We start from the raw sequence: 230,686 nt of genomic DNA on the forward strand, positions 1-230,686 counted from the left end.
AATTTTAAAGCCCATTTCGAATTGCCCTGCGGGGATTGACCCTTGAGCCAGAACAGCCGCGACTGCATCACCCGCAACATCATAGGTGAGAGGCTCCCAACCGGCTTGTCCTTGAACCGTAAGTTTATTAGCCCCAGTTGATAGTTTTGTGGTTTCAAAGTTTAATTGCCGTGTTCTTAAATTAAGTTTGCCCTCAGAGCTAATTTGCGCGCTATCGCTAATCGCTATCGGCATGTCTTGAGATAAAGTAAGTGCTTCAAGGGTCAGATTGCCGTCATAATTATAAATATCCTCTTCAGACTGGCTTGCCGAAACAGGCCCCGACAGGCGCTTGGCTTTTCCGTAAGGGGATATAAGATTTTCAAAGTCTATCCGGCCTTGAAATGCGGGGTTCGTCGCATTGATGAATGTGCCGATGACCGTGCCTTTCCCGCCTTCATAGCCTTCCGGGAATATACTCAAATCGGATAATTTTTGAGTGTTTAACTCTAAGTCCATTTGGGTAGGTATGAGCCCGTCTTCCGGCAGTTTACCTGAGGTCTGAATTGTTAGCTTGGGTGCTTTAACATCAAATCTGAAAGGGGCATTTGAATATCCCGCGCCACCTCTATTTTCGACAGAGCCTATAATTGTGACTGTATTTCCAATGCGCTCTCGCGCGGCCTGAAACGCGTTCCATTGCGCAATGTTTACATTTGTATTCAGCCGAGCTGTGTCTTCGGTCCAAAAAACATCTCCTGTGGCGGCATTACTTTCGCCAAAGACGAGATTAAATTGACCGGTACCGTCTTCTGATGTTCCCTTTAATGTGCCTGTACCTGTAACAGCCTTATCAACTGGAGCTCTCATCAAGCGGGCTATGGGGCCGTTAGCTTCTGCGCGAATATCAAATATTCCGTCTAGTGAACCCTTTTGATTTCGGTTAAATTTAACATCGAAGCTATCCCCTTTAATATCAGTGCGTAGGGCATTGAGATGCGCGGATATTTCGCCGCCCGTAAGCGCCGCGCCGCCTGTCACTTTAAAGTCGGCGTTTAGTCCTATTAGAGCTTCGTGAAGCGTAAGTGTTGATATCTGAACGTCAGGAACGGATAATCTATAGGGTTCACTTTCTGAAGCTGTCGTTTCATTTATAATAGGACGGCGAAAGGCATCCGCTTTTTGAATATCCAACTGCTCAATTTTCAAAGTTCGCTGAATAAGTGCAAATGGCGACCATTCAATTGTGATATCCTCCGCATCAAGCCATACGCCTTTTTCATCTTTGATCTCAACTTTAGAAATCGAAAAGGCTTTTAGAGGATCACCGGAAAGCCCTGAGATATTTACAGACGCGACAGGCCCAAAACTACGGCTATTGACTTGCTCTTCAATGAAACGCGAACCTGAGGCAGTCGTGATAAAAACGCGCAAAGAGATTAGGGCAAGAACGGCCAACAGCATTAAAGCTAATATGGCGAATATTATGCGCCGCCTCCACCAGGGTTTATTTTGTTTCGCCTCGGCCATTAAAAAGCCTGCCCAATACTCAGATAGATTTGAAAGTCATTATCGCCATCACGCTTATTAAGCGGTACGGCGATGTCAGCTCTTATAGGGGCAAAGCCCGTGTAATAGCGCAGACCGACACCTGCACCGTAGCGAATGTCTGAGAGATCAGGCAGGTCTCCGCGAGAGACACTCCCTGCATCGATAAAGGCTGCGGCCCCAAATGGACTTTCGCCGCGGTAGCGAATTTCCGCACTCGCCTCCGATATGGATCGTCCGCCAATTGGGTTTCCTTCAACATCCTGTGGGGAGATGCTTTGAAACCCAAATCCGCGAACTGATCCGCCTCCGCCCGCATAATAACGGCGGTTCAAGGGAACGCTAGCTTGCCCGGCTCCAAAAATAGTGCCTAATTGGAGGCGTCCGGCTGCGACAAGACTATCTGAAACACGCTGATAAGCACTCCCGCTGATTTCAGCGGTTGTGAAAAAGCCGTTTTCTTTGCCAAGATTATAAGATGGGATGAATTCAGCCTTTAAAAGATAGCCCGTGACGGGGTCTAAAATAGAGTCGCGCGCATCATATTGCGCACTTGCTAGGCCGTCCACCAGATAGGATCTCACCTCAGCTTCATTCTCTTTAAATTGCGAGGCTTCGAGCCCGATGCCTGCAGTGATTCTGAATTTGCTTGAGATTTTTTGTGTGAGCAAAGCGGATGTGGCTATTCTCTCCCCTGTAAAAGCATCGGTGTCTTCACGCGATATAATACCACCAATATCCAGCTCACGATCTGCCCGCCAGGCAAATGGAATATTGTAATCAGCGCCCAGGCTTATTTGATTGGTTTTCAATGTGGAGGTGAGGATGAGCGTTTGCGCATAGCCAATAAAGTTACGGCGTTCATACGTCACATCAAGGCCGCTACCATCAGTTGTCGAAAAGCCGATTTCTCCGCTGACAGTATTTATGGCACCTTGTTCTACATTCAATAAAATATTTCGCGTAACAGTCCCGTCCGCATTTTCTTCTTTTTCGTCACTTAATATAGCTGTAGCACCATCAAAGACACCTGTTCCTGTGACGCGAGAAGCTAGTTTGTTGAGCTTGCGATTATCAAAAATGTCACCGTCCTTGAAAGGCGCAATCATTGGCGGCCAGCTCTTCACAATATAAGCTGTGCCTGTTTGCTCAATCTGTCCAAAGCGGGTTTTCTGACCTGCTGAAATAATGAGTTTCACCGCCATAGTCTTGCTATCATGATTGACGACAGGCTTGCTAGGCTTAGCGATGGCGTCGGGATATCCATTAGCTCGCAGATAGCTTACTACACGAAGTTCAGCCGCCACGACTTTTGCTGCAATTGCCGGGCTGTCCTTTTTTAGGTTTATCTCTCGAAATACATCCACGGCAATGTCCGGCGTGGCGCCATCATAGGAGACTGAAATGTCAGAAAAAGTGAAGATAGGTCCTTTTGAGATCACCAGAACAGGTTCGGGGGCGCGGCGTTTTCCGTCATCCTCACCGGATACAAATTCATCTATGCGGGCTTTTACGGCTCCGCCATAATAGGCTTGTGAACGCAGGACTGAGATGGCGTTCTCCGCCGCTTTTTCAGCCCGGCGCCGGGATTGCGCTAGAGAACGTGGTTTTTCGTCTGCCGTGCCAATGACGTCCTTCATGAGCTCGCGAAGCTCAGGCGTCAAATCCCCTTCAACTTTTGCCAAAGGCGTATTAGCTGCGGCGGCATATGGATACAATGCCACGACTAACCCTAGGATCAGGCTAATGAATTTTACTTTTGGGAACACAGCGTTTCTAAAATACCTCAGAGATTGATAGCAATCCTCTCAATATTTACGCATCGTAGCAACAGCTTGTTCCAAGAATTGTCACTCGGAGTCGATTAAAAACCAAAAACAACTACAATGGCACGAGATTTTTAACCATCTAAAAGACGGCAATACGATGTAATATCACGCCATGGGGAAATGGCGGAGACGAAGGGATTCGAACCCTCGATGGGCTTATGACCCATACTCCCTTAGCAGGGGAGCGCCTTCGACCACTCGGCCACGTCTCCGTCGGCGGGACTAGCGAAAACCATGGAGTGGGGCAAGCTTTAATCTTATGAAATTTCAGATAAACCCGAGATCATAAGAGGTTACCTGATTAGCTAAGAGATTAGTTTGTGGGCTTAAACAAAACGGACAGTGATGCGCTCTAACCCTTCAATTCCGCCTGAGAGTTCATCACCGGCTTTCACAGGGCCAACACCAGCTGGAGTGCCTGTATAGATTAGATCTCCGGCTTGCAGGTCCATGTCTTTGGTCAGGTAGTCAATAATTTCTTCAATAGACCATATCAATTTGTTGAGTGCGGAATGTTGTACTATATCACCGTTTTTGCGCAGAACTATATGTGCGCTTGAAAGATCAACTTTGTCAGCCGGAGTTAAAGCCGAGCAGGGGGCCGATAAGTGAAAGTTTTTGGCGCGCGCCCAAGGCCCGCCTTTTGCCTTAGCTTTCGCTTGAATATCACGCCGCGTCATATCAATCCCAACACCATATCCAAATACGCCGTCTGGCCCCATAGCAACAACAAGTTCTACTTCATAATGCAGATTATCAGTATGGGGGGGATAAGGGATATTGGCCCCGCTTTGTACAAGTGTTTCTGCCGCCTTGGTGAAAAATATAGGTTCAGAGCGCTCAATATCGCCGCCCATTTCTATCACATGATCGGCATAATTTTTCCCAACGCAATAAATGCGTCTTACTGGAAAGCGTGAGTCGCCTCCCGCTATTGGAAGGCTAACAGGGTCTGTAGGGGGAAATGCGAAATTCATATTATCCTCATTGCGCTATCATGCGCCTATGCTAGCTTATCCAAAAAAAGGAGAGCTGCCAATGCGCGTTGTCGATGTGCCTATTGATAAAATCTATGTTCCTGCGGCCAAGAAAAAGACGCTTGATGAAGAGAAAGTTTTGCCCCTTGCCGAGGACATTCTTGAGAACGGGCAGACAACGCCAATCTATGTGCGCCTCGGCAAAGATCGTTACGTCTTGCAAGAAGGACTACATAGAGTCGAGGCGATGAAACTTCTCGGCAGCGAAACCATCGAAGGACATATCGTCCAAGCCAAAAAGCATTAAGTTATGAAAATATTACGCACGCCTGATAGCCGGTTTCAAAATCTTCCAGATTATCCGTTCGAGCCGAACTATGTCACCATAGGTGATAATCTACGTTTGCATTATGTGGATCATGGCCCGCGCGAAGGACAGCTTGTCATCATGATGCATGGTGAGCCGAGTTGGTCTTTTCTCTATCGCCATATGATCACCACCGTTGCCGCAGCTGGATATCGCGTTATTGCGCCAGACCTGATTGGCTTTGGCAAGTCGGATAAACCCGCCGAAACATCTGATTATTCTTATAGTCGTCATGTTGAATGGATGACCGAATGGTTCATGAAATTAGATGTCAGTGATGCCGTGCTCTTTTGCCAAGACTGGGGTGGTCTTTTGGGGCTGCGCTTAGTCTCATCATTCCCTGAAAGATTCGCAGGCGTGATTGCAGCTAATACAGGATTACCAACAGGTGAGGGCACGCCCTCTGAAGCTTTTCTGGCGTGGCAAAAATACTCACAAACTGTGCCAGAATTTCCTGTCGGAAATATTATCAATGGCGCAACTGTTACCGACCTCTCTCCTGACATCATTGCGGCCTATGACGCTCCCTATCCTAATGAAAGCTACAAAGCGGGAGCGCGTATTTTCCCCGCTTTAGTGCCGACATCGCAAGTGCAAGACGGCGCGGTAGAAAACCAAAAAGCTTGGGAGGTTTTGGCGCAATTTGAAAAACCCTTTCTAACATGTTTCTCCGACGAAGATCCTGTCACTGGTGGTGATGAGAAACATTTCAAACGGAATATTCAAGGGGCGAAAACTCAACCTCACGAAATTGTTGAAGGCGGTGGTCATTTTCTTCAAGAAGACGTCCACGCGGAACTCTCTCAAATCATTATTGATTTTATGAAAGCGCTCTAACTCATGAAAAACCCTTTTGAGACTGATGAGCGCAAAGCTTTTCGGGAGACAGTTCGTAGTTTTGTTGAAGCTGAAATTACGCCTTACGCCCATGAATGGGATGAAGCCGGGCAGGTGCCGTGGAAACTTCACGAACAATTGGGCGAGCTAGGCTTTTTTGGCTTTGGCATTGACGAAGAATATGGCGGCCTCGGATTTGATTGCCCCTTTATGCGGGCCATTGCCGCCGAAGAAATGGCGAAATGTGGATTTGGGGGTGTAGGCGCTGCAGTCGGCGGGCGAGGTATTTCACTTGATCCTATCCAGCGATTAGCCGCACCTGAAATTCGTGATCGGGTTTTGAAGGACATTGTGCTGGGTAAAAAAGGTTCAAGCCTTGGTATTACAGAGCCAGGCGGTGGATCTGACGTAGCCAGCCTAAAAACCACAGCTAAGCGCGATGGGAATCACTTTGTCATTAATGGCTCAAAAACTTTTATAACGGGCGGCATGGAGTCCGATTATTTCGTTATTGGCGCACGCACTGGCGGCCCGGGTCTGACCGGGATTTCCCTTTTTTTTGTTGAGAAAGACGCGCCCGGATTCTCGCGTACACCTCTTTCTAAAAAAATGGGCTGGTGGGCCTCTAACCAAGCCACGCTTTATTTTGATAATTGCCGTGTTCCAGCGACAAATCTCATGGGGCAAGAGGATTATGGCTTCATCGCGATTATGAATAATTTTAACAATGAACGTTTGGCTCTTATTGCCGGATGTCTAGGCATGATGAAGGCAGCTTATGAGGATGCCGTTGACTGGGCTAAGCAGCGGGAAACTTTTGGTAAGCCCCTCATAAAGCATCAAGTCATTCGACATAAAATTGCGGATATGTCAGCAAAAATTGATGCTGTTGAAAGCTACATGCTTATGATTTGCTGGAATATGGAGCAGGGTGATATTCCCGTAGCTGAATTATCCAAGGGCAAATTTTTTGCTTCCAAAGCATTAGAGTTCGTCGCATCTGAAGCCATGCAAATTATGGGCGGCGCAGGATATTTGCGCGGCAATAGGATCGAATGTATCTATCGGGAGGTCAAAGTCATGGCGATTGGCGGCGGCTCGGAAGAAATTATGCGCGATTTAGCCGTACGACAAATGGGCTTTTAGTGGCTGTCAGAGGTCATGGTTTGATTAAAGAAAACATATAAAGAAAATTTTATATACTTTTATTTTAAAGCTGTTATGATAGCTTTATGGAAAAACATGTCTTAGCCTTAAAAACCCTCGGTCATATGGAGCGTTTGCGTATACTGGCGCTGCTCTCCCATGGTGAATTGACCGTCAGTGAATTAGTGCAAATTCTCGAACTCTCTCAGCCGCGCATCACCCAGTATATCATCTCATTGGAAGCGGCTGGAATTATTGAAAGGCTAAAAGAGGGGAGTTGGGTGTTTTCGCGTATCCGGCGCGGGCACGAAGCCGTTTCAGCATTGGTCGCAACAACCCTCGCAACGCTTCCGCAGAATGACCTTATTCTCATGTCTGATCTTAAAGCCTTGGAAGAGGTTAGAGCCGAGCGGTCAAAGGCTGCTGAAGCTTTTTTCGCGAATGTTGCGAATGACCGCAGTCAGCTTGGAGATGAATATCTCCCGCAAGCTGATATTGAAGCTAAAATGCAAGGCCTTTTGGGAGAAGGCCCATTTGATTACATGGTCGATCTTGGGACCGGCACAGGAAGAATGCTAGAGGTTTTCTCGGGCCGTATAATTCGTGGGTCAGGAATTGATAATAATTCACAGATGTTAAAGGTAGCGCGTTCAAAATTAGCGGATAAAGAGCATATTGCCGTGCGCCAAGGTGATATCCTTTCTACGCCCCTGGAAGATGCCGTTTCAGATTTGGTGAGTTTACATCAAGTCCTGCACTATCTAGATGACCCGCAAGCAGCGATTATGGAGGCCGCACGCCTATTAAAGCCGTCAGGTCAGCTTATTATTGTCGATTATGAAGACCATGACCTCGAAGAGTTTCGGACAGAATTTGCGCATCGCCGCTTAGGGTTTTCAGATCGTGATATAGGTGACTGGCTATTCTCAGCGGGGCTGTCATTGACCCATTCCGACAGAGTTGTAACCCAAGCAGACCGTCCGGATGTACGTATTTGGATTGGAAACTTTGCCGCTCAAAATCAGCAAAAGGCTTAAGGGCGATGGCACATTCAAAATTCAGTTTTGAGTTTTTCCCGCCTAAATCTGCGGCGATGGAGAAACGCCTTTGGGACACGATTGACAAACTTGAACCTTTGGGGGCTGACTTTGTTTCAGTGACCTACGGGGCCGGAGGGTCAACACAAAAGCCAACATTTGAGACTGTTTCGCGAATTCATAAGGATACATCACTTAAACCAGCCGCTCATTTAACCTGTGTTGGATCACCCCGGCACGAAATTGATAGTATTGCTAAAATGTATTGGAGCGCCGGTATAAGGCATATTGTTGCGCTTAGAGGAGACCCGCCAAATGGAATTGGGCAGACTTATGTTCCTAAGGAAAGCGGATATGCCTATGCTAGCGATCTAATTTCAGGCCTTAAAAGCATTGCTGATTTCGATATTAGTGTTGCAGCATACCCCGAGCGCCATCCCGAGAGTCCATCTTGGGATGCAGAGTTGGATAATTTAAAAAGAAAAATAGGTGCAGGGGCTACGCGAGCTATAACGCAATTCTTTATTAAGCCGGATGTTTTTCTGAGCTATCGAGACCGCGTACGAGATGCGGGCATTGCAATACCGTTAGTTCCTGGAATTATGTTACAGCCAAATTTCCAAAGCTTAAAACGTATGGCAGATATGTGCGGCGTAACAATCCACAATAACTATGCTGATTTGTATGACGGGATAGATGATGAACCGTATGCCAGAAAGGCAATGACAATATCTACTGTTCAGAAACTCATAGCTGGTTTAAAAGCGCAAGGTGTAGAAGAATTTCATTTTTACACACTCAACAGGGCAGATATCGCAATACCAGTCATAAAGTCGCTAAAAGACAATTCATCGCAAAACATATACGAAGAACGCTTAAAAATTATGGCTTGAAAATAACTAAGGCCGAACTCACGCGCCCGGGAGTTCGGCCTTATTTAATCAAAACCCTCCAGTGGATATGATTAAATTCGCTCTGCAAGACAAAGCGGATTGCGCCCCGTGATTACCTTACAGATAACGAATAGCAAAATCGTGTGAGACTTTATTGGCAGTTTTACCTTTAAAACTTGTCATTTTTACCCTTTGTGAATTTTAAAACAAAACGTTTTTAAATTGTTGATGCTAAGATGGCCTTGGGGCAGACCGCTTTTATGAGCATTTGGCAGCGAATCTTTTCCGCGGGTGCGCGGCTTTTTGGACCGCCTAACCTTCCTGACCGCGATGGCAGCGCGGCGAGGCTTGATGATGCGGGCTTGGTCGCGGCCCTTGTGGCGTTAGGCGCGAAAATGGCGAAAGCTGATGGACAGGTCAGACATGCCGAGATTGCTGCTTTTAAACGTGTTTTTCAAGCGTCATCAGATAATGAGCCCACAATTGCGCGCTTTTTTGATTTAGCGCGTCAAACAACAATGGGATTTGAACGCTATGCCGCAATTATTGCAAAACGCTTCAGAGCTCAACCCGCCGCTCTCGAAGATGTACTAGACGGCTTGTTTCATATTGCTTTGGCCGACGGGATTGTTACGGAAGATGAAATGTCTTTCCTGGTGCGTGTGGGCGAAATTTTTGGCTTTTCAGATCGCGAGTTTCGCCGCATTAAAATTGCACATATGGGCCGCGCCTCAGATGACCCTTATCTTATTTTAGGGGTAGACGAAGACATCTCAGATGTGGATCTCAAACGGGCTTATCGGCGTATGGCTGCCGCGAATCATCCTGATCGAATGGTTGCGCGCGGGCTCCCAAAAGAGCTGATGAAACTTGCCAATCACAAAATGGCAATGGTAAATAAGGCTTACGCTGAAATCCTTGCAGCTCGAAAGAAGCAGAGGTGCCTTACGGAAAAGTCATCGCCAAGCTCTTGACCTTTGCGCGGAATGCTCCGACATTGAGTGTATGAGTAATACCTATCGTTTATCGGGCCAATCAGGCTTTCTCACTAATTTAATGCGCGGCTTGTTCTTAGCTGTCGCAGCTATTGGTGGTTTTTTCATGCTCGCATTTTCCGCAGCTTTTGCTTTTTTCGTGGTTATCGGACTGGCGTTAGTCGCCTTGGTTGTTTTCGCGTTTTTCTGGGCGAGAGCCAAATTGTTTGGCAAGCCATTTGGTCCCAAAGCCCAATTCGAAGCGGCTCGCAGAGACATGGAAGCCCAATTTCAAGGTATGGAGCTAAATATGGACCGCAATGGTCCAAAGTCCAAAGGTGATGGGCCTATAATTGACGCGCACCAAACTCCGGAAGGTTGGTCAGTTGACGATTAGTCATTGACCTTCATTTTTGCCACGTTAAGCCTGCTTCATGCGGGTTTTTGATTTTGCGATATTGATGTTGTGTTGCTTGTGTTGGGCAGGTAATTTTATTGTGAGTTCCTGGGCCGTTGGAGCTCATCCTGTGCCGCCGTTTATGCTCGCTTTTATTCGGGCGGCAATCGTAATGCTGTTCATGTCTCCATTTCTGTTTATGAAATGGCCCACTCAGTGGTGGCGCTTAGCGATTGTCTGCGCTTGTGTTGGCCCTATTCACTTGGCCTTTTTATATACAGGTTTGCAAACAGCTCCTGCTTCGGGAAGCTCTATTGTCTCGCAAATGTTGATTCCGCTGGCGACCATATTGTCGGTGATATTCTTACGAGAGACAATCGGTTGGGTGAGGGGGCTTGGAATTATCGGAGCTTTTATTGGGACGATCATCATGATTTATGAGCCCTCGGCGTTGTCCTTTGATGTTGGGCTTATCTATATTTTATGTGCCTATCTTTCCCTCGCTGTTGGATCTGTGATGATGAAGACTGTAGGCAACGTCGATTGGCAGCAATATGTGACTTGGGTCGCAGTTATGGTTTTTGTGTTGATGGGAGCGGCCAGTGCAGTCTTCGAACAGGATCACGTGGCTATTTGGCAGACTTCTAAATGGCCGTTATTAGTCGCTGCCGGATATGCCGCCGTCATGGTGAGTATAGTTGCTCACGGACAATATTTTAAAATGATAGCGAAATATGATGTTTCCATTGTCGTGCCGCTGACCTTGATGGTGCCCGTCTTTGCCTGTATCTTGGCTGTCTTATTTCGAGGTGAAACTATTTTTCCGCGTTATTATATCGGAGCCGCGTTGATATTGCCGTGTGTTTTTATAATCGCAAAGCGCGGGAAAACGGCCCCTGTTCAGGAGGACTAAATGGCTCAAGCGAGTAACAAGACAGTGCCCTACGAGCTGAAAGTTTCCGATTACATTGCCGCGATAGAAAAAGACGACCGCCGGGCAGATTGTCAACAGCTGCACGATATAATGGCAGAGATGACTGGGTGGACGCCTAAAATTTGGGGGAGCACGCTTAAAAGCGGTATCGTCGGATTTGGAGAGTATCACTATAAATATGAAAGCGGGCGGGAAGGCGACTCCTTACGCCTTGGCTTTAGCTCCCGCGTGCAAAATATAAGCATTTATATCATGCCTGGTTATCAGGATTTTTCCGAAGAACTGTCCCGTCTGGGGAAGCATAAAATCGGAAAAGCTTGTCTTTATATCAAGCGCCTGTCGGATGTGGATGAGGATGTGTTAAAAGAAATTATGCAAAAAGGATTAGATATAATGGCGGAAAAATACCCGCTATAAACCGACCTTATGAATATAACTCAAGTACCTTCGCCCAATTTTGATGATCGTACTCTGCCGATCTCGCTTTTGATTTTGCATTATACCGGCATGCAATCTGGGAAGGCGGCGCTGGAGCGCATGTGCGATTCTGAGGCTAAAGTCAGCGCGCATTATATGGTCGAAGAGGATGGCCATGTCTTTCAGTTAGTCGATGAGGACAAACGCGCTTGGCATGCCGGCGTGTCAGAATGGCAGGGAGAGTCCAATATAAATTCCAATTCCATAGGTATTGAAATCGTCAATGGCGGACATGACTGGCCGCGTGTAGATGGCAGCTTGCCACCTTTTCCGGATGTGCAAATCAATGCTGTCATCGCGCTGTCAAAAGATATCATGAAACGCCATAGTAATCTTACCGTCCTGGGCCATAGCGACATTGCCCCTACGCGAAAGATTGATCCAGGTGAGCATTTTCCATGGGCGGGATTAGCGGCTGCGGGATTAGGGTATTGGCCGAATGTGTCAGGTAAAGATCGCCGCATATTGTTTGAGCCCGGAACACGGGATCGTGGTGTGGCAATCTTGCAAAGCGGTCTAGCTCATATTGGCTACGGTGCGAGAGTCACTGGCGTTTTAGACGAGGCCAGCGTAAAGATTATAGAGGCCTTTCAACGGCGTTATCGTCCAGACCAGATTGATGGGGTAGTCGATATACATACTATGGAAATCGTCAAAGCGCTGTCAGAGAGTATTCCTAATCCAGCAGAGTTTCGCCCAATTTAATTTCGTGTTTTCCCATATACATATATATGTCAATTTTATGCAGCGCTGATGCCTAATTCAGTAGTGTTAGGTGTCTCATTCCGCCGTGGTGTTAGCCATTTGGACAGGCACTGAATCAAGTCCTTTTTTGCCAAGGGCTTTTGTAAAATTTCGTCCATACCGCTTTGAGCAAGATATTGAGCATCAGGGTCTAAACCTGCTGTGAAGCCAATTATGGGTGTGTGATCAGAGTTGTACTCATTTTCGTAGTTGCGAATAAACTTGATCGCATCAAAACCATCAGTAGCACTTAAAGCATCGTCGATGAATATCAGGTCAAATTTTGTTGTCTTGCAGGCGCGTGCAGCTAACAAGCCTGTATTCACGTAAGTTAAATTAATGCGGGGGTCGGGTAGGAAAGTCTGAAACCTCATCCGATGAGCTATATCATTATCAACAATTAGTAAGTTGAGTTTTTCGTGAGGCTCCGTCTCTGAATCAGAGCCAGACTCAGTTAGACTACCTTTCTCTTCTGCGGCGTGGCCAAATTTGCTTGAGGTTAAGTCTTGTGCATTTGCCTTCTGTAAAGGTAGCTCCAATGTAAAACTGGATCCTATGCCCGGTTCCGAGCTGGCATATAGCGTTCCTCCCATTGCAGATGCGAGGCTACGCGAAATGGAGAGGCCTAGACCTGTTCCCCCATATTCGCGAGTTGTCGAGCCTTCTGCCTGAGTGAATTTATCAAATATCAGCTCTAATTTATCTGCTGCGATACCGATGCCGGTATCTTTAATATTAAATTTTACTAGAGTTTCACCGTTGATGTCCTCACCGCTAACATTTACGTTTATTCTGCCCTCATGGGTAAATTTGATAGCGTTTCCAATTAGGTTTGAAATAACCTGCTTTATGCGGTTTCCATCCGTAATAAATGATTTAGCTATTTGAGGATTGTAATTAAATGTCAGCTCTAGCCCTTTTTCCGCTGCCGTCGGGTGAAGTAAGTCAACAGTCTCTTTGATCACGTTTTCCAAATCACATGGAACTAAATCTATCGAGAGTTTTCCGGCTTCTAATTTTGAATAATCTAAAATATCACTGATGATTTTAACCAGATGATGTCCGGATTTACTTATGATGTCCGCACATGATTTTTGTTTGTCGGTTAGATTGGTCATCTTAAGGACATCGATCATCCCCAGAACACCATTCATAGGCGTTCTGATTTCATGGCTCATATTTGCAAGAAATTCTGATTTGGCTTTATTGGCCGCCTCAGCTGCTTCTTTTGCCTTCAAGAGTGACTGTTCCGAAGCTTTGGCTTTGGAAATGTCGCGAACGTATATAATGAATATCTCACCATCTGAACTTCGGCTTCGGGAAATCGCCATCTCAGAAACGAATATCTCTTGATTAGCTTTAATAGCTTGGATTTCAATTCTTTTGTTTGAATTTTCCGAAAAGCTAAGGTTTCTTAGTTTTGTGAGTTTTTCATGAAATGCGTTCTGCGAAATGTCCGAAATGACGAACTCTGAAATATTTTTTCCAATCGTCTCTTTTTGATCGTAACCAAATATGCGCTGAGCTGAGCGATTGAACTCAAGAATTTTAGAGTCAGCGTTAATAATTATAATTCCATCTAAAGAGCTTGAGAAGGTGGCTTCTAATTGTTCTTGAAATATGTCTGATTTGGCTTTGGTGGTTTTTAGCTCACTAACGTCAAAGGCGGTTACCAAAAGCGCATTTTCACCTTGCTCGGAATCCAAGCATAGCTTTACGCTCAAATCGAACCATCTTTCGCCGTAAGATGTATTAAGTTTTGTAACTTTGCGGCTATCTCCATGCTTGCGGCAAACAGATCGAATATGTCTATAGTCTTTTTGATTTAGAAAAAGGCTTTCTAAAGGGGTGTCAGTTCCCGGGAGCGCATTCCACGCAGCTGGGTTTTTATACAAGGGTTTTCCGTCGGTATTAAAAAGTGCAATGATTACATCGGTGTGCAATAGAGCTTGAGTGCTTCGAATATTACTACTGGCTTCGCCACTAATTGTCCCCATAGCCTCACATAGCATCGCCATGCGACCGTCAGACATTAGAAACCCGCTATAAATCATATCAAGTGTTATTGGTGTTTCATTAGGATGCAGGGTCCAAGCCTCGTTAAACTGAGCGCCATGCGAAATGAATCCCGCTTGATATTGCCGAAGTCTTTCAGCAACGGTTGAAGACATGCCCTTTGAAAGATCTCTTGCAGTTAATGAGGCCTCATCTTCCGCTCCCCAAAGTCTACAGGCTTCATCATTAGCATAGGCGATGCAGTAATTATCTGTATCATAAACCCAAATGGGAGTTCTTAGCCTACGGGCCAAAGAAAACGGATCAGCTAAGCTGTTTTGATAAATGTGGGTCGCTGGGCTCATGCTCTCTGTATAGCTGCGTAATCAAATTATTAGCAGCCCACATTACTGCCACCTAAATTTAGTATAAGAAAATACTTACTTAAGTTATAAATAAATTACTTAAGAGACTGAAAACTGCAATTGAACTCTCAAGTATAATTTCGCTCTTCTTTGCTAGTCCATCGTCAAAATAACTTTCCCCATCGCGCGTCTTTGCGTCAGCTCATCGCACGCCTTGGCAAAGTCTTCTAGCGGATAGGTGTTGCTGATGCGCGGCTTAATCTTGCCCGCTTTATACATGCCCAAGATTTCGTCCATATTGGCTTGGTGGGTTTTCGGGTCTTTCATGGTCCATGTGCCCCAGAAGACGCCGCGAATATCTATGGATTTTAAAAGGGCGAGGTTTAGGGGAATTTTTGGAATCTCGCCGCCCGCAAAGCCAATGACGAGGTAACGGCCATACCAGTTGAGGGTTCGCATGGCCGGCTCTGCGAATTTATCTCCGACGGGATCGTAGACGACATCGCATCCGCCGAGTTCTTTGACGCGGGCTTTCAAATCTTCGTTCGTATAATTGATAAGCTCATCTGCGCCGTGCTCGCTGCAGACCGCGAGTTTTTCATCCGTTGAGGCGGCAGCAATAACTTTCGCGCCCATAGCTTTTCCAAGCTCAACGGCTGCGAGGCCAACTCCGCCCGCCGCACCGAGCACTAACAACGTTTCGCCCTCTTGCAGTTGAGCGCGTTGTTTAAGGCCGTAATAGGATGTTCCGTAAACAAGGGCCATACCAGCGGCTGTCTCAAAGGGCATATCGCCAATCGGCCATGTCACCATCATCGGGGCGAGGGCTTCGGACGCGAAGCCGCCATGTTGCACCATAGCGGCAACGCGGTCACCGACTTTAAGATGCGGGACGTCATCAGCCAGTTCCGTGATTATACCTGCGCATTCACTTCCCGGTGTGAAGGGGAAGGGCGGACGGATTTGATATTTACCCTCAACCATCAAAATATCAGGGAAGTTTAGTCCTGCGGCTTTCACATCAATACGAATGTGGCCGGGTTTCATGGGTTGGGAAGGCTGTTCTAAGACTTTGTGCTCGGTATAGGGTTTGAAGCTTTCAACGGTGAGGGCTTTCATGAGGGTCTCCAATTAAACTTTATATCTTGTGTTTGGGGCGGGTGGTGTTTCAGGGCTGCCGGCAAAACATTGCGCCATACCCATCCAAGCCGTGGCGGCTTCGCCTGTCATTTTGAGTTTGGTGTCCGCGATGTTACGGCACTGGGTAACGACTTGGGAAAATTCTGTGGCCGTGCCTTCGACGCGATTATCCTCTTGCGGGTCATTCCATTCCCAAATGTCTCCGCTCGGCGCGGTGAGGCGGACATAGGGTTTGGGAAGTATGGGCGCTTGGCCTTTAACCTTGAACGACCAGCTATAGGTCGTGACCCCTATATGGGCGACATTTTTTAAGCGGTCGCCATCTTCGCGGTCTTTACTAAGTATATCATAAATGGCTTGGGAGTGAGCCCAGGCTTCCATCTGCCGCGCGATGATGGCCGAGCGAGCATTCATTTCGAGTCCGGCCCATTTCACGCGTAGATCCGGTTCCGTGCGATGATAGGCTTTGGCCAAAGCGGCATATGTCTCTGTCCATGCCGCATAAAGCTGCTGCCCTGTCTCAAAGCCGTTATCGGCGGCCCATTGCCGATGCATATCTTGATGAGTTTTACCGCCTTGAAAAACTTCTATGGCACGGGTCATAATTTCTAAATATTTTGGTTCATCCGTGAGTGTCCAAAACGCCACTAAATTCCAGAGATGGAGATGTGCGAGGACATCAAATATCGTCCAGTCTTTAAATTGGGTGATGGTATCATAGTCAGTGACGTTGAGCGGTTTGAGTAAGCCCGCTATTGCGTTGCTTTCCGCTTTAAAATCCAAGGCTTCGTTAATCATGGCTGCTCATCCTGCAAGTCATCTCATCTGTTGATTATATGCAATTATGTGCATATCAAGAGAGTGGTTACAAGGAAATTACGAGGGTCTATGTCCGCTGAAATTGCAGAGTTTGAGAAAGACGCTTTAGGTTGGTTCGCGGAGAACACGCCGGGGGCGCAGGATTTCATGTTGCCGCTGACCTTTATGGAAGTGGGCACGAATCAGCAATTTGAATTTCTGCGCGATTGGCAACGCAAAGTTTATGAGGCGGGCTATCTGGGCGCGGCATGGCCAAAGGAATATGGCGGAGGCGGTCTCACCCAAGCGCATCAAGATGTCGCCACCAAAGCTATGAAGGCTCATAATGCGCCGATTATGTTTAACACCATTGGCTTGGGTTGGGCGGGCCCTCTCATCCTCGATATGGGAACAGAGGCGCATAAACAAAAATACATTAAAGGGATTTTAAACGCCGAAGATGTCTGGTGTCAGGGTTTTTCGGAACCTGAAAATGGATCGGATTTAGGCAATGCGCAATTGCGGGCTGTGCGAGATGGTGATGAATATGTTCTCAATGGCTCCAAGATTTGGACGACCCATGGGCATTACGCGAAATATATGATCTTGCTGGCGCGGACGGATTTTGACGCGCCAAATAAATATGCAGGGCTGAGCTTTTTTCTCTCGCCTATGCGCGTGGCTGGGATTGAGACTCATAAAATCCGCAAATTGACGGGTGAACACGGCTTTACGCAAACATTCTTTACCGACGCCCGTATTCCTGCCGATGGCTTAATGGGCGCGGAAGGCGCGGGTTGGCAAGTTGCCATGCAAACGCTTATGTATGAACGCAATGCCAAAGGCGGGCAGGCAGGCGGTTATTCCATCACAGAGGTTAATCCGCTCGAAATTTTGGAGTTAGCGCGAAAGGCCGAGCGCGGCGGAAAGCCAGTATTAGAAGATCCTGTCATTCGCGAGCGTTTGGTTGATTTCATGATTGAAGCGCAGGCTATGCGCCAAAATGCAGGGCGGGCTAAGCTGCCGCCGCTTAATCAAGATTGCCCGCAAGCGCTCCCCCTTATGTCAAAGCTGGTCATGACGGAGTATATGAGAGAGATAAATCAATTCGCGCTCAGCTTACAGGGGACGAAGGCTGGCTATTATGTAGACGAGCCCAATGCGGTGGATGATGGCTATTGGCATCGGGGCTATCTCAATGCCTTCTCGGCGACGATTGGCGGGGGCACCTCGCAAATTCAGCGAAACATCATTGGCGAGCATGCGCTTGGCCTTCCCAAGACGCGGTAGGCGGATATGAGTGGAGTTACGAAAATCGGATTTACTGAAGAGCAGATAGATATGCTTAGTGCGGCGGAGCGTTTCTGCCGCGAAAAATCGCCCATGGAAAAAGTGCGCAAACTCATGGAGAGCGAGCGCGGCTTTGATGCTGATGTCTGGAAAGAGATAGGCCCGCTAGGGTGGCTCGGTATTGCTATCCCCGAAGAATATGGCGGGGTGGGCCTGTCGCTAACCGAGGTCGTGCCTGTCGTTGAGCAAATGGCGCGCCGCATGATGCACTCGCCATTTGTCGCGACGACTTTGGCTGCGCAGGCTGTCATTATGGGTGGCGATGATTTTCAGAAAAAGAAGTTATTGCCAGAAATTGCGCAAGGTGCAGCTGCTACAGTCGCATTATCTGAACGGAACGCAGATTGGAATTTAGAGAATATTGATACAACTGCGCGCTTCGATAAGACGGGCTATGTATTGTCTGGAGTAAAAACATTCGTAGCAGATATTTATGCTGCAAAATGGGTGATTGTCAGTGCCAAGATGGAGGGCGGTCATATTGGTTTATTTATTGTCCCAACAGATGCCCTTTACGGAGAAGCTATCCGTCGAGAGATAATTATCGATGAAACTAAAAGGTCATATGAGTTGTTTTTGGATAAGGTATTTGTTGATGAAGAGGCGCTACTAGACGACAGCCTGTCATCGCAAATTCTTGAGCATATCCACCTCGCTGCAAACCTGCTCAGCGCCGCCGAACTTACAGGTGCGGCACAATCCTGTATCGATTACACCGTCGAATATCTCGGCACGCGGAAACAATTCGGAAAACTTATTGGCGCATTCCAGGCCTTGAAGCATCCGACAGTTGATGCCTTTGTCGATTACCAAAAGTCTCGCTCGCTCCTATATACGGCGGCTTATAATTTCGCGCAGCAAGGCGAGGGTGAAGTTGCGGTTCGAATGGCTAAGGTTAAGGCCGAAGAGACGCTCTCATTCGCGGCGGATCGCTCTATTCAATTCCATGGCGGCTTTGGATTTACTTATGATTGCGACGCGCAGTTATACCGTCGGCGCGCTATTTTCCTCGCCAGTCAATATGGGGATGCGCGCTATCACAAACAGAAACTCGCTGATTTGCTACTAAAGGCATAAGCATGACAGATAGCAGACCTTTATCAGGCTACCGCATTATCGAACTCGCGGGAATTGGGCCTGCCCCATATGCAGGACAGCTTCTTGCGGATATGGGTGCTGAGGTTATCCTGATAAATCGGCCCGGCGCGATGGGCGATATCCCGATGATCTCTAATCGTGGCAAGAAGACCATTAAGCTTGATTTAAGAAAGCCCGAGGGGGCCGCTGTCTTGCTTGACCTTGTTAAAACCGCTGATGCTATATTCGAGGGTTTGCGTCCAGGCGTCACAGAGCGCCTGGGTATTGGGCCGAAAGACTGTCATGCCGTAAATCCTAAGCTCGTCTATGGCCGCATGACGGGCTGGGGACAGACAGGGCCTTGGGCTAAAATGGCGGGGCACGATATCAATTATATTTCTATTACTGGCGCTTTGGCGGCTATGGGCAAAAAAGGCGACCCACCCGCGCCGCCGCTAAACCTTGTCGGAGATTTTGGCGGAGGGGCAATGTTCCTCGTTACGGGCATGCTCGCCGCTTTGCTAAAAGCTGAAAAGACGGGTGAAGGCGACGTTGTAGATGCCGCGATGATTGACGGCACGTCCTCGCTCATGACGATTTTTTATAGTCTGGCCGGATTGGGCCAATGGACTCCTAAGCGGGAGTCTAACTTGCTTGATGGGGCCATGCCTTATTATCGATGCTATAAGACCAAGGATGACAAGTTCATGGCGGTAGGTTGTATAGAACCTCAGTTTTTTGCGGAAATGCTCACTAAACTCGAAATTGATCCTCAGGCATTTGGACCGCAGAATAAGCCTGAGCATCATGCTGAGCAGCACCGGACATTAGAGGCGTTATTTGCTACAAGAAAACGGGATGAGTGGGCGGCTGTGTTTCACGGCTCAGATGCCTGCGTCTCGCCAGTCCTGACCTATGAGGAAGCCATTGATCATCCTCAAAACAAAGCGCGGGGCGGGCTAACAAAGCAAGGTCCGTTTACTCATCCGCGTAGTGCGCCCGTCTTTAACAGCAGTTCTGAGGACGCGCCTTTTTCAATCCCAAGCGGTGATGCGGATAGGACAGTAATTCTGTCTGAAATTGGATATGGCTCTGATAAAATCGTGGAGCTTACGGAAAAAGATATTCTAGGATAATCCTTCTGGAGGACCTTTTTTTGCGTAGATAATCTGCTCTAATTTACGCAAAATCAGAATAATTGAGCCTATTTGTCTTTATTTGCGTAAAATATTCAAAATATATTGGTTTTTCGTTGCGAGCTGCGGTAGCCTGATATTTAATGAAAAAACAAGGTGAGGGGTCAATGGATTCAATTGATGTTGATGTTTTAGTGGTCGGCTCGGGCGCTGGCGCGCTTACTGCGGCTATTACGGCGCATGATCATGGCGGCAAGGTTCTTGTTGTCGAGAAATCCGATATGTATGGCGGAACCTCGGCCACATCAGGGGGTGGCATTTGGATTCCGTGCAACCACCTTATGGCAGAACATGGGCAGAGCGATACGCCCGAAGCCGCGCTGGAATATATGAAAGCCTGTATCGGGGACGTTGTGTCTGAAGACCGCCTCAAAGCCTATGTCGAAAACGCGCCGAAAATGCTCAAAGACATGGAAGATAAATCCGATGTGTGCTTCGTCTCCACGCCTTACGCCGATTACCTGACCGAGAAGCCGGGCAGTAAAGAGGGGTGGCGAACGCTTGACCCTGTGCCGCTTTCCGCGACAAAGCTTGGCAAAGAATTTTTAAATATGCGTCCCCCGCATCCGCAAACCATATTTGGCGGATTTACGATTACCATAGCAGAAGCGCAGACCATCATCACGCGCCAAAAGGGCTGGAAATGGATTATGGCCAAGCTGATGATATCATATCGCCTTGATATTCCGATGCGGATGAAATCTAAACGTCACCGCCGTCTTTGCTTGGGGAATGCGCTTGTCGGGCGGTGTCTGACCTCAGTGTTTAAACGCAAAATTCCAGTCTGGCGCGAAACCCCTCTGAAATCGCTCATCGAAACAGATGGCAAGGTAACTGGCGCTATTATTTCCAAAGGCCAGCAGGATTTTCGCGTCAATGCCGCCAAAGGCGTTATCCTCGCGGCGGGCGGGTTTGAGCAAAATTCCGATATGAGGGCTAAGCATTTACCAGGGCCAACTGATACAAAGTGGAGCGCTACGCCGGGGCAAAATACGGGCGACGCGCATAGAGCCGCTGAGGCTGTTGGCGCGAATTTAACCCTCATGGACGCGGCTTGGTGGGGGCCGTCTGTGCGTCTGCCGCGTGATGACCGCTCTCGAGTTCTTTTCGCCGAGCGCGCTTTACCAGGTATCTATATCGTCAATGAAAAGGGCGAGCGTTTCCTCAATGAGGCGGCGAGCTATGACGAAGTCGGGCGGCAGCTCCAAGCGCACCCGAAAACAAGTTGGGTCATCTTTGACCGCCGTGCCCGCGAGAAATATGGCATCGGCCCGCTTTATCCTACGGCCGTTCATCCTGATTCAAAGTGGAATGACTCGATCAAGGCTGTGGTCAAGAAAGCGGACACGATTGAAGAGCTTGCAGACCTTATGGGCGTAGATGCGGCAGGGCTTCAAGCTACCGTTGATAAGGTCGCGAAATATTCCGAGACAGGCGTTGATGAAGATTATGCCTCAGGCAGCGCCGCTTATGACCGCTATTATGGAGACCCATCCGTTACGCCTAACCCATGCCTCGCACCGCTCGCCAAAGCGCCGTTTTACGCTTTCCCCGTTTATCCGGGCGATATCGGAACCAAGGGAGGGGTAGACGTCGATGTAAATGCGCAGGCCCTAGATAAAAATGGCAAACCCATTGCGGGGCTTTATGCAACGGGTAACACCGCGTCATCTGTGATGGGCTACACCTATCCCGGAGCAGGCTCGACGATTGGGCCGGCTATGACATTCGGTTATGTGGCAGCGAAACATATGATGGGCGCTAATAGCTGATCTACACAGGAGAGACTTATGTCATTTGCAGGAACTTGGAATATCGTCATGAAAACCCCGATGGGGGACCGCGAGATCGTGATGCTGATGTCGGTAGATGGGGATAGCTTGTCTGGCACGATGGAGGCTGATGGCAATACACTCGATATTCAAGAGGGCGATATCGAGGATGGCCGCGGAAAATGGAAAGCCGACCTCACACAGCCCATGCCCATTACCCTTGAGTTTGATGTCGGTGTTGACGGCGATGCTATGGACGGCTCGGTCAAGCTTGGCATGTTCGGCAATTCTGCAGTGACCGGAACACGCGCCTAATGATATCTCTAATAGGGGACACTCATGATTAAGAAGATATTCGTCATACTCGCCGTCTTGCTGATTGCGGGATTTATCTTTGCCAAGGTGAAATTCAAGAAAGTGGCATCTTCGGATTTTGATTTCCCTACCGCCCAGACGGAAAACCTTGCATCGCTCATCAAGACCCGCCCCGCTGATGCCCCGCCGCCTAATGTTGTTATCCTTCTCGCTGATGATTTGGGCTGGGCAGATGTTGGCTATCATGGCAGTGATATTAAGACCCCTAATATTGACCGCTTGGCCAAAGAGGGCATGCAGCTTGACCGTTTCTATGCCACACCCTTTTGTACCCCGACTCGCGCAGCGCTGATGACCGCGCGTGACCCAATTAAGCTCGGCGCAGCTCATGCGGTCTTCATGGCCTGGGATAATGGCGGTATCTCGCCGACGGAACGCTTTATGCCTGAAGATTTTAAGGACGCAGGTTATCAAACTGCGATGATTGGCAAATGGCATTTGGGTCATACGATAGAACAGCACACGCCTAATGCGCGGGGATTTGATCATTTTTATGGTCACTTTAACACGGACGTTCTCTATTTCGACCACACCTTTGCAGGGGGTCACGACTTCCAAGAAAATGGCAAACCCGTTGATCATGATGGCGAATATGCTACCAATATTCACGGCAATGAGGCCAGCCGCTATATTGAGCAGATGCGCGACCCTGATAAGCCGTTCTTCCTTTATGTCCCGTTCCTAGCGCCGCATTCCCCAATGGAAGCCAAGGATGAAGATAAGGCCAAATATCCCGCGCGCCTCGACACGCCGCGTCACCCCGCCAAGACTTATGCCGCGATGGTCGATAGTATGGACCAAGCGATTGGCAGCATTTTGGACAGCCTCGACTCGAAAGGCGTAGCGGATAATACCATTGTGCTTTTCTTCTCTGATAATGGCGGGTTTTATAATTTTGGCGGCGTGAATAAACCTTTGCGCGGCGGTAAGCTCGAAGCCTATGAAGGCGGCGTGAGGGTGACGTCCGTCATACGCTGGCCTGACGTCTTGCCGGCCAATACCGTCAATGAAAACGTTATTTCCGTTATGGATGTCTATCCAACCTTAATGAAGGCCGCCGGCGTAACGCCCAATTACAAAAAGAAAATCGACGGCATAGACCGCTGGGACGCGGTGACGGGAACAGGCGAGAAAGATCGCGGCGAGCCTCTGATTTTTACCTCTAATGTGCCTATCTATAATGAGTTTAAATATGGCGTTCTGGACGGGCCTTGGAAGCTTGTCCAATATGTCAATCATGAACGCCGCACGACAGAGGTCAAAACGGAGCTGTTTAATGTCTGGACGGACCCGAATGAAGCCGAGGACATTTCAGCGGCTAACCCTGCGCAGGTGACTCGCCTGACGAAGATATTAGATAAGCGCCTCGCCCTGCATCCTATTGGCGGACAATATGTCAAAATCCAGCCTCACCCCGGATGGCGCGCGCCCAATGATTACGCCGATGTGGTTATCCCCGCAGACCAAGTCCTACCCGATATGTGGGACGGTTTCGGGCCTATGGCAACAGGGGTCTTGCAGCAGACGCATGGCGAAAAGGGCCGGATTAAGTACGATTAAGCCAAGCGACATTCTTGGAGGACTTCGGCGGCAGAGTGCGAAGCCAGGGAACTATAGTCTGCCACCAAACCAATGCAGCTTGGGTTAGCGGGCGACAACCTGCCTTAAAAAAAGACAGCCCGCGTGGTCGGCATCCGCGATGGAATACCAAAATGAAAAATTGTTTTACGCAGTGCAAACCACGCGGCGATGATTTTTGTGTGAGGGCCTCTTAATCGCTGAGTTACCGTGGTACGATAGCTGTCGCTATCTGACGGCACAGCTTGGGCCTAACGCCTCACAAAGATCCGGCTCAATCGGAGTCGTAACTCTCCAATGCTCAATCTCATCGTCTCCCAAAACAGCAAGTGACGTCTTACCTGTCCAATTTCTGAGAAAACATATTAAAGCTCGAAACGGTTCCTTTCCATATATGCATTTTCGAAAACCGAAAATACACAGGTTCAGAGCCAATCCCTGAACTTCAACACCTATGACTATAGGGGCAAAGGGGAGAGCAAGGATTCATCTCTGGATTTAGTTTGTAAGGATTTGAGTTTGCTAGTGTTTTAAGTTTGCAAATTGAGGATTAAGTTGGGTTTCGTCGAATACGCGATAATATTTTAGCTTCAAAATCAGATTTTTTTGGTGGTTCTATATACATGTTCGCATTTTGTAAGGCGTTATGAGATGTTGCTTGCGTGTCCACAATTTTCAACTCGTATTGTTGTGTGATGTCGTTGAAAACATAATCATAAATTAAAAAAACCACGCTTGATTGTGGGTCGCCTATGTTTTTATCAGTTTTGAAACTGGCTTGGCTCTGAAAATAGTCATACATTGACTTTTGAACTAAAGCTACGATTCGAGAGCCCCAAATTTGGTGGTGATGTCCTTTATAAATCAGTTGAGATAGATAGCGTTTAGCAACATTTTTCCTATTAAAACCGAAGCTATAATTTCTCTGGCCTATTTTGTCTGAAGGAATCTCGCTTTTGATTTTGCCTTCAACATAGTCTGTAAAGAAGCCGGAAACACTACCAGTAATGTCAACAGCTTGTATTTCACAAGATACAAAGGCATCAACTCCACTTGTACTAACATCAGCAATAACAAAATCTATTGTGCCAAAACCTGACATTTGTACTTCATATGCTATTTTCGGATTCTTTGGTGCGGAACCCGGCCAGGCATGTTCTGTAATGTCTTTGATGAAATTTCTTGAATAAAACCGTCTTGGACAGATGGTAACGACTTCATCGCTGGTCTTAGGTGATATTGAACACACCGGGTAGTGAGGCTGTGAAACTTTAACACTTTTCTTTATGCAAGTGCTACCAGTAAACGGGCATGTGAAGTTTCCAAAGTCAGGTTTAACACCTGATATTGTCCGCTTTCCGAGGAGTTCAATTATGACCTCATTAGGAGCGAAAGTTTTAGACGGTTTCGTCATTTAAAGCTGAGTTTTTAATACTGTTTATGGTTGGTAGGATCGTTTTAGCAATGGCCTTTCCAAGTATAGGTGGAACTGCATTTCCAACTTGAACATATTGTTCTGTTTTATTTCCAAAAAATTCTACATGATCAGGAAAGCCTTGTATTCTGGCGGCCTCCCGAACAGTGATGGCTCTATCTTGTTCCGGATGAATATAGGCCCCCCAATGAATATCGCACTTAGTTAAAATCGTGCATGACATTCCATCCCATTTCATACGTCCATATCGTTTAGTATGATCAGAGCGTTTGGCGGATTTCATGCCATTTGGAAGTAAGTCATGAGGAATATCCCGCCAACTTCCGCCCGGTTTAATGAATTTCAACCTTTCGATATTTACTGCGCCCAACTTTGGAGCATCGTGATTCGTAATTTTAAGAGAATTTTTTCTGATATTTCGTTGATAGTTTGATTTAGGTTTTTCCAAGTAAGTTCCGTCACATAATTTTTCTCCATTTTCTAATTCGGGAAGGTCAGAAATTGAATCAAAAATTGTGACAAAGTTTTCAGCTGTATGGGTTTTTTTAGGCCAATGAATGGGTGCATTTATGCGGTTACCCAAGAATATGACTCTTCGCCTTTCTTGAGGTATTCCATAGTCCTCTGCGAATAGGGTTTTAACTTCGATTTCATAACCACGGTCATTTAACTCTGTTCTGATAGTCTCGATTACCTGTCCATTATCTATTGATTTTATTCCTGTAACATTTTCGATGACAATCCATTTTGGATAAAGCTCATCGACTATCCTCAAATATTCTTTGAAAAGGTTGGCGCGCTCGTCATCCATACTGCGTTTGTGATTATAGACGCTGTAAGCTTGGCATGGTGGGCCTCCTACGAGGCAGTCAAGGTCTCCGCGCTTCATCGACATATCAGACAATATATGATTGCCTTTCAACTCTTGAATTGGCATATCATAAAATTTCGAATTTTCATGAGCATTGGAAAATGTTTGTCCGGCAGATTTGAAAAAATCATTACCTCCAAGCACTCTAAAGTCTGCTTGCTGGAAACCTAAAGACAGGCCTCCTGCGCCGCAAAATAAATCAAAAACTGTTGGTGCTTTGCCCATGGGAATATCTATTTACTGATTCTCTGAACTTTCTATAAATTAGTTACAGAACGTATAGTGAACAAATTGCGAAGTGTCCACGTTTAATTGACCTAAGACAGGACAACATTGACACAACCCCATCACCCCCACATCATGCCTCCATAAAACATAGGGGAATATCATGAATACATTAGCAAAAATCGCCGCCGCACTTGTTGGGCTTTTTTCACTTGCTATGGGGCTTTTGGCTTGGGTTGATCCTGCCAAAGTTGGGGAGATTGTTGGCTTGGTGGGGCCTGCTGAATTGGGGCAGCATACGCTGCGCGGTGATGTGGGCGCGGTCTTTTTGGCAAGTGCTCTTGGCTGCGGACTTGCGCTGTTTAAAGGCAAAGCTATAGGCTTGAAATTACCGATTATTATTTACGGGCTTGTTCTGCTGGGTCGCCTTATCAGCCTCGTTTTGACGGGGAACGGGCCCGGCGTAATGCAGCCTATTCTCATCGAAGTCGTTTTGATCGGCTTATCTGTCTTTGCGTATAAGACCCTTAAGAGCACTAAGGCCTAAACGCTTAAGGCGTTTTAGGGTCTAGCCGCATGCGCCCGTAATAAGCTCCGACAAAGACGCGCCCCTTTTGATCAATTGTGGGGCCAGAGAACATATTATTATATTTCTGGCCGCCTAGGATGTAATGAAATGTGGGTTCTCCTGTGAGCCAGTTGACCGCCTCTAACGTCCATTCATTATCCCGCGCGCCGATGAAATAGACTTGGCCTGATCCCGTCGAGACCCACGGAACGCCATTGGGTGAGCTGATGGTTTCATTGACCCAGGCTTTTTCCAGTCGGCGCAGTTTTGGATTCCATTCGAACTTCTGAACGCCGTAAGGTTGGAACTTTGGATTATTGCCAAGGGGGCCGATAGAGGCACCTCGGCCAACACCTTCTTTAGGCATAAAGAAGGGGGTATTTCGGGGCGTATTATTGACGACCAGTGCGCCGTAGCCCGCGACAATTACGGTTTGCTCAGACTGTATCTTTGTGACCTTTTGTTCACCCATATCGGCGGGGGCTTGTCCGGCAATACGGCGGGAAGGCGCGCCTTCGAGCTGTTCCCAATCCTCAGGGATATCATCCCGCCACATGAGCACAACATTCATACGGATATCGCCATCGGTGAGAACAACAAAACGGTCTTCATCGCCAAAGCCCATCAGGCTGGGTGTTGCACCTGAGCCTTCGATATGACCATTACGATATTTCGCCGTCCACGCGCCGTCGGCCTCATCCGTAGAAAGCGTATCACCTGTCCAAATGATTTTATGCACGTGGTTGCGCGATATGGCGTAGATGCCGCCTTCCTTATCTATGGCAATAGAATTGCGCACCCAGCCATAGCCGACGCCGTTCGTCTCAGTATTTTCCGTGTCCGCGTGTTTCATGCGAACTGAGCGATATTCTTTAAGGTCAGGGGACACTGCGACCATGGTGCCGTTTTCCATGGGGAAGACAATCCACCCATCATAGGTCATGTTCATGCCGACACTGGCGCCCGCGAGGTCAGCGGGGAGCTGGAAACGCGCGGCTTCTTTTATGCCCGATCCGGCGTTATCTTTGACGGCATCAGTATAGGCCACGACGGAGCCGTCTTTGCGCGCGATGTAAAGCCAGTCATTGTCGCCTACCACCGTGTAAACGCCTGACAGTGACTTTAGGGGCAGCATAGATTTAATGGCAGTCGGCATGGCGCTGGCACCGTTATTATTATCAAGCTTTGCGATGATCTTATTGGCCCAGTCTTCGTTATATTTATCAGCATTCTCAGAAGGCAGGTGGTCGATGATATCATAGCTCTCTTCATCGAGTTTAAACACGCCGTTTACGCCATTGGTCCAGACGACGCGGCGGCCATTAGGGTAGGGGCTTGAAATACTGACGCCGAAATGTCCTGGACCAAGAAATTGATAGGTGATTTCATTTGGGTCCAAGCGGCGCGTTTTATCCAAAGGGCCAGGGATGGGGGTGGAGTCTTGTTGTGCGGGATCGCCATGCGGAATGGGATTTACGCTTTTCGCGGCCATTAGGTTTTTTTCTGGAAAGTTCATATCCATAGGCGCGGCGGTAGGGGCGCTCATTTGGGGGGCTAATGACAGGTCAAGATCAGGACGCGGCGTGGGCGGGCCGAAGTCACATCGCTTTAGCAATATTGAGGCTATAGCCGCGATAAGAAACAGCCCGAGAAATTTCAAAAATCGTTTCATAGCGGGCTTTCGATTTATTTTTTTATCGCCTTCATGATGATGTTTGAGTAACGCTCAGAATAGGGCGGGAGCTGGATAAGGAAGTCGCGAAACTTATCCAAAGGCTGGTGGACGATAGAGCGCTCATTGGACATCGTCCGAAAGCCTTCATAACCGCCAATGCGGCCCATGCCGGAATTCCCAACACCTCCAAAAGGCAAGTTAGGATTTGTCCCCGATTGCACGCAATTATTGTTGACGACGGCAGAGCCTGAGGAAGTGTTGTTTAGAAAATATTCGATATTATCATCATTGGTGGAATAGATATAAAGCGCGAGCGAATTCGTGCGCGGGGCAATATGTTGCAAAACTTCTTCACGGTTTTTATATTCAATGATGGCCATGACCGGGCCGAATACCTCCTCTTGCATAATGTCCATATCTTCAGTCACATCTGTAATGATGGTCGGTTCGATATAATTATCTTTGACATCAGCATTGCCGCCGCTGACTATGCTTGCGCCTTTGGCTGTGGCGTCATCAATCAGGGATTTGACGCGTGAGGTGTGGCGCTCATTTATGATACGCGGAACGTAAGAGGATTTGTCTAAGCCCGCACCATCGGAATTATAGAGCGCATTTATTTTCTCAGATATGAGAGTTTGAAATTCGTCCTTCACGCTCTCATGCACAATGGCGTAATCGGGCGCGATACAGACTTGGCCCGCATTCATAACGCGTCCCCAAGCAAGCTTTGCTGCTGCGTTTTCAAGTTTGGCGGTTTCGTCAATGATGACGGGGTTTTTACCGCCCATTTCTAAGGTAACAGAGGCGAGATTATCCGCAGCAGCTTTCATCACGATTTTTCCAACCGCTGTGCCACCCGTGTAATAGATATGATCAAAGGGCTGCTTTAGCAGCTCTTGCGCAACCTCTACGCCGCCTTGGAAGACTTCGGCTTCATCGCTCGGGAAGACCTTATTGACAATCTCTTGAATAATTTGGGCTGATTGCGGCGCAAGTTCAGAGGGTTTAATCGCCATAGCATTGCCCGCCGCAATAGAGGCGAGCATGGGCACAAAGCTCTCGGCTGTCGGGGCATTGTAAGCGGCCATGTTAAGCACAACACCTTTGGATTGCCGCCGAATTTCACAGCGCTTGCCCATTGTCGCCATAGAGTTTTTGACCTTCTCAGGCTTCATCCATTTCGCCAAATGTTTGCACATATAATCGACTTCGGATTTGATCATCATGAGCTCTGCCGCCACATCAAGATCATGGGTGCCCCGCTCAGAATGCGCCGCTTTGAACAAATCCTCTTGGCGCGCACGGGTCTCTACCCAAAGGGCTTTCATTTTCGCGCAGCGCTCTGAGGACGTGCTGTTGCGCAGGCGAGGGGCGGCGTCTTTTAAGGCTTGGACTTTGGCCGCGATGTCGGTTGTTTTAATCGCCATGGATTATCCCTTGCCATATTGCGGAATGCCGACAGCTTTTTGTATGGTCTTTTCGAAAGCGCGTTCGGACATAAGGTTCAGCATAACTTTCATCGGTTTAACGTCTTTGCCGACGAGATAACGTGGCTTCCAATTTTTTTTCTCGAGTAGCGCCAGGACTTCGTCTGTAACATAATCAGGGTCATTGCCCTTATTGATGGCTTCAACCATTTTCGTTGTTGTCGTCTCTCTGAGGTGAGGTTCGTAAACCCCTTTGACATCATCCGAAATACCCGTCCAAATGTCTTTAGTCGTTTCTTCGGCATTGGCCGTCATGTGGGTTTTGACTGCTCCGGGCTCTATCGATGTGACTTCAATACCAAAAGGTGCAAGCTCATTACGCAGCGTGCAGGTCAATCCCTCAACCGCCCATTTGGACATATTGTAACTGCCCGAACAGACAGGATTTGCGCGAACCGCCCCTGAGGCGAAATTGATAATACGGGAATTAGGCGCCGCTTTTCGGATCATAGGTAAAAAGGCTTGGACAACTCGCATAGGCCCAAAGGTGTTAACCTCAAAGAGAAACCGCATCTCTTCCATATTGATGCCTTCAATCGGCCCCGTACCCTTATTGGCTATTCCAGCATTATTGATCAGAAGGTCAAGTCCGCTGCCATTTAGGTGCTTTGCGACCACTTCTGAACTCGTCATCACAGAGGCATCAGAGGTTACGTCTTGTTCCACTTTTATAATATTTGGAGTATCGCCAAGTTCAGACGTATCCGCGCCCGGAAGAACGCCAGCAAAAACAGTCCAGCCCCGCTCAGCGAGCTTCCTGGCTTTCATTGCGCCCATGCCCATTGCGGCGCCTGTGATAAAGGCTGTTTTTTGAGTGGCCATGCGAGTCCCCTGATGTTTAATTATGACTTTCCGAACGGCGTTCAGAAAAGACTATGCGGTGGTATGAGTCAAGCCATCAAGCATTGTAAATATGATTTTGCCATTCGGGTGAAAGGAGCTTCTGTTGTCCGCCCGGATTAACAAGGTCACGAATATAGACCTCTATCCCGCCATCATAGGCCGGAAAGAACATAATATTATCGCCGACATCTTGAGGATAAATTCGCGCAGGCCTTTGTCCGCTAAAATTCACATCATATACGGGCATTTTACTTTGATTATTAAGCGAGATGATAGGTTGCTTCACATCCAGTTCGGGGTTGGTGTAGCCGTGAGCCAGACAATCTGCGAGTAAATCAAGCCTGTCTTTGACATCTGTCGCCGTGGTCTTGGCTTGACGCTGTTTGAAATAACGCGCGAGAGCTCCGCGAGATGTATTTTGTAGTCCTTTAGGGAAGACGGTCTTGTCTATATGAATAAGGATTGCATTGCCAACATATTGAGCTTGCACGTAGGATGTGTCCTGAAAATAGCGATTGCGTAAATCTAAGAGTTGTCCGATTTGAATTTCGTTTTTTAGATCATCGCCATAACTTAACTTTGCAATCACGGATGTAAAATGCGCAGAAAGGGCCGTATTCGTGCTAATCCAGTCTTCGCCGCTTTCCGCAAGAACCGTCTTTTTTAGGCGGGAAATTTCTTCGGCTGTGAAATGGATTTTGACAGGCTGATTGTGACTTAGGCTTTTATCCATAGCTTTGATAATGAGGGTTTTTACGAGCCCGCCCATAATCCCTTTAATAGGCATAGGTTTAGGCAAAGCGCGCCGTTTCAAGTCTGCGAGGCATTTCTGCTTTGAACGGCTGTTCCCAAATTTAAACGCATTTAACGCTGTGTGAAAGACAAATTCAGGTCGCTCATTTCCTAAGCTAATAGCCGTGTAAATATCGCCAAAATGCCTCAATATGAGATGATAACCAGCCGCATCGGTTAGCACATGACTAATGGCGACGCCGAATATCATGCCGCCATCATTAAAGGTTGTGAGGGTGAAAGTTGAGAGTAGGGCGCGGCCGTTTAAAACATCTTTTCGTCGCGGTTCATGTACGAAATTAGGTCTTCCGCTTTTCAGGAGGGTTTCGTTCAGATTGTGAGGGTGAGTTTCATAGGTAAGGGAAACGGGTTGGTCTGAAAGTCGAAGGGTTCCGTGTTTTGCCTGATATCGCCCGGATAGAGCTGGGAATTGCGAAATTAATACCGCAACGGATTTTGCTAAAATGTCGGCATCCAAACCGTCTGTGAAGGCATATTGTAGCCCGATATAATTACCATAAAGCAGATGGTTCTCGTCAATGGGACTGACGGAATGAATGGAGGCCTCAATCAAACCTAAAAAGCATCAGGACGAAGCTGTGCATCCGTGCCGCCATCGACATAGATAATGCTTCCTTGCATATATTCTGCCGTATCAGAGAGCATGAATTCTATAACGCCTGCAATTTCATCGGGGGTGGCAACGCGTGTTTTTGGTATAGGAATAGCCTCGACACTCCTACCAATAACAGGGTGATCTGCGGCCCCGCGAAACATAGGCGTCTCTGTCATTCCCGGAGCGATGGCGTTGAGGGTAACACCGATTTGTCCCCATTCAGCCGCACGGCGGCGTACAGCCCGTGCAACCGCATGTTTGGAAACGCCATATGTAAGAGCCCCGTGCGAGTCCCCGATATATTGCATGGCTTGGCCTTCATTGCCGTCCAAGAGACAGCGGACGATGTCGCTTTCAGGGTCTGTACGCATTTGTGCCGAATTTGATGAAATAACGACCACGCGCCCCTGAGTTTTTCTAAGAGCCTCTTTAAATCCATCAAGCAATTCAACGGCGCCAAAATAGTTGACGCGTGCAACAAGTTGGCCATCTTCGATATGTCCGCCTAAGCCAGCGGCTAGGACAAGTCGGTCTATATTGCCTTCACACATCTCTAAAGTTTGCGTAATTGCGGCTTGACGTCCCTCGGTTGTAGAGAGGTCTGCGCTAATAGTTTCGCCTTGCAAATCTATACCTATAATATCGTAGCCTTGTGCTTCGAGCCGCGCTTTCACGCAGGCTCCTATACCGGAAGCGGCTCCTGTAATGACAGCAATTCCCATTCGTTTTCTCACCTTTGAACCTTTTTCGAGTGTAAATTACCACGTTCTATGATGCAAGAGTGAGTTTATATCTATCGTCAAAATGCGTAACAAAAATGCAACTATGCTACGCAAAATGATGATTGCAGGCCAAAAAAAGACGAAAACGCGCATTATTAGCGTAAGTTTTTGCGACTCTTGCATTGCGCCTATTTTCATTTTGGCTTAGGCAATTAGTTAATAAAGGCAAAAAGCCGTATAAATATTCACAGGGGAGAGACAATGTCATCATCTACTTTTAAAGGGCTTACAGCTTTAGCCGTTTCCACTTCGCTGCTCGCCATCAGCGCTCCAGCCTTTGCACAGCTTGATGAGATTATCGTAACAGCTGAGAAACGAAGCGAGAACTTACAAGATGTGCCAGTCGCTATCGCAGCTTTCGATTTGGAAGCTTTAGAAAACAATCGGATTGAAGGTATTGAAGATTTGGGAACGTTCACCCCCGGGGTTTACGTTACGCCAAATCCTGCTGACCCCAACGGCGTGCGCGTCAGCATTCGTGGCATTGGCACATTTGATCCGCAAGTAGGACAAGATAGCCGCGTGGCTATTTATCAAGATGGTGTGTATCTTGGCAAAACACAGGGATTGGCAATTGATATGCCGGACTTGGCCAGGGTTGAGCTTTTGAAAGGCCCGCAAGGTACCCTATACGGACGAAATACAACCGCTGGCGCAATTAATCTTATATCCGCACGTCCTGACCCCAGTGAGTTTTCAGGTAGGTTGACTGCTGAATACGGTAATTATGATCATAAAAAGCTTTCTGCCGCAGTGAATATTCCTATGGGCGGAACAGCTGCGGCTCGACTTTCCGGCCTGTTTCTTGACCGCGGTGGTTGGGTTGAAAATGATGGACCGGGAACTGACTTTGGCGGCGAGAAAAAATATGGACTCCGCGGCGCAGTAGGTTTTGATGTCGGTGAAAGCGTCAATCTTGAGTTCGCAGCTGATTACAATAAAACAGAGAAAGAGCCGCTCTTTTATCAATCACTGACAGGTTTTGGGGAAAATAACCCTCTCTTCGGGCCAGCTATTGGGACAGCCACAGGGCGTCAGGATGAAGTCACCACGAGCTTTGAAAATGAAGCCGGTGACCTTGAGACAAAAGGTGTAACGGCTATAGCCAACTGGAACGTTGCTGACGGTCATGACGTCAAATTCACAGCCGCTTATCGTGAAGTTGAGAGCTCGCGTTTTGTAACTTTGGTTCCAACGGCAAATCCAGCAGTTATTAATGCTATTACAGGCGGCTTTAACCAAGCGATTGGGGCTTTACCATTTGCTTTTGGGGCTGCGCGGCAGCCATTACGCCCTGATTTTGGAACACAGTTTGATGGGTCAACTCCTGATCGGGGGTTATTCCTATCACCGCCTGGCGGATCAAGCTCTTTGGATGATCATAGTCAAACTAGCTTTGAAGCTACCTATAATGGTGAGTTTGCGGACGGACGCTTAGAGTTTACGGGCGGGGCTTTCTATTACGATGAAAAAACAGGCATTAATGGAGGGCAAAACTTTGCCAACGCGAATGATTATCTGTTTGTGCTTGGCCAGTTTGACCCTCGCGTAACCGCGCCAAATATTACAGGATTTTTGACGGCAAATAATGTTCCAGCGGCTGCACAGGGTCCTATTCCTGCTGCGGGTGTATTACTATCATTCTTGCAAACACCACTTGCAGGACAGGCCTTTCCGTTAGTTAATCAGATTGTTGGTAACGGTACGACCTGTCAGCAAACTGGTATGTCTCCAATGGCGGCAAATAATTTCTGCCTCCCGACTTTATCAGTTGCACTTGATGCAGCGCGTCAGACAACAACGAATGATCTTTTTATTGATACAACAGCTTTTGCACTTTACGGACAAGCCACTTGGCATCTGACAGATGATCTGCGGATCACAGGCGGATTGCGCTACTCAGATGAGAGTAAAGATGGTGAGGGGCAAACAAAATCAGTCTTCTTCAACGATAATATAACCCTAACAGGAAACACTATACTTCCGAATTCTGCATCATTTGATGACACAGTTTTAGATCCTTCACTCACAATTGAATATGATCTCAATGAAGATGTGTTGCTTTATGCAAGTTATAAGGAAAGCTTCCGGTCTGGCGGCTTTAACCAAACGGCTTCTGCTGTGCGTTTGCCGGGACAGACTGCTGGTGTAGACTTCGTTTTCGGGTCAGAAAGCAATACGGCCTATGAGGCAGGTTTCAAAGGTGACTTTGGAAATCGCGTTCGCTTGAACGTTGCTGCTTTCTATTATGATTTCCAAGACAAGCAGAACACATTGGCAACGAACCCGTTAATTGCCACTGAACGTATTATTGTGAATGTTGATGATGAAATCTACGGTATTGAGTTAGATGGTCAGTTTGCAGTTACAGATGAAATCACAATGGCGGCGAGTTACTCTTATGTTGACGGTACAGCGGGTGAGATTATCAATCCTTTTACAGGTAATGCTGATCCATCCTCTCGCGAGGAACTGCAAGGTACGCCAAAAAATTCATATCTTCTCTCTTTAAATTATGACGGGAATAATGGCTTTTTTGGTAATGTAAGTTACAGTCATAAAGATAGTGTTCTGCAAGTGCCGGCAAATGATCTACGTCTGCCAAGCGTTAACCTCGTCAATGGTCGAATTGGTTATGATTTTGACATGGCCAATGGAAATACAGCTACTGTAGCATTGTGGGGACAAAACCTTTTAGATGAAGAGTATCTAGTGGATAGTTTACCATTTGAGACCTTCGCATATCGCACACAGGTCTTTGGGCAACCGCGGACATATGGTGCTTCTTTGGGTATCAAGTTCTAAGACGAAGTTCTGGGGGAGAGATGGGGCGAAAGCGGGTCGTTTCGGCATTTGTATCAACAAATGCGGGAGCGGCCCGCTTTACTTAATAAGGATACGTTTATGAGAGGTTTTGTTGCAGCTCTTGGACTTGGGGCTTTTCTGCTCGGATGCCAAAATAGTTATGAGAGTGAAACTGTAAAATCGCCTGAACGCTTATCCCAAGCTGTAAAGGTTTCATCGCAGACCATAGAAGGCGCATACACGCAGCCCAATATTGTTATCCTTCTGGCAGATGATCTAGGTTGGGCTGACCTTGGCTTTCGCGGCAGTGATATTGAGACCCCGCATATTGATAGTCTTGCGCGAGATGGATTAACGCTAAACCGTTTCTATGCCATGCCGATATGCACCCCGACACGCAGTGCTTTAATGACGGCGCGTGATCCCATGAAAATGGGAACGGCCTATGCTGGGTTTCAGCCTTGGCAGAATGGCGGCGTGTCGCCGGATGAGCATTTTATGCCAGAGAGTTTCAAGGCCGCGGGTTATCAAACGGCCATGATTGGAAAATGGCACTTGGGCCATACGATAGAGCCGCTTGTCCCGAATTCTCGCGGCTTTGATCATTTCTTTGGGCACTTAAATACGCAAATTGATTATTTCGATTACACCGTCGCGGGAGGCTATGACCTGCAAGAAAATGGCGTGTCCGTGAAACGTGAAGATCAATATATGACGGATATACATGGCGATGAAGCTGTGCGTTATATTGAAGAACTCCGTGATCCAGAAAAACCCTTCTTTCTATATGTACCATTCCTCGCGCCGCATTCCCCCATGCAGGCCCCGGCAGAGCTTGAGGACAAATATAAGAAACGCCTGAACCGGCCTTTTCCGAAACGCACATATGCGGCGATGGTCGATAGTCTCGATCAAGCTGTAGGCCGCATTCTTGAAAGCTTGGACGCGCAAGGTTTGAGCGAAAATACGTTGGTGTTTTTCTTTTCCGATAATGGCGGGTTGAAAGCCTTTGGGGCCGATAACAGCCCTTATCGCGGTGGCAAGCTTGAGACTTTTGAGGGCGGCATACGCGTTAATGCGATTATGCGTTGGCCTGAGAAAATTGCATCAGGCACAACGACAGAAGATGTTATTTCGGTGATGGATGTCTTTCCGACTTTTGCCGATGCAGTTGGTATTGAGATGAAACATGAGAAGGCGTCAGACGGTCAAGACCGTTGGGAGGCGCTCATGAATTCAGGCGAAGACCCGCGAAATGGGGATTTATATTTTGCGTCCAACTCTCCCATATTCGATAAATACCATGTAAGTGTCATGGAACAGCGTTGGAAGCTTGTACAAATTATTGACCACAAATCGGCTTCGACTGAGGTCGAGAATTTCCTCTTTGATATCACGGCTGACCCAGAGGAAAAAAACAATCTGGCCAAAGATAATACCAAAGTGGTTGAGCGCATGGCCAAAAAGATACTCAAATGGCGGGCCCAGCATCCGATCAATGGTGTTCGCGTGGCTCTCGCCCCGCATCCTGGGTGGCGCGCCCCCAAAGATTATGCCGTATCTGTCATTCCTACTGAGGAGCTTCAAGAGGACTATTTGAATAGCTACACCTCAGGCATGCGCGGTAAAATCTTGCAAAAGCGTCATGGCGATAAAGGAAAGCTGGCCTATGACTAAGCTGACGGATTTCTATTTTAAACTGATAAAACTAATTGGCTATATTCTGCCAATTTTGTTGGTGTTGCTACTGGCCTATAATCATATTCCGGGCTTCAAGAAAAAAGTTCAAATTGCCGCCGTCGATAAAATGGGCGATGTGGGCATGAAACGCATAGCGTCAAATCCTGAGGCAAAAGGCTCTGTCGCTGCGGAATTTATCAACATTCCGATTGAGGCCCGTGAAATATCGGAGGGTATTTGGCAAGCCACAGGCGTCGGGAATGCGCACCTCATTACGACATCCGGGAAAGATGTTCTTTTCGATACGGGTCTGGCCACGCAAGTGCCTAAACAGATGAACGTCTTAAATGAAGCTGTATCAAATTTAGAGCTGTCCCATATAATCGTATCCCATTCCCATGCGGATCATTCCGGGGGCACGAAGTTCTGGCAGGAAGAGGGCATAGAAATTGTTGCACATGCAGAGTTCGAAGAGGAACAGCGCTACCTTAAAGAATTAGAGCCTTATTTTTGGCACCGTAATCGCACGCTCTTTCCCTTCATGCCAGAAGAGCCGCCAAATATTGGCTTGATTGCGACGGGTGGAGTGATTCCGACGCGCCGCATTTATAATGGCCAGCCTTATAAATTTTCCCAAGGCGGCGTTGATTTTGAAGTCCATGCTCTGCCGGGCGCTGAGGGTGCGGATAATATCGTGCTTTGGCTCCCGCAAAAAAAGATACTCTTTAGCGGTGATTTTTTCGGCCCTCTTTTTCCGCAATTTCCTAATATTTTCACCATGCGCGGGGAGAAAATCCGTAAACCTGTGGAGTATGTAAATTCACTCAAAACTATCATTGCACTCGACCCGGACATGATTGTGCCTAGTCATAAAGACCCCATTACCGACAAGGCCGTGATAGAAAGCGGTCTTCTAAAAATACGAGACGCGACGAAGTATGTTCACGATAAAACCGTTGAAGGTATGAATGCCGGTAAAACAGTCGAGCAGCTTATGCGTGAAATCGAATTGCCCGCTAATCTCGCGCTTACGCAAGAACACGGGAAAGTGTCTTGGGCGGTAAAATCAATTTGGGAATATTACGCCACCTGGTTTCATTTTGATAAAACAACAGAACTTTACGCTGTGCCGCAAAGTGAAATCTACAAGGATATTACGACTTGGATGGGAGATGAAATCCCCGCTTTGGCAGATCAATATGTAAAAGCCAATGCGCCAGAAAAAGCGCTGCACCTCATACAGATGTTGTTGCATCATGACCCAAATAACATATCTGCCCTGAGCGTTCAAAAGCAAGCCTTACAACAAATATTGGAGCGTGCTGAGGCGACAACTAATAACAGCTATGAGATTTATTGGCTGAAATACCGCATTAGAGACGCTCAATCTAAATTGGACGCCCAGTGATCTAATCTTTCGCATAGGGTCTCTATCGAACTAAAGGCGAAGTGATTATGGCCTGTCTTTTCTAGCACAATTAATTCAGTGCTAAGCGCATTGATAAAGTCTTTGGGCGCTTTTTTGGGAGGTATTCCAATATCGCGATCACCGAATGCGAAGAATATCGGCGCGTCGATGGCTTGGACTTCTGTCTGAAAACTTCCGCGCATCATACTCATCATGGCAGAGGCTGAATTCATCTCGCAGGAAATGTCTCGCATGCGCTTGGTGAGTTCCGCTGTTTCGCCGCCAAAGGTAATTGACTCGCCGCTGGGCCCGTCGCCGGCGCGTGTATATGGGCCTCCAAATTTAGCAAGGGAGAGCTTTTCCAAATCGCGTTTAAACTTTAGCTCTTGATTGATGTAAGGCTTTTCCACCTCGGATAACCCCCAATCCAATCCACCTGCACTTGAGCCGAACAAACCCAATCCGCAAAAGGGTGCGTGATTTCCTTGTATCAACATGATCATCATCCCGCCCATGGAATGTCCAATCCCTATAACGGGTGAGCCATGACTCCACTGCGCTAAAGCTTGTGCTAGATATCCGGCGGCTTCACGGGGCGTGAAATAAGGATGATCAGGGTGCAGGATATTTGTACGGATTCCCGGATGATCCATTATCAAGACGCTATAACCTCTATCCGTCATGCGATTTGCGAAGCTGTAACCCGGGGCTAGATCAAAATAATCCCGCATCAGGCCGCCGCCAGGTAAGCAAAAAAGAAGCGGTTTATCTGTTATCTCTGCGGGCTCAAAAAGCTTGGCGGTTAGTGAAAAGCCGTCAATATCTGCTGTCAGATCAGTCAAGGCTAAGCTTCCGGCGCGATCTCAATTTTCAAACCGTCATGAGCATCCGTCACTTTAAGCTGGCAAGAGAGGCGAGACCCTTCGCGGATATCAACAAAACCCTCCAAGCCTTCCAGCATATAACCTTCATCCTCTGTTTGCTCACCTGCAATTTCTTTATTCGTAAAATATACATGACAGGTTCCGCAACTGGCCGCGCCACCGCAGGTGCCCTCGACGAGACCTTCGGCTTGTAAGGCTTCCATTAAAGTAATTCCCGTTGCCGCTTGAAGCTCTTTCGTTTCGCCCGTTGCTGTTGTGATGTGTAAACTTGGCATCTTTATCCTCTTTACAGCTTGACTGTGGTTATTCAAAAGCTATTTTCGAACAGCGTTCGGAAACTCCCTAGCGCGGTCGATTATAGAAGGCAAGCGGACTATGACAGGTGTGTTAAGCGGTATCAAAGTTCTGGACCTTTCTTGGGGTATTGCTGGGCCTATGACGGGAATGCTATTGGCTGATCACGGCGCTGATGTAACCCGTATTGAGCGGCCGCAAGGCGACCCTTTCGGTGATTTACTAGGCTACAGAGTTTGGCATCGTGGTAAGAAAAACGCCGTTCTGGATTTTCATACCGTCGGGGATTTAGGCCTTTTCAAGAAACTTGCTGCGGATGCGGACGTTTTGATCGAATCTATGCGGCCAGGTAAAATGAAAGAATTTGGTCTCGATTATGACCAGCTAGCAAAGCTGAACCCCAAACTGATCTATTGCTCTATTTCTGGCTATGGCGATGATGACGATCGCCCCGGATATGACGCTTTGGTCGCTGCCAGTTCCGGCTTGCAATTTGAGCAGCGCGGCTGGGCAGAAGGCGCGCTAAATCACATGGCGGGACGTGAAGACCCCTTTGCGGGCGCTGCCGAAATTGATCCGAACCATGTTCAAGGTGCCAACCGGGAAGGCCCGTTGCACGTGGCCTCAAAATGGCCAAGTATGGGAGCTTTCTTCTCTGCGATTACAGGTATTTCCGCCGCCCTATTTGCGCGGGAAAAAACAGGACGCGGTCAGAGGGTCACAACATCTCTGCAACAAGGCGCAATGGCGTGCGGGTCCGGTGTCTGGCAACGCGCCGAAGATATTGATGCTCAAGGATTTAATACATGGATCATGGGCAGTGCGTCTCCCAAAGGGCATTTCAAATGCGCGGATGATAAATGGTTGCATAATTGGGTGCCTAATCCACGCTTTATCTTAGAAGCCTCTAAAGGCGATACGCTTGATGCCTCGCCGGACCTGAGTGTTCAAAATGATCCCGACCGTTTTGGCATTGGCCCCGAAGAACTTTTGGTCATGGCGCATTATCAGCCTATTTTGGCTGATGCAGTGAAGAAATTTAAGTGTGATGACTGGGTCAAGGCTGCTGCAGATGGAAATATGACTATGCAGCCTTGCCGGAATATCGAAGAGAGCCTTACAGACCCACTTCTCTTAAATGATAATTGCGTAGTAACTATCGATGACCCTGAGCTTGGGCCTATCAATCAAGTCGGGATTACCTACCGCCTAAGTAATAGCCAAGGCGCTATTCAAGGGCCGATGCGCGTAAGCGGCGCTGATACAGAGGCGGTGAAGGCTTATGCGGCCAGCCTTACCGATGCGCATGTTCAGAAAGCTCCGGCTCAACCAACGGGCAAAGGGCCGCTGGACGGTATTCGCGTTCTGGATCTAGGTCTCGCCATTGCTGGGCCATTTGGCTGTCAGCTCTTAGCCGATATGGGAGCCGAAGTGATTAAAATGAATACACTTTGGGACAGTTATTGGCACCGTTGCCACATTGCTTACATGGCTAATCGTGGAAAGAAAAGTTTGGCGGTGATGCTCAAGCACCCCAAAGGTATGGAGGCGATTAAGAAAGTTATCGCGACCTGTGACGTGGTCCAGCATAATATGCGCTATCCCGCGACCCAAAGATTAGGCTTGGATTATGACAGCCTTAAAGAAGAATTTCCGCACCTGATTTATTGCCATTCCCGCGGTTTTGAAGAGGGGCCTAGAAAGAACCTCCCAGGGAATGATCAAACAGGCGCCTGTCTTGCAGGGGTTCAGCATGAAGATGGCGCGCTCCATGCGGGCGGTGATACTCACCCTATGTGGTCATTGACGTCTTTGGGCGATACCGGAAATGGCTTTCTGACAGCGGTCGGGATTTGCAATGCCCTGATGGAGCGCGAACGCACTGGTAAAGGGCAATTTGTGGATACATCAATCGTCAATGCGTGCCTTTTAAATACAAGCTATGCCGTCGCAAAGCCCGACGGATCCGCTGTAGCACGAGAGCGCCTCAATGCCGACCAAACAGGTTATGGTGATTATTACCGTCTCTACGAGTGCAGTGATGGTGTATGGATTCAAGTCGCAGCTATAAGTGAAGCACACAAAGCAGCACTAGATGAAGTGGCGGGTCAGGATAAGATCGCGAGTTTCAAAGCGGCGACAAGCGATGTGCAAATGAAAGTCCTTGCAGATGCGACTATCCCTGCCGCAATTTCAGATGCCGAAGCCTCGCGCCGTCTCTTTGATAATGAAGACTATAAGGCGAAGGGCTGGACGGCTGAATATCATCACCCATATGTGGGTAAGCTTGAGCAAATCGGGCTGACTTATAATCTGTCTGATACGCCGGGCGTTATCGGGACAGCTCCTTTAATCGTCGGAGATTGCACCAAGGCCATTCTTGAAGAGATCGGTTATTCAGAGGAAGAGATTTTGGCGATGGCGAATGAAACGGCGATACTCTGCGATCCACCTTTGCCCGGGCAAAAAGAGATGAAGAACCCGTGGGGCTTGTAGGAAAATCGATTGAGTATCGATTTTCCTACAAGCCGATACAGTGCTTGCGCCGCATCGGAATAGAAAGACTTAGATGAGACCTGACCCCATACAACGCCTGGACACAACACTCTTTTGGGATGCGTGTGAACGCGGTGAATTCGTCGCTCAAAAATGCGAGCCTTGTAATAAGCTTTGGCATCCTCCGCGGCCTATGTGCCCGTCCTGCCATTCACTTGAAAAATCCACGCAACCGCTCTCGGGTAAGGCGAAGGTTTTGTCATGGGTACGACAAGTCCGGCCCGCGAGCTATGGCTTTAAAGAAAGTCCCATCGTTATATTGGTTGAGCTCGAAGAGGGACTTCGGATGGTTTCCAACCTTGTCGGAGATGAACCGCCAATAATCGGTGATGCGGTTGAAGTTGATTTTGAAAAGACTATGGGCGGCAAAGCTGTCCCCGTTTTCAAGAAAGTGGCGACGTAATGGCTAGCGCGTCTCAGCAAGCCTGTATTGTGGGTATAGGGCAAACGGAGTTTTCCAAAGCGTCCGGACGATCAGAGCAGCAGCTCGCTATGGAAGCCATTCTTGCTGCCTGTCAGGATGCAGGCGTTAATCCCGCTGAGATTGACGGCATGACGACATTTGATTTGGACAATACTGATGAAGTTGATGTCATGCGCTCGCTTGGCGCAAAAGAGATAAAATATACGACGCGATTACCCCAAGGCGGCGCAGCGTCTGTGGCAACCATTGTCCATGCCAAGAATGCCGTAGAAAGTGGTTTGTGCGATGTTTTTGTTATCTGGCGCGCCATGAATGAACGTAGTCAATACCGTTTCGGACAGCCGCATCACAGCATGTCTCCTGATGCCCATAGTTCGACATTTATGGAATGGTGTTTCCCCTTCGGCGCTCAAACACCTGCCTCATGGGAAGCTTTATCTTGCGGGCCATATCTGCACAAATATGGTGTTACATCAGAGGACTTAGGCCGGATTGCTGTCATATTCCGCAAAGCGGCTGCGACAAATCCCGCCGCGTGGTTTTATGGAAAGCCTATCACACTTGACGATCATCAAAATTCCCGCTGGATTGTCGAGCCGACTTTGCGCCTTTTGGATTGTTGTCAGGAAAGCGATGGCGCTGTGGCGCTTATCATTACGCGAGCTGATCGCGCTAAAGACCTAAAGCAAATTCCGGTACGTATTTTGGGAGCGGAATATTCGATGTTGTTTAATCACGAGATTATTTCAGACTTTTACGCGGGCGACCTTATACGCACCGAGAATAGCGAAATTGTGGCTGATCGTCTTGAGGCGGCTGCCGGGATCGCGCCTAAGGATACGGATGTCGCGATGATTTATGATAATTTTACGCCGCAAATTTTACGGCAGCTCGAAGGCTTTAAATATTGCGGGATTGGCGAGGCTAATGACTATGTCAAAGACGGCCATTTAGAACTGGATGGGAAAACACCTCTGTCGCCGAATGGTGGCTTGATGGGGGAGGGGTACATTCATGGCATGAATAATATCACCGAAGGCGTTCGACAAATTCGGGGCAATGCTGCCAACCAGATCAAAAATGTTAGAACTGCCATGCTTGCCTCAGGCGTGGCGGGCGCAATCATAGGAGCTTAAAGTGGGCCAGATTTATAAACCGGGAACGAAGCTTTCGAGCACAGTCTGCAAGACACAAATTATGGCGCTGCGTGTCCCTGCACAGGAGCTTATAATAAGCTGCGGTGGTGCACCAATGCAAATTGGCGACCCTCCAGAGCTTGGCGAGATGCAGGGCGAAAATAGCGGGACTTTAGTAGGTAAGCGTTATACAGATGCTGATGAAACGATGGAATTTCTCTGCACGCGTGGAGGTGAAGGTACCGTAAGTGTGGAAGGCTATGTCATTGATATTAAAGCCGCTAAAAAACTGCCCAGCTCTGATTAAATGAATATCCATCTGCTTCTTCAAATGGCCTCTGAAACTATGGGGAATCGCGAGGCTTTGGTCTGTGGTGAAACACGGTTGACATTTCAAGAGTTGAGCGAGATGGCCAAGACGGTTGCGGCTAAGGTCGGTGAGGGTGAAAAACTGGCATATTTGGCTGAGGCTGAGCCTGTCTTTCCGGCGGCTTTGTTTGGCGCAGCTTTGGCGGGAACACAATTTGTTCCGCTAAATTATCGCTTGTCAGAAGCACAGCTCAAAGCGCAAATGAAACGTATTACGCCCGCTAAGTTGATCGGCGAAAAAAGCATTTCAATACAAGGAATCCAGCCGATCTCGGCGTCGGAAATTCTGGTCGGAATACCTTCAGAAAGAGACGCCTCTGATGAGGATGGCGGCGTTGCGGTTGAGCTCTTCACGAGCGGTACAACTGGCGAACCAAAATCAGCTATTTTGCGGCATAGCAATTTGATGGCCTATATTTTCGGGACGGTGGAATTTATGAGCGCCGAAGAAGATGAGGCTACATTGCTAACAGTGCCGCCCTATCATATAGCAGGTATCGCCGGAGTTCTGTCCTCAACCTATGCGGGGAGGCGTATGGTGCAGCTCCCGAATTTCACGGCCGAAGCATGGATTAAGCTTGCGAAAGATGAAGCGGTTACGAATGCTTTTCTTGTGCCGACAATGTTGCAACGCATTGTAGATACTGCCGAGGACAGCCTGGATTTACCCGCCTTACGAAACATAGCCTATGGCGGCGGAAAAATGCCGCGCTCCACCATTGAAACGGCTATGCGTTTGCTTCCCCATGTTAATTTTACAAATGCTTACGGCCTGACGGAAACGAGCGCGACGATTTGTATGTTAGGTCCGGAGGACCACCGTGCGGCCTATGAGAGTCATGACCCTGCCATCCAGCGCAGACTTGGCTCGGCTGGGCGGGCTATTCCGTCTATCGAGTTGAAAGTGCGCTCTGACGAAGGTGAGCTCTGCGGCCCCGAAGAAACGGGGCTTGTTTGGGTGCGCGGCGATCAAGTCAGCGGTGAGTATAAAGGCATGGGTTCTCAGCTCGATAGTGAGGGTTGGTTTTTGACGAAAGATCGCGGCTTCTTGGATGCAGAAGGTTATCTATTTATAGATGGACGCGCGGATGACGTCATTGTGCGCGGCGGCGAAAACATTTCTCCTGGCGAGATTGAAGACGTCCTTCGCCAGCATGACGGAGTCAAAGATGTTGCTGCTATAGCTGTTACGGATACGGAATGGGGCGAGGCTGTTGGCTTAGCTATTGTCTGCACATCAGAGGTTAGCGATGAAGATATTTGCGGCCTTGTGCGCTCAAAACTGCGTTCCTCCCGTGTGCCGTCTGTGATAAAGCGCATGGATGAACTCCCCTATAATGAAACCGGAAAAATCTTGCGCCGCGTCATCAGAGACAGCTTTGCAGACTGAACATGCGGCGCAATATGCCAATGGGCTATTGACTGATTTAGGGTTCAGTCCAAATGTTGAGACTTTAGCCGATCATCCTGCTTTATCTTATCGCCGCTCAGGACTGTTAAAAACGACAGGGCTGATGCTACCCTTTCCTCTGGCGAGCCATATAGATGGGGCCTTAATGGCGTTAAAAACTTTAGCGAGCACAGCTGAGAAGCTACCAAATTGTGGGAGCTTACTTTTGGGCGAAAGAGCGCGATTACGCGAGACCGTTCGGGATGGACGCTTTTGCGCGGGAGGTTATGGGCGGCTCATTGAGACGAAAGACGGCCTTATTGCGCTTAATCTTGTGCGCGAAGATGATTGGGATTTAATTCCCGCATGGCTTGAGGATTATGCGCAAAATTGGGACGACATAGAAAGGTTCTCAGCTGAAAAAGACGCTGATTATTTAGTAGAACGCGCGGCTGAGATTGGCCTGGCCGTTGCCAAGGATGAGATGCCGCCCAAGCCGGAAAGTTGGTTTTCTATTCAGTCCTTTACACAAGCGAAATGTAGTAATCCTCTTATTGTTGATTTGTCAGGGCTATGGGCGGGGCCATTGGCATCCAGTTTATTGAGCTTGGCAGGTGCGCGAGTGATAAAAGTTGAAAGCCCTACACGTCCCGATGGTATGCGCGGCGGGCATCAAGGGTTCTATTCACTTTTAAATGCGGGCAAAGATTGCGTTGCGCTGAATTTTCGGGATGCAGATGATTTAGAAAAATTAAAAGGCTTATTGGAAAAAGCCGATATTGTTATCGAAGCTTCCCGTCCTAGGGCTTTGCGTCAGCTCGGCATTCGTGCTGAAGATTTTGTCGCAAGACAACCGGGAAAAATTTGGGCGCGCCTCACGGCTTATGGACAAGCAGAGAACCGGATTGGTTTTGGGGATGATATAGGCATTTCAGCGGGGCTCGCGAGTATTATGGGGCAAGCTCATGGTGAGCCTTGCTTTGTGGGGGACGCCATCGCCGACCCTGTCAACGGAGTTCACCTCGCATTGGCCATTCAAGCTTATCTGAAAAAAGGCGGGGGAGTTGTCATTGATCTAACTATGCGAGACGTGCTGCGCTGCGCTATGGGGGATATTCCGCAAGACTGTGCAGCTATTGCGCGGGAGTGGCAAGACTTGGTAGACCAAGACAATATGCCTTTATACCAAATGCGTGAGCCCGGCGGCGAGGTTAAACTCTTAGGTGCGGATAATGAGGTTTGGGTATGATTGTCCGCAATTGTGAAATTGAGGGCCGCATCACAGATATCAAAATCGCGAAGGGCCGTATCTCCCAAATTGGAGGTAATATTAAAGGGGAGCGTTATTTTGATGCCAAAGGCGGAGCTTTAATCCCGGGACTGCATGATCATCATATTCATTTAAACGCGGCCGCAGCTGCGATGAACTGTGTGCGCTGTGGCCCGCCCGAAGTGACCTCTGAATCCGAGCTTATTAGAGTTTTAAATATGAAGGGCGAGGGGTGGTTGCGCGGTGTGGGTTATTATCACAGCGTTGCTGGCGAGATTGACCGAAGCTGGCTTGATAATAACGGCCCTAACCGTCCCGTACGCATTCAACACCGAAGTGGCCGTCTCTGGATATTAAATAGCTTGGCTATAGATCATCTTTCTATGGAGGCCCCGAAGGACGGGCGGCTTCTTGATGGTGATAATACTATAAGGTCAATCTCGCAGTTTCCAGACCTCAGGCCTCTAGTGAACAGGCTTTTATCTTACGGTATAACAGGCGTAACGGAAGTCACGCCAAGCAATGGCGCGGCAGAATATGAAAATTATATAAAGGCTGCCAAACCGCTTCGCTTAACACTCATGGGAAAAGCGGAATTATCTTTGGTGCAATCCAGTCATTTAAAACTGCATTACCATGATCATAATTTACCCCCGCTTGAAGAGCTTACAGCGGAAATAATTTCTGCACATCAAGCGGGGCGAAATATCGCTGCGCATTGTGTGACTCGGGCGGAGCTTATGCTGACCTTAGCGGCAATCGATATGGCCGGAGCCGAAAAAGGCGACCGTATTGAACATGCGGCCATAGCTGACGAGGCCGCAATGGAGTGGATGTCAAAGCTTGGGGTAATAGTCGTGACGCAGCCGAATTTTATCGCTGAGCGTGCTGCGGCCTATCTGAAAGATGTGCCGCGAGAAGATCATGAGAATTTGTGGAGATTAAAAGCTTTTGCTGATAGGGGATTAAAGCTTGCGGCTGGAAGCGACGCCCCTTTCGGGGACCCAAACCCTTGGGCGGCGATGGCTGCAGCTGTTAAAAGACCCAAAGGATTTGAGGCCGAGGCGATATCACCCGATTTAGCCTTAGAGCTTTATACAAAACCTGCAGATGATGCTGGCGCCCCGGCCCGCCGCGTCGTCATTGGCGCAAAGGCGGATTTATGTTTACTGGATAGGTCTTGGGCGCAGGCCAAGCTAGGTTTAGATGATGTGACTGTGAAAGCCACATGGATTGATGGTGAGTTAGTCTATAATCTCATCGATTAGGCCCCATTTCAGCGCAGCTTCGGCTCTAATTTTTTCCATGCTCAGCGCCATAAAAGCTGTTTTTTGACGCCCAATTCTACGCGGGAGACTAACTGTTCCGCCCGCGCCTGGGATAAGACCATATTTCAATTCGGGAAGTTGGAACCAAGCTTTAGAGGAGGCCGTTACATGATGTCCAAAGGCCGCAATTTCTACGCCCGCCCCAATTGCTGCTCCGTTGACATGAATTCGTAATCGGTTTTCCAAACGGGCAAATCTCCAAGCGGGCAGGCGTAAAGTGCGAACCCAATGCGCCGTTGCGGGATCAGGGGTCCCTCCAAACTCTTCAATCGCGCCGCCTGTTGAAAAGGCAGCCCCGTTTCCTGTTAGCACGACTTTGGGCATGTCGGCGGCAAGCGCCAAATCCAGGGCGTTGCACAACGCGTCGCGCATTTCTGTTCCAATGGCATTATGTGTCTCAGGACTATTCAATACCAAGCTCATTTCATTATCTGAATTGACGTCAATATCGAGAATGGGACCTGATGATGTGGCTAGGGGTTGTCTTTCATACTGACTAAGCCATTTCTGAAACTCCGGCCCAGCCTGGATCGCGGCGTAAGCAAAGCTCTCTGCTGTCAAAGCATCTGTGGCGGAGAGTGTTTCGCTTGCCCGCAAATGTTGAACCAAAACCATAGCGGCGAGTGGAGCTTGCGTGATATTAGCAGCTATAAGAGGAAGTTTTCTTTCAGTCTCAAGAACGACATCGCATGCGTCTTCTAAAACCCCTCTTCCAATGCCAATTACAGGGCAGGGTACGTCTTTTAGCCAACCGCAAAGCTGAGCTTCTGAGTCCTCCAAATTAAATGCAATATAGGGTCGATCTGAGAATGGGCCGAAACTCTCAATTGGCGGATGGCTTGATGCGAGTTCTTGTAATTGCCTAAATGTAAGCGGGTTTTTCATTGACTCCTGCTATTGCTTGGGTGAATATCCGAACAGCGTTCGGAAAGTCATATATGTCGTCTTCTACAGCGAAAAAGCAAGCAAAACAAACGACTTATGGTCGTCCACGTCTGTTGTCACATGAAGAGATTTTAGAAGGCGCGGTTGAGCTTGGCCTCGAAGGCTTGACGATGAAAAAGTTGGCGACTTATCTTAATGTTGGCACCGCGACGCTCTATCAATATTTTGACAGCCGCAAAGCTCTGATGCGGGCAGCAGCGGTTTATTCGCTCTCAGATGTCCCGCTACCCGAAGACACGGGACAGCATTGGTCAGTTTTGGCGCGGGATTATGTTGAAAGCATCAAGACGCTGCTCGCGGAAAATCCGAGCTTTATCTATAGTCATCAACATTCGGATTATGGTTTTGAAGTTCATTTTCGCCTGATCGAACCGTTTCTTGAAGCAATGAACCAACGCGATTTTGAGCCCGAAGCGGCGATGGAGGTTTTCAACCTCATCGGCATGGCGGCTTTTGGCGGAGCTGTGGAAACTGTTCGACAGCGCGAATTTGAATATCAGGACGAAACAATGGCAATCGTAGCGCGGCGTCAGTTTGACCGCTTAGATGCAGATAAATTCCCGCTGCTGGGGCAAGCTTTCGGGGTGTTTACACAGACCCCTGAAGAGAAAGTTGAAGGACTATTGTCCAAAGCCTTCAAATCTATCGCGCGTGAACGCGGTGAAGACGAAAGCGAGATAATTTAAGATGGTCGCGCAGATTGACACCCAAGTTGAAAGCAAGGCGATACCGCGCGTAAAAGGTATTCCATTTGTAGGCAGCACTTTGGAAATGGCAAAAGATCCCGCGGCTTTTTTCGTGCGTGCGTATCGGGATTATGGTCCTGTCTATCAGGTCAATGTTTTTGGGCGTAAACAGTATGTGATTGCGGGCGTTGAATCTGCCAAACTTATGTCTACGAAGAAGGGGCGGGACGGCCTACGCTCTAAGGAGTTTTGGCAAGACTTCGTAGATCACTTTGGAGCGTCAAAAACCTTGACCCAAATTGACGGGGAAGAGCACCGAAAAATGCGCGCCATTATGCGCAAAGGTTTTTCCCGCGAAGCCGCAGCCGGAAAATATCACATGCTGACGGAGATTGGCGATAAGTCCATTACGCGTGATTGGAAGCAGGGCGAGAGCGTTCCCGTTGTCGAGGCTTTCCAATATATGATTGTGCAGATGATTGGAGAAATGATGAGCGGTGACGCACCGCTCGAATATGTAAAAGACATTCGGACTAATATCCTCTTTTTACTCAACACATTAGTTGCACGTGTCAGGCCAAAATTCTTTTTGAAATCACCAAAGTTTAAAAAAGCCAGCAAGCGTGTCGATGAGCTTGGTGAAAAACTTATCGCGCAATTTAGAGCTTATGCCGAGTCGGGTGAGCTGCCGGATAACTTGCTAGGTGATGTCTATCAGGCCCATATTGATGACCCTGAATTTATACAAGCGCGGGATCTCAGTGTCCTTTTGACAGGGCCCTATGTGGCTGGATTGGATACGGTCGCTAATACGGTGGCAGCAGCAACTTATGGTATTTTGAAAACGCCGGGCGTTCTTGAAAAAGTGCAAGCCGAAGCGGATGCGCTATATGCAAAAGAGACTGTGACGGAAATGGATATTCGCGAGCTTGATTATATTCAAGGCTGCCTGAAAGAAGCGATGCGCCTTTGGCCTATTGCTGTGGCGCAGATGCGTACGACTAATCACGATCTCGAATTTGAAGGTCATATTATTCCCAAAGATGAATTGATTTTTATCGGCACATCAGTTCCGCATTTTATGGAAGAATATTTCCCAGACCCGTTTAAATTTGATCCTGAGCGATTTAACGAAGAGCGCCGCGAACATATGAAGCCAGGCGTCTATGCCCCCTTTGGAAGAGGACCGCATAGCTGCTTGGGGCAAAATTTGGCCGAAGTTTTGATGGGCGTAATTATGGCCCGTCTGTTTCATCGCCTCGATCTTTCATTGGACCCGCTTGATTATGTGCTTAAGACAAAATCAGCGCCCACGCCAGGACCAGCCATGAGCTTTGCAGTAAAAGTCAATGGAGAGCGCCATCCAGCGAAAATGTTAATTCCTGAAATATTAGAAGAGTAGGAGACCGTTATGAACGCACCTGTAAATCCGGACCACATTCAAACAGGCGAAGAATTGGAACGCTGTCCGTTCCCCATTCCTTATGGATGGTTTTGCGTCCATTTTTCGCATGAACTTCAGCCCGGCGATATCAAGATCGAGAAAATGTTTGGCAAGGAGTGGGTTTTGTTTCGCGGCGAAGATGGCTCAGTTGGCATGACCGATCCATTCTGTCCGCATTTGGGAGCGCATTTAGGCCATGGTGGCAAAGTTGTTGGTAATAATATCCAATGCCCGTTCCATAATTGGGAATTTGACAGTGAGGGTTGGTGCAAGAAAATTCCTTACGGCAAAGTGATGCCGGGCGTCGCGCGCAAACGCGCTATTCTTCAAGCCCTTCCGACTATTGAAAAATATGGAGCTATTTGGGCTTGGTACCATCCCAAAGGTGAGACGCCGATGTGGGAGCTTCCGACACATGAGGAATTTGAAAATGAGGTCGAGCATGTCGAAACCAAATTCCATAGCTGGGATATTGGGACCTGCCTTCAGGAAATGGGAGAAAACTCAGTTGATACGCCGCATCTGAAGTTTCTTCACGGCGCGCCTATCATTCCCGATGTGACCGCTAAAGCTGAGGGGCATATTTGGCATTATGATATTATGGACGGTTATATTGTCGGGGAAAGCCATGGCCCAGGCCTTGCTCCCAATCGCCACTCTAAAGATGGCGTTTCCATGTTGATGTATGCCATGCCGTCGCCTGTGGATGAGGAAATGTCGCGTGTGCGTATGATGTTCAAATGGAAAAAATATCCGGAAGGGTCCAAAGAGGCTGCTATCGGCCAACATCTTTATGAGCACTCAATCGGAGAAGCTGAAGGCGAAGAGTCCGCAGGATTTGAATCCGTCGATCTGATTGTCTGGGATAATAAAAAATATCGCCCGAAACCTTTGCTTTGTGACGGCGACGGACCAATCCTCGCTTGGCGTAAATACTTCCGTCAGTTCTATGTCGATCTTGATGAAAATGATCCTGCGGTGGCTATGTAATGGGAGATCGCTTAAAAGGTAAGGCCTGTATAATTACAGGGGCGGCCCAAGGTATGGGCGAAGCGACAGCTAGGCTTTTTGCGTCAGAAGGTGCAAAACTTGCATTGGCAGATGTAAATATCGAAAAAGGTGAAGCTGTAGCTAAGGATATTGGCGGCGATACTTTCTTCCAAAAGCTTGACGTTTCTGATAACGAAAATTGGAAACACTTCTCGGGCGCTGTCCGGGACAAGTTCGGTACTATTGATGTTCTTGTCAATAATGCCGGACTTGTACATTTCACGCCAGTCGAAATGCTAGACCCTGATGATTTCAATCGAATTTTGGGTGTAAACACTTTGGGTCCAATTTTAGGTACGAAGCATGTCACACCGACCATGAAAGCGGTCGGAAAAGGCTCAATTATAAATATCAGTTCTGTAGATGGTTTGCGTGGAGCCAATGGATTGACGTGTTACACCGCCAGTAAATGGGCGCTGCGAGGTATAACCAAATGCCATGCTTATGAGCTAGGTACGTCGGGTATTCGAGTAAATTCAGTACATCCCGGGGGCGTAAATACGCCCATGGGCAATGCAGCCGGCCGCCCCGAAGAGGAGGTCAATCAAGTCTTTCGGAGATTGCCTTTGGGCAGAATTGGCCGCCCTGATGAAATAGCGCAGGCCTCATTATTCCTGGCTAGCGATGAATCTTCTTACATCACTGGGGCTGAAATTGCCGTTGATGGCGGCTGGACCGCTGGTACATATCTGACCATGTTGCCTGGTGCGCCTGAAGGTCTGCCAATCTGATCAGTCTATGGCCAAATTTCTAAAGTTCATCTTCAAAGCTCTGCTGGTATTGCTCTTAATAGTTATGGCAGGGCTTTTCTTTGTGAAGTGGAGAATGGATCATGAAGTCGCGGCTGTAACGCCCCTTTCCATGAGCACTGAAGATGTTGACCTTACGCCGCGCATTGACCCCAGTTTTACGCCTAAGAGACTGCCACTGACAGGAGAACCACAACATCCCTTTATGGCGGTCACAGACACAAGCGCCATGCATTCAGGTAGTTGGGAAAGTGACACCCATCCGGCAAAAGCCGTTTCGTCTGATAAACTAGGCATTATAACGCGGCGGGCCGGCGGAAAAGCGGCCCGGCAATGCGCGACCTTCACTTTTATTAAGGCCGGGCATCCGCTTATTCTTTGCGGCGGCTTTACGAGTTTCCGTTTGCAGCTCCTTGATAAAGATACACTGGAAATGCTCGCAATGTATGACCTGCCTATGAGGCCCAGCACATTTGAGGCCATGGTCAAGCGCGATACAGATATCATCTTCACCGATACTTCGGGCGGGGCCTATATGTATCTGGATGATCAAGATCGCGCCGTTCTCGCCGATGCTAAGCAGCGCATACGCCGCATTAAAGCGGAGCAGCTGGGTAATGGTAAATGGCAATTTCTTGAGACAGATAGTTGGGACATGACGGATTATGTGCCCAATGATTGTTATCACTGGAATAATCTACGGCCGACAGGGGAATGCGATGGTATCACGACGATCATGCCCGATTATAACGGCTTGCTCTGGTGGGTCACGCGCAAGGGCCGTGTGGGTTCGCTAAACCCTGAAAATGGAAAGGTTATCGCGACTGAATTAGGCGGAGAGGAAATTCAAAACTCTTTCGCACTCGATATGGACGGCGCTTACATTGTTTCCGACCATGCCATGTATCATATGAAATTGGTAGAAGGGATGCCAACACAGCAATGGCGCGTACCATATGATCGCGGTTCAGGACGCAAAGTGGGCTCTATAAATCAAGGCAGCGGAACCTCGCCAAGCTTGTTTGGTGAAAACTACCTAACATTTACCGACAATGCCGATGACCATATGAATATCTATGTCGCGCGGCGCGGTGACCTCGCGGACGACGAAAGCCGCGTGATTTGTAAAGTGCCTGTCTTTACCAAAGGGGCAAGCGTAACGGATAATTCCATGATTGCCTATGGCCGCACTATTATCCTCGAAAATAATGCTGGTTATACCAATTCCATGATCCAGAAGGATTACAACGACGTGGAGGGCGGCGTTGTTCGCGTCGATGTGCGTGAAGATGAAAGCGGTTGTGACATTGTTTGGGATAACCCGCTCAAGGTACCGTCTGTTGTGCCCAAGCTGTCTCTCGGAAATGGGATTGCGTATTTCTATAGTTTCGACCTGCTAGAAAATGGCGATCGTCTCTGGTCGCTTGTGGGGCTTGATTTTGAGACGGGCAATGAAGTCATCCGCATTCCTACGGGTACTGGTGAAGCATTTAACAATAATTGGGCAAGTATTGCTATTGCGCCCAATGGCGATACTTGGGTCGGCACGCGGCAGGGCGTTTTAAAGATAAGAGAAAAATAATGTATTTTGGCCCGATTACCCAACTTAGCCATTTAACCGATGATTTGGAGAAGACGGCAGGCTTAGCGCTCCACCATAGACTAAGGCGTGAAAAGAGTTAGAAGCCTTTCATGGGATTTAAGGATTTTTTACTACTTTTTACAGTTTGTTTTGTCTGGGGTTTGAACATTGTTCTGACGCGCTGGGTGGTTTTTGATGCCGCTGTGCCGCCTGTATTTTTTGCCGCCATAAGGTTTTTAGGTGTCGCACTTTGTCTTATTCCGTTTCTAAGGCCCATTCCCGAAGATATCAAAACCTTGTTTTGGATATCCTTCTTTATCGGGTCAGGGCATTTTGCGCTACTATTCATAGGATTAGCAAATGCCGAAGCGTCTGCTGCGTCCATTGTCGGGCAATTGGGTGTGCCTTTCTCCACACTAATGAGTATGGCTTTTCTGGGAGAAAAAGTTGGCTGGCGACGCGGCACCGGTATTATGCTGGCTTTTGCAGGGGTGATCGTTATTGCAATAGATCCCGAGAGCTTCAGCGTCACATTCGGTCTGTTATATATTGCAGGAGCAGCATTTATCGGATCAATTGGCGGCATTTTAATGAAGCGTACAAAGCCTGTTTCAGCGCTGCAAATGCAAGTCTGGATTGGTCTGTTTTCCTTCGCACCTCTGTTTCTGGTTTCGGGTTTGTTAGAGACAGGTCAGTGGAACACATATGTCTCGGGAGGGTGGCAGGTATGGGCCGCAACTGCTTTTGCCGTGATTGGTGTGTCAATCTTTGGGCATGGCGCTTTTTATCACCTGATAAAGAAATATGATATTTCGCTATTATCACCGCTAACACTTATGACACCCATTTGGGGCGTTGTGTTGAGTATTGTGCTTTTAAAAGAAGCGATTACGGCTCAGTTGATAATAGGGTCTATCATTTCGTTGGGCGGCGTATTCGTGATCGCCGTTCGACCAAATAAAACTCTGCCAGAAGCAGGCATGGGCAAGAAATTAGGAAGCGGCGGCTCATAATTGAGGTCGGCTGCTTTCCGTAAAAGTTCTCAAGAGAGGCTGAAAGATTACTCCGCAGCCTCCACCCAAGGGTCTCTCTTCGTGCCCTTTGTCACCCAGTGACCATTTGATTTGGCCTGATATTTTTTAACGTCCTTACGCGGGTTGTAAAACTGCTTGTACCACAAACGAGCCTTACCAAAGGGACCGTCGCCGATTACTTGCATAATCGACAGGCATGGCGCTTTGTTGGCCCAGACATCAAAGTCTTGAAGCAATGCCATTTTTGAGCCTTCTTGGAAGGCTGGTACAGCGGCTTTGTCATCTTCATTCATTGGGAAGTTCGGCGGTTCTACCATGAGGCCATGCCAGGCGCGGACTTGGCCATCTTCAATGGGCGTATGGCAAATCATCATCAGTGAATTGTAATAACCATTCATGCGGGAGAGCAGCAGACCAGGTCCTGTGTACCATGTGTCGTTAGTCATGACTTCATCGGATAAGGTGCGGTGACCTGCCGCGAGAAGTTGACGGATAACATGGTCTTTGGCTTCACTTTCAAAAAGCTCCATATCGGTTGAGCCGTGAATGGGACCAAGGTGAGCCTTATCCGTGATATTGTCGATAATCTCTTGCGGATGACAGTTAAGCTCTCCCAAATAATCCACGTTCCAATTCACCCATTTAGGATCTTCCCATTCGGGCAGGGGATGGGGCTGAAAGTCAGGTTCGCCTTCTTCCTCATCATGCCACATCAAGATAAGTCCGCCCCATTCTTGCACGGGATAGCTGCGGATTTTTGCTGCCTTTGGAATCGGGGCAGGTGAGTATGGAATTTCATTACACATGCCGTCAGGGCCAAATTTCCACGCGTGGTAAGGGCAGCGAATATCATCACCTTCAACCTGTTTACCGTCCATGACGATGTAAGAGCTCTCATTCTTCGCCAGGTGGGTTTTCATATGCGGACAATAAGCGTCCATGACAACGACGCGGCCAGAGGCGCCGCGATACATGATAAGGTCGCGTCCGAAATAGCGTAGAGGGATGGGTTTATTCGTGGCGTCTGCGCTTTCGCCGACCATGAACCATCCGCGCGGAAAGGTGAACTCGCCAATGCCATATTCTGCTGTGGTTGCCATAATATCCTCCGTATAAGATTTTTATCACGCCGCTGAAGCGGGTGTAGTATTTAATTCAGGCGCATGGCCTTTATGTCCGCCTTCTTCAAGACAGGCCGTTCCGCCGGGTGTGTACATCAGGGTCACGCATTGATTGCAGGCCGTGCAGCCTGAGTTACGAATACTTCCCTTTTGTAAGGCGTTGACGAGATTAGGATCAAAGATGAGCGCGCGGCCAAGACCTAAAGCATCAAAGCCCTCATTCATGACTTTATTGACATTATCCATGGTTTGCGTGCCGCCAAGATAACAAAGTGGCATATCCACCGCTGCGCGAATTTGCTCAGCTGTCGGCATAGAGTAAAGCTGTTTGAATTCACTATCGGGTTCTTTGCTTTTAGGCTGCATCATCATGCCGAGGCGTACAATAAGGTTTTTAGGTTTTACTGATGTTTTGGGTAGGGGATTACCAAACATGGTATCGATGCTCTCAACGTTCAGCCCGTTAGAGAGCTGCGCCATATGCGCGCCGGTGCTTTGCAGGATTTTGGCGATCTCTATGCCTTCGTTAATGGTGTTTCCGCCTTCTTTGCCATCCGTTTGACTATATTTAACGGTGACAGCCATATCCTTGCCGACAGCGTCTAGCACTTTTGATAATACCTCAGCGGGGAATTTCATCCGGTTTTGAATAGTACCGCCATAGTCATCTTTGCGGGTGTTATAAAATGGTGTGATAAATTGCGCGAGAAGATAGCCATGACCCATATGAATTTCGATGGCGTCAAAGTCGGATTCTTTAGCATGGATCGCGGCGCGGACAAATTCGTCGGCGATAGCGTCCATATCGGCTCTGTCCATTTTCTTTTTCATGTAACGTCCGGTCATGACGCCGAACTTGTTAAAGCCGCCATTAGCCGAGATGGGCTTCATGGAGGAGAAGTCTTTGGGCAGAAATGTAAATGACCCTGCATGGGTAATTTGCGCTTGGGCTGCTGCGCCATGTTTGTGGACCATATTTGTCAGCGCTCTGAAGTCAGCGATAGTGTCCTGCGATAAATGTGCCTGATCTACGAAGGTCTGCCCATCTTTAGACGTTGCACAGTAAGCTACTGTTGTCATCGCCACGCCGCCCTCAGCCACGCGTTCATGAAAGGCGGCTAGGCCTTTGGAAATTATTCCGCCTTTGCACATGCCCTCATTAGTCGCCGCTTTGATAAAGCGATTACGCAATTTTAAAGGACCGATTGTTAGCGGCGTAAAGGCTTTTGACGTGTTTGAACTCATAAAGGCTGTATAAATCTGACTGCGAAAAAAATCACGCTAAAAATGATGAAAATGGGTGTATTATATATAATTTTACTCTAATTGCGTAGTAATTGTTGTAAAATACTACGCATTAGGGGAATTCTAACTATCCATGACCGAAACACACGACTCTACACCTAATTCCCGTAAATATGCTTGGTTTGTTTTAATCATGATGGTGCTGCTTTATCTGGTTAATGTGGCGGACAGATATGTGGCTTCAGGCTTGCTCGAGGAAATAAAGAAAACCTTTCAAGTCTCTGATACTTTTATGGGTTTTCTTGTCGGTCCTGCCTTTGCAGTGGTTTATACCTTACTTGCAATACCAATTGCACGATTTGCGGACAGGCATAACCGCGTGAGAATTATTGTAGCCGGAGCCATTATATGGAGTGGATTTACGGTGCTGTCGGGCTTTGCGCAAACGCCTTGGACTTTTGCCTTTGCAAGACTTGGCGTTGGCGTTGGAGAGGCTGCGTTTTTAGCCCCAGCCTTTTCGCTTTTGTCGGATTACTTTGCACCAAAAAAGCGGGCACTGGCTTTTGCTATTCTGAACTTCGGCGTTTATTTTGGCCAGATATTTGGCCTTATCGGCGGGGCCGCGATTGCAGAAGCCTCACATTGGCGTACCGCATTTATATCACTGGGTGCGCCAGGTGTATTGCTCGGTATTTTGACGTTGATACTGGTAAAAGAGCCCAAGCGAGGACGTCTTGACCCTGTCTCAAACATCGCGGTAACAGAGAATAATCTCTCCTTTCTTGAAACGTTTAAAACTTTGTGGGCACGGCGAAGTTTTCGTTTCATGACAATCGGAACAGCCCTTGGCGGCTTTGCAAGTTACGGCTTTGGTATTTGGGCTCCAACCCTTTTCGCGCGTGCCTTTGATTTATCACTGACAGAAGCCAATGCGCGTTATGGTGGTCCATCATTTATTGCAGGTATTACAGGCGCTCTGGTTTTGGGAATTTTATGTGACCGCCTAACGGCTAAAGATGTGCGCTGGCCTTTCCGTTTGTCCGCCTTTGGCTTGATAGGTTTCTTTGTGTCGATGATTATTCTTTGTTTTGTGGAGGATGTGAATGTTGCAACGTTATTGACCTTGCCCGCCGGACTTATGGCGGGGGGATGGGTCATTGCCATGCAGGCCGCACTTCAAGATTTATTGCCCGCTAAAGCCCGCGCAACAGGCACAGCCCTTTGGGGATTTGCGCTCACATTCACAGGGTTGGCATTGGGTGTTTGGTTTGTGGGCAGACTTAACGATGTCTTCGCTGCACAATATGGCGATGAGGCGATACGCTACGCTATGGCCATAACACTGCTTGCAGCTGTACCCAGTATAATTTGTATTTTAATGGCGGGACGTACGGCTGAAACAGATCGAGAAGAGTTGGCAAAAGCTTTGGGCTAGAAGCAATAGCTCCCACCATTAGCGACTAATACAGACCCTGTCACAAAACTGGCGTCCTCGGATAGCAAATAAGCCACAGCAGCTGCGACTTCGCTAGGTTCAGCCATGCGGCCTAGCGGGACGGATTGTTCCATAGAGGTTATCCATTCCTGCGGTAGGCCTGTCATGATGGGGGTGTTTGTAGGGCCGGGGGCGACTGCATTGACGCGAATTCCGCGCGGGGCTAGTTCGCGCGAGAGCTGACGGGTGAGGCCGATAAGCGCTGACTTACTCGTCACATAATGCGGGGAGCCTTCACCCGATTGCGCAGAGGTTGAACTGATATTGACAATAGAACCCACATTGCCGTCTTCGGCCATAATGCGCACAGCTTCGCGGCAGACATAGAAGGCTCCATTTAGATTTACGGCCATAACACCCGCCCAGCCTTCATCCTCCATATGGATAAGGTGATCGACAAAGGTGTTTGAGGTGCCGTCTTTGGCAAGCTCTTCATTGCGCTGGTTCATTGCGCCATAAAATTTATCTGAGCCATCACCTTTAGCTTGTCCGATGCCTGCGCAATTTACTGCAAAGTCCAAACGCCCAAAGGTTTTGCGGGCTTCGCGCACAGCTTTGATGACGTCTTTACTCTCGCCGACATTACATTTTAAAGCGAGATGTTCGCCGCTTAATCTGTCGATGACGGATCGCGCGTTGTCTTGATTAAGATCTAGTGCCGCAACTCGCGCGCCTTCTGCGGCCAGTTTTTCAACAATAGCCGCGCCAATGCCTTGGCCAGCGCCTGTCACCACTGCTGTTTTACCTGAAAGTCTCATGCTTAATTCCTAACCGGGGACATATAGTTCATTGGTCTTGCCGCCATCAACAGGAATGCTTGCGCCTGTCACATATGAGGAGGCATCAGAGGCGAGAAAGAGCACCACATTGGCAACTTCTTCGGGGGTGCCAATGCGGCCCATGGGGTTTGCATTCGCAATAGCTGCGCCGGCATCCGGGTCGTGATCGAACCACGCCTTTGTTGCGGGGGTCATGATAGGGCCGGGCGTAACAGCGTTGACGCGAATGCCTTGGCGTGCGCCTTCCATGGCGGCATTACGCGTAAAATGCGTGAGGGCGGCTTTGGATGCGCCGTAAGCAGACATGCCTTGCATGGCGCGATCCCCATTGACAGAGCTGATATTGATAATGCTCCCGCCTTTATCGCCCATAGCGGTCATGGCGGCGCGCGTGCCCATATAGGGCGCATCTACATTGACACGGAAGTTTTGCTGAAAGCCTTCAAGGTCCGTGTCGGCTATCATCCCCATGCCAACATGGGCAGCATTATTCACGAGGATGTGCAGACCTTTGTTTTTGGCGATAGTGGAAATCATATCCGCATAGCTTTGCGCGTCAGATACATCCAAAGTTTGGCCTTCGCAGCTCCCGCCCTCGGAGGTTATGGCATTGATCGTGGCAGTGATTTTATCTTCATTTCGGGCGCAGATGATAACGTGAGCGCCTTCGCTGGCCAGCTTTTGCGCAATAGCGCGGCCAATGCCGTCACTTCCGCCACTGACAATAGCGTTTTTGCCTGATAAACTGCCCATATTGCATTCCCCATTTTTCTTTTAGCTTAAATTAGACTGCGTAGAAAATAAACCAAAAAAATACGCAATATGTCCCTATAAGCGTGTTGATAATCGATAATGCGTAATATAGGTTAGGTCTAAGTGATGAATTGAACCGCTCTATGAAACAATCTGACCCCAATATCACGGCCCTTACGGCCCCCGGCGCGCCTTTTGAAGTCGTGAGCGCATATGTTTTGGGGCATGACATGCGAGTCTTCAAAAATGCGCCTGAAAATCTGGCGGATATATTCCAAGAGGCCCGGCGTCATGGGGGGGCTGAGTTTGTGACTTTGGGCGAGACGTGCCTGACATTTGATGCATTTTTTGATCAGGCGGATCGCCTATCTGGATGGCTACAAAATACGGCTAATATCTCGCCTGGGCAGTCTGTGGCGATTTGTATGAAAAATTGCCCTGAATGGATGGCGGCCTTCGTCGCCATTTCAAATATTGGCGCCGTCCCGGTGTCCATAAATAGTCGGGGTGAAGGGGCTGTCATGTCTTATGCTGCTGAAGATGCGGATAGCGTCTTTGTGATAGCTGACGCCAAGCGATTACGCGCCTTACGTGAGGCGGGGTGTGACTTACCCGCAATTTGTGTTGCTAATGAAAGCGATGAGGCGTCGATAGGCGTTACGTCATATGCTGACGTGATGACATCAACACCCGATTACACATCTACAGTTCGGAAAACCGATAACCCTGCGGCGATGTTCTTTACCTCTGGCACGACAGGGCGAGCAAAAGCGGCGGTGATGACTCACCGAAATATTATTACGGGTCTTTTAACGACGCAAATGGCGATTGCGTCTATATCTATGACGATGGCTGAGCAATATGGGATGACCGTCGAGGCGCTAAAAGCTCATATGCCGCAAAGTTGCTCCGCGATGATTTTTCCGCTCTTTCATGTTAGCGGCTGTATATCGACCTTTCTTTCGTCGCTGGCTTCGGGGGGTAAGCTTGTGATGATGAACCACTGGAATGCTCAAGAGGCTTTGCGCCTAATCGAAGCTGAAAAAATAAGTAGTTTCGGGGGCGTGCCCACCATGCATTGGGATTTAGTCAAGGCTGCAAAAAATACAAAACATGATTTGAGTTCTCTTAGGGCTCTATCTTGCGGCGGCCAAGCGCTGCCTTTGGGGCTGCTTGCCGAAATTCGAGAGACATTCCCTAATGTTATTATTGGGGCAGGCTATGGAATGACAGAAGCGAGTGGCGCTGTTTCGCAAGCGACAGGTGAGGGTATCACTTCTCGCCCTAAAGCGTCAGGCCAGAAACTAGCCATGATTGATATTAAGGTTACGGATGATGAGGGGCAAGTTTTGCCCGAGGGCGAAATTGGAGAATTTTGGGTGCGAGGCCCCACGGTGATAAAAGAATATCACCGCCGGCCAGAGGCTAATGCCAAATCCTTTAAAGACGGGTGGTATCGGACGGGCGATATTGGGAAGCTTGACTTGGATGGTTATTTGACTGTGGTGGACCGTAAGACGGATATGGTCATTTCAGGCGGCGAGAATATTTACTGTGCTGAGGTTGAGCAGGCATTGGGGCGTCATCCCGCTGTGCGTCAGGTCACAACATTTGGCGTGGCTGATGATCGCTTAGGCGAGCGCCTCGTGGCAGGGTTTGTTGTTGATGGACAGGTCACGCCGGATGAATTGATGGACTATGCGAAAGATAATCTCGCAGCCTATAAGGTTCCAACAGATATCATCCTTAAAGCCAACTCTTTTGCGCTTAATGCTATGGGTAAAGTTGAAAAACATAAAGTTCGCGCGGCCTACCTGGCGCGCAAAGAGAAAGAGCAGGCCGCGTAATGGGCTATCCCAAAGATATCAAAATCATCGATACGATGCTGGGTATTCCGACCCATGCGGACCGTTCGGGCTGGTATGACAGCTTCCGCCCGTTGCTCAATGATCAGCAAAGCCGCGACATGTTTAAAATGCCTGCGCAATATATGTTTAAAGACATTCCAGAGGCCTCTTCTGATGTCTCGGACTTTGTCGGCTGGACGATTGCGCAAATGGATAAGCACAATATCGACAAGGCGATGGTCGGCTTTAATGAGGATGAGACTTCGCGCCAAGCCGCGAAAGATTATCCTAATCGGTTCCTTTTTGATTTGCCCTGCAATCCCAATAACGGCATGGACGAAGTACGCCGCGTTAAACGTCTCCATGCAGAATATGGGATTAAATCCGTTTCCGTGTTTCCGGCGGGCACATGTCCACAAGTCGCGATAAATGATGCGCGTATGTATCCGCTTTATGCCTGCTGCGTAGAGCTCGATATTCCGATTGTACTCAATGTCGGCGTTCCAGGCCCGCGCATTCCGATGCACACGCAAAAGGTCGAGCATTTAGATGAGGTTTGTTGGTTCTTCCCAGAGCTTAAAGTTGTGATGCGCCACGGCGCTGAGCCTTGGGAAGATTTGGCTGTTAAGCTGATGATAAAATACCCAAACCTGTATTATTCGACGTCCGCTTTTGCGCCCAAGCATTATCCCAAAGCGATAATTGATTACGCCAATACGCGCGGTGCAGATAAGATTATTTATGCTGGTTACTTCCCTATGGGTCTTAGTCTTGACCGAATTTTCAAAGATATGGAAAATGTGCCGCTTAAAGATGAGGTTTGGCCCAAATTCCTACGTGAAAACGCCATGAAATTATTTAAATTAGGAGACTATGCATGACCTCCAATACCACAGCCCATGTCGCCGTTTGGGAACAGCTGAAAGGCTTGAGAGGCGAAGAACTTACGGCATGGCGCATGAACCCTGTTGAAAACCGCGCCACTGTCAAAGAACGTAATTTAGACACGCTTCCCCTACCATTTGGTTGGTTCATGGTGGCTTATTCTGATGAGCTTGCCGTGAATGAGGTCAAGCCGCTTTATTACTTTGGCAAAGACCTCGTGCTGTGGCGCGGCGAAGATGGACAGGCCCGCGTCGTCGATGCCTATTGCAAACATCTTGGCGCGCATATGGGCTATGGTGGCCGCGTTAAAGGTAACTCGCTTGAATGTCCATTTCATGCTTGGGAATATAATGGCGAAGGGGCTGTTGTTGCTGTGCCTTACGCTAAAAAAGTCCCGCCATCTGCAGCCCGTCCGTGCGAGGCACAGTGGAGAGTTGTTGAGAGTAATAAGCAAATTCTTGTTTGGTATCATCCATTCAACGAAGCGCCGAAATGGGAGCCTGAGAGTTTCGACCAAGTCCACGACCCTGAGTGGACGGAGTATAAAAAATACGAATGGATCGTGTATGGCCCTGTTCAGAATATGGCAGAGAACGGCGTCGATGCCGCGCATTTTAAGTATATTCATGGTACCGATAGTTTCCCTGACTATGATTTCGAATTTGACGGACACATTCGCAAAGCCAATGTTGAAGCTAAAATGCCGACGCCGAAAGGTGTTGTGGATGGCACGATTGCTTACGGCACAGTCGGAGCTGGGCAAAGTTGGACAAAGTTCTCAGGCATCTCAGAGACACTCATGATTGCAGGCATCACGCCCATCGACCAAGAGCGCACCCATATTCGTTTTGCTTTTACTCAGCCTAAGTCAGAAGCTGAAGGGCCTATGGCAAATCTGGCGACGGCCATGCGCCGCGAAATTTGCAAACAGCTCGACCAAGATAAAGTTGTCTGGGACCGCCAGAAATATATGCCCAAGCCGAGTATTTGCGATGGTGATGGGCCCATACTGCCATTCCGAAAATTCTTTGCACAGTTCTATGCTGAGTGGGGGGATGATACGAAGAAGATCACTAAGCTTAAAATCGATAAGAAAGCCAGTTAATTGGCGGTCATAGAGATCAGCGCTGACGGGCCGATAACCTCAATTCGGCTTAATCGCCCGGATGCAATGAACGCCATTACCAATGAGATGCATAACCTCTTGGATAAGGCTTTTGATGATTTTGCGGCTGATACGACCCAACGCATTGCCGTCATATCTGGGGCGGGCGACCGCGCTTTTTGCGCCGGAAGCGATCTTAAGGACGGCATTGGCAAGCACTATCCGCGAGGAGGCTATGCGGGACTGATTGAGCGCTTCGATCTCTCCAAGCCAGTGATTGCCGCTGTGGACGGTTTTGCGCTAGGCGGCGGCTTCGAATTAGCGCTCGCCTGTGATCTCATTATTGCCACTAACCGCGCGAGTTTTGGCTTGCCAGAGCCGCTTGTCGGGGCGGTTGCATTGGGCGGAGGATTACACAGACTGCCGCGCCAAATAGGCTTAAAGCAAGCCATGGGGCTTATTCTTACGTCTCGCCGCGTTAGTGCTGATGAGGGCTATCGTATGGGTTTTGTCAACGAAGTCGTGCCGCATGACAGATTGGAAGAGACAGTTTCAGGCTATTGCAAAGATATTCTAAAAGGCGCACCAATTGCGATAGAAGCCTCTAAGATGACAGTTCAAAGGGGGCTGAGTGAAGACAGCTTAAAAGAGGCGATGAAAGCGCAGGAAAGCTATCCGGAATTTACGACATGGCGCAAGAGTGAGGACGCAATAGAAGGCATAAAAGCCTTCGCGAAAAAAAGAAAGCCTCAGTGGACAGGGCGATAAATAGATAAACCATAAGGGGAAAATTATGTTAAAAAAACTATGCTTAGGAAGCGCAGCGTTGAGTGCGGTTTTATTGGCGTCTTGCGGAGACAAACCTGCGCCCAAAGAGGTGAAAGAGGTTGTCGCGGCCATAAAAATTGACCCCGCTACGATAGAACGAACGCCGACTAAAAATGCTTATTTTGGTGACCTGCATGTGCATACTAAAAACTCTTTTGATGCCTTTATTACGGGGACCCGAACAACAGCAGATGATGCGTATCGCTTTGCCAAAGGCGCGACCATTGATAATGGCGCTGGAAAAGACATAACAATTTCAGGGCCTCCTCTGGATTTTTACGGGGTTACAGATCATGGCGAATATATGGGCGTCGTTGCCGCGATGCGGGATAAGGATAACCCCATTTCAAAATCAGAAACAGCCAAGTCTATTTTTGGTATTTTTGGCGGTGGACGCGATGCACGGATGCAGGCTTTCATGAAAGTCGGCACGACGATTGTCACGGGTGAACCGCTCGAAGACATTTATGACCGCGAGTTCATCGATAGCGCTTGGGCAGAAAATGTGGCGGCGGCGGAGAAGCATAATGAGCCTGGCATTTTCACGACTTTTGCGGCCTATGAATATACCAATATGAATATTATTGGCGATATTGATGATAATTTCGGCGCCACGAATTTGCACCGCAATGTCGTGTTTCGGGACAAAGCACCGACCCGTCTTTTTACAACGCTTGATTCGACCAATCCTGAGAACTTATGGGAGTGGATGAATGAGCAGCGGGCGAACGGGATTGATGTTCTCGCCATTCCGCATAATTCCAATGCGTCAAACGGGCAGATGTTTGCGATGACCACAACGGATGGCTCGCCGCTGACCAAAGCCTATGCTGAAAACCGTATGTTAAATGAACCTATTGTCGAAATGACACAGGTCAAGGGCACGTCCGAAACCCATCCGCTTTTGTCACCTGAAGACGAATTCGCGGATCATGAGCTTTATGAAATTCTTGTTGGGATGCCCGTCCCTGCAGAAAAGGTTCCGGGCAGTTTTGTCCGTCAAGCTTTGTCGCGAGGCATCGGACTTGAGGGTGAACTGGGCGCAAACCCATATGCTTTTGGGTTTATCGGATCTACTGATGCGCATGTAAGCTCGTCTTCTTTGTCAGAAGAAAATTTCTTCGGAAAATTCCCGCATGATACAGAGCTGAGCAATCGCCGCTCTATTCCGCCTAAGGGCGCGAAGACCTGGGAAGATGCGCAGGCTGAAGAGGGCGACTTGGATATAATTTCAACCGCACAATATGGGGCGTCTGGTCTGGCGGGTGTTTGGGCGAAAGCGAATACGCGGGACGAAATTTTTGACGCGATGGCAGCCAAGGAAACTTTTGCGACATCAGGCCCGCGCCTCAAGACGCGTTTCTTTGCGGGCGCTTATTCAGACGATATTTTGTCCTCTTCCGATATGCTGGAGCAAGCCTATGCTAATGGCAGTCCGATGGGCGGTAATATTGAGGGCGGCGAGGCATCCCCTGACTTTATCGCTTGGGCGATTAAGGACCCGGAAGGCTATCCTTTGCAGCGCATTCAAGTTGTTAAAGTTTGGTCCGAGGGCGGTAAGAATATGGAACGAATTTATGACGTTGCTTGTGCGGGTGGGGCCGCGCCTGACCCTGTCACGCGCCGCTGTCCTGATAATGGCGCTAGGGTTGATTTGGAGACATGTAAAACAAATGACGAAACAGGAAGCGGAGAGTTAAAGGCGCTTTGGAGCGATCCTGATTATCAGGCCGGACAGAGCACAGCCTATTATTTGCGCGTTCTTGAAAATCCGAAATGCCGGTGGAGTACATGGGATGCGATGCGCAATGGCACGCCGCCTAATCCTGATATGCATGCGACCTTACAGGACCGGGCTTGGAGCTCTGCGATTTGGGTTCAATAGGCTTGATGGTTCATCTCAATAATTACGCATTTTAAGAAAACGACGTCTAAAATCTGGTGAAATGCGCAGAAATAGATAGACTAAATTTCGCAAAAATGACTTTTATAATGATGCAGCTATAGAGTTGTGTTTGACACCACGTTATGTATAGAGCGCAGCGCAAGCAAGAGGGCCAATATGTCTGACAGTCATTTCCAATTCACTGATTTGGATAATTCTATTATCGCAATCTTAAAAGTGGATGGCCGCACGAGTAATCAGAAGATTGCGGATGAGCTCGGCGTGACGACATCCATGGTAGCGACACGAATAAAGCGTATGGAGCAATCCAAGGCGATGAAGGTTGTTGCTGTCTCTGATTTTTCCGCTTTTGATTATAATGTGCTTCTGCCTATTGGTGTGGACGTGAAAGGGCGGCGGGCCAATGATGTGGCAGGTGATATTGCAAAACTTGACGAAGTGGCTTCAGTCCAACTTGTGACCGGAAAACACGATATTGAAATCCTCGTAACGCTATCGAGTATGGATAAAATGTCCGATTTTCTTCTGAGTAAATTATCGCAAATTAAAGGTGTGCGCAGCCTTGATCCCAGCTTTGCCGTTGACATCATTAAATATGATTTTGACGTAGCCCCGATCTAAGAGGCGAACATGAGTGATTACAGAATAGACGATCTTGACCAACAAATTATCCAGCTTCTTTCCGAGGATGCGCGGCTTTCAAACCGTAAAATAGCTACGCAATTAGGATTTACCGAAGGGACTATTCGTTCACGGGTCAAACGTCTTGAAGACGAGAACTACATACGCTTCACAGCCGTGACAAACATGTCCCATCTGGATACGCCGCAACTTGCCTATATTGGCATTCATGCAGAACAAAAAATGATAAAAGAAGTCGCAGCAAAAGTGGCTGAGCTGTCTGAGATAAATGCCGTCATTATCCTGCTCGGACGATTTGATATTTTAGCGATTGGCCTATTTGAAGGGCTTTCAGCTGTGCACCAAGTCGCGAGTAACAAGATACTCGATATTAAAGGCGTTCGTCTTGTGGAGACATCTGTTGTAGTGGATGTTGTCAAATATGATAACCGCGTTGCAAAGATCATGACGCCTATCGCGGAATATGTTGCAGCGGCTGAATAGTAAGCACATGCAGCCGCGTTTGTTTTTGATTTTGACATTCTTCGGATTGATGGGGTGTGAAGGGGCAACTGATCCAAAACCAAATAAACCTCAGACTAACGCCAGGTGGACTGCGCTTTCTGGCGGATGTTTCGAGATGGGTGAAACGCGGATTTACCGCGAAGAGACACCTGTGGTTAAGATATGTTTAGAGCCTTTTGAAATCTGGTCTCATGAAATTTCAAATAAAGAATTTTCTGCTTTCGTAAATGCAACAGGTCACAAGACACGCGCGGAAATGGGATGGAACGCGAGTGATACAAGAGGCCCAGGCATTGACGTGGTGCCTAGTTCCGTAGTTTTTGTTTCGCCTGAAACGCCAAAGAATTTAAATTGGTGGAAACTTACGGCTGGTGCTAACTGGCAAAATCCTTTGGGTCCTGAGAAAGATGGTTTTGAGTTCCAAGCTCCCGTCGTTCATATCACCCGCGAAGATGCGGCGGCTTATGCGGATTGGGCTGGAGGGCGGTTGCCGACTGAAGCGGAATGGGAATATGCGGCGCGAGGCGGCCTCAATGGGGCGCTGCTGAGTTGGTCTGAAGCTGAGAACGCAGCATTACAGGATAAGGCAAATACATGGGAGGGCGTCTTTCCGGTCATAAATTCCAAAGAAGACGGCTATGCAAGTGTTGCCCCTGTAGGCAGCTATCCGCCTAATGGTTTTGGGCTTTATGATATGATCGGGAATGTTTGGGAGTGGACATCATCGACCTATTATCCGACTCACGCGCTGGGTGAGGGGGCAAAGCTCTATCCCGATGGTTATGATTCAGCTCAAGGAGACATTCCCGTAGGCGTTATAAAGGGCGGCTCATTTTTATGTGCGCGGTCTTATTGCTATCGTTATCGTCCTGCCGCGCGTCAGCCGCAGGACCTTATTTTCGGAACATCTCACATCGGGTTTCGTATCGTGAGAGATAAAGCCGAATAGGCCTAGGCTGAGAGAGAATTGGCCGCACGGCGTCCAGAATAAACGCAATCTGCTATCGACAGTCCACTGACGTAACTCCACGAGGCCACACCAATCGCGTTGCGTCCCGCTGCGTAAAGCCCTATGATTTCTTCGCCACCTTCATCAAGAACGCACCCCGTGCTTTCATTCACTTTCAGTCCTCCTAATGTCAGAGTCGGACAGGGGAAGAGCTTCGCCGAGAGGCTGATATCAATAGCCACAAGAGAGCCTTCATCAAGCTGGGCTAAGTCGTCTTGTGTTTTCTCGAAGGGGTCCTTTATTTCGCCTCTGGCCATTTTATTATACTCGGATAATTGCGTTTCGAGATTATCTCCATCCACCTTAATTATGGCTGCGAGCTCTGATATTGATTTCGCTTTCTTAGCGCCAAAATAGGCATTGAGCTTGGCGAGGGCCCGCTGAAAAGCCAGTGCCTTATCCCCTTTCACGTCTTCCAAGGCCTGCTTGATCAATTTGCGGTCTAATATCATCCATGCGCGTCCATTGTGATTTTCCGTCATCTCTACACCAAGCGTCGCGCCGTAAACCATTTCATTGATGAAACGCTGCCCATTTTCATTGACGATCATGCCGCGCGCAAATGAAAGAGGCGGGTTGATAAAGCGCCAAGCCGTGATGCGGTTCATATTCTCAGCAGCTCCGCCCACGCTTTGTCCCAAGCGGATACCAGCGCCATTATCTCCATCGGTTCCAAGCGGATAGGCGGCAGTATATTTAGGCGCATAATGCGCCATCATTTTTGAATTAAAGACAAAGCCTCCCGCCGACAGCACAACGCCCTTATCCGCCCTAATAAATATTTCGGTGCGGGAACTCGCTAATTCTTCGGCTTTCTTCAAATGCCCCATCGCTTTTTTGAAAAAAAACTTTGAACCTGGAATAATTGGCGGGAACATCGCAAAGAGCTTATTGGCTTTTGCTCGAAGCGTCTTGTAGTTTTCAAGTGTTTCAGCCTTTTCAAACTGTAGGGCTTTAACACCTATTACGTCACCTACCGCATTGGTCACAAGCTGACGGACTTCGGTATAAGACAGCACCCTCAGGCCCTTGGCTTCGGCGCTGGCTTTTAAAGGGTCGAAAATAGATCCCCCTAGATTAGTGGCTTTTGCACCCTGTTTAATCGGAACATAGCCACGATGTCCCCGCGCGGCAGGGGCGGCATGTTTTTTATAGCTTGGAACAAGGCTGTTATCGCTGTGATAGAGAAAATATTTCGGGGCAGGATAAGAGGTTTTATGTGGCCACAAGGTTCCTCGAAGGTCCACTTTGTGCTCTTTGAGCCATTCAATGGTTGGCGCACTTTGCTCGCAAAAATCCCGCAATGTTGCGTCTGACACAATCCCTTCTGTTTCCAGCTTCAGATAATTGAACATGTTTTCGGCTGTGTCTTCAACGTCGGCTTCTTTTTGCGTAGATGTTCCCCCGCCGGCATAAATAACCCCGCCGCTCGCTTTCGTGGCGCCTCCGCCTTCAAAACGGTCCAAAGCGATAACAGATAATCCATTTTCTATCGCTTGAAGAGAGGCCGAAACGCCCGCTCCGCCGAGACCTATCACGACAACGTCAGCTTTATCTGTCCAGTCAAGATCATCCGCTGAGCCGACATTCAGAGGCGCTTCAATATCAGAATGCCAATTCTTATTATCTGGTGTCATGGGATTTCCCTGTCTCTTATATTTTGTGTATTTTTCTTCGAAATACTACGCAAAAGCAAGAAAATAGAGTTCTTTTATCTTAGAATACGTAAAATACAGACAAAAATATTGCGCATTCTGATATGTCTGCTACTTGTTCTTAGAAGAAAAAATATATGAATGATGGGGAATTAAATGCCAAATCCAAAAGTTGCTATCGTTACAGGTGCCAGCCGTGGTGCGGGTAAAGGCATTGCTCTTGGCCTCGCGGAAAAAGGTATGACGGTCTATGTGACGGGCCGCACCAGAAAGGCCGGAAAGGCCAAAGGGTGGGACGGTACACCGCTACCTGGAACAGTTGAGGAGACGGCTCAGGCCTGCACGAATGCTGGTGGAAAAGGCATTGGCGTTATCTGTGATAGCGCGGATGATGCCCAAGTCGCACAGCTTTTTGAGCAAGTCATGGATGAGCAGGGGCAGTGTGATATTTTGATGAATAATGCGGCCTATATTCACCATCAACTGATTGAGCAAAAGCCGTTTTGGGATAAGGAACTCGACGCGCAAAACATTCTCGATGTCGGTCTGCGCTCAGCTTATGTTGCGAGCTGGCATGCGGCTAAAATTATGGCAAAGCAAAAGCGCGGCCTTATTGGAATGGGGTCTTCCTTTGGCGCGAGTTGTTATATGCACGGTCCCGCCTATGGCGCTCAAAAGGCAGGGCTTGATAAGCTCGCCCATGACATGGCTGTCGATTTGGAGCCCTTTAATGTTCAGGCGGTATCGATCTGGATGGGGCCACTCTTAACGGAACGCGCACTGATAGCAGCAGAGGTCCACCCTGAACAATATAAAGAGTTTATGGAGATGGCAGAGACGCCTCAATTTACGGGTCATATACTCTATGCGATTGCGACAGACCCCAAGGCCCAAGAGATAAGCGGACACACACTTGTTGGCGCCGAAGTCGCAAAGGATCGTTACAAAATGAAAGACGGAAACGGGAAACAACCGCCGAGCCACCGCGAAATGCTCGGCTCACCTAACCCGCCCAATCCAGCGCGGGTTTATTAAGGCGTGAAGCCAAACGCCCTATTTTCCTATGGCGCTTTAGCCTTGATGGCTGGAGCTTTATTACATGTAGGCGGTTTGCTTATGGGGCCTGAGGCGGTAAGGTTTTTGGGTGCGCCGCAAGAGGTCGTGCAGTCGGTCGCAGATAAAACATTCTATGGGCTCACCATTACGCTAGTCATTGCCGCTTTATTAGCCGGATTGGCTTTCATGGCTCACAAAGCAAAGACATCCTTTAAAAGGGCTATTCGCATTATTCTTTGGGTGTTTGCTTTTATTTTCACAGCGCGTGGCTTACTCATCTTTTTGTTCGTGCCCGCGAATATGGAAGGCAGAAATGGCGGGGATGCAATGTTATTTTGTTTCCATGTCGGCGCGTCGTTATTCGTGTTGAGCATTGGGATAGCCCTGATATTTGCGCTAATGAAATCACGAAAGGCTTTGTCGTGAAGAACACCTTTATGATCATTCTCGCCATATCGATGGTATCGGCTATTGGCGGCTTAGTGTTTAATACTATGCCCCTTTTATTGGGAACAGCCGGAGACGCCTATAGTCTCAGTCCGGCGCAATTAGGGACGCTATCCTTGACGGCCGGCATTGGATATCTTGCAGGAACATTGACAGGCCCAATCTGGGTTGAGCGCGTGAATTGGCGGGTTGCTGCCCTGGCTATAGTGGGCGCTGTTATCGCCTCATTCTTGTTGGCAACACAGCTTAGCGGAACGACGATATATGCAGGTTTCGCAGTTTTTGGTTTTTTCTGCGCATTAGCCATTGCACTTGCCATGCGTGTTTTGGCGGATATGCCGGATCCGGAACGGGCTTATGGAACGCGGCTTTCTGTTGAATTGATTTCAATCGGGGTCTTTTTAATTATTTTACCCGTTTTGTTTATTTCGAAAGGTGGGTTCTCAGGGGCAATGCTTGGCTTGGCGTTATTTGCATTGTTGCTGGGTCTTGGTGCCTTCGCTTTCCCGAAGAAGACCTCCTCAAAGATTGCGGCGAAATTCAAAGGCTTTCCCAATTGGTCACAAGCCAGACCAAGTTGGTCTGTGCTTTTCATTTTTACAATTTATTTGCTCGCCAATGTAGGGCTGTTTTTCTTTCTCTACGTTATCGCGCAAGATTTTGATCCTAGTCCTGCGCAGAACAGCCTGATGTTCGGGGTTCTGAAATGGCTAGGCGGAGCCGCAGGGGCCGTGGGCGCTGTAATAGGCGCAAGAGCCGGCATTCGCCTTCCTCATCTTGTGGCATTCTTGATTTTACTATTTGGCGTTATTGGACTGTTCACCGCCTCATCCTTTAATGCCTATATGATTTCGAGCTGGGTCTGGGAGTTCGGGTTTACTTTGGGCTGTCTCTATCAAACGGCAGCTATTGTGCGGTTTGATGTGTCCAATAAACTTGTCGCGCTCGTGCCCATGGCTTTTGGTGTCTCAATGATTTTTGGCGGTAAAATTGCTGGGCAATTATTAGAGGGCGGGAGCGCAAACGGAATTTATATAATGGTTTTACTCTGCTCTTTATTGCCCGCCGCATACATGTTTTTGGTGCGGCCTAAACCTCCAACAGCTCTTGCTGAATAAAAGGCGTATATGAAAAAAACTATTCTGATAAGTACCGTTTTTTTACTTATGGCTTGCGGACCTGCGGCTAATGACGTGATTGACGTGGCTGCCGATAAATCTCTTGAGGATATCGCGACGGTTGAAGCCTCGCAAAATGAATTGGATACAACCACGCAGGACATGCCGACCCCCAAAGAGTTGCCATTACCGCCATTTCCTGATTATCCCCCTGCGAAAACAAAACTTGGAACAGATGATGAAGGGGTTCTCTATTATCCTATTAAAAGCCCCTATGATTTTACGCGGATTTTAAACGGCTATGACGCCCTTGAAACACATAAAGGTAAGGGAACTTTGGTTTTGCCTGAAGGGATAAGCGCGGATGAGCCCGTGCCCGCTATGGTGATCATGCATGGTTCGGGCGGTATAAAAGAGGGCCGCGAAATGGACTATGCGGCGCTCTTCGCCGAAAACGGTATTGCGGGATTTGTAATAGATTATTACGAGCCGCGCGGCGTAACAGAAGACACGCCATATGTGATGAAAACCATGGCGGCGACCGAAGTAGATATCATGTCCGATGCTTATTCTGCGCTTAAAATTCTCAGTACTCACCCCGCTATTGATGCAAAACGGATTGGCGTGACGGGTTATAGCTATGGCGGTATGGGAACACGCTATGTTCTGGATAAACGCTTGAAAGATATTATGGCACCTAATGTGCCTGCCTTTGCGCTGCACATGGATATTTACGGGCCGTGCCATCAAACGCTCGGCTATATTGGAACAACAGGAGCCCCCTATCTTGCCATTCACGGGGATTCGGACAACTCCGTTGATCCTGCGCTTTGCCAAGACGTTTACAAAGGCTTAGAGGCCGGAGGCAGCCAGGTTGAAAGCCATGTTATTAAAGGCGCGGGTCATGCATGGGAAAATGCGGCGCCACTTACGGAATTTGGCGGAGGCTTCGTTCGTGGCTGTGAGTTTTCATTTGATAAGGCTGGTGTTTTCTTAGTAGATGGTAAATCTGGCCGCTTCCAACCCACTGCAGACATGACACGCCCTCAACGCGCTATGGTGCGGGCGGGATTAGGTGAGCTTGCAGGAAACTGTGTTGGGCAAGGCTATACTGTTGGAAACAACCCCGAGGCCGATAAGATAAGCAAAGCGCTACAGTTAGACTTCATGAAAAGGGTCTTCGGATTATAGGGCACAATGGGTTCAGCTAAACCAAATGATATTGTTTTTAATGACTTGGCGGATCCCAAATTAACGCTAATGCAAAAACTCGCACTAAGCGGGGCCAAGAAAGGCGTTACCGAGTTTACGCAAGAGGCTGTTTTAAAAGCAGCACTTGAGACCACCGGCTTGTCTGATTTTGGCAATGATAGCTTTCGCGAGCCCCTGCAAGTTCTGCTGGATGACTATGCGAATGATGAGGGCTTATCCGGCGTGGGGGAGCAGCAATGTTTCAAAGATTTAGTTCGCTGTGCGAGCAATCATCTTATCATTCAAGACCGTATTAAAAAAACGCCTGAGCTGGCGACAACAGAGCTTAAAAAGCCGCTTTCAGTTTCAGGTCTACCGCGCTCAGGGACAACGCATCTGGTCAATTTGCTGGCGGCGGATTCGCGGTTTCAGTCTTTGCCCCTTTGGGTCGCTCAGGAGCCTTTTCATGCGCCGGGGCAGGAAAAGGCAAGCCCCAAACTCAAATTTGGCGCAAGAGCTCTGACACTTTTTCTAAAGAGCGGGGACAGCCTTACACATGATGATCCGCGATATCTAAGGTGCAGTGTCCGTTGGTCAGGGATGCAAATAATGGGGCCGGACCTGGCTGCCATGCACCCTATGAATCCTGATCATATTCATGAGGAGCTAGAGCTCATGACCTTTGATTTTGGATGTAATCAATTTGAATGGACCTCCATGGTACCGGGCTATCGAGATTATTATTTTAGTAAAGATCAAACCCCGCATTACGACTATATGGTCAAAGTGCTAAAGCTTCTACAGATCGAACGAAACACCGATAGAAGCTGGGTGTTAAAATGTGTGCAAAATCCTGAGCAACTTCCGGCTCTTAAAGCCGTCATGCCTGATGCAACAGCTATATTAACGCACCGCGACCCTGTGGCCGTCATTCAATCTATCTCCACAATGATTGCTTATGGGCATCGCATTCTAAGAACGTCTGTTGATCCTAAATGGGTACTCGACTATTGGACAGACCGTATTGAGGCACTGCTACGTGCTTGTGTGCGTGATCGCCATGTTTGGGGACCAAAGCAAAGTATGGACGTTATGTTCCATGAGTTCATGGCAGGCGATATGGCGACAGTTGAGAAAATATATGACCTCCACGAATTGGAATTAACGCCAAAAGCGCGGCAAGAAATGGCTGATTTTATCAAGGCTCACCCACGCGGAAAATATGGCCGCGTGCGCTATTACCTTAAAGAGCATTTTGGCGTTGAGCCCGATGTAATAAGAGAACGCTTCGGGTTTTATTATGACGCTTTCCCCGTAAAGGTGGAATTTTAGGCCATTTCGTCAATACCGATAATATATTCCAGCAAGTGTTGTGCTTCTTCCTCTGGTGATAGTTTCTTTGGAACTTGAATGTCTAAGGGCTCATTTTGATAAGAACTTGCATCTACTGATAAATCGGACAGCTTATTACCTAGGGTGAAATTCTGCTCATCCAGAACATTATTCTTTATCCAGTCTGTTAATTCACTTATTTCGGGAACGTAGGTCGTTTTCATAAAATCACCCTATAAAAACTTGCCCGCCATCCAGTGCAATGGTTTGACCTGAGAGATAACGAGCATTTTCACTACACATCATAGCAACAAATGCTCCTATGTCATCTTCGCAGTCCCCGACATAGCCAAGCGGAATTGACTTTTGAAAATGTTCGGCTTCGACGGGGTTGCGCTCCATCCATCCCGCAAGAGCTGGGGATTTAGCATGAGGCATGATAGCGTTGACGCAAATGCCGTCCTTGCCCCATTCATTCGCCGCCGCGCGGGTGAGTTGCTGTATGGCGGCTTTGACGGCTGCATAGACACCATAAGTGCCGACGTCCCAGCGCTTCATCACAGAACTGCACAAATTGATAACATTACCTTTTGACTCTTTGAGGTGAGGGTAAGCCAATTTCATAAGGCGGAACGTTGCAAGGGGACCGGAGTCCCAATTGCCGTTCATCTGTTCATCAGTAATCGATAGGAGGGGGCCGCGCGCAACTTCTTGGGCATTATTGACAAGGATATCCAGACGACCAAACTCAGCGATTGTTTTATCCATAATTTCTTCAAGATCAGAGCCGGATTTCACATCGCAGCGCAGCGCCAAAGCTTTCACGCCGTGATCACGCAGCATTTTTGCTGTGGTCTCGCATTTCTCTAGGGTGCGGCCTGTTACAACAATATGAGCGCCTTCTTTTGCAAGAGCGAGCGCGATGCCTTGGCCAACGCCTTGGCCTCCGCCTGTGATCAATGCGACTTTATTTTTCAACATCAGTTTTGCCTCCGGCGCTACCATAATTCAGGAATATCTGAGCCTGTTATGTCGATGAGTCTTTTCATGAATTTACTAGCCTCAGCTAATTCTTCATCCGTAAAGTGTTTTAATAATTGTTCTTCGAGCGCTTTTGAGTGGGCAAGAAGCTTGATAAAGGTCTCGCGTCCGCTTTCGCTGATATGCACATTTTTTCCATCGCGATTGATCCAACTCTTGCGGAGCAAGCGTGCAAAAATTTCCGCGTCAGGATGGTGCCCCGTATGTTCAAGTCGTATAACAATATCATCTTCAGATAGTGACCCACTCATTGCAAGCAAAGACAAGCAGAAATATTCCGCTTCGCTCATACCTATTTCGCGGCAAGCTTTGCGTGTCGGGTAGCTAGTTTGAAAATGAGCGCGTGATAGAAGATAAAGCAGGAAGTCATCTGAAAATTGACCACTGTTTAAATCAACTCCCGGACGGGCTGGTGTAGCAGGGGCGGATTTTTGCTTGGCTTCTGCATATTTTCCGCCGTGAAAGACCAAAACAGGAAAGTTATGTGTTTGATACTCTATGACCTCGCCGACAAAAATGATGTGATCTCCACCCTCATATTGGAAATGCGTTTTACATCTGAATAGCGCGGCATATTCAGGCAATAGTGGAAAGCCGTTCTCGCAAGGCACCCAATCTATGTCTTTAAATTTATCATCAGAAGGGCGCGCGAATTGATTTGACAAATCGCTCTGATGGCTGGCTAACACATGGACGTTAAAGCCGCCGCTATTCTGATAGGCGGGCATGGAGTGCGCTGTCTTGGCGAGGGACCAAAGCACTAAGGGAGGGTCGAGCGAGACTGAGTTAAAACTGCTTGCTGTCACGCCGACAGGCTTAGCGTCATTATCCAGAGTTGTCACAATCGTAACACCCGTCGCAAACTGTCCAAGCGCGTTTCGAAATTGGTGTGGATCAGGTTCAGACATTATAAATTTGCGTAGGAAACATAAGGTAAAAATACGCAAAATAAGATATTTGTCAAAAGAATAGCTAGAAATGCGTATTTTTTCTGACATATTAGCTAAAGATTTGGAGATTGCTATGACAGACCTCGAAGCTCGTATTGACCGCTTGGAGTCGATTGATGCCATTCGGCAACTTGTTAGCAAATATGCACTAACTCTGGATATGCGCGATGTCGATGCGCATGTGAATTTATTCGCTGAAGATATCCGTGTCAGTCGCGAGGCGGTTGGTCGGCCCGCGCTCAAGGTCTGGCTGGATGATATGATGCGCAATCAATTTACGGGCACCTCTCACCATATCGGAAATCATATCATCGAATTTGATGACCCTAATCATGCCCATGGCGTTGTCTATTCCAAGAACGAACATGAGACGCCCAAAGGAAACGGGGAGCCTGAGTGGGTTATCATGCAGATGATGTATTGGGATAATTATGAACGCATTGATGGGAGTTGGTATTTCCGCAGGCGATTACCGTGCTATTGGTACGCCGCGGATTTGAACACACCGCCTGTGGGTGAAAACAAGATGCGATGGCCTGAAAGGGAGCCTTATGAAGGGGCCTATCATGAGCTCTTTCCGTCATGGGAGGCCTTTTGGAAACACCCACCAAGGGATGGTGATGCGCCAGAAGTCGCCGCGCCCGCGCCTCGCGAGACGTTCCTTAAAACCATGAGAGGGAATCATCCATTCCCTAAAATAAGGGTGAAGTAATGCCTACACTTTTCGATCCGATTACCCTTGGCGATATAGACTGCGCTAACCGTATTTTCATGGCGCCTATGACTCGGTCTCGCGCAGGTGATGGTGATACGCCAACTGAGATGAACGCGCATTACTACGGACAGCGCGCGAGTAGCGGGCTTATCATCACGGAAGGTGTCTATCCTAATTTTGACGGCAAGGGTTATGTTCGCACGCCAGGCATCGTGACCGAGGCACAGATCGCAGGATGGAAACAGGTTGCGGAGGCCGTCCATGCGAAAGGCGGAAAGATCGTCATGCAGCTTATGCATTGCGGGCGCGTGGCGAGCCTTCACAACAAACCCAAAGGCAGCCGCACGCTGGCGCCGTCTGCTATCCAAGCAAAAGGCGAAATGTATACAGATGCGGCTGGGATGCAGCCTCATGACATGCCAGAGGAAATGACTTTGGCTGAGATTGAACAGACAATATCTGATTTCGGGCAAGCCGCAAAAAATGCTGTGGAGGCAGGCTGTGACGGCGTAGAACTTCATTGCACGAGTGGTTACTTACCCGCGCAATTTCTCTCGACAGGTACGAATAAACGCAATGATCGATATGGCGGAGCATTAGAAAACCGCTTGCGTTTCGTAGTGGATGTGCTGAGCGCTATGATTGCCAAAATCGGGGCGGGACGTGTTGGCATTCGCATCTGCCCCGGAAATCCCTTTAATGACCTTTCCGATGAAAACCCCGAAGAGACATTCAAGGCGCTGATTGAAAAAATAAATCCGATGAGCCGGGCCTATCTTCACGTCATTCGTATGAAAGCGGGCGTGGATAATATCGAGCTTGCGAAAAGTTTTACTGGCCCCGTAATCCTAAATGACAGCTATGATCTAGAGCGGGGTAATAGAGCACTCATGCAAGGCCAAGCAGACGCGATCTCTTTTGGTCGTCATTATGTAGCCAACCCTGATTTGGTTGAAAAATTTAGAGAGGGGCGAGAACTGGCGAAGCCTGATTATAAGACGCTCTACACACCGGGACCAAAGGGATATGTGGATTATTGATTGGTTTCTTGTTAGTCGTGAATAATGAAAGATAACCATTTATATAACCAAAGTGAATTTGTTCATCCTGACATGTGGCGTTATGCATATGAAATAGCTTTGGATAATCGTAAGTTTGAAATTGATAACTACTGGAAGAGAACAACTTATTTTTGGACGATTATTGCAGCTGCATTTGTAGCTTATGCCGTATCTTTGGAAAAACTTGAAGGATACTTATTGGGCCAAACGATTATATCCTCATTAGGAATGATTTTATCGTTAGCTTGGATATTAGCCAATAAGGGGAGTAAGTTTTGGCAGCAAAACTGGGAAGCGCACGTTGATCTATTGGAAGACAATTTCTCGGGCCCTATTTATAAAACAGTATTGATTCATAGGAATACAGATGGTTCATTCGAAAACTTTTTTACTGGTGCCTGCGCATACTCTGTTTCCAAAGTAAACTTGATTGTAAGTATGTTCATTTTTATTGTTTGGGTGATATTGTTTGCCAATTCAATTTTTTATGAATTCTTTGACGATCACAACAATATTGTTAAAATAGCAATTGCCCTCAATGGATTAGTTTTTATATTTTTGCTCCTAACTTGGGGAAGGTCCTCTATTTCTAAAAAGGAAGAAAAAAGACTCACGGAAAAATATTCATATATTTCAAGGAAACACTAACTCACCCGAATAACCGTTTGCGTTCCACCAGAGCCGCTTTCATGCCTTTCTCTCGCACCAGTTTAAAGAAGGCGAGGAAGACGGGGCTTTGGTGAAATTCGGCGTCCAAGTCAGAGGCTTGCCGCGTGCTCTTTTCCATATCCATGTTGTCATAAAAATTATTGGCAGATTTCTTTAGTATCACGAGGTGATCGACGGGGGTTCTCGCAATGTCTTCGGCCAGCGCGCGGGTCGCCGTTTCGAGCTCCTCTGCGGGGGCAACTTGATTTATCAGGCTTGCTGCAAGGGCTTCGTCTGCGCTCATGCTGCGAGCCGTATAGAGCATCTCTTTAGCTTTGCGCATCCCGATTAAGAGCGGCCATAAAAAGACGGTAGGCGGTATGCCAAGGTCGCGTCCTGCAGGGTGGCCAAAGCTTGCGGATTCGCTGGCTACGACAAGGTCTGAAACAGCGAGCAATTCGCCCGCGCCGGACAAACAGGCCCCTTGGACTTGGCAAATTATGGATTTGGGAAACCGCCACATATTCAGCCAATAATCGAGCAGGGCCATAATGTCTTTTTTGTCTTCCTCAATTTCGACGCCATTTTCGAAATTTGCGGGATATTGCGAGGTAATCCAGTTCTCTTCATTAAGATCATAGCCCACACAAAAGGCACGGCCTGCTGATTTTATAATAACAACAGAAACCGCGTCATTTTTCGCCGCCGTGTCTAGCTCTGTTTTTAATTCAGCCAGTAATGTCGGCGTGAGGGCGTTGAGCTTTTCAGGGCGATTAAGCGTGATCGTGAGGATTTTATCTGAGAGGTCTGTCAGCAGTGTTGTGGGCATTATGAGTCCTTTTTGACGCGGACAAACGCCATCACAATAGCGGCCATAATCGCGACGGGAATAAAGATGGTAAAGGCTTGGTCATAGCTCTGGTTCGCAGTGAAAGAGGCGCCAACAAACCCAATGGCTATAACGGCTAACAGCACCGTGAAGATATTCATCATTCCTATGGCGGGAGCAAAATAATCCCGGCCAAATGTGTCAGCTGTGATACCCGTCCAGACTGGGTAGATACCTCCAATGGCCATACCCACAAAAGCTGCGACTGTAACAAGCACGGCGAAATTGGTTACAAAAATCGCGGCGAGAAGAAACAAAACATTAGACAGGCAAACAAGGGCAAAAACGGCTCGTTTATCAAAGCGCTCAATCATCCATCCTATCAGCAGTTTTCCGGCAATGGCTGAGCCCGCGACGACCGTCGGAATGAGCGTGGCTTGCGTGTTGGTAAAGCCCAAGCTCTCACCGAAAGGTTTGAGAGAGACCAAAAGCGCTTGATCACTTGCGAGAAGTAACCCGCAAGCCAATCCAATCACCCAAAAATCACGGTTCTTGAGAATTAGCGACGGGTTTGCGGCCGTTATTGTCTGAGGAATACTCTGCGTTTCACCATCCGGAAATTGACCAATATCCTCCGGCTTTGAAATGAAAAACCGCAATATCAAAAGGACGGAGATAAGCGCGATGGCAAGCCCAACATAAAGCAATGCCGCGCGCCAACCAAGATTATAAATCATGTAACTAAATATAGGCTGTACAAGGAAGCCTCCCGCGGATGTCGCAACAGCGGCAATTCCTAGAGCGCGTCCACGCTTTTTATAAAACCAATTAGTTGTCAGCACATTGGCGATGAAGGGCCCGCAAGCCGTGAAACCAAATCCTATGGGTAAAATAATCAAAAGGATCATCTGACGCGGGCTTTGCGCAAAGGACAGCGCGACAAATCCGGCTGCAAATGCCGCTATTCCGGCAAAGGCTAATTTGCGGGGGTTCACGCGCGTTATGGATTTTCCGACTATAGCGGCCCAAATTGCGGAGCTGAGCAAAAAGGCCATCATGCCTAAATTGACTTTGTCTCTAGCGAGGCCAAATTCCGCTTCAATAGGCGTGACGAAGTGCTGGAAAGAATAAAAAGTGGCCCCGGCCATCAGCATTGCCGTGATGAAGCTCGCCCCTAAAACATGCCATCCCCTAAAATCTGTCATTTTTGAAGTCCTTTATTGAGAAGAGTCTGCGCTTCGTCTTCGCCAATAACGCGGCTTTCGCGGCGCGCAATTTTCCAACTCTCTTCTTTGCGCATAGTCCAACTATTCACGGCAAGACGCATGAGTTTCTGATTGTGATAGACTCGCGAGTAACCCAAGACACTCGCTGAATGGCCGTCCACCTCGACGAGGAGGGGGCCAACCGTGTGGGCACAATTTGGGAGTAGAGATTGATGTATCTCAGAGCTCAGCATGTCCGAAATTGCGCTGTGTCCCTTCAGTTCTAAGTCGCCTGTCACGTCGCCGCGCCCAGCATTAGGATTGCTCACGACATAAACCGCGTCTTCCATATGGCAGGCGAGGGCCGTTTCAATATCGCCGCAATCCGCCGCCATGCCGTAACGCGCTATGACGTTGCGAATAGCAAGTTCCGCTTCAACGCGGCTAATGCGATCTTCCAAACTCATCCTAATTTATGCGCCTCTTCAGCAATCTTAAGAAAGCTCGGAGGTTCGCCGCCACCAAAAACTTCAAGGCAAGCCCCTGAGATATAGCTGTTGGATGGTTCTGCGAGAAAGAGGCAAGCTTTAGCAATGTCTTCGGGCGCGCCCATGCGGCCCATAGGAAGATTGCTCGCCAGATGCGCCATGCCTTTTTTGCCGCCATAATGATCTGTGCTAGCTTCGGTTTTGACGAGGCCAACAATGATTGCGTTGACGCGAATGTCAGGAGCCCATTCCATCGCCAGCGATGTTGTCACGTTTAGAAGGCCCGCCTTTGCCGCACCATAAGCGACAGACCCCGGAGAACTGCGTGTGGCGGAGACGCTTGAAATATTCACAATAGACCCGCCAGACGCTTTAAGCGGTTCATAAGCCGCTTGCGCGAGATTGATAGGCGCGAGCAGGTTAAGCGCAATAACCTTTTGCGTAAGATTCGGACTCGCATCTTTGCTAGCCACAGGTGGGCCTCCACCGGCATTGTTAATGAGGCAATCGACGCGCCCTGTTTTTTCAAGAGCAAAGCCTATGAGCGATTTGGCAGATTCTGCGTCTCTGATATCAAGCGGTATAAATTGCGTATTAACGGGCAGTGTCTCAGGCTTGCGGCGTCCGCATATAATAATATTTGCACCTTGCGCTGCAAAGCCTTCGGATATGCCGCGCCCAATACCGCGCCCACCGCCCGTAACAATTATTGTTTTATCTTTGAATTTCATTATGCCCCGCGTATTATTTCTGGGCATATGTTGCGCAAAATGAGAGGCTTGTATAGTCAAAGCCTTAAATTGCGTAGAGTTTAGTATTAATGACCACGATACCACAGCTTTTATTTGACCAAGCCGCGCGGCGTCCTAATGCGCTTGCGATTGAGGATGGGACGTGGCGTTTAAGCTATGGTGAGTTAGCCGGGCTCGTTAAAGACGCCGCAGGTGTAATGCAGCACATGGGTTTGGCACGGGGCGACAAATTTGGGATATGGGCCCCAAATTGCGCGGAATGGATTATCACGGCTCTCGCGGGGCAAATGCTCGGGGCCGTTATGGTGACGCTCAATACGCGATATAAAGGCATGGAAGCCGCCGATATATTGCGCCGCTCTAAGTGTAAGTTTGTCTTCACCGTGCAAGGATTTTTAAATCACGATTACCCGGCCATGCTCAGCGGATGTGACGTCGGAGATTTGAGAGAAGTCGTCATTGTTCGTGGGAACGTCGGGCGAGAGGTTTTTAACACATTTCTGACGAGAGGCGGCGAGTCTGTTAAAATAGCAGACGTAAGAGACGGCGATATTTCCGACATTATCTTCACCTCAGGAACAACGGGAACGCCCAAAGGCGCAATGACAACTCATGCGCAAAATGTGCAAGTTTTTGAAAGTTTCACTGACGCTATCGGCATGACCGAAGATGATCGTTATCTAGTGGTCAATCCCTTCTTTCATAGCTTTGGATATAAGGCGGGCTGGCTGTCCTGCATCATCAAGGGAGCAGCTATTTTTCCTTTGGCGGTTTACGATCCAAAAAATGTGTTGGAGCGCATTGAGCGCGATAAAATTACGGTCATGCCGGGCGCCCCCACGATTTTCCAAACCCTCCTCGCGCATCCTGATATTAAAAAACATGATATCTCAAGCCTTCGCGTGGCAACAACGGGGGCAACGACTATTCCCGTGGACCTTATTTGCGCCATGCATGAAGACCTTGGTATCGATGATGTTTTTTCGGCTTATGGATTGACCGAATCCACGGGTGTCGTGTCGCTCTGCCAGAAGGGCGATGATTTCGAGACGATTGCGACGACTTGCGGGCGGCCTTTACCAGGTACGGAATTGCGCATTGTTGATGATAGCGGAGAAGGTGTCGAAAGCGGCGAAGAGGGTGAGATTTGGGTGCGTGGCTTTAATGTGATGCAGGGCTATTTAGATATGCCCGAAGCCACGGCAGAGACGATTACGCCTGACGGTTGGCTCAAGACTGGAGATATAGGCACGCAGGATCAGAAAGGGTATATCAAAATCACCGACCGTAAAAAAGATATGGTGATTGTCGGAGGCTTTAACGTCTATCCGGCTGAGGTTGAGCAGTCACTTCTAAGGCATCCTGCTATTTCTGATGCTGCCGTGATTGGTATGTCGGATGATCGCCTCGGTGAGGTTACGCAGGCGCACATTGTAACGTCAAAAGTGCTTGATGAAGACCAACTTGTAAAATGGTGCTGTGAAATCATGGCGAATTACAAAGTGCCCCGCAGCATAAAATTTCACGACTCTTTGCCCAGAAATGCCTCGGGTAAGGTCATGAAGTATATGCTAAAAGCGTAATTATCTGCGTCATCCTTACGCAAAGAGGCCTTTTGATGCCTTAAAAACTTGATTTTGCGTATTATAGGTCATTGAAAAATGCGCATTCGGTGATATTCTTATACTCGTGAATGAGGAGTCTATTATGGGACAAGCAGCTTTAAAATCCGTACAAGAAGATCAATCGCTGGATATTACGGCGGCATTGGATATTGTTAGCAAGTGTGCGGCAGAGGGGCGAGAAAATCGCGAAATACCGAATGATGCGATAGAGGCTATCCGTAAAACGGGCTACTTCCGTTCATTCCTTCCGAAACAATATGGCGGCCTTGAGCGTCCTCCGCAGGAATTTTTTAAAGCCTCAGTTGATATTGCTGAGCGTGATATGGGAACTGCATGGGCCAGCGGGATCATAGCGGTGCATGCTTATCAGCTTTCTCTCATGGATCCTAAGGCTGCTAAAGAGGTCTATGCGACGGGCCCTGACACACTTATCAGTTCTTCTTACAATCCCGCAGGCGCAAAGGTTGAAACGGCTGAGGGCGGATTTATGCTTTCAGGCCAGTGGGGTTGGAGTTCAGGTTCAGGGCATTGTGACTGGGTCTTGCTTGGAGGTTTGATTTTTGATCAAGGGCCGGAAAATATTCACTACCGAACTTTCCTTGTGAAAAAGCCTGATTACGACATTGAAGATACTTGGCATGCCATGGGCCTGCAGGCGACAGGCTCTAATGATATCATCATCAAAGAGCCAGTGTTTGTGCCTGAATATCGCACACATCACCAGATGGATGGTTTTAATTGTAAGCATTATCAAGATAACGAAATGTATTCCATTCCATGGGCGCAAATGTTTATTCGTGTGGTGTGCACTCCCGCCATTGGGGCTGCCAAGCATGCGCTTCAGCTTTTCATTGATAATGCGCAGGGCAGTTCAACAGATGTGACGCGCCTTGCCAGTGATCCGGATGTGACCCGCCGCGTAGCAGAAGCGGCAAATCTTATCGACGAGACCGAAGTTATTATGTATCGCAATTTTGACGAAATGATGGCCGCAGTAAACTCAGGCCGTGAAATCCCGATGAAGGACCGCGTGAAATATCGCTATCAAGCTAGCCTTGTGATCGACCGCATGATGCAGGCTGTGGATATGCTTTTTGACGTCGCGGGTGGACGCAGTGTTTACCGGAACTCGCCTATCCAAGATATATGGCATGATATCCACATCGCGCGGGCGCATGTGGCCAATAACCCGATTAGCTTTGCCCGTAATTTGGGCGCGGTTCATTTGGGTGCTGATAGCACGGACGTGTTTGTCTGATGTCTGCCCAGAACGGCCCGCCAGAAGGCCGCTATGTGCAAGCGGGACCTATCCGCATGCACTATCTCGAATATGGTGATGAAAACGCCCCTGTGGTTGTTTTTCTGCATGGCTCTGGGCCTGGCAATAGTGCGTGGGCTAATTTCCATTTAAATAAAGATACCTTTGCGAATGCTGGTTATCGCGTTTTGATGCCTGACATGATTGGATTTGGTTATACGGATAAACCGCTCAACCAAGGTGATTATACGCTACAGCTGTTCTGCGATACGCTGATGGCGGGGCTTGAAGAAATGGGCGTGCAAAAATGTAGTTTTGTTGGCAACTCTCTGGGCGGAGGTGTGGCGATACAAATTGCGCTGGATAATCCTGACTTTGTCGAGAAGCTTATTTTAATGGGGCCAGGATGCTTGGAAGAGCAGGGCGCTTATTGGACCATGCCTGGCATTGCGAAAATGATGGAGGCCAATAAAGCAGGTATGAGTAAAGAGATACAAGGCGATCTCATGCGCCTCTTTACCTATGACCCAAAACACGTGACTCAAGAGCTGATTGATATGCGCTGGGCCGTGGCGCAGGATCAGCCGAAAGAGGTTTTGACGACAATGAAGACGCCTGAGCTCGGATCGCGCATGTCGGAATTGACCTGTCCTATCCTCACATTTTGGGGTGCCAATGATGAATTCATGCCGCCACAAGGTAAGGAAAAATGCTTGAAGGCTAATGAGCAATCCCGCCTGATTGAGGTCAATGCTTGTGGGCATTGGGTCATGATCGAGCACGCACGGATGTTCAATGCCGCGTCCATTGATTTTCTAAAGAACGGATAATGGCGCTCTCTGGTCAATATCCCTTCATAGCTCGCAAGTTATTTGACGCCTTAGCCAAGGGGCAACCAGTTGCGCCTTTGTCGGATAGTTATCCCGAAATGAGCATTGATGATGCTTATCAGATCTCTCTTGCTTTCTTAAATATTCGCAAAGCTGAAAATGGCGAAAAGGTTATCGGCAAGAAAATTGGTGTGACCTCCAAACCCGTTCAAGATATGCTAGGTGTCTTTCAGCCTGATTTTGGCTTTCTGACAGATGCTATGCATGTTCATGATGGTCAGGTTCATGTGGATTGCCACATCGCGCCCATGGCTGAGGCTGAGATTGCCTTTAAGTTGAAAAAGGGTCTCAAGGGGCCGGGGGTAACAGCTCAGGATGTCTTGGATGCAACGGATTATGTGCAGCCCTGTTTTGAGATTGTAGATAGCCGCATCAAGGATTGGAAAATCAAAATACAAGACACGGTCGCGGATAATGCCTCCTGCGGCGTTTTTGTTTTAGGCGAGCAGAAAGTCGATCCTAATAGCCTCGATATGGCGGCGCTTGAGGTTATTGTTGAGAAGAATGGAGAAGAGATTAGCCGTGGTGTCGGTTCGTCTGTGCAGGGTGCGCCTGAAAATGCGGTGGCTTGGCTTGCAAATACTTTGGGCGAATACGGGATACCTTTTGAAGCGGGGGAGATTATCCTGTCAGGCTCCTTAGTGCCCCTACACTCTGCCGCGCGAGGTGATAAGATGACGATGTCGATAGCAGGCTTTGGCTCTTGTGATGTGGAGTTTGTTTGATGGCCAAGAGTGACCTGGACACCAAAAAGATTAAGACAGCTATTATCGGCTCTGGCAATATTGGCACAGATTTGATGATTAAAATTGCCGAGAGTTCTGATGTGCTCGAAGTCGGCTGTGTTATCGGTATTGATGAAGCGTCCGAAGGATTAGCTATGGCGCGAGAGCGAGGCTTTGCAACGTCGCACGAAGGCGTTGAGGGGGCGCAAAAGCTGGATGTCTGGAAGGACGTGAAAATTGTCTTTGATGCGACTTCGGCTTATGCGCATGCTAAACACGACGCTATTTGCGAGGCCGAGAACAAGCAAATGGTGGACCTCACCCCAGCCGCCATTGGTCCTTATTGTGTTCCTGTTGTGAATATGGATGCGCATCTGGACGCACCCAATGTGAATATGGTCACCTGCGGAGGTCAAGCAACTATACCGATGGTCTATGCCGTTTCGCGTGTCAGCGACTCCGTTCCCTATGCGGAAATCGTGGCCTCAGTCTCCTCGCGTTCAGCAGGGCCAGGAACACGCGCCAATATTGATGAGTTTACCCGCACCACTGCCAAAGGCATTGAGCAAGTCGGCGGAGCGCAAAAAGGCAAGGCAATTATCATCCTCAATCCCGCCGAGCCGCCCATGATTATGCGCGATACTGTTTACGCCTTATCCGTTGGCGGGAAAGAAGAGGATGTCCGCAAATCGGTCGCCAATATGGTCGCCGATGTTCAAGCCTATGTCCCAGGCTATCGTCTCAAGCAAGAGGTTCAGTTCGAAAGCTTCACGGGGAATAATAAGCTGCATATTCCGGGACTTGGCACTTATGAGGGCACCAAGGTGACGATATTCCTCGAAGTTGAAGGGGCGGGGCATTATTTGCCAAAATATGCAGGTAATCTCGATATCATGACATCCGCGGGAATGGGCACAGCTGAGGCGATTGCACGGAAGAAGTTTGGGGCCGCGGCATGAGGGCCCTTCGAGACACCCTCATCCTGAGGAGGTGCAGCAAGGCGGCGTCTCGAGGGAAAAGGGTTCCTCAGGGTGAGGAGTTCCAGTTATGATCGGTGTTGTCACAGACCCAACCAAAGACCGTATCTATATCCAAGACGTTACTTTGCGTGACGGTATGCACGCTATTCGGCACCAATATTCCGGTGATCATGTCCGCGCTATTGCTAAAGCCCTTGATGAGGCGGGTGTTGATGCTATTGAAATCGCCCACGGTGATGGTCTTAATGGCGGAGCGTTTAATTATGGCTTTGGCGCCCATACGGATTGGGAGTGGATTGAGGCTGTTTGTGATGTTGTTGAAAATGCCGTGGTTACAACACTTATTCTGCCTGGCATCGCGACGATTGATGAACTTAAACGCGCCTATGATTTAGGTGTCCGCTCTGTGCGCGTGGCCACTCATTGCACCGAAGCAGATGTCTCTCGCCAGCATATCGAAATGGCGCGTGAACTTGGTATGGACACAATCGGTTTTTTGATGATGAGCCATATGGCGGAGCCTAAACATTTGGCAAGCCAAGCAAAGCTGATGGAAGATTACGGCGCGACGTGTATCTATGTGACCGACTCTGGCGGAGCACTGGATATGGACGGCTATGCCGACCGTCTGAACGCCTATAATGATATTTTGAAACCGGAAACCGAACGGGGCGTCCACGCGCACCATAATCTTTCGCTGGGCGTGGCGAATTCGATTGTGGGTGTGCAAACTGGAGCGAGGCGCGTGGACGCTTCACTGGCTGCAATGGGGGCGGGTGCAGGGAACACACCGCTCGAGGTTTTTATAGCCGCCATTGACAAAAAAGGCTGGAACCATGGCTGCGATGTTTACAAGCTTATGGACGCTGCGGAGGAATTAGTCCGTCCGCTGCAAGACCGGCCCGTACGTGTTGATCGCGAAACGTTGAGTCTTGGCTATGCCGGTGTGTATTCAAGCTTTCTTCGTCATGCTGAAAAAGCGGCTGAGGATTATGATATGGACACGCGCGAAATACTTGTGGAACTGGGCCGCCGCCGTATGGTGGGCGGACAAGAAGATATGATTGTCGATGTGGCGCTGGATCTAAAAAAAGCAAAAGGGGAATAATTATGGGTGTTACGAATTTAGGCTACGTTATTTTGGAAATGCAAGATCCTGCGGGGTGGGCGAAATTTGCCAAGTCCGTGCTAGGTTTTGGGACAGCTAAATCCTTTGGCGAAAAAGGCGCGAAATATCTGCGTATGGATAATGCGCCTTTTCGCTATATGATCCGCAAAGGCGAGGTAGACCGCTTTGTTGCTGGCGGCTATCAGATGTCGTCTAAAAAAGCCTTTGAAGACCAAATCAAGACATTTGAAAAAGCCAAAATTGAGGTGTGTCGCGGCGATGCTAATGGCGCGAAACATCGCGCGGTTAAAGGTTTTGCCTCAGTCACAGATCCCTCTGGGAATGTTGTGGAATTTTTCTATGGGCGTGCAAAAGGCGAACCCTTTACACCGGGACACGGCATTAAATCCTTTAAAACAGGGAAAATGGGTCTCGGCCATATGGTGCTGCCTGCGCCTGAAAATAAGAAGACGATTGATTTCTACCGCAAAGTCATGGGCTTTGGCGTATCTGATGATTTGACCTTGCCTGCCTTTGCGCCGGGCATGCCCAAGCAGCGCATCTATTTCATGCATGCAGATAACCCGCGTCATCACACATTAGGCCTATATAACTTTCCAAACCCCACAGGGGTCATTCACCTTATGGCAGAAATGGGGACGATTGACGAGGTCGGCATGTGTATGGATCGCGTGAAAGAGGCAGGGCTGCATATATTTGCGTCATTGGGGCGTCACGCCAATGATCACATGGTCAGTTTCTATTTCTTCGCCCCGGGCGGCATCGGTTTTGAGGTCGGATATGAAGGCAAGCAGATCAAAGACTGGTCAAAATATAAACCCACGAAATCCAAAATTGGCGATCTTTGGGGTCATGAATATGACTTCCCGGTTGTTGGATAAAGTATGAGCCAAGCCGTTTTAGATAAATGCATGAGCGCGGCTGATATTGTCGGACAGCTCCATGATGGCATGACCCTCGGTATTGGCGGCTGGGGCGCACGTCAAAAACCTATGGCGCTTATCCGCGAGATTGTGAAATCCGATTTGAGAGACCTTACTATCGTCTCTTACGGCGGCTGTGATGTCGGCATGCTTGCTAGCGCGCGAAAGATTAAAAAGCTTGTTTTTAGTTTTGTATCGCTTGACGCCATTCCGCTCGAAGCGCATTTCCGCCGCGCGCGGTCAGCGGGTGAATTTGAGGTGATGGAGATTGATGAAGGCATGTTCCAACTTGGGTTGAAAGCGGCGGCACAAAACCTTGACTTCTTGCCTTGTATTGCAGGGCTGGGCACAGATGTTATGACTTATAATCCTGACATCAAAACCATCAAAAGTCCCTATAGTGACGACCACTATGTGGCTATGCCTGCCATCAAGTTGGATGTGGCGCTATGCCATGTGAGCGAAGCGGATCAGCGCGGCAATAGCTGGATTGGAGGGCCGGATATGTTCTTTGATGAATGGTTCTGCCGCGCCGCTGATAAGGCCTATTTAACTTGCGAGCGCTTGGTTGAAACGAGCGCCTTTAATGATGATCACAAAATCTTGCGAATGCCGATAGAGCGTAATCTCGTGGCAGGTGTGGCTGAAGTGCCTTTTGGCGCGCATCCGACATCTTGCGGGCCTGACTATGGTTTCGATGTCGCGCATTTGAAGGCCTATAGTGCTACAGCGAAAGAAGGCTGGGAAGGCTACGTCTCAGAGTTCATCAAGGCGGATGATTATGTTAAATCCGTAGGCGGCGCGGACCATATTCGCAGTCTTGCGCTACCGGCATTTTAGGAGGGGTATGATGAGCACTGATTACACCCTTGCTGAACTCGCAATTGTTGCGGCGTCCGAAATTTTCCGCGACGAAACCCCTGAAGTTTTTGCGACATTGATTGGGACGCTGCCCAAGCTTGCGGGCTACGTTGCTAAAGAGACTTTCTTACCTGGCATGATGATGAGTGACGGGATTTATTATCTCGCGGCTGAGCCTGTGCCTGTCGGCCCGCGCGGTGACTATCCCGTTAAAAAAGAAGGCCGTATTGGTTATGAGCGGGTATTCACCGTCATCGCAAAAGGCAATCGCCATGCCTTTGTCGGGCCTGTTCAAGTCGATAAATATGGACAGATGAACTTGTCCTGCATAGGCGATTACGCCGCGCCAAAGGTCACGATGCTAGGCGTAAGGGGACTACCGGGAAATACGGTCAATAATCGAACCTCTATGTTCTTTGCGAGCCATAATAAACGCGCACTGGTTGCAGATGAAGTGGATATGGTGAGCGGCGCTGGTTATAATCCCGCGCGTTATCCGAATGAAAATTATCCGCGTGGTCTCGACCACCGACAAATAATTACAAATCTCTGTGTGCTGGATTTCGAGGGGCCTGATCACGCCATCCGCGTACGCTCATTACATCCGGGCGTCAGCTTTGAGGAAGTGCAAGATAATACGGGCTTTGACCTCGTGCGGCCTGATGACATCCCGACAACAGCCGCGCCAACTCAGTCGCAACTGGATATCATTTCAAAGTGGGATCCTAAGAATTTACGTGCTTATATCTTTAAAGATAACCCACCTGGAGTTCGCGCGTCATGACCAATGAAACTGTCCCTAAGGTTGACGCTGATATTGTCTATGAGGAAGAGCGTCCTGTCCTCTATGATGTTAAAGACGGTATTGCCTATCTGACGCTTAACCGCGTGAAATATCATAACAGCCAGAACTCCCAGATGCTTTACGCTCTGGATGATGCGTTTTACAACGCGACGGGTGATGATGATGTGAAAGTTATTGTACTGCGGGCCAATGGGAAACACTTCTCAGCGGGGCACGACATTGGCACGCCGGGCAGGGACTTTCATCAGGGCCGCGAAGATCGCCGGTCCATGAATTATAATCACGACAACAAACCCGGCGCGGAAAAAGCCTATGTGCGAGAGCAAGAAGTCTATCTTGAGTTTTGCCGTCGTTGGCGCGCTGTGCCTAAGCCGACGATTGCGCAAGTGCATAAGGGCTGTATTGCGGGCGGGTTGATGCTGGCTTGGGTCTGCGATTTAATTGTCGCTTCTGACGATGCCTTTTTCCAAGACCCTGTTGTTCAAATGGGTTTTCCGGGCGTTGAGTATTTCGCCCATCCCTATGAGCTGAACGTGCGCCAAGCCAAAGAGTTCTTACTCCTCGGTGAGCGATGGTCGGCCGAACGTGTTTTGGCCGCAGGCATGATTAATAAAGTTGTTCCGCGCGAAGGGCTTGAAAGTGCGGTGCAGTCTTGGGCTGAGAAACTCGCTGCCCAACCGCGTCTCGCTATGGCTCTTACGAAACAGGCATGTAACCAAGCCGAAGATATGATGGGTAAGCGGAACACAATGGATGCCGTTTATGGCTATCACCATTTTGCACACGCTAATAATAGCCTTGTGAAAGGCGATTATATTGCGGGCTTTGATGGTAAGAAAATGGCCCAAAGCAATAAACAAAAAAGCTCGGATAAGAAAAAAGAGGGGTGAATGCATACAGCCCTCAAGACATCCTTAACTGATACACTTGGTTGCGACTATCCCGTTATCCAAACAGCGATGGGATGGGTGTCCACCTCTGAGCTTGTGACAGCGAGTATTAAGGCGGGCGCCTTTGGGTTTTTAGCGGCAGCCGTTATGACGCCTGAGGAATGTGAAGCAGAGATCAAATTAATTAAATCCAAAACAGACAAGCCCTTTGGCGTAAACATTCACGCGTTTCAGCAAGGTGTCGATAAGATCATAGATATTTGCATCGATTATAACGTTGCGGCATTGTCTTACGGGCGCGGCCCATCCCCCAAAATCGTTGAGAAGGTTAAAGCGGCGGGCCTGAAGTGCGTGCCCACAATCGGCGCGTCTAAACATGCGAGCAAGGCTGTAAAAATGGGAGCAGATATTCTCGTCTGCCAAGGTCAAGAAGGCGGCGGCCATACGGGGGCTACGCCCACATGGTTGTTACTGGCGCAAGTCATTGACCAAAATCTTGGCGTTCCTGTTGTGGCGTGCGGCGGGTTTAAAGATGGGCGCGGCCTGGCTGCAGCCCTGACATTTGGCGCAGATGGCATCGCTATGGGCACACGCTTTATGATGAGCGCAGATAGTCCAACGCCTGATGCGACAAAAGCTGAATATCTAAAATCAGATGTGCTGAAAATACCGGTCTCAACGAAGCTTGATGGTCTGCCGCAGCGCATGGTTTTGAACGGAACTTTGTCTGATCTTGAGGCATCATCTAAGCTTGGCATGCTCATCCGTGCGATGCAGAACGGAATGAAATATAAATCTCAAACGGGTATGAGTATGACCCAAACCATTAAGACAGCTTGGGGCATGGCGAGCAAAACTGATATGACCTTGGGCCAAACAATGATGGCCGGTAACGCGCCGATGATAATCCAAAAAGCGATGGTGGAAGGAGAGCCTGATGAAGGCGTTTTGCCTAGCGGTCAAATTGCTGGCTTGATAGATGATTTGCCTAGCTGCGCCGACATCGTTGGCACAATTGTTACTGACGCCGAGGCTAGTCTAAAACGAATAGGGGCATAATATGCCAATCCATACAAAGGTTGAAAACAATATCGCAGAAGTCGTCTTTGATTTCCCGCCGGTCAATGCATTTAACAGCGAGACGTGGAACGAAATTCCTAACGTCATTAATGAACTCGGCAGGCGCGTAGATGTGAAAGTCATTTTCATACGCTCTGAGGGCAAAGGCTTCTGTGCAGGTGTCGATATTAAAGAGCTGGCCCATGACGGCTCGGCCATTGTTGGGGTGAATAAGGGCAATTACCTAACAGGCGAAGCCATCCATCACTGCGAAGTGCCTGTGATTGTCGCTGCGCATAAATTTATTATTGGTGGCGGCGTGATTATGTGCGGCGCGGCGGATATCGTGATTGCTTCGGATGATGCTTATTTTTCCCTGCCTGAGATTGACCGCGGGGCAATGGGTGGGGCCGCGCATTTGCAGCGTATGCTCGGCGTTGCCAAAGTGCGCGCCGCATTTTTAACGGGCGGTAAAATCAGCGCGCAAGAAGCGTATCGATTAGGCGGGATTGAGAAAGTTGTGCCTAAAGCCGACCTTATCACTGAAGCCATGGGCTATGCAAAGTCGTTGGCAGAGAAATCCCGAGACGCGCTACGTATTGCCAAACAAGCCTTAAACGGGATTGAGTCCTTTGATGTGGATGCTAGCTATCGTTGGGAGCAGGGCTTTACCTTTGAGATGTATATGCATGAAGATAGCCAAAAATCACGCGATGCCTTTGTCGAAACGGGCAAAGCTGCAGACTTTAAAAAGAGCTGATGGATATCGGCTACACATCCGCGCAAAAACAATTCCGTGCTGAGGTGCAGGAATGGCTTGGAGCGCATGCGCCCAAAACCCGCCTCCCAAGTTTTGATACGGCAGAAGGGTTTGAGCTGCACCGTGAGTGGGAACGCACACTCGCCAAGGATAAATGGGGTAATGTCAATTGGCCTGTGGAATATGGCGGACGGGGACTAGACCTCATTTCATGGCTGATTTTCGAAGAAGAATATTACCGTGCAGATGCTCCTTTGCGGGTCAGTCAAAATGGAATTTTCCTCCTCGCGCCAACCATCATGGAATATGGCACTGAGGCGCAAAAAGCGCGTTTTCTACCGCCTATGGCCAGCGGTGATGAGATTTGGGCACAGGCCTGGAGCGAGCCGGGGGCTGGGTCGGATATGGCGGCAATACGGACCAAAGCTGTGCGCGATGGCGACCATTACATTGTGACGGGACAGAAGACATGGTCGTCCCGTGCAGTCTTTGCGGATTGGTGCTTTGCTTTAGTTCGGACGGAAGAGGGTAGCGAGCGTCATAGGGGGTTGTCGAAACTACTCATCCCGCTTGATAGTGAAGGACTAACGCGGCGGCCCATAGCGCAGCTAGATGGTGATCCCGGATTTGCAGAGCTTTTCTTTGACGAAGTTCGGGTTCCCGCAGAAAATCTGCTCGGCCCCGAACATGGGGGGTGGGGGGTGGCCATGGCGACGGCAGGATTTGAACGCGGGTTGCTTTTGCGCTCTCCAGCAAGGTTCCAAGCAGCGGCGGCAAGATTGGTAAAGCTCTATAAACAGCATAAAGACCGTCTCTCTTCCGGCGTCGGTGAGCAAGTCATCCTAGCGTGGATGAACACAGAACGCTTCTGCGCGGCCACATATAAGCTGGTTTCTCGCGTTAAAGCAGGGGCCTCTATCAGTTCCGAAAGCAGCGCGAATAAATTATTCTGGTCAGAAATGGATAGGCATCTTCACCGCACGGCCATGACCATTATGGGTGCGCAGGCCGAACTCGAAGAAGGCCTAGACACGATACAGAATGGCCGCTGGCTTGATGGCTATATGTTCTCTCTTGCAGGACCGATTTATGCGGGCACAAATGAAATTCAGCGCAATATCCTAGCCGAGCGCGTTCTCGGATTGCCGAGGAAATAGCGACATGGATTTCCGTTTCACAGAAGGCCAGCAAGATTTAATTGATGCCGCCAAAGCCTTTTTTGATGGCGAAAATACGATTGAGCGTATGCGCAAAACGGTAGCGGGCGAGCAAGTCTCTAACCTCTGGCCGCAATTTGCGCAGCTTGGTTTGCTTGGCATTATGGCGCCAGAGAGTGCGGGAGGTTTGGAGCAACCGCTTGTCGTGATGGCAGGCATTGCCGAAGCGGCAGGCTATGCGGGGGTGTCAGAACCCTATGTTGAAATAGCAGGCATTACTGTTCCTCACGCCAAAAAGGGTGAGCTTTCGGGGCCTATACAACGTGCCATGCTCAGTGACCTACGCCCCTATATAGACGCCTCGCTTGCAGAAAGCGGCGAAGTCGTAAACTCGATTGACCCTTTGCGAAATTTGGTCAAAGCGAAAGATGGTAATGACGAGAATGCCGAAAGCGCTAACGTTCACGGCGCAATCCTCACAGCCGCGCAACTCATTGGCTTGTCCCAACGCATGGTGGATATGTCCGTCGTATATGCAAAAGACCGTCATCAGTTTGGAAAACCTATCGGCTCATTCCAAGCTGTAAAACATCAGCTCGCAAATGTTTACACCCAGATAGAGTTCACACGGCCTATCATTCACCTCGCGGCTATCAAAGGCGGGGCGGCGGTGCATAATGCGAAAGTCGCGGCAATTGATACGGCTATGCTGGCGTCAGAAACCGCTATTCAGGTTCACGGCGGCATGGGTTATACATATGAAGTGGATTTGCATCTCTTTATGAAACGCGCTTGGGCGCTGTGCGGGGAATGGGGTGACAGAAACTATCATATGAAGAGATTAGAAGATTATGTTTTAAACGGAGATGCCGAACTCGGCCCCGGACAGACATTTAACTAGGAGACTAACATGGCAGAAGCTTATATTATAGACGCAACGCGTACTCCGACAGGTAAGAGACGCGGGAGTCTTCAAGATATCCATGGGGCAGATTTGGGCGCCCATGTAATTAAAGAACTCGTCGAGCGTAATGATATCCCGCAAGACGAATATGATGATGTCATTTTCGGGTGTCTGGACACTGTTGGGCCATTAGCGGGAAATATTGCACGCACAGCTTGGCTTGTTGCAGGTTATGATTTGATAGTTCCGGGCGTAACCATTGACCGTCAATGCGGGTCCTCGCAACAAGCGGTACACTTTGCAGCTCAGGCTGTGATGAGCGGAACGCAAGATGTGGTTATCGCCGGAGGTGTTCAAACTATGAGTAAAATCCCAATCGGGGCGTCTATGGTTGCTGCGCGGGATCTCGGCTTTGATCACCCTTTCCATACCTCGCCCGGCTGGGTCGAGCGCTTTGGAACGGCTCCGGTAAACCAATTTTACGGCGCGTCTGAAATTGCCAAGAAATGGGGTTTGTCTCGTGAGGATTTGGAAAGCTATTCATTGGCGTCGCATCAACGCGCCGACAAAGCCCGCAGTGAAGGGTGGTTTGACCGCGAAATCACGCCCATTAATGGGTTAGAGCAAGACGAAACAATTCGCGCTAATACAACGATGGAGCGCATGGCAGAGCTCGAAGCCTTTGATGAGCATGGCCTCATCACAGCGGGCGTGGCGAGCCAGACCTGTGACGGGTCTTCGGCGATGCTGATTGCCTCCGAAGACGCGGTGAAACGATACAACCTTAAACCCCGCGCGCGTATTCATCATCTGGATGTTATGGGCGATGATCCCATCATGATGCTGACGGGGCCAATTGCAGCGACGAAACGCGCCTTGAAAAGCTCTGGTATGAGCGCCGGTGATATAGACATTGCCGAATGTAATGAAGCTTTCGCGCCTGTTCCGATGGCTTGGATGCAGGAAACAGGTTTTACCCATGAGCAGACGAATGTGAATGGCGGCGCGATTGCGCTGGGTCATCCGCTCGGCTCCACAGGCACAAAACTGATGACGACATTGCTCCATGAAATGGAACGCCGTGAGTCCCGCTATGGCCTACAAACCATGTGCGAAGGTGGCGGCGTTGCCAATGTGACAATTATTGAAAGGCTCTAAATATGGGTGATTTCTGTAAAGGCAGAACCGTTATTGTTACGGGCGCTGGCGGCGGGCTTGGACGCGCCTACGCGATGGCGCTTGGCGCAGAAGGCGCGAATGTTGTGGTCAACGATATCAATGCCAAAACTGCGCAAGCGACTTTTGAGGCGATTACAGAGGCGGGCGGAAAAGCGCTCGTCAATCTTGGCGATATCACCGATTATGACAGCGCCTTTGATATTGTGAAATCAGCCATTGATGAATTTGGGAACCTCCATGCTGTCGTCAATAATGCAGGCAATAATCGCGACCGCATGTTCACCTCGCTCTCTGAGGAGGACTGGGACCTTGTTATCAAAGTACACCTCAAAGGCCATTTTTGCATAAGCTCTCACGCGGCCAAATATTGGCGGCAGCAGAGCAAAGAGGGTAAAAAGGTCAATGCACGGATTATCAATACAAGTTCAGGTGCAGGACTTCAGGGCTCAGTCGGGCAGACAAATTACAGCGCGGCTAAGGGCGGAATTCTAACACTAACGCTTAATCAATCGGCTGAGCTTGCTCGCTATGGAATAACCGCGAATGCGGTGGCTCCACAAGGCCGTACGGGTATGACTGAAGATGTCTTTGCAGACATGATGAAGGTTCCCGAAGATGGCGGCTTCGATAAATATGACCCCGCCAATGTCGCGCCGCTGATTTGTTATCTGGTGAGTGAAAAGTCGTCTCATGTAAACGGGCATTGTTTTGAAAGCTTTGGCGGAATGCTCTCTATCGCCGAAGGTTGGAAAACGGGCCCTGTCAAAGATAAGGGCGCGCGTTATGATGTCTCTGAAATTGGAGATGTGATTTCGGATTTGGAAGGTGTCACTACGTCAGCGCAGAAGGTTTACGGGACATAGCCATGGCGTATCCCTTCACAGATGACCACGACATGATCAGGGACGCCGCGCGTGGCTTCCTCCAGACGTGGTATGATGGCGGTAAGGGGTCTGAGAGAGTTTATCAGTCGGGCACAGCCTTTGATGGGGCGGCGTGGCAGAGCTTTGCAAAACAACTCGGTATGGCGGGTATCGCAATTAGCGAAGAGCATGAGGGGGCAGGATTAGGCGATTTGGGCCGCGTGGTTGTTATGGAAGAATTGGGGGCTAGCTTGTGCGCTATCCCGTTTTTGACGACATGCGGGATTGTGACCGACATCATCCAGACGGCAGGCGAGGCGACAGCTAAAAACCGCTACTTAAAAAAGATAGCGGCAGGAGAGCTAAGCGCTGCCTATTGTGATGGGCATGATGCCGCGGCTAAAGTGGTTAGTCACGTTGCTCATGCGGCTGAGGCAGATCTGATTGTTCTCTCTGGCCGAGGTGAGGGCGGCATAGATTATTTCGCAATCCCAAAAGGGACAGCGGGCCTCAAAATAACACCCGAAAAAACCATGGACCCCACGCGCAGCTTCGCCGCAGTTGATTGGAACGATGTTGCAAAGGGTGATTTAATTCCTATTGGATACGGCAGTGAAGACCAACATGAGAAATTGATAACGCAATCCTTTATTGCGCTCGCCGCAGAATGTGTCGGCGGGGCGCAAAAATGCCTAGATATGACTTTGGAATATGCAGGGCAGCGCGTACAATTCGGGCGGCCCATTGCAAGCTTCCAAGCAATTAAGCATCGCTGCGCGGATATGTTTATTGATATTGAAGCTGCCCGTTCCGCCGTTTACGCGGCGGCCATGGCTTCGCCCGAAGAGAAGACTGAAGCGGCTATTATTGCCAAGGCCTATGCGACAGATGCTTTCTTCAAAGTGGCAGGCGATGCCATTCAAATGCATGGCGGGATTGGATTTACATGGGACTATCCGCTGCATTTCTTCTTTAAACGAGCTCGAGCTAACCGCTCTATGTTTGGAAGTTCAGAGCGGGACTATGACCATCTTGCGAGTCATATCTTCGGAGACGCCTCATGACGTTACGCGAAGAATTTTCCCAATGGATGACCGAAAATTTCCGCGGGGAATACGAATGCCTGCGGGGCCGCGCGACGCCTGGCGACGAGGATGCTTTCCCAGGTAAACGGCTGGAGTGGGAACGCGAGCTTGGCAAGGCCGGATGGATTGGTGTGGGCTGGCCAAAGGAATATGGCGGGCGAGGGGCAAGCCTTGATGACATTGTCGGCTTTAATGAGGAATATGCCGCTCATGGCGGACCAGGACGAGCGGGTCATATCGGCGAGACGCTTTTGGCCCCGACGATTATTGCCTTTGGAACAGAAGACCAAAAAGCAAAATATTTGCCGGGTATAAAAGCGGGTACGGAATTTTGGTGCCAAGGCTATAGCGAACCTAATGCAGGCTCTGATCTGTCCAATATTAAAACTAAAGCACGGCTCGAAAACGGGCAGTGGATTATTGAGGGCCAGAAAATCTGGACATCTTTGGCGATGGACTCGGATTACATCTTTGTCGTCGCCCGCGCAGAGGAGGGCTCAGTTGGGCGGCATGGCCTCGTTTTTCTATTGGTCAAACTTGATCAAGCCGGCATTGAGATACGTCCAATTAAACAAATGAGCGGGACAGCGGAATTTAATGAAGTCTTTTTCGATGGCGCTGTTTGCGAGCAAGAGGATATTATTGGCGGCGTCGGTGAGGGTTGGAAAATAGCGATGGCGCTTCTTGGCTTTGAACGCGGCGCGTCAACGCTGGGGCAGCAAATGACCTTTGCCGATGAGTTTCGGCAAATTGTAGAACTCGCAAAGAAAAACGGCGCCTCTCAAAACCCGCTTATTCGCCAGCGCATTGCCAAGGCCTATGCAGGGTTGAAGATTATGCGCTTTACAGCGCTGCGCACACTCGAAGCTGCTGAGACGGGCGAGCTGACGAAAGAGGGCTATATGTCCAAAATTTATTGGGCGAGTTGGCACCGTGATTTGGGCGAATTGGCGATGGATGTTATGGGGGCGTCTGCGGAAACTCTCGAGGATGGGGAGTTTAATAAACTTCAAAAGCTATTCCTCTTTTCACGCTCTGATACAATCTATGGCGGGACTAATCAAATACAACGCAATATTATTGCTGAACGCGCATTGGGTATGCCCAAAGAACCGCGCGGCGGCGGAACTGTGATAAAAGGCTAAGGATGACGGATTTGAAGAACGTACCGGATTATGTCCCTGGCCATGGCCTTCTGAAAGGTAAGCGCGTGGTCATCACGGCAGCGGCGGGCACAGGCATTGGTTTTGCGGCGTCCAAGAAATGTATTGAAGAAGGCGCACGAGTCTTTATCTCAGACATCCATGAGGGCCGCCTGCAAAAGGCACAAGACACCCTAGAGGCTGAGACTGGACAGCGGCCTGACTACGCCATCTGTAATGTGACGGTTCAAGACGATGTTGATAATTTGATAAGCGCTGCTGCAAAGTCATTGGGCGGTATCGATGTAGTTATCAATAATGCTGGACTTGGCGGAACAGCTGATTTGGTGGATATGACGGATGAGCAATGGATGTCTGTTCTTGACGTGACGCTTAATGGCTGTTTTCGCGTCAACCGCGCGGCTATGCAATTTATGAAAGAGCAAGGAGGTGGCGTAATTGTCAATAATGCTTCGGTCCTAGGGTGGCGCGCACAAAAAGGCCAAGCTCATTATGCGGCGGCCAAAGCCGGCGTTATGGCGCTAACAAGGTGTGCAGGTGTTGAGGGCGCGGAATTTGGCGTTCGTGTCAATGCCGTTGCGCCGAGCCTTGCTTTGCATCCCTTTCTCCATAAGGTGACAAGTAAAGAACTTCTCGCAGAGCTTGAAACCAAGGAAGCATATGGCCGAGGAAGTGAAGTTTGGGAACAAGCTAATGTCATGGTTTTTCTGGCCAGTGACTATTCCAGCTATATGACTGGTGAAGTCATTTCGACAAGCAGCCAACGCGCCTAGAAGGGGACTTAATATGACACAGACAGTAATCGATGCGCCGGGAGAATTGCTCGGAAAAGAAGGTCTGAAAATTGGACCCTCTGAATGGATGGAAATCTCGCAAGAGCGTATCAATACCTTTGCGGAGGCTACAGGAGATCATCAGTGGATTCATGTTGACGAAGAGAAAGCTAAGCAGGGTCCTTTTGGAACGACTATAGCCCATGGCTATTTGACCCTTTCTCTGGCCGCCAAACTCATGCCGGAAATTTTGGAAGTTAAAGGCATGAAGATGGGCATAAATTACGGCACGGACAAAGTGCGTTTTCTTAATCCTGTGAAGTCTGGTTCCCGCGTACGCGGCCATGGCGAATTTATGGAAATTAAAGAAGTGACTGGCGGCTACCAATCGACCTTGCGCGTCACCATAGAGATTGAAGGCGAAGACAAACCCGCCTGCGTCGTCGACACCATCAGCCGTTACTATCCTTAAGGAGCCTCAAATGTCAGAACACATGCAAAAAACCGTGGAAGCCTATATTCGTCTTTTTAATGCGCAGGATGCGGCTGGGATTGCAGATATTTATTCTGATGACGCTACGGTGACAGATCCCGTTGGAACGCCGCCCAAAGAAGGTAAAGTTGCTATAAAAACTTTTTATGAGCTGGCCGTTAAAAATGGTGCAAAGTTGGAACTGCTCGGCCCCACGCGAATCGCAGGGAATAGCGCGGCTTTTCCGTTTCGCTGTATTGTTGGGGCCATGACACATGTTGACAAGGATATCGCCGTTTCAGTGGAACTGCCAAAAGGCGGTATGACGATAGATATTATAGATACATTCGTGTTCAATGAAGAGGGCAAGGTGACAGAAATGAAAGCCTATTGGGGACCGGATAATATCACCCAAATATAATTGCTGATTGCAGTATATGGAATTATTGCGGCTTGAATTTCTCCTGTAGGTTTATACCCTGAAAGCCTACTCGCCTTTAAGACTATCTTTTTGTTAGAAGTTACCCTAAGATTGGGGTGTGGGATTTTGATAACGCACACGATTCGCTTAATGCGGATGAAGGCAGCGAAATATGCGCCGAGTACTTGTAATAGATGATAGTGAGTTTGATAGACGCATGATTACGCGTGCTATGAAGGGCGTGGACGAGTCCCTGAGCTTTGCTGAGCTTGATAATGGCTGCAAAATTATTGAAACCATGCATCACGTAAAGCCGGATTTAGTCCTGCTTGATATTAGGATGCCAGGATTCGGTGGATTTGATGTTTTGGATATCATTAGGGCTGATGATGAATTTCAAACTTGCCATGTTATCATGATTTCTGGGTCAAGCTCTGATGGTGATAAAAGAACGGCCAGCCAAAAGGGCGCCTCAAGATATTTTACGAAACCTTCATCACAAGTCGGGTATAAGCAGATTGCAGAAGATATTAAGGAGCAATTTCTTCATTATGCTGCATAAAACTAAGAAGTTTTGCGATTGCATGCGCTTAAACATGCGCTTAGGGCTATTATTATGTTAAACATACTCCTGATCGATGATGATAATGTTGAGTATAAACTTATTCAACGTATGATGCAGGATTGTTACAAAGGGCCTTTCCTTTTGCGTTACGCTGATACGCTTGATAAAGGTATTGCGATCCTGAAATCGCAAGATGTCGATGTTATCTTGCTTGATGACAAATTGAGCGGCGATACAAATGCGAAGCAATCTGTTCCTACTCTGCGTGAAGTCACGGGAGAAATTCCATTTATTCTCATTTCAAGCTCAATTGATGCGGAGCATTTGAAAGATAAGACTATCCTCGATGTTTATGATATTATCGACAAATATAATTTGCGTCAGCGTATCAGTGATGGTCTCTTAAACTGATGTCTGACGTCTCTTGTCTCAAGCCGCAAGTCGCAAAGTTTGTAAAATTGGTTAAGTGACTTAACACAGCTTATAGAAAATATCGGGGTTTCGTGTAATCTTTCCCGACTAGGTTACAATTTCGTATTTTCAGTTCTGGTATGAGATGAAACTCGTCTAAGTTATATTTGGGCGAGAAAAAGGATAAAGTGTGAGCAATAGCGAAAAAAAATCCTACCAAGAAAGCTTGCAGTCATTAGTTGAAGAATTACAGACGAGTAACGAAGAACTCCAGGCGACGAATGAAGAATTGATGGCGTCTAACGAAGAGCTACAATCTACGAATGAAGAACTTCACGCCGTCAAAGAAGAGCTTTACACCGTCAGTGCAGAGCATCATCGTAAGCTCGATGAGCTTAAAATTTTAAGTGACGACATTAATACGCTACTAAAAGCGACAAATATGGGGGTCATCTTTTTGGATGAGAGACTCAATATTCGCCGCTTTACGCCAAGCGCTATGGATACGTTTAATTTGCTGAAGCAAGATGAGGGGCGGCCATTTGCCCATACGACTTATCGCTTTGAAGGTCTTGATCTCTTGTCTGTAGTTCAAGAAGTTGCCGAGAGCCAGATAGTTGCAACTCATGAAATGTCTGTTTATAATAAGGATTATATTCTTCGTGTTCTTCCATATAACACATCCGTTGCTGACGCTTCAGGCGTGGTCATTACAGTCGTTGATGTGACGCTCTTAAAAGAGGCTGAGCGCCAACGTCTCTCTCAAAAAGAGATTTGTGAAGAGGGTCTAAACAAATTTACCTATTTGGCGTCTCATGATTTGCAGGAGCCTTTGCGTAAAATTCAACAAAGTGGCGAATTGCTGCAAATGGATGCCAGTGAAGTGCTTGATGATGAAGGAAAGTACTTCCTTGATATCATGACGGAATCGGCCTCGCGAATGAGGTCTCTGATTGATGATCTACTGCTTTATTCTGCGTCAGCGAACCAGGATCTCGAAAAATCCGACGTCGAATTGAAGCCTTTAATTGATGCGGCTCTTAAGGATATCGATGCGTCTGTTCAAGAATCCAATGCGAAATTTAACATCAGCAAATTGCCTATTGTGAGGTGTGATGCGAAGGTCTTTCAGCAGGTTCTTGTCAATATTTTATCTAATAGCATTAAATATGCACGAGAAGGCGTAAGCCCTGTTATCAGAATATCTTCTCGGCGGTCAAAAGAGGCCACAACTATTCGTTTTAAGGATAATGGCATTGGGATGCAGCCAAGTGAAAATATAAATATCTTCGAGCCATTCGTACGCTTACATGCCAAGAATGAGTATTCTGGATCGGGCATAGGTTTAGCTGTCTGTAAAACAATTTGTGACAAGCATGGTTGGAAAATAAGATACTCAAGTGAGCTAGATAAAGGGACCGAAATATTCATAGACATACCCAATAAAGATTTTTCTTAATTTCATTGTGTAATTAAGATTATTTTTACGCTCGTCTGATATTTAAGGTTGTCTCTTGATAAATAAGCTATGTTATAAAGCGTGAGAAATTAAGCAGTGGCAACAACTGACTCTGAGATAAGAATAGTCATGGTAGATGATGACTCCGATAATATATTAATAACTCAATTGTTATTAAGGAAATCTGGAACTTCTGCGGATTTTAAAGGGTTGGACTCTGGCGAAGCCCTATATGAGTATATAAAACATAATGGCATTGGGTCTATGGATGTAATCTTGCTCGATATAAATATGCCGATGGAAGATGGTTTTGACGTTCTAAAAAAACTAAAAGCCTATCCTGATGTGTCTGACCTAAAAATCATTATGTATTCTACATCTAAAAGGCCTGACGAAACACGTTTAGCGTTAGAGCTGGGGGCTGATAATTTTGTAGAAAAACCGCGGCGCCTTGAAGATATTGACCAGCTTTCGAAAGCCATATTTTCGGAAAAAGACCATCAGGCTTCTGTAAATCAATTTGGGTAACCTTGTCCGATCAAACATTCATGTTATCTTAAACCAAGGCAGTTTTACGTGAAATAATAAATTTAGTCCGCCTAATAGATTTGGGTGGTTAAGTCGATCGTGGTTATGTTATGATGATTTATTTGCAAAGTCAGGTGGCATTAGTAGGAAATTTATGCCTCATTGAAGACTTTTGATCTCTTTATAGAAGTGAGAGCGTCGACCTCTTCTCCGCCGCGGACATTCCAATATAGAATGGTCTTCTTTATCAGCATTTTTTCAGTTCGCCCATAGTCGCCATCAGCGATCCCAACTTGAACCATTGCGCTTAAGACATCAAATTTATGACTATATCCGCGGAATTGTTGGAAAATTGCGAGTAGTTCACTATCAATTTCAAGTCCATTAATGATCGCTTTCAAGCGAATTTTGTTATTTATGAGCCAATCTTTAATCATTTGACGTGTCATCACTAATGATGGATCAATAACAGCACGAAGCTCCATCATCTGATCTTGGTAGGCTTTCATGTCATCTGGCGTAAAGCGCTCATTGGCAACAGCCATAAGCCCGACAAGCTTCATAACCAGGCGCCACTCGCAAGGGCTTGAGTCATAAACGCGATTTTCAGAAACTGTATGAGTTTTCATTTTCGTACCTCTAACTGAATCTTGATTAGTTCAGAACCATTAAAAAGCCATTAATTGGGTCTCAACTGTCACTTATATCAGTGAGGCTCAAAATTTTAAAGAGCTTGCAAAGAGAGTTGTATAAAACAAATAGTTTATTCGGGTTAACGTTTTTGAATATCTGGGAGTTGTTCATATTTCTTCGGTTTTATGGGCTTTCTGAACGACCTTAGGCTGTCTTTTGTTCAAAAAATAACTTATTATTGACTTTGAATTGTAGTTTCTGTCCCAAGATGAACCAGTTTTGTTCATATTCGATATGGCATAAGGAAGATGTTGGAGACGACGCTTGTGGAAAATAATTGTGGGACTTGATACTGATTTAATACTGCGGAGAATATACATGAGTGTTTTGATGGTTGAGCTTAAGCATCTGACGATTAGTGATCGTTTAACTGCTTTTTCGAGAAGACATTCCCCAGGATTTGCCACAGTCAAGAACAGCATTGAGAAAGACGGTCTTCTTAATCCTCTTATTGTTATCAAACAAAAAGGTAGGTTTATTGTCGTTGATGGCAAGAAACGTCTTTTGGCGTTACGAGAATTAGCCAAAAGCAGTAAATTCCGCCGCGCACTCTACAAAATACCTTGTATCGTAGATTGTACGGCTGAAGTCGGGGCTGAGCCTACGCGTCCTGCTTTGATGACAGGCCCTGAACTAGTTCATAAGATTATACAGAGCGTTGGACGCGGAATGTCTAGAGCGATGTTAGCGCAACGTTATGAGTGTAGTGCCTCTGTTATCGAAGATGCTCTCTCACTGCGTAACTTAAATCCAAGGTTATTGAAGGCTTTCAATAATGGGTCTTTGACACTCGAGCAGTCCGCAGCATTTGCCACAATTGATAACCCAAATGCTCAGTGGACTTTACTCTTGCAGTTAGGGCCGTCTGTTTCCAATGCGGATATCATTTCCGCCATAAAATCTGGGGAGGCCGTTTTGGACCTTCCTTGCGGTGAGGTCATCATTTTACCAAGCCGAAATTCACGCAAACCTAAACTGAATCTTGACAATGCAAAGCGGCGCAGACGCCTTAAGATTGTTGCTGCCTGATAACCCACTTCCCTATTATCAGACTTATTGTCAGATATACCATGTTATAGTGCCTCCCAGTCTATAACAGGTCTTATCAAGGCCGGAGCTTTTCCCCGCTCCGGCCTTTTTTTATTCGGCGATTATAAAGTATCCCTATTCGGCCTCCGCAATACGCTTTAAATTGCTTTAAACTTAACTCATTGCCCGCCAATAACCATTTCAACTTTCTTACCTTGAGTTTCGGTTCCCTTACACTATTTACATCTCATGTCGTTTGCTTCGCAACATTTCAAAGTCTCCGTTGCACCTATGATGGATTGGACGGATCGGCATTGCCGTTGGTTTCATCGGCGGCTCTCCGCCCGCGCTTTGCTTTATACCGAGATGGTTGTCGCCGATGCGATTATTCATGGGGATAAGGATTTTTTGATTGCTTATAATCCAGAGGAGCATCCTGTGGCGCTGCAAATTGGGGGGAGTGACCCCGTTAAGCTGGCCGCTGCGTCTAAGATTGGTGAGGGGTTTGGCTATGACGAGATTAATATCAATATTGGCTGTCCGAGTGACCGCGTACAGTCGGGGCGTTTCGGGGCGTGCTTGATGGCTGAGCCTGATCTGGTGGCGGCCTGTTATAGCGCTATGGCCGAAGCGGTTGATGTGCCCGTAACGGTGAAATGCCGATTAGGGATTGATGATCAAAATCTGGATGAGACCTTGCCAGACTTTATCGAGAAAGTTTCAGCGGCAGGGGCGAGCCATTTTATCATTCATGCGCGTAAGGCGTGGCTAAAGGGCCTCTCGCCCAAAGAGAACCGCGATGTGCCGCCGCTAGATTACGGCTTGGTTCACGCCATGAAAGCGCGCTATCCGCATTTAGAGATTTGTCTTAATGGCGGTATTAAAACCATTGCGAAGGCCAAGGCCGCATCCGCAGGTCTGGATGGTGTTATGCTTGGCCGCGCGGCCTATCACAATCCTTGGATTTTAACTGAAATTGATAAACAGTTTTACGAAGAGGCTCACTTTACAGAGTCGCGCGAAAATATTGTTCAGGACCTTATCGAATATGCAAAACGTAAACAGGATGAGGATCGCTCCACAAAAGCACTCATTCGGCACATTATGGGACTCTATGCGGGGCAGCCAGGTGCAAGGCTCTGGCGACGAACTTTAAGCGAAGGTATTTCTTCCGGAGAAAAACCGTCTGATATCATCCGTTTGGCGGCGAAGGTTATGGCGCAGTTAAAGCTTGCGGCTTAGTGGCTGAGCTTCTCACATATTGGCCTTTAATGATTACATTATGTTGCGTTGGAGCCGTGGCGGGGCTGACGTCTGGGCTATTTGGTATAGGCGGCGGATCGGTTATGGTGCCAGTTTTGTTTTTTGCCTTTATATCTCTGGGCGTACCAGAAGACGTGGTCATGCATTGCGCTGTAGCGACATCTTCCTCTGTGATTATTGTCAACGCCATAAGGTCCGTCAGAAGCCACCATAAACACGGGGCCGTAGAGTGGGATTTGCTATGGCCGAATAATCCGTTTTTTTCTTATGGAGTTTGGATTGGCCTTGGGGCTTTTCTAGGCGCCATTTGGCTTGCGCCGCGTTTATCAGGGGCGAGCTTGATATTAATATTTGCCGCTGTGGGCAGCCTTGTGGCGCTGAAATTTATATTTGGGCAACCGGACTGGAAGTTTCGCGATAGCGTTCCCGGCGGCGCGGCGCGGCCTGTTGTGGGCGGCAGTGTAGGGGCGCTTTCAGCCATTATGGGGATAGGCGGCGGGTCTCTAACTGTGCCTCTTATGAATATGTGCGGTATTCCTATTCACCGCGCCATTGGAACTGCTTCGGGCTTTGGCTTGGCTATCGCGCTTCCGGCAACCCTTGGATTTATCGTGTCAGGCATGGGGGCAGAAGGCCGGCCCGCATTTTCACTTGGATATGTAAATTTATTAGGCTTTGCTGTGATTGCGGCTGTTGCGTTTTTAACGATACCTTTCGGGGCAAAACTTGCCCATGGTATGAGCCAGAAAAAGCTAAAAATGGTATTCGGAATTTGCTTATTGCTAGTCGCCCTCAATATGGCGCGCAAGGCTCTGATTTAAAAAGGTTCTGATTTAAAGCCTTAAAAGCAGCGCGCTTGGGGTGGCCTCAACTTTTTGCAATTGCCCTAAATATGTCATTCCGAGTAGTGATGTTTCGAGACCTTCAGGGACAACGAGTGCTTCAATATTTCTAAGGGTTATTGAACCTACGGATACAGTTTTTAATGTCACACGCGCCGCCATATTTCGACCACCCGCTGTACGAATGGGGACATTATAATTCAGCTCATTTAGGCGAAGTCCCGCTCTTTGGGCATCTTCTTTTGTTAAAGCTATAGCAGAGGCCCCTGTATCAATCAGAAACCGAACATAGCCGCTATTGACGGTAGCATCGGTCCAGAATTGACCATCGCGTTGTGATTTAGGGATAGACACAACGCTGCCTTGATTGAGCTGGACCCTGGGCATTTCTGGTTCAGGGGCGATGACGTCCTGAATAACGGGCGCAGGGTGTTCGATACCTGCTATTGAATATATCTTATCTCGATGCTGAAACGCTAAAACTGTCCCAACAGCGATAACGCTTATAATCGCCGCATCTCTAAGAATCGTGTTTGCCATGACATTTTTATAGCGCATCAAGGTTTTTAAGGCTTTAAAAATTTTATATTTCTCCTTAGGAAATCTTTATGACCTCCGGACGCCCTTTTGATGATATTCGTGCTCTCACGAACTCTATGCCTCAATCAGATGAAGGGGCCTGTGATCACGTTCGGCACGTGATAGAGAATTTCGGCGCCTATCTAAGCCCTCTGGGGCGAAATACTCGTTACGCAAAATGGCTTGCAGGTTGGCAAGGCAAAGCACCATCAATCGACAGACCTCTTATCGCTGTATTTGCAGGTTCTCATGGCGTTGCGAAACATGTCTTTGGCGGCGATGTTATTCCAAGAGCCCAAGCTCGTGTTAAAAGTATGACAGAAGGCGCAGCGGGTGTGCGGGGTATCTCATCTTCCTTACAGGCGGCTTTCAAGGTCTATGAGCTAGGGATCGAATATCCGGCCGCAGATTTTACGGATGAGCCGTCTTTGACAGAAAAAGATTGCGCGGCGGCTATAGCCTTCGGCATGGAAGTTGTTGCAGAAGGCGCGGATATCATTGCGCTAGGAAATGCTGGCTTTGGAACGGCAACCGCCGCAGCGGCTATTGCTTTGGGGCTTTATGGCGGGACCGCAGAATATTGGGCGGGCGGTGAAGGCGAGGCCGCAAGCTCACGTATTAACGCGGTCGCGCAGGGAGCTACTCTTCATAAAAACCTACTCTCGGATCCACTGGAAGTTCTACGCTGTTTTGGAGGACGGGACATTGCTGGAATGGTAGGGGCTATTTTGGCCGCGAGGCATCAAGCTATTCCGATAATTCTAGACGGGTATGTCGTTTGTGCCGCAGCGGCCGTTTTGCATAAGCTGGATCCCAACTCAATTGCCCATTGTATGGCGGGTCATGTCACAGCTGAACCAGCTCACAGAGCTCTGCTCGACCGCATGGGCTTGGAGCCTATGCATGATATGGGTATTGGTATTGGCGACGGGACGGGGGCTGCATTTGCTCTGGGCAGCTTACGTTCAACATGCCAAGCGTTGGCGACGTTAAAAACAGCCTGATTTTAGAAGAAATTACCTGCCATTCCGTCCTAAAGGTCAGTTATGTCTATATTTTCTCACCCTGATTTTGATGATCACGACGGCGTCTATAGTTTCTCAGACGCCAAGAGTGGCCTGAGATGTTTTATTGCCGTACATAATACCAATCGCGGACCTGCCAGTGGCGGCACAAGGTTTTGGAATTATGTTGATGACGGCGAGGCTTTGACAGACGTGCTGCGTCTATCCCGTGCCATGAGTTATAAAAATGCGATGGCCGAAATTCCCTTAGGAGGCGGAAAGGGTGTTATCCTTAAGCCTCAGGGTGACTTTGATAGAGAGACCTTATTTGCGGCCTACGGTAGAGCCGTTGAAAAAGTTGGCGGGCAATATATCACCGCAGAAGATGTTGGAGTGTCCCCCAACGATATGCGTACGATTAAAACGCAAACCGATTTTGTGGCAGGGCTTGATGATGGAGATGCCGCCTCAGGCGATCCGTCTCCGCACACAGCGGATGGTATTTTCCGCGGCCTAGAGGTGGCGGTGAAACATAAGCTAGGCGTCGAAGGTGTTGGCGGCCTGATTGTCGCCGTGCAGGGACTTGGCCATGTCGGATATAATTTAGCGCGGCGTTTAAAGGCATCTGGTGCACAATTAATCGTGGCAGACATCAATGAAACCGTGACGCGGCGTGCGGCCACTGAGTTGAAGGCGAAAGTTGTTTCGATTGAAGAGATACATGCCCAAGAAGCAGATATATTTGCGCCCTGTGCACTTGGCGGCGCCATAAATGCTGACAGTATAGATGACATTCAAGCTTATATCGTAGGAGGGGCAGCGAATAATCAGCTAAAAACGCCCGAAATGGGAGCAGAGCTTCAGAAGCGTGATATCCTTTATTGTCCGGATTATGTTTTGAATGCCGGCGGCATCATAAATGTGGCCTCAGAAGTCTCAGGCACTTATGATTATGATTGGGTGGACGGAAAACTTGAGGGACTTCGCGTCACGTTAAAAGAGGTTTTTGATCGTTCTGCAAGCTCTGGGCGACCCACAAATGAAATTGCCGATGAAATGGCTCGCGAGCGCTTAAAACCGTCATAAAATTGTTACAAAATGTATCAACTCGTGAAAATAGTTCTGTTTTTACTGTGTTAGGCTTACCTTTACTTATTAGGTTAATACACTAATAAGACTTTTTGTTAGTGCGTGGCTATCTCCAGATAAAAGACCATGCGCTAGAAGCGGGACCAAAAATAAGGCAAGAATAATGAGCCACCCTACGCCCACTCAACGTGGCCAAGATATCCGACATGCTGACTTTGACACACTTTGCGCCGCGCTTGATTACGCCGCGACCTGTAACACAGGCTTTAACTACTTTGATGGTAAAGCTAATTTAAAGACAGCTTTACCCTATTCAGAGCTTCGAGAAAAAGCTGTCGCGCTTGCTAAGCGCCTTGTGCCTTTTGCAGAGAAGAATTCACGTATTGGCCTTGCAGCTGTTTCTACGCCTGATTTCGCTGTGATGTTTATGGCTTGCCAATATGCGGGGCTGGTACCTGCGCCACTGCCATTGCCTGTGACGTTGGGCGGGCGAAGCTCTTATGAGCGCCAATTACAACGAATGGCGGATACAGGTGATTTTCACGCCTTGTTTTGCCCAAGCTCGATGGAACCCATCATGAGCTCTGCGCTTAATGATCAAGCCATACCTGTGATGACATTTGAAGATGTAAATGGGCTCCCTCAGGGTGAAATTTTACGCCCATTTATGGCGGATGACCTCTGTTATATTCAATACTCCTCAGGGTCTTCAAGCTCCCCTAAAGGTATTATCGGAACGCAATCTTCAGTCTCTGCAAATTGTCATGGCATTACAAAACACGGTATGGACATGACTGATGATGACCGGGGGACAAGCTGGCTTCCGCTTTATCATGATATGGGCCTGATTGGGTTTATGTTGGCCCCCCTCATGAGCCAGATGACAGTTGACTATATTGATCCGCAAGACTTTACGCGCCGTCCAATTACATGGCTTCAATTAATTAGTAATCATAAAGCGACGCTCTCTTATTCGCCGACATTTGGATATGAGCTATGTGTGCGTCGATGGCGTGATGACCGTGAGCTTGATCTATCGACTTGGCGCGCGGCGGGTATTGGCGGCGACATGGTACGACCTGAACCGCTTACCGAGTTTCAAGAGCTATTTGGAAAAATGGGCTTTGCAGACGGGGCGTTTAAGCCAAGTTACGGTTTGGCCGAGACTACTTTAGCAGCGACCTTTGCGCCAACAGGCCAAGGCCTTTTAAAGCACACGATCGATATGGAACGCTATGAGCGTACATCCGAAGCGGTTGAAGCCACAGCGTTTACTAAGCCGGAACATAAACGTACATTTGTAGCCTGCGGACTTGTCTTGCCCGACCATAAAATCGAAATTCGCGATTTTGATAATAATGTTCTAAGCGGAAACCAGGTTGGGCGTATCTGCTTAAAAGGCCCGAGTGTTTCGCCTGGATATTTTCAGAATACCCAGGCCACAGAAGCCGCATTTTCAGCAGATGGTTGGCTTGATACAGGTGATTTAGGGTATTGGCTTGAAGATCAGTTAGTTGTCACAGGACGTTTCAAAGACCTGATACTCTGGCATGGCCGCAACATCTGGCCACAAGATATTGAATGGGCCGCTCAAGCGGCCGCCCCACATCGCTGCGGGCGCGCATGTGCTTTCGCGATTGGCGGGGCAGGGGATGAGAAAGAAGTCATGCTCTTGCTCGAATGCCGTACGCGCGATCCAAAATTACTCGATGAGATTTATAAAGCGGTCATGGCGGCTATCCGGCTCGAAGTTGGCGTGCCTGTAAAATTACAGTTGGTGCCGCGTGGCACGATGATTATTACATCATCGGGTAAATTATCTCGTGCGCGTGTTAAGGACAAATATGTCAAAGGCGCGATATTGGACCTTCAGGCTGACAGCCCTGTAACCGTTGTGAGTTCTGAAACCGCCTAAGGCTGTGACCGCTGTGAGCCCTCTTATAGCCGTAACTGGCGGGACGGGATTTATTGGCCGTCATATGGTTAAGGCTTTACTGGCCGCGGGATATCGTGTCAGGGCCCTTGCCAGAACACCGTCTAAGCTCTCTGATTTAACCCATGATAATCTTCATATCTTTCAGGGACGTCTTGGAAGCGATGATATGGCTCTTATTGAGGGCGCTGATGTTGTCTTACATATGGCAGGTCTTATTAAGGCTCGAACTGAACGTGATATTATGTCTGTCAACCGAGATGCGGCCGGAGATATCGCCGCATCCGCTCAGGCCGCAAATGTAAAGCGTTTTATACTGCTCTCCTCTCAGACTGCTGCTCAGCCTCAGCTTTCAGATTATGCGAAGTCAAAACATGCCGGAGAGGAGGCTGTCAAAACAGCTTATATAGGTAAGCTTGCAATTATCCGTGCTCCTGCCGTTTTTGGGCCAGGTGATGAGGCGACGAAACCGTTCTTTGACTTTATTGCCAAAGGCCGCCTTCCTGTTGCGGGCGGCCCTGATTGGCGCGCGCGAAAAATGGCGATGGTATTTGCAGCTGATCTTGCGCGAGATATAGTGAATCGCGCGATTTCAGGCGGTTATGACGGGCAAATAGTTACGCCTTGTACGATACCTGCTTTAACGTGGGAGCAATTCGCGCAAGATGCAGGGCAAGCTCTCGGAATAGCCGTTAAAGTCACGCCTATTCCTCTGCCTATGATTAAAGCCGCCGCCGGCCTAACATCCGTGACATCGCGCCTCTTTGGGGTAGGGCACTTGACACTAGGCAAGCTTCGGGAGTTCCTTTATGAAGATTGGTCAAGTCAGGACGTGATTCAAAACGCGACCCCTTTTATCGAAGCCCTGCGTATAACAGCAGCGTCCTATGAGAAAGAATAACATGTCAAAGCCTACCCGCGAGGAAATCTATGATAAGATTTGCGAGCTCTTAAAGCCTTATAATCCTAAGAACCGCCCCATTGAGATGAGCAGCGGTATTATGTCAGATCTCGAGGTTGACTCTGTGGCGGTTTTCGATCTCGTTATGGGGCTCGAAGACCACTATGATATCTCTATTCCTATGGAGATGGTGTCCGATATCAAAACCGTTGGAGAGCTCACCACGGCCATTACAGAACTTACAAGCAAATAGGCGAGACGATGTCCCTTTTTGATAAATATGCTCCGCTTAAAACTCGCGTCGATATGATGATGAAAATTGGCAAAGACGCGCTCGGTGTGCAATTTGACGATATTATAGACGCAACACGCGGGCGTATTGGAAATAGAGAAATCTTGTTGGCTGGAACGAATAACTATTTGGGCCTGACCTTTGACGAAGATTGCATGTCAGCAGCTAAAAAAGCGGTTGATGATCACGGCACGGGGACAACAGGCTCGCGCGTCGCCAATGGCAGCTATTCAGAGCATGTAGATTTAGAAAAGGCCTTAGCGGAACATTTGGGCATGCCAAGTTGTGTCGTTTTTACAACGGGATATCAGACAAATCTCGCTGCGATTTCAGGACTGGCCGGAGATAAAGATGTTATTTTTATGGATGCTGATGCTCATGCCTGTATCATCGACGGGACCCGCTTAACAGGCGCCTCGACTATTCGCTTTCGCCACAATAATCCCGAAGATTTGGATAAACGTCTAAAACGCCAAGGCGAGATAGAAGGCGGGAATGCCCTGGTCGTGATTGAAGGCATGTATTCCATGTTTGGTGACATTGCCCCAATTGATGAATTTTTGGATGTGACCCATCGATATGGCGGCTATCTCTATATTGATGAAGCCCATAGTTATGGTGTCTTTGGCCCGACGGGATGCGGTATTGCGGAAGACCAAGGTGTGCTGGATAGGGTCGACTTTATTAGCGGGACGTTCTCAAAATCGTTGGCCTCTGTCGGCGGCTTTTGCGCCTCGCGTCACGCTGAATTTGAAATTCTGCGTAAAGTGATGCGTCCCTATATGTTTACCGCATCTGCCACGCCGTCAAATATTTGCGCGGCTCTGGCGGCGGTTGAGAAGGTTAAGCAGGGCGATCATCTTCGTGCTAATTTAAACATACGCGCCGAGCAACTCCATAAAGGTCTCGCAGAGATGCAGTATGAGCTTTGTGCAGAGGCAAGCCCGGTCATAGCTGTGCGCCGCCCTAACGAAGCTGTGGCGGCCATGGAGTGGAATTGGCTCATTGAAAACGGCGTTTACGTCAACCTCGCTGTACCGCCTGGCACGCCGCAAAGCTCAAGTTTGCTACGCATAAGCTTATCAGCGGCCCACACCGAAGAAGACATCAACACAATCCTCAAAGCCTTCGCCGATTTGAAAGATAATCAAGGCGCGCTAATGGCCGGCATGGCGAGTAAACTGCAGGCGGCTGAATAGGCTTAAGCCGACTTAATTATGCTCTGAAATAGTTCGTTAGCCTCGACTCTTAAGGGTGATTTGTTGCCTTTGATAGATTTCACGGCCTCACGTGCCCAATCGAACTCTGCCATAATGAAATCGTCAATGATGCTCACTCTATTAGCCAAGCCAATTTCCTTAGATCGGCTTTTCGCGAGCAGCAGATCGTTCAAAGCCGCAATAAGGGCATCATCCAAATCTATACCCGCAAGTAATTCCTGAAAATTCATAGGTGGAATAATTGCGGGGTGCAGACGCATCCAACGGATCGCCATAGCAGGCCTGACAATGTAGAAATACTTTTTCAGATTTACCTCGTCTTTACCGTCAATATAGATATCCCATTGCCGTCCTCCCAGATGCAAGTAATGATTCAGGCAAGCGGGGCCATGGGTGACTTTCTTGGAAAATTGAACAAGTTCTTCGCAAATATCATCATGCCAAATATAGCGTATGGGGCTTGAGAGCCATTCTAGCATCACGGGATTGGGCTTTAGTAAAAGGCCAAGCGCTTTCTTTATGTCCCATCCATTTATATCCAAAACATCATCAATGGGTAGTTCATAAACGTCCCGCCCTGGAGCAAGTGTGAGATACCAATCCATAGGCCTTGCATAGACAAAACGTACATCATAATCGCTATCAGGCGAGGGGAAACCCCAAGCTCGGCTACCGCTTTCTATGGCAAAGAGAATACGTAAATCCCCTTTGTGCTCAATCTCCTTGAGTTCTTTCATGATGATGCCGCGCATCTCTACCGAGATGGAGGGGTTGAATTCTATCGTCATTTTGGTGCCCTTTCTTTAGAAATTCCCGACGTCGCACTGTAAGCATGTGATGCCATTGCTGCGCCACATGTCGACGACTTGCTGTCTGTCATCGACGGCAAATGCAATGTCATGACCTTTGGCACGTAACCCCTCAACTATCTCTTGTTTAACCTCATTGTCGGGCCGGTAATCATTATCAGGACGCATCGTAATGGTTACAAATGGGATTTCATTCCACGTGAACCATGTCTCTGTTACAGCCCGAAAACGCTCATTGCGACCCGTGACAACTTCTATCTTATAATGTCCGCTATCCCATAAGGTTTTGTATAGAGATACAATAGGTGCATTGGGTGTATCATTGCCCATAGCTTCATTAAATCGCCGCCAGTCTGGACGTTCTCCATCTAGGAACCCGCGCCTATGACGAATGTCGGCTAAGGTTCCATCGATGTCAAATATAACGGTTTTCATGGTCTTGCTTTCAGGCAAATTTAAAAAATTTTTTCTTCTAACCTGAAAGGATGAGGGTGCGCAACATTAAAACTAGTTCAGCACCCATAAAAAAGCCCCACGCGAAAGCGGGGCTTTTGATATGAAGAGAGCGTTACTCTTCTTCAGCCTTAGCAGCCTCAGGCGCTTCCTCAGCACCTTCTTCAGGCGCGACAAACTCGTCCGGTGCGTCGCCTTCGAACATTGAGACGGCATTTGCGGCGCGTTCTGCGTTTGCTTCCATCTCGTCAGCACGCTCTTCAGCGGCTTGTGTTGCGATAACGTCTTCACCTTTTGCTTGGCGTTCAGCTTCGTCTTTCGTCCGCGCAACGTTGACAGTAACTGTAACTGTAACTTCGGGGTGAAGACGAACTTTAACTTCGTGGAGGCCAAGCGCTTTAATAGGTTGCTCAAGAACAACCATATTGCGCTTAACGCCTTTATCCTCAAGACTCTCGGCAATATCACGCGCAGAAACAGAACCGTAAAGCTGTCCTGTATCACCGGCATTACGAATAATGATAACATTGCTGCCATCAACACCTTGTCCGGCTTCAACTGCTTTTTCGCGGTTTTCAGCATTACGTGCTTCAAGATATTCACGCTCGGCTTCGAAACGGGCGAGGTTAGCTTTTGTTGCACGAAGGGCTTTTTCCTGCGGGAGTAGATAGTTGCGGGCAAACCCGGGTTTGACATTTACAACGTCACCCATGGCGCCGAGCTTCTCAATACGTTCCAATAAAATGATTTCCATGGGACGCTCCTATTTCACTTCATAGGGCAAAAGGCCCAAAAAGCGAGCGCGTTTAATGGCTTTGGCCAATTCGCGTTGCTTTTTATGAGAGACAGCCGTGATACGTGACGGTGCGATTTTGCCTTTTTCAGACATATAGCGCTGTAGCATCTTTGGGTCTTTATAATCGATTGTCAGGCCATTATCACCTGAGAATGGACAGACCTTACGGCGACGACGAAAACTCGTGCGGCTTGGCAGGTTTTCAATTTTGATTGCATCTTTTCTAGCCATGATCCTACTTTCTTTCTTCGCGGCGCTTGCGCTCTTCGCGTTTCTTCAAAATCGGTGATGGGTCTTCGGAAAACTCATCAACGCGGATAGACATGTAACGCAGGATATCTTCGTTAATGCGGTGCTGACGCTCTATTTCATGAATAGTGTCAGGCAATGCATTGACTTTCAAAAGGCTGTAATGCGCCTTTCTGTTTTTCTTCATGCGGTAAGCCAGGTTACGCAGACCCCAATATTCGGCACCTTCAACGGAACCGCCCATATTTTCGATCTTTGTGGCGAGGTTTTGGACGAATTCTTCGACTTGCGCCGTAGAGATGTCCGGACGTGATATAACCACGTGCTCGTAGAGAGACATAGTGTCTTCCTTCATATGATGGAGGCGGCGCTTAATCTCGGTGAAGGCCGAGGGGAAAGCGATGGCTCTGAAAGGCGCTGCCGACCCCATGCCGACAATAAACCCACAGACCGCATCCGTGAAATCGGGGCTTATAAAGGGGAAGCGGAAGGATGCAAGGGGTTTTTGTGGTGAATAATTGACCTCTATCTCGTCAAGACGTAAGCAAAACCCATGACCAACCCACCAAAATCTATACCGCGTATTGCGGGTAATAATTTTCAGCCTGATATTATCAAAGCGCGGCAAGAGTTCATCACGCAAGAGACGGGCGCTTCGATGCGGCACACATCCCACATGTCGATTGATCCTGCGACGCTCTCTGGGAATGTTGAGAACCCGATTGGCGTGACGCAGATGCCGCTCGGCCTTGCGGGGCCGCTCTTAGTCAATGGTGAGCATGCCCAGGGGCATTTTTATGTGCCAATGGCGACAACAGAGGGAACTTTGGTGGCGAGTTATTCGCGCGGCATGCGGCTCCTTACAGCGGCGGGCGGAGTTAAGACTACGATTGTTGAGCGTTATATGCAGCGCGCACCCGTTTTTCATTTTGATGATGCCCGTCAGGCGCGTGATTTCCGTGATTGGCTCAACGCCAATTTCGACAAAGTCAAAGAGACGGCAGAGACAACAACATCTGTCGGGAAGCTCTCTCATATTGAAAGCTATAACGTCGCGAAGATGTGTTATACGCGCTTTAACTTCACCACGGGCGATGCGGCAGGGCAGAATATGTGTAGCAAGGCGGCACAGGCGGCCTGTAAGTGGATTGAGAAAATCTATCCTGATAAGATGCGGTTTACGCTGTCGGGTTCTATCGAGACAGAAAAGAAACACTCCGCTATTAACAGCCTCCATTCACGCGGCGCTCGCATTATCGTAGAAGCCACACTTCCGCATGATTTGGTCAAGCAAATGACTCGCGCTGATACGCGCGACATGTACCGCGCGAGGCAAGTCTCAACGACAGGGGCTATGCTCGTCGGGGCGAGCAATAATTGCGTGCATCCCGCCAATGGCGTCGCGTCTATATTCATCGCCACAGGGCAAGACGAAGCCAATGTTGCCGAGGCGATTACGGGCATTACCTATGTTGAGCTATTGCCCAATAATGATCTCTATTGGTCTATGACGTTGCCGTCTTTAATCGTCGCGACTTATGGCGGAGGAACAGGGCTGGCGACACAGCGCGAAGCTTTGGAAATTATGGATTGCTACGGAACGGGTAAGGTCGAGAAGCTGATAGAGATTATCGGCGGGGCTGTGTTGGCAGGCGAGATTTCTCTCGCCTCAGCCGTGATTTCGGATGAATGGGTCGAAAGCCATGATAAGCATGGTCGAAACCGACCTTAGTAAGATATTCAAGGCGATTGCTGTTTAATCACCTGTCATTCCCTGCTTCTGCGATTGTTATTTGAAAAATCGCTCTACGAAAAACTGATAGGGCAATTGATTTGCTCCGCTGCCGCAGAAATTTTTGTCTGCACGCCTGATTTCTTAGCCCCGCTGAGGGCTAAATTACTGCCTTGATAGACCGCAGTGCTTGCGACTTGTTGCGCTGCGATTTGGCCAACCGTACTGTTGATGCCGCTGCTGGCAATACCGCCCGTTGCTACACCGGCTAAGACGCTTATCCCAAGAGATGTCAGGAATTGTGTGCCGGCATTGGGCTTGTTGGATTCGGTCGCAAAAGTGCGGGCATTTTTATAGAAATTTACACAGACAGGGTCGTCTTCTGCGCGCATCTGACCGGCAGCATAAGTTTTGCTCATATCCGCCGCGGAAATACCCGTCATTAAAGTCTCAGATTTAGGTGCTGTGGCGCAAGCTGATAAGCCAAAGCAATAAACAGCGGAAAGGGCGAGAACGGAAAGCGAACGGGTCATGAGATAGTCCTTACAGTTAATATAAGGCCGTTATTAACTCTAAGAGTTGAATATGGGCTGAATGACTTTCAAGCCCAAGAAGTACAAATTTTAGATCAGTTTTATATACTTAGATCCATCAGATTATAGTCTTTTAGGTTTGCTTGAGCTTCTGGAGACCATTTAAACTCTTCTTCTCGCCCTTTGAACGGGGCATATTGATAAGGCGTTTCATCTGGGAAGCGCTGCTGCCTGGCATCAATGGCAAGGCCGATCAAACGCGCGCGTTCGTCGATGTAATCCGCATTCATTGTGACGGCTTCGGCATGAATGCCGGCGCCTTTGACATTCAAAACAGATGACCTCTTGTGAAACCCGAAATTGGCTGTAACCCGAGTTTCAAAACCCGTATTCGCAAATGATCCGTGAACAAGCTGACGGTTATTGATCACCACATCGCCAGGATTACAGATAAGGGGCACAGCATCAGGTAAGCGCTCAGTCCCTGCGTCTTCTACCATTTTTACGATATTCGCGCGGGTTTGCTTGTGACTGCCGGGAACCACCCAGACGCCGTTGACGGCGGTGCTGCCATAGACCTGTCCCATAAAATTAAAGCCGTGAATATTTTCATCAAAATTAGGATTATCCCAATGTGTGTCGCCATCTTGATGCCAAGACACAGCGGCCCCAAGTCTGGCATCTTTGATAAACAGGCCTTCAGTAAACGGAACGAAGTCAGGTCCATTTATCGTTTCGGCCAGTTTTAACAGGCCCGGATGTGCATAAGCGCGAAGGCAAGCCGGGGAGAATTGTAGCGAGCCACTCAGATAGACGGGTACGGCGGGCGGGGCATCATCGGCGGCTTTAGGTTCAAAAAGTTTTACTTGGTGACGCCCATTTGAAATTTCTGTGCCGCCGAGCGGATCAGATAAAGGTCTGGCCCATTGAAGGGTCATAGCTTTATTATCAGCCCCTAAAGCAGGGCGGCCCTTTGCATCTGTGTCCGCCCCCATATGGCTTGGAAAATTATCGCGCATTTCGTTGAGATCAGCCCGAATATCAGCAATTTCATCTTCGGACAGTGCGCCTTCAAAGATGTAGAATCCATATTCGGAATAGGTTTTAAGGATATCGGGAGCTATCTCCCCGTTGTCATCAAATTTGAGCGGGCCGCGATTCGGCAGTGCCAAAGCCTTGGCCTGGCCTTCGATAAGATATGTCTTTACGGCTTCGGCCTCGTCGCCGTAATGCGCTGCGCAGGCCTCTATAGATTGGCTGATATCTTGAAACATAATCGTCCTCCCATCATTTTCTTAGAGGAGGACGTTCTTATTTGCAATTCTCACGAGCGGCGCCAAGCACATCTATGACCCGCTGTTCCGCCAACGCATCACTCATCTCTTTTTTGAGGGTTGTGGCTTTCCAGCGTATGACCCAGATTTGAGCCTCTGAATTCCACTCGGTTCGCAGTGCAATATCGTCTTCTCCTGCGGTAATTATCATCCTAATAAGGCGGTCATCTTTGGACCCCAGAGCTTTGGCGGTCGCATAAGCTTCATTATCGGCTGCGAGGGCAATGGGAATATAGCCTGCGCCAAAATCGGCGTCGAATTTACAAATGCGGTTTTCATGGCCGCCAAAATTCGTGCGTCGATAAAGCCTCTCTTTCATACCATCTGGTTCACTCGCTTCCATTGTTGTTAGGGCATCGAAGGCGGCTTCAGCCGCTGCATTCAAAACGCTTTGGTTCGAGCTCGGAATATCTAAGCGGTTTATGACCTCGGCGCTACTATCTTTGATTTTTCCTGCACCAGATTTTACAGATTCGGTGACTGCGCCTGCGGCATCTGCGGCGGCCTTGGCCGGGGCCGAGACAGCCTTATATATGCCGTAGGCTCCGCCCACAAAAGTGAGCGTAACTATGGCTATGGCGGCCCATTTAATGGCGCCAAAGGCATTATTTGCACTCTCGGCAACCGTTGCGGCGCGGTCCGCCGTTTCCATGGCTTTCTTACCGCGATCCATAAGGGTGGGTTTTTGCGGATCTTCAGGTGTTTCGGTCATGTCAGGCTCCCCAATAAAAAAGCCCAACCTAAGTCGGGCTTCTTAATATTTTATCTAAGCGTCTTCCGTCGGCTTAGGGGCAGGTAATCCCTTGCCCCCTTTACGGCCTTCGATTTTCAGTTTGGCGGGCGGGACGATTTTGAAGGTTAGGTTCACCTTCTTGCGGTCCACGCCGACTTTGACCAACCCGCCTTGCTTAAGCTTGCCAAACAGGATCTCATCCGCGAGCGGCTTTTTGATGTATTCCTGTATCGTGCGGCCAAGAGGACGCGCGCCGTAGCGCTTGTCATAGCCTTTATTGGCAAGCCAGACATTCGCGCCTTTGGTCAGTTCAAACTCAATCTTACGATCCGCGAGCTGAGCTTCTAGCTGTATAACAAATTTATCAACAACCTTGGCAATGTCCTCAGGCGAGAGCGCGGCGAAAGACACAACTGCGTCTAAGCGGTTTCTGAATTCGGGCGTAAAGCGGCGCTTAATCGCGTTTTCTTGCTCATCCGATTTCATACCGCGGCCAAAGCCAATTTCAGACTTGGCAGCATCAGCAGCGCCCGCATTGGTCGTCATAATAATAATAACATTGCGGAAATCAACTTTACGGCCATTAGCATCCGTCAGGAAGCCATTGTCCATCACTTGCAGGAGGATGTTGTAGATATCTGGATGTGCTTTCTCGATTTCATCCAAAAGCAACACACTATGCGGATTCTGATTCACAGCATCCGTCAGTAATCCACCTTGATCATAACCGACATAGCCGGGAGGGGCTCCGATTAAGCGGGAGACCGTATGGCGCTCCATATATTCGGACATGTCAAAGCGCAGGAGTTCTAAGCCCTGTGTCATAGCAAGCTGCTTGGCGACTTCAGTTTTACCTACGCCTGTCGGCCCAGCAAAAAGATAGCTGCCAATCGGCTTATTTGGCTCACGCAGACCTGCGCGTGCAAGTTTCACTGCCGCTGTGACTTGCTCAATGGCTTTGTCTTGCCCAAAGACCATGCGTTTTAAGTCCATCGGGAGCGACTTGAGCGCTTTCTCATCATCACGCGAAATAGATTTTGGCGGAATACGCGCAATCTTGGCAATGACCGCTTCGATTTCTTTGATGCCGATTTTCCTTTTGCGTTTTTTCTCTTCGACGAGTTTTGTACGCGCACCAGCTTCGTCAATAATATCAATCGCCTTGTCTGGGAGCTTGCGGTCCGTAATGTGACGTACGGATAAATCCACGGCGCCTTGAATGGCAGCTTCTGTATATTTGACTTTATGAAATTCCTCAAAATAGGATTTGAGGCCCATGAGGATTTTTACAGCATCTTCCGGCGTAGGTTCCGACACATCAATTTTTAGGAAACGGCGAGAGAGGGCGCGGTCTTTTTCAAAATGTTGACGATATTCTTTATAAGTTGTGCTGCCCATACAGCGAAGCTTACCGCTTTGAAGAGCAGGTTTGAGCAGGTTGGACGCATCCATCGCGCCGCCGCTTGTGGCGCCGGCCCCAATAATAGTGTGAATTTCGTCAATGAATAAAATAGCACCTTCAGTTTCCTGGAGCTTATTCATGACGGCTTTGAGACGTTCTTCAAAATCACCGCGATAGCGCGTTCCCGCAAGAAGTGCGCCCATATCCAGTGAGAAGATCGTGGCATCAGCCAAAACCGCTGGCACATCGTCATTGACGATGCGGCGCGCGATGCCTTCAGCGATCGCTGTTTTACCTACGCCAGGGTCTCCAACAAGTAGCGGGTTATTTTTGCGGCGGCGTGAGAGCACCATAATACAACGTTCAACTTCGTCATCGCGTCCAATCAGTGGATCAATGTCGCCTTCGCGGGCCTTTTGATTGAGGTTGACAGTGTATTCCTCAAGGGGGTCTTTTTGTTTAGCGTCTTCGCCGGTAGCTGCGTCCTCCGCGCCTTGAATGGGTTTTGCAATATTAGACTCACCGGATTTGGAAATCCCGTGGCTTATATAATTTACAGCGTCATAGCGCGTCATATCCCGCTCTTGGAGGAAGTAAACGGCGTGGCTCTCACGCTCGGCAAATAGGGCAACGAGGGCATTAGCCCCTGTCACCTCCTCGCGTCCGGAGGATTGGACATGAATAACTGCGCGTTGAATTACGCGGTGGAAACCTGCTGTAGGGCGGGCTTCTTCGAAGTCTTCAACAGCCAGTGAGGCCAAGTCTTCGTCAAGGTAACGCGTGACGTCAGCCCTGAGGGGCGTAATATCAACGTCACAGGCTGTGATGACAGCGGCTGCGTCTTTGTCATCCAGCAGCGCCAATAGTAAGTGTTCTAATGTGGCCAACTCATGCTTACGCTCAGTTGCGAGCGTCAAGGCACGGTGGATTGTCTCTTCTAGGACAGGAGAAAATGAAGCCATTATAAATTCCTTTCGAGAGTCATATTTTGTTATTCAGTCACGTCTTTTCAAGGGTGCATTGCAGTGGATGTTGTGCGCGTTTCGCCGCGTCCATAACTTGTGCAACTTTTGTTTCAGCCACCTCGAAAGTGTAGATCCCGCAGGTTCCTATCCCGGTCTTATGGACGTTAAGCATAATCTGAGTGGCTTCTTCCTGCGTTTTTTTGAATATTCCCATAAGTATAGAGACGACAAACTCCATAGGCGTGTAGTCATCATTCATGAGAATAACGCGGTACATAGATGGTTTTTTTGTCTTGGGCCTGACTTTGGTCGCGACGCCGCGCTCAGGCGGAGCCGCGCTATTATCTTTATCGGGGCCGCTCATATATGTGTGAATCATCTTATTCATTGCTTTAAACTATGCTTTAATACGCACGAATAAAAGGGCGGGACTGTGACAATCACGACAAGGTTGTGAATTACTGTGCTATGTGAAGCTATCTTCCGGCTGTCGTGCTGCCGGCATTTCCGGCTGATTTAGCTCCGCTGGCAATATCTCGTTCTGCGATCAAAGCTGTTCCAAGCTCTTCATAAAAGGCAATTTGCTGTTGAATTCGAGGGTCTTCTATTAGGGGGTCAGGTGCATTGATAGGCTTTTTCTTAACGCCTTTATGTGCCGCCATCATGTAGGACTTCCAAGCATCAACCGGCAGGAGCCCGCCTGTGATTTTCCGCATAGGCGAGTTGTCATCATTGCCCATCCAAACACCCGTTGTGTAATCCGCTGTGAATCCTAAGAACCACGCGTCGCGGTAGTCTTGAGTTGTACCTGTCTTTCCGGCGGCTTCTCGCGAGCCAAGTTGAGCGCCGTGGCCTGTGCCGCTTTCTATGACATCCCTAAGCATGGATGTCATTTGCCGAGCATAGGGGACCGGATAAGTGCGAACAGGGCTGACTGTGCGCCGTGTGTATAGCGTCTTCTTGGCCGTGTCGGTAATGCTTTGAACAAAGTATGGCTGCCGCGACAAGCCTTCATTGGCAAAGACCATATAGGCTGAAGTCATATCTAAAAGCGTTGTCTCTGAGGAGCCCAGGGCGATGGAATATTCAGGCCTCATTTCTGTTTTTATACCAAACCGCGTGGCCAATGTTGCGACTCGGCTAGGGCTGATCTCAGAGGTGACTTGCGCCGCAATGGTATTTATCGAGAGTTTTAACGCTTCTCTTAGGGTCATAGGCCCGCGGTAACGTTTCGTGTAATTTTCAGGGGCCCAATCCCCAATTTCTGTGGGTTGATCGATACGGATTGTGCCCGGGGTAAAACCATCTTCCAGCGCGGCAGCATAAACAAAGGCTTTGAACGCACTTCCGGGTTGGCGTTTGGCTTGGGCGGCGCGGTTAAATTTCGACTTTGAATAATCCCGTCCTCCGACCATGGCCCGGATTGCGCCTGTCTGATTATCGATTGACACGAGTGCGCCTTCGCTCACTTTTTTGGATTTTTCAAATTTGCCGACGACATTACTAATCGTCTCTTGAGCTTTATTTTGCAGATCAACGTCAATCGTTGTTTTCACAATCAAGTCTTTATGATTGGTTCCGATCAGGCCATGAGCTCGCTCATAAATAAGGTCAAAGGCATAGCCCAATGTATCGGGCGCGATAAGGGGTTCAGCGTCTTCCGCGATTTCTGGCGGCGAGGCGAGGGCGGTTTGCATCTGTTCATAGCTGATCATTTCGTTCACCACCATGCGCTGTAAAACCAACTCCCCCCGCTCCCAAGCGCCGTCGAAATTAGAGACAGGGTTATAACGGCTTGGCGCTTTAGGCAGAGCAGCCAGTATAACAGCTTCAGAGAGCGACACATCTCTGGCTGATTTGCCAAAATATCGCTGCGCCGCAGCCTCAACGCCGAAAATTTGGGGGCCAAGACTGATGCGGTTAAGGTATAGTTCTAAAATTTCTGGTTTGGAGAGTATGGCTTCCATGTCCCGCGCGAGGAGGGCTTCCTGAAATTTTCGGCGATAGGTTTTCTCTGGCGTCAAAATCATTGTTTTAACGAGTTGTTGCGTCAGGGTGGAGCCCCCTTGGGCTTTGCTGCCTGATTTAGTATTTGCAAACACGGCCCGTAAGATAGCCTTTTGATCAATACCAGCATGTTCATAGAAGCGTTCATCCTCAATTGCGAGGAATGCGCCGGATACATAGTCCGGCATATCAGAGAGCTTAAGCGGTTCTCCGACTAAGGGTCCGCGATGTCCGATGACACGTCCGTCCTTATCCAGAAGTGTCATATTGGGCTTAAGGTTCATTTCCCACATGGTGGCTTTGTCAGGCAGGTTTGGCATACCATCGAGCAAGTAGTAGCGCGTCTGGAAATAACCCAAGGTCCCGATAATGCATAGCACAGCTAACACGGACAAGATGATGTTTCGCTTCTTGCGCACTTTATTGTCATTTGCGACATCTATGTCTGCACGAAATGTTGGCATATTCTTAATCATCCTATATGCGACTCCTTATGCCAAACAAAACAAATAAACAGCTCAACGCCCAACTTCCTTTCTGGAAGACCAAAAATATGGCGGAAATGAGCCCATCAGAGTGGGAAAGCCTCTGTGATAATTGCGGTAAGTGCTGCTGCATTCGTCTCGAAGACGACGTTACGGGTGATATTTATATCACAGATGTGGCTTGTAAGCTTTTTGATCCCGCAACATGCAGGTGTACAGATTACGCGAACCGAAGCAAAAAAGTCCCTGATTGCGTGACGCTAACTAAGGATAATGTCGATCAACTTCATTGGATGCCCCAGACGTGTGCCTACCGTCTCGTGGCCGAAGGTAAGGACCTGCCAGAATATCACCACCTTGTCAGCGGTTCGCGCAAGGCTATCCATGAGGTTGGGATGAGTGTCCAAGATGCAGTGACAAGTGAAGTTTTTGTGTCTGAGGATGAGCAAGCCACAAGAATTGTAATTTGGCCGGGAGAGCCAGATATTGGGTAAGGGGGCAATTTTAACGGGGGAAGAGGGCTCTTATTTCTGCGACTCGCTCGCAAGTAAAAGTCCAAAGTGTCACACTCGAATTCTCTGAAATTTCTGTAAGATAGGCGTTGCAATCACAGGGGCCTCTGACTAGGTTCCGCTCCGATTGTGAACAGTTTGTGTGAGTCTTTTGGGCTCATGAATTCGAACCAAAAGAGCCTGTATGTCTGAGTTTTTACTCGATTATTTACCTGTTTTAATCCTCCTCGGAATCGCAACGGCTTTCTCCCTTGCATTGCTTTTGGCACCCGCGATCATCGCGCCCAAAAGCGCTGATACCGAAAAGCTCTCCACATATGAGTGCGGATTTAATGCTTTTGACGATAGCCGCATGAAATTTGATGTGCGCTTTTATCTGGTCGCCATCCTCTTTATTATCTTCGATATCGAAGTCGCTTTCCTTTTCCCTTACGCCGTCTCACTTGACCAAGTCGGTTTTTGGGGTTGGTTCGTAGTAATGATATTCCTCGCGGAACTCGCCGTCGGGCTGGCCTATGCATGGAAACTTGGCGCGCTGGATTGGGAGTAGATAATGGCTAATATTTTGACACCTGCGAATTCTTCTGCCGTTGACCTCGGCACGCCTGCTTATGACCCGAAAAAGCATGATGCGTTTTTTGACGGTATGTCTGACCAACTCGCGGATAAAGGCTTTATCACGGCGGCCTCTGACGATTTGATTACTTGGGCACGGACAGGGTCTCTTATGTGGATGACCTTTGGTCTCGCCTGTTGCGCTGTGGAAATGATGCAGGCCTCTATGCCGCGTTATGATCTTGAGCGCTTTGGTTTTGCCCCGCGTGCGTCCCCCCGTCAGTCGGATGTTATGATTGTGGCGGGTACGCTGACCAATAAAATGGCGCCCGCGCTTCGTAAAGTTTACGATCAAATGCCAAATCCGCGTTACGTCATTTCTATGGGCTCATGTGCCAATGGCGGCGGCTATTATCATTATAGTTATGCTGTCGTGCGTGGCTGTGACCGTATTGTCCCTGTTGATGTTTATGTGCCTGGGTGCCCTCCAACGGCGGAAGCCTTGGTTTACGGTATCCTGCAACTGCAAAAGAAAATCCGCCGCGAAGGCAATATTGAGCGCTAATTTATGTTGGACTTAAAAGATCATATCGAAGCTCAGCTTGGCGAGGCGATTAATGCGGCTGTCATCGAGAACGGTGAATTGACGCTAGAAGCGCGCCGCGCGGAAATCGTCAAGGTTATCAGCTTTTTGCGCGATGACCCGATTTGTAAATTCTCAAGCCTGATTGATATTTGCGGTGTGGATTATCCGAGCCGTGAGCGCCGCTTTGATGTAGTTTATCATATGCTCTCTATGGCGCATAATACGCGCATCCGTATCAAAGTGACGACGGATGAAGAGGTGGCCGTGCATAGCGTGACCTCACTCTTCCCTAATGCCGATTGGTATGAGCGCGAAGCCTTTGATATGTATGGCATTTTATTTGGCCAACATCCTGATCTACGTCGTATCCTCACTGATTATGGCTTTGAAGGTTATCCACTCCGCAAAGACTTCCCGCTCTCAGGTTTCGTCGAAGTCCGTTATGATGAAGAGCGCAAATCCGTCGTCTATGAGCCAGTGAACCTGCCACAAGAATATCGCAGCTTTGACTTTATGTCCCCCTGGGAAGGCGCGAAATATGTGCTGCCGGGTGATGAGAATGTGGAGAAGGGATGATGCGTTTTGCCTGTCTTTTTGCATCTGTTCTTTGTTTTTTCAGCTTAGCCGCGGCAGCTGAAGTGTCTGATAAAGAGTTACAAGATCGTTTGGCGCTTATTGATGAGTTGCCTATGTCGCTCTCGATGCAGGATTTTATAGATTGTTATAGTGCTGCATATGTAACTGAGCAAACGGCTCTTGCTGCGGAAAGCCAGGCAGCTGTATCTGGTGCACGATTTGCTCAGAGCGTCTGGTTGGACGCCCTATATATTATTGATGGTTACGAAGCTGCTCACGAAGAAATTATGAGTGAAGCCACAATTGTAAAACTGCGACCAAGTTTTGATAATTCGGATGATGCTAGTTCATCTGAGCGGTCTATTACTGCGGATGCTTGCATGAAGATTTTGTTGACTGCGGTAAATGCTTCAAAAAATAAGGCAGCAGCAAAATGACCACTACCGAAGCCACCCTACAAGGTGATGACCGTAATTTCACCATAAACTTTGGGCCTCAGCATCCTGCGGCTCATGGTGTGCTCCGTCTTGTCCTCGAACTTGAGGGCGAAGTTGTTGAGCGCGTTGACCCGCATATTGGCTTGCTGCATCGCGGCACGGAAAAGCTGATTGAGCATAAGACTTACCTGCAGGCGCTCCCATATTTTGACCGTCTTGATTATGTCGCGCCGATGAATCAGGAGCATGCTTTCTGCCTCGCGATTGAAAAGCTAATGGATATCGAAGTGCCGCGCCGCGCGCAGTTCATTCGTGTGCTCTATTCTGAAATTGGCCGTATTCTTAGCCATATGCTCAACATAACCACGCAAGCCATGGATGTTGGCGCGCTGACCCCGCCTGTTTGGGGCTTTGAAGAGCGCGAAAAGCTGATGGTGTTTTATGAGCGGGCTTGCGGCTCGCGCATGCATGCCATGTATTTCCGCCCCGGCGGCGTTCACCAAGACCTGCCGCCTGCGCTGATCAGCGATATGCTTGCTTGGTGTGATCAGTTCCCTGAAAAACTCAATGATATTGAAACACTGCTGACGGGGAACCGTATTTTCAAACAGCGCAATGTCGATATTGGTGTTGTGTCCAAGCAGGATTGTTATGATTGGGGATTCTCTGGCGTGATGGTGCGCGGCTCCGGTATTCCGTGGGATTTGCGCCGTAATCAGCCTTATGAGGTTTATTCAGAACTCGATTTCAAGATTCCGCTCGGTAAAAATGGCGATTGCTATGACCGTTATCTCTGCCGTGTAGAAGAAATGCATGAATCCGTGAAAATCATGCGTCAGTGCCTCGAAATGATACCTGAAGGCCCCGTCATGAGCGAAAATAACAAAGTCACGCCGCCGCGCCGCGCTGAGATGAAGCAGAGCATGGAAGCGCTCATTCATCACTTTAAACTCTATACTGAAGGTTTCCACGTCCCTGCGGGCGAAGTTTATACTTGCGTCGAAGCGCCTAAGGGTGAGTTCGGGGTTTATCTCGTCTCTGATGGGTCGAATAAGCCTTATCGCTGCCATATCCGCGCGCCGGGCTTCCCGCATTTGGCCGCTATGGATTACCTCAATAAAGGGCATATGCTTGCCGATGTCTCTGCGATCCTAGGTTCGCTCGACATCGTGTTTGGAGAGATTGACCGATGAGTATTGCTAGAATGCGTCCTCACCCCGCTTTAGCGGGGGAGGTGTCGCGCAGCGACGGAGGGGGAATCTCTCTCGTCCAATCGCTGACACTGCACATTACTGATAATAATTCCCCCTGCGTGCCCTTCGGGGACACCTCCCCCGCGAGCGGGGTGAGGACGCGTGTGGGTGAAATATCATGAGTGCCCGCCGTTTAGCTATTCGCCAACCTGCTGAGTTCTCGCTTTCTTCCAAGGCGAAGAAGGAAATCGGCACATGGGTCAAAAAATACCCGTCTGACCGTAAGCGGTCCGCGCTTATCCCAGCGATGTGGATTGCGCAAAAGGATGCGGGTGGATGGCTCCCTGAACTGGCCCTGCGCGAGCTCGGCGATATGCTCGATATGGCCTATATCCGCGTTTACGAAGTCGCGACTTTCTATACCATGTTCAATCTGGAACCTGTCGGGAAGCATTATGTGCAAATGTGCGGCACGACGCCGTGCTGGCTGCGTGGTTCTGATGAGCTCAAAGAGATGCTGACCCGTAAAATAGGGCCGCAGCGGTCAATTTCTGCGGATGGGAAGCTGTCTTGGCTCGAAGTTGAATGTCTCGGCTCCTGTTCTAATGCGCCGATGGTGCAGATTTCAAATGGCGATGGCGATCACTATTACGAAGATTTGACAGCCGAAAGCCTTGAGGCTGTTCTGGATGAATTGGTGGCAGGCAAGAAGCCACCGCAAGGTCCGAAAAATGGCCGCTTTAGTTCTGAGCCGATTGGCGGCGCGATGGCCCTCACGACAAAGAATTTATCAAAAGCCCGCGGCACGCTGAAAAAGCTCCCAAATGCGGATCAGAAAACGACGGTCAATTATTACGAATGGGATCCTAAGGCTAAACGCGCCACGCGCAAAGGCTGGGTTGATCCAAACCGTAAGGCGAGCGCTGATCCTAAGAAGCGTAGTGGAAATTTGGGGCGTGATCTTACGGCTGGCCTTGTGGACGATGATCCAAATAAGGGATTACCTAAGAAAGCGTCTAAACCTGCTGCAAAGAAAATAGCAAAGCCTAAGGTTCTCTATACCGAAGGTGCAACAGACGGCGCGCCCGATGATCTAAAGCTTATCAAAGGCATTGGCCCGAAATTTGAAAAAGAACTCAATTCAAATGGCGTCTATTACTTCCGTCAAATTGGCGCTTGGAAAGTTGCCGACGTTAAGGTTGTTGAAGCGAAAATTAAGTCACTCGCGACGGGCCGTGTGAAGCGTGATGATTGGGTAAAACAGGGTAAGGCTTTGGCAAAAGCTACCGCAAAGAAGGGTAAGACATAATGGTTAAGCTCCTCGAAGATAAAGATCGTATCTTTCAAAACCTTTATGGCTTGAATGATTGGAGTCTGGATGCTGCGCGTGATCGCGGCGCATGGCTCGGCACAGCGGCGATGTTGGCGCAAGGCAAAGACTGGCTGATTGATCAAGTAAAATCCTCTGGCCTTCGCGGGCGCGGCGGCGCGGGTTTCCCGACGGGCCTAAAGTGGTCTTTCATGCCGAAAGAGGTGGGCAATCGCCCGCATTACCTCGTCGTTAATGCTGATGAATCTGAACCGGGCTCTTGTAAAGACCGCGATATTTTGCGCCATGACCCGCATTTACTGATCGAGGGCTGCTTGGTCGCGTCCTTCGCGATGCAAGCCCATGCGTGTTACATCTATGTACGCGGCGAATATATCCAAGAACGTAACCGTTTGGACGCGGCGATTAAAGAAGCCTATGCGGCAGGTCTTGTCGGTAAGAATGCTTGCGGGACGGGCTGGGATTTTGACATATATATGCATCATGGGGCTGGCGCCTACATTTGCGGTGAAGAGACAGCTTTGCTCGAATCGCTCGAAGGTAAAAAGGGGCAGCCACGCCTCAAACCACCATTCCCCGCTGGGGCAGGGCTTTATGGCTGTCCGACCACTGTGAATAATGTTGAATCTATTGCTGTTGTGCCAACAATTTTGCGCCGCGGCGTTGATTGGTGGACGCAATTTGGCCGTGACAACAATAAAGGCACCAAGGTCTTTTCCATATCTGGCCACGTCAACAAGCCATGTAATATCGAAGAAGCGCTCTCCATTCCGATGAAGACACTTCTTGAGGAATATGCAGGCGGCGTTCGCGGCGGTTGGGATAATCTGAAATGCGTTATTCCGGGCGGCTCTTCAGTTCCGCTCTTGCCGAAAGAAATTTGCGATACGGTCTTGATGGATTTTGACGCTTTGCGTGAGCATCAATCGGGCCTCGGCACGGCGGCAGTTATTGTTATGGATAAATCCACCGACGTTATCAAAGCTATCGCGCGGCTGAGCTATTTCTATAAGCATGAAAGTTGCGGGCAATGTACGCCTTGCCGCGAAGGTACTGGCTGGATGTGGCGCGTTATGGAACGCATGGTCAAAGGCGAGGCGGAGACGTCAGAAATTGACATGCTCCTCGAAGTGTCAAAACAGGTCGAAGGCCATACCATTTGTGCCCTCGGCGACGCGGCGGCATGGCCCATTCAAGGTCTTATCCGCCATTTCCGCCACGAAATCGAAGAGCGCATAGATAATTACCGGGCCAATAAACCGGTCTTCGTTCAGGCGGCGGAGTAAATCGTGGCGGCTGAATTCGAAGATTTAACCTTACGCATGCTTCGCGAAATCCGTGAAGACATGAGAGGTGTTAAAGATGAGGTTGGCAGTCTCAATCGACGAATGACGGCTGTTGAACGCGGTATCGGCGAGTTGAAAGTAGATATGGCTGAGACACATCACCGATTAGATAAATTCGGCGGGCGTATTGAACGAATTGAACGTCGACTGGACTTAACGGATAGCGCGTTTATGGAAGCCGCAGAAAAGTTTGAGGACTCATAGAGATGAGCGACCTACGCAAATTAAATATTGATGGCACTGAATATGAAGTGCCAGCGGATTACACGCTGATGCAAGCCTGTGAAGAGGCAGCAGGGGCAGAGATTCCGCGTTTCTGTTACCATGAGCGCCTCTCTGTGGCGGGTAACTGCCGCATGTGCCTCGTCGAGTGGGTTGGCGCGCCGAAGCCGCAAGCCTCTTGTGCGCTTCAGGTCAAAGATTTGCGCCCGAACCGTGACGGCACGCCTGCTAATATCCGCACAAATTCCGAGACCGTGAAAAAAGCACGCGAAGGCGTGATGGAGTTCCTCCTTATCAATCACCCACTCGATTGCCCGATTTGCGACCAAGGCGGTGAGTGTGACCTTCAAGACCAAGCTATGGCCTATGGCCGTGATGCGTCTCGTTTTGAAGAGAATAAGCGCGCCGTTGATGACAAACATATGGGCCCTCTGGTCAATACGATCATGACGCGCTGTATTCAGTGTACGCGCTGTGTGCGTTTCGTCACCGAAGTGGCTGGCGTCGAAGAAATTGGCTTGGCCTCTCGCGGAGAAGATGCTGAAATCACAACATATTTAGAGCAATCTCTGACATCTGAGCTTTCAGGCAATGTCATTGATCTTTGTCCTGTTGGCGCGCTGACCTCCAAGCCTTATGCCTTTAACGCACGGCCTTGGGAATTGGATCACGTTGAGTCTATTGACGTTATGGATGCCGTTGGATCAAACATTCGCGTCGATAGCCGCCGCGGCGCTGTATTGCGTATCATGCCAACGATAAATGACGCTGTGAACGAAGAATGGATTACGGATAAGGCCCGCTTTAACTGGGATGGTCTTGCGCGTCAGCGTTTGGATAAGCCTTACATTCGAGAGAATGGAAAGCTCCGCGCCGCAGGGTGGGACGAAGCTCTCGCTGTTGTGGCTGAAAAGCTCTCAGGTGAGCCAGAGTCTATCGCTGCCATTGCAGGTGATTTATGTGATGCGGAATCCATGAAGGCGCTTAAAGACTTGATGGAAAGCCTTGGCGTGAAGAATATTGATTGCCGCCAAGACGGGATGACCATCGGGCAAGGCGCGCGCCAATCTTACATCTTTAATTCGACTATCGATGGTATCGAAGATGCTGATGCTGTTCTAATTATCGGAGCAAACCCTCGCTTAGAAGCTTCGCTAGTCAACACGCGTTTGCGGAAAGCATGGATTGCAGGCGGCATGGAAATCGGTCTTATAGGTGACCCCGAAGATCTAACTTATGAGTATGAGCATTTAGGCACGAAGCCGTCTGACATAGCGTCTATTGCCAAATCGACGAAGGGATTCGCGAAGGCGTTTAAGGCCGCGAAAAATCCCGCCATTATTTTAGGCGCGGGCGCTCTTAACCGTGCAGATACAGATCAGATACTTAAAGCTGTCAGTGGATTAGCGAAAAAAGTAAATCTCGTTCGGGAAGGGTGGAACGGGCTTAATATACTGCATACGGCGGCCTCTCGTGTAGCTGGCCTAGATATGGGCTTCCTCCCTGGCGAAGGCGGGCTAGGCACAATCGAAATTCTTGATGCAGCTCAGCAAGGCGCTATGAAGACAGTTTTCCTTATGGGGGCAGACGAATTGGATACCTCCAAGCTTCAAAATGCATTTGTGATTTATCAGGGTAGCCACGGGGATGCTGGCGCGCATGTCGCTGATGTGATCTTGCCGGGGGCCGCTTACTCAGAAAAAGACGGACTTTATGTGAACCTGGAAGGCCGCGTTCAAATGGGAACGCGGGCGGTTGCGCCGAAAGGTGAGGCCAAAGAGGATTGGGCGATTATTCGCGCGCTTTCCGGCCATGTGAACCGCGTTCTGCCTTATGATAACCTTGGTGAGTTACGCGAAAAGCTCTTTGCAGATCATCCCACATTTGCGGGACTAGGTTATGCCCCGGGCGCAAGCGGCGCTGAGGATTTTGATATCTCTGCCATGGGTGAGAGCGGCAAAGTCTCTGCTGCACCTTTCGAAAATGCCGTGATAGATTTTTACATGACAAACCCAATTTTGCGCGCCTCTGATGTAATGGCGGAGTGCTCTGCGCTTAAAGATGGCGACCAAGTGCAAGAGGCGGCGGAATAATGACGATGTCTCTTATGCAATTCTGGTCGGATTTATCACCGCTTGCGTGGTTCGGATTAAAGTTCGCACAGGTGGGCGCTTTCGTGCTTCTTTTATCCGTTATACTTGCCTTCCTTATTTTGATGGATCGGAAAGTCTGGGCGGCAGTTCAAATGCGCCGAGGTCCTAACGTGGTTGGCCCGTTTGGTTTGTTGCAGTCTTTTGCGGACCTCCTGAAGTTTGTATTTAAGGAAATCATTATCCCGTCAGGCTCTGATAAGGGTCTCTTTATTCTCGCGCCCATCATCACACTTGTCATGGCGTTTCTGGCCTGGGCCGTGGTCCCAATCGCCCCTGGTTGGGTTATGTCTGATATTAACATCGGCGTTCTTTACGTGCTCGCGATCAGCTCGCTAGGCGTTTACGGCATCATCATTGGGGGTTGGGCTTCTAACTCTAAATATCCCTTTATGGGAGCGTTGCGCTCGGCCGCGCAGATGATCTCTTACGAAGTCTCTATTGGCTTTATCATTCTGACTGTTATCTTTCTCTCAGGATCGATGAACCTCTCTGCAATTGTTGATACACAAGCCGGAGGTTTGTTTAATTGGAACATGTTCCGCCTTAATCCGATGGGCGAATATGGTATCTGGAACATTCTATTATTCCCCATCATGTTTTATATGGGTATTATGTTTTTTATCTCAGCGTTAGCTGAGACGAACCGTCCGCCATTTGATCTGCCAGAGGCAGAATCCGAATTGGTGGCAGGATTTATGGTCGAATATTCCTCCACACCATACTTGCTCTTTATGTTTGGTGAGTATCTCAACATGACGCTGATGTGCGCGATGTTTACAATCCTATTCCTTGGTGGATGGCACGCTCCGATTGATATTGGCGTGCAATTTGTCCCGCCTGTTTTCTGGTTCACACTGAAATGTCTTTTGATGTTCTTTATGTTCGCAATGGTGAAAGCAATTGTTCCCCGCTATCGTTATGACCAACTCATGCGCTTGGGCTGGAAAGTTTTTCTGCCAACGTCACTCGCGGCCGTCGTTATCGTTTCGACATTCGTTGTCTTCCTGGGGGGAGGTGCTTAGATGTTTACCCGTATTAAACAGATCTTGCGCGGCGCGCTTCTTTTAGAATTTGCTTCGGCCTTTTGGCTCGCCATGAAGTATTTCTTCCGTCCAAAAGTTACAATTAACTATCCGTTTGAGAAGGGGCCTTTATCGCCTCGTTTCCGCGGGGAACATGCCCTGCGCCGTTATCCTTCCGGTGAAGAGCGCTGCATCGCTTGTAAACTTTGCGAAGCTATTTGCCCCGCCCAAGCGATTACAATCGAAGCTGAACCTCGCGAAGATGGGTCTCGCCGCACGACTCGCTACGACATCGATATGGTCAAATGTATTTATTGCGGGTTGTGCCAAGAGGCCTGTCCCGTTGACGCAATTGTGGAAGGGCCAAATTATGAATTCGCGACAGAGACCCGCGAAGAGCTTTATTATGACAAAGAAAAACTGCTAGAAAATGGCGATCGCTGGGAACGCGAGATTGCCAAAAACTTAGCATTGGATGCACCTTACCGTTAAAGCGGTAAGTAATGAAGGGACTATAAATCGTGTTGACGGTTATATCATTTTACTTATTGGCGTTTGTCGCTGTTGCTGCGGCCTTCATGGTGATTGCGGCAAGAAACCCGGTGCACTCAGTCATGTATCTTATCTTGACTTTCTTTAGCGCCGCTGGGCTTTTTATCCTGATGGGCGCAGAGTTTTTGGCGCTTTTACTTGTCATGGTGTATGTCGGCGCGGTTGCGGTGCTTTTCCTTTTCGTTGTGATGATGCTCGACGTGGATTTCGTGGAAATGAAGCAAGGCTTTCTCAACAATATTGGATTTGGGCTTTTGGTTGCCGGCATTTTACTGCTTGAAATGTTGATGGTCGGAGCAACCTATGTTTGGAAAGACGGGTCAACGGTCGTGGCGCGGGGCGATGAAGTCTCCAATATCGAAGCCTTTGGACGCGTTCTTTATACTGATTATGCAGGCGTTTTTGAAGCGGCAGGTTTCGTGCTGTTAGTCGCCATGATTGGCGCAATTGTGCTGACCTTGCGAGACCGCGATGGCGTTCGCAAGCAAGATGCTATGAGCCAGATGTCACGCACGAAAGAAACGGGTATGGAAATGGTTGATATCGAACCGGGACATGGGGTCGGATAATGGCAATCGGTCTTTCACATTATCTTGCCGTAGCGGCTATTCTTTTTACGGTTGGCGTCTTTGGTATTTTCGTAAATAGGAAAAACGTCATCATTATTCTTATGTGTGTTGAGCTTATCCTGCTGGCTGTGAATATCAACTTTGTCGCATTTTCTACGCATATGGCTGACCTTCCGGGCAATAACCCGATGGCTGGGCAAATATTTGCTTTGTTTATTTTGACCGTTGCGGCTGCTGAGGCTGCTGTTGGTCTTGCTATTCTCGTCGTCTATTTCCGTAATCGCGGAAACATCGCCGTTGAAAATATTGATCTGATGAAGGGTTAAGACGTTGCTTTATCATGTCATAGTCTTCGCGCCGCTTTTAGGCGCTATCATAGCAGGGTTGCTCGGAACGCGCTTTGGGCGTCAGTTCCTGCCTGAGAAGCCTTCAATGGTTGTTACAACCGGTTTATTATTTCTCTCAGCTATCTTGTCATGGGTCGCTTTATACAAGGTTGGTATAGGCCATGAGGAAGCTGATATAAAAGTCCTGCGATGGATGGATGTCGGCGACATGAAAGCGGATTGGGCGTTCAAAATTGATACGCTGACAGCCGTAATGCTTGTTGTGGTCAATTCTGTTTCTGCACTCGTGCACCTCTATAGTTGGGGATACATGAGCGATGATGAGTTTAAACCGCGCTTCTTCTCATATCTGTCTCTTTTCACATTTGCCATGTTAATGTTGGTAACATCCAATAACTTCATTCAACTTTTCTTTGGGTGGGAAGGCGTAGGGCTCGCCTCATATCTATTGATTGGGTATTACTTTAAAAAAGATACAGCTAATGCGGCGTCTATCAAAGCTTTCGTAACAAACCGCGTCGGGGACGTTGGTTTAGCGCTAGGCGTTATGACGGTATTCCTTGTTTTTGGATCGGTAAATTTCGACGTCGTGTTTAACGCAATAGCTGAAAATAGTGACCGCCGCCTCCCGTTCCTGGGGATGGAGTTTAATGCGATTGAGCTGATTGCGGCGCTTCTCTTTATTGGCGCGATGGGTAAGTCCGCACAATTCGTACTTCATGTGTGGTTACCGGATGCGATGGAAGGCCCGACACCTGTATCGGCGCTTATTCACGCGGCGACTATGGTGACGGCAGGTGTCTTTCTTGTATGCCGCGCCTCATCAATTTACGAAGCTGCGCCGATCACATCAGGATTCATTACCGCGATGGGCGCGTTTACGGCTTTGTTCGCGGCAACCGTGGCACTGGTTCAAAATGATATTAAGCGTGTCATTGCTTATTCTACCTGTTCACAGCTGGGCTATATGTTCTTTGCGGCGGGTGTCGGGGCCTATAGCGCGGCGATGTTCCACTTGTTTACACATGCCTTTTTCAAAGCCCTTTTGTTCCTTTGCGCGGGATCCGTTATTCATGCCTTACACCACGAACAAGATATGCGCAAAATGGGTGGCATTCGTAAAAAAGTACCCATTACCTATGCGGCAATGATCGTTGGCACATTGGCCATTACGGGTATCGGCATTCCTGCTATTGAAGCGAAAATTGGCTTTGCGGGATTCTTTTCCAAGGACGCGATTATCGAAGCTGCATATTCGGCAGGTATCGCAGGGTCCGGGTCAGGCTCATTCGCTTTCTGGGTCGGGATTACGGCTGCTCTCATGACGTCATTCTACAGTTGGCGACTTATCTTTATGACATTCCACGGCGATTATCGCGGCGACAAGCATACATTTGACCATGCGCATGAAAGCCCGAAAGTGATGCTCGTGCCTTTGGCCTTGCTCTCTCTGGGGGCTATTCTTGCAGGGGCCGTCTTCTATAAATATTTTATGGGTAATGCGGGTGACTTCTGGCACGGCGCACTTCCCTCAAAATATGGCGCAGGCCACGCAGCTATTGCCCCAGATTATCTGATGGCAGCCGCTGAAGGTTCTGCTGACGGTTATGATACTGTAAAACATACCGGGCCATTTGCTTTCTTATTTAATACATTCCACGGCTATCCGCGTTGGGTGCTTTTCTTGCCTCTAATAGTGTCTCTCAGCGGGCTTTTCATTGCTTTCATGATGTATATGCGCGGTGAGGGTGCTGCGAAACATATCCGGACTGTTGAAGAAACGGGCGGCGGACCACTCTATAACTTCTTGCTCAATAAGTGGTACATTGACGAGCTTTATGACGTCACAATTGTTAAGGGTGCGCGTAAGCTTGGCGATATTTTCTGGAAAATCGGGGATGTCAAAATCATTGATGGCTTGGGACCCAATGGCGTTGCTGCTTTTGCGGCAGGGTCAGCTAAGCGGCTCTCTAAGATACAATCGGGTTTTCTTTATCATTATGCCTTTGTCATGCTCATAGGCGTTGCGGCCATTATCGCCTTAGTGTTCCGTACGGTAGGAGGGTAGATCATGTTTGAAGGTCTTCCCATTCTCTCGCTGCTCACATTTATCCCGCTTGCAGGTGCCTTTTTGCTGATGTTTATGGCGCGTATCTCCAAAGAGGACGCGCAGGAGCAGCTCGCCAAAAACGCCCCGCGTGTGGCGCTCGTGATTTCAGGTGTTGTCTTTCTCTTATCCCTCTTGCTTACACTTGACTTTGACAGTTCTAAAGCCGGTTTCCAATTCGTTGAGGATACGTCATGGCTAGGCGGCGGCATTGATTACCGTTTAGGCGTAGACGGAATATCAATCCTCTTTGTGCTGTTGACAGCGTTTCTGACACCGCTCTGTATTTTTGCGAGTGAGACCTCGATTAAATCACGCATGCTCGAATATATGGTTGCGTTTCTGATTTTGGAAACGCTGATGATCGGAACATTTGTCGCGCTTGATTTGGTGCTTTTCTATCTCTTCTTTGAAGCTGTCCTTATTCCGATGTTTATTATTATTGGTGTTTGGGGCGGTAAGAACCGTGTTTATGCAAGCTATAAATTCTTCCTTTATACACTGCTTGGTTCTGTTCTTATGTTGGCCGCTATCCTCTGGATTTATAATTTCAGTGGACAGCAATTAGGCGCGCCGACGACAAATATGGAAACGCTCATCAATGAGTTGAAAATTCCTGGCGGTGTTCAGACATGGCTCTGGCTAGCTTTCTTTGCCTCATTCGCCGTAAAGATGCCGATGTGGCCCGTTCACACATGGCTACCTGATGCTCACGTTGAAGCCCCGACGGCAGGCTCTGTTATCCTAGCGGGTATTTTGCTTAAGCTTGGCGGTTATGGTTTTTTACGTTTCTCATTGACGCTCTTCCCTAATGCATCTCTCGAACTTGCGCCGCTAATATTCTGGATGTCTGTAATTGCGATTATCTACACCTCGCTCGTGGCTTATCGTCAGAACGACATTAAAAAACTGATTGCCTATTCATCCGTGGCCCATATGGGTTTTGTGACCATGGGCATCTTCGCCTTTAACCTGCAAGGCATTCAGGGCGGCATTTATCAAATGCTCAGCCATGGGATTATCTCAGGCGCGCTCTTCTTTTGTGTCGGCGTGATATACGATCGTATGCACACCAGAGAGATCGCTTTTTATGGAGGGCTTGTGAAGCGGATGCCCGTTTACGCGGCTTTCCTCATGCTCTTTACAATGGCCAATGTGGGCTTGCCGGGAACATCAGGCTTTGTCGGCGAAATTCTTACGATGGTCGGCGCTTATCAGGTTAGCCCTTGGATTGCGGCAGGGGCTGCTCTCGGTATGATTTTGTCGGCTATGTATGCGCTTCACCTTTACCGCGAAGTTATCTTTGGCGAGCAAACCAACGAAAAGCTAAATGATATTTTAGATATGAATCGCCGCGAAGTGCTTATCCTCGCACCCCTGGCAATAATGACCATTGTTCTTGGTGTTTATCCGTCACTTATAACCGATATTACATCGGCATCTGTTGAAAACCTGATTGCGAATTTTAACACCGCAACAGCTACGACAGGGAATTAAGGCTATGTTGCAGACTATCTCACTTTTTGCCCCGCAGCTTGTTCTGGCGTTCTTCGCCTCACAGCTTCTCTCAACTGGTGCTTTTGCCAAAAAAGATATTTCAGTTGGTGTCCGCTACTTTGCGGTTGGCGTATTGGTGCTTTATGCGCTTATCGGGTTTGTTTTGGGGCAGCCAACAGGGACGGCTTTTAAAGGCGCTCTGATTGTTGATAGCTACAGCCACTATATGAATTTCTTCTTGGGCATGTCCGCTGCAGCAGCCTTGATGTTTTCCAAGAGTTTTTTCCAAACTGAAAAGCTGGACCGTTTTGAGTTTTCCGTCTTGGTTCTTTATTGCACGCTCGGTATGTCGATCATGGTCTCGTCCAATACGTTGCTTTCGCTTTACATCGGTATTGAGATGCAGTCTCTGGCGCTTTACGTTATGGCCGCATTTAACCGCGATAGCCTTCGTGCTTCAGAAGCGGGTCTGAAATATTTTGTCCTCGGTGCTATTTCTTCTGGTCTTCTGCTCTATGGCGCTTCGCTCATATACGGATTTACAGGTTCTCTTGAGTTTACACATATTGCCCAAGTTGTTTCAGAGGGCGCAACACCGGGGATTATTGCTGGTATGGTGTTCCTGCTTTGTGGTTTGGCCTTTAAAATCTCCGCCGCCCCGTTCCATATGTGGACACCAGATGTGTATGAAGGTTCGCCCACGCCAGTGACAGGTTTCTTTGCCGGCGCTCCTAAATTTGCCGCTATGGCGCTTATCGCCCGTCTGCTGGTTGGCCCGTTTGGCGATATTACAACACAGTGGCAGCAGGTGATTATCGTCCTCGCTGTTCTATCAATGTTTGTGGGCGCGATTGGCGCTTTGACACAAACCAACATCAAACGCCTTATGGCTTATTCCTCCATCGCGAATATGGGCTATGCGCTTGTGGCTCTATCCGCAGGAACGCAGGCTGGTGTAAAAGGTATGCTTATCTTTATGAGCATCTACACCATTACCGTTATAGGTATCTTTGCTTGTATTCTTCAAATGCGCATTCGTAACGGAATGGTGGAGCAGATTTCAGACTTGGCAGGATTGTCCAAGACTAATCGCGGTCTCGCCATAGTGCTCACGATGTTTATGTTCTCGGTGATGGGCATTCCGCCATTGCTTGGCTTTTTCGGTAAGTTTTTTGCCTTTATCCCGGCCATGGAAGCGGGCTTGACGTGGCTTGTAGTGCTAGCGCTCGTCGCGTCTGTAATCGGCGCATTCTACTATCTGCGCCTTGTGAAAATCATGTGGGGAGATGAGAATGAGAACGAATTTGTTCAAGCGCCAAAGACATTGCGAGGTCTCGCCGTAATTACAGCTTTGCTTGTATTCCCACTTTTGCTCCTTCCAATGATCTCTATCCCGGCTCAGAGTTGGATTTCCCAAGCTGCCGCGAGCTTGTTTTAATTGAGATTTATTGAACTCGACAGCGTTGACTCAACCAATGCTCAAGCGAAGCGTTTAGCCGAGCAGGGTGATTTTGGCCCAGTTTGGATTCGCGCAGATAAGCAAAGCGCAGGTCGGGGCCGAAGAGGGCGAACATGGACGTCCGAAACAGGAAATCTTTTCTGCTCAGGTCTCTATCCGCATGATGGCAATGCGCATCAATTAGCGCAACTCAGCTTTGCGGCTTCTCTAGCGCTTGCTGATACGCTTGAACACTACGTGCCAAGAAATCTCATCAGCCTAAAATGGCCTAATGATGTCTTATTGGCGCGCGCGAAGACAGCGGGGATTTTGCTTGAAAGTGGTCACACCCAACTTAACATCGCCCATCATCAAAAGTGGATTGTTGTGGGTATCGGTGTAAATCTGACACATCACCCCGATATGACGGAATATCCTGCTACTCATGTCATGGCGCATATACCGCAAGAAAAATTGACCGGCCCCGAACCTGTGATGACAGGCGCGCAAACCGTACTTGCAATTTTGGCTGCGCGCTTCACTCATTGGCGGCATATGCTCCTGACCCAGGGGTTTGCGCCCATAGGACAAGCTTGGATGGAGCGGTCTTATAACATACCCGGCGCTGTCAACGTGCGTCTTCCCTCTGAAACATTCACAGGCGAAGCGTTAGGACTCGATCAAAATGGAGCGTTGCGTGTCCGCCTAGAGAATGGCACCATAAGAGATGTACATGCTGGAGATGTCTTCTTCGGTGCGGAATAGGAAAGTAAATGCTTCTCGCTATTGATACAGGAAATACTAATACGCTTTTCGCCATTCATGATGGAAAAGATTGGGTGGTCGAATGGCGCATCGCTACAGATGCGGCTCGCACAGCCGATGAATATGCTGTTTGGTTTCACCAGCTTATGGAGATGCAGGGCTTTAAGTTTACGGATATCGAGGCCTGTGTGATCTCTACGGTTGTCCCGCAATCACTCTTTAATATGCGTAACCTCGCAAGGCGGCACCTGAAAGTCGAACCGATAATCATTGGTGATGAAGGCGTAAAAATTGGTGTTGGTGTGCGAACGGATAACCCCAAAGAAGTTGGCGCCGACCGTCTTGTGACAGCATTAGGAGCCGTGCAGAAATACAAAGGTAACCTTATCATCATCGACAGCGGAACGGCGACCACATTCGATGTTGTGTCCGAAGATAAGCATTTCGAAGGCGGCATTATCGCGCCAGGCATCAACTTGTCAGTGCGTGCTCTTCATGAAGCCGCCGCACAGCTACCAAGAATTGCAATTGTAAAGCCTAATAAAGTCATCGGGAAAAATACGGTAGAAGCCATGCAATCCGGCATTTTTTGGGGCTATATCGGTCTTATTGATGGTCTCGTACGTAAGATAATAGAAGAAGACGGACGAGACTTCACAGTCATTGGGACGGGCGGCGTTGCGTCACTTTTCCAAGGTGCATCTGAGACGATACAGCACTACGATTCGAACCTGACGATAGACGGCCTTTTAGAGATTTGGCGCCTCAATAAATAGAAAAGATGAGCGCTTAGATGGCACAAAAAAATAAAAATGAACTTTTATTTCTCCCCCTTGGAGGGTGCGGCGAGATTGGGATGAACCTCAACCTCTTTGGTTTTGGTCCGCCCAACAACCGCAAATGGGTGATTGTTGATATTGGTGTGACCTTTGGTGGTGCAGATACGCCGGGTGTAGAAATTATCATGCCGGATATCGAATTTATCCTCTCTATCAAGAAAGACTTGCTCGGTATTGTCCTTACACACGCCCATGAGGATCATATGGGCGCACTTAGCCGCTTATGGCCGCAACTGGAATGCCCAGTCTATGCCACGCCTTTTACAATGTATTTGGTCAAAGACCGTCTCTCTGAATTTGGCTTGCTTGATTTAGTTGAGCTGCATGAGGTGGAGCTAAAGAGCAAATTTAGCCTTGGTCCATTCGACTTTGAGCTTATCACCATGACCCATTCTATCGCAGAGCCGAACGCACTCGCGATACGCACAGAGCTTGGCACTATCCTCCATACAGGCGATTGGAAAATCGACGAAGCCCCGCAAATTGGCGAGCCCGTTGATGCAAGAGCTCTCAGAGCGCTTGGCGATGAAGGTGTCCTCGCCATGGTCTGTGACAGTACCAATGTTTTTTCGCCGGGCTATGCAGGCAGTGAAGATGGCGTGCGAGATGAATTGATAAAACTCGTAGGTGAGTATGCGGGGAAGGGCGTCGCGGTTGCGTCATTCGCCTCCAACGTTGCTCGTCTTGAATCCGTGATGATGGCGGCCAAAGCTAATGACCGCTCCGTCTGCCTCGTTGGGCGCTCGATGAAACGCATGACAGCGGCCGCCAAATCCATCGGACTCCTAAAGAATGTTGGTCATGTTATTGATGAAGATGATGCTCGCTCCATGCCGGCGGCTCATGTGCTCTATCTTTGCACAGGGTCTCAAGGCGAGCCCCGCGCCGCACTCTCGCGTATCGCGGCGGGTGAACACCGCAATGTGCGTTTTCATAAAGGCGACGTTGTTATCTTCTCCTCTAAGATCATCCCGGGTAATGAGAAGGGCATCTTTGCGCTGCAAAATGCACTTGCCGATGATGGCGTGGAAATCATCACAGAGAAAATGCGTCCTATTCACGTCTCGGGGCATCCTTGCCGAGGTGAATTGGAGCAAATGTATGAGTGGGCAAGGCCCCTAATTGCAATACCCGTTCACGGCGAAAGGCGGCATTTGCTAGAGCACGCTAAACTCGCACGCACTCTCGGCCCAAAATATGCCGTTGCCCCCCGAAATGGTGAGATGTTCAGCCTTTCAAAAGACGGTGTAGAGATCGTCGATATTGTGCCTTCAGGCAGATTGCATCAGGACGGGAATGCTATTGTTTCCGACCGCGATGAAGGTCTACGTCTGCGTAAAAAAATGGCCTATGCTGGCCATGTCAGTGTCAGTCTTGTCTTTAACGGCAAAGGTCACCTCGTGAGCGGCCCTGAACCCCGTATTTCTGGCTTTGCCGAAGGCATTGATGGGAGTTTTATTGAGGCGCTTATAGACGGCGTCGCAGATGAAGCTGAGGACGTATTTGAAGCGATGAGTCCCAGATCACGCCGCGATGAAGATCTGGTCGAAGAGCAGCTCATGCGAAAAATAAAACGCTATGTTAAAGAACAAACTGGCAAACGCAGCCATATTGAAATCATCGCGCATAAGGTGAAATAAGATGAGTTATGAAACTTTTTTAGGTCCCCTAAATCACGTCGGCATTGCAGTTCCCGATATTCACAAAGCGATCGAAATGTATCGTGATGTCTTTGGTGTTAAGAACATCTCAAAGCCGGCCGATTTGCCGCCCCAAGGTGTGACCTATGCTTTCGTGAACTTTCCAAGCGGTCAGGTGGAGCTTATTCAGCCCTATGGCGATAGTTCCCCCATCACAAAGTTTCTGGAAAAGAACCCCAAAGGCGGTCAGCATCATATCTGTTTTGAAGTCAAAGATATCCACGCCGCAAGCCTGGCTATGGCAGAGAAGGGGATGCGCGTATTAAATGAGCCGCGCATAGGGGCGCATGGAACGCCTGTTGTGTTCCTTCATCCTGGTGATTCCGGGGGTGTGCTGATTGAGCTCATGGAAACACCAAAAGAACCCCACTAACAGCAGCTTATGTCACCGTTCTCACTTTTCGTTGTTTATTTGCTTATCTGGTGGCTTACCCTTTTTGCTGTCCTGCCTTTGGGTGTGCGCGGACAAGCTGAGGATGGCGAAGTCGTCAGAGGCTCTGAGCCGGGGGCACCGGTCGAGAGTAATATGAAACGCAAGGTCAAGATTACCACAATTTTTGCTACAATAATCTGGGTAGTCGTGTGCTCTATTATCTGGAGTGGTATCCTGAGTTGGGACATGATAGCGGATTGGCTAAATATCGATAAGCTTGCTGAATAGCCTAAGCTTAAATAATCGTCCATCACCTCATACGCGAACTTGTGGCAGCGTCCACAACCCGCTAAGCCTACGTAAAATAACAAGGAATCTCTATATGCGTTTGTCACGCTACTTTCTGCCGCTTCTTAAAGAGACGCCGTCTGACGCAACGATTGCCTCTCACCGTTACATGCTTCGCGCAGGTATGGTTAAACAGGACAGTGCAGGGATTTATATCTGGCTCCCGCTCGGCTTTAAGGTGCTTAAGAAAATCGAGCAGATTGTCCGCGAAGAACAAAACAAAGCGGGTGCGGTTGAAATGCTCATGCCGACTATTCAATCGGCAAACCACTGGAAAGAAACAGGGCGTTATGATGCCTATGGGCCAGAGATGCTCCGCATTACGGATCGCGGCGACCGCGAGCTGCTTTACGGCCCGACTAATGAAGATATGATAACGGATATGTTTCGCACTTATGTGAGGTCTTACAAAGATTTACCGCAATGTCTTTATCATATTCAGTGGAAGTTTCGCGATGAACGCCGCCCGCGTTTTGGCGTGATGCGCGGCCGTGAGTTTCTTATGAAAGACGCTTACAGTTTTGATATTGATGCCGAGACAGCCCGCGAGTCCTATAACCGTCAATTCGTCGCTTACTTAAACACTTATGCACGTATGGGTCTGAAAGCGGTGCCGATGCGCGCGGATACAGGGCCAATTGGCGGAGACTTGTCCCACGAATTCCTTATATTGGCCGAAACGGGAGAAAGCGAAGTATTCTGTCACAAAGATCTTGTTGATATGGCGCCTCCAGGCGTCGTCGCGGATGACGATTTGCAGAGCATCGTAGATAGCCGCACATCGCTTTATGCCGCTACAGATGAAATGCACAATGCGGATGAGTTTGCCAAAGTGCCTTCTGATAAGCGGCTTTCGGCGCGGGGCATCGAGGTGGGTCATATCTTTTATTTCGGTGAGAAATACTCTGAACCTATGAAAGCCCAAGTGCAGGGGCCAGATGGAAAGAACACAAACATTCATATGGGGTCTTATGGAGTCGGCGTGTCTCGCTTGGTTGGCGGCATCATTGAAGCCAGCCATGATGACAATGGTATCATCTGGCCGAAATCTGTGACTCCATTTGGCGCAGGGATTATCAATCTAAAAGTCGGCGATGAAGCAGCTGATGCGGCTTGCGAGGACCTCTACTCGAAGCTTAGCGAAGCAGGTATTGATCCGCTTTATGATGATAGAAATGATCGCGGTGGTCAGAAATTCGCGCGTATGGACCTTATCGGCTTGCCCTATCAACTTGTTATTGGGCCACGCGGCCTGAAAGAAGGCGTTGTTGAAGTCAAAACAAGGGCCACAGGTGAAAAACAAAATATGACGCCCGAAGCGGCAGTGAACTTTATTATCAACGAATATGAGGGCATTGCGTAGGTGAATGCACCCGCTGACATAAAATCCTTCGCGGGCGGGCAGAATAAGCCCTTTGGCGCGGTCGAACGTATGATTGCTATGCGTTACCTCCGCGCTAAGAAAACCCAAGGCGGGGTAGGCCTCATTGCGGCAATTTCTTTCACCTGTATCATGCTCGCTATCGCCGCGATGATTATCATTATGTCGATTATGAATGGCTTTCGTGAGGACATGATACGCCTCACAATTGGCTCGGAAGGGCATATGTATGTTGCGTCTAGTAGCCCGCAACCTACGCCAGAGAGCGTTGATGCGCTTGAAAAACGCTTGGCGACGGTTGACGGCGTAGAAAAGTCATTTCAATTCACGCAGGATTTCACGGGGGTTCAAGCCAATGGTCAATTTGCGTTGGCGCAAGTGATCGGAATTTCGCCGCAAAATCTGCAAAGCTATGAGCTTATTTCTTACAGCGTCATTGCGGGTTCACTTCAAAACTTCGGATTAGGCCGGAGTAGTGAAAACCAGATCGCGATCGGTATTGGCCTCGCGAGTCAATTGGGCCTATCGGTAGGTGACAGATTATTGGTGTTTTCACCCCGAACCCGCCAAACCATAAGTGGTCCGGTACCTGTCAAAAAAGCCTACACCGTAGGGGCTATTTTCCAAGTGGGGCTTTATCAAACCGACCTATCCTATATTTATATGGAGTTTAATCAGGCGACCCAGCTCTTCGAAGGGGGCCGCGTGTCTGGCGAAATTCAGCTACGTCTTGAAAATCCGGATGACATTGATCGCTTGCAACGCCCTGTCACTGAGGCGGCGCAAGAGCCGATTTTCATCCAAACATGGAAAGACAGGAATGCCACGACAGCAACGGCGTTGCGCACGGAACAAATCGCCATGCGCTTCATCTTTATGATTGTGGTGATTATTGCCGCGTTTCCTGTGCTCGCCTCCATGATCATGCTTGTCAAAAACAAGTCCAAAGATATTGCGATATTGCGCACGATCGGTACGACCCAAGGCGGAATATTACGCATATTTTTTATGTCGGGCGCAATGATTGGGATATTGGGAACGCTTGTCGGATTGATTTTGGGCATTCTCTTTTGCCTAAATATCGGGGCCGTACAATGGGCGATAGAGACGGTGACTGGCACGGAGCTTTTCCCGGCTGATGTCTATCAACTCTCTGGCGGCATTCCGGCGAAAATCGTCTGGTCCGAAGTTTTTGGCGTGGCCTTTTGGGGCTTTGTGATTTCTGCGGCGGCGACGTTCTTCCCCGCTTGGACAGCGTCTAAAATCGACCCTGTGGATGCGCTGAGGTATGAGTAAGCGTTATGAATAGTTCTCGCCGCCCCATACTCTCCGTTCGCAATCTGCACCGCTCTTATCAATCGGGACCAAAGGCCCTGCATGTCATGATGGGGGCGGATATTGATATTTATCCCGGCGAGATGGTCGGGCTTATCGGGCCTTCGGGCTCGGGTAAATCGACCTTGCTTCATGCGGCCGGATTGCTGGAAAAGCCCAATGCGGGCGAAGTCTTTATCAATGGCCGGGAATGCCTGAAACTCCCCGATGATCAGCGCACAGCCATTCGCCGCGAGACCATCGGTGTCGTCTATCAATTTCATCATTTGCAAAAGGAATTTTCCGCGCTGGATAATGTCGCCATTCCGCAGATGATAGCGGGTAAGAGCCATAAGCTAGCCGAAGCCGAAGCCGCACGCCTCCTTGGCATTATGGGCTTGTCCGAACGCTCTCATCACAAGCCCAGCCAGATGTCAGGCGGGGAACAGCAACGCGTCGCCATCGCCCGCGCAATTGCCAATAAACCGCAAGTCCTGCTGGCGGATGAGCCGACAGGAAACCTGGATCCAACAACTTCAGGCAATGTCTTTCAAAGCTTGTTTGACCTCACCCGGCTAGAAAGCGTCTCAGCTCTCGTCGCCACCCATAATATGGAACTGACAAAATATATGGATAGGGTACTGACCGTGCGGGATGGGTTGGTGGTTCCGTTTAATCGGTAGCGGTTGGTAAGCTGCTTTCAACAACCAACCTTTCATATGAGTATTATGAGTTGCCGAAATTAGCTAAAAACTCTACAGATTTGTTCTTTCCTAGATTTTTAGCCTCTTCTTCTGGGGTAGCATAACTATCTATACGAGTTCTTATCGTTCGGTCGGCAACTGCTTGAAGCAGTATTTTCATTGCTCTTTGATCCTCCCTGACTGCAGCCATGTGCAATGGAGTCCAATCATTTGTTCCATGAGCGTTCACATCAGCTCCAGCTTGGACCAGAAGCTCCAATATTTTGTACTTGTTAGGCAACGTACGGTCTATGGAATTATGAAGAGGGGTGTAACCTTCATCATCTCTAAAATTTAGCTCCACTCCTTTGGAAATCATCCATTTAACAGTCTCTAATGACCCGCAATCAATAGCGTTTGTAATCCAATATCGCTCTACGAAGTTATCTTTTTCAAATGGAAAGCCACTTATAGCAACTGATAAGGCTTCCAGTTTGCTTTCATCTGTATCCCTAAGTACTTCCAAAGCATCAACATATTCGTCGCCGTTCATATTCAGCTCCTATTCAACCGCGCCGAAACCACATAAAACACTACACCCATCAATATAATCCCTAAACCACCCAACGCCTTATCGGGTTCATTTATCACCACAAAGGCCAGCATAAAGGCTGTAATCGCCAGATAGACCAGCGGCACCACGGGATAGCCCCATGTCTTATAGGGACGGGGGAGGTCGGGCTCGCGGTAGCGCAGTACAAAAACACCCAAGATGGCGAGGAAGCTGTTCAGGGCGAGCATGGCGCCTGCAAAGACGACAATGGCCTTAAAGCTCGACGTTACGATATAAATCAGCGCGATGGCGGATTGGAAGTAAATTGCATTGCGCGGAATGCCGTCTTTATTGACCTTGCCCAAAAACTTAAGCGCTTTGAAATCCTCGCCAATGGCTTGGAGCGCGCGTGGCCCGGCGAGGGTCATGGCGCTAACGGTGGAGATGAGGAGGAGCGAGAGCATCCCGCCCGCAATCCGCGCGCCTGTCTCGCCGAATATGCCTTTGGCGGCGATATAGCCAATCTCGACTTGGCCTTCCATCGCCTCCATCGGCGCGGCGTAAAGGAAGACGTAATTGAGCAGCACATAAAGCGCCATCACGAGGCCTGTGCCAAATATGAGAATACGCGGCAGATCACGCTGCGGGTTCTCAAGCTCGCCCGATATATAAACGGCGGCGTTCCATCCTGTATAGGCATAGGCGACATAAATCAGCGACACGCCGAAAGCGGCGCTGGTGATGATGTCCCAATCGCCCGCTTGCGGTAGTGGCGAGATGGGCTGCGGGTTTGAGGTAAAGATAAAGGCGGAGAGACAGAAAGCCAAAATCAGGATGACTTTGATGGCGGTAAAGCCATATTGGAACCCGCCACTGGCTTGGCGGTTGCGGCCATGGACGAGGGTGACGAGGATGACAAGTGCGCAGGCGAGGGCTTTGGCGATCCACGGCGCGTAATCACCGGGCAGGGCGGCTGTGCTATATGTCCCAAAAGCAAGAGAGACGGCGGCAATGGGAGCAGCGAAGCCAATCACGGCGGAGACCCAGCCTGAGATAAACCCGGCCATAGGGTGATAGATACGCCCCAAGAAATTATATTCCCCACCCGAGCGGGGCAGGGCCGCGCCAAGCTCCGCATAGGTCGCCGCGCCGCAAAGCGAGGCGATACCGCCGACAATCCAAAGCATCATAATCGCAAAGACGGACTGAATATCGACGAGCTGAAAGCCTAACGAGGTAAACACGCCTGTGCCGACCATATTGGCTACGATGACGGCAGTGGCCGTGTGGGGGCTGTAGAAACTCTTCATAACTCCGTTTTGCGCAGGGTATTCGGCGCTGTCCAGATTATAAAAGAATCACTTATTGACATATGGATAATTATGTATAGAACAAAAAGTGAACATATACAGTATAGCGCAGTTTTCGCGCACAGTTTTATTTGGGAGGATACTATGAAACAGATCGCACTAGATGTTACCACGGGACTGGTCATGGCAGGATTCGTCGGTGTTGCGACGATGTGGATGATGGTAATTGGGGGCTAATAAGCCCCGATTAGAAGCGGAGGAAAATCGTGGCTAAATCGCCGATGTTTGTGCATCTCCGCTCCCGCTCGCCTTACTCCATGCTTGAGGGCGCGCTTAAGATTAAAGAAACGGCCAAACGCGCACGCTCCATGCGTATGCCCGCTCTGGCGCTGACCGACACCAACAACATGTGCGGGGCGCTTGAGTTCTCCGACATAATGAGCGGTGAGGGCGTTCAGCCGATTATGGGGCTGACGCTGAGCCTTGATTTAGAAATTGACGATCAGCCGGGACAGCTTCGCAAAGACCCTGACGGCACAATAGCGCTACTCGCCCAGAATGAGGCGGGCTATGGCAATCTGATGACCCTAACCAGCGCGGCTTTTTTAGATGTGGACGCGACTGATTTACCCCATGTGAAATCTGCGCGTTTAGCCGATCATACAGAGGGCGTGATTGCGCTGACGGGCGGCCCTGATGGGGCGCTTAATAAGCTTATTTGCCAAGGTCGTTTGGATGAGGCGGAGAAATGGCTTGATCATCTGGCGGCGATATATCCGCAGCGGCTTTATGTTGAGCTACAGCGCCACGACCTCCCGCACGAGATAGAAGCCGAGAAGGTTCTCATTGAATGGGCCTATGCTAAGGGCCTACCCCTTGTTGCGACCAACGAACCTTACTTTATAGATCCCGATATTTATGAACCCCATGATGCACTCCTCGCGATGAATGAAGGGTCATATATCCTTGAAAAAGATCGCCGGAAACTGACGCGCCAGCATTATTTTAAGTCCTCCGAGGAAATGGCCGCTTTATTTAAGGACATCCCCGAAGCGGTTGAAAATACGATAGATATAGCTATGCGTTGTGCTTTTAAAGCGCATAAAAGAGCGCCAATTTTACCGAATTTTGGTGATGGCTCTTTAAGTGAAGGAGATATCCTCGCCCAGCAAGCCCGAGACGGCCTTAAAGCCCGATTAGAAAAAGTTGAACTCTCTGCCACAGAAGAGGAATATTACGCGCGCCTCGATTTTGAAATCGGCATTATCCGCAAGATGGGTTTTCCCGGTTACTTCCTCATTGTTTCGGACTTTATCAAATGGGCCAAAGAGCAAGGCATTCCTGTCGGGCCGGGGCGAGGGTCGGGCGCGGGCTCTGTGGTGGCATGGGCGCTTTTGATTACCGATCTTGACCCCCTTAAATACGGTCTGCTTTTTGAGCGTTTCCTAAATCCCGAACGGGTCTCCATGCCAGACTTTGATATCGACTTTTGCCAAGAACGCCGCGGTGAAGTTATCAAATATGTGCAGGAAAAATATGGTGCAGACCAAGTGGCGCACATTATCACCTTTGGAACGCTTCAAGCGCGGGCCGTGGTGCGCGATGTGGGCCGTGTCATGCAAATGCCGCTTGGTCAAGTAGATCGTCTTGCCAAACTCGTCCCGTCTAATCCCGCTAACCCCGTTACGCTTTCAGAGGCGATACAAATGGAAAAAGGCCTGCGCGAAGCTCGCGCCGAAGACCCGGCTGTGAATCGTCTGCTAACAACCGCGCTTAGCCTCGAAGGGCTTTACCGGAACGCCTCAACCCATGCGGCGGGTGTTGTGATTGGCGATCGTCCGCTGACCGAGCTTGTTCCGCTTTACCGCGATCCGCGCTCTGACATCCCCGCAACACAATTCACCATGAAATGGGCAGAAAAAGCAGGGCTGGTAAAATTTGACTTTTTGGGCCTGAAAACGCTGACCGTTATTGACAGGTGCATCAAATATCTAGCCAAACAGGGGGTAGATCTCGATATTGACGCTGTCAGTACGACAACGCCGGAAGCGTACAAGCCTTTGGCCGAGGGGTTATCGGCGGGTGTGTTCCAGCTTGAAAGTTCGGGCATGCGAGATGTTCTACGTAAAATGGCCCCTGATAGCATCGAAGAACTCACTGCGCTTATCTCGCTCTACCGTCCGGGCCCAATGAAAAATATTCCGATGTATATTGACCGGAAATATGGTCGCGCGGATATCGAATATCCGCATGAGAGCCTCAAAGATATTCTCGAAGAGACTTACGGCGTTATCATTTATCAGGAACAGGTCATGCAAATCGCGCAAGTTCTTTCGGGCTACTCGCTTGGCGAAGCAGACCTTCTGCGCCGCGCCATGGGTAAGAAAGACCAAGCCGAAATGGACCGGCAACGCTCCCGCTTCGTAGAGGGCGCGGCAGAGCGCATGAATGTCGATGCGAAGCTCTCCAATTCCATCTTTGATTTGGTCAATGAATTTGCGGGGTATGGTTTTAACAAATCTCACGCCGCCGCCTATGCGATGATTTCATTCCAGACGGCTTATCTGAAAGCACTGCATCCGACCGAATTTATCGCGGCCATCATGTCCCTCGATATCGCCAATGTCGAAAAGCTTGCGCAGTTTTTCCAAGAGGCCAAACGTATGGATATGACCATTCAGCCGCCTTGCGTAAACCGCTCTATGGCCGATTTTGATGTCGCGGATGGGGCCGTGCTCTATGCGCTAGGCGCGCTTAAAAATGTTGGCGTTGAAGCCATGCGCCATGTGGTCGAGGAGCGCGAGGCGAACGGCCCCTATAAAGACCTGTTTGATTTCGCCCGCCGTGTAGATACGCGGATTGTCAATAAACGTGCCTTTGAAAACCTTGCGCGGGGCGGGGCCTTTGATTGCCTAGAACCAAACCGTGCGCGTTCACTCGCATCCGCCTCCATCCTGCAACAAATCGGGTCCCGCGCTGCGCAAGAAAAAGAGAGCGCGCAGAACAGCCTCTTTGGAGATGCTCCCGAAACCATGGCCGAGCCGGAACTGCCTAATCCGCAGCCTTGGAGCAATGTGGAGCAGCTCGATCACGAGCTTGGCGCGATTGGGTTTTATCTCGGCGGCCATCCGCTAGAGACTTTTCTTCCCGTGTTAGAGCGCAAAAAAGCTATCATGGCGGCAGATATTGACGACCGTTTTAAGGCGGGTGCGCGTAATATGCGGCTGGCGGGTGTTGTGCGTAAACGCCAAGAACGCATGAGCAAACGCGGCAAACGCTTTGCGTGGGTCAACATTTCCGATCCGACAGGAGAGTTTGAAGTTTTCTTCGGCGAAGAGCTTTTAGCCGTGAACCGCAATATCTTAGAAGCAGGCGCCCTTATCGAACTTACGGCAGAGGCCAAAGACCGGGAAGGCGAGATTAGCCTTTTTGCCAATACGGTGACATCGCTGGAGCTAACGGGCGAGGTGTCACTCATAAAAGGCCTGCAAATTCGCCTCCGCTCGGCGACGATTGAAACTTTGGATGAACTTGAAAAAACACTTGAAACGCTTAAATCGGCGCCAGCCAAAACAACAGGTTATGTCGAAATTTTGGCCCCATTAGACGGTAGCCGCGAAGGCCATTGGCGATTGCCCGGCAAATGGGGAATTGATGCGTCGATACAGAAGGCAATTAAAGCGCATAGAGCGGTCGAGATGATAACCGAGATTGCGGCATGATATGCCAATCCTCCCACATCCGTCATTATCTGATCAAGTCGGGTGATGACGGGGCTTTAGATTTCCCAAAACAAACCCCTTGCATTCCTCTCAATCCCCGCTATACGGCGCGCTTAATTCGCGTATAGGTGCGGGCTCTTGACATATAGTCATTTGTCCATTCCGGTGGGACTAGCAATCATGTTTGTCTCCACACCCTATACAGGCCAACCGGAACAAGGAGATATCCATGGCTTTACCTGAATTTTCAATGCGCCAATTGCTAGAAGCAGGCGTACACTTTGGGCACCAGACACACCGCTGGAACCCTAAAATGGCGCCTTATATCTTTGGTGCGCGCTCAGGCATCCATATTATGGACCTGTCACAAACCGTGCCTCTCTTGCATCAAGCCCTCGTCCAAGTGCGCGAAGTCGCGTCCAAGGGTGGCCGTGTTCTTTTTGTAGGCACAAAACGTGCCGCGTCTGAGCCTGTCGCAGCTGCTGCATCGCGTTGTGCCCAGTATTATGTCAATCACCGCTGGTTAGGCGGTATGTTGACAAATTGGCAGACAATTTCCGGATCTATTTCTCGCCTTCGTGAGCTTGAAGCGCTTCTTGGCGACCAAGCCGAAGATGCCGATACAGGCCTAACGAAGAAAGAGAACCTTAAGCTGACACGTGAGCTTGAAAAGCTCGATAAAGCGCTAGGCGGAATTAAGGATATGGGCGGGAAGCCTGACCTAATGTTCGTGATTGACACGAATAAAGAGGGCATTGCGATCAAAGAAGCGCGCCGCCTTGGTATTCCTGTTGTCGCCATTCTCGATACAAATTGCGACCCGGCTTCGGCAGATATGCCAATTCCGGGCAATGATGATGCAGCTCGTGCGATCCAGCTTTATTGTGAATTGATGGCGGATGCTGTTCTTGACGGTATGACAGAAGCGCAAAAGAACGTAGGCGTTGATCTTGGCGCGGCTGAGAACCCAATGGAGATGGCTATGGCTGAAAAAGCTGCTCCTGCTCCTAAAGCCGCTCCTGCTCCTGCGGCAGAAGCGAGAATAGCGGCCCCTGTAACGTCAGAGCAAACAGCAAGTGTTCCAACGTCACCCGTTGAAACGGCTAAAGCTGTTCCTGCTGCAGATGAAGAGTCTGAATATCTGCGCGTGACTCGTGAATATGATGCTGAGGTTGATCCTGCGGTTGTTACGAAAATCGAAAAGCACCTTGGCGCTTCATTGTCCAACAAAGACAGCAAATACGTTGCGTGTTCAGATGAGACAGAGCTTGAAACAATTGTAAAAGGTTTCATGGCGAAGAAAATGGGCATTGAAGATAAAGATGCGGCCATGGAAAAAGTCAAAGCTGTTTGCACAACAATGAAGCCGACACGCATGAAGAACCGCGTGACGTTTTATTACCTGCTCGCCAAGAACGAAGGCAAGTTGGGCGAATTTTAGCCCGCGGCCTTGCCTCTTTAAAAAGATACACGGCCTCCTATATGGAGGCCGAACCCCTTTAAACTTTACTCCCATAGGAGAGATATCATGGCTCAGATTACAGCCGCACTCGTGAAGGAACTTCGCGAAAAAACATCCGCCGGTATGATGGATTGTAAAAAAGCACTTAATGAAACCAATGGCGACCTTGCTGCTGCTGCAGATTGGCTTCGTACCAAAGGTATTGCCAAAGCCGATAAGAAAGCTTCCCGCGTTGCCGCTGAAGGTCTTGTCGCGGTTGCGCTTGACGGCACAACAGGCGCGCTCGTTGAAGTAAACTCTGAAACAGATTTTGTCGCCCGTAATGACGGTTTCCAAGCCGCTGTTGCTGAAGTTTCAAAGCTGGCTTTGACTGCCAATTCCAACGAAGAACTAGCCGCTTCAAAAACAGCATCAGGCGATGACGTGACAGAAATGTTCAAAAAGCTTGTTGGTAAAATCGGTGAGAATATGACATTCCGCCGTATGGCAAAATTGTCTGTTTCAGACGGTGTTGTTGCCGGATATATCCATAATGCTGTCACGGACGGCATGGGTAAAATCGGTGTTTTGATTGCGCTGGAAAGTTCAGGCGATAAGGCCAAGCTCGAAGATTTAGCCAAGAAAATCGCAATGCATGTTGCGGCGACTAATCCGCTTGCTTTGTCAGTGGATGATCTTGCCCCGTCTGTAGTGGATAAAGAGCGCTCTATGCTCAAGGCGGAAGCGCTTGAATCCGGTAAGCCTGAAGCGATTGTCGATAAGATGGTTGAAGGCCGTATGCAGAAGTTCTTTAAAGAATCAGTTTTGCTGACACAGATATTCGTCATGGACGGAGAGCGCACGATTGCCAAAGTCATCGAAGATGAAGCCGCCGCGCTTGGTACAGACGTAAAAATGACGGGCTATGTCCGCATGGGTCTCGGCGAAGGTATCGAGAAAAAAGAAGAAGATTTCGCAGCTGAAGTCGCCGCGACGCTCAAAGGGTCTTAATCGCGAATAACGACCTTTAAATTAAATTCAGCTTATTGCGCCAAATCACTGGCGCAATGGGCGCGAATCCTTATTATCCCCGGCAAGTAATAAATCACTTGTTGGGGATTTTTGTGGCTGAAGCCTATAAACATAAACGTGTGCTGCTGAAACTTTCGGGCGAAGCTCTCATGGGGGACAAACCCTACGGTATAGATACCGCTATGACGTCTCGCATTGCCGGCGAGGTCAAAGAAGCCCATGAAAAAGGCCTTCAAATCGCTTTGGTGATTGGGGCGGGGAATATTTTCCGAGGTTTATCTGCGGCGGCGGGCGGCATTGAGCGTTCCACAGCGGATTATATGGGCATGTTGGCCACCGTCATGAATGCTCTCGCTATGCAAAGTGCCCTAGAGCAGGTGGGCGTAGATACGCGGGTGCAGTCGGCTATTCCGATGCAAACAGTCTGCGAGAGTTATATACGCCGACGCGCTGTGCGCCATATGGAAAAAGGCCGCGTTGTTATTTTCGCTGCAGGCACGGGCAATCCGTATTTTACTACAGATACAGCGGCGGCTTTGCGCGCGGCTGAAATGGAATGTGATGCTTTACTAAAAGGGACACAGGTTGACGGCGTCTATGATAGTGACCCGAAAAAGAACCCTGACGCCGCGCGGTTTGAAACGCTGAGTTACCACAAAGTTCTAACGGATGATTTGAAAGTTATGGACGCCGCGGCCATAACCTTGATGCGCGAGAATAAAATCCCCATTATAGTTTTCTCGCTACATGAAAAAGGCGGGTTTGATAAAGTTATGCGTGGCGAGGGAACTTGCACCACAATTGAGTCTCAATAACGGTCTTAAAAATGACAAGTGCGTAGGCGACACGCAGTGAAAATGGAGTTTAATAATGGCAGGTGATTTTGACCTGAAGGAATACCGCAAAAGAATGGACGGAGCTGTCAGCTCTCTTCAGTCTGAATTTAGCGGATTACGTACGGGCCGCGCCAATGCAGGCATTCTGGACGGCGTTATGCTCAATGCTTATGGCTCCGACGTGCCACTGAATACTGTTGGCTCTGTGACAGTGCCAGAGTCGCGTATGCTGATGGTCAATGTTTGGGATAAGACACAAGTCCAAGCCGTAGATAAAGCCATCCGTCAATCAAACCTTGGATTAAATCCAATTGTTGATGGGCAAAGCCTTCGCATTCCCATGCCGCCCTTGACTGAGGAGCGCCGTAAAGACCTTGTTAAAGTCGCCAATGGATATGCCGAAGCCGCAAAAATTGCGGTACGTAATGTCCGCCGCGACGGTATGGAAACCGTAAAACGCATGGAAAAGGCGAAAGAGATCAGTGAAGATGAGCAAAAGGCCCATGAAACTGATATCCAAAAAGCAACGGATGCCGTAATCGCTGAGATCGATAAAAATCTAGACCTTAAATCTGCGGAAATCATGCAGGTTTAATTGGCCGCTTCAAACGCATATCAAGCGAGCTTTCCGCTACACGTGGCTATCATTATGGATGGCAATGGAAGATGGGCACAAGCCCGTCACAGACCACGAGTCTTTGGCCACCAAGAAGGCGTAAAAACCGTCCGCCGTATTGTTGAAGATGCGGCTGATTTGGGGGTTCAACATTTAACATTATACAGTTTTTCAACCGAGAACTGGACACGGCCAAAAGCTGAGATTGCGGCGCTTTTCAATCTTCTCAAGAAATATGTCGAAGATGATTTAGATACGTTAAACCGCAATAATGTGCGCATCCGTATTCTGGGATCCCGCGAAGGATTAAAACCTGATTTGCGTGAGCTTATTCGGCGGGTCGAAATGACGACTGAGGGCAATACAGAATTTAACCTGAATATTGCGTTTAATTATGGCGGGCGCGATGAAATCCTCAGAGCCGCTGCTAAGGCTGTTGCAGACGGTAAAGACTTGTCATCAATGAAGCACACTGAGTTGACGCCTTATTTAGATACAGCGGACCTGCCGGAGCCTGATCTGGTTATCCGAACCAGCGGTGAAAAACGCATTAGCAATTTTCTTTTATGGCAAGCGGCCTATGCTGAATTTGTCTTTACGGATGTGTTATGGCCTGACTTTAAGAAAGAAGATTTGCTTAGCGCCATATCAGATTTTCAAAACAGAGATCGCCGCTTTGGTAATCTGAATGCGTCGGAAGTGGCCTAGACCCAGTGGAACCTGCGCCCCTTACAAAAACGCCCATATTTAAGAACGTAGGTGTTCGTGCAGCAACGGCGCTGCTTTTTGCGGCCATATGTATCCCCCCGCTCTATTTTGGCGGATGGCCCTGGGCCATTCTTGTAGCCCTCTTAGGGGGGCGCATGATGTGGGAATGGGTGCGCATGGCAGACACTCAGCCGACTACAATAGCTTACATCATCCCGATTATAGGTCTCGCCATCGCCTGTTTTTACATAGCGCAGAAAAATTTCGGATTAGCGATATTGACTGTTGCCATTACGACTGTGTTAGCGATTGCGGAACGTGCCCGGAGAGGAGGCATGCTATGGTCTGGCTTAGGCTATCTCTATATTGTCATTCCGTCTCTAGCGATAGTCGGTCTTCGCGGAATTGAAAATGGCTTTGCGACCCAAGGTTTTACAAAGCTGATCTATGTTATTCTTATTGTTATTGCGGCTGATGTTGGTGCATATTTTGGCGGCTCATTCTTTAAAGGACCCAAAATGGCCCCAAAATTGAGCCCAAATAAAACTTGGTCGGGATTTTTAAGTGGTTTGATCCTTGGCGCATTAATGGGCGGTTTGGTCGGGCACCTTATAGGGCTTGGATTTATTTTAGGATTAGCTCTTGCCATACCTCTCGTGATTTTATCTGTCTTAGGGGATTTGCTGGAAAGCGGCTTAAAACGAAAATTAGACGTAAAAGATGCGGGTGATTTATTGCCAGGCCATGGCGGCATATTGGACCGCCTTGATAGCTTGATGCTTGCTGTCGTTGGAGCTGTTATCATATTATATGTTACTCCGGACTTTTGGCCGCTTTAAGGCATAATTTTATGACAAAACGCGTCACGATATTAGGCTCAACAGGGTCCATAGGGGAGAGCACCCTTGATTTGGTCAGGCGTGCTAAACCCGGTGATATCAAAATTGTTTCCTTAACCGCCAACAGTAATGCTAAGAAACTTGCGGCTCAGGCTATTGAATTTAATGCAGAATATGTAGCGTTAGCCAATCATAAAAATGCAAATGTGCTTCAGGAGGCTCTGAGCGGAACAGCGATAGAGGTTGGCGTTGGACCTGAGGCTTTAATAGAGGCCGCCACGCGAGCTGCCGATTTTTGTATGGCCGCGATAATAGGGGCCGCTGGGCTTGAGCCAACCTTGGCTGCTGTCGATCAAGGTATTCATCTGGGGCTTGCCAATAAAGAATGCCTCGTCTGCGCAGGTGATTTATTTATGGAACGAGTCAAAGCCAAAGGCACGACCTTACTGCCTGTGGATTCAGAACATAATGCAATTTTTCAAGTGTTGGAGAGCGACAAGCCCGAAGGCGTAAGGCGTCTTATCTTAACCGCAAGCGGTGGACCTTTTCGAGAGGCGTCTATAGAGACCCTAAAAAAAGTGACACGTGAAGATGCGCTAAATCATCCTGTTTGGAGTATGGGCGCGAAGATATCCATCGACTCCGCTACCCTTATGAATAAGGGACTTGAGCTGATAGAGGCGAGTTATCTGTTTGATCGCCCTTCGTCGGAAATTGATATTCTTGTTCATCCACAATCTATCATTCACTCAATGGTCGAATATATAGATGGATCAATTCTTGCTCAGCTTGGATCTCCGGATATGCGCACGCCTATAGCCTATGCCATGGGGTGGCCAGACCGCATGGCCGCGCCAGTTGAGCGTCTTGATTTGACCAAGATTAGCGGCTTAACTTTTTTTGAACCTGATACACAAAAATTTCCTTCTCTCAGGCTAGCAAGAGAGGCTTTGGAAGCGGGCGGGAAAGCGCCATGTGTATTAAATGCAGCTAATGAAATTGCCGTTGCGGCATTCCTAAAAGAGCAAGTAAAGTTTCTAGATATTCCCCGCATCGTTGAAACAGCTTTGGATCAACATGCAAAACAGTCATGTTTTAGCCGCTCACCTTGTGATGTTGCTGAAATTATTTCGACAGATAACGAAGCCCGTATCACTGCACATGAGCACATTGTAAGCTTGTAAGCCTGCCCAAAAACAGGCAAAAACAGCACGAACTTGAAAGAATCTTCTATGCTGTCCGGACTTGGCGACACATTTATTTTCATGACCAGTTTTTTGGTCGTCCTGTCCTTCCTCGTTTATTTCCACGAGCTAGGACACTATTCCGTTGCGCGGTTTTTTAATGTCGCTGTGGAGAGGTTCTCAATCGGCTTTGGAAAACCTATCGCGCAATGGACGGCTAAAAACGGCACGAAATGGTCTATAGGCCGTATCCCGCTTGGAGGCTTTGTTAAGTTTTTGGGTGATGCCAGCGGAGCAAGCAATCCCGATGCTGAGGCTCTGGAAAAACTGAAAAATGAGGTGCGCCAAGAGGGCGATGTACCCTTAGATCAAATATTTCATTTCAAACCCGTATGGCAACGCATATTGATTGTTTTAGCAGGGCCTGTTTTTAATTTTATTTTGGCTGTTGGGATATTTGCAGGACTCGGCCTTGCTATGGGGTCTTATTACGTAGAGTCGAAAGTAGGCCAAGTTGTGCCGGACAGCGCGGCTGAGGCGGCCGGCGTAAAGGTCGGCGATAAAATCATGACAATGGACGGGAAAGACGTTAGCGATTTTAATGAATTACGCCGCTATGTCGTTCTTAGAAGCGGTAATAAAATTGAGACCATAGTCGAAAGAGACGGACGTGAAGTTGAGCTGTTTTTAACACCGCGCCGTGTTGTTGAAAAAGATTTTGTCGGGGGAAACTCTTCCGCTGGGAAAATTGGCATCGGCATTGCCGCTGATGCTGAGCAAGTCCCGATAAAATTTAATCCCATCGAAGCTGTTGGATTTGGCGTTGCCGAAGTTAAAGATACAATCGCTATGACGGGGCATTACATCGGCCGAATTTTCACCCGAAAAGAAGATGGCAAACAATTAGGTTCTATCGTAAAAATCGCCACAATGACGGGTAAATCTGCAGTAGATGCAGCTAATGCGGATGTGCCTTTTTCAGAACGTATAAAGATGATTTTATTGCGTCTTTTGACACTCGCGGCATCCCTTTCCATAGCGTTAGGTGTCGCAAATTTAATGCCTATTCCCGTGCTAGACGGTGGACATTTGGTTTACTATGGCTATGAAGCCGTAGCGGGTCGTCCGCTGAGTCAAAAAAAGCAGGAGATTGGATTTCGATTTGGGTTTGCAGTGTTGCTAACACTCTTCGTGATTTTAACGGTGAATGACATTGGCTACGTAGCCAGCATCTTCTCCTAAGTGGACGGATTTATGGGACTGAATAACATCATGCGACTGGCTAGCTTACGTATTTTTGCTGTTCTTGTGGCAGCTATGTTCTCTGCAGCATTACCACCTCTGGCAGCCTCGCAGGAAGCTCCTGCGGCGTCTGCACCTCAGCAGCCCACGCTTATTAGAAACATTCAGGTTCAAGGCAATCAGCGCGTCGAAGCGAATACTGTCGCGTCTTACTTGCTTTTTGCGCCTGGTGACCCTTACAGCGAAGACCGCATCGATTTGTCTATTAAAACGCTTTATGCGACGGGCTTATTTGCGGATGTTGCGATTGAACCAAGCGCAGATGGCAATGTGCTTATTCGAGTGATAGAAAACCCGATTATTAATCGCGTGATCCTTGAAGGAAATAAGGCCCTTAAAGCTGATAAAATTACCGATGAAATTGAGGCCGAACCTCGTGCTATTTTTACGCGCTCAAACGTTCAGGCTGACGTCCAGCGGATTGTGGAGCTCTACAGACAGTCTGGCCGTTTTGCGGCGACAGTCTCGCCGAAGGTCGTGCAACAACCTCAGAACAGAGTCGACCTTATTTTTGAGATCACAGAGGGTCCAGTCACAGGCGTTAAGCGTATAAACATCATCGGGAACAGCGAGTTTCCTGATCGCCGCCTGCGCAAGGAAATCGTGACAGCTGAGTCGAGCTGGTATAAATTTTTCTCTTCAAATGATAACTATGACCCGGGGCGCCTTGAATATGATCGCGAGCAATTACGGACGTTCTATACTAATCGCGGATTCGCAGATTTTCGCGTGGTATCCGCTGTCGCAGAACTAACGCCAGACCAAGAAGATTTCTACATTACTTTCACAGTGGATGAGGGCGAAGAATATACTTGGGGTGACATATCCGTTGAAACAGAACTTGATGATTTGAACTCTGACTTCCTAGAGCGCCTGATCGCAATTAAGCCCGGTACGATTTATAATGCTAGCCGCGTTGAAGATGTGATTGACACGCTTAACTTTGCGGCAGGGACATCGGGTTATGCCTTTGTGGATATCCAGCCGAATATTAAACGTAACCGCGATACAAAAACTGTTGATCTCGTTTTCAATGTTGTTGAAGGACCACGCGTCTACATTGAGCGTATCGATGTTGTGGGCAACACGACAACGCTTGATTACGTTATTCGCCGCGAAATGGAACTCGTCGAGGGTGATGCCTTTAACCGTATCTTGCTTGACCGCTCCCGTAACCGTGTGCGTGCGCTTCGCTTCTTTGAAGAGGTGGAAATCACAGAGCGACAAGGTAGTGCAGCTGACCGCGCGATTGTTGAAGTTTCTGTTAAAGAGCAACCTACGGGCGAGCTTTCATTCTCAGCGGGTTTCTCCTCTGCCGACGCCTTCTTGGTGGATCTGTCTATTACGCAGCGTAACCTTCGTGGCCGTGGGCAACTCTTGCGTTTCGTTATCCGGGCCAGTTCGAACCGCCGTGAAATTGACTTACGCTTTACGGAACCGCGCTTCTTGGGACGAAATCTTGCGGCCGGTGTAGAACTTTTTGATATTGTTATCGACTTTTTGGAAGAGGCGAATTTCCGTCAGTCACGGACGGGTGGACAGGTAACTTTGGCCTTCCCACTGACTGAATACACGACCCTTTCAACGCGCTATTCATTGCGTCAGGAAAAAATCGAATCGCCGGGCGTTAATGCTACGACATGTGCGGCTGCCGCTGATGGCGGAACAACGATATCGCAGCAGCAATTAGCTTTCTGTGATCAAATTAATGGACGAATTTCTTCTATCCTCGGCTATACATTTGGTTGGGACCGCAGAAATGACCCCATTACGCCCACTCGCGGTTTTGATGTGCGCTTCTCGCAAGATGCAGCAGGTGTCGGCGGCGATGTTAAATACCTTCGTACGGACGTACGTGCCAATGCTTATCGCGGTCTTTACAAGAACGTGATTGCGAGTGCATCGCTGTCGGGCGGTTACATTCAAGGGTGGGGCGGTGACCCGGTTTCGATTAATGATCGCTACTTTAAGGGTAATTTCGAATTCCGAGGATATGATAATGCTGGTATTGGTCCGCGTGTTGTTCAATACGACCCGAATACTGGAGCTGTCGTTCGGCGTCTAAACTCTTTGGGCGGTAACGCCTTTGGTATCGCTGCAGCTGAGGTGAGTTTTCCTGTTGGCATCCCGAATTTATTAGGTAGCTTGTTCGTAGAAGCAGGAACTGTTGGCCTTTTGGATGATAATGAAAAATTTGATACAGGAATTGACCCCGTCACGGGAGAACAACTCACAGCTGACGCGTTTTACACGCGCACGATTGATGATCTTGACATCCGCGCCATGGCCGGTGCGTCTATCTTCTGGGAAAGCCCGTTCGGCCCTATCCGCTTTGACTTTACGAAGCCTCTCAGACAATTTGACTACGATGATCGTAAGTCTTTCCAATTTACAACCCGAACAAGGTTCTAATTATGACTATGCATAAAACACTCTTCCGCGCTGCGATTGGTTTCGCTGCGGCAATTCTTTTCTCCGCAAGTGCATTTGCACAAAGTACTATTCTCGTTGTGGATACAGGTCGTGTTTTGCGCGACTCTGATGTGGGTAAGCATATCGCCCGTCAGTTAGAGACGATTGGCAAATCTATGGAAGCTGAAGCGAAAGCCAAAGCCTCTCCGCTTGAGTCTAAAGGAAAATCTCTTGAAGCTCAGCTGAAAGGGAAAACAATGGCCTCATTGCAAGGCGATACCGCTTTGCAACAGCAAATTCAGACGTTCAGACAAGACCAACAAAAAGTCGCTATTGACCTGCAATATAAGCAGCAGGAAATGAAAATAACCGAAGCGAAAGCTGTTCAAAAAGTCCAAGAACGCCTCCGCACAATCCTCAAGGCTATTGTGGCAGAGCGCAATGCTGATGTGGTTTTAGAACGTTCTTTGGTCATTTATGGCGATCCGGTTGATGTGACTGACACGGTGATCAGCCGTCTGAACAGCCAGATGAAAACTGTGCCTGTTACGCGTGAGCGCCTGCCGCGCAAGAGCTAAGACACATGTCTTTCCGCAATGGAAAGTAACGTGAATTGATATTCCTTTCAGGGCCGTGTGGAATAGGAGACAGGTATGATTGATACCCGTTTCTATATCTCCCGCGGCCCTTTATCTTTGGGTGACCTTATCCAAGGCCTTGAGGCCGAACTACCCCACGCCAAATTTTCTGATGAAGAGATAGCTTCAGGTGCTATCCTCGCGGAGAGTTTGGCGGCGCAAATTAGCTTTTTAGAGAATAAACGTCATAAAGACCAAGCTCTCACGGCCAAAGCAACAGCTTGTTTTGTGACAGACCGCTTGGCTGAAATTATTGGGTCTCAGCATATTATTCCCATAGTGACGAAAACACCACGCGCACATTTTGCGCGCGCTATGGAACGTCTCGCATCTCCCAAAACTCTCTCAAATTTTAACGGTTCAGCAAAGATCGCAAAGTCTGCCAATATACATAGCTCTGCGATTGTCGGGGCAGGGGCAGTAATTGAAGACTCTGTTGAAATAGCGCCCTACACCGTTATTGGACCTGGTGTGCATATTAAGGCAGGTACTGTTATTGGGTCGCATGTGGATATTCGTTGCGCTCTTATTGGTCAAAATTGTAAAATAAAATCCTCATCTGTCATTGGTGGGGCCGGTTTTGGTGTTGCGCGGGATGAAAATGGTATGATTGATATCCCGCATTTAGGCCGTGTCATCATCAAGGACCGAGTCTCTATTGGCTCGCAAAGCTGCGTAGATCGTGGACAGATTGGCGATACGGTCATAGAGGACGATGTCAAAATTGATAATCTTGTTCAGATTGCACATAATTGTTCGATCGGTACTGGCACGGTAATAGCTGGACATACGGGGATTTCTGGCAGCTGTAATGTCGGCAAGGGCGTTCAAATGGGCGGTAATGTCGGTCTGGCGGATCATCTATCAGTAGGTGACGGCGCATCCATAGCGGCGCGGGCAGGCGTAATGCATGATATCCCCGCCGGAGAGGTCTGGAGCGGTATCCCTGCAATGCCGATACGGGACCATATGCGTGTTGTGAATGCGACGCGGAAGCTTATACAAAAACCTAAAAGGGACACCTGATGCTTGAAACTCATACCCTCCCTTTGGATCAAACCTATGTAAAAGATTATCTCCCGCACCGTGATCCGATGCTTTTCATCGACCGAGTTACGGCGCTTGGCGAAGACACAATCACAATTGAATCTGATGTCGACCCCAAAGCCGCTTATTTTAAGGGGCATTTTCCGGGTATGCCGATAATGCCCGGCGTTTTAATTGTCGAAACCGTGGCTCAGGCAGGGGCGCTTCTCGTATCGCTAACACGCGGTTTGTCCGATGATAAGTTTATTGCGTTCTCAAATGTAGATGCCGTAAAATTTCGGCGGCCCGTTGAGCCTGGCGAGATGCTGACCATTGATGTCGAGATCGAAAAAATTCGCCTACCTTTTTATAAATTTACAGGCACAGCGAAGGTTGACGGAAAAGTTGCCGCCAGTCTGAAATTTGCAGCGGCAGAAATGAGTTATAAAAAATGAGCATCGACATTCACCCGTCATCATTTGTTGACTCGAAAGCTGAGCTGGCGGACGGCGTTAAAATTGGGCCGCTCTGCGTTGTGGGACCTGACGTCAAACTCGGCAAAAATGTCGAGCTTATCGGCCAAGTCAATTTGGTAGGTGATACAATAGTCGGCGAAGACTGTAAGCTTTATCCCTTCGTGTCTATGGGCCATCCACCGCAAGACTTTAAGCATAAGGGCGGCCCCGTCAGTATTGAAATTGGCGCGCGTTCCATTTTTCGCGAAAACGTGAATATTCACCCTGGCGTAGATATTGGGGAACCTGTCACGCGCATCGGAACAGATTGTTACTTTATGGTCGGGACACATTTGGCGCATGAGGGCCAGATGGGTAATCATGTAATCGTCTCTAACGGGGCTCAGATTGGGGGTAATGTAACTATTGGAGATCATGCGATATTGGGCGGTCTTTGCGCAATTCACCAACATACGCGTATTGGCGCGCATGCCTTTATTGGTGGTATGGCAACGGTTACGACTGACGTCATTCCTTACGGCTCCGTTATAGGGAATGCCGCGCATCTGGCAGGCTTGAACATAATTGGACTAAAACGCCGCGGGTTTTCACGAGAAAAAATTCGTGATTTACGATCAGCCTACCGCTTACTCTTTGCGGAAGAAGGTACCTTTGCCGAGCGTCTTGATGATGCCGCTGATACCTATCATGACCACGAACTTGTTATGGAAATTGTTGGCTTTATTCGTGCCCAGAAAAACCGGCGCATTTGCATGCCGCATACAGGGTCATAATCATGCATATCGGTGTTATAGCGGGAGGCGGTGCGCTTCCAAAACATGTGGTTAAAGCAGCTCAAACTGACGGACATGAGGTTACAATTATCGCCCTTAAAGGTTTTGCTAAAGCCCTAGATTACGAAGAGGCCAAAGCTTTTGGCATTGCAGAATTTGGCAAAATAACCAAAGCCCTGAAGAAGGCGAAGGCCACTCATATTTGCTTTGCTGGAATTGTGAAACGTCCCGATTTTAAAAGCCTGAAGCCCGACTTAAAGGCGATGTTTCATATGGGCGGCGCGATGAAAGCCGCAAAGCAAGGCGATGATGCTCTGATGCGGTATCTCTTGGGGCTTTTTGAGAAAGAAGGCTTTGAGGTAATTGCACCTCAAGATGTGTGCCAATCCCTTCTCTTGCCTGAAGGTATATTGGGGGCTATCGCTTTGACCGAACAGCATAAGAACGATGCCCAAAAAGCGTGTGAAATAGCCTCAGCCATTGGCGCGTTAGATATAGGTCAAGGCGCCGTTATATGCGACGGTGTCGTTTTGGCGGTCGAAGCACAAGAAGGCACAGACGCTATGTTAAGGCGCATTGCAGAGCTACCCGTTGAAATTCGCGGATCCTCTATCGAAAGAAAGGGTGTTCTTGCAAAGATGATAAAACCAACACAAGAAACACGTGTTGATCTTCCTACGATAGGGCCAGCAACTCTTGAGAATGCCGCCGCCGCGGGTCTTGCCGGTATAGTCGCAGAGGGCGGCCGTGCCTTCATTATTGACCGTGAAGAGGTTATTGCTCTGGCAAATGCGGCGGGGCTTTTCATTGCAGGGCTACCCGCGTCCAAGTCCTAATGTGAAGGGCGTGAATACACAGATATGACGCCGTCCATCTATATCGTTGCCGTTGAAAACTCTGCCGATCATTTAGGAGCGGAGCTTGCTAATCATATCAGGGCCAAGGTTAAAGATGTTTCATTTATAGGGATAGGCGGCCCGGCCATGGCCGAGACAGGTATCATCAGCGAAATTGATATTTCAGGGCTCGCCATTCTCGGCTTTGTAGAAGGCCTCAAGTCTTACCCAATGATATTGGAGCGGGTTAACGCCACCGTTGAAAGCATAGTGTCCTCGGGCGCTGATGCTGTGATACTCATAGATAGTTGGGGATTTATGATACGGGTCGCTAAGGGCCTTAAAAAAGCGGGGTATGATGGGAAAATTATCAAATATCTAGCCCCACAAGTTTGGGCCATGCGCGAGGGGCGATCAAAAATACTAGCGAAATATGTTGATCACCTTTTGACCATACATAGCTTTGACGCGCCTTACTTTGAAAAGCATGGTTTGCCCGTAAGTTACATTGGTAATCCCATGTTTGATACAGATTACAGGCAAGGGGATGGGCGTAAATTGCGGCGTGAGCTGGGAATAGACTCTCAGGATGAAGTCGTATCTATATTCTTTGGTAGCCGCTTGTCCGAAATACAGCAACTCGCCAAGCCATTTGCCGATGCTGTGGCTCTTTTAAAGTCGGAACGAGCCCGCCTTAAATTCATCAGCCCTGTTTCCGAGTCCATTGCAACCGATGTCAATGCGGCGGCAGGGCAGGATTTAAGACTGCAAGATGTCATCTTATTGCCCGAAGCCAGAAAGTTTGATGTTTTCGCAGCTAGTGATGTAGCGCTGGCCTGTTCAGGAACAATCACAACGCAGCTTGCTTGTGCAGGCGTACCAAGTGTGGTGGCTTACCGTCTAAACGGTTTGACTTATGCTGTAGCCAAAAAACTTTATAAGCCTGATTATATCTCAATCGTAAATATAGCGGCTGATCAGGAACTTATGCCTGAATTCATTCAAGGTGACGTTACAGGAGAAAACTTGGCGGAGGCTATCGTCTTATATTTGGAAAATAAGACAAAACGGGAAGAGGCTTCAAATGCTCTCATAGCGCAAACGGATAGGATGAAAGGAAAAGGCGGCTCCGCGAGTGAGCGGGCCGCCTTGACGGTTTTAGAGATTATTGGCGCATAGTCCTATCGTTTCGATAGATCCATATAATCGCGCGCTACAGCACCCGAGTAAAGCTGACGGGGACGCCCAATGCGTTGACTCGGATCTTCGAGCATTTCATTCCACTGTGAAATCCAACCAACAGTTCTTGCAAGTGCGAACAGCACCGTGAACATTGATGTGGGGAAGCCAAGGGCTGAGAGAACGATACCGGAGTAGAAGTCCACATTCGGATAAAGTTTCTTGCTGATGAAATACTCATCTTCGAGCGCGATCTTTTCTAGCTCTTTAGCGACCTCAAGAATTGGATTATCTAAATCAAGCTCTTCAAGAACATTATGCGCAACTTTTTGTAAAACGCGTGAGCGCGGGTCAAAGTTTTTATATACGCGGTGACCAAAGCCCATAAGGCGGAAAGGATCCTGCTTATCTTTTGCGCGGGCAATATATTCAGGAATGCGGTCAACTGTTCCAATCTCGCGCAACATGTTCAGGCAAGCTTCGTTCGCTCCGCCATGGCTCGGGCCCCAGAGGCAGGCAATACCTGCCGCAATACAAGCATAAGGGTTTGCACCTGATGAACCTGCGAGTCGTACGGTTGACGTTGAGGCGTTTTGTTCATGATCGGCATGAAGGATAAAAATCTTATCCATCGCATCCACAATTGTTTTACTGACCTTGTATTTTTCAGCTGGAACAGAGAAGCACATATGCAGGAAATTTTCCGCATAAGAGAGTTCATTGTTAGGATAGACGTGAGGCTGACCGATAGAGTATTTGTAGCAACGCGCCGCAATCGTCGGCATTTTCGCGATGAGGCGATGCATGGCCATATCACGGGCTTCATTGACTGTTGTATGGGTGTCATCGTGATAAAACCCTGAAAGAGCCCCTACTGTCCCGCACATCATCGCCATGGGGTGACTATCGCGGCGGAAGCCGTGGAAGAACTGCTCAACCTGATCGTGGAGCATCGTATGCTCTGTGATGGTGCGCGTAAACTTTGTGTTCTGAGCTGCATTTGGTAATTCGCCATGTATCATGAGATAGGCAACTTCGAGGAATGTCGATTTGTCGGCAAGCTGCTCAATAGGATAGCCGCGGTGAAGAAGCTGCCCTTTTTGGCCATCAATAAACGTAATTTGAGATTCCGTCGAACAGGTCGATGTATAGCCAGGGTCAAATGTGAAATGACCTGAATGCTTGTGTAAAGCACGTACATCAATGCCAGGTGCGCCCATGGAGCCCTTCATGATGGGAAGGTCGTAGCTTTGATCACCAATGGTGACTTTGGCGGTTCCTGTTTGCGTGATCTTATTTTCCATTTAATCCTCTTTCGTTTCTTGGTCGTTTTCAATGACATCGCTTAGCCGTCCGAGCACCTCGTCCTTGCCCAAGAGAGCGAGAACCCAGGATAAATCCGGGGAGGGTGCGCCGCCGGTGAGCGCCGCGCGAACGGGCTGACCGATTTTGCCAAAGCCAATGTCGTGTTCCGACACATATGCTTGTAAGAGCTCTTGAATAGTATCATGGCTCCATTGAGGCCCTTCTAAGGATTTTAGCCGTAAAGTCAAAGCCGATAGATGCGATATTGCGCCGTCCCGTCTCAGAGGTTTTGCAGCTTTACTGCTTATCTCCAAAGGCCGTTTCAACATTAGATAACGAGCTTGTTCGGCTAACTCTTTTAAGGTTTTCGAGCGTGGTTTGAGCGTTTCCATCGCTGCCATAATCCTGGTGGAGAGATCATCTGGCAATGCGCCTTGATTGGTCTCTTCCAAAAATGGGATGGCTTGCTTTATTAGATTTTCATCGGGCTCATGCAGGATATGTTGGCCATTGATAAAATCCATTTTATCAAAATCTAGACGGGCGGGCGCCGCATTGATCCCGTCCAAAGTAAAGACTTTCGCTATACCTTCATCCGTGAAAAACAGTTCTTCATCACCATAAGACCAGCCGAGTTTCAGAAGATAATTCCGCAACCCGCCTGGCAGATACCCCATATCACGGTAAGCCTCCGCCCCTAATGCGCCGTGGCGCTTGGAGAGTTTTTTACCATCAGGTCCGTGGATAAGCGGGACATGCGCCCATTCAGGCACCTCCCAGCCCAACGCTTGATATATTAAAGTCTGGCGCCCGGCATTGATGAGATGATCATCGCCGCGCACGACATGTGTGACGCCCATATTGTGATCATCCACTACAACGGCGAGCATATAGGTCGGTGTGCCGTCTGCTCGAAGCAGCACCAAATCGTCAAAGTTTTTGTTATCCCAGACAATGCCGCCTTGAACATGATCCGTTATTTTGGTTTCGCCCTCTGGAACTCGAAAACGGACGGTATAGGGCTTATCCAGCTGTTCTGCTTGATCGCGGTAAGGACTTCTGAAGGCTGTGTCGCTCTCTTGCTCGCGTATGGTCTCAAGTTCTTCAGGTGTTGCGTAACAGCGGTAAGCTGCGCCGGATTCCAGTAAAGCTTTGGCCGCCTCAACATGCGAGTCCGCGTTTTGGCTTTGATAGACAATTTCGCCGTCATGATGAAGGCCTAGCCAATTCATACCGTCAATGATGGCTTGTACAGCGGCCTCACTATTCCGTGCCTTATCAGTGTCTTCAATGCGCAAGAGAAACTCACCGCCCATATGCCGCGCAAAGTAATAATTAAAGAGCGCTGTTCTCGCACCGCCAATATGCAAAAACCCTGTGGGTGAGGGGGCAAATCGCGTGATTACTTTTGGTGTTGTCATCTGTGTCCTGCAACTCTTAAGGTGTAGCCCATGTTTCGGGGCTCCTATCTCATAATATGACGCAAATTAACAGGATATTCGAACGACGAGTAGAGCCGATTTTGCAAGGCTGGTCGGCGCCTCATTATCAAAACTTTGATTGGAATGTGGCCGCATTTGCTTTGGGAATTGCGGTGTATTTCGCGCTGCCTTTCGAGCCCTCAATCACAAGCCTTGGCGTGCTGATTGTGCTGATCGCGGCAGGAACAGCCGCATCTAGCCGGATCATGCCACGGCTTTATCCACTATTTTTTGTGATCCTCATAATTTTGTTGGGCGCAGGACGTTCCGCTTGGCACAGCACTGCGTCTGAAACGCCAAGGCTCGCGAATTATGAGCGCATCTATGAGGTCACAGGATGGGTGGAGGCCATTGAGCGCTCACGCAATGGATATCGTTGGCGATTGCGGGTGAATGCGATTGAGGGGCTTAGGCCCGAAGACACGCCCAAGCGGGTAAGAATAAGAGCCAAGACGGAAGGTTTTGCTGCGGGCGATGCTGTAAGCGTTTTGACCGTCATGACCCCGCCGCCGGGTCCTGTTGTGCCCAAGGGATATGATCCGGCAAGGCGGGCTTTCTTTGAGCAAATGGGCGGTTACGGTTTTGCAATTCGCGCGCCTGAACCTGCCGTTCTCAGCGTATTATCACCTGAGGAAAAACTCAAACGCGCCGTTGTTCGCTTCAGGTATAGTCTCGCAGATCATATTCGCGAGGCCGCTCCGGTAAAAACGGCGGGCCTGCAGGCGGCTTTATTGACGGGAGTGCGCGCCTATATTCCGCCCGAACAAACAGAAAATCTGCGCGTGGCGGGGTTGGCTCATGTGCTTGCGATTTCGGGTATGCATATGGGATTGTTGGCAGGGGGCAGTTTCTGGCTTGCAACGCTTATGCTCGCGTCAATTTCACCGCTTTCCCGCCGTTATGATGTGCGAAAACCTGCCGCTATAATTGGGGCGCTAGCGGCAACAGGCTATCTGATTCTCTCAGGCGCTTCCGTCGCGACGCAGCGGGCCTATATCATGGCGATTATTGTCTTTCTGGCTGTCGTGCTGGATCGCCGCGCCTTCTCGATGCGCTCGGTCATGGTCGCCGCGCTTGCGACGCTGATGTTTCATCCTGAGGCGTTGATTTCCGTCGGATTTCAGATGTCCTTCGCCGCCGTGGCAGCTTTGGTTGTGGTTTACAGAGAGTGGGATAAGCGGCGCATATACAAGCCACAGACGCATATATGGGATAGGCTAAAAAGCAATTTTTCAACGATAACAGTCACCAGCTTTGTTGCGGGCACGGCGACATCGGGTTTTGCCGTGCTTCATTTTAACCGCATCGCGCGATATAGCCTGATTGGAAATATTCTTGCTATGCCGCTCTTTACATTTTTTGTGATGCCAGCCGCCCTTGCTACATTGATTGCACTGCCCTTCGGTCTTGAGCATTGGCCCCTTGTTGTGATGGGAAAAGGACTGTCGGGAATGCTCTATATTGCAGACTGGGTGGCCTCTTGGCCTGGCGCAATGTGGTATGTCCAAGCCGCGCCGCCATGGGTGATTGGGGTTTTTGGTTTTGGGTTTTTGCTTATCACCTTGGGAGAAAAACAAAGGCGCTATCTGGGCTTTGCTTTAGCTATCATTTGTTTCGCCCTGTGGAGCCAAACATCGCGCCCCGACATGCGTATATCCGATAGCGGACAGGTCGCTTTTTGGGGTGAGGGCGGAGAGGTACTTTATGTTGGGCGCAAAGGGTCTGATCGTTATGGCCGTAGTCAATTTATGCAAATGAGCGGTGCTCCAAATGGAGAGATTGAGCGCTATCAAGACGCCTTGGCGGATTGCGATAGGCTTGCATGTCGTTTCAAAGTAAAGGGTCAACAAATTTCCGTTGTGAATCATCCGTCCGAAATTGCAGAAGAATGCCGTCAATCTGATATTGTTGTGCTCACTCAACGCGATGCGGGTCCCGTCGTGAAACGGCAATGCAAAGCCCATTTATTTGATGCTAAACGCTTTGCAAAAGAAGGAGCGCAGGATGTCTACATCAAAAATGGAGAGGCGGTTTTTGTTCCGGCTAATAGTGAAGCAAGACGAAGACGGCCTTGGTCATAATTAGTGATATTTTCGCACTAACCCAACTAAAATGCCTTGGACTTCGACGCGGTCGGGGCCGAATGTCTTTGTCTCAAAATCTTTATTTTCTGGAATAAGTTCAATGGTTTGTCCGGATTTGTAAATGCGCTTTAGCGTGGCTTCTTCTTGATCGACAAGGGCGACAACGATTTGGTTATTGCGCGCCGTATTGGCCTTTTTTACGATAACGATATCACCATCTAAAATACCAGCTTCAATCATGGATTCGCCTTCAATTTCGAGAGCAAAGTGATCTGGACCCATCATATTGGGCGGAACAGAAATCATGTTATAGCTGTCTTCAATCGCGGCAATCGGATTACCTGCCGCAATCTTACCGACAAAGGGCACTTCATAAGCGTCATTCGCCGCAACGGGAGCAGGGGCGGATGTGTAATCCTCAGGGAGTTTCAACACTTCCAGTGCGCGGGCTTTATTCGGGAGGCGGCGGATAAAGCCGCGTTCTTCGAGCGCCGTAATCAAGCGGTGAATACCCGACTTACTGGCAAGACCCAGAGCATCCTTCATTTCATCATAAGAGGGCGGAACCCCAACAGCTTTGATTTTACGATCAATCAGTAAAAGAAGGTCTTTTTGTTTTTGGGTTAACATCAGATAGACTCCGAACAAAGTGGCAACATTAATTTTGTTCTATAGATGTTCTTTGTGTTGTCAAGTGGTAGAAATCTAAATATAAACAAGTATGACATCTATAAAAGGAAAGGCTTACATGTGGTTACCGATGCCAAATATTGTTTCGGTGAAGTGCCCGCATTGTAGCTGTCATTCTGAGTTTTCTTTCTCAAAAAGTATAATTCCTAAGAAAATTGATAGACCTTATTTTGACAAGTCTAAGTCGTTTAAGACTCAAAAGGTGCTCAGTGACTCTGGCTGGCAATATTTAGCCTGGTACGATCCAGGATTAGGCAAACGAAATATCGATGTAATTCATGATTTACCTGTAGGTGTGAAAGCAGAAGATTTTAAGCCAAATAACTTTTATGTCAGACATAATTTAAGTCGGGGTGTGGTTGTTTGTCATAGCTGTTCTTTGCGTAAATTACATACTTTGACTTGGCCAGACGATGCGTTTTTCGAAGTTGATTATAAGGGAGAAACTCTTTGGGCCTTCAATCGTGAAATGGCATTGACTATTTTAAACTACTTACAATCTTCTGATAGAAAGAAACGAATTATAAGCACTTCAGGATATGTTTCACAGCATAGCTGGTTACGGAAAATTCCAACAGTTTTTCAAACAAAAAAGGCTAGAAGGGAAGTTGTAACAAAATTAAGGAAAGTTGTGGCTTAATCCCCCTAAAACTCTGGCTGACGCTTCTCTAGAAAGGCGCGAAAGCCTTCTTTGAAATCGTCACTGACAAAGGCTGTTGTGATCTTGTTTGTAATGTCGGGCGTTGCTGTGACGCCGCCTTTTTCGATATGGGCCATCACCTCTTTTGTGACGCGCAGTGAATGCGGGGAGAGTTTTGCGAGGGTTTCTGCATATCTCAAAACTTCTATATCTAGCGATTCAGAGCTGACAATCTGATTGGCTAAGCCTATGCGCAGGGCCTCTTCGGGCTTAATCTTACGAGCCGAAAAGAGCATGTCTTTCGCCATAGGAATACCCACTGTGGCGGCCAAACGGGTGATTTCAGGGAAGGGGTAGATAATGCCGAGCTTGGCAGGCGGTATGGCGAAAAAAGCCGTCTCATCTGTTATTCGCACATCACACGCCAGCGCTAAGCCGCAACCACCGCCCACCGCACCGCCGCGTATTTTGGCAAGGGTCGGGGCCCGAAATTCAACGAGCTTATCAAAAGCGGCATCAACAGCTTCGTTAAAGTCTTTGGCGGTGTCCTCGGTTTTAAAAATGGTTTCAAACTCAGAGATATCTGCGCCTGAGGTGAAATGCTCACCTTCGCCAGAGACGATAAGGACGCGTAAATCAGGATTTGCGCTTAGCTCATCTAAAAGGCTCGGCAAGGCCTTCCACATATCTAAAGATAAGGCGTTACGTTTGCCGGGGTTGGAAAATTCAAGCCAGGCAATATGTTTAGAGTGATAGCCTGATCTTAAGGTTCCGCTCATGCCAGTAAGCCTCGAACAGCCCCCGCCACATCATCCTGCCGCATAAAGCTCTCGCCGATGAGATAACCCTGCGCGCCATGTTTGGCTAATCGCTCAATGTCGTCTTTCGTAAAGATACCACTTTCTGCGATCAAGGTTGCATCCTGCGGCACCTCTGAGGCGAGGCGCGTAAATGTGTCCAGTGTTGTATCAAATGTACGTAAGTCGCGATTATTGATACCTATGAGCTTCGCGCCGAGCTTTACCGCGCGGGCGAGTTCGGCGGCGTCATGGGTTTCAACAAGCGCGTCTAGTCCCAGCGAGGCGGCTTCATCCATCAAGGCTTTGGCGGTATCGTCATCAATCATCGCCATAATGACTAGGATACAATCCGCGCCCATGGCCGCGCTCTCGGCGATTTGGATAGGGTCTAGCATGAAGTCCTTGCGGAGTAGGGGTAACTCAGTCGCCCCGCGTACTTGTTTAAAGATAGCATTGCTGCCCATAAATCCGGGGCCGTCGGTGAGAACAGAGAGGCAAGCCGCGCCGCCCTCGGCATAGCTCCGCGCAATAACGACAGGGTCAAAGTCTTTGCGAATAATCCCTTTGGAGGGACTGGCTTTTTTGACCTCACAAATCAGGGCTGGGCCGCTTTGGGATTGAATGGCTTTGGTAAAGCCGCGCGGGCGAGGCAGGTCCGCCGCAATCTCGCGCAGCTCTTGGATGGAAATGTCTTGGCGCAGAGCTTCGACTTCATCGGCCTTATAGGCCGCGATTTTTTTGAGCACGTCTGGGGCGTCCATCAGGCTAGCCATGAGCAATCTCTCCGGTCGACACCTTTATAAGAGTCTCAAGGGCGTTCAGGGCTTTGCCGCTATCGATGCTTTCCGTTGCCATATCTATGCCGCTTGGAATATCGCTTGCTAGCCCTGCAATCATCAGGGCAGCGCCGCTATTGAGGCTGACAATATCACGGTAATCGCCATGTTCGCCTTTGAGTAAGGCCAGCATGGCATGGGCATTCTCGGCAGGGTGCCCGCCTCGAAGGCTCTCTATTGTGGTCAGCTCAATACCATAGCTTTCGGGCGAAATGGTGAACTCTGTTACCTGTCCGTCTTTGACCTCAGACACGAATGTCGGGCCAGTTGTTGTAATTTCGTCTAGGCCATCAGACCCATGAACAACCCATATATGCTCAGCGCCCAAGCCGACAAAGGCCTCGGCCATGAGGTGCCGCCAATCATCATTATTCACGCCAACCAGCATACGCGGCGTACTGGCGGGATTACTCATTGGGCCGAGTAGGTTAAAGAGCGTGCGCTTTCCAATGGCTTTCCGTGCAGGGCCGACAAAGCGCATGGCGGGGTGATGGTTGGGCGCGAAGAGAAAACCGACACCCGCCTTATCGACACATTCCGCTGCTTTTTCAGGGGTAATAGTGAGGTTTACGCCAAGCTCTGAGAGCGTGTCAGCTGTGCCTGTGAGAGAACTTGCCGCGCGATTGCCATGTTTGGCCACCCTTGCGCCTGCACCCGCGCAGACGAGGGCGGAAGCGGTGGAGATAGAGAGCGTATGCAATCCCGTACCGCCTGTACCAACAATGTCGATGGCATTCGGAATATCAACGGGGGTCATATTTTCCCGCATAATTTCAACGCCGATACGAACTTGCTCAGATGTTAGGCCAGCGTCGTTTAAGCCGATAAGGAAGTCTTGAATCTCCGCGTCAGATTTCTCGCCGCGCAAGATGCTGCGCATGATATCTGCGAAGTCACTCATTTCAGGCCCGCAATCTGTAGGAACTTTGAAATCAAGGCATGGCCATTTTCAGAGGCAATCGACTCAGGGTGAAATTGCAAACCGTGAATAGGGCGCGTTTTATGGCGCAGGCTCATAATTTCTTGATCTTCCGTCCAAGCATTCACCGCGAGGCAATTGGGTAGGCTTTCACGTTCTACTGAAAGGCTGTGATAGCGTGTGGCTTTGAACGGGTTATCCAAGCCTTTAAATAATCCCGTGCCGTCGTGGTGGATATCGCTGACCTTACCATGCATGATTTGCTTTGCGCGGATGACCTTACCGCCAAAAGCCTGACCGATAGATTGCTGACCGAGGCAAATGCCGAGAATGGGCAGGTCCTCAGGGGCTTGGGCGAGGAGGTCCAGACACATACCCGCCTCATCCGGGGTCTTAGGGCCGGGGGATATCATGACGGCCTTCGCGCCAAGGCTTAGCGCTTGTCCCGCGCCCATATCATCATTGCGGATAACGTGCGTTTCCGCGCCCATCTCCTGCGCATAATGGACGAGGTTATAGGTAAAGCTGTCGTAATTATCGATGACGAGGAGTGTCATTTATTTTAATCTTTCGTTTCGACTTGTGGTTTTCATAGCCTGAATGTCATTTAGTCTTTTTTGCGTCTTATAGTTCATCCACCAAGCTAGAAATATAAGGGGTAAAAATGGAATAAATAGCAATATAGGTGTAAAAAACATCAAAATTGGTAATAAAGGTAATACTAATGCTGTAGCGCCAATCATAAGCGATAAATGTGATAGTTCTTTGGACTGCCAGTCACCCTTGCTCCGCAATTTAATGAACTTAAATATTGATATGATAAATATCATTACTCCGATACTGATTGAACATATCCATAAATTCACAGTCAATTCCGATCAAATTTCACGCTCTGCTCAGCCGCGCGGAAGAGCGCAGCAGCCTTATGAAGCGTTTCTTCAAATTCAGATTTGGGTACGGAGTCCATAACAATACCTGCGCCTGCGCGGACATGGAGCGTACCGTCTTTGACGATGCCAGTCCGCAAAGCGATAGCCGTGTCCATATCGCCGTTAGAGGAGATGTAACCCACCGCGCCCGCATAGATGCCGCGCTTTTCGGCTTCCAGCTCGTCAATGATTTCCATAGCGCGTACTTTGGGCGCGCCTGACACTGTGCCCGCAGGGAAGCCAGCGAAGAGAGCAGAGATCGAGTCATGTTCATCTAGAATATCTCCTTCGACATTAGAGACGATATGCATGACATGGCTATAGCGCTCTATGGTGAAGTGTTCTGTTACGCGGACTGTGCCGGCCTTCGACACGCGGCCCACATCATTGCGGCCCAAATCGAGCAGCATAAGATGTTCGGCACATTCTTTTGGATCGGCGAGTAAGTCTTTCTCGTGCTGTAGGTCTTGAGCTTGTGTCTTTCCGCGAGGTCGTGTTCCCGCGATAGGGCGAATGGTAACGACACCGTCCCTTAGACGTACCAGAATTTCAGGACTGGAGCCGATAATGCTGTGATCCTCGAAATTCAGGAAATAAAGAAAGGGCGAGGGGTTCATGCGCCGCAAGCTACGGTAAAGCGCGAAGTCACTGGCGGGAAGCGGCGCGGAGAGGCGCTGTCCGATGACCACTTGGAAAATATCCCCTGACAGGATGTAATCTTTTGCCTTTTTTACGCGCTCTGAAAACGCACTGACCGTCGTGCCCAGTTTCGGCTCTATGACGGGCGTGTCTATATCTTCAATGACGTTATGGCTGGTGGGCAGGCTAAGGTCGCGCACCACGGCCTGAATACGCTTGACGGCTTTGTGATAGCTCCCGCCGGGATAGACAGGTGAGGCGACAATGATTTCCTGCGCCACCGCATCAAAGATGGCGACGATTGTAGGCCGTACCATAATCGCGTCAGGGGTGCCGATAGGGTCAGGCAAGTCAGAGGCCAATGTCTCCACTTGGCGGATCATGTCATAACCGAGATAACCGAAAAGCCCGGCGCCCATAGGCGGGATGCCTTCGGGGAGATCAAAAGCGCTTTCGGCTTGAAGGGCGCGGAGCGTGTCTAGCGGCTGCCCGTCCAATGTTTTAAACGCCTCGCCATCACGGGAGATTTCACTAACGTCACCCTGGGAGCGCCAAATGACATCGGGTGAGAAGCCCAAAAAGCTATAACGTCCCCGAATTTCACCGCCCTGCACAGATTCAAACAAAAAGGCGTAAGGTTTTCCCGTCGCGATTTTCAGATAAGCCGAGACTGGGGTGTCCAGATCATTGACAACCCGCGCATAGACAAGCTGCGGCTTTGATCCGTCAAACTCCTCTTGGCTAGGGCTTATTTTTAAAGACATTACTGATTGTCAGTGATGCCGAGCGCCGTGCGAACCTTATCAGGATATTCGCGAAGCTCATTCTCGCGCAGGATCGCTTGCTGATAAGCATTTTGCAGATCAGAGCTAATCGCTTGTGTCGCTTGCTCTTGCAAAACATCGAGGAATTGTCCCGCGAGACCATCCTGATTGGGCACGATTTCGGTCAGCTTTGCGACTTGGCGGGTCGTGCCGTCCGGTCCGGGACCGCGCGAAACAGCGCCTACTGCGCCGTCAAGCATACCAAGCGCAACGGCATTACCAAGGGTGCGGGGCGGCTGTGCGCGGACAATGACGATATCTTCAACTGATGCACCGTTCTGGACTGTTTTTGCGACGGTATTTATATCTTCGCCTGTTTGAATTTTACTTGCCAGCTCTGCGGCCAATTCATCCAAAGCTTCCCCCGTTTGCTCAGCCTTCCAAGCGGAAGTCGCCACGTCTTTGATCTCCTCAAAGGGGCGCATTGTGCTGTCGATAATATCTTCAACGCGGATGGAGGCATAACCTTCCGTTCCGGTTTCAAACAAATCAGTTTCAAAGCCTAAATCGCTTGTAAAGACTTCGCGCAATAAAATATCATCTGCCGCTATGCCGGGGATGGCAGAGAAGCCGCGCATTCTGACGCCGTCACGTGTTGTGCCTGAGCGGTCAATGTAATCATAGAAAGATAAAGGCCATCCGACTTTGGCGCCAATCTCTTCCAGCGTTAGGCCGTCTGTCATCACGTCTTCAATATCCGCAGTAATATCATAGAGCGCTTCTTTCGCTTTTTCCGTCAAGAGCGTCTCTCGAATTTCGTCCTTTTGGGCGTCAAAGTCAGGAATAACGGCGGGCGTGACCGCTGTAACGCCGACAGCATACCAATTGCCAAGGCTTCCGAGAACGGCTTTGGCTTTGCCTTGCTCAAGACTATAGGCGGCTTCAGCGGTTTCAGGGTCAAGGATGGCATCTTTCAGAACATCCGTATAAATTTCAGGATCGACAAGTCCTAGACCGGCGGCAACCGCCACAGCATCATCACCACGCGCAAGCTGTTCAGCCGCTTTGATCGCTGTGTCTTCGTCTGTCGCCGTAATTTGAACAACAGAGCGCGTTTCAGGCGATCCGATTTCACCGAGGTCAATCTGATATTGAAACGCGGCTTTTACTTCATCCTCAGTTGCGTCCATGTCGGGCGTCAAATCAAAGGGTTCAAGACGTAGCATCACTACGCGGCGATATTCCGGCGCTGTATAAGCTGCGCCGTTTTGATCAATATAGGCCTTCAATTCCTCTTCGCTCGGCTCTTGCGGGGCAGGGACAGCCTCCGCAGTGATCGTCAGAACTTCAGCTTTGCGCTGTTCCGTAATGAAATTATAGCGCTGCGTGGCATATTCAGCCGGGGCTTGCAGACCGCCAATAATCGCCGGCACGGTTTGTTGGCGGCGAAGCGTGCGAAAGATATCATCTTCAAATTGCTTGCGCGTAATACGGTTCTGCGCGAGAATATTATTGAGTTTCTCTTCGCTAAATTCACCCGTCAGGTCATTTTGAAAGGTTGGGATATCTTTGACCACATCACGGGCCACACTGCGATTCACCCCCACGCCCAGCTCGTCCGCGTCTATGCCAATGACGGTATCTGTCAGCAAGTTCTGTAAAACACGGTTATGAATGCCTTGGGCATAGGCCTGTTGGTTAGTGACAGAGGTGCCATTATCGCGGTTCAGCGTCTGTAGCTCCCGCGAAAAGGCATCCTCAAATTCGGCCGAGGTAATTTCCGCATCGCCAACGGTAATGACGGCATTTCCGGCACGCGCAGTGAACACGTCATTCACGCCCCAAACCGCAAAAGCCACAACCAAAAGGCCGACCAAAATGGCCACCATAAAATTACGAATTTTTCCGCCTACAGATTCGGCCATAAGTCCATCCTGTTCAAATCGAAAACTTACATAGCCATGCGCCCGACTCGATACAAGAGCGATTAGTCTTGTCATGCAGAGTAATCACGGCATTATAAGCGCTGATTCAAGGCCAGATTCAAAGGAATGATTATGCGCCCCTTAATTGCCGGAAATTGGAAAATGCACGGAGATATGAGCTGGATAGAAAAGCCGGCTCAATTTGATACCCTTATGCCCGCGACTGAGCGTGGGCACTTGGACATCCTTATTTGCCCTCCCGCGCTTTTCATCGCGCCTATGGCCGCAAGCTGTTTTGAGACGAATATATTGCTAGGCGCGCAAAATTGCCACCGTGCAGAGAGCGGCGCGCACACAGGGGAGGTAAGCGCGGGAATGGTAAAATCTGCGGGTGCTGATTTCGTAATTGTCGGTCACTCTGAAATACGTGCGGGCGGCGAAACGGACGAAGATGTCGCCACCAAAGCTATGGCGGCGGCCAAGCAAGGCCTAATGCCCATCATTTGCGTCGGCGAGAGCTTGGATACCCGCAAAGACGGCCAGGCCGAAAGCGTTGTCTCCGCGCAAATCAAAGCCTCTGTGCCTGAAGGCCTAACCGATTATGTTCTCGCCTATGAACCCATCTGGGCCATAGGCACAGGCATGACCGCCACAGCAGACGACATCAAAGCAATGCACGCCGTCATACGCGAAATCGTCGGCCCCAATGTGCGTATTCTGTACGGAGGCTCCGTCAAACCCGCCAACGCCAAAGAGATATTAGGTACCGAGAATGTCAACGGCGCGCTAATAGGCGGCGCGAGTTTGGAGATGGAGAGTTTGGCGGCGATAGCGCGGGCGGCGTAGGGTGGGTTTGGTATTTGGAGTTATTATATTCAAAGGGGACGTTAGCGGAGTATCAGAAAACCCACAAAGATGGTTGCGCGCATTTTTCAAACCTAACTATTGTTTCCAATTAATATCCTGCATACCCATACTTTGTTTTGGAGAGCAATATGGTGCGATGGCAAATTGATTTGGTGAGGCAAGGTGAATGACTTATCTGCCCGTTGATCAGGAAAAACTCCTCGCGTGGATGGATAAGCAAGTGCTCGGAGACGGTGACATTTCCAACGCCCGAATGCTGTCGGGCGGAACCCAGAACATTATGTTCCTCTTTGAACGCGATGGACGACGGTTTGTTTTTCGCGCGCCGCCGCCGCATCCGAGAGCTGAGTCCAACACAATTATGAGGCGCGAAGGCGTGGTCTTGAATGGGCTTTCCGGAACAAATGTCCCGCATCCTGAATTCATCGCGGGGTGCTGGGACACCGAGACCTTGGGCCGATATTTCTATCTCATGGAGCCTGTGGACGGGATTAGTCCTGCGAATCAATTACCAAAGCCGCATAGTCAGAGCCGGGACATCCGAAACCGGATGAGCTTCTCTTATATGGAGGGTATGGCCGCATTGGCGGGGGTGGATTATCAGGCCGCTGGGCTGAAAGATTTTGGAAAAGCTGATGGCTTTCTTGAGCGCCAAGCGGGCCGCTGGTTGTCCCAGATTGAAAGTTATTCGAAATTTGAAAATTGGACAGGTTCTACAGATTTGGGCGATTACCCCAAAATAGCCCAGTGGCTCGATGATAATATTCCAACTGACTATCAACCCGGTATTATTCACGGCGATTGTCATATTGGGAATGTGATGTTTGCGCTTGATAGCGGCGAGCTTGCCGCGATGATCGATTGGGAGATGTCGACAATCGGTGATCCGCGGATTGATGTGGGCTGGGTCATGGCGACGTGGCCGTCCGACCCGGAGTTTCGAATTTTCAACATTGAGCCTTGGGATGGTTTTGCGGAGGTCAGCGATATGGTGAAGCATTACGGCGACGTTTCAGGGCGCAATATGGATAGTATTCATTGGTTCGGCGTGTTGGCATGTTTCAAACTTGGCGCTATTCTAGAGGGCACGCACGCACGGGCCAGTGCAGGAAAAGCGCCGAAAGAAACAGGCGACATACTACACGGCATTACGATAAACCTTTTCAAAAAAGCACATCGCTTAATGGCGGGCGGCTAAAGCGCAGAGAGCTCGATTATGAATGATATGGATTTCACAGATAAGACCGCTCTCATTGTGGGGGGCTCAAGCGGAATTGGAAATGGCGTAGCGCAAAATTTTCGCGCGCGCGGAGCGGATGTCCATGTTTGGGGAACGCGTAAGAGCGCATCAGACTACAGCGCTGCTGACGGCTCTGATTTGGAAGGCCTGACCTATAGCTGCGTTGATGTTTCAAAATTTGATCAGATTGATGCCGCCAAGCCCACATTTGAAAGCCTGGACATTCTTGTGCTTTGTCAAGGGCTCGTACGCTACGGCAAAGCGGAATTCGAAAGAGCTGGCTGGGACGAAGTGATGAACGTGAACCTCAACTCCGTCATGGATTGCAGCCGTAAATTTCACCCCATGTTGAAAGAAAGCGCCGGCTCTCTAATCATTATGAGTTCCGTCGTCGCCTTCAGATCTTCAATGGGTAACCCCGCCTATGTCGCGTCCAAAGCAGGCGCTGCGGCGCTGACAGCGACGCTCGGCGAGGCTTGGGCCCGTGACGGTATCCGTGTAAATGGTATCGCGCCCGGGTATGTAGAAACCAAGCTAACGGCAGTCACATCTGAAAATGAAAAACGCCATGATATGATGGTGAAATCTATTCCGCTTCGCCGTTCCGGTACACCCTCGGAAATAGCAGGCGCAGCATTATTTTTGGCGTCTCCCTTAGCGTCTTATGTCGTGGGTCAAACACTTGTCGTGGATGGCGGCATGATCCTATCCTAAAGGCCAAACTTGGAGCGTCCTATAAGCGCCTCAAGTAACACGCTCTCTAATGTCAGCTTCGCCCCGATAGTGTTGAAAAACTCCACTTTTGGCCCAAGTGCGAAAATTTCCGCTATTTAGGCGGCGATTCAAATGTTTCAGCCTAGGGGGTATATAAAATTCATAACGTGCCTTCAGCGCAGCCCTATGAGTCAGTAAGGTGATTTTTAAAGTTGGTTTTGAAATGTTTGTCCGAGTGAAGAAAATTTGGAGATTCCTGATTTTCGAGTTTTTCAACACTATCCCCCCAAACCGCCCAAATCCACTGCCGTGACCATATTCGCCTAAAATCGATTCCCCCTTCGGCGCAAACAGGATTGATTTTGGGATTCGCCAATCGTCTCCTAAACTCACCAAATCCGTAATCAATCCTCACTAAAAACACCTCAAAACCCCATCAATATCGCAGTCTCAAACAATTTAATCCTCGCAACTGCAGGCCTATGCTAAACTGTATTCGTTCCCGCTACATGGACAGGCAATCGCGTAGGTTTGTTGTTAGAGGGACGGTGAGGTGGAGCACCGCGAAATACGCGCGCGGAAAGCTGGCCTCGGCGTAAGTCACTTGAGACGCCGCCGATAAAATCACCGCCGCAGGGCCTCTCCTTGTGTTATAGTTATTCCAGGCGTGCCTCAAGGCGAACGCCCTGCGGACGTCCACCTTTATGGACACCGAGTAAATGTTGGCTTTCATTTTAAAAAAGCCGGGGCAGTTGGCAGGGGAGGTTTATCTTAATTTTGTTAGTCCGTCTCGCGACGTCCTCGCGGCGGCCCCAAATACCTCATAAAAAACCTCATCCTGAGGCGATGCGAAGCATCGGGACTCGAAGGATTGATTGCGAAAGCACCCGTCCTTCGAGACGGTCTCCACCCCTGCGGAGTGAAGACCTCCTCAGGATGAGGGTAAAACTTTCATCCTTACTCCCACCAATATGGAAGGCGTTTTTTATTCCCTGTATGTACCTCATTCATGGTTTCGGCCTCATAAAGGCGTCCGCCAACCATGACGTGTTCGACTTTATCGGTGTTACGAATGTCCTCGAGCGGGTTATCGGACAGGATCACAAGATCGGCAAGCTTGCCTTCTTCGAGGGTGCCAATATCTTTGTCAAAGCCCAGATGCCTTGCGGGTTCGGTTGTCGCGGTGCGCAGCGCTTCGAGCGGGCTCATGCCGCCGCGCGCAAAGCTCCACATTTCCCAATGAGAGGCGAGGCCTTCGCGTTGGCCGTGGCCGCCAATAGAGACCATGACGCCCGCATCCATAAGCTTTTTAGAAACAGCTCCCGCCGCGGCATCGGCATAATCTTCTTCCGGCACCATTTGGCGGCGTACGGCGCGGGATTGCAGCACAGCCGGAGGGACATGTTTGGAGAGAATAGGATGTTTCCAGACATCGGACTCCTGATAGTAATAATCCTCACCGCGCACACCGCCATAAGTCACGGAGAGCGTTGGCGTCGAGGCGACATTGGTTTGGGCAAACATCTGCACGACGTCGTCATAAATCACCGAGACAGGCAGGTTATGCTCAACAGAGCTATTGCCGTCCTGCACGAGGCTCATATCCATATGGTAAAGGGAGCCACCCTCGGACACGACCAAAATATTATTGTCATGAGAGGCTTTTACGACCTGTTGGCGTTGGTCGCGGCGGGGTTGATTATAGTTTTTAATGCCATGCGCGCCTTGGTTCTTCAGGCGAGAAATATGTTCCTGCGCATCCTCTTCTTTCTGGATATCCGCAAAGAAGCCAGGGGCTTTGGCGCCGTAAACAACTTCACCCGTGGAATAGGTGCGCGGGGAGAGCAGCTTTCCGGCGCGCTGCATTTCTGCGGCTGCAAAGATTTCATTGGCGCGGTTGGACGGATCAAAGACGGTGGTGACCCCAAGCGCCAAGGTCGCCAGTGTTTTCCAGTTTTGATTTGGGATCAGCTCATCCGTGCCTTGCGGGCCGTGGTAATGGGCTTCGATAAAGCCGGGGACAATGGTTTTGCCCTCCACGTCAACGACTTTTACGCGTCCTTGGACAGAGACATCATCGCCAATGGCCGCAATGCGGTCTCCGTCTATCAAAATGGTGCCTTGCTCTATTACGCCGCCATCTTCATCCGCCATTGTGACGATACGGGCATTGCTCAATGCAATCATGCCAGAGGGTTTATCAGCTTTGACTTTGTAAGAGAGATTTACGCCCTCTTTGGGCGGCTCAAAATCATCCGCCATGGCTTTGGTGGCATCGACGGTGAACAGTGTTGGCCCAAGGGTCCAATTGATCTGATTGTCAGCTGTCCAGCTAGGATAGGTCGCTCCGCCATAGCTGACTTTAGTGACGGGCAGGGCTTTGTCCGATTTACCCGCTGCAAGGTTTTGAGGGCCCTTAAGTGCGGGCATGATGTAAAGATTATAGTTTTCGCGGAAGGCAATCATTCCGCCATCGGGCGAGATATGATAGCTTTGCGCCATTTTAGAGGAGGCATGCTTACGCTCTAATCCACCTAAAACATTTGTAGAGACAAGTGTGGCTTTCCCGTCCATCCGTTTGGTGAAATAGACCCGCATATCATCATCCGCATAATGCGGATTGCTGCCGGATTTACTCACAAGCAGCGCATCGCTCGAATCTGTAGCTTGGACATATATGCCGGTATCAGATGACCATTCGGGCGCTGTTAAAAATCCGCCGGCGCCTTTTTCATAGGTGATGAAGTCACCACTGGGCGAAAAGGCCGGGCGTTTATAATGGCCGGGATTTTGGGTATGGGTCGTGATTTTTCTGGACGCGACGTTAATGGAATGAATCGCGCCGAGATCATTATCATTCCATGTCGTGAAAATGATCTGCTTTGAATCGCGAGACCAACTTGGATAAAGCTCCCGAAGTGTCTCTGGCAATTTCGTTAAGTTTCTGACTTTGCCGGACTTAAGATCTTTCAGGAAAAGTTTTCCAATGCTCTCAAAGACCGCCGTCTTGCCGTCAGGGGAGACTTGGGTAAACCGCGTCATTTTGGTTTCGAATTCATCCGGCGCCACTTCGACAGTTGGGCGCGGAGCGACCATGACAGTGCGGGTATCGTTGACCTCAAAGTCGATATGTTCAATGTCGCCGTCTTCGATGCTCACAGAATGTATCAAGCCATTCGCCCAAAAGTAAATTTTACGGCTATCAGGGCTCCAATCCATGTTCGGATACATGCCTTGAACGCCCCAAGTTTCTTGCATGTCTTGGTCAAGGTGATCAAACACCATCCGTTCTTCGCCGGATTCGAGGTCTTTTATGAATAGTTTTGAATCAGCTCGGACGCGTTTGACGAAAGCCAAATATTTCCCGTCAGGCGAGGGGGCAGGGCGTACTGCGCCGCCAGCGCCGCCGGCAGAGGTGTCAATATCTCCGGTTTCCATATCATATCGCTTGATTTGGAAAAGCTCAGTATTTGAGTCTTGCGCATATTCAAAAATGGGGCCGGGAGTTATGTTTTGGCTGTAATAAATATAATCTCCATCAGGCGAAAACATCGGTTCTCCGAGCTCTTTCTGATGGGCTTCTGATGGCTTTTTCACGAGCTGCACGCCCGAACCTCCGCTGGTGTGATAGAGCCAAATTTCGCCGACACCGAGTGAACGGGATGTTGTGAAATGCTTACGTGCTGCAATGAATTGGCCATCAGGCGACCAAGTCGGATTGTTCAGCAGGCGGAAGCTCTCTTTCGTGACCTGCTCTTTATTCTCGCCGTCAACATCCATCGTCCAGATATTATCACCGCCCGCGCGATCAGAGGTAAAAGCAATGCGGCTACCATCAGGGGAGAAACGCGGCTGCATTTCCCAGGCCATGCCGCTGGCGATATTAGTCGCTTTGCCGCCCGTGATGGGCATGGTGTAAATGTCGCCGAGCAGATCAAAGGCGATTGTCTTTCCATCCGGCGAGACATCAAGGCTCATCCATGTGCCCTCTGTGACATTGATATCAATCTCACGTTTATCACCGGGCGGGTTCATGACGTCCCATTTTTCGTCGGCTTTCTCGGCGCTTTTCGTATCAGTCTGCTCGGAGGCAACAGCAATCACTTTCCCGGCCGCCACCATTTTAACTGTGGGAGCTTTGGCTTTGACGACTTGCTCGGCTTTGGTCTTTTTAGGCTTATGTGGATGGTCGGCCATCGCAGTAAATGCAAGCGCCGTTGTAATGGCAACTCCGCCAAGCAAGATATATTTGAGGGATGTGATTTTTAACGATGTCATGCGATGGCTCCATTATTTTGTCTAGTGTAGGGCGTGCGGCGAGCCGCGTCATGTATACTCGCCCAATAGGGGAAACGTAGCGTTAAAAACGCCGCGCTTAGAATCGGCCCGCGGCTCCGGGAAACACAACGGGCGTTTCACTGCCATCCATCGCGACTGCGCTAACGCCAAAGAAGTAATTATCGATGACCAAATTCTTGAACTCCCATTCATTAACTTTTCCAATAAAGCGCGAATGTGTCCATTCCGGCGCTGTCGTCAGGCGCCAATGCACGCGGTAACCCGCGAGGTTATCCGCATTATCAGGTGTTTCCCATGTCAGCTTGGCTGAGGGCTTAACGGCGCCCGTCGCTTCGACATTAGCCGGAAAGGGCGGCGCGCCCGCCATGCCGGCCATAGTGATCATGTTCAGAGCAGTCAGCTTGGCTGCATAAGGGCCATCCACGCCCTCCATAGTGTCGCCATATTCGACGCCGTCTTCCTCCCGCAAATCCTGATGCTGGCGGTCATAATGCTCGTGTGTTTCCATGATACGGATGCCGGGGATGCCGACTTGGTTAAAGGGGCGGTGGTGGCCGCCGCGTCCAAAACGGTCGAGGCGGTAAACCATCATCACGTCGAGGTTTGTCAGATATTGATCGGCTTGTGCTTTGATATATCGGGCGAGGTTGCGGGAGGGGCTGTCAACTTCTCCGCCCGTGAAGCGCCGCGTGCGGGCTTCGGCTTCTGTTTCATTAGCGCGTGTGCCTTCGGAAAAAACTCGAACGCTAGAATTGTCAATCACGCCATCAATGCCCGAGATATTGGAAATCATGTCATTGTTGAGAACACCCTTAATTTCCCAGCCTTGGTTTAGGGCATAAGCAGCCACAATCTCTCCGCCAAACAGACCCTGTTCCTCACCGGATAATCCGGCATAGATAATTGAGCCCGCATATTTGCGCTTTGACAGAACACGCGCGGCTTCGATCACACCGGCCATACCGGAAGCATTATCATTCGCGCCGGGGCTGTCGGAGGTGCCGTTGAGCGGGTCGGTGACGCGGCTGTCAATATCGCCGGACATCATCACATAGCGGTTCGGGTCAATGCTGCCTTTTTGGATAGCGAGGACGGAAACAACTTCGGTAGGCTCTGGAATACGGCGCTCGCCGCTAATCGTGTCCGAGACATAAATCACTTCAAGACAGCCGCCGCAATCCTTGGAGATTTTTTCAAATTCAGCAAATATCCAACGCCGCGCTGCACCGATACCGCGTGTCTCGCTTTCAGTTTCGGATAGAGTATGACGCGTTCCAAAATCGACAAGGGTTTGGATGTCTGTGCGAATGCGATCGGCTGAGGGCTCCGAGGCAATAGCGTAAATATCTTGCACTTCAGAAGGCGGGCCGTAATCAGATTTTTGAGCTTCTGCGGAACAGGCCATAAGAAAAGCGGTGGAAGCCAAGAGTATTTTGCGCATGAGGTCCTCAGTTGGAGTTAAACTATTATGTGGTCGTCGCGAGCTTAAGAACAGATCCGTAGCCCTGTCTTATTTCCATTGAGTCATGATGCCCAATCATCTCTTTGTGAAGCGCTTTGAGACGGTAGCACGGCACAAACATATAGGCATGATGCTCGACATGATAATTGACCCAATAGGGCCCAAGGAAAATTCTCTCTAAAATATTCGTGTAAGTCGTGCGGGCATGTGTGAGGGGGTTATCATCAAATGTCGTCATGGCATGTTCAGTGATGTTGCGCAAACGTAGTACAACAAAAAACCATGTCATAAGAGGTGCAAGCCAAAGCGCGAAATAAACCCACCAAAACCCCACAAGCGTCAAACTACCTAAGAGTATTGCATTGATTTTTAGATATGGCCAAGGCGAGCTTTTTTGAAAAGCCTCGGACCCTTCTATAATAGGCTTATCTCCTCGCTTCATTTTTATTGAGGCGAATCGTAAGCGCAGAAAAGTTTGTCCCGTAATATCTCGAATGAGTTTCCGTCTTAGGCTTGCTTTTGAGATTGGAAACTTTGCCGACAGCGCAAGGTCAGGGTCAAGCTCACTTTGCGCATAGCGATGGTGCTTAAGATGGTATTTTCGATATTCTCCCAGATCACCTCCATAAGGCGCACCTAAAAGATATTTTCCAGCAAACTCATTGAGCGCTTTGGTTTTAAATAAAATACCATGGGCCGCGTCATGCATAAGGATGGCCAAGCCGTGCTGGCGTGATCCAATCAATAAAAAGGCTAGGATAAATGTGATGGGATTTGGCAACAGGATAAATGTCGCCATTGCACCAATGATGACTGTCCAAACGTGAATAGTAAGCCACGCACCCCACAAGTCAGAACGCATTGCTAGAGCTTTCACTGTCTCGTTTGGGATATAACGGTGCTTCGAAGCCATAAAATCAACATGCTTGGCTACGCTATGGCTGTCAATGCAATGTGAATGAACAATATGGGTGTGCCGCGCGTATAATCCATAAATGGAGACGGCTAATGCTGAAACAAACACTATACGCTGTAGCGTTATTATTGTCTGCTTGTACTCAAGCTGAGGCCAAAAACGATATTCTAAAGGAGTGCAAAATGCATGTGGATTTTGAAACGTCTGAACAGGTCAAGCAATGGCGCGCAGTAAATGACGGCGTTATGGGCGGAAAGTCCTCAGGCGGACCTCGCTTTGAAGAGGGACAGATGGTTTTTGAGGGTGTCATAAACACAAATGGAGGAGGTTTTTCTTCTGTGAGACGGCCAGTAACTCAAGGCGTATTAGCCGAGTCGGACGGGCTGAAGCTGCGCATCAAGTCTGATGGACGTGGCTATAAAGTGACCATGAGAACAAATATAGCTTATCGTGGTCGATTGGTATCCTTTCAAGCGCCCATTCCCGAAACACAGGCCCATGAATGGGAAGAGGTGGAGGTTTCATTCGAAACTTTAAGCGCCTCAATTTTCGGGCGTCCAGTAAGAGGCGCGGAGTTTGATCCGAGCGAGGTCAGTGAATTAGGTCTTATACTTGCTGACGGACGTGACGGCCCATTCAGGCTTAATGTTAAATGGATAAAGAACTGTGCTTAAGTCTCGAGACCTTAAGGTGTGAAACTCTTCTAGTGATGACCTAAAGACAAATTTTCAAAAAATACGCGTATCATGTTGCAGTTTAGCTTTGATTCCTCTTAAGTCCGCGCGTGGGGGCGGGATCTTGTCCTTTTGTTGCGAATGACAGCTTAAGAGAACCGTGAATGAGCGCTAAGGTCAAGGATTTAGATGAAGATGGCGCGGCACGTGTGCCTAACATTTTCTCCTATAAAGCCTTCATAAGTTACAGTCATAAAGACGAGAAATTTGTACGCCGTTTGCACCGAAAGCTTGAGAGCTTTCATATTCCGGCAGACGGGACAAGCCGCCCTAAATCACTCAAACCCATTTTCCGAGACCGTGATGATCTCAGTGCCGGATCGAAACTGAGTGAAAAGTTGCGAGATACCTTGAAGGCCAGTGAAAAACTCATCGTCATTTGCTCACCAAATGCGGCGCGATCACACTGGGTGAATGAAGAGGTTTTATATTTCAAAAGACTAGGACGCTCAGATCACATTTTCACTGTTATCCTTGATGGAGACCCCTTCGCTTCTAAGACAGAGGCGACGTCTGAGACCGAGTGTTTTCCCAAAGCGCTTCGTTATAAAATTTCAGATGATGGTACGTTAAGCGACGAGCGGGAAGAGCCTTTGGCGGCAGATTTCAGGCCTCAAGGTGATGGTAGAAAGCTGGGATTCATAAAACTTGTGTCAGGTCTTCTGGGCATGAAGTTGGATGATTTGGTTCGTCGAGATTTGGCTACGGCGCGGAGGCGGTTTGCAGGAGTTTTGGTTTCCTCGGCGATAATCATAAGCCTTTTAGGAAGCTTAACGTGGTTCGCTATGAACTCTCAAAAAGAGGCATATGCGCGGAAAAAAGACGCGGAAGATTTTGTAGAATTCATGTTGAGCGACCTTCGCGAAGACTTAGAACCATTTGGCCGCTTAGATTTGATGGAGAGTATTGGGGATAAGGCCGCACGTTATTATGAGCAATTTAATCCTACTGATTTTGCTTCTGATGAGGATTCTAACGGAAGACGTGCCAGAGCTTTGCATTTCATTGGTGAGCTTAAATACACCATAGGCGCAACTGACGAAGCTGATAGATATTTTAAGCAAGCTTACGCCATAACCCAAAATGCAATCATTTTAGCGCCAACAAACCCCGACCGTGTTAGAGAGCACGCCTTGAGTGCATATTTACAATCAAAGACATTAAGACGCCGCGAGAACCGTGCTGAAGAATTGACGTATCTGGAAGAATATGAGCGCTTAGCCAAGGAGCTTTCCAAATTGGAGCCCCAAAGTCAGGACGCCGTAGCTCATCGCGCAATTGCTAAGACGAATTTAGGGCGATTGAAGCTCCGCACTGGCAATGTTAAAGAGGCTACCGCCGAGCTTGAAGCCGCTGATACACTGTTCAAAGGCATTGTTCAGAAGGCAGCGGATGTAGATGTCACCTTGAGTCACACCGAAAATTTGGCATGGCTAGCAGAGGCATATCGCGCGTCAGACCTTTTAGATGATGCTCATTTTATAAGAGCGCGTCAGGTCGATATTTTAAAAGCGGAATATCAGCGATTGCCAAAGGATTTCAGACTTCTTGAAGGTTTGATTTATGCTCATATCGGTTTTGGAAATGCAGCTAGAGGAATTAAAGACTATGGAGCGGCACAAAAATCGCACCAATTTGTTCTGACAAAATCTAATGAAGCATTAGAAGTTGAGCCGGGGCGAGAGAAAATGATGCGGGCGAAAGTTGCCGCTTTATTTGGGCTTATGAACACATCTCTTGATCGCTTAGATTTTGACAGCTGTAAGTCTTATCGCCAACAAATCGAAAACCTACAGAGCGAGCCCATGGTGACATCTTTAAAGGATAGTCTCTATTGGACCACTCACTTACCGAAATCCTTATCGGTATTTGACCGTAAATTTGAGGAAGCTCTAACGAATTATGATCTTTGATTGCTCATCAATTGTATTAATATTATGCCGTAACTGACTTGACGTTCTCCCTAAGTTCATTGATTTGTAACTATATGTTACGCTTACTTCTTTTGACCTCTACGGCTTTTTTGTTCACGGCTTGTCAGCAAGCCTCGGCCCAAAAAAAAGACATGGAACGCTCAACTGAACGCGGAGCCGCTCTTTATGCTGAATTTTGTGAAAGCTGCCACGGCGTGAATATGGAGGGCGGAATGGCGCCGTCCATGGCGGATGAGAGCTGGGCTTATGGCGGCACAGTTGCGGATATTCGCCGTATTGTTACGCAGGGTTTGGAAGAGGTTGGAATGCCGGCTTTTGGTGACGTTATTCGCGGCCAAAACTTGGATGACCTTGTGACTTATATCCATAGTGATCTGAGTTCTGAGAAAATTCCTGCCGTTGAAAACGTTTCCTCTGTGGAAGAGCGCGTAAAGATTGAAGACTGGGCGACTGACTTGGACGAACCTTGGGGCATGCACTTCATTGCTGATGACACAGCTTTAGTCACAGAAAAAAGCGGTAAACTTTGGCAAGTCAGTTCAGTGGGCCGCATAGAGATAAAGGGCATTCCGGAGTCAGTTGATGAGAGGCAGGGCGGTTTGCTTGATGTCGCAACAGATCCTGATTATGCGAATAATGGGTGGGTCTATCTGAGTTATACCCATGCCGATAAAAAAGACCGCAAAGCCTTGATGACAAAAATATCACGTGGCCGCATTAAAAATGGGCAGTGGACAAATGAGCAAACCTTGTTCCAAGCCAAGCCTGAGGATTACATCAAGACAGGTTTTCACTTTGGATCGCGCATTACATTTGATGATGAAGGTCACCTTTATTTCGGAATAGGGGATCGTGGTAAAAAAGATGAAGCACAAGATCTGACACGGCCCAATGGAAAAATTCACCGCATCATGCGTGATGGTTCTATTCCCGAAGATAATCCTTTTGTCGAAATTGAGAACGCTTATCCGTCAATCTACAGCTATGGCAATCGTAACCCGCAAGGCACGATTGTTCATCCGCAAACGGGTGTTGTGTGGGAGACGGAACATGGCCCGCGCGGCGGTGATGAGCTTAATGCGATCAAGTCCGGCGTGAACTATGGCTGGCCTAAAATTTCCTATGGTATCAATTATAACGGTACAGAGCTGACGCCGCATACGGCCTTGCCGGGTATGGAGCAGCCCGTCAGTCAGTGGACGCCGTCAATCGCCGTTTGCGGCTTGGATGTTTACACGGGTGATCTTTTCCCCGAGTGGAAGGGCCGCTTATTAGCTGGGGCGCTTGCTAATCAAACTGTTCGCCTGATTGATGTCGAGGGTGAAACTTACAAAGGTGAGGCTATTTTAATAAAAGATAAAGGACGCGTTCGGGACGTGACCATAGGGCCTGACGGGGCTATATATGTGGCGTTGCCTAGTCGAATCGTTAGGCTCACACCAAACGAGTAAAAGAGGGACGTCATGCCGTTAAGGGCTTATTGGAAAGCTAAACTTGAATCCGGTTATCATGGGTTTCGTGAAGGCGATTATATAAAACAAAAAAGGCTCTATGAAAACTTGGGCACCAAGGGGCAGCATCCCAAAATTATGCTGATAGCTTGTTCGGACAGCCGCGTTGACCCGACTGATATTTTTAATGCATATCCCGGCGAAATGTTTGTCGTACGCAATGTTGCGAATATTGTCCCGCCGCTTGACGCGACTTCAGGTTATCATGGAACCTCTGCGGCTATTGAATACGCAGTTAAAAATTTAGAGGTTCAAGAAATTGTTGTTATGGGCCATGAGAGTTGTGGGGGTATTCAAGGCTGCCTCAACGGTATGGGTCATGATCCTGAAGCAGGATATGTAGGAAAATGGGTGTCCATCATAAATGATGTTCGAGAGCGTGTATTAGCTCGTAACCTCCCCGAAGAAGAGATTCAGCTCGAAATGGAATTGGAGGGCGTTCGGCAATCACTTGAAAACCTCATGACATTTCCATTCGTGCGCGAGGCTGTTGAAGCAAAAAAGTTAGTCCTGCAAGGGGCTTATTTTTCAATTATTCAAGCGCGTCTTATGTTGGCAAACCCTGATGGTGAATTTGAGATAGTTGAGCCTAGGCTGCCTGAGCCCCTATAACCCCGTAAGGATCAATGCCATTGGCGTGCATTGCCGCATGAACCTTATGATATTGAGTCGCAGGTTTAATGTTTAGCCGCTTGCGAGCCTCTTCGAGATTTTCACTTAAAAGTGACATGATATCTTGCTGGCATATATTTTCAGCTAGTGTTCCGTTTTTCCTCGCTTCTCGGACGGCCTTCCAAACAGGCGAGCCTTTAGGCGCATATTTACGGACTTCGAGAGACGCCATGTGAGCGATGAAATAAATGCCTAAGCCGCCATGCTGGCCATGCGTAAAGTTTAGAACACAGGCTTCACCCAAGGCATCACGGCTGTAACCTGTCATGATATGCATCAAATCATGCACATCGCGTCGGCGATATCCAAACCACGCCACGTCCTCTGAATAATAATCTTCTAGTGAGTTATCAAAGCGGTCATATTCATCAACGAGGCCTTGAGCGGACAGACCTTGGCTTTCCATAAAATCACAATAATGCTGCCCGACTGAGCCCATAGGTAGTTTGCGTAACTCCTCATGATTATCGAGAAGAGGAACAAGTTCTTTGCGGTCAGCGTAGCGGGCTTGGCCATCAGATGTAGACATGAAGCGTTTAAAGTCTTTTTCGAGGTTGGAGCCATCCAAGGCCTCGACAATATAGAAGACTTGTGTGGTGTCTTCCTTATCTTTGATAAGATTGCGAAAGTGCTTATAAGCTTTGATAGGTCTGATACGGCGTGATGTCATGATACGTTGTTACGCCATGATCCGTTATTTTTCAATAAACGAGTGTGAATGGCGATATTTCAGAAACGCATTCTTATATGATTAAATCCAGCTCTTTCAATTTAGGGACAACACCCACATTTCGGTCAACATGAAAAGATGTCAGGCCAACTGATTCTGCGGCTTGGACATTTTCAACAGTATCATCAAAGAACCAAACATGTTCTGCCGAGACGTCCATATCTTTAAGAGGTATCATATAACTCTGCGGATCAGGTTTAGCGCTATTTATGAGGTGCGAAGCGTAACTGTGATCGAAGTAAAGATTTACATCAATATGGGTTTTTAAATGCTCCCAATGAAGTGCATTCGTATTGGATAGACACGCCAAGATATAATGTGGTCTCAACGCCTCTAGTGTCTCTTTCGTATGGCTATAGCACTCTTGAACCCAGCTGTTCCAAAGCGACTTTGCAGCCTCACGGGGCGTATCTAGATTAAACCGCGTGATGAGTTCATCCGCAAATTCATCATCTGAACACGTTCCGATTTCATAGGCCTTAAAGACGTCCGAAGTGGCAAAGCGTTCTATGACTTCTTCACGCTCCAATCCTGTCAATAAGGCGAGAGCGTCAAGACCGACCCAACGCACTATTACGCCGCCAAGGTCGAAAAGAAGAACTTTAGGCTTTTGCATTACAATGCGTAGCTAGGCCGGGCTTTCATACGCTTATGCCACTCCAATAGTGCCGTATGCGAATCCTGCGGGAAGGCTTTGACCCATTTTGCAAAGTCCACGACGATTGTCGCCGTGATGTCGGCGACAGAATAGTTTTGACCCGCGACATAATCATTTTCTTTCAGCTGGTCATTCAAGTCTTCAAAGAACCACCCGATTTGCTTGTGACCTCTCTCAGCAAGTTCTGGGATTTGCGTCACATTACGCGGCCCGGGTAAAGCGCGGTCTTTCATAGCGGGCGTGGCGTTACGCAAGGCGCTTGCGATAGACATTAGGCCTTCCATCTCACAGCGCCAATTCCATTTTGCGACAAGCGCTTTTTCAAGAGGCGTAGAGCCGAGCATAGGCACATCAGGATAAACGGCTTCCAGATAGGCAGCTATTTCTGCATTTTCGGTGAGCACGCCTTCATCTGTCACAAGAGCGGGTACGGTACAGCGCGGATTTACGGCCCGAAATTCAGCGCTCATTTGCTCGCCCTTGCGTAGGTCAATTTGCACCGTTTCATGCGCAATGCCCTTTTCAGCAAGTAACATACGGGCGCGGCGGGGGCTTGGAGCCGTTGAGCAATCATAAAGCTTGAGCATAGGGTCTGTCCTCGTTAAGTCTGGAAATAAACAGGAGTAGCCTATGACAGTCCCCGTATCAATTAAAGCTCTTTTAGGTGCCGTAGCCGCCATTGCGATGACCGCTTGCGAGCCTAAAACAGAGTCGCCACAAGACGCTTTCTTTGATGATTTGAAAAGCCATTGCGGTAAAGCCTATGCTGGAAAATTAGTCAGCAATGATGCCGTAGATGCAGATTTTGGCAGCAAAAAGATGATCATGCATGTGCGTGACTGTAGTGACACTGTGCTTCGTATCCCGTTTCATGTCGGGGATGATCATTCCCGCACGTGGGTTATTTCAAAAACTGCAAACGGCTTGCGCCTCAAGCATGACCATCGCCATGAAGACGGCAGCGAAGATGCGGTCACACAATATGGGGGTGATACGATTTATGAGGGTGCGCGCTCACGGCAGGTCTTTCCAGTCGATCAATATTCTATTGATATGTTTCTTAGAGAAGGTCTCGACGTTTCAATCGTCAATATCTGGGCGGTTGAAATTAACAACGCTAAATTTGCCTATGAACTCTCACGTCCCAACCGGCATTTCAGGGTCGAGTTTGACGTAACGCAGCCTGTTGATCTACCGCCCGCGCCATGGGGCATGTAGCGGCCAAATTCGTTCCTGTGAAACGATTTTAGCGAAGTGCCTAAAGGCTATGCCTTTAGGTCCGGGCGTCAGAGCCAGGCTGCGTATAAAGTAGGAGATACATAAATGGATTCAATCAAACATATCCTTAAACCCCGCGAGAAAGATATTGGTGAGTTTTCCGTGCGCCGCGCATTGCCCTTTATAAAGCAGCGCTCTATTGGGCCCTGGATATTCTTTGACCATTTTGGGCCCGTAGACTTTGCGCCAGGTGAGGGTATGAATGTCCGTCCGCATCCGCATATCAATCTGGCGACCGTGACTTATCTGTTTGAAGGTGAAATTTATCACAGAGATACGCTCGGTAATGCGCTGCCAATACATCCCGGAGCCATAAATTTAATGGTCGCTGGAAAGGGGATTGCGCATTCTGAACGCACACGGGATGAATTGCGAGAGACAGGCTACCGCCTTCATGGGCTGCAATTATGGCATGCTCTGCCCGAAGAATTTGAAGAGGTTGAACCCGCTTTTTATCACACACCCGCCGCCGATATTCCATCTGTCGAAACGGACGGCGTGACAGTCCGGGTCATGATGGGCACAGCTTTTGGCGCAACGTCGCCCGTGAAAACCTTTTCACCTAACCTGTATTTAGAAGCGGATATGCAAGACGGTGCAACTATGGATGTTCCGCAAGCTGAAGAGCTTGGTATCTATGTTGTCAAAGGAGAGGCCGATATTGATGGTGAGACCGCACCCATAAACGCTATGAGTGTTCTGAACCCATCAGCTAAAGTCATCACGGCAAAAGGTAGCACGCGCCTCGCTATAATTGGAGGGGCCCCTTTAGGGAAACGTCACCTCTGGTGGAATTTTGTTTCATCTCGCAAAGAGCGGATAGAACAAGCGAAAGAAGATTGGAAAAATGGCGCGTTTGGTGATGTGCCAGGTGACAGTGAAGAGCGGATACCGCTGCCAGATTAAGGCGAGGCAGTAAGGCTATATTTAGACCGTATGGCTTTCAAAATATTATAAGGATACGAGTGGGCACTCAGCAAAATAGCTGAACACGCGGCCACTCAGAAAGAGACTCATGTTCAGTTTTTATTTAGCTCATGAATATTGGTTTGCCGCCGCGCAACTTAGTCTGGCCATGCTCGGGATGGGCGCTACCCTAACCCCAAAAGACTTTAAGGGCATTGTCGAAACACCGCGCGCATTTACAGTAGGCATGTGTTTGCAATTACTTTTGGTGCCCCTAGTGGCTTTTCTTTTCATAGCGTTCTCGGGCGCTGCTATAGGCGTTCTTATCGGTCTAGCCTTGCTTGCAGCCATTCCAGGAGGAACCGTCTCGAATATATTCACCTATATGGCAAAAGGGAACATTGTGCTTTCCATTGCGATTACGGCTATCACAACGATTGGCTGTCTAGTTACAACACCCATCGTCTTAAACTTGCTAATTTCTCAACATATGCCTGCAGATTTTGTAATGCCAGTGGGACGGATCGCTTTTGAAATTTGTATCTTTCTGCTTATCCCTTTGGCTTTTGGCATGGCGATAAATGCGAAACTTTCTAATTATGCGGCGAAGATATCTAAATTTGGTATTTATTGTTCCATTTTTATCATTCTCCTGATTGTAATTGGGTCAGCAGGAGCGGGCCGTTTAGATTTGAGTTCGTTTGGCACATCAAATATTCTGACTATTTTAGTCTTTGCGTTAGCTCTTTTAACGCTAAGCGTTATCGTGCCAAAAATACTTCGTTTGCCGACCCAAGACGGAGCGGCAATTCAAATCGAAATCACGGTTCGTAATACAAATCTAGGCTTACTGTTGAATGCATCTTTATTCCCAGTCGGTAACGCCTTGGGGGGAACGGTACTTATGACGTTGTTATTATATGGAGCGGTTATGTTGCTATTGGGCGGTGGTTTGATTACTTATAATCGTAATATTCATAAAACCGTATGAAGCTTATAAATTAGGTGGCAAAAATTTGGTTTGGATCTTTAAAACTCTTAAATTCCAGTGCGTTGCCTGAGGGATCAAGGAAGAACATTGTGGCTTGCTCGCCAGTCTCTCCTTTGAAGCGAATATAAGGCTCAATCACAAAATCGGTCTTTGCCTCAATGAGGCGCGCTTTTAAATCGTGCCATTCATCCCAACGCAAAACCGCGCCGAAATGCCGGACGGGAACGTTTTTGCCGTCTACGGGATTTGTGGGCTCAACACTGCTAAAAGCTTCTGGTTTTACGTGAAAGCTTACCTGGTGGCCAAAGAAATCGAAATCGATCCATGTGTCAGCTTCGCGGCCTTGGTTGCAGCCTAAGACTCCCGCATAAAACGCGCGAGTCTCTTCTTTGTCTTTAACAGGATAGGCGAGGTGGAAGACCGAAGTCATAATGACTCTATTTAGGCCCGTAAGCGTAATCGCCACCTTTTTCGAGGGCACGAAGATAGGCGGGGCGCTTATGAATTTTTTCGACAAATTCGTTACAGGCTTCATAGCCTTTAAGTCTTCCGCGAGCTTTGGCGGCTTCTAGCGGGAAGATCATTTGAATATCCGCGCCTGTCATCATATCGCCGGCAAAATATTCATGACGAATGAGGCGGTATTCACAATAATCAAGTACACCTTTGATTTCATTCATGATGATAGGCTGTATAGGGGCGGCGGCTTCGCCGAGATAGCCTGTGTAGAGCGCCAATAAGAGCGGTAACATCGCTGACCCTTCCGCAAAGTGCAGAAAGTGGACATAGTCTAAATATTCGGGCGCGTCGCGCTCGGGGCGGAGCTTTCCTTTTCCGTATTTGTCCAAAATATAAACAATGATCGCGCCTGTTTCCGCGACAATGTCATCACCATCTTCAATCACAGGGGATTTGCCCAAAGGATGAATAGCTTTTAGCTCTGCCGGGGCACGATTTGTGTCTGGATCGCGCTTATAGTGCTTGATTTCATAAGGCACTTCCAATTCTTCGAGCAGCCAGAGGATGCGTTGTGACCGGGAGTTATTAAGGTGGTGTACGATAAGCATAGAAGCTTAGTGAACGGGATATGCGGCTTAGGCAAGCACCTTTTTAGGTCCATCATTTTTTTTGAATTGAATGGACCGAACAGCGCCGCTCAGTTTAACATCAACATTATTGAGTTGCCCAGGAATTATATCTCTTAGCATTGAAGCCGAAACTAGTAGCTCCGTTGGGACGGTTTTCATTTTGGCTTGTTGGTAGACATAGACAGTTTTTGCTTCTGTTTCAGCGCCTAAAATCTCAAGATCTATTGGCGCTCCCGCAGATAAAAGAGAAAAATGCTTTTCTGTGTAGAGGGCAAGCTGAGCACGGGCTTTAAGAGAAAAAAGGTCAGGCCTGTCAATAATGCCCGCAGCGGCAAGAGCCGTTTCAGCATCGTGCAGATGATAGCTGTGAATGACATTGAGCATTTTCTCGTCTGCGTCCCATTCAATGGTCGTGAGAGTCTTCTTTTCCCGGTGTGCAGATGCAGAGAAAGGAAGGCCCGCCATGATGGCAGCCCCGCTTAAAATTTGAGATATATTACGACGTGTGAACATAAGCCGTTTGTCTTATTTCCCCATCATTCTTTCAAGCGTTTTACGCAGAGAGGATTTCTCCTTATCGTCCAGTTTTTTCGCCCCAGTCTTTGAAGAGTCAGATTTCGCGTCTGAGCTTGAGCCATTATCATTAGCGCCGGACTTTAGCGGCATGTCTTTATCGCCGCTTTTGCTTTCACCTTTATTTTCAGCGTCTTTCTCTTCGTCCGTTTTAAGCTCTACAAGCATATCTGCCATCATGCTGCTGGCTTTGTAATTAGATTTATACATTTCCAATCGGCCCGGACGCATAACAGGAGGATAGCTGTTATTATCAAAATCAGCATCTGCTGTCTGGTGATGCGGATCGAGCTCAATAGATTTAATGCGGTTCTTGCGCGTAATCAGCTTCGTGACTTTTTTGCTGTTACGGCGCCAGATTTCAGCCGGGATCATCATCTCTTCAGTATCACCATTCATATATGTCAGCTTAAGCGGAAGCGGCGAAATCAATCCGCCGACATTTTCAAAATCCACAAAATAGAAATAGTGACCATCGGCTTGGGCCCGTTCCCAGACCTCTTTTTCCCAGCCCTCAAGCCCGTCAACAAAACTTTTATACTTGTTTCGGTCTTTATTGGTGACGGCGAACTTGTCGTTCTCGTTATAGAAGTCATCGATATCTTCCATGCGGTCGATATAAAGCTCTATGCCTTCTTCGCGATTGCGAATTTGAACGATATTTTCAGGACGTTTCGCCAGATCATCGGCGCGGTCCTTGTCTTTCTCTTGCTCAGGGTCTTGGCTCGAAATTGTGTATTCGCGCATAGAAGTAATGCCGACATCAACATGGTCTGTTCCGAAATACCAACCGCGCCAGAACCAATCCAGATCAACGGCTGAGGCATCTTCCATCGTGCGGAAAAAATCAGCCGGTGTGGGGCGTTTAAACTTCCAACGATTTGCATATTCTCTGAAGGCGTAATCAAAGAGCTCACGGCCCATAACTGTTTCGCGCAGCACCATGAGTGAGGCGGCGGGCTTAGAATAAGCGTTAGGACCAAACTGAAGAACGCTATCGGATTGTGTCATAATTGGCACTTGGTTTGAACTTGTCATGTAGCGCGGGATGACGTCGAGTGGGTTTTGCTGACCTCCAGAGATCGGGAAGTTTTCTTCCCACTCATATTCTGCCATATATTCAAGAAAGGAGTTCAGCCCTTCATCCATCCACGTCCAGCGGCGTTCATCGGAATTGACGACCATAGGGAAATAGATATGCCCAATTTCGTGAATGATAACGCCGATAAGGCCATATTTCGTACGGCGGGAATAGACTGTCTCGCCGGATTTCTCGTCCTCATATGGGCGGTAGCCATTAAAGGTGATCATCGGATATTCCATACCGCCGCGTTCCCATGAGTTCACGGATTGCGCAGTCGGGTAGGGGTAGTTGAAAGCAAATTTATTATACACATCCATCGTGTGGACCACGGCATGTGTTGAGTATTGCGACCAAATCGGGTCGGCTTCCTTGGGGAAGAAGCTCATGGCTGTGACAACAGGGTTTTTATCATCGTCCTGCTCAAATAGCATCGCGTCCCAGATATATTTTCGTGAGCTTGACCAAGCAAAATCGCGTACGTTCTCAGCTTTAAAACGCCATGTCTTAGTGCCTTCGGCGACAGATTTTTCATTTTCTTCAGCCTCTTCGGGCGTCACGATGTAGATAGGTTTTTTTGTCCCGGCGTCATCCATGCGTTTGCGTTGCTTGGCGGTCATTACTTGACGCGGATTTTGCAGTACACCTGATGCGGCAACTATATGATCAGACGGTACGGTGATATTAACATTGTAATCCCCGAATTCGAGCGTGAATTCACCTCGTCCTAAGAACTGCTTATTCTGCCACCCCGTATAATCGGTATAGGCGGCCATACGCGGGAACCATTGCGCGAGGCCAAAGATACAATTTCCGTCTTCGCCTTCATCGGTAAAACACTCATAACCTCCGCGTCCGCCAACGGCTTCTTCGTCGATAATGTTGTGTTCCCAATCTACATTGAATTCAAAGCGGGCATCGGGAGCGAGGCCTTCGGGAATATCGATCCGCATCATAGAATCATTGATGATGTAAGATAGCTTATTGCCGTCAGCATCAGACACGTCCGTGAACTCAAAGCCATATTCACGGTCTTCCATGGCTTGATTATAACGCATCATGCCAAAGGTAATGCGGTCTGCGCTGCCTGTTCCTTGGCCGCGGCGTGAACCTGCGGCTGAGGCGACTGTAGACTCGCGTGCTAGAGAACCATCTTTGAAGCGGTTTTGATCAAGTGCGAGCCAGATATAGTTTAGCGTGTCCGGAGAATTATTGACGTAATCAATTTCCATCTCAGCAATGATGCGCTTATTTTCTTCGTCCAAGGTGGCGTCGATATTTACATTGGCTTGTTGCTGCCAATAAGCCGGGCCGGGCGCACCTGCTGCATTGCGAAAGATGTTCGGTGTCGGAAGGCTTTCAGGGCCAAGTTGACGGAAATGTTTAACTTGATCACCAGCGCTAAATGCAGGGCCGTCATTATCGCCCTCATTGGCAAAGGCTTGCGTAGCAAACGTTAAAGAGCCGACAGCAAATGCCCCCGTAATTAAGCTGAAATTGAGAACATTTTTAAAGTCGCGCATGAAAAGCCCCAGGTTAAGGTGTGTGCTACATAGTTACATTTTGAATAGCAGGCCCATATGGCAAATTCACACTAAATTCGCGTTAACAGGGAAAAGTCTATGCGGATTCCCCGCGAATACGGTGAAGACCGTCTAAAGAGGCTTTGAATGGGTGACGTTTTCTAAAGATATGCCGTCCCGCAATTTCAGCCTTTTTTGTTACCGAACTATGGACGTGACGCTCTTTAACAAGCTCGGCGATGACATTGACGAGATTATAGTCATGCAACACCCGCTCACGGGCTTCGATGATTGCCGGGAGACGTTTTTCATAGAGGCCTTGTGATATACTATCTCTGATAATGCGCTCCGCACCATCAACATCAAAAATATCAATCGGAATGATGGCCCCTTCAGGGAAGTAATCACTGATATTTGGCGGGCCATAATAGAAGGGTAAGCAATAAGCGAGAAAGCAATCCGCAATCTTTTCTGTCCAGTGATGCGGCTCAATGTGATTTTCTATAGCAATATGATAGCGAAAATCATCCATGGCTTCGGCTTTGTTGGAAACTGGATTTATTCCGCGCCCAAAGAGATGAAGCTCGCCTCCGAGGCGGCGTTTAAGCTCCATGATGCAATCATAACGCTGGGCATGGACTGTATGAGACATACGTTTATTGCTACAAACTGTTGAAATGTCGTGCTTCTTTAAAATTGGCGGCTGAGCATTGAAATTATCGACATCGATATAATGGGTATCACCCTCAGACATCGGGCGCCCATAAAACCAGCGTAGAGGCGGCGTTTGGAATATCTGATTCGGATGTTTAACTAGCCTTGGGTCTTTTGCCGTAAGGACATGCCCGAATTGCTTAAGAAAATGCGGCCCGTCTATGCGGATAGAAGACGGTTCTGTTGTAATTAGAAGTGTGTTCTCACGGGGGCAGTCAAGAATTTCGATGCGGTTGATTTTCTTCTCACCCGCCAAAGGCGGAAAACCTTCATAAATGACAAGCCAGTCATAGCCCCGATAATCTAAACCAAAATGAAATTTAACGTCTCCGATAACGGGCTCGCGCTTTGGAAAAAGCGATAACCACAGAGCGGGGTCTTGATCAGGGGGTGTCTTAGCAAGAAATTTGACGTGGAGAGTCATAGCGCGCCTATTGCCAATGCTCGGCAATCCACGGCGTTGGTTTAACGTGCTTATATATTTTCTTGTACCATGGAGCCGGCCATATCCCCATGGCCGCTTCATCTTGATCGGGCTTGCCAGTGAAAGCCACAATCCGTGTGTCTTCAGGGAGTTGGGGTGTTTTGAAAAAGTTCATCGGCCATTTTGGCATCAATGTGTGCTTGAAACTCGCGCACCAGAGCTTTGGCCAGAACACCATATCTTCAATGTCTTTGGAGATATAGACTTGCTCTATGCGGTAAGCTTCTAGGATGGGATCAGGATTGTTCTGAATGTCATCATAAATATGTTGATACTTACCGACAGGAAAACGAAAGCAGGATGTATTTCCAATGCCTTTTCCTATTTGGGTCCAATTCTCAATCACGCAAAATCGTCCGGGTTCATAATCAAACAGCTCATCGAGATTGCCCGTAATGACTAAATCCAGATCAAGGAATAACACATCTCCCTCAAGGTCTGTGAGCGGGTATTTCCACATAGTGAGTTTCCGCCATGGTGTCAGGGCAAGATTCTCAGGCAGGTCAATGTCTGGAATGGGCTCAATCTGCACATCTGCATTTATGCCGGTGCCATCATCTGTAAAGCAAACGAGCCGCGTCTTACGGCGTGTCTGACGCTGAATGGCATGATAAAGCCGATTTACAAAATCAGGGCCATAACGTGTGCCCCATTTCATGCAGATAATGGTTTGCATCAAAGTAAAAGTCTTTACTTCAACATTTCATCACGCAGCGCACGGAACTCTGTGCCTTCATACCAATTCGGCCAGTCACTTGAATTCGCAATGCCATAGCCGAGTTCGAATAATATCTCAGTGCTTTGCTCAATACCGGATAGATCCCAGCTATTGTCATATTCATCGCCAGGCTTGTGATAGCGCTCCTTTGTGTATTCTTTGCCGAAATCTTCCCCGTAAGTCAGGCCATTTGTGACGTGGTCATTGCCCGGGTCTGAATAGAGCATTGGAACCCCCTTTTTGGCGAGGCTGATATGGTCAGAGCGGTAATAATATCCGGCTTCTGGCTTATCGTCGGGGACAATGTACATATCGCGTGGTTCGAGGACATCTTTAAGGCGATCTTCGAGCTCGGACGCCCCAAAGCCGATGACTTTCATGTCCTTGGTTTTTCCAAGCGGCAGAATGGCGTCAATGTTAATGCCAGCGACTGTTTTTTCTAAAGGGACAATCGGGTCTTCGGCATAATAGGCTGATCCTAACAAACCGCTCTCCTCGGCTGTGACAGCCACAAAAAGTGCAGAGCGTTCAGGCGCGCCTTGCTGCACGAAAGCTTCTCCAATTTCGATAATCGAGGCTGTGCCTGTGGCATTATCAACAGCGCCATTATAGATTTTGTCATCGCCGGGAAGGTTTTCATTCTTACCTAAATGATCCCAATGCGCCATGTAGAGCACATATTCGTCTGGATAGGTCGTACCTTTGATGCCCCCCGCAACATTACGGCTTTCGACGGTTTTAACATTTTGGTTTATAGTCGCATTCAGAGTTAAGCCTTCCATCGGGACGGGCTTAAAGCCTTTTTTGACGGAGTCGGATTTCAGAGTTGCGTAATCCAAACCTGCGGCACCAAACAATTTTTCCGCTGTGTCCTTGTGCCACCATCCCTCAAGGATAGTGCGTGAGGCGCCGCCATCCGGCCTGACCAGATCATATTGCGCGCCTGTCCAGGAACCGGAAACAACGTCCCATCCATAGCTTGCAGGTTCTGTTTCGTGAATGACGATTGCGGCGGCGGCACCTTGGCGGCCGGCTTCTTCATATTTATATGTCCATCGGCCATAATAGGTCATGGCATTGCCTTTAAACAGCGTCTCGTCTTTGGTAGCAAAGCCAGGGTCATTGACGAGCATAACGACTGTTTTTCCTTTGACGTCGAGTCCCGCATAGTCATTCCAACCATATTCTGGTGCGACTACGCCGTAACCTACAAAAACGACATCGCTGTTTTCAATGGTTTGGCTCGCTGCCAAACGTTTGGTCCAATAGACCGCGTTGGTTGTTTGGTCAGCTTTCATAAGCGTTTCGCCGTCTTTGTTGATGCTCATGGAAGAGGTGGGCAGCACTTCGGTTTCCGTAAGCTCTACAGGCTGGAAATAAGTGCCATTATCACCCATGGGAGCAAGGCCAGCGGCTTTCATTTCATCTGCGATGTATTGCGATGCAGCTTGTCCGCCTGGCGTTCCGGGTGCGCGGCCTTCAAATTCGTCAGACGCCAAACGCTCAATACGGCGGCCTATGTCTGCGGCAGATGCAATGGCGGGTTTTGTAGTCGTTTCGGGGGTTACAGCGGGTTCACAAGCTGTAACAAATATCAATGAGGCACTTAAGGCCAATAGACTAAGGCGAGTCATAATCTGCTCCATATAATTCTTTTCGGTTGAAAACCGCTCGGCTCTCTCTAATCATAGCGGCAAGAAAATAAAAGGTGAAACTATGCGTGCATTTGTAATCTCTCTTCTGGCCAGCACAGCTTTAATAGCGTGTTCAGAGGTCACGCAAGTGGTCGATGACGCTCAGGCACAAATCGAAACTAAGACGAAGCGTCCTGTATTTGAGGCTTCGGCAGAGGGTTACACGCGCAGTTCTGAAGTAGATCAGCTTATTAAGGCCTCTCTGAAAAGCACATATGCCTATGACATCACAGAATCATTGACCACAGAGATCGGTCCGCGTGTTGGCGGTTCACCCGAGGAAGCAAAAGCACGCCAATGGGCTGTGGCTAAGTTCAAAGAGATTGGTCTTGAAAATGTTCGAATAGAACCTTTCATGATGCCTTATTGGGAGCGCGGTATTGAAACTGCCGCAATTGTATCGCCCAATCCACAACAGCTCTTCATCACATCACTCGGCGGTTCAGTGGCTACGCCGCCTGAAGGAATTGAAGCTGAAATTGCTTATTTTCCAACATTTGAAGATTTAAAAAATGCGCCAGAGGGCGGACTTGATGGAAAAATCGTCTTTATTTCAGGGCGAATGAAGAAAGCACCAGACGGGGCGGGATATGGTCCAGCTAACCAAAAACGCCGCCAGGGTGCGACCGAGGCTGCAAAGCGAGGCGCAATAGCCGTCGTCATTCGCTCTGTTGGAACAGATAGTCACCGTTTCCCGCATACAGGCATGATGCGCTATGCCGATGACATAAAGAAAATTCCGATCGCGGCCTTGTCCGCGCCTGATGCAGATCAGCTTGAGCGGACATTAGGCCGTGGTGAGACGATGACCCTAAAAATGACAATGACGCCGCAATGGAAGGGACAAACTGAGTCTGGCAACGTGATAGGTGATATTGTGGGGTCAGAAAAACCTGAAGAGATCGTTTTGATCAGTGGTCACTTGGACTCTTGGGACTTGGGAACAGGCGCGATAGATGACGGGGCTGGCATTGGAATTTCCGCCGGTGCCGCGCAGGTACTTATTGAAAGCGGACTTAAGCCTAAGCGCACCATACGTGTTGTCGCTTTTGGCGCGGAAGAGGTCGGCCTTCTTGGTGGTTTCGCTTATGCGAAAAAGCATAAAGGAGAGAGCCTCAATAAGCACGTTCTTGCAACTGAGTCGGACTTTGGGGCAGAGCCGCCTTATGAAGTGTTGTCAGGCGTTCGAAGCGGCAAAGCCGTTATTGAGGATATGGCTAAGGCCCTTAATCTTCCTATGTCTGGCCGCGCAACTAATGGCGGGCCAGATATTGGTCCAATGTCGCGTGAGGGCGTGCCAACCATGCGCTTCCAACAAGAGGGCACGGATTATTTCGATTTGCACCACACGCCAGACGATACTTTTGATAAGATCGACGCAGATGATATGGCCAAAAATACAGCTGCCTTCACGGCAATGATTTGGATGGCATCCGAAGCTGAAACTGATTTTAGAGGGGATGAATAATGAAGATGAAACTATTACTTGCCGCGGCTCTTGTTGCAATGGCGCCAGTGGCTCAGGCTGAAACATTGATGGATGTTTACAAACATCTCCACGCAGATCCTGAACTGTCTTCTATGGAAACGGAAACTGCAGCTTATCTCGCTAAGCGCATGAAAACGCTTGGTTTTGATGTGACTGAAAACTTCGGCGGAACAGGAGTTGTGTCCGTTATGAAAAACGGTCCCGGTAAAACCATCATGATCCGAGCGGATATGGACGGCTTGCCTGTGAAAGAAAATACAGGGCTTCCTTATGCCAGCACAGTGGTCAAGAAAGACCGCTTTGGGGATGAATGGCCCGTCATGCATGCTTGCGGTCATGACATTCACATGACGACATTTTTGGGAACCGCTCAAGAGCTTGTCGCCAATAAAGATCTATGGTCGGGTACGCTTGTAATGATTCTGCAGCCCGCTGAAGAAATCAGTCATGGCGCTAAGGATATGTTGAAAGCAGGACTGTTTACTAAATTTCCTCGCCCCGATTACAACCTTGCGCTCCACGCTAATTCAGGCATGCCTGCGGGTATGGTGGGTATTACCTCAGGCTATGCACTGGCCAATGTCGATTCGGTTGACATTACTGTAAAGGGTGTTGGCGGCCATGGCGCTTACCCTCAGACTACGAAAGACCCTATCGTCTTGGCCTCACAAATCGTTCTGGCTTTGCAGACTATTGTGTCGCGTGAGGTTGCGGCGCAAGATTCTGCCGTTGTTACGGTTGGGTCTATTCATGGCGGAACAAAGCACAATATCATCGGCGAAGAGGTGAAGCTACAGCTCACAGTGCGATCTTACTCTGATGAAACGCGCGATATGTTAATGGCATCTATCAAGCGTATCTCAGAAAATATGGGCCGCGTAGCGGGATTGCCCGAAGACAAACTTCCTATCGTTGAGATCAAGGATGAATATACGCCTGCGGCTTATAATAATCCTGATCTTTCCGCCAGAGCCATGGAAACTATGGCGGAGGTCATTGGCGCGGAAAATGTTGTTGTGTCCGCTCCCGTAATGGGCGGAGAGGATTTTGGACGTTATGGCCGAACAGAGCCGAAAATTCCAGGGATGATTTATTGGCTCGGTGCTGCAGATCCAGCGGAAGTAAAAGCGGCTAAAAAGGCAGGTAAATCTATGCCTTCACTGCATTCACCCTTCTTCAAACCTGATGCCGCCGCAGCCATCCCAGTAGGTGTCGATACAATGACTGCAACGGCTGTAAGCCTGTTTAACGAGTGACTTATATCAGTTTCACTGCGTTATACCAAAATTTTGATATAACTTTGGTTCCAATGTTAGGTGATTTTCTGCGTTAGATGACCTCCTGCGCCGACTAAAAACTTCTAGACTTTCTCTGATATGCATATAATTGCATATCAAAATTAATTTGAGGATATCACATGTCATTGCCGCCGATCTTGCAAAATCTTGAACTGCCTGTTGTTGCTGCCCCTATGTTTATCGTGTCAGGGCCTGATCTTGTCATAGCGCAGTGTAAGGCGGGCATTGTTGGGTCATTCCCGGCGCTTAATGCGCGCCCCGCTGAAGAGCTTGAAAAATGGATTGTACGTATCAAGCTTGAGTTGGAGCAATATCAGAAAGATAATCCGGATAAAAAAGTTGCGCCTTTTGCGGTGAACCAGATTTGTCACCCGTCCAATAATCGTCTTGAGCATGATACGGAAATTTGCCGGAAGCATGAAGTGCCGATTATCATTACAAGTCTTCAGGCGAACCAAGATGTTTACGACGCCACGCACAGTTATGGCGGCATCATTCTGCATGATGTAGTGAATATCCGTCATTCAAAGAAAGCGCTGTCTATGGGCGCTGATGGCCTTATCGCTGTGTGTTCAGGGGCCGGGGGACATGCGGGGCGATTGTCGCCATTTGCGCTTATTCCTGAAATTCGTCAGTTCCATGACGGGCCGCTCTTACTGTCAGGCTCTATTGCTACAGGGGGGTCTATTGCAGGAGCTTTAGCTATTGGCGCGGACTTGGCTTATATCGGCACGCGCTTTATCGCCTCCAAAGAAGCCAATGCGGAAGACGGCTATAAGCAGGAAATTATTGATAGTTCGGGCGAAGACATCATCTATTCCAGTCTCTTTACGGGCGTCCATGGTAACTACTTAAAAGGCTCAATCGAGAAAGCCGGTCTTGATCCGAACAATTTACCAACGGCGGATAAGTCCTCAATGAATTTCGGTTCAGGCGGTAATACGGATGCAAAAGCCTGGAAAGATATTTGGGGCGCAGGGCAAGGCGTTGGCTCTGTTCATGATGCGCCGTCCATGCAGGATATCGTTGATCAGTTTAAAGCAGAATATGCAGAGGCTAAGGGCCGTATTTAATCTCGATAAATTCCCCTGTAAGAGGTGTAATTAAATAAATTGCTTCATTGCCACTAAGTTAGCAATCCGTTAAACCCTCACCGAGTCTATTTATACGGCTCGCCTAATTTCTATGGAGGAAGAATATGAGAGCGAATTGGTTTAAGGGGATTGTCATCCTCGCCATACTGGCTCTCTTGTGGGCACTGTTCACGGCACCTAAACGGTCAAAATCAATGGGTGAAGACATCCGTGGGTCATTGGCTGCTGCTGGTTTTACAGACACACAAGTTGAGATGAATGGTAATGTCGCGACTCTGACGGGTGAAGCCGCCAGTGACGCCACGAAGAACGAGATTGGTAAAGTTGCGACTGAAACCAAATGTTCTAAATGTGAAGACAAGAAAACATGGCATGAGGTCAAAAACGATATCACTGTGAAGGCAGCTCCGGCTATTCCGACACAATCGCCATATACGTTTTCAGCTATCAAAAGTGATGATGGAAGCGTTGTCTTAAACGGTTGGGTACAAAACCAAGACCAACGTGACCGTGTCATGGCAAGAGCCAAAGCGGCCTACGGAACTGTGACTGACAGAACCGTTCTTGTCGCGAATGGTGCGCCTAATGCGGATTGGGAAATGGTTCTCAATCAGAACATTGATGATCTTAAGCTTCTCGACACAGGGCGTTTTGCCATGAGAGACGCCGCGTCAAACATTACGGGTGAAACCGGCGTTGTAGACTTAAGAGACGCTATTGCTGCCAGAGCGGCAAGCCTTACAGGTTACAATGGGTCGGCAACAATTAAGCTCACGGCTCCGGCAACAGGTGAAATTAAAGATATCGAAGTTTGCCAGACGCTGCTAGACGACCTTAAGCGTGGTAAGAAAATTAACTTTGCCTATGACAAAGCTGAAATTCGCGGCGCTGAGAGTTTTGATCTCTTAAATTCGCTGGCGTCAGCGGCTAATCAGTGTTCCGCTTTCAAAATCAATATTGAAGGCCACACAGATGCCGATGGTGCTAACTCATATAATCAGCGTCTTTCCGAAGCTCGTGCTAATCTCGTCGTAGCCTATCTCTCTGAGAATGGTGTCGAAAGATCCCGCATGAGCGCTATCGGTTATGGCGAAACAAAGCCAATCGCTGACAACACAACAGATGCCGGAAAAGCTCAAAACCGGCGTATCGAATTTATCGTGACAGAATCCGAGTAAGGAGACAGAGAAAATGTTAAACAATCTATTAAGCTATACAGCATGTTTCGGGTGGTTAATCCCGTTCCTATTTGGTCTTCTCGGGCTTTTGCTCGGATGGTTATTATTCCGCGGCAAAAAGCAAGTTGGCGATTTGTCAGTTGAAGGTGAAGGTGCATTGCGCGCAGAAGCCGACAGTTTGCGTGCCCGCGTTCAAGAACTCGAAGGCCGCGTTTCAACACGCGACGGCGAGGTTTCTGACCTTAAAGGTAAGCTTGCAGCCGCGGCAGCAGGTGCAGCCGTTGTAGGTACAGCAGCCGCAGCGACATCCTCTAAGGATGATGATGACGAGACATATGCACTGGAGTGGCGTAACCGCTACCTTGCAGCACGTGTTAAGTATCTTGAAGGCCGCATTGCTGAGGCGCCTAAAAAAGCGGCTCCAAAAAAGAAAGCTGCCCCGAAGAAGAAGGCGGCTCCAAAAGCCAAAGCAGCACCTAAGCCAAAGGCCAAAGCTGCGCCAAAGCCGAAGGTTCTTTATACTGACGGACCTACAGATGGTGCGCCGGATGACCTAAAGCTTATAAAAGGTATTGGGCCAAAGTTTGAGAAAGATCTCAATGGTAAAGGCGTTTACTACTTCCGCCAGATCGCGGCCTGGAAAGCGGCTGATGTGAAAATGGTTGAAGGCGTAATTGACTCATTCCCGGGCCGTATTGGCCGTGACGAATGGATCAAACAAGCTAAAGGCCTGTCAAAAGGTGCAAAGCCTCGCGCGATGAAGTCAGCGTCAACTGCGGCTAAGAAAAAGACAGCACCTAAGTCTGCTGCTAAGCCGAAATTGTCTGAGGCCGAAGCCAAGTTTGAGAAATATTTTACAAATGTGAAGAAATATGACTCACGTGCCAAACGTGACGTTGTTCAGAATATTGTGAAATATTGCGGTATCGCGCTTAGAACGCGTGACGGATCATTGGTTGCTTGTTCGGATCCATCTGAAGTGCAAACAGTTGCCAAAGGTTTTGCAACGAAAAAACTAGGCCTGAAAACAGGACAAGTTGAACTCGTTCAAGATGTTTGCGCCACGATGAAGCCGGATCGCTTTAAAAACCGCGTAACATTCTATTACCTTGCGGCGAAGAAGGCCGGCAAACTGGATATCTTCGGAGGTTAATCCTCAGGAAATTCTCACAAAAAACCCGTCTTTATGGCGGGTTTTTTTATGTCAATTATAGGGTCTGACATTATCGCTTAAACTGTGCCCATGATACAAATGGCACATCAACAAAATCGCGATATATGGCCATGGCCGAGCTTTTCACAGCAGGAAATGTCTTGTCGTCATTGCGGCGAACTATACGTCTGGCCTGATTTTATGGACAGACTTCAAGGGGCCCGCAATGCGGTGGGGCGGCCTTTTATTATTTTGTCTGCTCATCGCTGTAGTTTGCACAATGCGCGTGTCGGCGGCGCACCTCTTTCTCAACATCTAAAGCTTGCCGCGGATATTGCTGTTTACGGCCACGATAAAGCTACGCTCTTGCAATCCTGTCGATATGCAGGATTTGCGGGCTTTGGTTTCTATTCTTCATTTTTACACGTTGATCTCGGACGCCCGCGCTATTGGTTTGGCGGGCAGAAAGCAAAGGACTTATGGCAGATATATTTGGATTAGGCTTGGACGCCGCAGCGGGCGGTGTCTTCGGAATTGTCGGCACAGCTCTTGGCCGCATAGCAAGCTTCTTTGAACGCAAGCAGGCATTCAAGCATGAGGTTCAGCGCTGGTCTCATGAGTATAAACTGCATGAGCTACAAATGGCGGCTAATCAACAAGAGGCGGAATTGGAGCTTGCCATCGCGGCCCAACAAGGCTCCTGGAAAGGGCTTGAAACCTCTATCAAAGCCGAAGCTGCCATTGGCGAGGCGAGCAAATGGGTGATCAATCTCTTGCGTTTGGTACGCCCCGTTTTGACAATATTGCTATGGGTTATTACGGGGTGGATATTCGCTGTGACGCAGCAGGGCTCCATCGTTGAGGCCGCTGTCTTCGCCGCAACAGCTGCGACGCTCTGGTGGTTTGGGGACCGCGCTCCAAAGCCGGTAAACCTTAAACGCTAAGTCTTTATCGAAACATCTTTCAGAATATCAGAGACCCCCATACTCATAAGGAAGAACAGGATCAGCATCATGATAAAAGTATAAATCAGTCCTACGCCATAACTGGTCAGAAAAGTTTTAAACCAGCCGCGGCCGAACATACGCTTTGCTGAAAGTGGCAGGTAAATCAGTAATATCAGGCTGTAAATATAAATCAGTCCTTTGATCGGGGTGAGTTGAACCAATAAAATAAAGAAAAATAGCAGAAGGAAAGAAAAGGCATGAATATAGGCTGCATGCACTAGATGATCGTAAAGCATGGCGCGTTTTCGTCCGCGAATAAATATGGCACCGAGCAACATTGAGAAGGGCATCATCACGAACATTATACGCGGTAAGTACTTACTGATCGGTGCGTTGATGCGTTCGGGCTGCCTTAGGCCAATGGTGAAAGCTTCTCGAATCCCTTCAGCATCTAATGTCATTTGACGTCCTGTTGCATCGGTGAGTTGGATATTTGAGGGAGAGCTACCTGCCGTCTTATCACTGTTTTTACCGTTGATGCCTGTCTCATCTGTGTCTTCTGAATAGTTTTCAATTCTATTTTTAAGGCTTTTAATACGGTTTTGCATAGGTGTGAGCCCGCGCTGCATTCCCGATTTTGCATATTTATTTGTAGCTTTTTCGATTTGCGATTTAAGGGCGTCGGCACTTTTTTGGACACGAACAAGTTCTTCTTGAAGTTCTTCAAGTGACATATCCTCATCATTATTAATCATGCTGACAACATCATTTTCAAATGCCGCAATGGCATCTTCTGAGATGGCCTCGCTAATGGTACTTTTTCGTTCAAGGAAAAACACTTGAGGCACAAGTTTTGCATCACCGAATTCAGCTTTTACGGGTGAGTCATTAAGCATCTTGGGCCCAAAAGCGACTAATTGAGTTCCGGACAGCGCGACATAACCAAATAACAAAAGTGACGTCGCCAGATAAAGCCGGATAGGCGATGTCCATTTCTGCCGCGCGCCATCAGAAAACTCACGGGACATTTGCCCTGGTTTAAATATTAAGCTGCGTAGGCTCCGCCAGATACGGCCTTCAAAGGCTGTCAGAGATGAAAACAGCTCAGCCCCTAACGACCAGATAGATCGCCGATAATCATCATTTTTATTTCCGCAGGCATAACAATAAACGCCGCTCATGGTCTCGCCGCAGGAAAAGCAATTTAGGCTTTGATTGGCGTTGGGGATAGTGTCGGCGTCTAATAAGCCCGCTTGTTCCAAATCTATTGTATCTGTATCGCCCATAATCATGTCCCTCAAACCGTCTATGCCATAATGCGCTTCGAAATAAAATATGCAACAAATTGCATATAAAGCTTTTCGCGCCAGTTTTGCCTTGCTAAGTAGGGCGCATGTTTAAAAATCAATCAATCGCCGTAACGGGCGCAAGCGGCGGTATCGGAAGAGCTATCGCTGAAATGTTCATTGCGCAGGGCGCCAAAGTCGCAATTAGCGATTTGAAATCACCCTCCAAAACTGCAGATGAAATCGGAGCCGTCGCTTTTGCGTGTGATGTTTCCGATGATCAAGCGGTTCGAGATTTCATTGATATGGCCGAGGCCGCTAATGGGCCAATCGACATATTTGTGTCCAATGCCGGGGTAGGGTTTGGCGATCCGGAACATGCGGCCGGGGCAAGTAATGAAAATTGGGAGCTCAGCTGGCAGGTTAATGTCATGAGTAGCGTTTATGCGGCTCGGGCGATATTGCCTCAAATGCAAGAAAGAGGCTCCGGGCGGTTTGTCATAACGGCATCGGCGGCAGGTCTCTTGGCGCAAGTCGGAAGTGCGTCTTACACGGCAACGAAACATGCCGCAGTAGGTTTTGCCGAGAGTCTTGCCATTCGCCATTGGGACGAGGGCATTAAAACACACTGTATCTGTCCCCAATATGTGCGAACCAATATGACCAAGGGCATGGCTATGGCGGAAGGGCATCAAGACGGCTTAATTGAACCTTCGGACGTGGCAGAGGCCCTAAAGCTCGCGATTGAAGAAGATAGGTTCATGGTTCTTTCGCATCCTATCGTGGGTGAATATTTCAAAAATAAAGCCATGAACTATGAGGCCTATATTGGCGGCATGAACAAGCTGAAACAAAAGCTGGGTAATGACCAGCTCCCTACATAGGAGAGAGACGATGGCACGTTTTGATTTCACAGGAAAAGTAGCGCTCATCGCCGGCGCAAGCCGAGGCATTGGCGAGGCCGTCGCGCATGGCTTTGCCGAGCATGGAGCAACAGTGATTTGTTCTAGCCGTAAACAAGGCGACTGTGAGAAGGTGGCCGAGGCCATTCGCGCAAAAGGCGGGAAAGCGGTTTCAGCAGAACTGCATTTGGGGGAACTTGACCATCACGACAAAGTCCTTGAGATGATTGAAAAAGAATTTGGGCGTCTTGATGTATTGGTCAATAATGGCGCGACAAGCCCGCATTTTGGTCCAGCCCACGAGGCGAGTGAAGGCGCATTTGATAAAACAATCGAAGTCAACACACGTGGGCCTTATTTCCTCTCAACCAAGGCCTTCCCGATGTTAAAAGCGGATGGGGGTGGCTCTATTGTAAACGTGGCCTCAATTGACGGATTACAGCCTGCTGAATTTCGCGTTATTTACGGCATGAGCAAGGCGGCTCTTATCGCTATGACAAAGGGTCTTGCGAAAGAATATTCACAGCATGGCGTGCGTGTGAATGCTCTGCTACCTGGCTTTACCGATACGAAACTGGCCTCAGCCCTGAAAGACAATCCGGCTATGGATATGTATGTCAAAATGAATCTTGCTATTAAACGTATGGCGCAACCCGAAGAGATGGTTGGAGCCGTTCTCTATATGGCCTCAGAAGAAGCCAGTTATTATACAGGCCAAAACATGGTAGTTGACGGCGGAGCGGTGATCTAGTGAGCAGCGAAAATCCAACTGTAGAAGTTCGTAAGGGCGAAGAGTTAGATATTGCAGCCATTGATGCTGTTTTGAAACAGGCGCTACCGGATTTAAGTGGCGAGCCGAGCGTTAAGCAATATGCCTCCGGCGCGTCTAATCTAACATATGCATTGGATTATCCCGAGCGTCGCATGGTGCTGCGCCGCCCGCCTTTTGGGGATAAACCCAAATCGGGTCATGACATGCACAGAGAATATAGAGTCATGACAGCTTTGGATGGCCATATTCCTGTGCCGAATACGCTTTATTATACAGATGATAGCTCTATCATTGGAGCAGAGTTCTATGTCATGGAGCGCTCTGAAGGGCATCTCATTCATACAAAAATACCAAGTGAGTGGAACTGGACTGCCAAAGAAGGTCGCCAGCTTTGCGAAAACTTTTTCCAAACGCTCGTGGATTTACACACGGTGGATTACCAAACTGCTGGTCTTGGGGATTTTGGTAAACCCGAAGGTTATGTCAGCCGTCAGATTTTAGGCTGGAACCGCCGTTGGTCCAAAGCTTGGACAGAGGACATTGAGAAATTTGAAGATGTCCAGCAATGGCTTGTCGATAATATGCCCGCCACTGAACGTGGAGCCGCCGTCATTCATGGTGATTATCGCATTGATAATTGCATCCTAAAACAAGATGACCCGACCCAAATCGAAGCCCTGCTCGATTGGGAAATTTCCGCGCTTGGCGACCCTATGATGGATTTGGGAAATACGTTGGCCTATTGGATTGAGGCGACTGATCCCGACTTTATGAAAATGACTGTTCGCCAACCTAGCCAAGCGCCGGGCATGATGACGCGCCAAGAGGTTTTAGACTTCTATGCGGCAAAAACAGGTGCGGATGTGTCAGGATTTCAGTTTTATTATATATATGGGATATGGCGTTTAGCGGTTATCATTCAGCAAATTTATGCCCGTTTCTACCGCGGCCAAAATGATAATCCGCGCTTTAAGCCTTATGGGCAAATGACAGCCGCACTAGGGAACCTTGCGCGCTTTAAAATAAAATCAGGTACACTTTAAGAAGAATAGAAGGATAAGATATGTCATCAATGGATTTAGGTATGAGCGACAAAGTCGCGCCTCTCGTCGAAAAAATCAGAGACTTTACGCGCAATTTTGTAGCGCCGCTAAACGAAGAATTTGACTCACTTATCGGCACAGGTCCCGATGGCCGTTTTAGTTATTCTGAACGCCAAACGGAAATCCTTGAAACCATGAAAGCCGAAGCCCGCAAGCGGGGCCTTTGGAATTTCTGGCTGACGGATTCCGAAGAAGGCTATGGTCTTTCAACGGTCGAATATGCCTATGTCGCCGAGGAGCTCGGATGGGTTCACATGGCATCCGAAGCCATGAATTGTTCTGCGCCGGATACAGGTAATATGGAAGTGCTCGAGCGCTACGGCACAGATGAACATAAAGAAAAATGGCTCAAGCCGCTCCTTGAAGGTAAAATTCGCTCGGCTTATCTCATGACAGAACCTGATGTCGCTTCATCAGACGCGACAAACCTCGAATTTTCAGCTGTCAGAGATGGTGATGAATGGGTGCTTAATGGGGAGAAATATTGGTCATCAGGTGCCGGGGACCCGCGCTGTAAAGTCTTTATCCTTATGGCGAAAACACCCAGTGAAGAGCGATCCAAACATGAGCAGCATTCCATGTTCGTTGTGGATGCTGAATCTGAAGGTTATGAAGTTCTGCGCCCTATGATGGTCTTTGGCCATGATGACGCGCCGCATGGCCATATGCATGTGCGCTTTACGAATGTACGCATTCCTGCTGACTCTTTATTGATACGTGAAGGGGCGGGTTTTGAAGTGTCTCAGGGCCGTTTAGGGCCGGGCCGCATCCATCATTGCATGCGCTCAATTGGACAGGCTGAGAAGGCATTACAGCTCTTATGCAAGCGGTCTTTGGAGCGTGAGGCATTTGGTAAGCAGCTTGCTTTCCTTGGAGCTAATTTCGATATTATTGCTGAAGCCCGCATCAAGATTGAACAGGCACGTTTGCTCTGTCTGAAAGCGGCTTGGGCCATGGATACGATGTCAAAACGTGATGCTGCGCCATGGATTTCAATGATTAAAGTAGAAGCGCCTCGCATGTCGCTCAAAATCATTGATGAGGCCATGCAAATTTATGGCGGAACCGGAATATCCCAAGACACGCCTCTGGCGCAGATGTATCAGGGTCAGCGCACATTGCGCTTTGCAGATGGCCCTGACTCAGTTCACCGCCGTCAAGTCGCGCGTAAGGAATTACGCGGTTACACTAATCAAAAAGTCTAGGACAATAAAATGCCGAGTTTCGATGTAGTTTCTGAAGCTGATATGGCTGAGGTCGATAATGCTATTCAAAATGTGATGCGCGAAATCTCCGTGCGTTATGACTTCAAGGGTTCCAAGTCCACTGTTGAGAGTGCTGATGGTATGATCAAAGTCTTTGCGGATGATGATCTTAAGCTTAACCAGATGCATGAGATTCTGCGCGGGCAGCTTCATAAACGCGGTATCGAGCCGGGACAGCTTGATTACCAGAAAGTTGAGTCTGCTGCAGGTGCTTCTGTTCGGCAAAACATCCTTGTGAAAAACGGGATTGAGAAAGAGCTCGCCAAGAAAATTGTCAAAGACATAAAAAGCGCAAAGATGAAAATCCAAGTCGCCATTCAGGGTGAAGAGCTCAGAGTTACAGGCAAGAAACGTGACGACCTTCAGGCCGCCATTCAATTCATTAAAGACCTCGGACTTGAACAGCCTCTGCAATTTAAGAACTTTCGCGATTAGCAGATTTAAGCCTGCGCTCTTGTAAGCGTGAATATATATCCCATCTCCTATGAAACCACATGTTTCGGGGAGAGGGGATATGCCTCCGCTAAGTGACATTATAAAAGGCGCTGTGATTCTATTCGGCGCGGCTCTTGTGATATGGATGTTTTTCATTCGTCCGCATAGCTATGACTGGCAAGCTGCAGGTCAAGTTGAAGGGCAAGTGAAAACCCTCATGTCGAACTCAAAAGTTATTGGGCGACCTGTCATAAATGCGGTCGTAACATTGGAAAATGGTCACCAGACTATCATTGCAGTCCCGCTTAAAAGTGACGTCCGCCAAGGCGACATGGTGCTTTTGCGCGTGCAAGAAGACGCCGAAAGTTCTGCCCGTCGCCGCTATAAGTTTTATAAGGAAGTGGATTAACATGAGGCTATTATTGCCGTTTAAAAGTGAATTGTAGGCTATCCCCAGCTTGCGCATTTAAAGCGAGATAGTCTTCGTTTTTTTGGCGAAGCCAAACATAAAGTGCTTGCTCAGCTTCATCTGCAATAGTTCCATCAACACAGTTTAACCAAGATAAGTCCTCTACGCCTCCGCCTTCAAGAAGGGTAAATGATATCGAGCATTGACTGATACCGGCGTCAGAGTTTCCTTGCCCTGCTGTTCCGATTTTTCCTTGATCAGAAGCAGAGCTTTGCAGGCCTTTGGACTTACTATGAATGCCTGTATTTTCTAAAATCTCGGAGGCTACGAGTATGTCTGGAGAGACCTTTGAAGCAATTTTTGGTTTTAATGGATTTATAATGGCCTGAATTGAGATGTTAGCTTGATTGATGGTTGGAAGCTCGCGAGCGAAATTCTTACTTTTTGGTGGAGATGGTGGTGCCGCTTCTGATTTTTTAAGTTCTGGCCGTAATTTCATGACATGCGTCGAGGTCATTTCAGTTTTTAGGTTTTTGATTACTTTATACTCGCGGGATCTTTCATCTTTTGTTGGTGTGTAATCTGCGTGAATGAGCATTGTCATAAAAATAAAGAGGCATGTCGTGATAATGAACGCGCCAAATGCACCTCCAATAAGCCTGTTATAGGTTGCCTTCATCGGTTTAGCGCTCAAACGCGACCTCGCCGCCTACAATCGTCATAATAGGCTCGGCGTTCAGGATATCAGGCCCAGAGGCTGTCATAATATCTGTCTCAAAAACGGTGAAATCTGCTGCTTTTCCAATTTCAATGGTACCTAACATATCTTCTTGAAAAGCGGCATAGGCAGGCCATGCCGTAAACATTTTAAGCGCTTCCTGTGGAGACACTTTTTGATCTGGATACCACGCCTCATTGGAATAACCGTCCAGTCCCTTACGCTGCGTTGCGGCGTAAAATTCAATGCGGGGATCCCCGACTTCAACAGGCGCATCAGAACCACCCGCAATGATAGCGCCGCTATCAATCAGGCTACGCCACGCATAGCCTCCTGCAAGCCGATCTTTGCCGAGCCTGTCAACGGCAAAATAAAGGTCTCCAATGGCATGAGAGGGCTGCATGGAGGGTATGATGCCATATTCCGCAAATAGAGGAATATCATCGACATGGATAATCTGGCTGTGTTCTATACGCCATCGTGGATCAGGGTTTGCGCGTTCAGCTACAGGGACAGCATCAAGAGCTTCTTTATACCAACGCAAGACTTCGCGGTTACCTCGGTCACCAATCGCATGAATATTGACTTGTGTTCCATTGCGTAAGGCAGACCTTAAAATAGAATTAGCCTGTTCTTCTTTGAGCGTCATGAGTCCTGAATTGCCCTTGTCATCAGTATAGGGCTGCAACAACGCCGCGCCGCGAGAGCCTAAAGCGCCATCAGCATATAATTTTATCGCGCGTGTGGTTATGATAGGGTTTTCGTCTTCTGTATCCGTGCGCATAGACGGCATATTTTTATGGTCGAGGAGATCAATAGAATTATAGACCCTGATTTTGATTCTGCCTTCATCAGCCAAACGGTTGAGCATGGGAATGTCTATCGGGTTTACAGACATCGAATGGATATTTGTCCAGCCACGCGACGCGTAAAGTGCGGCCCCTTTAATGTAGGCCTCCTCTTTTCGGGCCTCAGTTAATTCAGGCATAAGTTCTTCGACGAGTTTAGCGGCATTATCTATGAGCATACCTGAAGGCTCATTTTTCCCCCGGCGGGGTTCGGCCTTGCCATTCTTATTTATCGCGCCGCCATAGGGAGCTTTGGTGTTCGCCGTTATATTGGCCATCTCCAAGGCTTTGGAATTTACGACAACGGCATGACCATCGGCTCTTTCAAGGATAACTGGATGGTCAGGTGAGACGCTGTCCAGATCATATCGATTGGGAAACCTTTTTTCCGGCCAATGTGTTTCAATCCAGCCGCGCCCATATACCGTTTCACCTTTGGGAGTTACTTTTATGACGTCGGTCAAGCGTGACTTTAGCTCTTTGACTGATTTTGTACCCTCCAAATTAAGGGTCATTTCGCGAAGGCCTATCCCTATCAGGTGGCCATGGCCATCCGTAAGTCCTGGATACATGGCGGCGCCGAACAGATTAACTGTGCGGCGGGAAGGGGAGGTGTTGCTCTCGCACCAGTCACCATCTACTGCGCCGCTATAGCTTATCGTTCCGTTCTTGACGGCAACAGCTTCAACAATCGGAGCCGCGTCTGTGGCTGTATAAATGGGGCCGCCCGAGAAACACCAATCCGTATCACTGATTTTGACTTTAGTTGTGTTTTCCGCACAAGCTGAAATCAACAACGCCGCTGCCGAGAGTAAAATAAATTTTTTGGTCATGTAGATCACCCGCATTTTGGGACAATCTAGCGACCTATGTTCGAAAAGCTAGGCAGATTTAAGAAAATCTTGTGATTGGTCATTCAAAGAAAGAACATTATCGAAAGCCCCAAGCAATTCGACAAGCTTTACTGGTTTTGGCAGAGCATCGTCCATTCCGATATTCTTGCAAAGCCGGATCTGTTGATATTGTGGGTCCGCCGTCAAGGCAATTATAAGGACGTCCGCCCAAGGTTCCGTGCTAGCGCGGATTGCCAATGTCGCTTCAATTCCATCCATGACAGGCATGTGAATATCCATAAGAACGATATCAATGGGGGTTGTTTTCAAAATATCGATGGCGTGTTGGCCATTATTCGCGATGTGTATTTCGCCGACAAGTGTTTCAAGCAAGGACGAAACAACCATATGATTTGTTGTATTGTCATCGACAACAAGAATACGCAGCTCTGAGTAATTGGTAGGCTCAGGCTTGGCA

General features: G+C 48.7%; 220 protein-coding genes, 1 tRNA gene and 1 pseudogene (2 of these 222 cut by a window edge). 152 read left to right on the forward strand and 70 right to left on the reverse strand.

Annotated elements, in window-relative coordinates:
• From F569_RS0109190 to F569_RS0109205, 4 genes are all read right to left on the reverse strand, one after another.
• Positions 1-1,509, reverse strand: the 5' end (the start) of a protein-coding gene (locus F569_RS0109190; protein ID WP_026941957.1) for a translocation/assembly module TamB domain-containing protein. Its footprint begins 2,649 nt before the window's first position; only the first 1,509 of its 4,158 coding nucleotides appear in the window; its start codon is at positions 1,507-1,509; the stop codon falls past the left edge of the window.
• Positions 1,509-3,251: an autotransporter assembly complex protein TamA gene (locus F569_RS0109195; RefSeq protein ID WP_154813701.1), complete on the reverse strand. Its 1,743-nt coding sequence runs from the start codon at positions 3,249-3,251 to the stop codon at positions 1,509-1,511. Before F569_RS0109195 ends, F569_RS0109190 begins: the two co-directional genes overlap by 1 nt.
• Before the next feature lie 226 nt (positions 3,252-3,477).
• A tRNA-Ser gene (locus F569_RS0109200) sits at positions 3,478-3,568 on the reverse strand.
• Positions 3,569-3,682: 114 nt separating this feature from the next.
• Entirely contained in the window at positions 3,683-4,333 is a 651-nt protein-coding gene (locus tag F569_RS0109205; RefSeq protein WP_026941959.1) for a fumarylacetoacetate hydrolase family protein, read from the reverse strand.
• A gap of 61 nt (positions 4,334-4,394) precedes the next feature.
• Here F569_RS0109205 and F569_RS0109210 point away from each other — a divergent pair, with 61 nt between their 5' ends.
• The 10 genes from F569_RS0109210 to F569_RS0109255 all read left to right on the forward strand — a co-directional run bounded on the left by F569_RS0109210 (position 4,395) and on the right by F569_RS0109255 (position 12,100).
• The gene (locus F569_RS0109210) at positions 4,395-4,640 is read left to right on the forward strand and encodes a ParB N-terminal domain-containing protein (RefSeq protein ID WP_026941960.1); all 246 of its coding nucleotides are present in this window, start codon (positions 4,395-4,397) and stop codon (positions 4,638-4,640) included.
• Positions 4,641-4,643: 3 nt separating this feature from the next.
• Positions 4,644-5,537, forward strand: a complete 894-nt coding sequence (locus F569_RS0109215; protein ID WP_026941961.1) for a haloalkane dehalogenase — start codon at positions 4,644-4,646, stop codon at positions 5,535-5,537.
• 3 nt (positions 5,538-5,540) lie between these two features.
• Positions 5,541-6,683, forward strand: a complete 1,143-nt coding sequence (locus F569_RS0109220; protein ID WP_026941962.1) for an acyl-CoA dehydrogenase family protein — start codon at positions 5,541-5,543, stop codon at positions 6,681-6,683.
• Between the two features lie 86 nt (positions 6,684-6,769).
• Positions 6,770-7,720: an ArsR/SmtB family transcription factor gene (locus F569_RS0109225; RefSeq protein ID WP_026941963.1), complete on the forward strand. Its 951-nt coding sequence runs from the start codon at positions 6,770-6,772 to the stop codon at positions 7,718-7,720.
• Between the two features lie 5 nt (positions 7,721-7,725).
• Positions 7,726-8,613 carry a methylenetetrahydrofolate reductase [NAD(P)H] gene (gene metF, locus F569_RS17360; RefSeq protein WP_051279660.1) on the forward strand — a complete coding sequence of 296 codons (888 nt, stop codon included), beginning with the start codon at positions 7,726-7,728 and terminating at the stop codon, positions 8,611-8,613.
• Between the two features lie 260 nt (positions 8,614-8,873).
• Positions 8,874-9,587: a molecular chaperone DjiA gene (locus F569_RS17365; protein WP_051279778.1), complete on the forward strand. Its 714-nt coding sequence runs from the start codon at positions 8,874-8,876 to the stop codon at positions 9,585-9,587.
• A gap of 31 nt (positions 9,588-9,618) precedes the next feature.
• On the forward strand, positions 9,619-9,984 hold the full coding sequence (locus F569_RS0109240; RefSeq protein ID WP_026941964.1) for a hypothetical protein: 366 nt from the start codon (positions 9,619-9,621) through the stop codon (positions 9,982-9,984).
• A gap of 64 nt (positions 9,985-10,048) precedes the next feature.
• Positions 10,049-10,897: a DMT family transporter gene (locus F569_RS0109245; protein ID WP_267879450.1), complete on the forward strand. Its 849-nt coding sequence runs from the start codon at positions 10,049-10,051 to the stop codon at positions 10,895-10,897.
• Positions 10,898-11,335, forward strand: a complete 438-nt coding sequence (locus F569_RS0109250) for a DUF1801 domain-containing protein (protein ID WP_026941966.1) — start codon at positions 10,898-10,900, stop codon at positions 11,333-11,335.
• Positions 11,336-11,344: 9 nt separating this feature from the next.
• The gene (locus F569_RS0109255) at positions 11,345-12,100 is read left to right on the forward strand and encodes an N-acetylmuramoyl-L-alanine amidase (RefSeq protein WP_026941967.1); all 756 of its coding nucleotides are present in this window, start codon (positions 11,345-11,347) and stop codon (positions 12,098-12,100) included.
• Between the two features lie 35 nt (positions 12,101-12,135).
• Here F569_RS0109255 and F569_RS0109260 read toward each other — a convergent pair whose 3' ends face one another.
• From F569_RS0109260 to F569_RS0109270, 3 genes are all read right to left on the reverse strand, one after another.
• Entirely contained in the window at positions 12,136-14,499 is a 2,364-nt protein-coding gene (locus F569_RS0109260; RefSeq protein ID WP_026941968.1) for an ATP-binding protein, read from the reverse strand.
• A 153-nt stretch (positions 14,500-14,652) separates the two neighbouring features.
• On the reverse strand, positions 14,653-15,618 hold the full coding sequence (locus F569_RS0109265) for an NADPH:quinone oxidoreductase family protein (protein WP_026941969.1): 966 nt from the start codon (positions 15,616-15,618) through the stop codon (positions 14,653-14,655).
• 12 nt (positions 15,619-15,630) lie between these two features.
• Complete coding sequence (locus tag F569_RS0109270; protein WP_051279662.1) at positions 15,631-16,437, reverse strand: TIGR03084 family metal-binding protein; 807 nt, start codon at positions 16,435-16,437, stop codon at positions 15,631-15,633.
• Between the two features lie 90 nt (positions 16,438-16,527).
• On the opposite strand from F569_RS0109270, the gene F569_RS0109275 reads away from it, so the two are divergent.
• From F569_RS0109275 to F569_RS17380, 6 genes are all read left to right on the forward strand, one after another.
• On the forward strand, positions 16,528-17,727 hold the full coding sequence (locus F569_RS0109275; RefSeq protein ID WP_026941971.1) for an acyl-CoA dehydrogenase family protein: 1,200 nt from the start codon (positions 16,528-16,530) through the stop codon (positions 17,725-17,727).
• A 6-nt stretch (positions 17,728-17,733) separates the two neighbouring features.
• Complete coding sequence (locus F569_RS0109280; RefSeq protein WP_026941972.1) at positions 17,734-18,864, forward strand: acyl-CoA dehydrogenase family protein; 1,131 nt, start codon at positions 17,734-17,736, stop codon at positions 18,862-18,864.
• Between the two features lie 2 nt (positions 18,865-18,866).
• The gene (locus F569_RS17370; protein WP_034388106.1) at positions 18,867-20,000 is read left to right on the forward strand and encodes a CaiB/BaiF CoA transferase family protein; all 1,134 of its coding nucleotides are present in this window, start codon (positions 18,867-18,869) and stop codon (positions 19,998-20,000) included.
• 167 nt (positions 20,001-20,167) lie between these two features.
• Positions 20,168-21,832, forward strand: coding sequence for an FAD-binding protein (locus tag F569_RS17375; protein ID WP_034388424.1), 1,665 nt, complete (start codon positions 20,168-20,170; stop codon positions 21,830-21,832).
• 18 nt (positions 21,833-21,850) lie between these two features.
• Positions 21,851-22,147, forward strand: coding sequence for a hypothetical protein (locus F569_RS0109295; RefSeq protein WP_026941973.1), 297 nt, complete (start codon positions 21,851-21,853; stop codon positions 22,145-22,147).
• Between the two features lie 24 nt (positions 22,148-22,171).
• Entirely contained in the window at positions 22,172-23,767 is a 1,596-nt protein-coding gene (locus F569_RS17380) for an arylsulfatase B (protein ID WP_051279666.1), read from the forward strand.
• Between the two features lie 568 nt (positions 23,768-24,335).
• On the opposite strand, the gene F569_RS19375 is transcribed toward F569_RS17380, so the two are convergent.
• Together F569_RS19375 and F569_RS0109310 are read right to left on the reverse strand one after the other, a co-directional pair.
• Entirely contained in the window at positions 24,336-25,199 is an 864-nt protein-coding gene (locus F569_RS19375; RefSeq protein WP_084168929.1) for a NotI family restriction endonuclease, read from the reverse strand.
• On the reverse strand, positions 25,183-26,316 hold the full coding sequence (locus F569_RS0109310; protein ID WP_034388108.1) for a DNA cytosine methyltransferase: 1,134 nt from the start codon (positions 26,314-26,316) through the stop codon (positions 25,183-25,185). Before F569_RS0109310 ends, F569_RS19375 begins: the two co-directional genes overlap by 17 nt.
• A gap of 163 nt (positions 26,317-26,479) precedes the next feature.
• On the opposite strand from F569_RS0109310, the gene F569_RS0109315 reads away from it, so the two are divergent.
• The gene (locus F569_RS0109315; protein ID WP_026941976.1) at positions 26,480-26,863 is read left to right on the forward strand and encodes a DUF4345 family protein; all 384 of its coding nucleotides are present in this window, start codon (positions 26,480-26,482) and stop codon (positions 26,861-26,863) included.
• 4 nt (positions 26,864-26,867) lie between these two features.
• On the opposite strand, the gene F569_RS17385 is transcribed toward F569_RS0109315, so the two are convergent.
• From F569_RS17385 to F569_RS0109340, 5 genes are all read right to left on the reverse strand, one after another.
• Positions 26,868-28,556, reverse strand: a complete 1,689-nt coding sequence (locus F569_RS17385) for a hypothetical protein (protein WP_051279669.1) — start codon at positions 28,554-28,556, stop codon at positions 26,868-26,870.
• Between the two features lie 14 nt (positions 28,557-28,570).
• A complete protein-coding gene (locus tag F569_RS0109325) occupies positions 28,571-29,989 on the reverse strand; it encodes an aldehyde dehydrogenase family protein (RefSeq protein WP_034388111.1) in 1,419 nt (472 codons plus the stop codon).
• Between the two features lie 3 nt (positions 29,990-29,992).
• Complete coding sequence (locus F569_RS0109330) at positions 29,993-30,871, reverse strand: SDR family NAD(P)-dependent oxidoreductase (RefSeq protein ID WP_026941978.1); 879 nt, start codon at positions 30,869-30,871, stop codon at positions 29,993-29,995.
• 76 nt (positions 30,872-30,947) lie between these two features.
• Positions 30,948-32,258 carry an acyltransferase gene (locus F569_RS0109335; RefSeq protein WP_026941979.1) on the reverse strand — a complete coding sequence of 437 codons (1,311 nt, stop codon included), beginning with the start codon at positions 32,256-32,258 and terminating at the stop codon, positions 30,948-30,950.
• Between the two features lie 2 nt (positions 32,259-32,260).
• Complete coding sequence (locus tag F569_RS0109340; RefSeq protein ID WP_154813702.1) at positions 32,261-33,034, reverse strand: SDR family oxidoreductase; 774 nt, start codon at positions 33,032-33,034, stop codon at positions 32,261-32,263.
• 249 nt (positions 33,035-33,283) lie between these two features.
• Between F569_RS0109340 and F569_RS0109350 the strand changes: the two genes are divergently transcribed.
• The 3 genes from F569_RS0109350 to F569_RS0109360 all read left to right on the forward strand — a co-directional run bounded on the left by F569_RS0109350 (position 33,284) and on the right by F569_RS0109360 (position 38,975).
• Entirely contained in the window at positions 33,284-35,887 is a 2,604-nt protein-coding gene (locus F569_RS0109350) for a TonB-dependent receptor (RefSeq protein WP_026941981.1), read from the forward strand.
• Positions 35,888-35,986: 99 nt separating this feature from the next.
• Positions 35,987-37,564 (forward strand): arylsulfatase B, encoded by a 1,578-nt coding sequence (locus F569_RS17390; RefSeq protein ID WP_051279671.1) that lies wholly within the window; start codon positions 35,987-35,989, stop codon positions 37,562-37,564.
• A complete protein-coding gene (locus F569_RS0109360) occupies positions 37,557-38,975 on the forward strand; it encodes an MBL fold metallo-hydrolase (RefSeq protein ID WP_026941982.1) in 1,419 nt (472 codons plus the stop codon). The genes F569_RS17390 and F569_RS0109360 overlap by 8 nt, the downstream gene beginning before the upstream one ends.
• Here the strand turns inward: F569_RS0109360 and F569_RS0109365 are convergent.
• Together F569_RS0109365 and F569_RS0109370 are read right to left on the reverse strand one after the other, a co-directional pair.
• Complete coding sequence (locus tag F569_RS0109365; RefSeq protein WP_026941983.1) at positions 38,951-39,817, reverse strand: alpha/beta fold hydrolase; 867 nt, start codon at positions 39,815-39,817, stop codon at positions 38,951-38,953. The two genes, F569_RS0109360 and F569_RS0109365, sit on opposite strands and share 25 nt — an antisense overlap.
• Positions 39,818-39,819: 2 nt before the next feature.
• Positions 39,820-40,134, reverse strand: a complete 315-nt coding sequence (locus F569_RS0109370; protein WP_026941984.1) for a 2Fe-2S iron-sulfur cluster-binding protein — start codon at positions 40,132-40,134, stop codon at positions 39,820-39,822.
• Between the two features lie 100 nt (positions 40,135-40,234).
• Here F569_RS0109370 and F569_RS0109375 point away from each other — a divergent pair, with 100 nt between their 5' ends.
• From F569_RS0109375 to F569_RS0109405, 7 genes are all read left to right on the forward strand, one after another.
• Entirely contained in the window at positions 40,235-42,649 is a 2,415-nt protein-coding gene (locus F569_RS0109375; RefSeq protein WP_026941985.1) for a CaiB/BaiF CoA transferase family protein, read from the forward strand.
• A gap of 73 nt (positions 42,650-42,722) precedes the next feature.
• A complete protein-coding gene (locus F569_RS0109380) occupies positions 42,723-43,112 on the forward strand; it encodes a Zn-ribbon domain-containing OB-fold protein (RefSeq protein ID WP_026941986.1) in 390 nt (129 codons plus the stop codon).
• Complete coding sequence (locus tag F569_RS0109385) at positions 43,112-44,269, forward strand: thiolase C-terminal domain-containing protein (protein WP_026941987.1); 1,158 nt, start codon at positions 43,112-43,114, stop codon at positions 44,267-44,269. The genes F569_RS0109380 and F569_RS0109385 overlap by 1 nt, the downstream gene beginning before the upstream one ends.
• 1 nt (position 44,270) lies before the next feature.
• Positions 44,271-44,576, forward strand: coding sequence for a hypothetical protein (locus tag F569_RS0109390; protein WP_026941988.1), 306 nt, complete (start codon positions 44,271-44,273; stop codon positions 44,574-44,576).
• A complete protein-coding gene (locus F569_RS0109395) occupies positions 44,577-46,028 on the forward strand; it encodes a class I adenylate-forming enzyme family protein (protein WP_026941989.1) in 1,452 nt (483 codons plus the stop codon).
• A complete protein-coding gene (locus F569_RS17395; protein ID WP_051279673.1) occupies positions 45,976-47,277 on the forward strand; it encodes a CoA transferase in 1,302 nt (433 codons plus the stop codon). The genes F569_RS0109395 and F569_RS17395 overlap by 53 nt, the downstream gene beginning before the upstream one ends.
• On the forward strand, positions 47,274-48,566 hold the full coding sequence (locus tag F569_RS0109405) for an amidohydrolase family protein (RefSeq protein WP_026941990.1): 1,293 nt from the start codon (positions 47,274-47,276) through the stop codon (positions 48,564-48,566). The genes F569_RS17395 and F569_RS0109405 overlap by 4 nt, the downstream gene beginning before the upstream one ends.
• Here F569_RS0109405 and F569_RS0109410 read toward each other — a convergent pair.
• On the reverse strand, positions 48,543-49,511 hold the full coding sequence (locus F569_RS0109410; protein WP_026941991.1) for an enoyl-CoA hydratase/isomerase family protein: 969 nt from the start codon (positions 49,509-49,511) through the stop codon (positions 48,543-48,545). The genes F569_RS0109405 and F569_RS0109410 overlap by 24 nt on opposite strands.
• A 53-nt stretch (positions 49,512-49,564) precedes the next feature.
• Between F569_RS0109410 and F569_RS0109415 the strand changes: the two genes are divergently transcribed.
• From F569_RS0109415 to F569_RS0109440, 6 genes are all read left to right on the forward strand, one after another.
• Positions 49,565-50,257 carry a TetR/AcrR family transcriptional regulator gene (locus F569_RS0109415; RefSeq protein WP_154813703.1) on the forward strand — a complete coding sequence of 231 codons (693 nt, stop codon included), beginning with the start codon at positions 49,565-49,567 and terminating at the stop codon, positions 50,255-50,257.
• Between the two features lies 1 nt (position 50,258).
• Entirely contained in the window at positions 50,259-51,659 is a 1,401-nt protein-coding gene (locus F569_RS17400) for a cytochrome P450 (protein ID WP_034388116.1), read from the forward strand.
• A gap of 9 nt (positions 51,660-51,668) precedes the next feature.
• A complete protein-coding gene (locus F569_RS0109425; protein WP_026941993.1) occupies positions 51,669-52,691 on the forward strand; it encodes a Rieske 2Fe-2S domain-containing protein in 1,023 nt (340 codons plus the stop codon).
• Positions 52,691-53,482 carry an SDR family NAD(P)-dependent oxidoreductase gene (locus F569_RS0109430; protein WP_026941994.1) on the forward strand — a complete coding sequence of 264 codons (792 nt, stop codon included), beginning with the start codon at positions 52,691-52,693 and terminating at the stop codon, positions 53,480-53,482. Before F569_RS0109425 ends, F569_RS0109430 begins: the two co-directional genes overlap by 1 nt.
• A gap of 7 nt (positions 53,483-53,489) precedes the next feature.
• Complete coding sequence (locus F569_RS0109435; RefSeq protein WP_026941995.1) at positions 53,490-55,082, forward strand: PQQ-binding-like beta-propeller repeat protein; 1,593 nt, start codon at positions 53,490-53,492, stop codon at positions 55,080-55,082.
• A gap of 110 nt (positions 55,083-55,192) precedes the next feature.
• Complete coding sequence (locus F569_RS0109440) at positions 55,193-56,095, forward strand: DMT family transporter (protein ID WP_026941996.1); 903 nt, start codon at positions 55,193-55,195, stop codon at positions 56,093-56,095.
• 47 nt (positions 56,096-56,142) lie between these two features.
• Here the strand turns inward: F569_RS0109440 and F569_RS0109445 are convergent, their stop codons facing one another.
• Together F569_RS0109445 and F569_RS0109450 are read right to left on the reverse strand one after the other, a co-directional pair.
• Positions 56,143-57,216, reverse strand: coding sequence for a Rieske 2Fe-2S domain-containing protein (locus tag F569_RS0109445; RefSeq protein ID WP_026941997.1), 1,074 nt, complete (start codon positions 57,214-57,216; stop codon positions 56,143-56,145).
• Positions 57,217-57,240: 24 nt separating this feature from the next.
• Positions 57,241-58,482 (reverse strand): NADH:flavin oxidoreductase, encoded by a 1,242-nt coding sequence (locus F569_RS0109450; RefSeq protein ID WP_026941998.1) that lies wholly within the window; start codon positions 58,480-58,482, stop codon positions 57,241-57,243.
• A 133-nt stretch (positions 58,483-58,615) separates the two neighbouring features.
• Between F569_RS0109450 and F569_RS0109455 the strand changes: the two genes are divergently transcribed.
• Positions 58,616-59,917, forward strand: a complete 1,302-nt coding sequence (locus tag F569_RS0109455; protein WP_026941999.1) for a spinster family MFS transporter — start codon at positions 58,616-58,618, stop codon at positions 59,915-59,917.
• On the opposite strand, the gene F569_RS0109460 is transcribed toward F569_RS0109455, so the two are convergent.
• Complete coding sequence (locus F569_RS0109460) at positions 59,914-60,735, reverse strand: SDR family NAD(P)-dependent oxidoreductase (protein ID WP_026942000.1); 822 nt, start codon at positions 60,733-60,735, stop codon at positions 59,914-59,916. The two genes, F569_RS0109455 and F569_RS0109460, sit on opposite strands and share 4 nt — an antisense overlap.
• 9 nt (positions 60,736-60,744) lie before the next feature.
• Positions 60,745-61,509 carry an SDR family NAD(P)-dependent oxidoreductase gene (locus F569_RS0109465; protein ID WP_026942001.1) on the reverse strand — a complete coding sequence of 255 codons (765 nt, stop codon included), beginning with the start codon at positions 61,507-61,509 and terminating at the stop codon, positions 60,745-60,747.
• Positions 61,510-61,652: 143 nt separating this feature from the next.
• Between F569_RS0109465 and F569_RS0109470 the strand changes: the two genes are divergently transcribed.
• The 8 genes from F569_RS0109470 (at position 61,653) to F569_RS0109505 (ending at position 70,175) form a co-directional block, all read left to right on the forward strand.
• Positions 61,653-63,356 carry a class I adenylate-forming enzyme family protein gene (locus tag F569_RS0109470; protein WP_026942002.1) on the forward strand — a complete coding sequence of 568 codons (1,704 nt, stop codon included), beginning with the start codon at positions 61,653-61,655 and terminating at the stop codon, positions 63,354-63,356.
• Positions 63,356-64,237, forward strand: a complete 882-nt coding sequence (locus F569_RS0109475; protein WP_026942003.1) for an amidohydrolase family protein — start codon at positions 63,356-63,358, stop codon at positions 64,235-64,237. Before F569_RS0109470 ends, F569_RS0109475 begins: the two co-directional genes overlap by 1 nt.
• Positions 64,234-65,346 carry a Rieske 2Fe-2S domain-containing protein gene (locus F569_RS0109480; protein ID WP_026942004.1) on the forward strand — a complete coding sequence of 371 codons (1,113 nt, stop codon included), beginning with the start codon at positions 64,234-64,236 and terminating at the stop codon, positions 65,344-65,346. Before F569_RS0109475 ends, F569_RS0109480 begins: the two co-directional genes overlap by 4 nt.
• Positions 65,347-66,114, forward strand: coding sequence for an enoyl-CoA hydratase-related protein (locus tag F569_RS0109485; RefSeq protein ID WP_026942005.1), 768 nt, complete (start codon positions 65,347-65,349; stop codon positions 66,112-66,114). It begins immediately after the preceding gene.
• Between the two features lie 25 nt (positions 66,115-66,139).
• Positions 66,140-68,059, forward strand: coding sequence for a DUF3604 domain-containing protein (locus F569_RS0109490; RefSeq protein ID WP_051279675.1), 1,920 nt, complete (start codon positions 66,140-66,142; stop codon positions 68,057-68,059).
• A 177-nt stretch (positions 68,060-68,236) separates the two neighbouring features.
• Positions 68,237-68,701, forward strand: a complete 465-nt coding sequence (locus tag F569_RS17405) for an Lrp/AsnC family transcriptional regulator (RefSeq protein ID WP_034388120.1) — start codon at positions 68,237-68,239, stop codon at positions 68,699-68,701.
• Positions 68,702-68,710: 9 nt separating this feature from the next.
• The gene (locus F569_RS0109500) at positions 68,711-69,205 is read left to right on the forward strand and encodes an Lrp/AsnC family transcriptional regulator (protein ID WP_026942007.1); all 495 of its coding nucleotides are present in this window, start codon (positions 68,711-68,713) and stop codon (positions 69,203-69,205) included.
• Between the two features lie 7 nt (positions 69,206-69,212).
• Positions 69,213-70,175 (forward strand): formylglycine-generating enzyme family protein, encoded by a 963-nt coding sequence (locus F569_RS0109505; RefSeq protein ID WP_051279677.1) that lies wholly within the window; start codon positions 69,213-69,215, stop codon positions 70,173-70,175.
• Between the two features lie 2 nt (positions 70,176-70,177).
• On the opposite strand, the gene F569_RS0109510 is transcribed toward F569_RS0109505, so the two are convergent.
• A complete protein-coding gene (locus tag F569_RS0109510; protein WP_034388123.1) occupies positions 70,178-71,872 on the reverse strand; it encodes an FAD-binding protein in 1,695 nt (564 codons plus the stop codon).
• 174 nt (positions 71,873-72,046) lie between these two features.
• Here F569_RS0109510 and F569_RS0109515 point away from each other — a divergent pair, with 174 nt between their 5' ends.
• From F569_RS0109515 to F569_RS0109535, 5 genes are read left to right on the forward strand one after another with little or no spacing between them, the layout of a single operon-like run.
• Positions 72,047-72,925 carry an SDR family NAD(P)-dependent oxidoreductase gene (locus F569_RS0109515; RefSeq protein WP_026942010.1) on the forward strand — a complete coding sequence of 293 codons (879 nt, stop codon included), beginning with the start codon at positions 72,047-72,049 and terminating at the stop codon, positions 72,923-72,925.
• A gap of 45 nt (positions 72,926-72,970) precedes the next feature.
• Positions 72,971-73,372, forward strand: coding sequence for a hypothetical protein (locus F569_RS0109520; RefSeq protein WP_154813704.1), 402 nt, complete (start codon positions 72,971-72,973; stop codon positions 73,370-73,372).
• Positions 73,369-74,511: an MFS transporter gene (locus tag F569_RS0109525; protein WP_026942012.1), complete on the forward strand. Its 1,143-nt coding sequence runs from the start codon at positions 73,369-73,371 to the stop codon at positions 74,509-74,511. The genes F569_RS0109520 and F569_RS0109525 overlap by 4 nt, the downstream gene beginning before the upstream one ends.
• Positions 74,512-74,520: 9 nt before the next feature.
• A complete protein-coding gene (locus F569_RS18975) occupies positions 74,521-75,702 on the forward strand; it encodes a dienelactone hydrolase family protein (RefSeq protein WP_051279679.1) in 1,182 nt (393 codons plus the stop codon).
• Between the two features lie 6 nt (positions 75,703-75,708).
• Positions 75,709-77,034 (forward strand): sulfotransferase family protein, encoded by a 1,326-nt coding sequence (locus tag F569_RS0109535; protein WP_026942013.1) that lies wholly within the window; start codon positions 75,709-75,711, stop codon positions 77,032-77,034.
• Here the strand turns inward: F569_RS0109535 and F569_RS0109540 are convergent.
• The 3 genes from F569_RS0109540 to F569_RS0109550 are packed head-to-tail and all read right to left on the reverse strand — an operon-like array spanning position 77,031 to position 78,983.
• Positions 77,031-77,258 carry a hypothetical protein gene (locus F569_RS0109540; RefSeq protein WP_026942014.1) on the reverse strand — a complete coding sequence of 76 codons (228 nt, stop codon included), beginning with the start codon at positions 77,256-77,258 and terminating at the stop codon, positions 77,031-77,033. The genes F569_RS0109535 and F569_RS0109540 overlap by 4 nt on opposite strands.
• A 4-nt stretch (positions 77,259-77,262) precedes the next feature.
• Positions 77,263-78,015, reverse strand: coding sequence for an SDR family NAD(P)-dependent oxidoreductase (locus tag F569_RS0109545; protein ID WP_026942015.1), 753 nt, complete (start codon positions 78,013-78,015; stop codon positions 77,263-77,265).
• Between the two features lie 17 nt (positions 78,016-78,032).
• Positions 78,033-78,983 (reverse strand): flavin reductase, encoded by a 951-nt coding sequence (locus F569_RS0109550; RefSeq protein ID WP_026942016.1) that lies wholly within the window; start codon positions 78,981-78,983, stop codon positions 78,033-78,035.
• Between the two features lie 70 nt (positions 78,984-79,053).
• Between F569_RS0109550 and F569_RS0109555 the strand changes: the two genes are divergently transcribed.
• The 3 genes from F569_RS0109555 to F569_RS17415 are packed head-to-tail and all read left to right on the forward strand — an operon-like array spanning position 79,054 to position 81,449.
• The gene (locus F569_RS0109555; RefSeq protein ID WP_233353632.1) at positions 79,054-79,737 is read left to right on the forward strand and encodes a nuclear transport factor 2 family protein; all 684 of its coding nucleotides are present in this window, start codon (positions 79,054-79,056) and stop codon (positions 79,735-79,737) included.
• A complete protein-coding gene (locus F569_RS0109560; protein ID WP_026942018.1) occupies positions 79,737-80,780 on the forward strand; it encodes an alkene reductase in 1,044 nt (347 codons plus the stop codon). The genes F569_RS0109555 and F569_RS0109560 overlap by 1 nt, the downstream gene beginning before the upstream one ends.
• 24 nt (positions 80,781-80,804) lie before the next feature.
• Positions 80,805-81,449: a RipA family octameric membrane protein gene (locus tag F569_RS17415; protein ID WP_051279683.1), complete on the forward strand. Its 645-nt coding sequence runs from the start codon at positions 80,805-80,807 to the stop codon at positions 81,447-81,449.
• A gap of 1 nt (position 81,450) precedes the next feature.
• Here F569_RS17415 and F569_RS0109570 read toward each other — a convergent pair whose 3' ends face one another.
• The 4 genes from F569_RS0109570 to F569_RS0109585 are packed head-to-tail and all read right to left on the reverse strand — an operon-like array spanning position 81,451 to position 84,702.
• Entirely contained in the window at positions 81,451-82,278 is an 828-nt protein-coding gene (locus F569_RS0109570) for an enoyl-CoA hydratase/isomerase family protein (RefSeq protein ID WP_034388126.1), read from the reverse strand.
• Positions 82,278-83,483, reverse strand: a complete 1,206-nt coding sequence (locus F569_RS0109575; protein WP_026942020.1) for an MFS transporter — start codon at positions 83,481-83,483, stop codon at positions 82,278-82,280. Before F569_RS0109575 ends, F569_RS0109570 begins: the two co-directional genes overlap by 1 nt.
• The gene (locus F569_RS0109580) at positions 83,480-83,950 is read right to left on the reverse strand and encodes a nuclear transport factor 2 family protein (protein WP_026942021.1); all 471 of its coding nucleotides are present in this window, start codon (positions 83,948-83,950) and stop codon (positions 83,480-83,482) included. The genes F569_RS0109575 and F569_RS0109580 overlap by 4 nt, the downstream gene beginning before the upstream one ends.
• A complete protein-coding gene (locus F569_RS0109585) occupies positions 83,947-84,702 on the reverse strand; it encodes an SDR family oxidoreductase (protein WP_034388435.1) in 756 nt (251 codons plus the stop codon). Before F569_RS0109585 ends, F569_RS0109580 begins: the two co-directional genes overlap by 4 nt.
• Positions 84,703-84,791: 89 nt before the next feature.
• Between F569_RS0109585 and F569_RS0109590 the strand changes: the two genes are divergently transcribed.
• The 25 genes from F569_RS0109590 (at position 84,792) to F569_RS0109715 (ending at position 107,608) form a co-directional block, all read left to right on the forward strand.
• The gene (locus tag F569_RS0109590; protein WP_026942023.1) at positions 84,792-86,306 is read left to right on the forward strand and encodes a FadD3 family acyl-CoA ligase; all 1,515 of its coding nucleotides are present in this window, start codon (positions 84,792-84,794) and stop codon (positions 86,304-86,306) included.
• A gap of 124 nt (positions 86,307-86,430) precedes the next feature.
• Complete coding sequence (locus F569_RS0109595) at positions 86,431-87,606, forward strand: acyl-CoA dehydrogenase family protein (protein WP_026942024.1); 1,176 nt, start codon at positions 86,431-86,433, stop codon at positions 87,604-87,606.
• Positions 87,606-88,436, forward strand: a complete 831-nt coding sequence (locus tag F569_RS0109600; RefSeq protein ID WP_026942025.1) for an alpha/beta fold hydrolase — start codon at positions 87,606-87,608, stop codon at positions 88,434-88,436. The genes F569_RS0109595 and F569_RS0109600 overlap by 1 nt, the downstream gene beginning before the upstream one ends.
• Positions 88,436-89,221, forward strand: coding sequence for a fumarylacetoacetate hydrolase family protein (locus F569_RS0109605; RefSeq protein ID WP_034388130.1), 786 nt, complete (start codon positions 88,436-88,438; stop codon positions 89,219-89,221). The genes F569_RS0109600 and F569_RS0109605 overlap by 1 nt, the downstream gene beginning before the upstream one ends.
• The gene (locus tag F569_RS0109610) at positions 89,221-90,180 is read left to right on the forward strand and encodes an acetaldehyde dehydrogenase (acetylating) (protein ID WP_034388133.1); all 960 of its coding nucleotides are present in this window, start codon (positions 89,221-89,223) and stop codon (positions 90,178-90,180) included. Before F569_RS0109605 ends, F569_RS0109610 begins: the two co-directional genes overlap by 1 nt.
• Before the next feature lie 88 nt (positions 90,181-90,268).
• Complete coding sequence (gene dmpG, locus F569_RS0109620) at positions 90,269-91,309, forward strand: 4-hydroxy-2-oxovalerate aldolase (RefSeq protein WP_034388134.1); 1,041 nt, start codon at positions 90,269-90,271, stop codon at positions 91,307-91,309.
• Between the two features lie 2 nt (positions 91,310-91,311).
• The gene (locus F569_RS0109625; protein WP_026942029.1) at positions 91,312-92,211 is read left to right on the forward strand and encodes a VOC family protein; all 900 of its coding nucleotides are present in this window, start codon (positions 91,312-91,314) and stop codon (positions 92,209-92,211) included.
• Between the two features lie 3 nt (positions 92,212-92,214).
• Positions 92,215-93,093, forward strand: coding sequence for a CoA transferase subunit A (locus F569_RS0109630; RefSeq protein ID WP_026942030.1), 879 nt, complete (start codon positions 92,215-92,217; stop codon positions 93,091-93,093).
• A gap of 7 nt (positions 93,094-93,100) precedes the next feature.
• Positions 93,101-93,898 (forward strand): CoA-transferase subunit beta, encoded by a 798-nt coding sequence (locus tag F569_RS0109635; RefSeq protein ID WP_026942031.1) that lies wholly within the window; start codon positions 93,101-93,103, stop codon positions 93,896-93,898.
• Positions 93,895-94,809 (forward strand): enoyl-CoA hydratase, encoded by a 915-nt coding sequence (locus F569_RS0109640; RefSeq protein ID WP_026942032.1) that lies wholly within the window; start codon positions 93,895-93,897, stop codon positions 94,807-94,809. Before F569_RS0109635 ends, F569_RS0109640 begins: the two co-directional genes overlap by 4 nt.
• The gene (locus F569_RS0109645) at positions 94,810-95,868 is read left to right on the forward strand and encodes an NAD(P)H-dependent flavin oxidoreductase (protein WP_026942033.1); all 1,059 of its coding nucleotides are present in this window, start codon (positions 94,810-94,812) and stop codon (positions 95,866-95,868) included.
• A 1-nt stretch (position 95,869) separates the two neighbouring features.
• A complete protein-coding gene (locus F569_RS0109650; protein ID WP_026942034.1) occupies positions 95,870-96,628 on the forward strand; it encodes an enoyl-CoA hydratase family protein in 759 nt (252 codons plus the stop codon).
• Positions 96,628-97,785 (forward strand): acyl-CoA dehydrogenase family protein, encoded by a 1,158-nt coding sequence (locus F569_RS0109655; RefSeq protein ID WP_026942035.1) that lies wholly within the window; start codon positions 96,628-96,630, stop codon positions 97,783-97,785. Before F569_RS0109650 ends, F569_RS0109655 begins: the two co-directional genes overlap by 1 nt.
• A 4-nt stretch (positions 97,786-97,789) precedes the next feature.
• A complete protein-coding gene (locus F569_RS0109660; RefSeq protein ID WP_026942036.1) occupies positions 97,790-98,686 on the forward strand; it encodes an acyl-CoA dehydrogenase in 897 nt (298 codons plus the stop codon).
• 9 nt (positions 98,687-98,695) lie between these two features.
• Positions 98,696-99,847: an acetyl-CoA C-acetyltransferase gene (locus tag F569_RS0109665; protein ID WP_026942037.1), complete on the forward strand. Its 1,152-nt coding sequence runs from the start codon at positions 98,696-98,698 to the stop codon at positions 99,845-99,847.
• Positions 99,848-99,849: 2 nt separating this feature from the next.
• Positions 99,850-100,731: an SDR family oxidoreductase gene (locus tag F569_RS0109670; RefSeq protein ID WP_026942038.1), complete on the forward strand. Its 882-nt coding sequence runs from the start codon at positions 99,850-99,852 to the stop codon at positions 100,729-100,731.
• Between the two features lie 2 nt (positions 100,732-100,733).
• Positions 100,734-101,795 carry an acyl-CoA dehydrogenase family protein gene (locus F569_RS18980; RefSeq protein ID WP_051279685.1) on the forward strand — a complete coding sequence of 354 codons (1,062 nt, stop codon included), beginning with the start codon at positions 100,734-100,736 and terminating at the stop codon, positions 101,793-101,795.
• Complete coding sequence (locus F569_RS0109680; RefSeq protein WP_026942039.1) at positions 101,792-102,961, forward strand: acyl-CoA dehydrogenase family protein; 1,170 nt, start codon at positions 101,792-101,794, stop codon at positions 102,959-102,961. The genes F569_RS18980 and F569_RS0109680 overlap by 4 nt, the downstream gene beginning before the upstream one ends.
• Positions 102,962-102,963: 2 nt before the next feature.
• Positions 102,964-103,752, forward strand: coding sequence for an SDR family oxidoreductase (locus tag F569_RS0109685; RefSeq protein ID WP_034388137.1), 789 nt, complete (start codon positions 102,964-102,966; stop codon positions 103,750-103,752).
• Between the two features lie 13 nt (positions 103,753-103,765).
• On the forward strand, positions 103,766-104,224 hold the full coding sequence (locus F569_RS0109690) for a MaoC family dehydratase (RefSeq protein ID WP_026942041.1): 459 nt from the start codon (positions 103,766-103,768) through the stop codon (positions 104,222-104,224).
• A 10-nt stretch (positions 104,225-104,234) separates the two neighbouring features.
• Positions 104,235-104,645 carry a nuclear transport factor 2 family protein gene (locus F569_RS0109695; RefSeq protein ID WP_026942042.1) on the forward strand — a complete coding sequence of 137 codons (411 nt, stop codon included), beginning with the start codon at positions 104,235-104,237 and terminating at the stop codon, positions 104,643-104,645.
• Positions 104,646-104,817: 172 nt separating this feature from the next.
• Positions 104,818-105,207, forward strand: a complete 390-nt coding sequence (locus F569_RS0109700; RefSeq protein WP_026942043.1) for a response regulator — start codon at positions 104,818-104,820, stop codon at positions 105,205-105,207.
• Between the two features lie 54 nt (positions 105,208-105,261).
• On the forward strand, positions 105,262-105,621 hold the full coding sequence (locus tag F569_RS0109705) for a response regulator (protein WP_026942044.1): 360 nt from the start codon (positions 105,262-105,264) through the stop codon (positions 105,619-105,621).
• Positions 105,622-105,811: 190 nt separating this feature from the next.
• Positions 105,812-107,080, forward strand: a complete 1,269-nt coding sequence (locus tag F569_RS0109710; protein ID WP_026942045.1) for a sensor histidine kinase — start codon at positions 105,812-105,814, stop codon at positions 107,078-107,080.
• A gap of 129 nt (positions 107,081-107,209) precedes the next feature.
• Entirely contained in the window at positions 107,210-107,608 is a 399-nt protein-coding gene (locus F569_RS0109715) for a response regulator (protein WP_026942046.1), read from the forward strand.
• A 152-nt stretch (positions 107,609-107,760) separates the two neighbouring features.
• Here the strand turns inward: F569_RS0109715 and F569_RS0109720 are convergent, their stop codons facing one another.
• Positions 107,761-108,237 carry a TerB family tellurite resistance protein gene (locus F569_RS0109720; RefSeq protein ID WP_026942047.1) on the reverse strand — a complete coding sequence of 159 codons (477 nt, stop codon included), beginning with the start codon at positions 108,235-108,237 and terminating at the stop codon, positions 107,761-107,763.
• Between the two features lie 382 nt (positions 108,238-108,619).
• Here F569_RS0109720 and F569_RS0109725 point away from each other — a divergent pair, with 382 nt between their 5' ends.
• The 3 genes from F569_RS0109725 (at position 108,620) to F569_RS0109735 (ending at position 111,414) form a co-directional block, all read left to right on the forward strand.
• Positions 108,620-109,330, forward strand: a complete 711-nt coding sequence (locus F569_RS0109725) for a ParB/RepB/Spo0J family partition protein (protein WP_026942048.1) — start codon at positions 108,620-108,622, stop codon at positions 109,328-109,330.
• Between the two features lie 249 nt (positions 109,331-109,579).
• Positions 109,580-110,572, forward strand: a complete 993-nt coding sequence (gene dusA, locus F569_RS0109730; RefSeq protein WP_026942049.1) for a tRNA dihydrouridine(20/20a) synthase DusA — start codon at positions 109,580-109,582, stop codon at positions 110,570-110,572.
• Between the two features lie 29 nt (positions 110,573-110,601).
• Positions 110,602-111,414, forward strand: coding sequence for a sulfite exporter TauE/SafE family protein (locus F569_RS0109735; RefSeq protein WP_034388443.1), 813 nt, complete (start codon positions 110,602-110,604; stop codon positions 111,412-111,414).
• A 12-nt stretch (positions 111,415-111,426) separates the two neighbouring features.
• On the opposite strand, the gene F569_RS0109740 is transcribed toward F569_RS0109735, so the two are convergent.
• Positions 111,427-111,975, reverse strand: coding sequence for a TIGR02281 family clan AA aspartic protease (locus F569_RS0109740; RefSeq protein ID WP_162143764.1), 549 nt, complete (start codon positions 111,973-111,975; stop codon positions 111,427-111,429).
• 68 nt (positions 111,976-112,043) lie between these two features.
• Here F569_RS0109740 and F569_RS17425 point away from each other — a divergent pair, with 68 nt between their 5' ends.
• The 6 genes from F569_RS17425 (at position 112,044) to spt (ending at position 118,432) form a co-directional block, all read left to right on the forward strand.
• Positions 112,044-113,018, forward strand: coding sequence for a nicotinate-nucleotide--dimethylbenzimidazole phosphoribosyltransferase (locus F569_RS17425; RefSeq protein WP_034388139.1), 975 nt, complete (start codon positions 112,044-112,046; stop codon positions 113,016-113,018).
• A gap of 42 nt (positions 113,019-113,060) precedes the next feature.
• A complete protein-coding gene (locus F569_RS0109750; RefSeq protein ID WP_026942052.1) occupies positions 113,061-114,104 on the forward strand; it encodes a Glu/Leu/Phe/Val dehydrogenase dimerization domain-containing protein in 1,044 nt (347 codons plus the stop codon).
• Positions 114,105-114,270: 166 nt separating this feature from the next.
• Positions 114,271-116,022 (forward strand): fatty acyl-AMP ligase, encoded by a 1,752-nt coding sequence (locus tag F569_RS0109755; protein ID WP_034388141.1) that lies wholly within the window; start codon positions 114,271-114,273, stop codon positions 116,020-116,022.
• A 13-nt stretch (positions 116,023-116,035) separates the two neighbouring features.
• On the forward strand, positions 116,036-116,941 hold the full coding sequence (locus F569_RS18985; protein WP_051279689.1) for an NAD-dependent epimerase/dehydratase family protein: 906 nt from the start codon (positions 116,036-116,038) through the stop codon (positions 116,939-116,941).
• A gap of 1 nt (position 116,942) precedes the next feature.
• Positions 116,943-117,194 (forward strand): acyl carrier protein, encoded by a 252-nt coding sequence (locus tag F569_RS0109765; RefSeq protein ID WP_026942054.1) that lies wholly within the window; start codon positions 116,943-116,945, stop codon positions 117,192-117,194.
• An 8-nt stretch (positions 117,195-117,202) separates the two neighbouring features.
• Complete coding sequence (gene spt, locus F569_RS0109770; RefSeq protein ID WP_026942055.1) at positions 117,203-118,432, forward strand: serine palmitoyltransferase; 1,230 nt, start codon at positions 117,203-117,205, stop codon at positions 118,430-118,432.
• 2 nt (positions 118,433-118,434) lie between these two features.
• Here the strand turns inward: spt and F569_RS0109775 are convergent, their stop codons facing one another.
• The 5 genes from F569_RS0109775 to rpsF form a co-directional block, all read right to left on the reverse strand.
• The gene (locus F569_RS0109775; RefSeq protein WP_051279691.1) at positions 118,435-119,241 is read right to left on the reverse strand and encodes a nucleotidyltransferase domain-containing protein; all 807 of its coding nucleotides are present in this window, start codon (positions 119,239-119,241) and stop codon (positions 118,435-118,437) included.
• A 15-nt stretch (positions 119,242-119,256) separates the two neighbouring features.
• Positions 119,257-119,697, reverse strand: a complete 441-nt coding sequence (locus F569_RS17435) for a phosphatase domain-containing protein (RefSeq protein ID WP_051279694.1) — start codon at positions 119,695-119,697, stop codon at positions 119,257-119,259.
• Between the two features lie 133 nt (positions 119,698-119,830).
• Complete coding sequence (gene rplI / locus F569_RS0109785; RefSeq protein WP_026942057.1) at positions 119,831-120,469, reverse strand: 50S ribosomal protein L9; 639 nt, start codon at positions 120,467-120,469, stop codon at positions 119,831-119,833.
• A gap of 9 nt (positions 120,470-120,478) precedes the next feature.
• The gene (rpsR, locus tag F569_RS0109790; RefSeq protein WP_026942058.1) at positions 120,479-120,742 is read right to left on the reverse strand and encodes a 30S ribosomal protein S18; all 264 of its coding nucleotides are present in this window, start codon (positions 120,740-120,742) and stop codon (positions 120,479-120,481) included.
• 4 nt (positions 120,743-120,746) lie between these two features.
• Positions 120,747-121,100 carry a 30S ribosomal protein S6 gene (gene rpsF, locus F569_RS0109795; RefSeq protein WP_026942059.1) on the reverse strand — a complete coding sequence of 118 codons (354 nt, stop codon included), beginning with the start codon at positions 121,098-121,100 and terminating at the stop codon, positions 120,747-120,749.
• 213 nt (positions 121,101-121,313) lie between these two features.
• On the opposite strand from rpsF, the gene F569_RS0109805 reads away from it, so the two are divergent.
• Entirely contained in the window at positions 121,314-122,492 is a 1,179-nt protein-coding gene (locus F569_RS0109805; RefSeq protein ID WP_026942060.1) for a hydroxymethylglutaryl-CoA reductase, read from the forward strand.
• A gap of 74 nt (positions 122,493-122,566) precedes the next feature.
• Here the strand turns inward: F569_RS0109805 and F569_RS0109810 are convergent, their stop codons facing one another.
• The 6 genes from F569_RS0109810 to F569_RS17440 form a co-directional block, all read right to left on the reverse strand.
• Entirely contained in the window at positions 122,567-123,025 is a 459-nt protein-coding gene (locus F569_RS0109810; RefSeq protein ID WP_026942061.1) for a hypothetical protein, read from the reverse strand.
• A gap of 101 nt (positions 123,026-123,126) precedes the next feature.
• Positions 123,127-124,299: a phytanoyl-CoA dioxygenase family protein gene (locus F569_RS0109815; protein WP_026942062.1), complete on the reverse strand. Its 1,173-nt coding sequence runs from the start codon at positions 124,297-124,299 to the stop codon at positions 123,127-123,129.
• 37 nt (positions 124,300-124,336) lie between these two features.
• A complete protein-coding gene (locus F569_RS0109820) occupies positions 124,337-125,071 on the reverse strand; it encodes a hypothetical protein (RefSeq protein ID WP_026942063.1) in 735 nt (244 codons plus the stop codon).
• Positions 125,072-125,125: 54 nt separating this feature from the next.
• A complete protein-coding gene (clpA, locus tag F569_RS0109825; RefSeq protein WP_026942064.1) occupies positions 125,126-127,456 on the reverse strand; it encodes an ATP-dependent Clp protease ATP-binding subunit ClpA in 2,331 nt (776 codons plus the stop codon).
• A 37-nt stretch (positions 127,457-127,493) separates the two neighbouring features.
• Positions 127,494-127,823 (reverse strand): ATP-dependent Clp protease adapter ClpS, encoded by a 330-nt coding sequence (gene clpS, locus F569_RS0109830; protein ID WP_026942065.1) that lies wholly within the window; start codon positions 127,821-127,823, stop codon positions 127,494-127,496.
• 112 nt (positions 127,824-127,935) lie between these two features.
• Positions 127,936-129,942, reverse strand: coding sequence for a transglycosylase domain-containing protein (locus tag F569_RS17440; protein WP_051279697.1), 2,007 nt, complete (start codon positions 129,940-129,942; stop codon positions 127,936-127,938).
• A gap of 17 nt (positions 129,943-129,959) precedes the next feature.
• Between F569_RS17440 and F569_RS0109840 the strand changes: the two genes are divergently transcribed.
• The 25 genes from F569_RS0109840 to F569_RS0109960 all read left to right on the forward strand — a co-directional run bounded on the left by F569_RS0109840 (position 129,960) and on the right by F569_RS0109960 (position 153,796).
• Positions 129,960-130,445, forward strand: coding sequence for a YcgN family cysteine cluster protein (locus F569_RS0109840; protein WP_026942066.1), 486 nt, complete (start codon positions 129,960-129,962; stop codon positions 130,443-130,445).
• A 202-nt stretch (positions 130,446-130,647) separates the two neighbouring features.
• Positions 130,648-131,013, forward strand: a complete 366-nt coding sequence (gene ndhC / locus F569_RS0109845; protein WP_026942067.1) for an NADH-quinone oxidoreductase subunit A — start codon at positions 130,648-130,650, stop codon at positions 131,011-131,013.
• A 3-nt stretch (positions 131,014-131,016) separates the two neighbouring features.
• Positions 131,017-131,583 (forward strand): NuoB/complex I 20 kDa subunit family protein, encoded by a 567-nt coding sequence (locus tag F569_RS0109850; RefSeq protein ID WP_026942068.1) that lies wholly within the window; start codon positions 131,017-131,019, stop codon positions 131,581-131,583.
• Positions 131,584-131,586: 3 nt separating this feature from the next.
• Positions 131,587-132,180: an NADH-quinone oxidoreductase subunit C gene (locus F569_RS0109855; protein ID WP_026942069.1), complete on the forward strand. Its 594-nt coding sequence runs from the start codon at positions 131,587-131,589 to the stop codon at positions 132,178-132,180.
• Complete coding sequence (locus F569_RS0109860; protein WP_026942070.1) at positions 132,177-132,617, forward strand: hypothetical protein; 441 nt, start codon at positions 132,177-132,179, stop codon at positions 132,615-132,617. The genes F569_RS0109855 and F569_RS0109860 overlap by 4 nt, the downstream gene beginning before the upstream one ends.
• Positions 132,614-133,810, forward strand: coding sequence for an NADH-quinone oxidoreductase subunit D (locus F569_RS0109865; protein ID WP_026942071.1), 1,197 nt, complete (start codon positions 132,614-132,616; stop codon positions 133,808-133,810). Before F569_RS0109860 ends, F569_RS0109865 begins: the two co-directional genes overlap by 4 nt.
• Positions 133,811-133,988: 178 nt before the next feature.
• Positions 133,989-135,119: an NADH-quinone oxidoreductase subunit NuoE gene (gene nuoE, locus F569_RS0109870; RefSeq protein WP_026942072.1), complete on the forward strand. Its 1,131-nt coding sequence runs from the start codon at positions 133,989-133,991 to the stop codon at positions 135,117-135,119.
• Positions 135,119-136,426 carry an NADH-quinone oxidoreductase subunit NuoF gene (gene nuoF, locus F569_RS0109875; RefSeq protein ID WP_026942073.1) on the forward strand — a complete coding sequence of 436 codons (1,308 nt, stop codon included), beginning with the start codon at positions 135,119-135,121 and terminating at the stop codon, positions 136,424-136,426. Before nuoE ends, nuoF begins: the two co-directional genes overlap by 1 nt.
• 3 nt (positions 136,427-136,429) lie before the next feature.
• Positions 136,430-136,690: a hypothetical protein gene (locus tag F569_RS17445; RefSeq protein WP_051279699.1), complete on the forward strand. Its 261-nt coding sequence runs from the start codon at positions 136,430-136,432 to the stop codon at positions 136,688-136,690.
• A gap of 2 nt (positions 136,691-136,692) precedes the next feature.
• Complete coding sequence (gene nuoG / locus F569_RS0109885) at positions 136,693-138,801, forward strand: NADH-quinone oxidoreductase subunit NuoG (protein ID WP_026942074.1); 2,109 nt, start codon at positions 136,693-136,695, stop codon at positions 138,799-138,801.
• Positions 138,801-139,883: an NADH-quinone oxidoreductase subunit NuoH gene (nuoH, locus tag F569_RS0109890; RefSeq protein ID WP_026942075.1), complete on the forward strand. Its 1,083-nt coding sequence runs from the start codon at positions 138,801-138,803 to the stop codon at positions 139,881-139,883. Before nuoG ends, nuoH begins: the two co-directional genes overlap by 1 nt.
• The gene (nuoI, locus tag F569_RS0109895; protein WP_026942076.1) at positions 139,884-140,375 is read left to right on the forward strand and encodes an NADH-quinone oxidoreductase subunit NuoI; all 492 of its coding nucleotides are present in this window, start codon (positions 139,884-139,886) and stop codon (positions 140,373-140,375) included.
• 26 nt (positions 140,376-140,401) lie between these two features.
• Entirely contained in the window at positions 140,402-141,004 is a 603-nt protein-coding gene (locus tag F569_RS0109900) for an NADH-quinone oxidoreductase subunit J (protein ID WP_026942077.1), read from the forward strand.
• A complete protein-coding gene (nuoK, locus tag F569_RS0109905; protein ID WP_026942078.1) occupies positions 141,004-141,330 on the forward strand; it encodes an NADH-quinone oxidoreductase subunit NuoK in 327 nt (108 codons plus the stop codon). Before F569_RS0109900 ends, nuoK begins: the two co-directional genes overlap by 1 nt.
• A gap of 4 nt (positions 141,331-141,334) precedes the next feature.
• Positions 141,335-143,419, forward strand: coding sequence for an NADH-quinone oxidoreductase subunit L (gene nuoL / locus F569_RS0109910; protein WP_026942079.1), 2,085 nt, complete (start codon positions 141,335-141,337; stop codon positions 143,417-143,419).
• A 3-nt stretch (positions 143,420-143,422) separates the two neighbouring features.
• Positions 143,423-144,955, forward strand: a complete 1,533-nt coding sequence (locus F569_RS0109915) for an NADH-quinone oxidoreductase subunit M (RefSeq protein WP_026942080.1) — start codon at positions 143,423-143,425, stop codon at positions 144,953-144,955.
• Between the two features lie 4 nt (positions 144,956-144,959).
• Positions 144,960-146,393, forward strand: coding sequence for an NADH-quinone oxidoreductase subunit NuoN (gene nuoN, locus F569_RS0109920; protein ID WP_026942081.1), 1,434 nt, complete (start codon positions 144,960-144,962; stop codon positions 146,391-146,393).
• Positions 146,394-147,158: a biotin--[acetyl-CoA-carboxylase] ligase gene (locus F569_RS0109925; protein WP_026942082.1), complete on the forward strand. Its 765-nt coding sequence runs from the start codon at positions 146,394-146,396 to the stop codon at positions 147,156-147,158.
• Positions 147,159-147,166: 8 nt separating this feature from the next.
• Complete coding sequence (locus F569_RS0109930) at positions 147,167-147,934, forward strand: type III pantothenate kinase (protein ID WP_026942083.1); 768 nt, start codon at positions 147,167-147,169, stop codon at positions 147,932-147,934.
• Between the two features lie 17 nt (positions 147,935-147,951).
• On the forward strand, positions 147,952-149,637 hold the full coding sequence (locus F569_RS0109935) for a ribonuclease J (protein WP_026942084.1): 1,686 nt from the start codon (positions 147,952-147,954) through the stop codon (positions 149,635-149,637).
• A gap of 1 nt (position 149,638) precedes the next feature.
• Entirely contained in the window at positions 149,639-150,070 is a 432-nt protein-coding gene (mce, locus tag F569_RS0109940) for a methylmalonyl-CoA epimerase (RefSeq protein ID WP_026942085.1), read from the forward strand.
• Between the two features lie 9 nt (positions 150,071-150,079).
• Positions 150,080-150,358 carry a DUF1467 family protein gene (locus tag F569_RS0109945; protein ID WP_026942086.1) on the forward strand — a complete coding sequence of 93 codons (279 nt, stop codon included), beginning with the start codon at positions 150,080-150,082 and terminating at the stop codon, positions 150,356-150,358.
• Between the two features lie 94 nt (positions 150,359-150,452).
• The gene (gene proS, locus F569_RS0109950; RefSeq protein WP_026942087.1) at positions 150,453-151,781 is read left to right on the forward strand and encodes a proline--tRNA ligase; all 1,329 of its coding nucleotides are present in this window, start codon (positions 150,453-150,455) and stop codon (positions 151,779-151,781) included.
• Complete coding sequence (locus tag F569_RS0109955; protein ID WP_034388146.1) at positions 151,782-153,095, forward strand: lipoprotein-releasing ABC transporter permease subunit; 1,314 nt, start codon at positions 151,782-151,784, stop codon at positions 153,093-153,095.
• A gap of 5 nt (positions 153,096-153,100) precedes the next feature.
• Positions 153,101-153,796 carry an ABC transporter ATP-binding protein gene (locus tag F569_RS0109960; RefSeq protein WP_026942089.1) on the forward strand — a complete coding sequence of 232 codons (696 nt, stop codon included), beginning with the start codon at positions 153,101-153,103 and terminating at the stop codon, positions 153,794-153,796.
• Positions 153,797-153,839: 43 nt separating this feature from the next.
• Here the strand turns inward: F569_RS0109960 and F569_RS18990 are convergent, their stop codons facing one another.
• Positions 153,840-154,349, reverse strand: coding sequence for an ankyrin repeat domain-containing protein (locus tag F569_RS18990; protein ID WP_051279701.1), 510 nt, complete (start codon positions 154,347-154,349; stop codon positions 153,840-153,842).
• 2 nt (positions 154,350-154,351) lie between these two features.
• Complete coding sequence (locus F569_RS0109970) at positions 154,352-155,659, reverse strand: APC family permease (RefSeq protein WP_026942090.1); 1,308 nt, start codon at positions 155,657-155,659, stop codon at positions 154,352-154,354.
• 281 nt (positions 155,660-155,940) lie between these two features.
• Between F569_RS0109970 and dnaE the strand changes: the two genes are divergently transcribed.
• The 17 genes and pseudogenes from dnaE to lpxB all read left to right on the forward strand — a co-directional run bounded on the left by dnaE (position 155,941) and on the right by lpxB (position 174,679).
• The gene (gene dnaE, locus F569_RS0109980) at positions 155,941-159,381 is read left to right on the forward strand and encodes a DNA polymerase III subunit alpha (RefSeq protein ID WP_034388149.1); all 3,441 of its coding nucleotides are present in this window, start codon (positions 155,941-155,943) and stop codon (positions 159,379-159,381) included.
• A gap of 229 nt (positions 159,382-159,610) precedes the next feature.
• Positions 159,611-160,408: pseudogene (gene rpsB, locus F569_RS20015) on the forward strand (30S ribosomal protein S2); the annotation flags it as partial.
• A 120-nt stretch (positions 160,409-160,528) separates the two neighbouring features.
• Entirely contained in the window at positions 160,529-160,822 is a 294-nt protein-coding gene (locus F569_RS20065) for a DUF2853 family protein (RefSeq protein ID WP_407637010.1), read from the forward strand.
• Positions 160,823-160,909: 87 nt separating this feature from the next.
• Positions 160,910-161,833 carry a translation elongation factor Ts gene (tsf, locus tag F569_RS0109990; RefSeq protein ID WP_026942093.1) on the forward strand — a complete coding sequence of 308 codons (924 nt, stop codon included), beginning with the start codon at positions 160,910-160,912 and terminating at the stop codon, positions 161,831-161,833.
• A 56-nt stretch (positions 161,834-161,889) separates the two neighbouring features.
• Positions 161,890-162,669 (forward strand): UMP kinase, encoded by a 780-nt coding sequence (pyrH, locus tag F569_RS0109995; protein WP_051279703.1) that lies wholly within the window; start codon positions 161,890-161,892, stop codon positions 162,667-162,669.
• Positions 162,670-162,724: 55 nt separating this feature from the next.
• Positions 162,725-163,285 carry a ribosome recycling factor gene (gene frr, locus F569_RS0110000; protein WP_026942095.1) on the forward strand — a complete coding sequence of 187 codons (561 nt, stop codon included), beginning with the start codon at positions 162,725-162,727 and terminating at the stop codon, positions 163,283-163,285.
• Positions 163,286-164,014: an isoprenyl transferase gene (locus F569_RS0110005; protein ID WP_026942096.1), complete on the forward strand. Its 729-nt coding sequence runs from the start codon at positions 163,286-163,288 to the stop codon at positions 164,012-164,014.
• 5 nt (positions 164,015-164,019) lie between these two features.
• Entirely contained in the window at positions 164,020-164,853 is an 834-nt protein-coding gene (locus F569_RS18995) for a phosphatidate cytidylyltransferase (RefSeq protein WP_051279705.1), read from the forward strand.
• A gap of 11 nt (positions 164,854-164,864) precedes the next feature.
• On the forward strand, positions 164,865-166,037 hold the full coding sequence (locus F569_RS0110015) for a 1-deoxy-D-xylulose-5-phosphate reductoisomerase (RefSeq protein ID WP_026942097.1): 1,173 nt from the start codon (positions 164,865-164,867) through the stop codon (positions 166,035-166,037).
• Between the two features lie 48 nt (positions 166,038-166,085).
• Positions 166,086-167,279 carry a M50 family metallopeptidase gene (locus F569_RS0110020; RefSeq protein WP_026942098.1) on the forward strand — a complete coding sequence of 398 codons (1,194 nt, stop codon included), beginning with the start codon at positions 166,086-166,088 and terminating at the stop codon, positions 167,277-167,279.
• Positions 167,280-167,291: 12 nt separating this feature from the next.
• A complete protein-coding gene (gene bamA, locus F569_RS0110025; protein WP_026942099.1) occupies positions 167,292-169,751 on the forward strand; it encodes an outer membrane protein assembly factor BamA in 2,460 nt (819 codons plus the stop codon).
• Positions 169,752-169,753: 2 nt separating this feature from the next.
• Positions 169,754-170,329 carry an OmpH family outer membrane protein gene (locus tag F569_RS0110030; RefSeq protein WP_034388154.1) on the forward strand — a complete coding sequence of 192 codons (576 nt, stop codon included), beginning with the start codon at positions 169,754-169,756 and terminating at the stop codon, positions 170,327-170,329.
• 75 nt (positions 170,330-170,404) lie between these two features.
• Complete coding sequence (gene lpxD / locus F569_RS0110035; RefSeq protein ID WP_026942101.1) at positions 170,405-171,415, forward strand: UDP-3-O-(3-hydroxymyristoyl)glucosamine N-acyltransferase; 1,011 nt, start codon at positions 170,405-170,407, stop codon at positions 171,413-171,415.
• Entirely contained in the window at positions 171,415-171,870 is a 456-nt protein-coding gene (gene fabZ / locus F569_RS0110040; RefSeq protein ID WP_034388157.1) for a 3-hydroxyacyl-ACP dehydratase FabZ, read from the forward strand. Before lpxD ends, fabZ begins: the two co-directional genes overlap by 1 nt.
• Positions 171,867-172,664, forward strand: a complete 798-nt coding sequence (gene lpxA / locus F569_RS0110045) for an acyl-ACP--UDP-N-acetylglucosamine O-acyltransferase (protein WP_026942103.1) — start codon at positions 171,867-171,869, stop codon at positions 172,662-172,664. Before fabZ ends, lpxA begins: the two co-directional genes overlap by 4 nt.
• A 2-nt stretch (positions 172,665-172,666) precedes the next feature.
• The gene (locus F569_RS0110050; RefSeq protein WP_034388159.1) at positions 172,667-173,500 is read left to right on the forward strand and encodes an LpxI family protein; all 834 of its coding nucleotides are present in this window, start codon (positions 172,667-172,669) and stop codon (positions 173,498-173,500) included.
• Between the two features lie 24 nt (positions 173,501-173,524).
• A complete protein-coding gene (lpxB, locus tag F569_RS0110055; protein ID WP_026942105.1) occupies positions 173,525-174,679 on the forward strand; it encodes a lipid-A-disaccharide synthase in 1,155 nt (384 codons plus the stop codon).
• Positions 174,680-174,681: 2 nt separating this feature from the next.
• Here lpxB and F569_RS0110060 read toward each other — a convergent pair whose 3' ends face one another.
• Complete coding sequence (locus tag F569_RS0110060) at positions 174,682-175,983, reverse strand: citrate synthase (protein WP_026942106.1); 1,302 nt, start codon at positions 175,981-175,983, stop codon at positions 174,682-174,684.
• Positions 175,984-177,405 (reverse strand): glutamate--tRNA ligase, encoded by a 1,422-nt coding sequence (gene gltX / locus F569_RS0110065; RefSeq protein ID WP_026942107.1) that lies wholly within the window; start codon positions 177,403-177,405, stop codon positions 175,984-175,986.
• 56 nt (positions 177,406-177,461) lie between these two features.
• On the opposite strand from gltX, the gene F569_RS19000 reads away from it, so the two are divergent.
• On the forward strand, positions 177,462-179,546 hold the full coding sequence (locus F569_RS19000; RefSeq protein WP_051279707.1) for a ComEC/Rec2 family competence protein: 2,085 nt from the start codon (positions 177,462-177,464) through the stop codon (positions 179,544-179,546).
• Here F569_RS19000 and lexA read toward each other — a convergent pair whose 3' ends face one another.
• Complete coding sequence (gene lexA, locus F569_RS0110075; protein WP_026942108.1) at positions 179,547-180,179, reverse strand: transcriptional repressor LexA; 633 nt, start codon at positions 180,177-180,179, stop codon at positions 179,547-179,549.
• 91 nt (positions 180,180-180,270) lie between these two features.
• On the opposite strand from lexA, the gene F569_RS0110080 reads away from it, so the two are divergent.
• Positions 180,271-180,879, forward strand: coding sequence for a hypothetical protein (locus F569_RS0110080; protein WP_154813706.1), 609 nt, complete (start codon positions 180,271-180,273; stop codon positions 180,877-180,879).
• Between the two features lie 5 nt (positions 180,880-180,884).
• On the opposite strand, the gene F569_RS0110085 is transcribed toward F569_RS0110080, so the two are convergent.
• The 6 genes from F569_RS0110085 to F569_RS0110115 form a co-directional block, all read right to left on the reverse strand.
• Complete coding sequence (locus F569_RS0110085) at positions 180,885-181,658, reverse strand: enoyl-CoA hydratase/isomerase family protein (RefSeq protein WP_026942110.1); 774 nt, start codon at positions 181,656-181,658, stop codon at positions 180,885-180,887.
• A complete protein-coding gene (trpC, locus tag F569_RS0110090; RefSeq protein ID WP_233353635.1) occupies positions 181,655-182,452 on the reverse strand; it encodes an indole-3-glycerol phosphate synthase TrpC in 798 nt (265 codons plus the stop codon). The genes F569_RS0110085 and trpC overlap by 4 nt, the downstream gene beginning before the upstream one ends.
• Complete coding sequence (gene trpD / locus F569_RS17470; RefSeq protein WP_051279710.1) at positions 182,445-183,416, reverse strand: anthranilate phosphoribosyltransferase; 972 nt, start codon at positions 183,414-183,416, stop codon at positions 182,445-182,447. The genes trpC and trpD overlap by 8 nt, the downstream gene beginning before the upstream one ends.
• On the reverse strand, positions 183,413-183,991 hold the full coding sequence (locus F569_RS0110100; RefSeq protein WP_026942112.1) for an anthranilate synthase component II: 579 nt from the start codon (positions 183,989-183,991) through the stop codon (positions 183,413-183,415). The genes trpD and F569_RS0110100 overlap by 4 nt, the downstream gene beginning before the upstream one ends.
• 311 nt (positions 183,992-184,302) lie before the next feature.
• Positions 184,303-185,766 (reverse strand): anthranilate synthase component I, encoded by a 1,464-nt coding sequence (gene trpE, locus F569_RS0110110; protein ID WP_034388162.1) that lies wholly within the window; start codon positions 185,764-185,766, stop codon positions 184,303-184,305.
• Positions 185,766-187,691: a peptidylprolyl isomerase gene (locus tag F569_RS0110115; RefSeq protein WP_026942115.1), complete on the reverse strand. Its 1,926-nt coding sequence runs from the start codon at positions 187,689-187,691 to the stop codon at positions 185,766-185,768. Before F569_RS0110115 ends, trpE begins: the two co-directional genes overlap by 1 nt.
• Positions 187,692-187,817: 126 nt before the next feature.
• On the opposite strand from F569_RS0110115, the gene tpiA reads away from it, so the two are divergent.
• From tpiA to F569_RS0110130, 3 genes are all read left to right on the forward strand, one after another.
• Complete coding sequence (tpiA, locus tag F569_RS0110120) at positions 187,818-188,537, forward strand: triose-phosphate isomerase (protein WP_026942116.1); 720 nt, start codon at positions 187,818-187,820, stop codon at positions 188,535-188,537.
• Between the two features lie 187 nt (positions 188,538-188,724).
• Positions 188,725-189,756, forward strand: coding sequence for a phosphotransferase family protein (locus tag F569_RS0110125; RefSeq protein WP_026942117.1), 1,032 nt, complete (start codon positions 188,725-188,727; stop codon positions 189,754-189,756).
• A gap of 18 nt (positions 189,757-189,774) precedes the next feature.
• On the forward strand, positions 189,775-190,512 hold the full coding sequence (locus F569_RS0110130) for an SDR family NAD(P)-dependent oxidoreductase (protein WP_169697920.1): 738 nt from the start codon (positions 189,775-189,777) through the stop codon (positions 190,510-190,512).
• A 957-nt stretch (positions 190,513-191,469) separates the two neighbouring features.
• Here the strand turns inward: F569_RS0110130 and F569_RS0110145 are convergent.
• From F569_RS0110145 to F569_RS0110155, 3 genes are all read right to left on the reverse strand, one after another.
• Positions 191,470-194,547 (reverse strand): amidohydrolase family protein, encoded by a 3,078-nt coding sequence (locus F569_RS0110145; protein WP_456077559.1) that lies wholly within the window; start codon positions 194,545-194,547, stop codon positions 191,470-191,472.
• A gap of 340 nt (positions 194,548-194,887) precedes the next feature.
• Entirely contained in the window at positions 194,888-196,252 is a 1,365-nt protein-coding gene (locus tag F569_RS0110150; RefSeq protein ID WP_026942121.1) for a M28 family metallopeptidase, read from the reverse strand.
• Between the two features lie 25 nt (positions 196,253-196,277).
• Entirely contained in the window at positions 196,278-197,135 is an 858-nt protein-coding gene (locus F569_RS0110155) for a fatty acid desaturase family protein (RefSeq protein WP_162143765.1), read from the reverse strand.
• A gap of 146 nt (positions 197,136-197,281) precedes the next feature.
• On the opposite strand from F569_RS0110155, the gene F569_RS0110160 reads away from it, so the two are divergent.
• The 4 genes from F569_RS0110160 to F569_RS0110175 all read left to right on the forward strand — a co-directional run bounded on the left by F569_RS0110160 (position 197,282) and on the right by F569_RS0110175 (position 201,980).
• Positions 197,282-197,863 (forward strand): CIA30 family protein, encoded by a 582-nt coding sequence (locus F569_RS0110160; protein ID WP_051279712.1) that lies wholly within the window; start codon positions 197,282-197,284, stop codon positions 197,861-197,863.
• Positions 197,864-198,027: 164 nt separating this feature from the next.
• The gene (locus F569_RS19005) at positions 198,028-199,836 is read left to right on the forward strand and encodes a toll/interleukin-1 receptor domain-containing protein (RefSeq protein WP_026942124.1); all 1,809 of its coding nucleotides are present in this window, start codon (positions 198,028-198,030) and stop codon (positions 199,834-199,836) included.
• 74 nt (positions 199,837-199,910) lie between these two features.
• On the forward strand, positions 199,911-201,308 hold the full coding sequence (locus F569_RS17480) for a PQQ-dependent sugar dehydrogenase (protein ID WP_051279714.1): 1,398 nt from the start codon (positions 199,911-199,913) through the stop codon (positions 201,306-201,308).
• 12 nt (positions 201,309-201,320) lie between these two features.
• Entirely contained in the window at positions 201,321-201,980 is a 660-nt protein-coding gene (locus F569_RS0110175) for a carbonic anhydrase (RefSeq protein ID WP_026942125.1), read from the forward strand.
• Here the strand turns inward: F569_RS0110175 and F569_RS17485 are convergent.
• The 3 genes from F569_RS17485 to F569_RS0110190 form a co-directional block, all read right to left on the reverse strand.
• Positions 201,958-202,710 (reverse strand): Coq4 family protein, encoded by a 753-nt coding sequence (locus tag F569_RS17485; RefSeq protein ID WP_034388167.1) that lies wholly within the window; start codon positions 202,708-202,710, stop codon positions 201,958-201,960. The genes F569_RS0110175 and F569_RS17485 overlap by 23 nt on opposite strands.
• A gap of 73 nt (positions 202,711-202,783) precedes the next feature.
• Positions 202,784-203,386: an HAD family hydrolase gene (locus F569_RS0110185; RefSeq protein WP_026942126.1), complete on the reverse strand. Its 603-nt coding sequence runs from the start codon at positions 203,384-203,386 to the stop codon at positions 202,784-202,786.
• On the reverse strand, positions 203,386-204,015 hold the full coding sequence (locus tag F569_RS0110190) for a glutathione S-transferase family protein (protein ID WP_026942127.1): 630 nt from the start codon (positions 204,013-204,015) through the stop codon (positions 203,386-203,388). Before F569_RS0110190 ends, F569_RS0110185 begins: the two co-directional genes overlap by 1 nt.
• 43 nt (positions 204,016-204,058) lie before the next feature.
• Here F569_RS0110190 and F569_RS0110195 point away from each other — a divergent pair, with 43 nt between their 5' ends.
• The 3 genes from F569_RS0110195 (at position 204,059) to F569_RS0110205 (ending at position 206,603) form a co-directional block, all read left to right on the forward strand.
• Positions 204,059-204,646 (forward strand): hypothetical protein, encoded by a 588-nt coding sequence (locus tag F569_RS0110195; protein WP_026942128.1) that lies wholly within the window; start codon positions 204,059-204,061, stop codon positions 204,644-204,646.
• Positions 204,647-204,751: 105 nt separating this feature from the next.
• Positions 204,752-205,612 carry a pirin family protein gene (locus tag F569_RS0110200; protein WP_026942129.1) on the forward strand — a complete coding sequence of 287 codons (861 nt, stop codon included), beginning with the start codon at positions 204,752-204,754 and terminating at the stop codon, positions 205,610-205,612.
• A gap of 109 nt (positions 205,613-205,721) precedes the next feature.
• Entirely contained in the window at positions 205,722-206,603 is an 882-nt protein-coding gene (locus F569_RS0110205; protein WP_026942130.1) for a bile acid:sodium symporter family protein, read from the forward strand.
• A 10-nt stretch (positions 206,604-206,613) separates the two neighbouring features.
• Here the strand turns inward: F569_RS0110205 and F569_RS0110210 are convergent, their stop codons facing one another.
• The 7 genes from F569_RS0110210 to F569_RS0110240 form a co-directional block, all read right to left on the reverse strand.
• Entirely contained in the window at positions 206,614-207,033 is a 420-nt protein-coding gene (locus F569_RS0110210; protein WP_034388169.1) for a VOC family protein, read from the reverse strand.
• A 7-nt stretch (positions 207,034-207,040) separates the two neighbouring features.
• Positions 207,041-207,670 carry a glutathione S-transferase family protein gene (locus F569_RS0110215; protein ID WP_026942132.1) on the reverse strand — a complete coding sequence of 210 codons (630 nt, stop codon included), beginning with the start codon at positions 207,668-207,670 and terminating at the stop codon, positions 207,041-207,043.
• A 27-nt stretch (positions 207,671-207,697) separates the two neighbouring features.
• Positions 207,698-208,204: a DUF6702 family protein gene (locus F569_RS0110220; RefSeq protein ID WP_026942133.1), complete on the reverse strand. Its 507-nt coding sequence runs from the start codon at positions 208,202-208,204 to the stop codon at positions 207,698-207,700.
• Between the two features lie 12 nt (positions 208,205-208,216).
• The gene (locus tag F569_RS17490) at positions 208,217-210,868 is read right to left on the reverse strand and encodes a M1 family metallopeptidase (protein ID WP_162143766.1); all 2,652 of its coding nucleotides are present in this window, start codon (positions 210,866-210,868) and stop codon (positions 208,217-208,219) included.
• Between the two features lie 97 nt (positions 210,869-210,965).
• A complete protein-coding gene (locus F569_RS17495) occupies positions 210,966-212,006 on the reverse strand; it encodes a glycosyltransferase family 10 domain-containing protein (protein WP_051279716.1) in 1,041 nt (346 codons plus the stop codon).
• Positions 212,007-212,013: 7 nt separating this feature from the next.
• Positions 212,014-212,742 (reverse strand): glycosyltransferase family protein, encoded by a 729-nt coding sequence (locus tag F569_RS0110235; protein ID WP_034388172.1) that lies wholly within the window; start codon positions 212,740-212,742, stop codon positions 212,014-212,016.
• A 14-nt stretch (positions 212,743-212,756) separates the two neighbouring features.
• Positions 212,757-214,418, reverse strand: a complete 1,662-nt coding sequence (locus F569_RS0110240; RefSeq protein WP_026942135.1) for a M28 family metallopeptidase — start codon at positions 214,416-214,418, stop codon at positions 212,757-212,759.
• 82 nt (positions 214,419-214,500) lie between these two features.
• On the opposite strand from F569_RS0110240, the gene F569_RS17500 reads away from it, so the two are divergent.
• The 7 genes from F569_RS17500 to F569_RS0110280 all read left to right on the forward strand — a co-directional run bounded on the left by F569_RS17500 (position 214,501) and on the right by F569_RS0110280 (position 221,634).
• Positions 214,501-215,946, forward strand: a complete 1,446-nt coding sequence (locus F569_RS17500; RefSeq protein WP_034388175.1) for a M20/M25/M40 family metallo-hydrolase — start codon at positions 214,501-214,503, stop codon at positions 215,944-215,946.
• The gene (locus F569_RS0110250; RefSeq protein WP_026942136.1) at positions 215,946-217,223 is read left to right on the forward strand and encodes an amidohydrolase; all 1,278 of its coding nucleotides are present in this window, start codon (positions 215,946-215,948) and stop codon (positions 217,221-217,223) included. Before F569_RS17500 ends, F569_RS0110250 begins: the two co-directional genes overlap by 1 nt.
• A 161-nt stretch (positions 217,224-217,384) precedes the next feature.
• Complete coding sequence (locus tag F569_RS0110255) at positions 217,385-218,338, forward strand: NAD(P)H-dependent flavin oxidoreductase (protein WP_026942137.1); 954 nt, start codon at positions 217,385-217,387, stop codon at positions 218,336-218,338.
• A 125-nt stretch (positions 218,339-218,463) separates the two neighbouring features.
• Positions 218,464-219,537, forward strand: coding sequence for an OmpA family protein (locus F569_RS0110260; RefSeq protein WP_026942138.1), 1,074 nt, complete (start codon positions 218,464-218,466; stop codon positions 219,535-219,537).
• Positions 219,538-219,550: 13 nt separating this feature from the next.
• On the forward strand, positions 219,551-220,690 hold the full coding sequence (locus F569_RS19885; protein WP_233353638.1) for a DUF2853 family protein: 1,140 nt from the start codon (positions 219,551-219,553) through the stop codon (positions 220,688-220,690).
• Between the two features lie 99 nt (positions 220,691-220,789).
• A complete protein-coding gene (locus F569_RS0110275) occupies positions 220,790-221,191 on the forward strand; it encodes a D-Ala-D-Ala carboxypeptidase family metallohydrolase (protein WP_233353639.1) in 402 nt (133 codons plus the stop codon).
• Positions 221,170-221,634 (forward strand): hypothetical protein, encoded by a 465-nt coding sequence (locus tag F569_RS0110280; protein ID WP_026942140.1) that lies wholly within the window; start codon positions 221,170-221,172, stop codon positions 221,632-221,634. The genes F569_RS0110275 and F569_RS0110280 overlap by 22 nt, the downstream gene beginning before the upstream one ends.
• Here F569_RS0110280 and F569_RS0110285 read toward each other — a convergent pair.
• Positions 221,631-222,923 (reverse strand): DUF3667 domain-containing protein, encoded by a 1,293-nt coding sequence (locus tag F569_RS0110285; protein WP_034388178.1) that lies wholly within the window; start codon positions 222,921-222,923, stop codon positions 221,631-221,633. The genes F569_RS0110280 and F569_RS0110285 overlap by 4 nt on opposite strands.
• A gap of 107 nt (positions 222,924-223,030) precedes the next feature.
• On the opposite strand from F569_RS0110285, the gene F569_RS0110290 reads away from it, so the two are divergent.
• From F569_RS0110290 to F569_RS0110315, 6 genes are all read left to right on the forward strand, one after another.
• On the forward strand, positions 223,031-223,807 hold the full coding sequence (locus F569_RS0110290; RefSeq protein WP_026942142.1) for an SDR family oxidoreductase: 777 nt from the start codon (positions 223,031-223,033) through the stop codon (positions 223,805-223,807).
• Positions 223,808-223,817: 10 nt separating this feature from the next.
• The gene (locus F569_RS0110295; RefSeq protein ID WP_026942143.1) at positions 223,818-224,576 is read left to right on the forward strand and encodes a glucose 1-dehydrogenase; all 759 of its coding nucleotides are present in this window, start codon (positions 223,818-223,820) and stop codon (positions 224,574-224,576) included.
• Positions 224,576-225,640: a phosphotransferase family protein gene (locus F569_RS0110300; RefSeq protein ID WP_026942144.1), complete on the forward strand. Its 1,065-nt coding sequence runs from the start codon at positions 224,576-224,578 to the stop codon at positions 225,638-225,640. The genes F569_RS0110295 and F569_RS0110300 overlap by 1 nt, the downstream gene beginning before the upstream one ends.
• Before the next feature lie 20 nt (positions 225,641-225,660).
• Positions 225,661-226,905, forward strand: coding sequence for an acyl-CoA dehydrogenase family protein (locus F569_RS0110305; protein ID WP_026942145.1), 1,245 nt, complete (start codon positions 225,661-225,663; stop codon positions 226,903-226,905).
• Positions 226,906-226,914: 9 nt separating this feature from the next.
• A complete protein-coding gene (locus tag F569_RS0110310; RefSeq protein ID WP_026942146.1) occupies positions 226,915-227,400 on the forward strand; it encodes a YajQ family cyclic di-GMP-binding protein in 486 nt (161 codons plus the stop codon).
• A 79-nt stretch (positions 227,401-227,479) separates the two neighbouring features.
• Positions 227,480-227,809: a hypothetical protein gene (locus F569_RS0110315; RefSeq protein ID WP_026942147.1), complete on the forward strand. Its 330-nt coding sequence runs from the start codon at positions 227,480-227,482 to the stop codon at positions 227,807-227,809.
• A 10-nt stretch (positions 227,810-227,819) separates the two neighbouring features.
• On the opposite strand, the gene F569_RS0110320 is transcribed toward F569_RS0110315, so the two are convergent.
• The 3 genes from F569_RS0110320 to F569_RS19010 form a co-directional block, all read right to left on the reverse strand.
• On the reverse strand, positions 227,820-228,413 hold the full coding sequence (locus tag F569_RS0110320; protein ID WP_154813708.1) for a hypothetical protein: 594 nt from the start codon (positions 228,411-228,413) through the stop codon (positions 227,820-227,822).
• Positions 228,414-228,492: 79 nt separating this feature from the next.
• Positions 228,493-230,208, reverse strand: coding sequence for an amidohydrolase (locus F569_RS0110325; protein ID WP_026942149.1), 1,716 nt, complete (start codon positions 230,206-230,208; stop codon positions 228,493-228,495).
• A gap of 48 nt (positions 230,209-230,256) precedes the next feature.
• Positions 230,257-230,686 carry the 3' end of an ATP-binding protein gene (locus F569_RS19010; protein WP_162143767.1) on the reverse strand. It continues 1,592 nt past the right edge of the window, so only the last 430 of its 2,022 coding nucleotides appear in the window; its start codon lies off the right edge, out of view — the gene reads right to left on this strand; its stop codon occupies positions 230,257-230,259.

The sequence above is a fragment of the Hellea balneolensis DSM 19091 genome (assembly GCF_000428525.1).
GTDB lineage: Bacteria > Pseudomonadota > Alphaproteobacteria > Caulobacterales > Maricaulaceae > Hellea > Hellea balneolensis.

Bases quoted from the DNA above. Each gene is read 5' to 3' on its own strand.
- F569_RS0109205 (WP_026941959.1), bottom strand. From the start codon at position 4,333: ATGAATTTCGCATTTCCCCCTACAGACCCTGTTAGCCTTCCAATAGCG.
- F569_RS0109210 (WP_026941960.1), top strand. From the start codon at position 4,395: ATGCGCGTTGTCGATGTGCCTATTGATAAAATCTATGTTCCTGCGGCC.
- F569_RS0109215 (WP_026941961.1), top strand. From the start codon at position 4,644: ATGAAAATATTACGCACGCCTGATAGCCGGTTTCAAAATCTTCCAGAT.
- F569_RS0109220 (WP_026941962.1), top strand. From the start codon at position 5,541: ATGAAAAACCCTTTTGAGACTGATGAGCGCAAAGCTTTTCGGGAGACA.
- F569_RS0109225 (WP_026941963.1), top strand. From the start codon at position 6,770: ATGGAAAAACATGTCTTAGCCTTAAAAACCCTCGGTCATATGGAGCGT.
- metF (WP_051279660.1), top strand. From the start codon at position 7,726: ATGGCACATTCAAAATTCAGTTTTGAGTTTTTCCCGCCTAAATCTGCG.
- F569_RS17365 (WP_051279778.1), top strand. From the start codon at position 8,874: ATGAGCATTTGGCAGCGAATCTTTTCCGCGGGTGCGCGGCTTTTTGGA.
- F569_RS0109240 (WP_026941964.1), top strand. From the start codon at position 9,619: ATGAGTAATACCTATCGTTTATCGGGCCAATCAGGCTTTCTCACTAAT.
- F569_RS0109245 (WP_267879450.1), top strand. From the start codon at position 10,049: ATGTTGTGTTGCTTGTGTTGGGCAGGTAATTTTATTGTGAGTTCCTGG.
- F569_RS0109250 (WP_026941966.1), top strand. From the start codon at position 10,898: ATGGCTCAAGCGAGTAACAAGACAGTGCCCTACGAGCTGAAAGTTTCC.
- F569_RS0109255 (WP_026941967.1), top strand. From the start codon at position 11,345: ATGAATATAACTCAAGTACCTTCGCCCAATTTTGATGATCGTACTCTG.
- F569_RS0109260 (WP_026941968.1), bottom strand. From the start codon at position 14,499: ATGAGCCCAGCGACCCACATTTATCAAAACAGCTTAGCTGATCCGTTT.
- F569_RS0109265 (WP_026941969.1), bottom strand. From the start codon at position 15,618: ATGAAAGCCCTCACCGTTGAAAGCTTCAAACCCTATACCGAGCACAAA.
- F569_RS0109270 (WP_051279662.1), bottom strand. From the start codon at position 16,437: ATGATTAACGAAGCCTTGGATTTTAAAGCGGAAAGCAACGCAATAGCG.
- F569_RS0109275 (WP_026941971.1), top strand. From the start codon at position 16,528: ATGTCCGCTGAAATTGCAGAGTTTGAGAAAGACGCTTTAGGTTGGTTC.
- F569_RS0109280 (WP_026941972.1), top strand. From the start codon at position 17,734: ATGAGTGGAGTTACGAAAATCGGATTTACTGAAGAGCAGATAGATATG.
- F569_RS17370 (WP_034388106.1), top strand. From the start codon at position 18,867: ATGACAGATAGCAGACCTTTATCAGGCTACCGCATTATCGAACTCGCG.
- F569_RS17375 (WP_034388424.1), top strand. From the start codon at position 20,168: ATGGATTCAATTGATGTTGATGTTTTAGTGGTCGGCTCGGGCGCTGGC.
- F569_RS0109295 (WP_026941973.1), top strand. From the start codon at position 21,851: ATGTCATTTGCAGGAACTTGGAATATCGTCATGAAAACCCCGATGGGG.
- F569_RS17380 (WP_051279666.1), top strand. From the start codon at position 22,172: ATGATTAAGAAGATATTCGTCATACTCGCCGTCTTGCTGATTGCGGGA.
- F569_RS19375 (WP_084168929.1), bottom strand. From the start codon at position 25,199: ATGACGAAACCGTCTAAAACTTTCGCTCCTAATGAGGTCATAATTGAA.
- F569_RS0109310 (WP_034388108.1), bottom strand. From the start codon at position 26,316: ATGGGCAAAGCACCAACAGTTTTTGATTTATTTTGCGGCGCAGGAGGC.
- F569_RS0109315 (WP_026941976.1), top strand. From the start codon at position 26,480: ATGAATACATTAGCAAAAATCGCCGCCGCACTTGTTGGGCTTTTTTCA.
- F569_RS17385 (WP_051279669.1), bottom strand. From the start codon at position 28,556: ATGAAACGATTTTTGAAATTTCTCGGGCTGTTTCTTATCGCGGCTATA.
- F569_RS0109325 (WP_034388111.1), bottom strand. From the start codon at position 29,989: ATGGCGATTAAAACAACCGACATCGCGGCCAAAGTCCAAGCCTTAAAA.
- F569_RS0109330 (WP_026941978.1), bottom strand. From the start codon at position 30,871: ATGGCCACTCAAAAAACAGCCTTTATCACAGGCGCCGCAATGGGCATG.
- F569_RS0109350 (WP_026941981.1), top strand. From the start codon at position 33,284: ATGTCATCATCTACTTTTAAAGGGCTTACAGCTTTAGCCGTTTCCACT.
- F569_RS17390 (WP_051279671.1), top strand. From the start codon at position 35,987: ATGAGAGGTTTTGTTGCAGCTCTTGGACTTGGGGCTTTTCTGCTCGGA.
- F569_RS0109360 (WP_026941982.1), top strand. From the start codon at position 37,557: ATGACTAAGCTGACGGATTTCTATTTTAAACTGATAAAACTAATTGGC.
- F569_RS0109370 (WP_026941984.1), bottom strand. From the start codon at position 40,134: ATGCCAAGTTTACACATCACAACAGCAACGGGCGAAACGAAAGAGCTT.
- F569_RS0109375 (WP_026941985.1), top strand. From the start codon at position 40,235: ATGACAGGTGTGTTAAGCGGTATCAAAGTTCTGGACCTTTCTTGGGGT.
- F569_RS0109380 (WP_026941986.1), top strand. From the start codon at position 42,723: ATGAGACCTGACCCCATACAACGCCTGGACACAACACTCTTTTGGGAT.
- F569_RS0109385 (WP_026941987.1), top strand. From the start codon at position 43,112: ATGGCTAGCGCGTCTCAGCAAGCCTGTATTGTGGGTATAGGGCAAACG.
- F569_RS0109395 (WP_026941989.1), top strand. From the start codon at position 44,577: ATGAATATCCATCTGCTTCTTCAAATGGCCTCTGAAACTATGGGGAAT.
- F569_RS17395 (WP_051279673.1), top strand. From the start codon at position 45,976: ATGAAACCGGAAAAATCTTGCGCCGCGTCATCAGAGACAGCTTTGCAG.
- F569_RS0109405 (WP_026941990.1), top strand. From the start codon at position 47,274: ATGATTGTCCGCAATTGTGAAATTGAGGGCCGCATCACAGATATCAAA.
- F569_RS0109410 (WP_026941991.1), bottom strand. From the start codon at position 49,511: ATGAAAAACCCGCTTACATTTAGGCAATTACAAGAACTCGCATCAAGC.
- F569_RS0109415 (WP_154813703.1), top strand. From the start codon at position 49,565: ATGTCGTCTTCTACAGCGAAAAAGCAAGCAAAACAAACGACTTATGGT.
- F569_RS17400 (WP_034388116.1), top strand. From the start codon at position 50,259: ATGGTCGCGCAGATTGACACCCAAGTTGAAAGCAAGGCGATACCGCGC.
- F569_RS0109425 (WP_026941993.1), top strand. From the start codon at position 51,669: ATGAACGCACCTGTAAATCCGGACCACATTCAAACAGGCGAAGAATTG.
- F569_RS0109430 (WP_026941994.1), top strand. From the start codon at position 52,691: ATGGGAGATCGCTTAAAAGGTAAGGCCTGTATAATTACAGGGGCGGCC.
- F569_RS0109435 (WP_026941995.1), top strand. From the start codon at position 53,490: ATGGCCAAATTTCTAAAGTTCATCTTCAAAGCTCTGCTGGTATTGCTC.
- F569_RS0109440 (WP_026941996.1), top strand. From the start codon at position 55,193: ATGGGATTTAAGGATTTTTTACTACTTTTTACAGTTTGTTTTGTCTGG.
- F569_RS0109445 (WP_026941997.1), bottom strand. From the start codon at position 57,216: ATGGCAACCACAGCAGAATATGGCATTGGCGAGTTCACCTTTCCGCGC.
- F569_RS0109450 (WP_026941998.1), bottom strand. From the start codon at position 58,482: ATGAGTTCAAACACGTCAAAAGCCTTTACGCCGCTAACAATCGGTCCT.
- F569_RS0109455 (WP_026941999.1), top strand. From the start codon at position 58,616: ATGACCGAAACACACGACTCTACACCTAATTCCCGTAAATATGCTTGG.
- F569_RS0109460 (WP_026942000.1), bottom strand. From the start codon at position 60,735: ATGAGACTTTCAGGTAAAACAGCAGTGGTGACAGGCGCTGGCCAAGGC.
- F569_RS0109465 (WP_026942001.1), bottom strand. From the start codon at position 61,509: ATGGGCAGTTTATCAGGCAAAAACGCTATTGTCAGTGGCGGAAGTGAC.
- F569_RS0109470 (WP_026942002.1), top strand. From the start codon at position 61,653: ATGAAACAATCTGACCCCAATATCACGGCCCTTACGGCCCCCGGCGCG.
- F569_RS0109475 (WP_026942003.1), top strand. From the start codon at position 63,356: ATGGGCTATCCCAAAGATATCAAAATCATCGATACGATGCTGGGTATT.
- F569_RS0109480 (WP_026942004.1), top strand. From the start codon at position 64,234: ATGACCTCCAATACCACAGCCCATGTCGCCGTTTGGGAACAGCTGAAA.
- F569_RS0109490 (WP_051279675.1), top strand. From the start codon at position 66,140: ATGTTAAAAAAACTATGCTTAGGAAGCGCAGCGTTGAGTGCGGTTTTA.
- F569_RS17405 (WP_034388120.1), top strand. From the start codon at position 68,237: ATGTCTGACAGTCATTTCCAATTCACTGATTTGGATAATTCTATTATC.
- F569_RS0109500 (WP_026942007.1), top strand. From the start codon at position 68,711: ATGAGTGATTACAGAATAGACGATCTTGACCAACAAATTATCCAGCTT.
- F569_RS0109505 (WP_051279677.1), top strand. From the start codon at position 69,213: ATGCAGCCGCGTTTGTTTTTGATTTTGACATTCTTCGGATTGATGGGG.
- F569_RS0109510 (WP_034388123.1), bottom strand. From the start codon at position 71,872: ATGACACCAGATAATAAGAATTGGCATTCTGATATTGAAGCGCCTCTG.
- F569_RS0109515 (WP_026942010.1), top strand. From the start codon at position 72,047: ATGCCAAATCCAAAAGTTGCTATCGTTACAGGTGCCAGCCGTGGTGCG.
- F569_RS0109520 (WP_154813704.1), top strand. From the start codon at position 72,971: ATGGCTGGAGCTTTATTACATGTAGGCGGTTTGCTTATGGGGCCTGAG.
- F569_RS18975 (WP_051279679.1), top strand. From the start codon at position 74,521: ATGAAAAAAACTATTCTGATAAGTACCGTTTTTTTACTTATGGCTTGC.
- F569_RS0109535 (WP_026942013.1), top strand. From the start codon at position 75,709: ATGGGTTCAGCTAAACCAAATGATATTGTTTTTAATGACTTGGCGGAT.
- F569_RS0109540 (WP_026942014.1), bottom strand. From the start codon at position 77,258: ATGAAAACGACCTACGTTCCCGAAATAAGTGAATTAACAGACTGGATA.
- F569_RS0109545 (WP_026942015.1), bottom strand. From the start codon at position 78,015: ATGTTGAAAAATAAAGTCGCATTGATCACAGGCGGAGGCCAAGGCGTT.
- F569_RS0109550 (WP_026942016.1), bottom strand. From the start codon at position 78,983: ATGTCTGAACCTGATCCACACCAATTTCGAAACGCGCTTGGACAGTTT.
- F569_RS0109555 (WP_233353632.1), top strand. From the start codon at position 79,054: ATGCGTATTTTTTCTGACATATTAGCTAAAGATTTGGAGATTGCTATG.
- F569_RS0109560 (WP_026942018.1), top strand. From the start codon at position 79,737: ATGCCTACACTTTTCGATCCGATTACCCTTGGCGATATAGACTGCGCT.
- F569_RS17415 (WP_051279683.1), top strand. From the start codon at position 80,805: ATGAAAGATAACCATTTATATAACCAAAGTGAATTTGTTCATCCTGAC.
- F569_RS0109570 (WP_034388126.1), bottom strand. From the start codon at position 82,278: ATGCCCACAACACTGCTGACAGACCTCTCAGATAAAATCCTCACGATC.
- F569_RS0109575 (WP_026942020.1), bottom strand. From the start codon at position 83,483: ATGACAGATTTTAGGGGATGGCATGTTTTAGGGGCGAGCTTCATCACG.
- F569_RS0109580 (WP_026942021.1), bottom strand. From the start codon at position 83,950: ATGAGTTTGGAAGATCGCATTAGCCGCGTTGAAGCGGAACTTGCTATT.
- F569_RS0109585 (WP_034388435.1), bottom strand. From the start codon at position 84,702: ATGAAATTCAAAGATAAAACAATAATTGTTACGGGCGGTGGGCGCGGT.
- F569_RS0109590 (WP_026942023.1), top strand. From the start codon at position 84,792: ATGACCACGATACCACAGCTTTTATTTGACCAAGCCGCGCGGCGTCCT.
- F569_RS0109595 (WP_026942024.1), top strand. From the start codon at position 86,431: ATGGGACAAGCAGCTTTAAAATCCGTACAAGAAGATCAATCGCTGGAT.
- F569_RS0109600 (WP_026942025.1), top strand. From the start codon at position 87,606: ATGTCTGCCCAGAACGGCCCGCCAGAAGGCCGCTATGTGCAAGCGGGA.
- F569_RS0109605 (WP_034388130.1), top strand. From the start codon at position 88,436: ATGGCGCTCTCTGGTCAATATCCCTTCATAGCTCGCAAGTTATTTGAC.
- F569_RS0109610 (WP_034388133.1), top strand. From the start codon at position 89,221: ATGGCCAAGAGTGACCTGGACACCAAAAAGATTAAGACAGCTATTATC.
- dmpG (WP_034388134.1), top strand. From the start codon at position 90,269: ATGATCGGTGTTGTCACAGACCCAACCAAAGACCGTATCTATATCCAA.
- F569_RS0109625 (WP_026942029.1), top strand. From the start codon at position 91,312: ATGGGTGTTACGAATTTAGGCTACGTTATTTTGGAAATGCAAGATCCT.
- F569_RS0109630 (WP_026942030.1), top strand. From the start codon at position 92,215: ATGAGCCAAGCCGTTTTAGATAAATGCATGAGCGCGGCTGATATTGTC.
- F569_RS0109635 (WP_026942031.1), top strand. From the start codon at position 93,101: ATGATGAGCACTGATTACACCCTTGCTGAACTCGCAATTGTTGCGGCG.
- F569_RS0109640 (WP_026942032.1), top strand. From the start codon at position 93,895: ATGACCAATGAAACTGTCCCTAAGGTTGACGCTGATATTGTCTATGAG.
- F569_RS0109645 (WP_026942033.1), top strand. From the start codon at position 94,810: ATGCATACAGCCCTCAAGACATCCTTAACTGATACACTTGGTTGCGAC.
- F569_RS0109650 (WP_026942034.1), top strand. From the start codon at position 95,870: ATGCCAATCCATACAAAGGTTGAAAACAATATCGCAGAAGTCGTCTTT.
- F569_RS0109655 (WP_026942035.1), top strand. From the start codon at position 96,628: ATGGATATCGGCTACACATCCGCGCAAAAACAATTCCGTGCTGAGGTG.
- F569_RS0109660 (WP_026942036.1), top strand. From the start codon at position 97,790: ATGGATTTCCGTTTCACAGAAGGCCAGCAAGATTTAATTGATGCCGCC.
- F569_RS0109665 (WP_026942037.1), top strand. From the start codon at position 98,696: ATGGCAGAAGCTTATATTATAGACGCAACGCGTACTCCGACAGGTAAG.
- F569_RS0109670 (WP_026942038.1), top strand. From the start codon at position 99,850: ATGGGTGATTTCTGTAAAGGCAGAACCGTTATTGTTACGGGCGCTGGC.
- F569_RS18980 (WP_051279685.1), top strand. From the start codon at position 100,734: ATGGCGTATCCCTTCACAGATGACCACGACATGATCAGGGACGCCGCG.
- F569_RS0109680 (WP_026942039.1), top strand. From the start codon at position 101,792: ATGACGTTACGCGAAGAATTTTCCCAATGGATGACCGAAAATTTCCGC.
- F569_RS0109685 (WP_034388137.1), top strand. From the start codon at position 102,964: ATGACGGATTTGAAGAACGTACCGGATTATGTCCCTGGCCATGGCCTT.
- F569_RS0109690 (WP_026942041.1), top strand. From the start codon at position 103,766: ATGACACAGACAGTAATCGATGCGCCGGGAGAATTGCTCGGAAAAGAA.
- F569_RS0109695 (WP_026942042.1), top strand. From the start codon at position 104,235: ATGTCAGAACACATGCAAAAAACCGTGGAAGCCTATATTCGTCTTTTT.
- F569_RS0109700 (WP_026942043.1), top strand. From the start codon at position 104,818: ATGCGCCGAGTACTTGTAATAGATGATAGTGAGTTTGATAGACGCATG.
- F569_RS0109705 (WP_026942044.1), top strand. From the start codon at position 105,262: ATGTTAAACATACTCCTGATCGATGATGATAATGTTGAGTATAAACTT.
- F569_RS0109715 (WP_026942046.1), top strand. From the start codon at position 107,210: ATGGTAGATGATGACTCCGATAATATATTAATAACTCAATTGTTATTA.
- F569_RS0109720 (WP_026942047.1), bottom strand. From the start codon at position 108,237: ATGAAAACTCATACAGTTTCTGAAAATCGCGTTTATGACTCAAGCCCT.
- F569_RS0109725 (WP_026942048.1), top strand. From the start codon at position 108,620: ATGAGTGTTTTGATGGTTGAGCTTAAGCATCTGACGATTAGTGATCGT.
- dusA (WP_026942049.1), top strand. From the start codon at position 109,580: ATGTCGTTTGCTTCGCAACATTTCAAAGTCTCCGTTGCACCTATGATG.
- F569_RS0109735 (WP_034388443.1), top strand. From the start codon at position 110,602: ATGATTACATTATGTTGCGTTGGAGCCGTGGCGGGGCTGACGTCTGGG.
- F569_RS0109740 (WP_162143764.1), bottom strand. From the start codon at position 111,975: ATGGCAAACACGATTCTTAGAGATGCGGCGATTATAAGCGTTATCGCT.
- F569_RS17425 (WP_034388139.1), top strand. From the start codon at position 112,044: ATGACCTCCGGACGCCCTTTTGATGATATTCGTGCTCTCACGAACTCT.
- F569_RS0109750 (WP_026942052.1), top strand. From the start codon at position 113,061: ATGTCTATATTTTCTCACCCTGATTTTGATGATCACGACGGCGTCTAT.
- F569_RS0109755 (WP_034388141.1), top strand. From the start codon at position 114,271: ATGAGCCACCCTACGCCCACTCAACGTGGCCAAGATATCCGACATGCT.
- F569_RS0109765 (WP_026942054.1), top strand. From the start codon at position 116,943: ATGTCAAAGCCTACCCGCGAGGAAATCTATGATAAGATTTGCGAGCTC.
- spt (WP_026942055.1), top strand. From the start codon at position 117,203: ATGTCCCTTTTTGATAAATATGCTCCGCTTAAAACTCGCGTCGATATG.
- F569_RS0109775 (WP_051279691.1), bottom strand. From the start codon at position 119,241: ATGACGATAGAATTCAACCCCTCCATCTCGGTAGAGATGCGCGGCATC.
- F569_RS17435 (WP_051279694.1), bottom strand. From the start codon at position 119,697: ATGAAAACCGTTATATTTGACATCGATGGAACCTTAGCCGACATTCGT.
- rplI (WP_026942057.1), bottom strand. From the start codon at position 120,469: ATGGAAATCATTTTATTGGAACGTATTGAGAAGCTCGGCGCCATGGGT.
- rpsR (WP_026942058.1), bottom strand. From the start codon at position 120,742: ATGGCTAGAAAAGATGCAATCAAAATTGAAAACCTGCCAAGCCGCACG.
- rpsF (WP_026942059.1), bottom strand. From the start codon at position 121,100: ATGTCTCTCTACGAGCACGTGGTTATATCACGTCCGGACATCTCTACG.
- F569_RS0109805 (WP_026942060.1), top strand. From the start codon at position 121,314: ATGACCAACCCACCAAAATCTATACCGCGTATTGCGGGTAATAATTTT.
- F569_RS0109810 (WP_026942061.1), bottom strand. From the start codon at position 123,025: ATGACCCGTTCGCTTTCCGTTCTCGCCCTTTCCGCTGTTTATTGCTTT.
- F569_RS0109815 (WP_026942062.1), bottom strand. From the start codon at position 124,299: ATGTTTCAAGATATCAGCCAATCTATAGAGGCCTGCGCAGCGCATTAC.
- F569_RS0109820 (WP_026942063.1), bottom strand. From the start codon at position 125,071: ATGACCGAAACACCTGAAGATCCGCAAAAACCCACCCTTATGGATCGC.
- clpA (WP_026942064.1), bottom strand. From the start codon at position 127,456: ATGGCTTCATTTTCTCCTGTCCTAGAAGAGACAATCCACCGTGCCTTG.
- clpS (WP_026942065.1), bottom strand. From the start codon at position 127,823: ATGAGCGGCCCCGATAAAGATAATAGCGCGGCTCCGCCTGAGCGCGGC.
- F569_RS17440 (WP_051279697.1), bottom strand. From the start codon at position 129,942: ATGATTAAGAATATGCCAACATTTCGTGCAGACATAGATGTCGCAAAT.
- F569_RS0109840 (WP_026942066.1), top strand. From the start codon at position 129,960: ATGCCAAACAAAACAAATAAACAGCTCAACGCCCAACTTCCTTTCTGG.
- ndhC (WP_026942067.1), top strand. From the start codon at position 130,648: ATGTCTGAGTTTTTACTCGATTATTTACCTGTTTTAATCCTCCTCGGA.
- F569_RS0109850 (WP_026942068.1), top strand. From the start codon at position 131,017: ATGGCTAATATTTTGACACCTGCGAATTCTTCTGCCGTTGACCTCGGC.
- F569_RS0109855 (WP_026942069.1), top strand. From the start codon at position 131,587: ATGTTGGACTTAAAAGATCATATCGAAGCTCAGCTTGGCGAGGCGATT.
- F569_RS0109860 (WP_026942070.1), top strand. From the start codon at position 132,177: ATGATGCGTTTTGCCTGTCTTTTTGCATCTGTTCTTTGTTTTTTCAGC.
- F569_RS0109865 (WP_026942071.1), top strand. From the start codon at position 132,614: ATGACCACTACCGAAGCCACCCTACAAGGTGATGACCGTAATTTCACC.
- nuoE (WP_026942072.1), top strand. From the start codon at position 133,989: ATGAGTGCCCGCCGTTTAGCTATTCGCCAACCTGCTGAGTTCTCGCTT.
- nuoF (WP_026942073.1), top strand. From the start codon at position 135,119: ATGGTTAAGCTCCTCGAAGATAAAGATCGTATCTTTCAAAACCTTTAT.
- nuoG (WP_026942074.1), top strand. From the start codon at position 136,693: ATGAGCGACCTACGCAAATTAAATATTGATGGCACTGAATATGAAGTG.
- nuoH (WP_026942075.1), top strand. From the start codon at position 138,801: ATGACGATGTCTCTTATGCAATTCTGGTCGGATTTATCACCGCTTGCG.
- nuoI (WP_026942076.1), top strand. From the start codon at position 139,884: ATGTTTACCCGTATTAAACAGATCTTGCGCGGCGCGCTTCTTTTAGAA.
- nuoK (WP_026942078.1), top strand. From the start codon at position 141,004: ATGGCAATCGGTCTTTCACATTATCTTGCCGTAGCGGCTATTCTTTTT.
- F569_RS0109915 (WP_026942080.1), top strand. From the start codon at position 143,423: ATGTTTGAAGGTCTTCCCATTCTCTCGCTGCTCACATTTATCCCGCTT.
- nuoN (WP_026942081.1), top strand. From the start codon at position 144,960: ATGTTGCAGACTATCTCACTTTTTGCCCCGCAGCTTGTTCTGGCGTTC.
- F569_RS0109930 (WP_026942083.1), top strand. From the start codon at position 147,167: ATGCTTCTCGCTATTGATACAGGAAATACTAATACGCTTTTCGCCATT.
- F569_RS0109935 (WP_026942084.1), top strand. From the start codon at position 147,952: ATGGCACAAAAAAATAAAAATGAACTTTTATTTCTCCCCCTTGGAGGG.
- mce (WP_026942085.1), top strand. From the start codon at position 149,639: ATGAGTTATGAAACTTTTTTAGGTCCCCTAAATCACGTCGGCATTGCA.
- F569_RS0109945 (WP_026942086.1), top strand. From the start codon at position 150,080: ATGTCACCGTTCTCACTTTTCGTTGTTTATTTGCTTATCTGGTGGCTT.
- proS (WP_026942087.1), top strand. From the start codon at position 150,453: ATGCGTTTGTCACGCTACTTTCTGCCGCTTCTTAAAGAGACGCCGTCT.
- F569_RS0109960 (WP_026942089.1), top strand. From the start codon at position 153,101: ATGAATAGTTCTCGCCGCCCCATACTCTCCGTTCGCAATCTGCACCGC.
- F569_RS18990 (WP_051279701.1), bottom strand. From the start codon at position 154,349: ATGAACGGCGACGAATATGTTGATGCTTTGGAAGTACTTAGGGATACA.
- F569_RS0109970 (WP_026942090.1), bottom strand. From the start codon at position 155,659: ATGAAGAGTTTCTACAGCCCCCACACGGCCACTGCCGTCATCGTAGCC.
- dnaE (WP_034388149.1), top strand. From the start codon at position 155,941: ATGTTTGTGCATCTCCGCTCCCGCTCGCCTTACTCCATGCTTGAGGGC.
- tsf (WP_026942093.1), top strand. From the start codon at position 160,910: ATGGCTCAGATTACAGCCGCACTCGTGAAGGAACTTCGCGAAAAAACA.
- pyrH (WP_051279703.1), top strand. From the start codon at position 161,890: ATGGGCGCGAATCCTTATTATCCCCGGCAAGTAATAAATCACTTGTTG.
- frr (WP_026942095.1), top strand. From the start codon at position 162,725: ATGGCAGGTGATTTTGACCTGAAGGAATACCGCAAAAGAATGGACGGA.
- F569_RS0110015 (WP_026942097.1), top strand. From the start codon at position 164,865: ATGACAAAACGCGTCACGATATTAGGCTCAACAGGGTCCATAGGGGAG.
- F569_RS0110020 (WP_026942098.1), top strand. From the start codon at position 166,086: ATGCTGTCCGGACTTGGCGACACATTTATTTTCATGACCAGTTTTTTG.
- bamA (WP_026942099.1), top strand. From the start codon at position 167,292: ATGGGACTGAATAACATCATGCGACTGGCTAGCTTACGTATTTTTGCT.
- F569_RS0110030 (WP_034388154.1), top strand. From the start codon at position 169,754: ATGACTATGCATAAAACACTCTTCCGCGCTGCGATTGGTTTCGCTGCG.
- lpxD (WP_026942101.1), top strand. From the start codon at position 170,405: ATGATTGATACCCGTTTCTATATCTCCCGCGGCCCTTTATCTTTGGGT.
- fabZ (WP_034388157.1), top strand. From the start codon at position 171,415: ATGCTTGAAACTCATACCCTCCCTTTGGATCAAACCTATGTAAAAGAT.
- lpxA (WP_026942103.1), top strand. From the start codon at position 171,867: ATGAGCATCGACATTCACCCGTCATCATTTGTTGACTCGAAAGCTGAG.
- F569_RS0110050 (WP_034388159.1), top strand. From the start codon at position 172,667: ATGCATATCGGTGTTATAGCGGGAGGCGGTGCGCTTCCAAAACATGTG.
- lpxB (WP_026942105.1), top strand. From the start codon at position 173,525: ATGACGCCGTCCATCTATATCGTTGCCGTTGAAAACTCTGCCGATCAT.
- F569_RS0110060 (WP_026942106.1), bottom strand. From the start codon at position 175,983: ATGGAAAATAAGATCACGCAAACAGGAACCGCCAAAGTCACCATTGGT.
- gltX (WP_026942107.1), bottom strand. From the start codon at position 177,405: ATGACAACACCAAAAGTAATCACGCGATTTGCCCCCTCACCCACAGGG.
- F569_RS19000 (WP_051279707.1), top strand. From the start codon at position 177,462: ATGACGCAAATTAACAGGATATTCGAACGACGAGTAGAGCCGATTTTG.
- lexA (WP_026942108.1), bottom strand. From the start codon at position 180,179: ATGTTAACCCAAAAACAAAAAGACCTTCTTTTACTGATTGATCGTAAA.
- F569_RS0110080 (WP_154813706.1), top strand. From the start codon at position 180,271: ATGACATCTATAAAAGGAAAGGCTTACATGTGGTTACCGATGCCAAAT.
- F569_RS0110085 (WP_026942110.1), bottom strand. From the start codon at position 181,658: ATGAGCGGAACCTTAAGATCAGGCTATCACTCTAAACATATTGCCTGG.
- trpC (WP_233353635.1), bottom strand. From the start codon at position 182,452: ATGGCTAGCCTGATGGACGCCCCAGACGTGCTCAAAAAAATCGCGGCC.
- trpD (WP_051279710.1), bottom strand. From the start codon at position 183,416: ATGAGTGACTTCGCAGATATCATGCGCAGCATCTTGCGCGGCGAGAAA.
- F569_RS0110100 (WP_026942112.1), bottom strand. From the start codon at position 183,991: ATGACACTCCTCGTCATCGATAATTACGACAGCTTTACCTATAACCTC.
- trpE (WP_034388162.1), bottom strand. From the start codon at position 185,766: ATGTCTTTAAAAATAAGCCCTAGCCAAGAGGAGTTTGACGGATCAAAG.
- F569_RS0110115 (WP_026942115.1), bottom strand. From the start codon at position 187,691: ATGGCCGAATCTGTAGGCGGAAAAATTCGTAATTTTATGGTGGCCATT.
- tpiA (WP_026942116.1), top strand. From the start codon at position 187,818: ATGATTATGCGCCCCTTAATTGCCGGAAATTGGAAAATGCACGGAGAT.
- F569_RS0110125 (WP_026942117.1), top strand. From the start codon at position 188,725: ATGACTTATCTGCCCGTTGATCAGGAAAAACTCCTCGCGTGGATGGAT.
- F569_RS0110130 (WP_169697920.1), top strand. From the start codon at position 189,775: ATGAATGATATGGATTTCACAGATAAGACCGCTCTCATTGTGGGGGGC.
- F569_RS0110145 (WP_456077559.1), bottom strand. From the start codon at position 194,547: ATGAACCCGCCCGGTGATAAACGTGAGATTGATATCAATGTCACAGAG.
- F569_RS0110150 (WP_026942121.1), bottom strand. From the start codon at position 196,252: ATGCGCAAAATACTCTTGGCTTCCACCGCTTTTCTTATGGCCTGTTCC.
- F569_RS0110155 (WP_162143765.1), bottom strand. From the start codon at position 197,135: ATGCGTTCTGACTTGTGGGGTGCGTGGCTTACTATTCACGTTTGGACA.
- F569_RS0110160 (WP_051279712.1), top strand. From the start codon at position 197,282: ATGCTGAAACAAACACTATACGCTGTAGCGTTATTATTGTCTGCTTGT.
- F569_RS19005 (WP_026942124.1), top strand. From the start codon at position 198,028: ATGAGCGCTAAGGTCAAGGATTTAGATGAAGATGGCGCGGCACGTGTG.
- F569_RS17480 (WP_051279714.1), top strand. From the start codon at position 199,911: ATGTTACGCTTACTTCTTTTGACCTCTACGGCTTTTTTGTTCACGGCT.
- F569_RS0110175 (WP_026942125.1), top strand. From the start codon at position 201,321: ATGCCGTTAAGGGCTTATTGGAAAGCTAAACTTGAATCCGGTTATCAT.
- F569_RS17485 (WP_034388167.1), bottom strand. From the start codon at position 202,710: ATGACATCACGCCGTATCAGACCTATCAAAGCTTATAAGCACTTTCGC.
- F569_RS0110185 (WP_026942126.1), bottom strand. From the start codon at position 203,386: ATGCAAAAGCCTAAAGTTCTTCTTTTCGACCTTGGCGGCGTAATAGTG.
- F569_RS0110190 (WP_026942127.1), bottom strand. From the start codon at position 204,015: ATGCTCAAGCTTTATGATTGCTCAACGGCTCCAAGCCCCCGCCGCGCC.
- F569_RS0110195 (WP_026942128.1), top strand. From the start codon at position 204,059: ATGACAGTCCCCGTATCAATTAAAGCTCTTTTAGGTGCCGTAGCCGCC.
- F569_RS0110200 (WP_026942129.1), top strand. From the start codon at position 204,752: ATGGATTCAATCAAACATATCCTTAAACCCCGCGAGAAAGATATTGGT.
- F569_RS0110205 (WP_026942130.1), top strand. From the start codon at position 205,722: ATGTTCAGTTTTTATTTAGCTCATGAATATTGGTTTGCCGCCGCGCAA.
- F569_RS0110210 (WP_034388169.1), bottom strand. From the start codon at position 207,033: ATGACTTCGGTCTTCCACCTCGCCTATCCTGTTAAAGACAAAGAAGAG.
- F569_RS0110215 (WP_026942132.1), bottom strand. From the start codon at position 207,670: ATGCTTATCGTACACCACCTTAATAACTCCCGGTCACAACGCATCCTC.
- F569_RS0110220 (WP_026942133.1), bottom strand. From the start codon at position 208,204: ATGTTCACACGTCGTAATATATCTCAAATTTTAAGCGGGGCTGCCATC.
- F569_RS17490 (WP_162143766.1), bottom strand. From the start codon at position 210,868: ATGCGCGACTTTAAAAATGTTCTCAATTTCAGCTTAATTACGGGGGCA.
- F569_RS17495 (WP_051279716.1), bottom strand. From the start codon at position 212,006: ATGACTCTCCACGTCAAATTTCTTGCTAAGACACCCCCTGATCAAGAC.
- F569_RS0110235 (WP_034388172.1), bottom strand. From the start codon at position 212,742: ATGCAAACCATTATCTGCATGAAATGGGGCACACGTTATGGCCCTGAT.
- F569_RS0110240 (WP_026942135.1), bottom strand. From the start codon at position 214,418: ATGACTCGCCTTAGTCTATTGGCCTTAAGTGCCTCATTGATATTTGTT.
- F569_RS17500 (WP_034388175.1), top strand. From the start codon at position 214,501: ATGCGTGCATTTGTAATCTCTCTTCTGGCCAGCACAGCTTTAATAGCG.
- F569_RS0110250 (WP_026942136.1), top strand. From the start codon at position 215,946: ATGAAGATGAAACTATTACTTGCCGCGGCTCTTGTTGCAATGGCGCCA.
- F569_RS0110255 (WP_026942137.1), top strand. From the start codon at position 217,385: ATGTCATTGCCGCCGATCTTGCAAAATCTTGAACTGCCTGTTGTTGCT.
- F569_RS0110260 (WP_026942138.1), top strand. From the start codon at position 218,464: ATGAGAGCGAATTGGTTTAAGGGGATTGTCATCCTCGCCATACTGGCT.
- F569_RS19885 (WP_233353638.1), top strand. From the start codon at position 219,551: ATGTTAAACAATCTATTAAGCTATACAGCATGTTTCGGGTGGTTAATC.
- F569_RS0110275 (WP_233353639.1), top strand. From the start codon at position 220,790: ATGGCACATCAACAAAATCGCGATATATGGCCATGGCCGAGCTTTTCA.
- F569_RS0110280 (WP_026942140.1), top strand. From the start codon at position 221,170: ATGGCAGATATATTTGGATTAGGCTTGGACGCCGCAGCGGGCGGTGTC.
- F569_RS0110285 (WP_034388178.1), bottom strand. From the start codon at position 222,923: ATGGGCGATACAGATACAATAGATTTGGAACAAGCGGGCTTATTAGAC.
- F569_RS0110290 (WP_026942142.1), top strand. From the start codon at position 223,031: ATGTTTAAAAATCAATCAATCGCCGTAACGGGCGCAAGCGGCGGTATC.
- F569_RS0110295 (WP_026942143.1), top strand. From the start codon at position 223,818: ATGGCACGTTTTGATTTCACAGGAAAAGTAGCGCTCATCGCCGGCGCA.
- F569_RS0110305 (WP_026942145.1), top strand. From the start codon at position 225,661: ATGTCATCAATGGATTTAGGTATGAGCGACAAAGTCGCGCCTCTCGTC.
- F569_RS0110310 (WP_026942146.1), top strand. From the start codon at position 226,915: ATGCCGAGTTTCGATGTAGTTTCTGAAGCTGATATGGCTGAGGTCGAT.
- F569_RS0110315 (WP_026942147.1), top strand. From the start codon at position 227,480: ATGCCTCCGCTAAGTGACATTATAAAAGGCGCTGTGATTCTATTCGGC.
- F569_RS0110320 (WP_154813708.1), bottom strand. From the start codon at position 228,413: ATGACAATGCTCATTCACGCAGATTACACACCAACAAAAGATGAAAGA.
- F569_RS0110325 (WP_026942149.1), bottom strand. From the start codon at position 230,208: ATGACCAAAAAATTTATTTTACTCTCGGCAGCGGCGTTGTTGATTTCA.